The following is a 230,686-nucleotide window of genomic DNA, read 5'->3' as shown; positions in this document are numbered from 1 at the left end:
ACAGCTTAACGATGATATTGGAGCGGGTACATCGAGCTTACAATTGGCCGAATTATATTCTCAGGTAAAAGAACACAGAAAAGCCATTGAATTTTACGAAAAAGTACTTTCTAGTGCTAAAGGTAAAACAGACTCTATTCAAAGTGAAATTTTACCAAAATTAGGTGGGGAATATTTAAAATTTAACGATTATGAAAACGCCACTAAATATTTACTGCAAGGTTTAAATTTAAATCGAAAAAATAAAAACGAAGCTAATTTATTGGTAACTCTTAATAACTTAGGAGGTTTAAATTTAAGCCAGAATTATTTAAGAACCGCAGAACAACAATTACTTGAAGCAGGCAGAATAGCACGGAAACTCAAGAACCAAAATGAACTTTTAAAGAATTATGGTTTAATGAAGTCTCTAGATTCATCAAAAAGAAACTTTGCTAGAGCTTTTGTTTGGCAACGACGTTACTATACCCTTAAGGATAGTTTAGAAAAAAAGGGCTCTAATCCTATCACTAAAAGTATTTCTATTTCCGAAAATGATTTAGGCTTAAACTTTGATAAGGTTGCACCTAAAAAAGAGAGTACATCTGTTAGTTTAGGACAGAATGATACTATTAATGAAAGTGAGGACAAGTTGAAGAAATTTAAGTTGTTCTTCTATATTTTACTCGGAATTTTGGCAATAGTATGTGCTTTTCTTGTTTTAATATATTTAAGACGAAATAGTAACTTAAAATACACTCAAGAACTAGAAGAGAAGAATCTTAAAATACAATTACAAAACGAAGCTTTTGTTGAGCAAACTAAACATTTAGAAAACATAAATAATGTTAAGGATAAGTTGTTCTCAATTATTTCGCATGATTTAAAGGATTCTTTATCCTCTATTAATGGCTTTATCGACTTATTAAAAGATGGTTCTTTATCGCGTGAAGAGTTTGATAATCTAATTCCAGAATTGAGTGAAAATGCGAATAACGCTTCACTTTTGTTATTCAATTTATTGAACTGGTCTAAATCTCAAATGCAATCGCTCAAACCAAGTCCGAGCTTATTTGATGTGCAAGAAGTATTTGAGGAAAAAATAAAATTGATAGATCAGCGTCTTGAAAGTAAAGGTATAGAATTGATAGACCATTCACTTCGTGATTTTGCGTATGCCGATAGAAGTATGATTGAAATCGTTGTTCAAAATTTACTGGCTAATGCTTTAAAATTCTCAAGAAAAGGAGATACTATTACTATTTCTAACCATATCAGCAATGGTAGCTGTATTATCAGTATTGCAGATACTGGAATTGGTATTTCTAAACACAATATCGAGAAACTCTTCAAGAGCAGCACTTACACTACTATGGGTACCAATAACGAAAAAGGGACTGGTCTTGGTCTTTCCATCTGTAAAGAATTGGTAGAACTTAATGGTGGAAAAATTTGGGTTGAAAGTTCTGTTAATGTGGGTAGTACTTTTTATGTGCAATTGCCAAAATCTAAACCCAACGAATAGTTTAAGCTTTAGGCAAAAACACTTCTGCCATCATACAACGCGCACTTCCACCACCACAGGTTTCAATGGTTTCTAATGAACTAGATACTATTTTACAATGGGTTTCTATTTGTGCTATTTGAGATGGAGTTAGTGCATCATGTGCAGCTTTACTCATTATTAAGAAACGTTCATCATTATGTCCTTTTACCTGCAACATATTACCAGCAAAGGTTTTGAGTTGAGCTTCCGTAATGTCAACAATTTGTTTGCCATCTTCTTTTAAATGGTTGATCACATTTTTGCGCTCTTTCTTATCGTCTATACTGCTTAAGCAAACAATCGCAAAGGTTTCAGCGACACTCATCATTACATTGGTGTGGTAAATAGGTTTCCTTTTGCCATCAACCGTTTGGTTCGCAGTAAAAACAATGGGAAAATAGTCGAAGTCCTCACAGAATTCTATGAACAAATCTTCATCAGCTCTGGGAGATAAAGCACAATAGGCTTTTCTATTTGCACGGTCTAAAACAACACTTCCCGTACCTTCAAGAAAAATGTTTTCTTCCTCAGCACTTGTATAATCAACTATATTGTTGATTACAAAACCCTTTTCTTCCAAAATTTCCAAAATATCCTCCCGACGCTCTAAACGTCTGTTTTCTGCAAACATGGGGTATAAACCAACATCGCCATTTTCATGAAACGACACCCAATTGTTTGGAAAAATGGAGTCTGGTGTATCGGTTTCTTTTCTATCATTAACAACTATTACATCAACACCAATAGTTCTAAGTTTATCCACATAAGCATCAAACTCCTTTTGAGCTTTAACATTAATCGTTTCTGGTAACACACCATCAATAGCTTCCTGATAATAATTATTAACAGCAGTTTGCTCGTTCATCCTAAAATTCACAGGACGAACCATTAAAATGGTGTTTGTAGTTTGTTGCATTTTTATTTAAATTGTATTACAAAAGTATTACTATTTATTATAAAAACAACTTTGTGTATTTGGAAACTCAAAACTATGACTTATTGACTTGAGTTCTATTCATATTTAAAACACAATGTCTGAATTTCAATAACAAATAATTCTTTTGATATCCTAGAAGGTCTTTTTTGATTTTAAAAGATATGAATAGCATTAAAAAAAAGCAGACCTACAAGGTTTTTGAAACCTTGCAGGTCGTTAACTACCTGTAATAAAAAGATATAAAAATACTTCTATTTAAAATTTACCGCTCTTAATCTATCTTTTACCACATGTTTTATTTTAGGTAATACCTCTTTCATTATATAAGGAGGGTAAGCACCATCCCCTGCTTTTTGAATTTCTTCTAAAGCATATTTCATATAGGTACTGTGTACAATGGTACCAATATTAATTTTGCTCATCCCCATTAGTATTGATTTTTGAATGTCGGCATCTGGAATTCCCGTACCGCCATGCAAAACTAAAGGCGCAGGAATAGCTAGAGCTATTTCCTCTAAACGATCAAAATGGATTTTAGGTTCAGTTGGTGTAAATCCGTGAGCAGTACCAATACCTACAGCTACAATATCAACACCTGTTGCTTCATAAAGTTTTTTCACTTCTCCAACATCGGCTAAGAAATCATTATCGCTTTTTACCTCAACACCACGCCCCATAATCTTGCCTATTTCGGCCTCTACAACAACACCGGCTGAAGCGGCATAATCTACAACCTGTTTGGTCATTTTTATATTTTCTTCAAGCGATACCTGAGAACCATCAATCATCACGGAATCGTAACCCGAATCTATGGCGCGTTTGCATAAATCTACCGTGGTACTGTGGTCTAGATGTAAAAAGATATTGTTTTGAGATACTTTTTTAAAGCCATCTACTAAAGAACGAAATACCTCTGTAGTATTTAATTCTGCAACTGGTGGATACGTCATTACCATAACGTTCGTACTCATTTCATCTGCAGCTTCAACTACAGCTTTCAGATCGTAATTATCATTTACATTAAACGCAGGCAAACAGCGTTGGGTTGCTCTGTAATCAATGAATAATTCTTTAAGCGTATTGTACTTCTGATTGTATATCATTTTTTCTAATGTTTTAATTACTGTGCCCATATAAATGGTCTTTACTTATTTCTATTTCAATATTGCTAATGTCCAACCAATGGTTTAGTTCTGTCAAATCTTTTTGTAAATAACCTCTACCAATAATCCAATGATGGTCTAAACCATTATTCAATACGGTGCTTAGAATATCTCCAGCTGAGTTTTTTCTAGGTTCAACTTCGGCATAACTTCCTCTAAATGCCATTTCAGACGGTCTAATATTTCCTTCCCAAGTCAACACTTTTGAAGCTTCAGGATATTGGTATTTTGCAATGGTTACTTGTCCTTGTTTATGTAAAAACTCCAACAGCATCCCCATACTACTTTCTACATCAAAATTCTCAAGGATACTGTGATTTCTAACTTCAAACCCAGTTTCAGGATGTATCAATTTTGTTGGTGCACCTCCACAATGCCAGAAACCAACGCGGTTATCATCTTTATTGATAAGCGATAAATCTACCAAGGTTGGAATGGCATTCCCAAAACTTATCTGATGCATTAAAATCATGGTTAATAAGGCTCCCATGTCAGATTCATCAGCAACAGGAATTCCTAAATCCTGAACCAAAGCTCCTGCGCCATCACCCGCAATGCCATAGGTGTCAAATAATTCGGGCCAATTTTTAAGTCCTATTCCTAAATAATCATGTAAGCGAGCATAATCTGCCATTGCTAATGATAATCGTATCGATTTATTTATTTGCTCATCATTCACATTATTGAATTTGCAAAGTGAATGCCCTAACAATTGCTCTTTTATTTGTCCGATAATATCATCGGTAAACTTTTTACCATGCTGCCAAATGGTATCAAAATCTATTCTATCCACTTTAATCCCGAATCTATTTAGAAGCGACAATTCATTGAGTTCGCAATCGTAAAATCCTGGCACACGAAAACCTCCAACCATACCAACAGACTTTTGATTGATTGAAGCCTTTACATACACCGATTTTGCAAATTTTAAAATATTACCATTAAAGGCATCGTCGTCTGGCGATTCAAAAAGCCATGAAAATTTTACACCGCAAGAATTAAAGATGTTCAGCAAAAAATTTTGACCGCACAATCTATTATTGGATAGTCTTCCACCGGTTTCTTCATCATGAGACCAACTTAAAACTGGAATTTTATTTTGATTTAACCAACGCGCTAAAGTGGCCGCTAAATCTCCAGCTATAAAAGACGCCTGATAAATAATTAAACCGTCTATACCCTGAGCTTGCATCTCCTTTAACCACGTATAAATAGCCTCTTTAGATTGAATTGGCGCTTCAGATGCTATCAGTTCAAATCGTTCTTTTGGTAAAGCGTTTTTCAATCCTGTTTTAGCATTGGCATAATTTTTTAAAATGGATTGCCAATCAAAATGTTCTTCAAGTCCTACCCCAACAAGGGCTATTTTCGCAATGTAATTTGGTTTCTTTGGGGCTATAGCACTTTCGAATAAGTCACTTACTATGCCTCCTTCTATAATTGATTTTTCTAGTAAACCCATAATGCTTTCTATTTAGTATCGATGAATAATGGACAGTTTTTTTCCATAAAACCCTTATTGGGAAGGTATGTTCTGCCTCCAAAATGTTGCGCTACTTGCGACGCAAAGTAACTGGCATATAACATGCGCTCTTTTAAACTAAAACCTTGTAATAAAGCAGAAGCATAAGCTGCGTGAAACGCATCGCCACATCCTGTAGTGTCTATAACTTCAACTTTAAATGCCGGTTGATGAATTAATTCCCCCTCAGATAAAGCAAAAGAACCATTGGCACCATCGGTAATGATAACTTGAGCTTCAGTCATTTTTGAAACTGATTTTAAGACTTCAATGGCATCTGTTTTTCCAGATATATTTTGAGCTGCTTCCAAAGGCAAAATAGCGTCAGAACATAATGCTAGCATCTCCTCCATTATAGATTGTTCTGCAGATTCCATGTCCAAAACACTTTTTAATCCCAAGCTTTTTGCTAATTTTAATAAATGAATGTTTATAGCAGTATCATATCCATCCACCAGTATTAAATCGAATCCTTTTAAATCATCTTCATTAATATCCTCTTTGGAAAATGGGATATAATGTTTTGTGGAATAGAATACGGTACGTTCGCCTTCATCATCAATTTGAACAATGGCAATAGCTGGAGTTGCACCTTCTTTTTTAACGAAAAAATCATTTTTCACCCCATGCTTTATCAGCTCATCCTTAGCAACCGTACTTAATGGATTATCACCAAAATAACCTAAAAAATAGGTTTCGTTTCCTAACGCTGCTAATCCACACGCAGCGTTACCCGCAGGAGCACCACCTTGTAGTAAGATATCACATTCGTTTTTTTGTCCCATCTTAATTTCTGATGGTACAGATACCAAAAGATCTACTACATTTAAACCGCTACATAGCACCTTCATAATATAATTGTTTGTAACAAAGTTAGTATCAAAACAAAGTTTATACTAAATGCTAATTATATCAATTTATGTACTATATTGTCCAGTATTAGTTATTTCATATCAAATGAAGCCGAAATTAGAACATATTCCGCATGAATTAGATGGTTCTATTCATGCCTTTATATATGAAAACGATTATTTTAACGCCCCTTGGCATTATCATGAAGATTACGAATTAACATATATTGTAAAAGGAAGCGGCATAAGACATGTGGGTAATAATATAGACCACTTTACACCAAACGATCTCGTTCTCATCGGGAAAGAAGTGCCACATTGTTGGCGTAATGAAATGGGTTATAATGATGGTGTCATTTCGGTTTGTGTGCAATGGAACAACAAGACTATAGATGATTTTTTAAATAACAATTCAGAATTACAAGCCGTTCATTCGCTTTTGGAAGCTTCAAAACAGGGTATAAAATTTACTAACATTGATTTTGTGAAACAGATAAGTGATAGAATGATACAATTAAATCAATTACATTCAGGAAAAAAACTTATAAACTTACTTGATATTTTACTGGATTTGGCAACATCAAACGAAAAAACCTTACTATCCATTACTAAAACCAACTATCATTTTACGGAAAAATCCAATACGAGAATAGCTTCGATTTTAAACTATATCGATCATAATTACCATAGAAAAATAAGTATTGAGGATATGGCCAACCTCATTTACATGACAAATAGTGCGTTTTGTAAATATTTTAAAAAAGAATTTAAAAGGCCTTTCACCAATTATCTTAATGAATTCAGAATTAGAAAAGCTTGTTTGTTATTGCAAGAAACCGACCAGAACCTTCTGGATATTGCCTTAAATTGTGGCTATGAGAACATGTCCTTTTTTCATAGACAATTTAAAAAATACTTACTTATGACACCTTTAGCATATAGAAATTATAATGCCTTGTTTGAATGATTTCTTAATCTCTAAACAAAGGCATTGTTGTGCATCGTAGTAGCCCCTCTTGCTTCCCAATTTCAGCATAAGGCACTTCTTCAACGGTAAAACCTTGATCTCTTAACCAATTATTAAGCCTTGTAAAGTTCTGTTCTGAAATAATGACATCTTCAGAGATTGAAAACACGTTACTATACATTTGGTACATTTCATCTTTGGTTATTTCAAAAACGTTTTCTTTCCCAAAGAAATCAACTAACCATTCATATTCCTTTTCAACTAAAAATCCATTTTTATGGATAATGGCTTTTCCTTTACCTAACGGATTAAAGCAACAATCTAAATGTAATGCGTTCTCTTTAGGGTTGGTATTGGATTTTCGCAACTCAAAAGCTTTTACTTTTTTCTTCGGAAATAAGTCTTGAATCGCTTTTACTGCTTGAATATTGGTGCGTGCGGTAATCAATTCTGGATAATCATTTCCTGAATACGTTCCCATAAAAATATAGTCGTTCCACGACATCACGTCTCCTCCTTCCACATGACATTCTTTTGGCAGAATAATACGCTTATCTTCCGCTACTTGATTCCAGATATAATCTATAGCCCGCACTTCTTTTTCTCTATGTGGTAAAATATTGGCTTCAATCATGATATCGTCAATCACAAAAGCAATGTCTCTCGTAAAGATTTGATTGCAATTTTTTATAACCTCTGGTCTGTAAACTTCAACATCATATTTTTCAAATACTTTTAATACAGCATTCATCTCTTTAATCATATCAGCTTCGGTAGGATATGTTCCTGCTTTGATATGCTCAATACTCTTCGGATCATAACAATCCTCTATTTTTGGAATTGGGCCATTGCTTTCGGCTGTTCCTAAAACAACTGAGCGTAATCTAGAAATTTCGTTTTGAATATTTAATTTTATCATTCGCAATCGCTATATAAATGCTTTTATTTTAATATATCAAAGCTAAGGATTATAAAGTGTACTTTACATTATTCTCATAAAAAAGAGCATATAAAAGAAAAGCTTCATGAAAAATTCATGAAGCTTAACAATAATTTAAAAACCTATATTTTATTATCTCTTTTCTATGGGCTTGAATGCTCTTTCAGTTTCTCCAATATAAAGTTGTCTTGGTCTCCCTATTGGCTCTTTATTTAATCTCATTTCGCGCCATTGTGCAATCCAACCTGGTAAACGCCCCATTGCGAACATAACGGTAAACATTTCTACCGGAATTCCCATGGCTCTATAAATAATACCAGAATAGAAATCAACGTTTGGGTATAATTTTCTTTCTACAAAATACGGGTCTTCTAATGCTTCTTTTGCTAAACCTTTGGCAATATCTAAAATAGGATCGTCTATCCCTAAATCTGCTAAAACTTCATTAGCCGCTTGTTTAATAATAAGTGCTCTTGGGTCAAAGTTCTTATACACTCTGTGCCCAAAGCCCATTAAACGGAAAGGGTCATTTTTATCTTTAGCTTTCGCCATGTATTTTTTAGTATCGCCTCCATCTGCTCGAATAGCTTCAAGCATTTCTAAAACCGCTTGGTTAGCACCACCATGAAGGGGCCCCCAAAGTGCAGAAATACCAGAGGCAAGCGACACGAATAAACCTGCATGGGACGAACCTGCAATTCTTACGGTTGAGGTTGAACAGTTTTGCTCATGATCGGCATGTAAAATTAAAAGTTTGTCCAACGCGTTAACCAAGATTGGATTCTGTTCGTAATCACTACTTGGACTTTTAAACATCATCTTTAATAAATTCTCTACATAGCCTAATTTATTACTCCCATAATCTAATGGTAAACCGTGCTTTTTACGCAAAGTCCAAGCCACCAATACAGGAAATTTTGCCATTATTCTCACAATAGCTTTATACATTTCCTCTTCCGAATTTACATCTACAGTAGAAGGATAAAATGCCGTAAGCGCACTAGTTAATGAAGACAAAACACCCATTGGGTGTGCTGATCTTGGAAATGCATCTAAAATCTTTTTAACGTCATCATCTACAACAGAGTGGGCTTTAATGTCGTTATCAAACTTATCTAATTTCTCTTTTGTTGGTAATTCCCCAAAAATTAAAAGGTACACTACTTCCAAAAAGTGTGCTTTTTCTGCTAATTCTTCAATAGAATAACCTCTGTATCTTAAAATGCCTTTTTCGCCATCTAGAAAGGTAATAGCGCTCTCACAACTTCCTGTATTTTTATAACCGGGATCAATAGTGATTACTCCACCTGTTGCACTTCTTAATGTTTTAATATCTATTGCAACTTCATTCTCCGTTCCTCTTATTAAAGGAAACTCATGTTTTTCGCCGTTAATTTCTAAGGTAGCAGTATCTGACATATATTTATTTAGTTTTACTTTTTGTGTCGCTAATTTACAAAATATCTCATGATTAGGAAGCGCAGGCGTAAAGGTTTTATTAATTTAAATATTGTTAAAATTGATATCCACAAAAAAGCGATTACTTAAAAAAGTAATCGCTTTTGAATATAGAAATTATAGTATCCTTTATTACTTTATTTTAAAAGCATTTTCCCCTGGAAAATAAGCAACTTCTCCCAACTCTTCTTCAATACGAAGTAACTGGTTGTATTTTGCCATACGGTCACTACGAGACGCAGAACCTGTTTTAATTTGGCCTGTGTTTAACGCTACGGCTAAATCTGCAATGGTGTTATCTTCAGTTTCTCCGGAACGGTGTGACATTACAGAAGTATAACCTGCATTATGCGCCATATTTACAGCAGCAATAGTTTCAGTTAATGTACCAATTTGGTTTACTTTAATTAAGATTGAATTTGCAATACCTTCTTTAATACCTCTTGATAAACGCTCAACATTGGTTACAAATAAATCATCGCCCACCAATTGAACTTTGTCGCCAATTAATTCGGTTAAATATTTAAAACCGTCCCAATCGTTTTCATCCATTCCATCTTCAATCGAGATAATTGGGTATTTAGAAGCTAATTCAGCTAAATATTCAGCTTGCTCTTTAGAAGTTCTTATCACTCCAGAATCGCCTTCAAATTTCTTGTAATCGTATTTTCCATCCACAAAAAATTCGGCAGCAGCACAATCTAAAGCGATTTTTACTTCATCTCCAAATTTATAGCCTGCATTGGCTACTGCTTTTGCGATAGTATCTAATGCATCCTCTGTTCCTCCTGGCAAGTTTGGTGCAAATCCACCCTCATCACCAACAGCAGTACTTAAATCTCTGTCGTGCAATACCTTTTTAAGATTATGGAAAATCTCAGTACCCATTTGCATAGCGTGTGTAAAGTTTTTAGCTTTAACGGGCATAATCATAAACTCTTGAAACGCAATTGGCGCATCACTATGGGAACCACCGTTAATGATATTCATCATTGGCAACGGTAACGTGTTTGCAGAAACACCACCTACGTAGCGATATAATGGCATATTTAACTCATTTGCCGCAGCTTTGGCAACAGCAAGAGAAACACCCAAAATAGCATTAGCTCCTAATTTTGATTTATTTGGCGTACCATCCAAATCAATCATCATTTTATCAATCAGGTTTTGTTCAAAAACAGAAACACCTAATAATTCTTCTGCGATAAGTGTGTTTACATTTTCAACTGCTTTTAAAACACCTTTACCCATGTATGTATTTCCGCCATCACGTAACTCTACAGCTTCGTGCTCTCCAGTTGATGCTCCCGACGGTACGGCAGCTCTACCCAATATATTGTTTTCGGTAACTACATCTACTTCAACAGTAGGATTACCTCTTGAATCTAAAATTTGTCTTGCGTGAATATTGATTATTATGCTCATAATTGGTTTGTTTTTAATCTTTTATCAAATTTACGTTTTAATCTCTTCTTATTTACTGACTTTTGACATAAAATCTTAAAAAGAAAGCTATAACGTTTTAGTTAATTTACGGTGTTTAAAAATCTATTTTTCTACTACAGAAAGCTTGCTTCTTTTAATATTCTCAACGAACTGGTCAAATAAATAAGATGAATCATGTGGTCCGGGACTTGCTTCTGGATGGTATTGTACAGAGAAACAATTTTTAGACTTCATAGCTAAACCTGCAACGGTCTCATCATTTAAATGAATATGCGATATTTGCAAATCTTGATTGGCTTCAGCCTCTTCCCTATTTACGGCAAATCCATGATTTTGAGAGGTAATCTCTCCTTTTCCGGTAATTAAGTTTTTTACGGGATGGTTGATGCCTCGGTGTCCGTTATGCATTTTGTAAGTCGACACACCATTGGCAATAGCAATGACTTGGTGTCCTAAACAAATTCCAAATAATGGTAAATCACGTTTTATAATTTCCTTTGCAACAGCTTGCGCTTCTACCAATGGCTCTGGATCTCCAGGACCGTTTGATAAAAAGTACCCATCTGGATTAAAAGCCTCTAAATCTTCAAATTTAGAATTATATGGAAATACTTTGATGTAAGCATCTCTACTTGCAATATTTCTAAGGATGTTTTTCTTGATACCAATATCTAAAGCTGCCACTTTAAAAGTTGCATTTTCGTCCCCAAAATAATACGGTTCCGTACATGATACCTTAGATGCCAACTCCAATCCTTTCATACTAGGTACTTCTGCCAATTGCTTTTTTAAATGGTCAATATTATCTACTTCCGTAGAAATAACGGCATTCATAGCGCCATGATCTCTAATGTAACTTACCAAAGCTCTGGTATCGACATCTGAAATAGCTAAGAGATTATTTTGATCTAAAAAATCCTGTAATGAGCCATCTGCATCATCTCTAGAATATTCATAGCTAAAGTTTTTTACAATTAAACCAGCTATTTTTATAGAATCAGATTCTACTTCGTCGTTATTAACACCATAGTTTCCAATATGTGCATTGGTGGCCACCATTAATTGTCCGTAGTAAGACGGGTCGGTAAAGATCTCTTGATATCCAGTCATGCCCGTATTAAAGCATACCTCTCCAAACGAAGTGCCCTGTTTATTCCCTACTGCCTTACCATAAAAAATGGTGCCATCTGCAAGTAGAATGATGGCATTTTGTCTCTTTTGATATTTCATTTTTTATTTCTTTTGTTATATAGTTTTTCAGTATCTACGCAAACTAAAAGGTTTTACAAAAATTCAAAAAAAAAGGATAAACTAAAAATAGTTTATCCTTTTTATATTAAATCCTTATTAACATTTATTCTTCTTCGTTTGATGTTTGAGTTTCAACTGGAGCAACAGCAGCAGGTTTAGAACCACCTCTTCTACTTCTTCTAGTTGATTTCTTCTTAGCTTTATCAGCATTATAGATTTCGTTGTAATCAACAAGCTCTATCATTGCCATATCTGCATTATCACCTAAACGATTACCCAATTTAATAATTCTTGTGTAACCTCCTGGTCTATCACCTATTTTAGTAGCAACCTCTCTGAATAACTCAGTAACTACTTCTTTTTGTCTCAAACGGCTAAAAACAATACGTCTGTTATGTGTAGTATCATTTTTAGATTTTGTAATGAGCGGCTCCACAAATTGCCTTAAAGCTTTTGCTTTTGCAACTGTAGTGTTAATACGTTTATGCTCTATTAAAGAACAGGCCATATTAGCCAGCATTGCTTTTCTGTGGGCTGTTTGTCTCCCTAAGTGATTGTGTTTTTTTCCGTGTCTCATGACTTTCTAATTATCATCTTGCTACCAAATCCCTTTTTCTTTTAGATGAAGAGAGAGCAAAATATGATGGTTATTATTAATTTACGATTGACGATTTTTGAATTACGGTTTTTGAATTATGATTTGAAAATCGTAATTCGTAAACCTGCCTGCCAGCAGGCAGGTCTAACATCTTAAATCGTTAGTCCTTATCTAATTTATATTTACTTAAATCCATTCCGAAATTCAATCCTTTAACATGTACAAGCTCTTCAAGCTCAGTTAAAGATTTTTTACCAAAGTTACGAAACTTCATTAAATCATTTTTGTTGAATGATACTAAGTCTCCTAGAGTATCAACCTCTGCAGCTTTTAAACAGTTCAATGCACGAACGGATAAATCCATATCGATTAACTTCGTTTTAAGCAACTGTCTCATATGAAGTGATTCTTCATCATAAGTTTCAGTTTGTGCAATTTCATCAGCTTCTAAAGTGATACGCTCATCAGAGAATAACATAAAGTGATGAATTAACGTTTTAGCACCTTCAGTTAAAGCATCTTGAGGCGTGATTGAACCATCTGTAATGATTTCAAAAACCAATTTTTCGTAATCCGTTTTCTGTTCTACACGATAATTTTCAATGCTATACTTAACATTTTTTATAGGTGTGTAAATAGAATCAGTAAAAATAGTTCCCATTGGCGCAGAAGGCTTTTTGTTTTCCTCTGCTGGTACATATCCTCTACCTTTTTCTATAGTGATTTCCATGTTGAAACTCACTTTAGGATCTAAATTACAGATTACTAATTCTGAATTTAAAACTTGAAATCCAGAGATAAACTTCTGAAAATCCCCCGCCAATATTTGTTCTTGCCCCGAAATTGAAATTGAGATAGACTCATTGTCAATATCTTCAATTTGCCTTTTGAAACGCACTTGTTTTAAATTTAAAATGATTTCAGTTACATCTTCTACTACGCCAGCGATTGCTGAAAATTCGTGATCTACACCTTCAATTCTAACCGATGTAATTGCAAATCCTTCTAAAGAAGATAATAATACTCTTCTTAAAGCATTTCCTACTGTTAGTCCGTAACCTGGTTCTAGTGGTCTGAATTCGAATTTACCCTCGAAATCAGTAGAATCAATCATGATTACTTTATCGGGCTTCTGAAAATTAAATACTGCCATGTTTTTCTTCGTTTTAATTGTTATATGGTTGCGCGATTTAAAAGTTTGAAGAAGTCTAATAAATCCTTTGGCCAAATACCAATGTGATTAATTTATTATTTAGAATATAATTCGACGATGAATTGTTCGTTTATGTTTTCTGGAATTTGAATTCTAGCAGGAACAGAAACATAAGTTCCTTGCTTAGTATCGTTATTCCAAGTAATCCATTCGTAAACTTGACTTGAGTTTGCTAATGATCTATCTATAGCTTCAAGAGATTTTGATTTTTCTCTAACAGCAACAACATCTCCAGCTTTTAAAGAATAAGAAGGAATGTTAACGATTTCACCGTTAACCGTAATGTGTCTGTGAGATACTAATTGACGCGCACCACTTCTAGAAGGAGAAATTCCCATTCTATACACCACATTGTCTAATCTAGACTCACAAAGTTGTAATAATACTTCACCAGTAATACCTTGAGCAGCTCTTGCCTTTTTAAATAATCCTCTAAATTGACGCTCTAAAATACCGTAAGTATATTTAGCTTTTTGCTTTTCCATTAATTGGATTGCGTATTCAGATTTTTTTCCACGACGTCTAGCGTTTCCGTGTTGTCCCGGAGGATAGTTTCTTTTTTCAAAAGATTTATCTTCTCCGAAGATAGCTTCGCCAAATTTACGAGCTATTTTAGTTTTAGGACCAGTATATCTTGCCATTTTATTATTGTTTTTTTGGTTGAGACGTAGCATGCAACGTCTTTACTTAAGAGCGATTATGAATTAAGGTCTTAATCTTATCCTTCGATAATCGTAAATCTCTCGTTGATACTTGTTAATATTAATTTTGAATTCAAAATTCTGAATTCTGAATTGTTAAACTCTTCTTCGTTTTGGAGGACGACATCCATTGTGTGGTAATGGAGTAACATCAATAATTTCGGTTACTTCAATCCCTGCATTGTGGATAGATCGGATAGCAGATTCCCTACCGTTACCTGGACCTTTAACATACACTTTCACTTTCTTTAAACCAGCTTCGATTGCAACCGCAGAAGCATCTTCAGCAGCTAATTGAGCAGCATAAGGTGTGTTTTTCTTAGATCCTCTAAATCCCATTTTACCAGCAGATGACCATGAAATCACATCGCCTTTTTTGTTAGTTAATGAAATGATAATGTTATTGAATGAAGCAGTTACGTGCGCTTCTCCAACAGCATCTACTATTACTTTACGTTTCTTTGTACTTGACTTTGCCATATTTTTTAGCTTTTAGTTATTAGTTAATAGTCGCTAGAATCCTAAACCGTATAAATTTCAAACAGATTCTTTCCAACGTCTAAAGACTAAAGACTATATTTTACTTCGTTGCTTTTTTCTTGTTAGCAACAGTTTTTCTTCTACCTTTTCTCGTTCTAGAGTTGTTTTTAGTACGTTGTCCTCTTAACGGAAGACCAGCTCTATGACGAATACCTCTGTAACATCCAATATCCATCAAACGTTTGATGTTTAATTGTGTTTCAGAACGTAACTCACCCTCAATAGTATAAGTTCCAACAGCCTCACGGATCGCTCCGATTTCGTCGTCTGTCCAATCTTGTACTTTAGTGTTTTCGTTTACTTTAGCTGCTGCTAAAATCTCTTTGGCTCTACTTTGACCTATTCCGAAGATATAAGTTAAAGAGATAGCGCCTCTCTTTTGTTTTGGTATGTCAACACCTGCAATTCTTGCCATAATTTACCCTTGTCTTTGTTTAAATCTAGGATTCTTTTTGTTTATCACGTAAAGTCTACCTTTTCTACGTACGATTTTACAATCTGCACTTCTTTTTTTAACTGATGCTCTTACTTTCATCTTTATTCAGTTTTAAATTCAAGATTCAAGATTCAAAATTCAAGTTCGGTTTAACTTTAAACTTTAAACTTTGAATCTTGAATCTTGAATTTTTAATATCTATAAGTTATACGAGCCTTAGTTAAATCATAAGGACTCATTTCTAATTTCACCTTATCACCTGGTAATAATTTTATGTAATGCATACGCATTTTACCAGAAATATGTGCCGTCACAATGTGACCATTTTCTAATTCTACACGAAACATAGCATTTGATAATGCTTCTATAATCGTTCCGTCTTGTTCTATTGCTGCTTGTTTTGCCATATTTTAGTTTTTAGTTCTTGGTCGTTAGCTTTTAGAACTCTATACTTATTTTTATCCTCTATTTTTTCTAATATCTAATGACTGTTTACTATCTATCTAATTTTAAGCTACTGCTTTTCTATTTTTACCTGTTTTCATCAAGCCATCATAATGTCTATTCAACAAATAAGAGTTTATCTGTTGCATAGTATCGATTGCTACCCCAACCATAATTAATAGTGATGTTCCTCCAAAGAACAATGCCCAACCTGCTTGCACGTTCATCAACTTCACAATAAACGCTGGAAAAATAGCGATTAATGCTAAAAAGATAGAACCCGGTAAGGTAATTTGAGACATTATTTTATCTAGATATTCAGAGGTTTCAGAACCTGGACGAATACCAGGGATAAAACCACCACTACGTTTTAAATCGTCTGCCATTTTATTGGTAGGTACTGTAATTGCCGTATAGAAATATGTAAAAACAATAATCAATAAAGCAAATATCAAGTTATACCAAAACCCAAACATATCAGCAAAGTTAGTTTGCATCCATTGTCCAGCAGAAGTATCCTTCAAGAAAGCTGATCCACCTATTAGACCAGGAACAAACATAATTGCTTGTGCAAATATAATTGGCATTACTCCAGACGCATTCAATTTTAATGGGATGTATTGTCTAGATCCGGCTGCTGCGGCTTTTTCATAACCTCCAGATGCCGTTCTTCTTGCATACTGTACAGCTATTTTCCGTACTGCCATTACTAACATAATTGATAAAAGAATGATAACAAACCAAACTACAAGTTCAATTAAAATCATAATTAAACCACCGTTAGATTGTGTTACCCTAGCAGCATACTCCTGTACAAAAGATTGCGGTAAAGTAGCAATGATTCCTACCATAATTAATAATGAAATACCATTACCAATACCTTTATCGGTAATTTTTTCACCTAACCACATTGCAAATATACACCCAGTTACTAAGATGACTATAGAAGAAAAATAAAACAATCCTCCTGTTCCTAATAAAAAAGCCGATTGTGGAATACCCAATGCAGGTAAACTTGCCAAATACCCTGGTGCTTGCACCAAACAAATACCTATTGTTAACCAACGTGTAATTTGAGTAATTTTCTTTTGTCCACTAGCGCCTTCTTTTTGTAACTTCTGTAAATAAGGAATCGCAATACCCATTAACTGTACAACAATAGAAGCCGAAATGTATGGCATGATACCCAGTGCAAAAACCGAAGCGTTTGCAAATGCACCACCAGTAAAAGCATTAAGTAAACCTAATAGACCTCCACTTGTTTTATCAGCAATTCCTCCCAATTGAGAAGCATCAATTCCTGGTAATACAACCTGCGCACCAAATCGATAAACTAACAACAGACCCAATGTTACTATGATTCTGTTTCTTAGTTCCTCAATTTTCCAAACATTCTTTATTGATTCTATAAATTTCATAAGTTAATATAATCTTATAAAGTTATTGCTTCTCCACCAGCAGCTTCAATTGCAGCTTTTGCTGAAACAGAAAATTTGTGAGCAGATACTTTTAATTTCGCTTTTAATTCTCCTCTTCCCAATACTTTAACCAAGTCATCTTTCCCAGCCAATCCATTAGAAAATAAAGTTTCGAAATCTACCGTATCTTTTACTTTTTTATCATCTACTAACGCTTGTAACGCATCCAAGTTTATAGCTTGATATTCTACACGGTTAATATTAGTAAAACCAAATTTAGGTACACGTCTTTGAAGTGGCATTTGCCCACCTTCAAATCCTAATTTCTTAGAATAACCAGAACGCGACTTAGCGCCTTTGTGACCACGAGTCGCAGTACCACCTTTACCAGAACCTTGTCCTCTACCTATTCTCTTTCCTTGGTTTTTATTTGAACCTTCTGCAGGTTTTAAATTACTTAAATCCATTTTCAGTTTATATTTTAAGCTTCTTCAACAGAAACTAAATGTGAAACTTTAGCAACCATACCAAGAATGTTTGGTGTAGCTTCGTGCTCTTTTACTTGTCCAATCTTTTTAAGACCTAAAGATTCTAAAACTCTTTTTTGTCTTTGCGTACGATTGATTGCGCTCTTAACTTTTTTTACTTTGATTTTTGCCATCGTTGATAGTTATTAAGCGTTAAAAACTTTTTCAAGTGAAATACCTCGGTCTCTTGCAATAGCGTTTGCATCTCTTAATTGTAATAAAGCATCAAAAGTTGCTTTTACTACATTGTGAGGGTTAGAAGACCCTTGAGATTTTGACAATACATCATGTACACCAACTGCTTCAAGTACCGTTCTAACGGCACCACCAGCAATAACACCAGTACCAGGAGCTGCAGGAATAATATTTACTCTTGCACCACCGTATTTACCTTTTTGCTCATGTGGCAATGTTCCTTTTCTAATAGGAATACGTACAAGGTTTTTCTTAGCATCTTCAACAGCCTTTGCAATTGCACTAGCTACATCTTTAGATTTTCCTAAACCCTGACCTACAACACCAGCTTCATCTCCAACCACTACGATTGCTGAAAAACCAAATGCTCTACCACCTTTAGTTACTTTTGTAACTCTCTGTACACCAACTAAACGATCTTTAAGATCTAATCCACCTGGTTTTACTAATTCTGCACTTTTATATTTTTTAAACATAATTTCTTAGAATTTAAGTCCTGCTTCTCTAGCACCTTCTGCTAATGATTTTACTCTACCATGGTATAAATACCCTCCTCTATCAAAAGCAATAGTTTCAACACCAGCTTTTAAAGCTTTTTCTGCAACAGCCTTTCCTACCAAATTAGCAAGTTCTGTTTTATTGCCTTTAGACTTAGCTATATCTTTATCTCTTGAAGATGCGGCACTAATGGTTTTTCCATTAACATCATCGACTATTTGAGCATAGATCTCTTTATTACTTCTAAAAACAGTTAATCTTGGTCTAGTTTCTGTTCCAGAAACTATCTTTCTAATTCTGCTTTTTATTCTTAATCTTCTTTGATTCTTTGTTAATATCATAACTCAATTATTAAGCTGATTTACCTGCTTTTCTTCTTAATTCTTCACCTACAAACTTAATTCCTTTTCCTTTGTAAGGTTCTGGCTTACGGAAACCACGTATTTTAGCTGCTACTTGACCAACTAGTTGTTTGTCAAATGAAGTTAATTTAATGATCGGGTTCTTACCTTTCTCTGAAATCGTTTCAATTTTCACTTCTGGAGCTACATTCAAAACAATGTTATGGGAAAATCCTAAGGCTAAATCTAATTTCTGACCTTGATTTGATGCTCTATAACCAACACCAACCAATTCTAATTCTTTTGTCCATCCTTTAGATACACCTTCAATCATATTGTGCATTAAAGATCTGTATAAACCATGTTTAGCTTTTTGATCTTTAGTATCAGAAGAACGTGTAACCATAATGTTACCGTCTTCTAATTTTATTTCAACAGAGTCGTAATTTTGTGTTAACTCCCCTAATTTACCTTTAACAGTAACAACACCATCTTTAACATCTACTGTTACACCTTCTGGAATGGCTACTGGATTATTTCCTATTCTTGACATTTCTTTCTGGCTTTTATATTAGTAAACGTAACATAATACTTCACCACCTACATTGTCTCTTGTAGCTTGCTTACCCGTCATTACTCCATGAGAAGTAGAAACGATGGCAATACCAAGACCATTAAGTACTCTAGGTAGTTCTTTAGCTCCAGCATACCTACGTAAACCTGGTGTACTAATACGTTGAATTTTTTTGATTACAGGCTCTTTTGTTTCTTTGTTGTACTTAAGGGCTATTTTAATAGTTCCTTGTACAGAAGAATCGTCGAACTTGTAGCTTAAAATATATCCTTGCTCGAATAATATTTTAGTAATGTCTTTCTTTAAGTTAGATGCAGGAATCTCAACCACTCTGTGGTTAGCTCTAATTGCATTTCTAACTCTAGTTAGATAATCCGCTATTGGATCTGAATACATATTTATTAATTTGCGGTGGTGGTTTTCAATGCCGTCTCTCGGATTAAACCTTCTACCAATTTATAATTCTTTTTTTGTATTAACGCGATGAATCACGTTTGTTGATATACGATGAATCACGTTTGTTGATATGCGATGAATCGCGTATCTACCAAGATGCTTTTCTAACGCCAGGTATTAACCCTTGGTTAGCCATTTCTCTAAAAGTTACACGAGAAATCCCAAATGTTCTCATATACCCTTTAGGTCTTCCTGTTAATTTACATCTGTTATGCATACGAACTGGCGAAGCATTTTTTGGTAACTTTTGCAATGCATCATAATCGCCAGCTTCTTTTAAAGCTTTACGTTTCTCCGCATACTTAGCTACTGTTTTAGCTCTCTTTACCTCACGGGCTTTCATTGATTCTTTAGCCATATCTTAGTTCTTTTGAAAAGGTAACCCTAATTCAGTTAATAATGATTTTGCTTCTTTATCGGTATCAGCAGAAGTTACAAATGTAATATCCATACCTGAGATTTTGTTCACTTTATCAATGTTAATCTCTGGAAATATAATTTGCTCAGTAACTCCTAAACTGTAATTGCCTCTTCCATCAAATCCTGTAGCTTTTATGCCGTTAAAATCTCTAACACGTGGTAGTGCAGAGGTTACTAAACGGTCTAAAAACTCATACATTTTCTCACCACGTAAAGTAACTTTAACACCGATTGGCATTCCTTTACGTAATTTAAAAGTTGCTACATCTTTTTTAGATAATGTAGCTATTGCTTTTTGTCCAGATATTGCAGTTACTTCCTCCAATGCGTAGTCAATTAACTTCTTGTCTGCAACTGCTGCTCCAACACCTTTAGATATTACTATCTTTTGTAGTTTAGGAACTTGCATTACATTCTTATATCCAAATTCGTCTGTAAGAGCTGCAATTACTTTGCTTTTATACTCTTCTTTAAGTCTCGGTGAATATGCCATTATATTACTTCATTAGATTTTACTGAAAATCTTACTTTCTTATCGCCTTCCATTCTGTATCCAACTCTTGTTGTTTCTCCTTTTGAAGTTAACAATGACAAGTTTGAAATCTGAATAGCTGCTTCTTTTTCTACGATTCCTCCTTGAGGATTTTGTGCACTTGGTTTAGTATGTTTCTTCACCATGTTTACACCCTCAACAATCGCTTTGTTCTTTTCTATCAATACCTTTTGTACTTTACCTTCAGATCCTTTATGGTCTCCAGCAATTACCTTTACAGTATCTCCAGTTTTTATTTTAAGCTTTTTCATCTTATTGCTTTTTTGTTGCAACGTTATAAATACGTAGCATGCTACGTCCCAACGACGTTTTTACAGCACCTCTGGTGCTAATGATACAATCTTCATGAATGACTTATCACGAAGCTCCCTAGCAACCGGTCCAAATACACGTGTACCTCTCATTTCACCCGTAGGGTTCAATAAAACACAAGCATTATCATCAAATCTTATATAAGATCCGTCTGGACGTCTTACTTCTTTCTTAGTACGAACAACTACTGCTGTAGAAACTGCACCTTTTTTAATGTTTCCATTTGGTGTAGCATCTTTTACAGAAACAACAATTTTGTCTCCTACAGAAGCATATCTTCTTTTAGTTCCACCTAATACACGGATAGTTAAAACCTCCTTTGCACCAGTATTATCAGCTACTTTTAATCTTGATTCTTGTTGTACCATAATTATTTAGCTCTTTCAATTATTTCAACTAATCTCCAACATTTAGATTTACTTAAAGGTCGTGTTTCCATGATTCTTACAGTATCTCCTTCGTTGCAGTCATTTTGCTCGTCGTGCGCAACATATTTCTTTGTTTTTAACACGAACTTACCATACATAGGATGCTTTACTTTTTTTACTTCAGCAACTACAATTGATTTTTGCATTTTGTTACTAGTAACAACTCCTATTCGTTCTTTTCTTAAATTTCTTGTTTCCATTTTCAGCAGAATTATTGTAGTTCTCTTTTAGTTAATTCCGTCGCAATCCTTGCCACACCACGTCTTAGCGCACGTAACTGAATTGGATTTTCTAAAGGAGATATTGCATGAGACAATTTAAGGTCTGAATAGCTCTTTTTAGTTTCACCAAGTTTTTCTTGTAACTCAGCTACAGATAATTCTTTAATTTCTGATTGTTTCATCATCTTAAATTATTATGCTTCGTAATCTCTAGCAATTATAAACTTAGTTTTAACTGGCAATTTTTGAGCTGCTAAACGCAATGCTTCTTGAGCAATGTCTAAAGGCACGCCTCCAACTTCAAATAAAACACGTCCTGGTTTAACAACGGCCGCCCAATATTCTACAGCACCTTTACCTTTACCCATACGTACTTCAAGAGGTTTCTTTGTAATAGGCTTGTCTGGAAATATTTTAATCCAAAGTTGTCCTTCTCTTTTCATGTAACGAGTAGCGGCAATACGTGCAGCTTCTATTTGACGCGATGTTAAAAAGTTCGAGTCTAATGATTTTATACCAAAAGTTCCACTTGAAAGTTGATGGCCTCTTCCGGCATTCCCTTTCATACGTCCTTTTTGCTGTTTACGAAATTTTGTTCTTTTAGGCTGTAACATTTTTCTTTACTTTATAAAAAATTACTTTCTACGACGAGGTTGACTTTTATTGTCTCTTCCGCCTCTTCCACCTTTTCCTTGCTTTTTGGATAAACCAACTAGCGGAGAAAGCTCTCTTTTACCATATACTTCACCTTTCATAATCCATACTTTTACACCCAATCTACCATAAGTAGTGTGTGCCTCAACTAAAGCATAATCAATATCGGCTCTAAAGGTTGATAAAGGAATACGTCCTTCTTTGTAGTGTTCAGAACGTGCCATTTCAGCACCATTTAAACGACCACTAATTTGGATTTTAATTCCTTCGGCATTCATTCGCATTGTAGCAGCGATAGCCATCTTGATTGCACGTCTGTATGAAATTCTATTTTCAATTTGACGAGCGATGCTTGATCCTACTAAAAATGCATCAAGTTCAGGTCTCTTAATTTCAAAGATGTTAATCTGAACTTCTTTTCCAGTAATTTTCTTAAGTTCTTCTTTTAACTTGTCTACCTCTTGACCGCCTTTACCAATAATGATACCTGGGCGAGCCGTTGTGATAGTAACGGTTACAAGTTTAAGAGTTCTTTCGATAATTACTCTACTTACACTAGCTTTTGCTAAACGTACATGAACGTACTTTCTAATTTTATCGTCTTCGGCTAGCTTATCACCATAATCGTTTCCTCCGTACCAGTTAGATTCCCATCCTCTGATAATTCCTAAGCGATTCCCGATTGGATTTGTTTTTTGTCCCATACTCTAATTAAGCTTGTGTGTTATTGTTAGCACCAACCACTAATGTTACATGGTTAGAACGTTTTCTAATTCTGTGTGCACGGCCTTGAGGTGCTGGACGTAATCTCTTTAACATAGATCCGCCATCAACTCTAATCTCTTTTACAATCAATTCAGCAGACTCAATATCAGCGTCTTCGTTTTTAGCTTGCCAGTTTGCAATTGCAGACAATAACAATTTCTCTAAACGACCAGATGCCTCTTTCGAATTGAATTTCAAGATATTAAGTGCATGTTCTACTTTTTCACCTCTTACTAAATCGGCTACTAAACGCATTTTTCTCGGTGACGTAGGACAGTTATTAAGTTTTGCAAAAGCAACGTGTTTTTTTGCTTCCTTAATAGCGTCTGCCATTTGTTTTTTACGACTTCCCATAGCTTACTACTTTTTACCCTTATTTTTAGCACCTGCATGCCCACGAAATGAACGTGTTGGTGAAAATTCTCCTAATTTATGTCCTACCATGTTCTCAGTTACATAAACTGGTACAAATTGACGGCCATTGTGTACTGCTATTGTTTGTCCTACAAAATCTGGAGTAATCATGCTAGCTCTAGACCAGGTTTTGATTACTGTTTTTTTGTTGTTTTCAACATTAACAGCTACTTTCTTTTCTAACTTATAATGAACGTATGGTCCCTTTTTTAATGATCTTGCCATGTCTTATTTCTTTCTACGTTCTACAATATATTTGTTACTCGACTTTGTTTTAGAACGGGTTCTAAATCCTTTAGCAGGAATACCGTTTCTAGAACGTGGATGTCCACCTGAAGATTTACCTTCACCACCACCCATTGGATGATCAACTGGATTCATTACTACTGGTCTAGTACGTGGTCTTCTTCCTAACCATCTTGTTCTACCTGCTTTACCACCAACTAATAATTGATGATCTGAGTTAGAAACTACACCTATAGTAGCCATACAGTTTGCAAGAATTAATCTTGTTTCTCCTGAAGGTAACTTAACCGTAGCGAATTTACCCTCTCTTGCCATTAACTGAGCAAAAGCACCAGCACTACGTGCCATAACAGCACCTTGACCTGGACGTAATTCTACACAAGAAATAATGGTTCCTAATGGAATTTCACTTAATGGCATTGCGTTTCCAATTTCTGGAGCAACACCTTCTGAGCCAGACACTACATTTTGCCCAACCTGAAGTCCATTTTGTGCAATAATGTATCTTTTCTCGCCATCTTGGTAATTCAATAATGCGATAAAAGCTGTTCTGTTTGGATCGTATTGAATTGAAGCAACTTCACCAGGAATCCCAGTTTTATCCCTTTTAAAATCGATAATACGATATTTCCTTTTATGACCTCCACCTATATAGCGCATGGTCATTTTTCCTTCACTGTTTCTACCACCAGACCTTTTATTCGGAACGAGTAAACTCTTTTCCGGCTTATCAGTAGTAATGGCATCATAACCATTTACTACTCTAAATCGCTGTCCTGGTGTGATTGGTTTTAATTTTCTTACTGACATCTGTCTTTAATTACATGTTACTGTATAAATCAATCATTTCACCTTCCGCCAGTTGTACAATTGCTTTTTTAACAGCATTTGTTTTACCATGTTGAATACCAGTTTTTGTATGCTTGGTACTTCTATCTGGACGGACATTTATAGTACGAACTTTTTCAACAGAAACGCCATAAGCAGCTTCCACCGCTTTTTTGATTTCTACCTTGTTCGCCTTAGTCTTCACCGAGAAGGTATAGCAGTTTCTCAACTCGCTATCCGCTGTCGCTTTTTCTGTGATTATAGGTTTAATTAAGATACTCATCTGTTTCTTATTTACTTAAGTTTGATTCAATTCCTTCTAATGCTCCTTCTAAAAGCACTACTTGGTTTGCATTTAAAATTTTGTAAGTGCTTATTTCTGAACTAGTTACAACTTCAGAGTCTTTTAAATTGCGCGATGACAAATATACGTTATTATTTGAACTGCCCAACACAAACAAAGACTTTTTGTTTTCTAAATTTAAAGCCTTTAAAACTGCCGTGAAATTTTTAGTCTTTGGAGACTCAAAATTGAAGTCTTCTAATACTACAATAGACTTCTCACTAGCTTTAATACTCAATGCTGATCTACGTGCTAAACGCTTCAAGTTTTTATTCAATTTGAAGCTATAGTTTCTTGGTCTAGGACCAAACATACGACCACCACCTTTAAAAACACCAGACTTGATAGAACCTGCTCTCGCAGTACCAGTTCCTTTTTGCTTTTTAATCTTACGTGTACTTCCAGAAATCTCAGCGCGCTCTTTAGATTTGTGAGTTCCTTGACGTTGGTTTGCTAAATATTGTTTAACATCCAAATACACAGCGTGATTATTAGGTTCAATAGCGAACACATCTTTAGAAAGGTCTGCCTTTCTACCTGTGTCTTTTCCGTTTATATCTAAAACTGCTACTTTCATTATTTTCTAATAATTACATAAGCGTTTTTATGTCCAGGTACACAACCTTTAACAACAAGTAGATTCTTTTCAGCAACTACTTTTAAAACTCTTAAATTTTGAACTTTTACTTTTTCACCACCCATTCTTCCGGCCATCTTCATACCTTTAAATACGCGTGCAGGATAAGATGCAGCTCCAATAGAACCCGGCGCTCTTAAACGATTATGTTGACCGTGGGTAGCTTGACCTACACCACCGAAACCATGACGTTTTACAACACCTTGAAATCCTTTTCCTTTAGACGTTCCTGCTACATCAACAAATTCTCCTTCGTTGAAATGTTCTACAGTGATGGCATCTCCTAATTTGTACTCCTCATCAAAACCTTTGAATTCGACGATTTTGCGTTTTACAGAAGTACCCGCTTTTTTAGCATGACCTAAGTCTGCTCTAGTAGCGCTTTTTTCTGTCGCGTCATCGAAACCAACTTGAATGGCTTTATAACCATCAACTTCTTCGGTTCTGACTTGGGTAACGATACATGGTCCAGCTTCGATTACTGTACAAGGAATATTCTTCCCGTTTTCATCAAAGATGCTGGTCATACCGATTTTTTTTCCAATTAACCCAGACATAATTATTATTTATTTATTGTTACTATTCTTTAATATGAGACGCGATGAATCGCATCTTTACTGTGGAGACGTTGCATGCAACGTCTTTTCAAAAAACAGGGACAAAATACCTTTCGTCCCTGAAATGTATTTATCCGTTTTTCCCGCGACCGCATCGGTGGGACATTTTTTGTATGGTGTGTACATACGCGATGAATCGCATATCTACACTTTTATTTCCACTTCAACACCACTTGGTAACTCAAGTTTCATCAAAGCATCAATTGTTTTTGATGAGGAAGAGTAAATATCCAATAATCTCTTATAAGATGATAATTGAAATTGCTCTCTTGATTTCTTGTTTACGTGTGGAGAACGTAATACAGTAAAAATTTTCTTGTGCGTTGGTAATGGAATTGGTCCAGTTACTACAGCTCCAGTACTTTTTACTGTTTTTACAATCTTATCAGCAGACTTATCAACTAAATTGTGATCGTAAGACTTTAATTTTATTCTAATTTTCTGACTCATTTTCTTTTAGTTTTAAGCTTCAACGCCTTTAGCTGCTTTAATTACTTCTTCTGAAATACTAGAAGGAGTTTCAGCATAGTGTGAAAATTCCATTGTTGATGTCGCACGACCTGATGATAATGTTCTTAATGTAGTTACATAACCAAACATTTCTGATAATGGCACAGTTGCCTTTACAGTTTTTGCACCAGCTCTATCTCCCATATCACTTACTTGACCTCGTCTTCTATTTAAATCACCTACGATATCACCCATATTTTCTTCTGGAGTAATAACTTCTAGCTTCATAATAGGCTCCATGATTACAGCTTTTGCCGCTTTAGCACAGTTTTTAAATCCTAATTTAGCAGCTAATTCGAAAGATAATTGATCTGAATCCACATCGTGATAAGATCCATCTTTTAATGTTACTTTCATAGCATCGATTTCGTAACCTGCTAAAGGTCCGTTCACCATTGCCATTTTAAATCCTTTTTCAATTGAAGGGATAAATTCCTTAGGAACGTTACCACCTTTAATTACAGATTCAAATTGAAGTCCTGTTACGCCTTCATCTGCTGGCTCAACCGTAAACACGATATCAGCAAATTTACCACGACCACCAGATTGTTTCTTATAAACTTCTCTATGGTCTGCAGCTTGAGTAATAGCTTCCTTATATTCAACTTGTGGTTGACCTTGGTTTACTTCTACCTTAAATTCTCGACGTAAACGATCAACAATTACATCTAAATGCAACTCACCCATTCCAGAAATAATAGTCTGTCCCGAAGCTTCGTCTGAACGTACTGTAAACGTAGGATCTTCTTCAGCCAATTTAGCTAAGCCCATACCCAATTTATCAACATCCGCTTTGGTTTTTGGTTCAACCGCGATACCAATTACTGGATCAGGAAAGTCCATTGATTCTAAAACAATAGGATGCTTTTCATCTGTAAGTGTATCTCCTGTCTTAATGGATTTAAATCCAACAGCAGCTCCAATATCTCCAGCCTCAATAAAATCGATTGCATTTTGCTTATTAGCGTGCATTTGATAGATACGTGAAATACGTTCTTTTTTACCTGAACGATTGTTCAACACATAAGAACCTGCATCTAAACGACCAGAATAGGCACGGAAAAATGCTAAACGACCAACAAAAGGGTCTGTAGCAATTTTAAATGCTAAAGCAGCAAATGGCTCCTTTACATCTGGCTTACGTAATTCTTCTTTTTCAGTATCTGGATTCATGCCCTTAATACCTTCCTTATCCATTGGAGATGGCAAGTAGCGACATACAGCATCTAATAAGAACTGCACACCTTTATTTTTAAAAGCAGATCCACAAATCATAGGAATAATGGCCATATCCATCACAGCAGCTCTAAGTGCAGCATGCACTTCATCTTCTGTAATAGAGTCTTCATCTTCCATGAATTTCTCTAAAAGGTTCTCATCGTAACTCGCTACTTCTTCAATAAGAAGCGCTCTATATTTCTTAGCTTCAGCCTTAAGCTCTTCTGGAATATCAATAACATCAAAAGTAGCCCCTTGAGTTTCATCATGCCAAACAATAGCTCTGTTCTTAACTAAATCTATAACACCTTTAAAATCTTCTTCGTCACCAATGTTCAAAACAATTGGCACCGCGTTAGATTTCAGCATATCTTTTACTTGTTGGCAAACACCTAAAAAGTCTGATCCTTGACGGTCCATTTTGTTAACGAAACCAATTCTTGGTACTTTATAGTTATCTGCTAGTCTCCAGTTTGTTTCAGATTGTGGTTCAACACCATCAACTGCACTAAATAAGAATACCAAACCATCAAGTACACGTAATGAACGGTTTACTTCAACCGTAAAATCAACGTGGCCCGGTGTATCAATAATATTAAAATGATACTCTTTAGACCCTTCGGTTGGCTCTCCATTTACTCTTGGAAATACCCACTCACAAGTTGTAGCTGCCGAAGTAATTGTAATACCCCTTTCTTGCTCTTGTTCCATCCAGTCCATTGTTGCAGCACCATCATGTACTTCACCAATTTTATGAGAAACCCCTGTGTAATAAAGGATACGTTCTGTAGTTGTGGTTTTCCCTGCGTCAATATGCGCAGCAATTCCTATATTTCTTGTTAATTTTAAATCTCTTGCCATGTCTTAAAATCTAAAGTGAGAGAATGCCTTATTAGCTTCTGCCATTTTATGAGTATCTGTACGTTTTTTTACCGCTGCCCCTTCTTCTTTAGCTGCTGCTAAAATCTCAGAAGCTAAACGTTGTGCCATAGATTTTTCGTTACGCTTTCTTGCATAACCAATTAACCATTTCATGGCTGTAGAAATTTTACGGTCTGGACGAATTTGCATTGGAATTTGGAATGTTGCACCACCAACACGACGACTACGTACTTCTACGTGAGGCATTACGTTTGATAACGCATCTTTCCATATTTCTAAAGCCGATTTTTCTTCGTCAGTTTTTTTAGCATCTACAATATCAATTGCATCATAGAATACTTTGAATGCCACAGACTTCTTACCGTCCCACATCATGTTATTCACAAAACGTGTCACCAACTGATCGTTAAATCTTGGATCTGGTAAAAGTGGTCTTTTTTTCGCTGCTCTTTTTCTCATGTCTTCTCTTAATTGTAATTAATGATGTAAAAATTACGTTTGTATGATACAACAGTTGCACCCATACTAGACGTAATAAATTACGTCTCTACTTTTTAGGGCGTTTTGCACCGTACTTAGATCTACGTTGCGTTCTTCCAGCAACACCTGCTGTATCTAACGCACCACGAACAACGTGGTATCTAACACCTGGCAAATCCTTTACCCTTCCACCTCTAACCAATACTATCGAGTGCTCTTGTAGATTGTGTCCCTCTCCACCAATGTATGCATTAACCTCGTTACCGTTTGTTAAACGAACCCTTGCTACCTTACGCATTGCTGAGTTAGGTTTTTTAGGTGTTGTTGTATAAACACGAGTACATACACCACGTCTTTGCGGACAAGAATCTAAAGCAGCCGATTTACTCTTCTTGGTTATTTTGGCTCTTCCTTTTCTTACTAATTGTGAAATTGTTGGCATATAAATTATAATATAAATTTAAAATCCTCTTATTAGAGGGCTGCAAAGGTAGAAATTAAAATCAATTATTCAAACCCTAGTTCATTAATTTTAAAGACTTTTTCAAATTAAATTTTTAGAGCATATTAAAAGTGTTCTTTTTCCGTTAGATTTACGTGGAAAATGACTGGAGACAGATGGTGGGTGAACAAGACGGATGACGGATGACAGATACAAAACGCTATTTCACATTAAAAATAGAGAAATTATAAGCAAAACAGCAATTTCTACCTCCCAAAAGAATGTCAATAGAAAACCTAAAACATACGAGAGCTATCGAGGAATTATTAAAATTAAAAACTTCATCTTATAACGTGCAAAAATCTTATTTTTTTGTCCTTATCATATATATCCTTTTTTCTTCGGAAATGTTTTGCCAAAACTTACATTTAAATGTAACTGGAAAAACAATTACTGAAACAGAAGTTATAGACTCGATAGGTTACGCAAAAAGTCATGAAAATTATTTATCTGTAAAAAATGAAATTGATTCTTTAAGAAAACAATTTAATACTATTGGGTATATTGAAAATAGATTGATTGGCATTAAAAAGAAAAACGATTCTGTTTTTACCGCAAATATTCATTTAAACAAGAAATTCAACACCATATATATATACTATAATAAATTTGATATAGATGAAACGCTCTTAAACTCAATATCAGAAGAAATACATGCCGATTATTTTACCATCAATATAAGTAATGCAGCAACTACCTTAAATTATTTAAATACCGAATTGGCAAACAACGGCTATCCTTTTTCAAAATTGAAACTATCGAATATTGAAAAAAAAGACAAAAACAACCTTAAAGCGAATTTGATAATTGTTTCAAACGCGGAAAAAAGAACTATTGATGATATTAAAATTGTTGGTTACGAGAAATTCCCTAAATCTTATTTAAAACATTATCTAAAGTTAAAAAAAAACCAAGTTTTTGATTTAGCCACCATTAAAGACAAAACCGAACAGCTCAACAATTTAAGGTTCGCAAATCAACTAAAACCGCCTGAGGTTTTATTTCAAAAAGACTCTACGTCCTTATATATATATGTAGAAAAATCTATGAGCAATACTTTTGACGGTTTTCTAGGCTTTGGCACCAATGACGAGACCAATAAATTAGAGTTTGATGGATTTTTAAATTTAAGATTGGTCAATAATTTAAATTTTGGAGAAACTTTTGGTCTGCTTTATAAAAGTGACGAAAACGACCAAGACACGTTTGATGCTAGCTTAACACTACCCTATTTATTTAGTTCGCCTATTGGTGTTGATTTAAGCCTAAGGATTTTTAAAAAAGACTCTTCTTTTACAACCATAGACCAAAAGGCGAAAATTAATTACCAAATAAATACATTACATAAAGTTTCTACGGGGATTTCCAGTGTTGAATCTAATAATTTACGTGCTTCAAATACGATGGTTTCACTTCAGGATTACAATTCAAATTATGTTACGGTGTCGTATGAATATCTAAAACCGCAATATGTTGATCTGCTTTTCCCTATAAAATCAAACTTCTATTTAGAAACCAATTTTGGAAATAGAAAAACGGATGAAAAAAAAACAAAACAATCACTCATTTCTTTAAGGGCATTTAACAGTTTCAACCTCAATAGAAAAAATAGTATTTACATCAATGCAGACGCTTCTAATCTAACTTCAAAAAATTATTTTGATAATGAACTATTAAGATTCGGAGGTATCAACTCCATAAGAGGTTTTGAAGAAAATAGTTTATTTGCTTCATTATTTGGCGTTCTTAATACAGAATACAGATATAGACTCAGCAATTCAATTTACTTACACTCCATAACCGATGTTGCTTATTTTGAGAATAAATCTGCTAATATTAAAGAAAAACTCTTCGGCTACGGGTTTGGGTTTGGTATTTTGACGAATTCTGGACTCTTAAAATTCAATTATGCCAATGGTAAAAATGAAAATCAGAAGTTTAAGCTTTCAAATTCTAAGATACACCTTAGTTTGACGGCAAATTTTTAGACATAGCTATCATTTTTGTAATATTTTTCTCTTTTTTTTATCAAAATTTTAACTATTATTTGTTGTTTAATAATCTTTTTTTTTAGAAATTTATATTGACTAATTCAAATAATTATTAAAATGAAAACAAAATTTAGTGTAATTCTAACGCTATTTTTAGCGTTTGTGGTGCAATTAAGTTCTGCACAGGAAAAGACGATTTCGGGTACGGTATCAGATGATTCTGGCTTACCACTTCCTGGAGCAACGGTCTTAGTTAAAGGCACCACTTCGGGTACATCTACAAATTTCGATGGAAATTATTCAATTATAGCCAATTAGCCAAATCGTTTCATCAATTCATATTCTAAATACGCCCAAGACCCCAGCGTTCAAAAGTATTATGCGCGCATAATTAAATGAGAATAAAATAAAAGAATTCATAAAATATTAAAAAAAAACAGAACTTTTATATGTCATTTAGCTTCTTTTTTGAGAAAAATGCAATCAATTTCAAACTAAAAAGTAAAATTTAACGAGAAATTGTTGTTTAATTAACTTTTTATTAGGATTTTTGGCATGACTAATTCAAATAATTATTAAAATGAAAACAAAGTTTAGTGGAATTCTAACGCTATTGTTAGCGTTTGTGGTGCAGCTTTCTTTTGCACAGGAAAAGACAATTTCAGGTACGGTAAGTGACCAAAGTGGTTTACCATTACCAGGAACAACTGTCTTAGTAAAAGGTACAACTAATGGTACCTCTACAGATTTCGATGGAAATTATTCAATCAAAGCAAATCAAGGGGCTACTCTTGTATATAGTTTTGTTGGGTATACTTCTCAGCAAGTAACGGTGGGTAGTTCAAACACTATTAATGTTACCATGAAAGAAGACGCAGCAGCACTTGAGGAAGTTGTAGTTGTTGCTTATGGTACTACAACCAAGGAGGCTTTTACTGGGTCTGCAAGTGTTATCAGTTCTGACGACCTTGCCTTAAGACCTGCTACCTCTCCTATTGCTGCTATAGAGGGTAAAACTACAGGTGTTCAATTTGTTGCGGCTAACGGAGCTCCGGGTTCTTCCCCAGGTATTGTTATTAGAGGGGTTGGAACACTTAACGGTTCTACAGATCCTCTTTTCATTGTTGATGGTGTGCAATTTGAAGGTGCTTTATCATTGTTGAATCAAGATGATATCGAGTCAATGACCGTATTAAAAGATGCTGCCTCAACCTCTCTATATGGTAATAGAGCTGCAAATGGTGTTATCATTATTACTACTAAGTCTGGAAAAAAAGGAGCGCTTAGGGTTAACGCAAGAAGTCAGTATGGCCTTATAGATAACGCGATTCCTAATTACAAAACTGTAAATCCAAAACAGTACTATGAATTAATGTGGGAAGGCTACAAAAACACACTAAGCGGTCCAAATGCAGCAGCTGAGGCATCTGCCACTATTTATAACCGACTTGGATACAATCCATTTAATGTCCCTAACGATCAAATTGTTGATACAAATGGTAATATTAATCCTAATGCACAGTTTATTTATCAAACAACAGATTGGAGAGATTTCATTGAAAGAACAGGTACTAGAACTAATCATTCATTTAACGTAGCTGGTGGTGGTGAAAACCATAATATATTCTTTTCTACATCATATCTTGGTGAGGATGGTTACGTGATTGAAAGTAAGTTTGACCGTGTTACAACAAGATTGAATGCTGAGTTCCAAATTACAGACTGGTTAGAGGTTGGTGGTAACGCTAATTTTGTAACTTCAAAGTCTGATGGACCTGCTAGTACTGGGACAAATAGTATTGTTAATGTTTTTGCTTGGGCTAGAGATTTAGCACCAATTTATCCAGTTAATCAATTGGATGCTAATGGAAATTTTGTGTTAGATCCATCTGGACAAAGACAATGGGATTTTGGTACTGGTAATTTAGATTTCAATCAATTATCTAGACCATATAATCCAGATAGGCACGGTATTGCTGAATTGATACTCAACGAAGATATTGTTAAGCAAAATAATTATGGCTTTAGAAATTTTGCTAATATGCAAATTATTGATGGTTTAAAATTAAAATTAGATTATAGTTTACAAGTTCAGGATTACATAGAGAAAAACTACGAAAACAACATTGTTGGTGATGGGGCTCCTGGTGGAAGATACCAGGAGGAACGTTCTAGAAGAACTGTTGAAAACTTCAATCAAATTATTACTTACAACAAGTCATTTAATGATGTTCATAATTTTGATGTTACGCTAGGTCACGAAAATTTAGCTCGTAATTATTCAGAATTAAATGGTATTGCAGATACGCAAACCGCTACTGGTATTTCTGAGTTTGACAATTTTGCCTCTGGAGATAATGTTGGTGGTTTTAGCACAGATTACAGACTAGAAGGCTATTTTGCCAGATTAAATTACAATTTTGACAATAAATATTATTTGAGTGGTTCTATAAGAAGGGATGGTACATCTGTTTTTAGTACTGATGTACGCTGGGGTAATTTCTATTCTTTTGGTGCATCATGGCGTATTGACCAAGAAAGCTTTATGGAAAATGTTTCATTCATCAATAGATTAAAATTAAGAGGGTCTTATGGTGAAGTTGGTAATGACAATTTATTTGTAGATGCTAGTGCCACAACACCAGTACGGAACTTTTACATATCGCAGGCTCTATATACCATACACCCTAATGCTGGTGCTCCTGGTATAGTTTGGACCAGTACAGGTAATACACTATTAACATGGGAAAATCAAGTAAGTTGGGATCTTGCACTAGAATTCGGTTTATTCAACAACGTTATTGATGGTACTGTAGAATATTTTAACAAATCTACAAATGGGTTGCTCTTCAATGTACCAATCCCTCTATCTGAAGGTTTAAACGAAGCACCAGCAAATATTGGTGATATGGCTAACTCTGGTTTTGAAGTCTCATTGAATGCAAATATCGTTAATAATGCTAATTTTAAATGGAATTTAGGCGTACAAGCAACTGCACTTACCAATGAAATTACTAAATTATCAGAACCATCAGATTTTGGAACTAAGCGTTGGGAAGAAGGCCGTTCTAGGTATGATTTTTACATCTACCATTATGCTGGTGTAGATGCTGGAAATGGTGATGCGTTATATTATATGTGGGAAGATGGCATAGATGAGCTTGAAGGACAAAGAGTTCCTGTTCTAAATGCCAATGGTACACAAGCTACTACTAACGACTTTCAAGAAGCTGGAGAAGCTTTTGCAAACGAGAGTAGTTTACCAGACCTTATAGGTTCTGTATCTAACTCTTTTACCTACAAAAATGTTTCCTTAGACTTCTTATTTGTTTATGGTATTGGAGGTAAAGTTTTAGATAGAGGTTATGCAACATTGATGCACGAAGGTGATTATGGCACAAATTTACATGTTGATGCATTAAATGCATGGCGTGCCCCTGGAGACATAACTAATGTACCTAGACTTGAAAACGGAAACCCGAATCAAACAGTACAAAATTCAACTAGATTCTTAACTGATGCTTCATATTTGGCACTAAGGAACGTAAATATATCTTATAATTTTAATGATAAAATTTCAGATAAAATTGGCGTTTCTAATTTAAGTTTATTTGTGTCTGCTGAAAACTTAGCACTATTCTCTAAGAGAAAAGGAATGAATCCTCAGTACGGATTGTCAGGAGTTCAGGACGGTGACGATTTTAATCCTGGAAGAGTTATTTCCATAGGAGCAAATGTATCTTTTTAAAAAAATTGAAATAAAAAATAAAAATTATGTTACAAAAATTCAACAAATTAATTGTCGTGCTATTACTGGCAGCCTTTACGGTTACCAGTTGTGCAGAAGATTTTCTTGAGACAACACCTACAGACGCGATTTCAGAAACAGATGCTTTTGCAAGTCCAGACAATATGTTTTTGGTGTTAAATGGAATGCATAGGAATATGTATGGCCATGGAGATGTATTACCAGGAGGTTCATTCCAAAGAACGGGAGAAAGCCATTACTTGCCATCACTAGATGCTATTGGAGGCAATATAATTCACTCTTCGCCTGGAAATGGATGGATGAGAGCCGATTTACAATGGCTGATGCATACTAACGCGAATGCTACAACTGTAAGAAACCACTGGTACCAACGCTATAATCATATAGCAGCTGCAAATAACTTGATTAACAAAGTTGACGAAGGTGGGTATGCTAAAGCAGATCCTCAAATAGCAAATATTTTGGGACAAGCTTATGCTTACAGAGCTTGGGCGTATTGGAGATTAGTTACTACCTACGCTAAAGGTTATTTAATAGGCAACCCTAGTACTGACCCAGGTGTTCCACTTTTATTAAATGCTGGTGCTCCATATACGAGTACTGGAAGAGGTACTGTACAAGAAGTTTACGACCAAATACAGAGTGATATCAACGCCTCTTTTGTGCATTACGCAAACGCTTCTAGTCCTGCCAATAAGTCTCATATATCTGCAAATGCTGCCCATGGTATCAATGCCAGGATAGCATTATCTAAAGGAGACTGGTCAACCGCCGCAACAGAAGCTGCATTGGCTAGAGCTGGGTACCCATTAATGGATGAATCAAAATGGTTATCAGGGTTTAATGATGTTGAAGGTAATGATGAAGTAATCTGGGGCGCTACCATGATTCAATCTGAAACCAACTTCTTTGCGTCATACTTTTATTACGTGTCTCCTACATTTAACGGTAGTCAAAATAGAACAAACCCAAAAATTATAAGTAAAACATTATACGATGCGATTCCTGATACAGACTTTCGTACAAAAGCATGGTTACCTGATGCTCCAAATACGTATTCGTCTGCTGCCAATGATCTTGGTGGAGACTGGGAAGCACAAGGTTATGCTAGTGAAGATGAATTTGATGAGGCCAAAGCAGCAGTTATTAGTGAATATGGTATGACAAGTGGTCATAATACACATCCATATATGAACGTAAAATTTCTGCAATCAAATCCTGGGACTATTGAGGTTGATGATTTAATTTTTATGCGTGCTTCAGAAATGTATTTGATTGAGGCAGAAGCTAGGGCTATGATGACTGATATTACAGGAGCGCAAACTGTATTGCAAGAGTTTGGAAGTGCAAGAGATTCTAGTTACGATTCTAGTATATATGGTTCAAAAGAGGCTTTGATGGCTCACATTAAATGGCAAAGAAGAGTTGAATTACATGGAGAAGGTTTTAGTTACCATGACCAAATTAGATGGGATGAAGGTATTGACCAATCAGATTCTGGAGCTTCTTTCAACTTATACAGAGATGGCTTTATGGTAGATAGACCTAGTATAAACGATGCTTGGGTGTGGAAGATTCCTCAGGATGAGATTAACGCAAATCCAAACATAAACGAGGCTGACCAAAATTAATCGGTCAATGTTTAATTAACAATACTATAAAATTATGAAAAAAACAATAAATATCTTTTTGATATTATTCTCAGTTATACTTTTGCAAAATTGTGATGATGAACAATTTGAGCCTACTTTGAATTATATATCATTTGACGAAAGTAATTATCAATCATCAATAGATCCTGGAAGTACAACTACCAAAGAGATTAATGTTTACACTACTACAGTTTTTGGTTCAGATAGGGCAATAAACTTAAGCGTAGATGAAGACAATACTTCTGCTAATGTAAATTCTTATACATTTCCAGCATCCGTAACAGTACCTGCCAATACTAACCGAGGGACTTTTACTATAGAATTAGCTGATATTAATCTAGATTGCTCTAATGATTTAGCTTTCAAGTTAATGCCTCCAGAAGGAATTGCTCAAGGCAACCCTGCAACGTTAACTTACTATCAAAAGCCTAGTAGTAGTTGTGCCTCAGAACTCAATGGTTCTCTCGATTTTGTTTTTGACGCTTATGCGAGTGAAATATCATATGAATTACGTGATGTTGAAGGAAATGTGGTTATTTCTGGTCCAGATTCTGCATTTGCTGATGGAGATGTTTCCACTAACATTCCTATCACTTTATGCGAAGGAAGATGCTATAGCTTAGTAGTAATGGATTCTTTCGGTGATGGTTTAGCAGCGCCTGGGGCTTTTACATTAACTATTAATGGTAAAGATTATGTTGAATATGTCTTCGATGCTGACGATGGAAATTTTGGAGATTCTTCATCAACCATATTTCAAGTATTATAAATTTGGCACAATCTAAATTAGTTATAAAAAAAGAGGTTAATCTAGCTAGATTAACCTCTTTTTTTATAACCTTTACCCCATGCAAGACCAAACCCAAATATTCGGTATTAGAGCCATTATAGAAGCCATAAACTCAGGAGAAACTATGGATAAAGTGTTTCTTCAAAAAGGACTTAAAGGTGAACTTTTCTCAGAACTAGAATCTGTTTTGAGAAAAAATTCGATTAACTCTTCATATGTTCCTGTTGAAAAATTGAATCGCTTAACAAAAGGCAATCATCAAGGAGCCGTAGCTCAAATATCTCCTATTGCCTTTCACGACATGGAAACTTTGATTTTAAATGTTATGGAATCTGGGAAAACACCACTTTTCCTTTTACTAGATCAACTAAGTGATGTCCGTAATTTTGGTGCTATTATTAGAACCGCCGAATGTACGGGTGTTGATGGTATTATTATCCAGAAAAAAGGTGGAGCTCCTGTAAATGGCGATACCATTAAAACAAGTGCTGGCGCTGTATTTAAAATACCTATCTGTAAAGTGGACCATATTAAAGATGCTGTATTTTACATGCAAGCTTCAGGCATAAAAGTAATTGCTGCTACCGAAAAGACAGATAACACATTATACGATGTTTCGTTTGCAGCACCTTGCGCTATTATTATGGGATCTGAAGGCAGGGGCATTAATCCTTCTACATTAAAAGTTGTAGATGAAAAGGCTAAATTACCTTTATTGGGAGACATTGAATCTTTAAATGTATCTGTAGCCTGTGGTGCTTTTTTATATGAAGTCGTGAGGCAAAGACTGGGGATTAACGATTGATGAACAACGATTAACGAATTTGGAATTTAGTTTTCCAAATTTGATTTTTTTTCTTCCCTATAGGTATAGTTTATTGAAGGTTGCTCCTCCTCTATTTCTGGAGTTTTAGTTTCTATGAAGTTTCCGTTTTCATCAAAATGCTTTAAAAAGGGGTCATCGGCTTCATTGTAATTTTCTTGTTCCCAGGCAAACCTTTTGGGTTTTGCTATTTGCTTTCTAAAAATTAATGCAAATAACAACCCTGTTATCAATCCGGATAAATGCCCTTCCCAAGAAATACCTTTTTCAATGGGCATGGTGTACCAAATCATGCTTCCGTACAGAAATATTACGAGTAGAGACAACGCGATTAATCTGTAATGCTTAGCGAATACACCTTTAAAAAAAGTGAAGCTTACCAAAACATATATGAGTCCGCTCGCTCCAATATGATATGATGGTCTGCCAATGCACCAGGTCAAAAAACCAGAAATTAAAATACCGAAAAAAAGTACTTTCCAAGCTATAGGTTTATAGAAATAGAAAAGCGCCATGGATAATACAAATAACGGAATGCTATTATGATAGATATGCTGAATATCGCCATGAATAAACGGACTGAACACAATACCCCTAAGTCCTTTTAAGGTTTGTGGATAGACGCCAAATTTTGAAAAATTAAACCCAAAACGTACCTCGAACCAAAATACTAGCCAAATTATTAGCAGAAATAGTATTGGATACCCAATGACTCCTGTTGAATATTTAAAGTGTTCTTGCGATTTCATCTGAACTAAATATAGCAAATAGTTAACCATTTTTGGTTTCGTGCTAAATTGGCAGGTAGGTGTGTGAGGACTGCCTGCCGCAGGCAGGGATTGCAGAGAAACATTTATGTTCATGAATTCAAAAATTTAAAATAGAAATACATGAATAAAAGCCCGACGCAGACCTTAGGAGGGGCACACCCAAACTATAAAAATTGAGATTTCCATCTTCATGGAAATGAAAAAAGTGAAAATTTTACTTAATTTTACATTTATGAATGCCAATGCCCCCTTAGCAGAACGATTGCGACCGAAATCCTTGAACGACTATGTGAGTCAATCGCATTTGGTTGGGGAAAATGGCGCATTAACGCAACAGTTAAAATTGGGGTTAATAGCTTCGATGATATTTTGGGGACCTCCTGGAACTGGAAAAACAACATTGGCGAACATTATTGCTTCAGAATCTGGCAGACCGTTTTATACTTTAAGCGCCATAAATTCTGGGGTTAAGGACATAAGAGATGTTATAGATAAAGCAAAACAAAGTGGTGGTTTGTTTACTACAAAAAACCCAATTTTGTTTATTGACGAAATACATCGATTTAGCAAATCGCAACAAGATTCGCTGTTACAGGCTGTTGAAAAAGGGTGGATTACATTGATTGGTGCAACTACCGAAAACCCGAGTTTCGAGGTTATTCCCGCGCTTTTATCACGTTGTCAGGTTTATGTTTTGAATGCTTTTTCTAAAAAAGATTTAGAGACCCTTTTAACGCGAGCCATTGAGAAGGACGACATTATATCTAAAAAAAACGTAACGCTTAAAGAGACTGATGCGCTGTTACGACTTTCCGGTGGCGATGCGCGAAAATTGTTGAATATTTTTGAGTTACTCGTTAATTCTACAACGGAAGACAAAATTGCAGTTACCAACGACTTTGTTTTAGATAAAGTACAAAACAACACGGTTCGCTACGATAAAACTGGCGAACAGCACTATGATATTATTTCGGCATTTATAAAATCGATTAGGGGTAGCGACCCAAATGGTGCGGTATATTGGTTGGCCAGAATGATTGAAGGTGGCGAGGATGTGAAGTTTATTGCGAGACGCTTATTAATTTCTGCAAGTGAAGATATTGGTAATGCAAATCCAACGGCTTTGGTAATTGCAAACAATACGTTTCAGGCGGTTTCTACCATTGGTTTTCCAGAATCTAGAATTATATTGAGCCAATGCGCCACGTATTTAGCGTGTTCGCCAAAAAGCAATGCGGCTTATTCGGCTATTAATAGTGCGCAACAATTGGTAAAGGAAACTGGCGATTTGTCGGTGCCATTAGAAATTAGAAACGCGCCGACTAAACTTATGAAGGAGTTGGGTTATGGCGATAATTATAAATATGCCCACAATTACGAGAATAATTTTGCACCACAAGAGTTTCTTCCAGATGACATTAAAGGCACAAAACTGTACGACCCAAGTAACAATGCTCGTGAAAATACACAACGTGATTTTTTAAAACTGCGCTGGAAGGATAAATATGGGTATTGATGGAGTTCGTTAGGAGTTAGGAGTTAGGAGTTAGGAGTTAGGAGTTAGGAGTTAGGAGTTAGGAGTTAGGAGTTAGGAGTTAGGAGTTAGGAGTTAGGAGTTAGGAGTTAGGAGTTAGGAGTTAGGAGTTAGGAAAATTAAAACTTAATATTTAACTCTTCGAGTTTTTTAGTATTGTTATCATAATACTCTAAAAACCAAATATCTCCGTTTTTGTAAATTAATGCACTTTTATCTTCAACTAAAAACACATCTTTTAAACCTGTGTTTTTAATTCTGAATACCACTTTTGGAGCGCTATCAACTAGCTGAAACCCGTTTTCTATGGCTTGAGCGTACAACACACCAGAAGATACAATTGCAACTTCTGCCACAGCCGTTTTAACTTTTCTAACCGGTACTGATTTTACGTCTTTTACAACCACAGGCTCTTTAACTTGAGCTACTTCCTTTTGTTTTTTAAGCGATTGTATCTCTTCTTTTAACTTCTCAATTTCTTGAGATGTTTCATTTTTGGCCTCTCCAACTTTTTGAGTTGTAATTACCATTATTTCGCTAGGTTCGTACTTATAGTTAAGGGTTTCAAAAGATTCAAAGGCTTGTCGTAAGGCAATATTGTACGCTGTTTTGTAATCTTTTTCCCTGCTTTCTCCAACTTGTGAGGTATATACTATTCTATCGTTACAATCTTTTAATTGCACATTAAGTTTGGTTTTAAACATTCCTGATTCCTTAAACACATCAGATCTCAACGCCAAACACCTATTAACCTGTAAATCTTCTGGATAATCACCACCCTCCATTAGTGCAGTAAATCCATATTTATTGAATAAAAACTGAGCTAACTCATTTAAGCGATGCTCGTTTTCGCTCTTTAAAAAATCAAATTTTTTGGGAACTATGACGTATTTGTAATTATTTAGATTTGTTTGGGCAAAAACACTAGAAACGATAAAAAAGGCTATTAGAGCAGTAAAAATATTAGTTTTCATCTGTATATTTTATTGTTTTTAAGTTGTTAGATGCAACCTATATGAGAAAAATAATCATTCACTTATGTTAATGATTATTTTTAATCATGCCGGTTTCATTTTTAAAAATATAATTTAATCCTAATTGTAAAGATACACTTTGTGCATCATAAATGTTTTTATATTGCAAAAAATTATCCGCCATAATGTACATGTTTACACTTCCAATGTGAGCAGATATTCCAAATCCGATATTATTAAAAGAATAAGAATCTATGGTGTAAGTTGCCTTGGCCCGCAACCCTTTAAATAGGCGTCTGTAATAATATGCGGTTAATGCCAATTGCGGTCCTTTGGGTCTGTTTATGGCATATAACTGTCCCCCTACTGCGTTAAGGTATCCTCCTTCGTCAAATAAACAATCGCAGTCTTTGCTTTTTTTCTTACCAAACGCATAGTTTAATGATGCATTAAATTTTGCAGGACGCCATGTGGTATATTTTGCGGTTGTTGTATCTAAAGTAAAAAGTTCTTCAAATTCTTCTTCAATTTCGCTCCAATATTCATCGGCTGTTTGATTGCCATTGGATTCTGGAAAAATAGGATCTACACCTTCAAAAACAAAATTATCTTTCAATTCGTAATTTTCAATATCTTTTGTGTGCCTTATAAAGCCCACATCTATTAAACTCGCATCAAAAGTCCATTGGTCCGTAATTTGATATGTGATTCCTAAATCTATACCTAAACCAAGGTTTCCACCAAATAAAACACGTTTACGAAGTGTTTTTATATCGTCATCAAAATCTGAATTATCATCATTTATTAAACTGGTTATTCCAGAGGTTCGTGCGCTTAAATTCAAATCAAAAATATGTTGATAAATATTATTTCCGCCGCGAACAGTCGTAAAACGACCTTCGTTTTTAGTTGCATTAATATTGGCAATACTCGAGTAAATCTTTCCACGAAAACCGTAGGTAAACTTAGAATTCACCTTTTTATTATAACCCACATGAAAAACAGAGATGAGGTCGGTATTAAAATTTAAATGATCTAATTTGAAAGGTCTGCCAATATTTCCCTGATTACCTTCCAATGCCAAAATAGCATAATCCTTGGGAAAATATCCAATAAAATCCAGCTCCTGATACAAACCAAAACTTAAATACTCATTTTGTTCATATGTTTTTCCAAACCTAAAACCTCCAGAAAAGAGTTCTAGCTGCTGTGTAACGGTCATAAAATCGTTAGGCTTTAAATTAGTTACGGCAAGCCTTACTTTCGCATTAAAATGTACACCATCATCAGCAAACACATCATAGGCAGAGATACCCGATGAACCTGCGTTAACATGAAAATGAGATAGCAATGGTATTCCGAAATAGCCCTTATTATTTACTTTCCCACCAGGGTTCAACATTAATGATTGTGGTATTTCTGAAAACCCATACAGGATTTGCTTGTTTTGAGAAAAGCACATCCCAACCATGAAGACTATAAAAAACGGTAATTGCCTTAAACTCATTCCCCTAAACTTAAATGAAATATCCCTTTAGATTTTAAATCTATTTCTCCTGGGGAATTTTGATTAATTGGCGCTCCTGGAAGCATTTCCAAAGTGAATACCAATATTCTAGATTGCTTTATATTCGCTAGAGTAGCACCTTCAAAAACTTCGGAATGTTCTGAGGCAACAACTTCATTATTTGGAGAAGCAGGCGAATTTATACTAAACGATTCCAACAATGCACCACCAACATCCAAAAAATCCAATTGTAAACTATAAGCCCTATTGATAGAGTTTTTGGTTTCAAATACAAACTCCGCTCTTACCAAATTGTCTTGAACAAAACCATTGTTGAAAACATCGATAAAAACAAAATCTTGAGCAACATTTTCTTCTTGTCCGCCTACAAAAAAATCTCCAGCAGTAGCGTTATAAAAAATGATGCTGGTTTCCATGACCGGCAATAACGTTAAATCGTCCAGTTGGTTAAAATCAACTGGTTTCGCGCACCCAAAGAATAATGTGAGCATTATACCAAAACTTAAGTATTTCAATCTATTTTGAATCATATCTTATAAAACGTACTGATTTAAGTTGTTATTGCTTTATAGCAATTGCTTGAGCTGAATTAAGCTGGATATCTTTTTTACAGAAGCACTTATTTCAGATGGCTTCGGATTGTAAAAAATGGCATCCATCCCAATATTTAAAGCACCTTCAACATCTGCCTCAAGGCTATCTCCAATCATAATACTATTTTTAGCCCGAACATTGGCTTGACGTAAGGCGAATTCAAAAATTTTAGGATTTGGTTTTTTAACACCAGCAATTTCAGAATTAGTTATGGTATTAAAATAATGAATGATATTAGAATTATCCATTTTTTCATATTGAACCTTATCATAGCCATTAGTGATAATGTGCAATTTATATTTTGGTTTCAAATACTCCAGAACATGGATAGCATCTTTTATTACATAGTTAAACGTAGATAAATATTTTATATAATCTTCAGAAATTTGATGTATTACCTCAAGCTCCATTGAAATATTTAAACCTTGAAATGTTTCATTTAGCCTAGCGAACCTTAAGTCTTCTTTTTTTATTTTTTCTTCGCGATATAGTTTCCAATACTTAAAATTAATCGGGATATATTGCTCCAAAAAATCATTCAAGTTAACCTCAACATTATTAAGCTTAAAAATTTTATTAAAAGTTAAGGCTGAGTTTTTTTCAAAATCCCAAAGTGTATGGTCCAAATCGAAAAACACATCAGTTATCCCGTTATTGCCCTTCATCTGTTGAATCTAAAATCATATTAAAAAGCTCTTTGAATCCTTTCCAACGAGAATCGCTACTAAATGTATAGTTATGAAATACCGGAACAAACGTTCCATCAACCTCCTTAATTTCATTTATTATAGTATTTATTACTTTCTTTTTATCTAATAATGATACTGTTTTTAACAATGCAAAATCCATCAAATGAAACGGACAAATTTTTAATGGTGTTTGCACTTCGTAATCTAAATCATAAAACAAAAAAGGTGTGCACGACCCTGCCCTAAAACCTATATGGTCCACATAGCCCATTGTATAATCTTCTTTTATTTCTAATTGCACCATATTCCTATAAGATTCAGGTAAGTTAAATTTTGAAAAAGAATAGCGAGATGCCTTTAATGAGGTATTAATCACCTCCTCCATTTGGCGTTTTTCCTGCTTTAAAAGTTCAACATTGTTTACCGAAAAATAGGATGCTTTGAGTCCTAGATTACAATAATCCCCTACGTGTTTTATCAAAGACACAAACCCTCTTTTATTGATATTAATACCTTTATCGAATGTTGAATAAGAGCCAATAAAAAAGAACACCAAAAATTTAGAGTTAGTGTGTTTCTGTCTGTTTATAATATATTTAAATGTATCATACGGATCGTGTTTCAGCCCAAAAAGCACAATAAACCTGCTGTACAATTGCTTTAGTCTTAACCTGAAAAAATCCATAGCTAAACCACCTAAAGTTCGCATAACGCCCTTTAATTTAAATGCATACGGACTTGGAATATCTATTACTGGCTGGATGCTGTAACTTCTTTTAGGAAATATAAAATCGGGAAATTGTTTCTGTAAAGCATCCCTAAATTTATAGGCCCAAATATCGACTACTGGTTGGTTCAAAAACCCATATTTAAAACCCAAACTTTCGGTTGCCAAAAACCTTCCGTAGTCGTCTTTTACCTGTGGCAAATATTCTTCATATCTAGACAACATGTAAAATGAAGCGGCAAAAACATCAAAAGGCATTGCACTTTTTTCGCCATTAAAAAAAAAACATTTAGTATGTCCCCATTTTAGAACGTTAATTTCAACATCAGATAAACCTTGTTCAAACAGTATCTGATGGCTTTTTATAAAAAATTCGTTACCTAAATGTTGTTTGGTGTACGACATTTTTAAACTATCGTGTGCAATAAACTCTTCAATTTTGGTAGTAAACCCTACTTTAATACCCAATACGCGTGTGCAGATATGCTTGAAAACATATTTTAATCTTGGCGATATTTTATGGGTATATACTAATAACATAGCTTTAGTTGGCAGTATTCAGTCTGCAGTATTTAATCATCGGTTAAAAATATTTTTTAAAGTAGTGATTCATCTGCAAAACTAAAAATTCCAAATCCCAAATTCCAAATTCCAAATTCCAAATTCCAATATAGAAATTCCAAATTCCAATATGCAACGTTTTGGAATTTAGTTTTTGTTTTTTTGGAATTTTCACAGTAGTGACTCATCTGCAAAACTAAAGTATGCTTTTTCTGTTATAATAAGATGATCTAAAACCTTAATATCTAAACTATGGGCTGCTGTTTTTAATTTTTGGGTAATTTGTTTATCGGCTTCACTAGGTTTTAAAGTACCTGACGGATGGTTGTGTACCAAAATTAACCCAACCGCACCAACTTCTAAAGCATTTTTTAAAACCAACCTTACATCTACCAAAGTTCCGGTAATACCACCTTTGCTTAATTGATTTTTTTGAATGACTTTATTGGAATTGTTCAAATAGATAATCCAGAATTCTTCATGCTCCAACTCTCCAATTACAGGTTGCATCAATTCAAAAACGGAGGTGCTTGAGGTAATTTTTTTCTTTTCTAAAGCGGCTTCCCCCCTTCTTCTTCTGCCTAATTCCAATGCTGCAATAATGGTAATGGCTTTAGCTTCTCCAATGCCTTTAAATTCCATCAATTGATTTATGGACAGCTTCCCTAATTCACTTAAATTATTATCAACGCTCGCAAAAATACGTTTGCATAATGCCACAGCACTTTCGTTTCTATTCCCTGAGCCTATTAGAATAGCCACCAATTCTGCATCGCTTAAAGCAGCTTTACCTTTATATAAAAGCTTCTCACGGGGTTGGTCGTCTTGACTCCAATTTTTTATTGAAAACGAAGTAGGTTTTTCTTGCATTGGCTAAAGATAAATATTGTAATTAAAAAAAGTATGGATTTATCGTGTAAAATAGCTATTTCCAGTTTATCATTTCCTTAATTCACAGTTAATCAATTGCTAATTTATAACGACCAGCATAAAAATTTCATTACTTTTAGTTTAAACTTTTAAAATGCACATTCAATCTACAAATATTGCTGAACCTAAAACTATGTTATGGCATGGAAAAAAAGTAAGCACAGGCATTTACAAAGTGCCTACTCCTAAACCAATTTATCTTGGAAAAGAAGGCATAAAAGGAGATTATATAGGCGATACCAAAGTTCATGGTGGACGTTATAAAGCATGCTATCTGTTTTCTGCGGAACACTATCCACATTGGAAAAAACTGTACCCGCAATTAAAATGGAATTGGGGCATGTTTGGTGAAAACCTTAGCGTAAACGGAATGGACGAAACCCAAATAATGGTTGGGGATATTTATAAGATTGGCAACGCTTTAGTGCAAGTTTCGCAACCCAGAGAACCTTGTTTTAAATTTGGGATAAAGTTTGGTACGCAAGCTATTTTAAAACAGTTTATAAATCATGGTTTTCCTGGCACTTACGTTAGTGTTTTAGAGGAAGGATTGGTTTCTAATACTGATGAACTTAAATTGATAGAACGCCCAGAAAAAAGTTTGAGTGTGGCACAATTGTATCATTTATTTTTTGCTAAAACCAAAGACCAAGACCTTTTGAAAATTGCTATTAATTGTGAAGCTTTACCGGAAGGGAAACGAGAAAAGTTGCGTGGTTTTTTAAAATAATGTAGATTAAAATTACCTTTTCGGATATTGTTTCCTAATATTCCTAATTAAATCTTCTAAACCATTCAATTTCAATTCATAAACCTGAGTGAGCATATCGCCCAATTTCCCTTTTGGAAACCCTTTGTTATGGTACCAAACCACATAATATTCGGGCAAATCGATTAAATAGCGGTCTTTGTATTTACCATATGGCATTTTGGTATGCGCTAAATCGATAAGAAATTGTTTGTCCGGTAACATCTATTTAGTCTCTGATTTATATTTATCGAGTTTTTGAAGTTCTTTTTTAATATATAGTTGCCACCTTAGTTGCGCTTCTACTTGTCTTGAATAATCGGTTTCGGCATCGTATCTATCCTGCAATGCTGCCAATTCTTTATTGATTGTCCGGTGCAAGCTATTCAATTCTCTTTTAATGTGATGTGATACTTCAAGTTGACTGATACGCATTCTAAACTTGCGGGCATGCAACTCGGTAATATCAAAATGAAGTTGCTCGTGTCCTAAAATATGATTATCGGCTCGCTCTACTTTATACCATGATTGCTTAGGGTAAAAATGTGCGTGAACTTCAGTAGTAAAACTTACCACGCGCCCACCACTTTGCCGTATTGAAAATCCGAATGTTATACCAGAGGCGGTGGTTGCTACAGCACTTACATTTTGTCTTGGTTTTCCTTTAAAATCATTCCAAGATAATTTATAAGAGGCACTCCATGATATGACAGGTTCATTATCGTTCTGAACACATAAAAACAAACACAATCCTATACAAAATTTGAGCATGTTTTCTAATTAAAGTTTCAATTCAAACGCTCAAAAACTTTGCATATTGCTTATTATTCTACTTCAACTATTTTTAAATCGTCATACTTCACGAGATAAACAGCGTCGTTATAATACCCCCCAAAAAGTTTCTTTTTATAAGCAAATTTATTTTCTACATAAGCAGTGAGCGGTGCATTGTTTACAGACATAAATAAATCTTCTGAAGTTACCAAACGCAACACAACATCCATGGTTAAATCAAATCCTTTTACGGCACGTCTGCTTGGAGTTACATTATAAACGCGGTCGTAATTTTTAACAAAAATATTGTTGTCATCTTCACTATAACTCTTAGAAGACGTTGCAAAATGGAATTGCAATTTAGAAAGGTGGGTATTGTTAATTTCATCGCCTTCAAATGCGCCATTGAATCTTGTAGTGGCTAAAACAATATTAATTTCTTCTTCTTTTTCTTCTTTATTTTCTTTTTGAATTGAAGACGCTAAAATACTTGTCGCGTTTGACGCAAAACCCTCACTTTGGGTTTCTAAAAACACGATGTTTTCTCCTGGTTTTAGAGCAGCTTCAATATCTTCTTTGGTAACGAAATACTCGTCTTTACCTTCTTTATTTTTTCTTGAATACACAATTGTACTCGCATTGAACTCTCGTTTTAATTCATTGGCGATTGCCATATTTTTGGAATCGGCAATAATAACTATGTTTTTAGGCAAGCTATCGCTTTTAACAAAATTGATGATTTTACTTTTCAATAAATCATCTGAAGGTCTCGATTGAAAAACGTTATCATATAACTTTAAATCCGTTCCAATTGGCGACACCACCGGAACGTTATATTTCCTAAGTTCAGAAGCAACTATATCGAAGTTTTTAGAGGTTAAAGGGCCTATTACAGCATCTACATTCTCAAAATCGTTATCGCTTAAAATCCTTGACACGGCGGTGGTTTGATATTTGGTGTCATAAACATCAAGTTTAAGGGACACGCCTAATTTCTTAAGAGAGTCTATCGCCATAAGCACTCCTGAATAAAAATCTAGGGATGCATCTAAATAAGGATCTTTTTCAATACTCCTTTTGATTTCTGAAATAGAATCAAATTCCACTTTATTTAATCGAAACGGCAATAATAACGCAATGTGTTTTGCTTCAGAATCCTTAATTTTAGTTGTAAGATTTGTGAGCTCAATTTCTTCATCAATAACGCCTTCTGCATCAGAGAACGGTATTTTTAAAATCATCCCCACTTTTAAACCGCTCTCTTTTAAATCTGGATTTAAGGTTTCTAACTCGTCTTGCTCTAGTCCCAGTTTTAATTTTAGTCTATAAAACCCTTCCTTTGGTAAAACTTTATAGTAGCTGTATTTTTCATCAACTTGCTTTTCTTCTGTTTTATCAATATTTGGTACGTTAATCTGTTGCCCTTCCTGTAAAACATCGCCCATTTTTGGGTTTAATGCTTCCAATTCTGCAACAGTAATCCCAAACTTATATGCTATACGCCACTTCCCTTCCTTTGGTTGTACAACATAAGTTTTATTTTCGTCAACCGCTTCCACTTTAGTAATCTTGAAAACGGGAATTTGTAGTTTATCGCCTTTTCGAAGATTATTGGCGTATAAAAATGTGTTGTATTTTTTTATGTCCTCTTCAGCAACACCATACTTTTTTGAGATACCGTATAATGTTTCTTTTCGCTTCGTTTTATGTTTCTTAAAACCCTGTAATTCTTTAACCTCTGTAAACTTTGGTTTATTGGCCTTTGAAATAGGAATAATTAGAATGGTATTTGGTTTTAATCCCTTTTTAGCATCAGGATTTAAAGTATAAATATCAAAAGGTGTTACGTAATAGCGTTTAGCAATCTCTTCAATTGTTTCTCCTTTTTTAACCTGATGTGTACTATAGTTTTGTGCATTAACTGAAGTTAAACCAAACATTAATGTTATGACAAGGACTAAAAAAAATCTATTCATTCTTGTTGTTGTTTTATAACTAAACCACTATTAAATAGTTTATATACGTTGTTTTAATGTGATATAGACTTGCGCCTTTTGTTTTATCACTAGCATATAGTATGCCAAATTTATTGAGTGCCAGTAAGGGGGTAATGTTAAACTCTTGTGCTAAAACCCACCCCTAACCCCTCCAGCCTTCCTGCCGGCAGGCAAGGGAGGGGAACTAGATTAGTTAATCATTTTCAAATAAGCAAATAAACGCAACTATCTTCTTCAAACTTCAAACTCCACACTTCTAACTTCTAACTCTCGTCATCGGTCATCGGTCATCGCTCTCCCGTCAAAATTACTCCCACTCAATCGTGGCAGGAGGTTTTGAACTGATATCGTAAACTACTCTATTAACGCCTTTTACTTTGTTTATGATATCGTTTGATGTTTTTTGCAAAAACTCATAGGGTAAATTCACCCAATCGGCTGTCATACCATCTGTACTTTCTACCGCTCTAAGAGCCACACATTTTTCGTATGTACGCTCATCGCCCATAACACCTACACTATTTACAGGGAGTAACATGGCACCTGCCTGCCAAACTTTATCGTATAGTCCCCATTCTTTTAATCCATTAATAAAAATAGCATCTACCTCTTGGAGCATGCGTACTTTTTCGGCCGTAATATCCCCCAAAATACGAATTCCCAAACCCGGCCCTGGAAATGGGTGGCGTCCCAATAATTCTGGATCTATTCCTAATGTTGCGCCTACGCGTCTTACTTCATCTTTAAAAATAGCCCTTAAAGGTTCCACAATCTTCAATTTCATGAAATCAGGCAATCCGCCAACGTTATGGTGACTTTTAATAGTTGCCGATGGCCCGCCATTTGCCGAAACACTTTCAATCACATCTGGATAAATAGTCCCCTGGGCCAACCATTTTACGTCTTCTAATTTATGCGCTTCGTCATCAAAAACTTCTATAAAGGAATTTCCAATGGCCTTACGCTTTAATTCTGGATCTTCAATTCCGGCTAAGGCATCTAAAAACCTATCGGATGCATCAACGCCTTTTACGTTAAGCCCCATGCCTTTATATTGATTCAGCACACTTTCGAATTCGTTTTTTCGCAATAAGCCATTATTTACAAAAATACAATAGAGATTTTTGCCAATGGCTTTGTGTAATAATACTGCTGCTACGGTAGAATCCACTCCTCCCGAAAGCCCTAAAACAACCTTATCATTCCCCACTTTTTCTTGAATGGCCTCTACGGTTTCTTCAACAAAAGATTGTGGTGTCCAGTCTTGCTTTAAACCTGCAATACTTACCAAAAAATTTTCCAATATCTGCTTTCCATCCGTTGAATGATATACTTCTGGATGAAATTGGATAGCATATGTTTCTTCTCCATCAATTCTATACGCAGCATTGGCTACGTCATGTGTACTTGCAATAAGAACACCGTTATTTGGCAATTTCTTAATAGTATCGCTATGACTCATCCAAACCTGGCTTCCTGTATGGATATGGGCAAAAAACGGTTCATTACTTTTAATGAACGATAAATTTGCCCGTCCGTATTCCCTAGTATTCGATGGTGCTACTTCCCCTCCCGAAAAATGAGCTAAATATTGCGCACCGTAACAAACGGCAAGCATTGGTATTTTAGAGCGAATCCCTGATAAATCGGGATGCAATGCATCATCTCCCCTTACAGAAATTGGACTCCCAGAAAGAATTACAGCTTTGTAATCTTCTATGTTTTTTGGAATTTTATTGAATGGAAATATTTCGGAATAGATGTTGAGTTCTCTAACTCTACGTCCAATAAGTTGTGTGTATTGGGACCCGAAGTCTAAAATAAGTACCTTGTCATGTTGCATGCGCAAAAATAGGAATTGATTTTTTATTGGGGCATTGGGAGTCTTTATTTTTTAAATCGTTTTTTAAACAATTTTTGTGAATAACTAACGCTTTTAACCTTAGTTTAAATTTGTAGCAAACAGAATTATCGTATTTAAATCGTGATAATAGAAAACTCTCCTTTTAAAGGTTTTAAATTTTTAATAAGATATGGAATAAGTTGTTCGCCATACTCCAAATAAAACTCTGAGAAATTGGCATTTCGCTCTTGTAAATTGCCGTTAGGGAATAACTCGTTTTGAATATTGGTCATTCTTTTAACCTCATTAGATAATTTCTTCTTTTGAGCTTTCAGCAAACGTTTTTCCAGAGCATCGAGTCCTTTTAACTGCTTGACTTCTTGTGCTTTTACTGCACCTAAAAAAGACTTATCGGTTTGTTCTGCGAGTTGATATAAATCTTCGAATTGTTGCTGTAAATATTTCTTTTGAATTGAAAAATCAATATCAATATTTGAAATCGTCCTCACTTTTTTATTGATAAAAGAATGTCGTTTCAAGAATAAATCTTCGTTTGAAATATTCAATTTTTGAAGTTTTTCAGCTTGTTTTTCTGTTTTAATTAAAACTGAATTTCTTAAAAGCAACACGGGAAACGGAATAGCTACTTCATTAAAATATGCTTTCAACTGAAACCAATACGCCAATTCTCCACCTCCACCTATATAACATAAATTGGGCAAAATAACCTCTTGATACAATGGACGCATAATCACATTTGGCGAAAACCGCTCAGGGTGCTCTAAGAGCACTTTTTGTATCTCACTCAAACTCCAAATGATATCGGTATTTAAGACCTTATAAACATCATCTTCAAAAACGATGCGTTCTCTTATGTCTTCCGTTATATAAAAAAGGTTTATCTCTCTTGGATTGACCTGAATTTTATAATCTTCGGAAATGCTGGATAAAGCTTCATTGGTTTTAGAAACTGAATGATATGATGTTTGGTTGCGCAATTCTGTTTCAACGAAAGGCATAAACAATCGTTTTAAATCTGAATCATTGGCATCCATAATTACCAACCCATAATCTAAAAATAACTCATTTGCTAAAAAGCGGGTTGCATCCGCGAGGTTTTTATGGTTTAAATAGGCTTTTTTAAAGAGTTCTTTTAAAGTATCTGCATTTTTTCCAGTTCCTAAATCTTGAACAAACAGCTCTAAAACTTCATCTAAACCCTCTGTTGACAGTTCTCCTACTGCCCCACTTGCAACTCTATTCCATTGAAATTTCTTGCCTTTGAAATTGAAATAATTAATTTCATCAAAATCATGATCTTCTGTTGCCATCCAGTAAATTGGCACAAAATTGAACTCTGGATATTCTTTTTTTAATTCTGTTGAAAGATTAATGGCAGAGACTATTTTATATAGAAAATAAAGTGGTCCCGTAAAAAGATTAAGCTGATGCCCTGTTGTGATTGTAAAGGTGTTTTCAGAATTTAAACATTCTATATTTTGAAGTGTTAATTCTGAAATGTTACTATTTTTATAGTGTTTTTTTAAAGCTGAAACCAATACTTCTCTAGACGATTTAGGAAACGAAGATTGCTTCTCCTCTATCTGCGCTTTAAAATTTTCTAACTTAGGAAACCGATTATAAAACTGTTCCAAATCTGATTTCTGATCTAAATAATCACAAATTAAAGTTGAAAAGTATCCGGTATTTCTAAACGGTAAATAGTCTTGCTGCATATTTCAAATGAAAAAACACGTAAATATACACTTATACCCATTACTACTCAAAACGGCCCACATAATTTGTTTCTATTTCGCTTATATTTCAATATAAAATGAAACCGTAGTTAAAACTATGCTTTAATTTTCTATCTCATCTAAACAAAATATAATTCAAATTAACTATGTCCCATTTTGAATAATAATTGGTATTATACCGATTTTTAAATTCTAAAATTTAAGTTAATCCCTTTTTCCCTAAAGTACCCTAAATTGAAAAATCCCAGATTCCGAAGTATTTCCAACGGCATCTTTTGTGACTACTTTCCAATAGTAGATTGCTCCAGAAGTTACCGATACGCTCAATTCACTTGCTGTAACATTACTTGTGTGAACATCTGGATTATTGGAAGTTCCCAAATACACATCATAGCCTACAATATCATCATCAACATCACTTCCTGTCCATTGTAACGTAACATTTGGCCCGTTAACTGCCGATGCCATAGCTGGTGCAGTTATTGTTGCTGGAAATGGCGCATAGGTTTCTACACCTGGTCCTGCGTTGTAGAACTTCCAAGTGTCGCTCTTCTCGGTTTTAGAGCCAGCAGTAGATTCTACATACCATGAATATGGTGTAGCTCGGCTTATGACAATGCCTATTTTATCTTCGGCTGTACTTTCCTGGATAGAAGTACCATCTATCAAATTCACAATATAAATAGTATAACTTTCCGCTATGGTACTCGCTTCCCATTCAAAAAACACGGTACTTTGGGTTGGCGTAAAATTTGTTCCCAAATTACATAAACCATCTTCATGCGGAAACTGTAAGTTCACAATTAATGGCGATTCCGGGTTTGGAGTGCCATCTGGATTTTCTTCAGAATTGATATCATCAGAGGAATTTCCACTACATCCAAAACAGCACACAACAAAATAGAGACTATAAATTAATTTTCTCATTTCTTAACAATTTTAAAGGTGGAAATAGATTTTTTCGATGTAACAAATAAAGTATATAAACCAGAGGCAAATCTATCTGTATCAATATTTAAACTTCTATTTTTCCGTTCAGAAATAGTTTTAGAAAACACTAACTGTCCTAAATATGAATACAGATTAACTTCTATATTTTGGTCTTCTATATTTCCTAAATAAATAGTGATTTCACTTTCAAACGGATTTGGATACACAAACATTTCATCTGATAAAAATATGCTTTCTTCATGAGTACCTTGACAAGGTAAATCGGTGGAAATTTTGATGGTATTTGTACCTTTCTCCAGTTGCAGGGTCAATTTTGATTCGGTGGTTGTGAACTGCAAACCATTAAATTCTATGTTATAATTTGAATTTCCAGACATCTCGAAAGACACTTCTTTGCTAGTCCCCCGTTTCCCTGTTATAACCTCCAAATTTTCGGGATGGTTAATCACCACATCAAAACAAGTTTGAAAATTTGGCAACTCATTTGAAGTCATACATAATCTATAAGTGCCTGCAAGTAGGTCGAGAATATTTATTTCGTTGGTAAACGTATAATCTCTATTAAAATCATCGCCCACCAAATTTGCTTTGTACTCGTGGAATTCCTTTGTAGTGATATTTATTTTACCATCGTTGTTATTTAAACATGTTTCTCCTGTAATTAAAATGGTAAAATTATCATCGGGCAAAACGGAATACGGACAACCAAATAAATCTACAGCTGTTCCAAATGCTGTTCCCGGACATAGATCATCAACATTAGCAACCCCATCATTATCGGCATCAGCACATATGGTTTGATAGGTTGCGGAAGGATCTTTAAACCAATTATCGTAAGTGCCATTGGTGTTCGTAATTACTGCAACGGGATTATCCACCAAAATACAGCTTAAATCGGGGTTGTTGGTTGCGCTGAACTTTTCTAAAATAGCATTTGCACCATTTTGAAGATTCAATTTATTCTGAATAAAAAGATTGGATTGACACAAAAGTTCAGTTAATTTAGGATTTGAAGTCACACTTAAAGCCTCCAATACATTTGAAGCACAGTTTAATTTTTCTAAATCGACCAATACACTAACATCCAAAGTTGTTAAGCTGTTACTGGAAACATTCAGTTCCAATAGACTTAAGTTTGAATTTAAATTTATCTGGGACAATTCATTATTTGACACATTCAACTGTTTCAAATTTGAAAGGAATGATACATCAATATCGGTTAACACATTCCCTGAAGCATTTAAGTTTACTAAAAGTATATTGGCACTTAAATCTACCGTTGCAATGGTGTTTTCTTCAAAAAACAACGTCGTTAAACCCACAAAATCTTCAATTCCCGTTAGATCTGAAATACCATTGCTACCAATATCTAAAAATGAAATACCGTTAATGTTTGAAGTCTGCACATAATCATCTAAAGTTCCAGTATCGTAACCAAGGTTAATTAATACGGTTTCAAACCCATCATCTGGCACATAGGTTTCTCCAAAATGACAATTTATGGCGTATTGTGTCGTGGCATCCTTTAACCAAGTAACACCTCCTGGAACTGCGCCCGTATCTGTTTCTATACATATTAAATCTGCATTATTTTGTGCGTTTAGATTAGCAAGATTTGCATTTTGTCCGTTTTTAAGATTTAGAGTCTCCAATAGGTTTGAAGCACAACTTAAACTTGTCAACGCCGTATTCAAACTAAAATCTAAATCCGCCAATTGATTTACATCACAATTAAAAATCTGTAATGTGGGGATGTCACTTGGAGTAAATTCTGAAAAATTATTGTTTGCAATATTTAAGCTGACAAGATTGGTATTTTCAGAAATATCCAAAGTTTTAATTGCATTGTTTGAGCAATCGAGCGTGGTTAATAAAGTATTATCGGTTATGTCCAAATCTGAAATATTAGAATTTGAACAATTCAAAATACTTAAATTTATCAGTTTACTTAAGTCTATGGTGGTCAATGTATTATTTGAGATATTTAAATTCTGTAACGCCTTAAAATCTTCAATTCCGGTTAAATCAGAAATATTTTCAGTACTTACATCCAAATCCGTCAGGACTTCTATAACGGTAGTAGGCACATAATCATTTAAAGGTAAAATATCATATCCTAGAATAATTAATGCTTGCTCAAAATTATCATCCGGCACATAAGTTTCCCCAAAACGACAATCTAAACTATATTCTGAAGTTATATCCTTCTGCCAATTGACACCAATTACATTCACATCATCCACTTGAATACAGGTTAAATCTGGATTTAATGTGGCATTAAAAACCGAAATATTTCCATTACTACCGTTTTGGATATTCAAGAATTCTAAACGATTGTTGGAAACATTAATGCTGATTGTATTCGGACAAAATTCTTGAGGGGTGTTAGCATCTAAAGTTGGACAAGCACCTATACCCATAGTACTTAAATCGATACCGCCATCCAACATATTACCACTACAATTAAATGTCTTTAGTTGATTTAAATTGTTGGACAACATTAAACTTGAAAGTGAATTCAAACTCACATTCAACTCTATGAGGTCTGGGTTATTGCTTACGTCCAAATCTGTCAATTGGTTGCTCGCACAGGACAAAAACTTGATTGAAGGCGCAGTATTCACCAAAAGTTGACTGAGTTGATTAGTATCACAATTTAAGGTTTCGAGTAGCGTATTACTGTTGACATCAAGTTGCGCCAAATTATTTTGAGAACACTTTAACGACACTAAATTAGTGTTATTGGTAAGGGTTAAATTGGAAATTGCATTATCCGTAACATCTAAAATTTCCAGAGCGACATTTGAAGCGGTATTGAGCTGGGTTAAGTCGTTCAAGCTACAATTTAAACTCAATAATGAAGTATAATTGTTTACCGCAAGCGCTGCCAATTTATTGTTGGCACAACTCAGATTGGTCAATGTTGTATTATTCACGTTAACCGTAGCCAAATTATTGATATTGTTGCTATCACAACTTACTTCTTCAAGCGAGGTATTGTTACTTATATCTAAGGTGGTTAAATTATTATTGGAACAGTTTAGCTCCTTTAACACTAAATTGCCAGAAATATTTAACACATCCAGATTGTTATCGGCACAATCCAATGCCTCTAAATTTGTTTGTAATGCCGTGTCTAAATCGGCTAACTTATTTCCAGAACAAAATAGTTTTATTAAGTTAATGGTTCCAGTTGTGTTCAGCACCCCGTTTGGATTAGCGGGATTATTGGTTAAAAAGTAATTTGAGCCACAGTACAATTCTTCCAAATAGACCATACCACTCACATCCAAATCGTTCAAATAATTATTGCTGCACTCTAAATTCTGTAATAACGAAAATCCCTTGATCCCTTCCAGACTTTGAATTTGTTTGTTTCTAACGTTCAACGTTGTTACATGTTCAATATTTGCGGTTAACACTTGATTGTCCAAAGCCCCTGAATCCAATCCTAAATCGATCAATGCCTGTTCAAAAAAGTTATCAGGAATGGCAGTAAAACGGTTATTATCACAATCGTTATTATATGAAGTTGCCAGATCTTTTTGCCAGCCTCCAGGGATAGTTCCAATAATGGCATCATCAACATTTATGCAAAATAAATTAGGGTTGTTTGTTGCATTAAGTGTCGCTAATGTGTTGTTGTTTCCGTTTTTAATATTCAATGTGAAAAGCGCATTATCATTACAAAGTAACGCCGTAAGTGCAGTATTGGAAACAACATCCAAGTTTTCAATTTGATTAAATGAACACTCTAAAATTGCTAAAGCTGCATTATTACTTACATCTAATTCTGATAATGCATTACTGGAACAATTTAAATTCTGAAGTAACAAAAAATCTTCAATTCCTGTGAGATCCAAAATATTCAAACCTGAAATATCCAATGGGCCAACGAAAGCGTTTACTAAAACCGTTGACACAAAATTATTATTTGGAATGCCATCGCCTAAACCATTTGCTTCAAGATAGATTTCAAAATTATTATCGGGCACATAGGTCCCACAATTCAAATTATATAATGCCGGTGCATCTTTCTGCCAACCTACCGCCGCATTGGCATTGGCAACATTATCAACTTCAATACAGAATAAATGGGCATTATTTGTGGCGTTAAAGCTTGATAGGCTGCCATTATTTCCATTCTTAATATTTAGAGCGAACAAATTATTAGCGTTACACAAAAGTGTGGTTAATGTTGTATTAGCGACAGTATTTAAATTTTCAATTTGATTGTTTGAACAATCTATAGCGGTCAATAAAGTATTTCCGCTTAAGTCTAAACTAACTAACGAATTATTTGAGCAATTAAAATCTATGAGTGCAGTATTACCATTGATACTTAAATTAGAAATCGAATTGTTTGAACAATCAAGCGTATTAAGTAATATATTCGTATTCAAATCGATATTTAATAGCATATTGCTAGAACAATCGAGTTGTAGTATGTCCGTATTTGTTGCTAAATCTAAATCTTCAAGAGTATTGATACTGCAATCTAAAATTTCCAATGCATCAAAATCTTCAATTCCTGTAAGATCAGAAATGGCTTTATTTGACACATCAAGCGTTGTAAGCCCATTGATATTTAAGGTTAATACGAAATTATCCAAGACATCGTCATGGTTGGCGTCAATTAGTGCTTGTTCAAAATTATCATCTGGAATATAGGTAAAAATATCTGCACAAGTGGTTTCGCCATAATAGGTCCAATCATCTTTTAGCCAAGTGCTTGGAGGGGTAAAACCAACATCAACCTGAATACAGAATAAATCTGGATTATCCTCAGCACTAAACGTTGAAACCAAATCGTTAAACCCATTTGCAACATTCAAAACCGTTAGTTGGTTTTGGGATACGTTAATCGAACCTGTTCCCTGACACACGGTAATCGGGTCGGTTTGTGGGTCAGGACACGCCACAATATTAATTGTCGTTAAGTCTAAAGCAGTCAATAAATTATCGGAAGCATCCAGATTTTTTAAAACCGTATTGGAAGACAGATTTAAAATTGAAATTTGATTTGAAGCGCAGAATAGGTTCTCTAAAATTGTATTGTTACTCACATCCAATGTACCGGTCAATCTGTTTTTTGAAACGTTAAGCAAGGACAAATCATTATGCTTACTGACATCAATATTAGACAACTGATTACTAGAACATGTTAGGTTTTTCAGAAGTGGATTATATGGGTTTTGCGTTCCAGCATCCACTAAATTCAAATTCTGTATTTGATTATTGGAACAATTGAGGGTTTCTAAATTGGGATTGTTCTCTAATTGAAGCGCCGTTAAAAGATTGGAACCACAGAGTAAAGACCTTAAATTGGTATTGTTAGATACATCAATAGTAGTTAAATTATTCCCACTACAGAGTAGCGTTTCTAAATTTGTAAAATCCTGAATACCTGTCAAATCCAAAATATCCAAATTACTGACATCGAGCGATAATACACCCGAAATATTTGCTGTAGTAACAGTAGCATTCCCAGCAACACCATCCCCCATACTATTTGCATCGCCAAGGTTTACTGTTATTCCGTTTTCATCATGGGTTTCAAGATAGTCTTCAAAATTGGCATCCGGTATTGCCGTTGTTTGCGCAGAAGCACACAATACTCCAAAGCATAAGACGACTAAAGAAAGAATACATTTTTTCTTCAGCTTTAAAGTATAAAAGAAGATGTTTATATAGAAAGACATTTACTGTTTTTTAAAGTTAACTTATTTAGAAATCCACTTACCACTTCTTCCTAATTTTTAGTGACCGCCTTTTTTATCTATTTCCTTATGATAGTGAAACTGCTTGTCTAACTTTGATTTTAATTGTGCCAGAAGTCGTTCTTTATACTGAGGATCACTCTTAAGTTTTTGAAATAAGAAATTGTTTTCTACATCCACACCATCCAAACGCATTTGCTCTTCGGCCATTTCCAAACCTTTTTCAAAATCTTCGCGGGTTACTTCCCAATACACTATTTCGCCTTTATCTGTATCGATAATTTCATATTTTCTATCATCATAATGTTCAGCAGTATTGGTTTCCTTTTCTTTATGTTCTTCATGTGATTTTTTAGAAGCTACAGCATTGACAGTTTCAGGATTAGCAAGCATCTCATAAATGGCGGTAATTTGCGCTTTTAAACCTTGAATCTCAACAGCTTGAGCCTCAACTTTTTGTTCCAGCCTTTCAACGATAGCGTTATTATCATTTCTATTTAATCCAACGGCAACATTTACCAAATTAAAACCTAACGCATTATTACTATTTGTCCATGCTATTCCAACAATATCCTTAATTTGATGCGCTGCTATTTTTGATGGTGCAACGGCTTTACCGATACCATCGTTATTTCCACTAGGGATAATATAATCGCCAATGCTTACTTTTCCAAACACCTTAACTGGCACCTGTCCCATAAAAGCAACCTTTTCGTAATTGGCTTCTTCACTAGGCTGCGGCATATTCCCCAAAACAATTGGTCTAAAAGAAACCACCATAAAGCGTTCGGCACTACTAGTCTTTTTAGATATTTTACCACCATTAACACCCACGATATCTCCATAGGTCATTTGTTCATTTTGATGTTCCCGCAATAAATATTCCGCATAATCTCCCGCTCCAGAGGCATAAGACACCCCTATAAAATCTATTTTGTTGTCATCGTAATCCACTTTATAACCGCGAGCGCGATTAAGCGCATCTTGAGCAAAACCAACCTGAATACCATCTGAAATAACTTCGGCAGCTGCAAAAGCGATATCTGCAGGCCCAGGTGAAGCCAGACAACCTCCCAAACCAAAACAACCCCTGAAATCTGTGGCTGCTTTAATAACCTGTAATGCACCAATAGCCGCATCAGCGATGGCAAAATTACGGTCTATTTGCGCTTCATATATATCATATTCAAGTGAGGTTTGGTCAAATAAATAATCGGCATTGTTTTCAAACTCGCTTTCTATTTCACCTTCAATTCTACCCCAAATATCGGTATCATCCCAAAAGGAAATAAAGTTGTTACCATTTCTTCTGCTCCCATTAACTTTAACAGCAATTCCTTGGTTACTCCCTTGCACCAGCAAAGGATAGTTGCCCATATCAAGTCCTGGATCATTTACAGCTTGTGGAGGTGAGGCATTGTCGTAAGCAATATTACCAGTGGAAACGGTGGATGTTATTTTAATTTGTTCTGTAGATTCAACTTCAAGCGTGCCAAAAAGATTTGTACTTTCATTAATTCTAAGTGTTTGAGCCTCTAAATCTCCAAAGGTTGCCTGTCCTGTGGCTTCAAAATCGGCTACAGTTGTTTTACCTATTACATCCAATGTGCCGTTAAGCAATGTCGAAGCATCTGCATCTATTCCACCAGGTGTTCCAACATTTAAATCCCCAGATAAATTTGTAACACTCTTATTATTTACATCTAATGTCCCATTCAAATTTGTAGTACCGTCAACAATTAAATCTCCTGTTAAATTTGAGGGGTTTCCGCCACTAACCAAAAAAGTACTTTTTAATTCTGTAGGACCTCCTACGGTCAATTCCCTATTTAGAAATGTGTCGTCATTAACATGCAAAGTACCTTCGGCGGTAATGTTTCTATGGGCAACATAAGGCACATAGGTTAGTTTTTCTATGCTCATGTCTAAAAAACCATCGCCATTTTTAAAGTCAATTTCAACTTTTAAAGACTTTGGATCCCCGTTCCAATCAATTTTCTCGAAATCGTCATAATTCCCTGCGCCAATAATTAAGTTAATTCTACCAAACTCATCTGTAGTTGTGTTTTGTATTCCAGAATACTCTACAACACCACTTCCTGGAGCAATAATTGAGAATTTAATAGCTACTTCGGCACTTGGCAAATAATTACCTTCAGAATCTACTCCGGGCAATTCTAATACATCAGGAGCTATAATTACTGCTTGATAAGAGATACCTTCAGTTTGTGCGAATGTTTGTATCGTAAGAAAAAGAAATAAAATTAGGGTAGTTATACGTTTCATAACAGATTGGTTTTATGGGTACTATATTTTTATGAGTTTTGAATTAAAAAGCTTTCCGTTAGAAATAGCCTTTAATAAGTAAGACCCAGACGAGAGGTGTTTCAGGTCTAACTGAATATGTTTTGCTGGCGAAAACGCCCTTGTATAGATTAATTTCCCACTTACATCATAAACTAATACCGTAAGTTCCTTTTCAATAGTTTCATTAAAAGCAATAGCAATTTCATCACCAAAAGGATTTGGATATACTGTAGCGTTTAAACTATTGTTAATTGAATTTTTTACAATTTTAATCCTTTTATGAGGTTGCTGAAAGCCTTGTCTCAAATAATAGCCATTTCTTGAAGAAGTCCCAATGACACTTGATTGGCCTATACTTTGACTTACTCTATACTGTCCTTTTGAAGTCGCTATAATTTTAGACGACCCTCCAACACCTAAATTCGATCTTATTATTCTGTATGCCGTTTTGTTACTTTCATTTTGAGCCTGAATAGAAAGCCCAGAACAAATCCCGAGCATTAGAAATACTAATATTTTAAGTCGTTCTGTTTTCATAAACTTTTTCTTCAAACACTCATTATTCATCTAAGCTATGATAAATATGCGCAATATACTAGTGTGTCCATGGTTTGTCCACCCTTAAAACCCTTTAAAAATCGCAATAACAGTTTGGTAAGTTTATAATGAAACCAATTCCAAATTGGTGTGCGTTTAGCTTTAGCTTTTCGGCGCTTTCTCCACTATTAATCAGAACAGATTTCCCGTAATTATAACCTGCTATAATCGCAGTACTATTAGAAATAGGATATTGCATACTTACTCCAGCCCTTAGAAATAGAATATTATTGTTGAATTCTTCTTCACCTACAAGATTAAAAACATCATTATTTATAGTTTGGTTTCCCCGTATCATAAATTCTGAAGCAACCGCACCATTCGCAAAAAAAATGAGATCCCTTAATCTAAATAGTTTTACATCCAATCCTGCTTTAATCCCCAAATAACTTACATCCCAAGCAAAATAATTATCTACACTAGATTCACTACCAATGGCACCATAATTATTATAAGAGAGTCCTGCGTTTAAAAATAGTGTCTTGGCTTTATTGAGCGTGTGCCTATAACCCATCCCAAAATAGGACTCTGATTTTGACAAAAGATTGTCCAATGGCTGCCCTTGGGAGTTTTCATAATCAAACGAAGAAATGGTAGAGCCATATTCCATATATAGCTGCTGGCTGTAACTATAAATACTTGAAATAAAAAAGAGCATTATGAGTAATTGTTTCTTCATATGATTATAAATAATATGGCCTTAAAAATTGAGATTGCGATAAATTGTGGGAATGGTAAAACTGTTGCTAGAGCAATGTGTTATGATTGGCATTTTTTAAAAAGGTTGGTTACCCCTAAGATATCGATACATATGCTATAAAAAAAATAAAACTGCTGATGTCCACCTTTTGTCCATTAAAAAGTACAGTCATAATTCTCAAGTTTAGCAGCTTTAAAATAAAAAAACATAGTTACACCACAATTTTTAATAGAGGTGAAAGTTAATTTTTTTGTTAAAAACCAACTGACTATTAATATGTTACTCTTTTTTTTCGTAAATTAAAGAGAATTTAAACCCTACAATTATGAAAAAGATAGCTTCCTTTAGATTTAAGTGCTTCTTTTTACTTCTTGCTTGTGCTTCTTTTATTTTAAGCGCTCAAGATTCACAGGCCATTAAAGAAATAAGCGGTAAAATAGTTGACCAAAAATCTAAAAACGCATTGGTATTTACGGATTTGTCTGTAAGCGGATCAAACATTAGTACGGTAACAAACTCTGATGGCGACTTTTTACTTAAAATACCCTATGAGTATCTAGGAGAAAAATTGATAATAACACATTTAGGATACGAAAAAAGGGAACTTGATATTGTTGATCTTGGAAAAGATGAAAAGATACTATTAGCTCCAAGTTTAACAGAACTGAGTGCCGTTAGCATTTCTGTGCCACAATTTGATGCCAAAACTTTAGTGATCAAAACCTTAGCGAATAAAAGTAGTGTTTATCATAATAAGAATGCTTTAATGACAGCGTTTTATAGAGAAACAATTAAAAAAAGAAGGAAAAACGCCTCTTTATCTGAAGCTGTTGTTAAAATACACAAACAACCTTATAACAATATTAGGAAAGATAGGATTGAATTAATTAAGTCGAGAAAAAACACAAACTATTCTAGACTGGATACACTTGCTTTAAAATTGCAAGGTGGGCCTTTTAGTAATCTATACACAGACTTAGTGAAATATCCTGAGTTTATATTTACAGATGAAGATATTGAACTCTATGATTTTGACTATGATGCCTCTACTAATATCAATAAAAACCTAGTTTATGTTGTAAATTTCAAACAAAAAAAGCATATCAAAACGCCCATGCACTATGGCAAGCTTTATATTGACGCAAATACTTTAGCCTTAACAAATGCTGAATATAGTTTGAATGTAAAAAACAGGGAATTATCTAGTAGAATGTTTGTTCGTAAAAAACCTAGAAAAGTAGATGTATATCCTACTGAAGCAACATACAAAGTTAAATACCGAACTCAAAATGGCAAATGGCACTATGCTTACAGTAATATTGGCTTGAGATTTAAAGTAAACTGGAAAGGCAAATTATTCAATAGCGTTTATACGTTAAATAGTGAAATGGCAATTACAGATTGGGAAATACCCGAAACTAAAATTGCTAAAGCAAGACATAGAATGCTGCGACCTTCCACAATATTAACAGAACAAACTTCCGGTTTCTCAGATCCTGAATTCTGGGGTGCCTATAATATCATTGAACCTGAAAAATCTATTGAAAACGCTATCAAAAAAATCCGAAAACAGTTGAAGCGAACATAATTTTTTTAAATGAGTGTTGTTAATAACAATCCTTAGACGTAAAACCCGATACAGTAAAAATACATTGTATCGGGTTTTTTTGATTAATTTTTAACGAAATTCAGGAATGACTTAAAATTTCATATAACCTTTTGGGTTTTATGAAATCTTCAAAAAACAACAATTAAAATTCCCTATATTGCCGACTTTCCAAAAAAAACCACATTAAACTAACCAAAAATCAATTTTTATGCAAGAAGTCGCAACCGCAGCACTAGAACAAACAGAATTAATTTCAGCAATTGATACCGTTTGGGTCTCAATCTGTGCTGCAATTATTTTTTTAATGGAAGGAGGGTTTGCACTTCTGGAAGCTGGATTTGTAAGAGCCAAAAACACCATGAGCATCATTGCTAAAGTGATGATAGATATTGTGTTTGGAGGCATCGCTTTTTATGCTGTAGGCTTCGGGATTGCCTATGGAGCTTCAAACGGATGGTTTGCATTTGATACGGGAATTACCGATGGTGATTTAGGATTGGGACTCACAGTTTCAAACAAATTATTTTGGTTTATCCAGCTAGGGTTTGCCATTGCTGCTATCTCAATAGTTTCGGGCGCAGTAGCTGAGCGTATGAAAGTATGGTCTTATGTCCTTTTTGTAATTCTATTTTGTGCCATAATGTATCCTTTGGCTGCCAATTGGGTTTGGAATCCTAATGGATGGCTTGCTACCCGTGGGTTTAACGACTTTGCTGGATCTGCCGCCGTACATGCCATGGGAGGTTTTGCTGCCTTGGCCGCAGCAATTGTTCTGGGACCGCGACTTGGAAAATACGACCAAGACGGAAAACCTGTTGCAATTCCCGGACATAATTTACCACTCGCGGCCGTTGGAGGTTTTATCCTTTGGTTTGGTTGGTTTGGCTTCAATCCAGGATCTACTTTAGGCGCCGTTGGAAATTGGGAACTTATAGGTACTATTGCCACAAACACCTTTTTAGCATCTGCCGGTGGCGGTATTGCTACAATGGTTTACACGTATTTTAAATACGGACAGATAGATGTTACCATGACCATTAATGGTGTTTTAGCAGGATTGGTAGCTGTAACCGCGGGTTGTAATGTTGTTGATTCTGGTTCTGCAATAATTATTGGTCTTATTGCGGGTGTAATAGTCGATGTAGCTGTAATTTATATTGATAAATTGAATATAGACGATCCCGTTGGAGCAATAGCTGTGCATGGAGTAAATGGCTTATTCGGAACTATAGCTGTAGGCCTGTTTGCTGCCGAAGGCGGTTTGTTTTTTGGAGGAGGTACTAGCTTATTAGCAACTCAAGCTATTGGTGTACTTGTTATTGCTGCTTTTTCTTTTGTGGTTACATTTGTAATTATGAAGCTAATGCAAAAAACTGTTGGAATTAGGGTTTCCGAAACAGAGGAACGCGCTGGTATTGATGCCGTTTCTTTTGGTGTAGAAGCCTATACAACCTTTGAATAATTAGAGCTAACCATAAAAATTAAGATTCTTTATAAAATTAAATAGGTTGTGCTATTAAATAATATATAGAAGAAAAACATAAAACATATTAGACATGAAAAAAGTAGAAGCCATCATAAGACCCTCAAAATTAAAAGCTGTTCAAAAAGGATTAAAAGAAGCCGAAATACCTTGTATTACCGTACTTCCTGTAAAAGGAACAGGTTTACAAAAAAGTTACTCTGAACGCTATAGAGGTACGGAACAATCCATGATTTTACAAACACGCATCATGATTATGTGCATTGTAAGCGATTCTAACTTAGAAAAATGTATCGATGTTATTTTAGACAATGCATCAGAAGGTCAAGTAGGAGATGGAAAAATATTTGTTTATCCCGTAGAAGAAGCCATAAGAATCAGAACTCGAACTCGAGGAAAAGAGGCTATTTTATAGGTTTCCACTAATAAATAGAATATTAAAAAGGCAGGCTTCTCAATGAAACCTGCCTTTTTATTTATGAAATAATTTTTAAAAACTATTGAACAACCTCTCCATAGAGATCAAAATCTTCTGCTTCAACAATTTTTATGGTTGCAAATTCCCCGGTTTTTAAATATGTTTTAGTAGCATCGATTAAAACTTCATTATCAACATCTGGGGAATCATATTCAGTTCTTCCAACAAAATAGTTGCCTTCCTTTCTATCAATAATAACGTTAAACTCTTTTCCTATTTTAGCCTGATTCAATTCCCATGAAATCTGGGATTGAATTTCCATAATTTGGTTAGCCCTGTCAATTTTAATAGCTTCGGGAACATCATCTTCCAAATTATACGCATGGGTATTTTCTTCATGCGAATAGGTAAAACAACCTAAACGCTCAAAGCGCATGTCTGTAACCCATTGTTTTAATTCTTGAAAATTTTCTTCAGTTTCACCAGGATAACCAACTATCAACGTGGTACGAATTGTCATATCCGGAACTTTCGCTCTAAATTCATGAAGCAACTTAGTTGTTTTCTCTTTAGTTGTACCACGGCGCATACTTTTCAAAATTGAATCTGAAATATGCTGTAATGGAATATCCAAATAATTGCAAACTTTAGGTTCACGGTTCATCACATCCAAAACATCCATCGGAAAACCTGTCGGAAATGCATAATGCAAACGAATCCACTCAACCCCTTCAACTTTAACTAAAGCCTCAAGCAATTCTGCCAAATTTCGTTTTTTATATAAATCTAGTCCGTAATAGGTTAAATCCTGAGCAATCAAAATTAATTCCTTAACACCGTTTGCTGCTAACTTTTCAGCTTCGATAACAATGTCTTCAATAGGTGTACTCCTATGTTTCCCACGCATTATAGGAATGGCACAAAATGAACATGGTCTGTCGCAACCTTCAGCTATTTTTAAATAGGCGTAATTTTTAGGCGTGGTCGTTAAACGTTCGCCTATTAATTCATGCTTATAATCTGCTCCCAAAGCCTTTAATAATCCCGGTAATTCTGTGGTTCCAAAATATTGGTCAACATTGGGTATTTCTTTTTGTAAATCTGGTTTATAGCGTTCGCTTAAACAGCCTGTAACAAAAACCTTATCGACATCTCCAGCTTCTTTCTTTTGCATAAATTCCAAAATGGTATTGACACTTTCTTCTTTGGCGTTATTTATAAATCCGCAGGTATTAATCACAACGATATTGCCTTCTTCCTCATGCACTACTTCCTTTCCGCTGGCTTTTAACTGCCCCATAAGAATTTCACTATCATAAACATTCTTGCTACAACCTAATGTAACTACGTTTATTCTATTTTTTTTGAGTGATTTTGTGCGCATAGTATTTGTAAATCAGGGCGCAAAGATACGCAATGATTTATGATTAACGAATGTTGCATAACGATTAACGATTGCGGATTTTGAGTATCATTAAACCTTTTCTATATTAGAGAGTCCAAAATTGAAAAACCCATCTTATGAAAAAGCTGCCTTATTTTATTTTTATTGCTGTTATATCCTTTTATAATTGTTCTTCAAATAATGATACTACCGAGATAATTCCTGATGCTGACGCGCTATATTTTCCGCCCAATAATTCTGATACATGGGAAACGTCAACCGTTGCTGAGTTAGGATGGAATGCATCTGAGATACAGCCACTTTTAAGTTATGTAGAAAGCAAAGGCACAAAAGCTTTTTTGATTTTAAAAAACGGTAAAATGGTTTTGGAATGGTACGGAAATGGCACCGATGCAGACTCAAACTTACCATGGAATTCTGCCGCTAAAACCCTCGTTGCTTTTACTACTGGAATTGCTCAAAAAGAAGGTTATTTAAACATCAATGAACCTTCAAACAAATATTTGGGTAAGGGCTGGACTAATTTAACAACACAGCAAGAAGATAATATTAAAATTTGGAACCATCTAACCATGACAACTGGTTTGGACTATACGGTAACTAATAATAACTGCTCAGACCCTGAATGTCTTATTTACAAAGGTGAACCGGGCAGTTTTTGGTATTACCATAATGCCACTTACACTACAATCCATAATATTGTTGCGGGAGCAGTAGGTAACGATTTTGATAGCTTTTTTAATGCTAAACTGAAAAACAAAATTGGAATGCAAGGTTCTTGGATTCCTTTTGGGTATTTTAAATTGTATTTCAGCAATGCAAGAAGTATGGCGAGATTCGGATTACTTAATCTGAACAAAGGCGTTTGGAATGATACTGCTATTTTAGATGATAGTGATTATTTTAATGCGATGACAAATACGTCTCAAAACCATAATAGAGCTTATGGTTATTTATGGTGGCTTAACGGAAAGGATAGTTATAGAGGCCCAGGATTAACCCAAGAATTTCAAGGCAAATTGATAGAAAACGCTCCCGATGATTTAATTGCAGGATTGGGAAAGAATGATCAAAAAATGTATGTGGTTCCAAGTCAAAAGTTAGTTATCATAAGAATGGGCGATGATGCTGGAGAATCCTTACTTGGCCCTAGTAGTTTTGATAATGAACTTTGGGCAGAGATTAATAAGTTGATTGATTAGTTTCTTTTTTCAAACGGAATAACAACTCCTTTTTCTAAATAGTTTTTCAGTCCATTTAATAGCATTGCCCAACAGAAAGACGAATGTTTAAAATGATGATTTTCTCTTGGCCAGTTGACATGACTAAATTTAACCAAAGTACCATTTTCATTTTCTTCCAAATCAAACCCGAAAGTTGTGGAGTTCCAATCTGCATCAGATTCTGTCATTTTAAAATGAATTGATGAATTGGGTTCTATAGCTGAAACTTTGCAATACCAATCATATTCATCCGTAAAATTCAAATTGTATGCTGCTCCCAATTTAGGTTTTCCTGAACTTTTTAATGTCCACCAATTATCCAAATGCTCAGGTAAAGAAACAGCTTCAAATACTTTTTCGGGCGATACTTTTATAACTAGATTATGATAGATATTGTAACTCATTTTTATATAATTGGTTTATTTTTCCACTTAGCACAGGCAACACTTATTTTTTTCAAATAGCTCATAATAGTGGACTGAGGAAATTTTTCCGAACAATATAAAATCTCTCCTCTTTTTGCTATAAGCAGGATATCAATTCTTAAATCGTTCTCTTCGTTTATAAAATCCACGCTATTATCGAAAATAATTAATTGATTCCAGTCGTAAAACGATTCATCTAAGTTTTCAAGACTCTTTTCAAAATTATATTTAATGCTTACATAATCAACATCATGCCCCCATTTTTTACCCTTGTCCTTACGCGCTCTTTACACCTTTTAACACTTGGCATGTAAAAAAAATTTAAGTTTAAATTATAGTTAGCCGCCTCAAATAATGCTACCGGTTTTATTTGTGACATCCGCAAGTTACTTTCATAAGCAAAATCTTGATTTTCTGCAATTGCCTCTTCGCAACTTTTTATGAAAAATTGATGTTTGATTTTAGAAATTTGCGCATTATAATTGTAGACATTACCACTAAGCTTATTATAAACATTAACGTCTATAAAGTCTAAGTTTACTGGTTTTGTGGTTATAATACCTTGCTCTATTAAGTAATCTGAAAAGTATGTTTTTCCAGATCCATTAGGACCTGCAATTAAGGAAAGTGTTGGAGTGTTAACTGCCAATTATAAAAATAATTCTTTTAATTTAGCTTCGGTATCAGTAGATTCGAGATACTCTTTTTTAATATCCTCATAAGTAGGATATTTTTTTCTAAACTTAAAATAATAATCGCTGGCACCTTCTAGCTCAAAAGTACCGTTCTTTAGAAGTTCTAAAACTTTATCTGACATTATTTAATAGTTAAGTTTAATAAGAATATGACCCAAATATACAAATTAATTATATAAGCATAATTTGAGGCAAATTATTTTAATATACTATAACAATAATTGTTCCTTATTCAACTTTTCGGATTACTTAAAAAAAGAATCCACAAACTCATACTTATTAAACACCTGCAAATCGTCAATGCCTTCCCCTACTCCAATATATTTTACAGGAATTTGAAATTGATCTGAAATACCAATAACAACACCACCTTTTGCTGTACCATCTAATTTAGTTACTGCTAACGATGTTACTTCCGTAGCTGCTGTAAATTGTTTGGCTTGCTCGAATGCGTTTTGTCCTGTGGAGCCATCCAGAACCAATAACACATCATGCGGGGCATCGTCAACCACTTTTTGCATCACGCGTTTTACTTTGGTCAACTCGTTCATAAGATTTACCTTATTGTGTAAACGTCCTGCGGTATCAATAATAATAACATCGGCATCTTGATTAACACCAGATTCTAAAGCATCGAAAGCCACGGATGCTGGATCGCTACCCATTTCTTGACGAATCATTGGCACATCTACTCGATCTGCCCAAACTTGCAATTGGTCTATTGCGGCTGCTCTAAATGTATCTGCAGCTCCTAAAACCACGTTTAAACCTTGCTTTTTAAACTGACTTGCCAATTTACCAATTGTTGTTGTTTTTCCAACGCCGTTTACACCCACCACCATTATTACATAAGGTTTTTTGTTTTCTGGAATTGTAAATTCGGTCTCTTCGCCAGAGTTTGTTTCAGATAACAAGCCAGCTATTTCCTCTCGAAGAATTTGGTTTAACTCGTCTGTTCCTAAATATTTATCTTTTGAAACACGTTCTTCTATACGCTCAATTATTTTAAGTGTGGTGTTTACACCAACATCGCTGGTTACAAGAACCTCCTCTAGATTATCAAGAACCTCGTCATCTACTTTTGATTTTCCTGCTACGGCTTTACTTAACTTGCCAAAGAAACTGGATTTGGATTTTTCCAATCCTTTATCTAATGTTTCCTTTTTTTCTGAGGAGAATATTTTTTTGAAAAAACTCATTTAAAAATGTTTATACGTTTATGAGTTTAAAAGTTTAAAGCTTTACGACTCGTTTTATTAGGTTGATTACTATAATTCACAAATGAACAGCAACTATATTTTAATTACTGCCAATTGCGGATTGGTGCGTTAGGCCTGCCTACCGGCAGGCGCCCAAATACTTGATAACAAATTCCTTGCCCAAAAGCGAAACATGAAATAGTGTCATTAAAATTTGAGTTGCAAAGATACTCAAAGCAGGCAAAAGTTAATGTATGCTAAAAAGAAATCCCGCTGAAAAAGCGGGATTAATTCGATTTCGAAACCTTGAATAAAAATTCAACGTTTCTATCTCATTAAAAAAGCTGCTCTCTTAAAAGAAAGCAGCTTTATATATTGTAAAAAATAAACGTTTTATTTCTTGTTTAAGAAATCGTTTACTAATTCTGGACTCATTACTGATTCTACAAACATGTAAGCACCTGTTTTAGGAGACTTAACCATTTTTATTGCTTTGGTTAATCTTTTAGATCCTGTTTGTAACGATGCAACTGATTTTTTTGCCATGGCTTTTTACTTTATGAGCTTTACGTTGGTAAAACCTTATTACTTAATTTCTTTGTGAACTGTCATACGCTTTAAGATAGGGTTAAATTTCTTTAACTCCATTCTGTCTGGTGTATTCTTTTTATTTTTTGTAGTAATGTATCTTGAAGTTCCTGGTTTTCCAGACTCTTTATGCTCTGTACATTCTAAAATTACCTGTATTCTATTACCTCTCTTTGCCATATTTACTATTTTTTTTCATTTCCGCGAAGGCGGAAATCTAATCCTATCTTTACAGCTATTATTTTAAAAATCCTTTAGACTTAGCTTCTTTAATAGCAGCCGAAATCCCTATTTTGTTGATTGTTTTTAAAGCAGAAGTAGAGACTTTTAAAGTTATCCACTTATCTTCTTCTGGAATGTAAAAACGCTTCTTTAATAAATTTGCATGAAATTTGCGTTTAGTTTTATTCATTGCATGAGACACGTTGTTCCCAACCATTGCCTTCTTTCCTGTAAGTTCACAAACTCTTGACATTCTTCTTTAACTTTAAATTTGTTGTTGCTTAAAAACGAGGTGCAAATATACTAAAACTTTGAATTATGACAATTAAAATAAATCAATTTTTTAAAATTTCTTTTTCGAGCATTTCTAGCGCTTTGTGAACTGCTTTTTTGATGACGCGTTTACGTGCCGTACCTAACATAAATTGTTCTGAAACTACAGCATTTTTTGTAGCAATAGCGATGTAAACCGTCCCAACCTCTGCATCGGAGTCTCCTTTTGTTGGCCCTGCATTTCCAGTTGTTGCAACACCATAATCTGACTTGAATAATTTGCGAACTTGTTGCGCCATGGCCTCCGCAACTTGAGCACTCACTACCGAATGTGCTGCAATAAGTGTCTCGGGAACACCTAAAACATTTATTTTAGACTGGGTTGCATACGTTATAACGCCTCCATTAAAGTATGCAGATGCTCCTGAATTTTGAGTAAATTGTTCTGCAATAGTTCCTCCTGTACAACTTTCAGCTACTGCCAAAGTTTTTCCAGATTCGGTCAATCGTTTTGCTATTATTAATTCAAGTGGCTGCACTTTATCTTCAAAACCAACAAAAACATCTTCAATTATTGGCAGCACTTTTTTAATTTGATTTTCTACACCACTTTTAACTGTTTCTGCATTAAACCCTTTTGAAGATAAGCGCAACCTTACACTTCCAAAATTAGGCAAATATGCCAACTTAATGGTTTCTGGAAGCGCATCTTCCCAATCCTCAATGCGTTTAGCCAAGGTACTTTCGCCTAAACCGTAGGTTAAAAGTGTTTTATGATAAATAAACGGACATTCGTGTTTTTCCTTTATTCTCGGGATGACTTTGTTTACTACGAGCTGTTTCATTTCGAATGGCACTCCGGGAAGTGACACAAACGTTTTCTCTCCTTTTTCCAACCACATGCCTGGAGCAGTTCCAAATTCATTCATTAAGACAGTAGCTTTAGAAGGTATTAAAGCTTGGTCTTTATTGATTTGAAGTAATGTTTTTCGTGCATATTTTTTCCAGATATCCTCAATATTATTTAATACTGAAGCATCTCTAATTAATGTGTCATTAAAATATTCAGCAATGGTCTTTTTGGTAATATCGTCTTTTGTGGGCCCTAATCCGCCAGTTATGATTATGATATCCACACGACTTTCAGCATCTCTAAAAGCCTGTAAAATATGAGATTTATCATCCTGAACAGAAGTGATTTGGTATATAGAAACACCTATTTTGTTAAACTCCTCGGCAATAAAGGCAGAGTTGGTGTCAATAACCTGACCAATAAGCAGCTCGTCGCCAATAGTTATAATTTCTGCGAGCATTACAGACCAAAATCAGACTTAATTTCAGCTATAGTATTCTCAACAGCTGTAATTACAATTTCTAATTCGTTTGTAACATCAAGGTCGGTTTTTGTAAACTTTCCCCAATCCTGAATTACAATTAAATCATCAAGCACGCCCAACTCAAATAAATCTATCGTTGGTTTCATTTTGTGAGCTGCTTGGTAGCCTTCTTGATAATCTTTTTCGGCAACTGCCTTTTTTAAACGTTCTGCATCTTCCGGCACTTCCTCTAAAAAAGTTGCGGCCAACGCCATAACAAAATCCTCATCGTTATCGGCCAATTCCCGTACTCTAAATAATTTATAATGTTGTTCCATTTATTTTATTGTTATGGAAAATAGTTCCTTGTTTCCTATATACCCACTTAATTTATCATTTGCAACTACCCTGCCAACTCCAGCTGGTGTGCCTGTAAATATAATATCTCCAATCTTTAAAGTAAAATATTTTGACACATATTCTATTAATTCATCGATTTTCCACAACATGTGGCTTGTATTTCCTTTTTGTACAATTTCATCGTTCTTTTTTAAAGAAAACTCAATTTGGTTGACATCAGTCACCTCTTTTTTAGAGATCCATTGTCCTATAACAGCAGCACCATCAAATGCTTTTGCTTTTTCCCAAGGTAAGCCTTTTGCTTTTAATTGTGCTTGTAAATCTCGTGCTGTAAAATCAATTCCCAGTCCAATTTCCTCATAATATTTATGTGCAAATTTTTTATCAATATGTTTTCCAACCCGGTTAATTTTAACCAAAACCTCAACTTCATGATGCACATCATCCGAAAAATCCGGAATAAAAAAAGGTTGCCTTTTTAATAGAATTGCAGTATCAGGCTTTAAAAACACAACGGGATCTGTTGGTTTTTCGTTTTCTAATTCTTTGATGTGCTCGGTGTAATTTCTACCTATGCAAATTAATTTCATAATTTATTTTTTTTCTTTCCCTAAAGAACGTAAAGGATTAACGTTATAAAATTTCGCTTTCAATCTTTAAAACAGATATCCAAACTGCGACTATGACTGCGACTGCGACCAAAAACTACACTTTAATCCGCTGTTTCATCGCCTCCACGATATTAAAAGCAGCAGGGCAAACAGCTACATTCTTCAAGGTTAAATTTGAAATTTGTTGAAACTTTTTTCTATCGGTATGTGGAAACTCCCTGCAGGCTTTTGGCCGCACATCATAAATGGAACAGTAATTATCTGCGCCCAAAAATGTACATGGTACGCTTTGCAACACGTAATCGTTATCCTCATCAATACGCAAATATTGGTCGATAAATTGTTGTGTTTTCATTCTGAAATGTTTCGAAATTCTATCTACATCTTTATCTGTAAATAGCGGCCCCGTGGTTTTGCAACAATTGGCACATTCCAAACAATCGGTACGTTTAAACTCCTGTTCATGCAATTCTTGCATCATATAATCCAAACTTTTTGGTGGTTTCCTTTTAAGCTTCGCGAAGAATTTTTTGTTTTCGTTATGCTTATCTTTGGCGAGCTTTGGGAGATTGTTGATTGTGTCTTGCATGGCGTAAAAATAATATTTTTCGTCTTTACAAAGGAAGTATGACTGAAGTAATCTTTTCCTTAATTTGGAGGAGATTGCCGCGTCCTTCGTCCTCGCAATGACGCTCAACATTAAAATCAATGAAAGACCTTTTCGGACAAGCCTTATTAGATTACCACAATGGAAGTTACACGGAAGACATTATCACTTCTACAAGTATTTCGGATGAAGATGTGTTGCCCCTTCCCTATTTGTTTCGATGTTATAAAGACATGCCGAAACTTGAACAAAAAGCCTTAAAATTAGCCAAAGGAAAAATTCTGGATGTTGGTTGTGGCGCTGGAAATCATAGTCTGCATTTACAAGGAAAAGGATTGCAGGTTAAAGCGATTGATATTTCCACAGGCGCTATTGAAGTAGCTAAACAACGGGGTGTTTTAAATGCTGAGGTTTTGAATCTTCTGGATGAATCTGAAACCTTTGACACCATTTTATTGTTAATGAATGGCACAGGCATTTTTCAAGAATTAAATCAGGTTTCTAAATATTTGTTACACTTAAAAAGTCTGCTAAACCAAAACGGACAAATTTTAATTGATTCTTCGGATATTAAATATATGTATGAAGATGAAGATGGCGGTTTATGGATAGACACCAATGCTAATTATTATGGCGAACTCGATTATTTTTTAAGTTATAAAAGCAAAAAGGAATTGCCTATGAAATGGTTGTATTTGGATTTTGAAACTTTGAAATTGGTTTGTGAAACTGTGGGATTGAAATGTGAATTGGTTATGGTGGGAGAATATTTTGATTATTTGGCGCGGTTGATTGTAAAATAAATTTTGACACGGATTTCACAGATTTTCACAGATTTTTAATTGGTATGATCAACCTTTCGGTAAACCAGCGTTAAGGATTGAGGCATTTGTTGAAGCTCCTCGTAGAGAGCGACTGCCGAAAGCCTGACCCTTGTGGTAACGCCAAAAAGATTATTTAAGTAAATTAACAACAACAAATATTCACTTATTACTTGTTGATATTCCCGCCTTTGCGGGAATGACAAAAAACGAGACCCTGAAACAAATTTCGGGTAAGGATGAGATCCCCGCCTTCGCGAGGACTTAGAAATCAAACTTATAAGTAGCCCCAGCTAAAAACTGAATGCTTTGAACAGGCGTATTTTGCCAACGTTCATAGGCATTATTCGCAATATTATTCGCTTTTGCAAATACAGATATTTGGTCGTTAATATGATACCCTACATGTACGTTGGCATCAAAAAAGCTATCTAAGGTTTTGGTAAAAGCGGAGGTAATAGTTACACCGTCATTTAAAAAGAATTGGTCTTTACGCTCGCCTGTGTAAATCAAATTTGCGCCTGCAAACCAATGTTCGTCTATTTGGTAGTCTAAAAATAAGGAACCCTTTACGTCTGGTAAATTCCAGGCTTCAGCTTCATCATCCGAGTTATAACTAAAATATTCTGCTTTAATGCCTAAAGTAAAATTTCTATTTACATCAACATTTAGCTCGCCTGCTACTCCAAATGTTTTTACATCATCATATACGATTCCAAATGAATTTCCATAGGAATACGATTGGTCTGCCATTAATGTAATCTCATTATTTCTAAACAATGCCCTGTTTCTATCTGCTTTATACAATCCGTTTACACTATAACTCATGTTACTGGATAATTTCCCTTTTAAACCAACATAGGCATTGTACTGTTGGTCTGTTGGCGCAACAACTAAGGTTGGGGACACAAACGGGTTTTCGGAAGCAAAATCATAATATGAATTTTGGATTAAACCACCCTCAATCCCTCCGAAAGCGATTAATATATCATCTACTAATCTGTAAGACGCCGTAATATTTGGGTAGATATATATTGTATTATCTCCCGATTCCCTGTCGTTTAAATAATTGATAGATGCACCAAGATTGACCGTTAAATCATCTTGCTTCAATTGATAGGTAGATGTTACGCCGATAACAACATTGCCGTACGCTAATTCATTGGTCATGGTATAACTCCTATCAAAAGTTCCTCCTAAATAATCGAACTTAAAATCTGTTGAAATCTCCTCCCCATTCACAGGAATATCGACTTTTGCCTTGGCTACAAATCGGTTCTCGCCAGACCCTTGATTGTCGCTAAAACGTCTGAAAAAGAAACTTCCAGAATTGATATAGGTGTCTTCAAAAGTAATATCGCCTCCAAAATGCGCACTCGAAAACGCATGATCCGTATCTATACCATCAGTTTGCGCTGCCATGATTTGCGATTGTGGCACACCATACCAATTGTACATTTGATGTTGAAAGCCCCCTTCTACATTCCAAGCCAAATCCCGTAATTGAGATCCGTAATTCACATTAATCTTTGAATTTGAAAAATTATCATCAAACTGAACACCTTCAATTCCTCCTGCCGATGAATGATGACTAAAGTAACCACCCACGCTTTCGGTGCGACTAAGGGCATGATTTAAATACACTTCGCCTAAAATCGTGGTATAAGTCCCAACCCCAAGTGTGGCATAATTATCGAAAAGTTTTACAGGTTTAGCTTTTTCAACCGTAGCTGCTTTTCCTTTTGCAGGTATAAATGTGGATGCTACTGGGAAGGAAAAAATATTGTATTGAATTTCTTTTTTCTGAAGGGTTTCCTCATCTTCCGTAGCAGGCACTTCTTTTACCTTAAAAGCATCTGATATGGATGGTGTATAGGGTTTCACTACGTCTATAACCCCTGTTTTAATAGTGTCCTTTACTTTGTCTTGTGAAAAGGACAACGAAATATTACATGCAATTAGTGCTACTAGAATATATTTAACTTGCTTTCGCATAAGATTTAGATTTACAATTTTTGATTTACGATTGACGATTTATTTTTTACTGAATACTGAGACTGCGACTGAAAGCTTATTTAATCTTCTGGTAAAATTGATGAATTAGTTTTCGCTTCTTGCCGTTTGATTTTATTCAATTCTGCTTTTGCTTCATCAACAACGTCATCAAACTGTTTAAAGTTTTCAATAACACTTTCTAAAATGTAAGTGGCTTGATATGCGTCTTTTAAAGCATAAAAGTTTTTCGCCATCACAACTAAACCTTTGGCACCGTAATACTTATATCCCGAATAATCTTTTGCTAATTTTTGCGCTGATTTGTTTGAAGCCTCAAATTTTTCATCTTTATGTTTAAAATAAGCATCGTAATACAAGGCTTCGGCTGCTGTTTCGCCTGTTGCTACTTTTTCAACCTTTTTATAAGCTAATTTCGCCTTTGCTTCGTCTCCTGTTTTTATGGCAGAACGGGCAATAATAATATGTGCATCGCTTTTAATTTTATTATCAACTTTAGGACCGTTTAAAACCTTTTCAGCATAAGATACCGCACCGGTATAATCTTCTAATTGATAATAAGCCTTCATTAAATTAGATTGTGCAAACACCACATTTTGCGGAAAATTAGCTTCTTCTTCCAATCGTTTTAACAACGGAATCGCTTTATTCCAATTTTTGCTTTCTAAATGATATTGCGATAAACGCGATAAGGCTTCTTCAGTAAATTCACTTCTTGCAGCTTCAACTACAGCTTTATAATGAGGAGCGGCATTGGCGATTAAATCTTTTTTGTAATATAACTGCGCGACGTAGAAATGAGATTGCAAACTGTGCAGTCCGTTAGGGAAATTATTTAAATAGCCATTAAACTGTTTGATTGCCGCATCGGTATTGCCTTCCAGATACTGTTTCTCCGCTGCTTCGTAAGTGGCGTTGTCCAAATCGGCATCCGTTACCTCAACATAATCCAATTGTTTAACCCAAGCGGCATAGTCGTCCACACGCCCTAAATCGATATAAATTAAACGTGCTGTTGACACAGCTTGAACTGCTTCTGGTGTTCCAGGATAATTACCTGCTACTTTTTTAAATTGACCTAAAGCGGCCTCGTTTTTATTCGCATTATAGTTTATCAAACCTTGACGTAATAATGCTTTTGGCACAAAGGAACTCATTCTATATTCTGAACTCAAACGATCATACATCGCCATGGCCTCATTTACTCTATTCGCTTTTACATAGGAATTCCCTAGTTCGTACATGGCATCATCACGCAATTTTGATTTTGGATAGATATCAATAAACGTTTCCAGTTCCCTGATTTTTTTTGAAGCATTCCCTGCATATCCTGTGCTTATCGCTTTTTGAAAAAATGCATAATCAGATTCGACTTCATTTAATTTAATGGCGTTATTATAAGCATCAATGGCGTTGTTGTAATTACTTGACACAAAATAACCATCACCCAAACGCAAATAAGCATCATTCAATCTTACTTTATCATCTTTACGTTTTGAAATAAACTGCTTAAAATAATTAGATGCTTGATCGTAGTTTTTCAACTTAAAATAAGTGTAGGCTAAGTTGTAATCTAAATTTTCTTGTTCTGGCAAAGTCATGCCACTTGATTGTTGCATAAACTGCTTAAAGCCAACTAATGCATCATCATAATTTGTGAGATTATAATCGGCTTCAGCTTTCCAAAATGTGGCCCTTGCAGTAAATTTTTCGTCTCTTTGTTCTTCTAAAGATTTATCAAAAAGCGATTCTGCTTCTATATATTGATTGTCATTATACAATTCCAAACCTCTAAAAAACGCCACTTTTTGGTAGGCAACTTTATTTTCAAAACTGTTTTTCCCTTTTAGAAGATTGAGCGCTTCTTCATAATTTTTTGAAGTGATGTAAGAATCAATCAACAATGTTTCAATTTCTTCCTTATAACTCGTTTTTGGATATTTATCTAAATAACCCGCTAAAACTTGAGGCACCGACTGGTATGGATTCCCTATTTCGTAACTAATCTTCGCATAATTCAACCACGCATCTTCTTGAATTTTTAAATCGAAATCCATTTGGGATGCATTTCTAAACGCGTTTAACGCTTCCTGTTTTTTATCTAGTTTGATATAACTTTCACCTAAATGATAATAAGCATTTTGGGCAATACTATTGCTTCCGCCAATAATTTTATTGAATTCTGAAATGGCATTTTCAAAATCGCCTTGTTTATAATGCGCGTATCCTAATTGGTAAAAATCGGTATTGTTCCATTTTCCTTTTTTGCCTTTATAGGCTTGTAAATATGGAATTGCTTCATCATATTTTTCTAAATTGAAATAACTTTCACCTATAATTTTCGATAATTCTGAAACCTCTACATCATCGCTAGAACCTAATCTTTCTTTTGCCAATGCAATAGCCTTTTCAAATTTTCCGAGTTTGAAATTTAAGTCTGCTTGGTAATAAGACAACTTTTCCTTGTAGCGTTCTTTGTCGTTTACCTGCTCAAAATATTCGTTGGCTTTGTCGTAATCATCACCTTCATAAGCCATAAAACCAATGTAATATTTGGCTTGAGAACCATATTCCGGAGAATTTTCAACTTTGCTCAAATAGGTTTTAGCATCTTTATATTGTTTGGTAACAAAAGCGGTGTAGCCATTATTAAAATAAAATTTCTGACGTTCTTTTCTAGACAATGCCTTTTCATCAACCCTGTTATACCATTTTCTGGCATAAGCAAATTTTCCGTTGGTAAAATAATAATCTGCCACATCAACAAAAGCAGTATTTCGTTTTGTGCTGGTAGGATAATCATCTACAAAATCGTTGATAAGTTGATCTGCGTTTTGCTGGTTTAAGCGTACTGCACAATTGGCAATGTAATAGGTACATTCGCCTTTCAATCCTTCTTTTTTAGCAGTTTTTCTTATTTGGGAAAATAACGATTGTGATGCCTGATATTGTTGGTTATTGTAAAGACTTAACGCCTTTTGATACTCTACCAAATCGTTTGTATAAACAGCCGATTGTTGTGCTATGACTTGAAAACTGAAGCTTATTGCCACGATAAGTGACATACTATTTTTAAAGTTCATTTAGTATTTGATTTTGTTTGATGAAATTCAAAGATAAATAAAGGTTTTAGATTCCCATCTTCATGGGAAAGACAAATTCAATGGAAACCAAAATAAATTTATTTTGGAAACTATTTTCATCTATAACGCAACAATCATGCTAGAATTATAAACAGACTTCCTAAAATTCCAAAAAACAAACACTAAATTCCAAAAAAAAATAAAAATGAGAATTATAGATGAAGAATTTAATGGTGTTTGAGATTTGGATTTTGGAATTTAGTTCTTTGTACTTTGAACTATAAACTTTAAACTTGTAACCTGAAACTTATTTTCCATGTCCGAAACTATTTTACAACTTAAAGATGCGTCCATTTATCAAGGGGAAAGCTTGGTGCTTTCTAACGTGAATGTAGAAATAAACAAAGGTGAATTTGTATATTTAATTGGTAAAACCGGGACAGGTAAAAGTAGTTTTATGAAAACGCTTTATGGCGATTTACCATTAACTGAAGGCGAAGGTTTTATTGTAGATTATAATTTAAAGACTCTAAAAGAAAAAGAAATCCCCTTTTTAAGACGAAAACTGGGTGTGGTTTTTCAGGATTTCAAATTATTGATTGACAGAACGATAAATGATAATTTATTGTTCGTTTTAAAAGCCACAGGTTGGAAGGACAAAGACAAAATGAACGCTCGTGTTGAAGAGGTTTTAACCAAAGTTGGGATGAAAACCAAAGGATTCAAGTTCCCGCATGAATTGTCTGGAGGCGAACAACAACGTGTGGCAATTGCGAGAGCTTTATTGAATAATCCAGAACTTATTTTGGCGGATGAACCTACCGGAAATTTAGACCCGCAAACAAGCGTGGAGGTTATGGAGGTTTTACAGGACATTAATAAAAACGGCAACACCATACTTATGGCAACCCACGATTATGCGTTGCTGTTAAAGTATCCGAGCAAAACGTTGAAATGTGATGACAATCAGGTGTATGAGGTGGTGCAGCGGAAAGGTTAATCGCTATCAAGTAAAGCTTCCCAATGTTTTCCTATAGCTTCAAAAGACAAGTGGGCTACTGACGTTTTAGTATTCTTTTTACAATGTTTATAAAGTGCATCATTTGTTGCAAACTCATTCATAGCCTCTATAAGCTTTTCTTTATTTTGGGGAGGCACCAAAATCCCATTTTCTTTTTGAGTAATAATTTCGCTTGGTCCTGTTGGGCAATCATAAGCAACAACGGGAGTGCCACAAGCCAAAGATTCTAAAACCACCATTGGAAAACCTTCAAACTTACTGGACAAAACAAAAAATTGTGCTTCGTTCATATATTGAAATGGGTTCTTTTGAAACCCTTCAAAATGAATTTTATCTTTATGCAAAAGTGCTTCTTTGTAGGCTTCAAGAGTAGGTTGATAAGGCCCTTGACCAAGAATTACCAAATGAATGTTCTTTCCGGGAAGTACAGAATTTGAATATGCGTACATTAAATGGTCGAACTGCTTGATGTTATCATCCATTCTTCCAACGGCAATAATGAATTTAAAATCGCGTATTTTTTTGTGTTCAATTTTACTGTTTATAAAGTCAAAATCTAATGGGTTTAATATCACTTGTGTGTTGACGAGACCTACTTTATGCGCTTTTTCTTGGATTCCTTCAGAAACACAAACAATTTTTTTAGAACTGTTATATGCTTTTCGGAATCCCCCCCAGGGCTTAGGAAAATAGTTATCCATTAAAGGCAAATGGAACGTATAAATCGCACTATTAAATTTAGGCAATATAAAATAAGTAAATACAAATTCTGTTAGAAATAATCGTCTGGATCTAAAATCTATTACAACATCGAATCTCTGTTTTTTTAAGTAATTTTTAAGCTTAAAAAAACCTCTGATTTGATGAAATTTTTTAAACGGAGAATATTTTGTTATTTCGAGTGTATAATAGGTGCCGCCTACCTTAAAGTCCTTTGTAACATAAGCAGCAATAAAATGAACATTATAGCCTAATTCCTCTAAAATCAAGGACAATAGCGTTGACACTTTTTCAGCCCCTCCATTTCCTGCGGAAGGTGTTATAATTGCTATTTTTTTCGATTTCATAGTTTAAGTTTCACATTAATCAAATCTGATAGGAGTTAGTATTCACACAAAGCGCTCTACACCTTTGTTACCAACTGAAATATCAAATTTTTAGACAGATAAATACGTGAATTTTACATCCAAAAATAACTTTTTTATTTTAAGTGAACCTTTATATATTACCTATATTTATTGAATATTTATTTGTATGCCAGTTCTGTCTGTTCACCTTATTACTTTTAACAACGAAATGCACATTGAAGAAACCCTTCAATCTATTCTTAATCAAAAAGTTGATTTTGAATATGAAATTGTTGTTGGAGACGACTGTTCTTCTGATAGAACCTTAGAAATTATAACTGATTACAGCGAAAAGCATCCCGGTTTATTTAAAATTTTAAAAAATGAATCTCAACTAGGAATTCTTAAAAACTTCAAGGCTACACTCGACAGATGTACGGGAAAATATGTATTTGATATTGCTGGCGACGACCTTTTTAATACCGAACACGCACTGCAAAAAATGGTTGCTATTTTACAAAGTGATGACAGCCTAGGTTTTGTTGATTCTGGATTTGACGAATATATTGAATATGCAAACACGACCAACCGTTATAGTAACAAAACCCTTATTGAAAGCGATAAAGACGCCTATAAAAAGGCCATTTTATCGGGTGCTTTTACACCTATCGGTATTTGTTTTAACAGAGAGAAAATATATCAATATGTAGATTTTGATACGTATATTAAAATGAATGTTGGCATTGAAGATTATCCGATGTTAGTTGATTTGATAATGAATACTTCTGTTGAAACTATCAAAGAATCGCTACACATTTATCGGGTGCATAAAACCTCTTATTCACATACAAAAAAGCTAGAAGATTTAATGTTTCAGAAGCAACAGATGATGGAGTTATTTAATTATTTTACTAATAAATATAATTTCAACACCTCTTTAGTGCACAGGTATTATCAAAATCATTACAAACATTCACTTTATTTGGCAGGCTATTTTGAAGATGGGAAATTGGGAAAAAAAATGTTTTCAAAAATAAACTCAAAAAACATTAGAGATTATATTCATTATTGGGCGAGCCAAAATAAACTTTTCAGAAAACTGGTTTCTTTGTTTTAAATTAAGAATTATATGTTAAATAATCTTGAAAATCCTCAATATAATCATTTGCCTTATAAACATCAGAAGCGACAACCAAACAAACTGCCCCTGAGGAAAAATTTTCTAATTCGCGCCAAATACCGGGCGTAATCAATAAACCTTTTGAAGGATTGTTCAACGTTACTCTTTTCTCACCTACACCATCTTTTAAAATCACATCAAAACTTCCGCTTAGCGGTATTATAAATTGAGTTAACGCTTTATGCGCATGTCCTCCTCGTGTTGAGCCACTGGGAACATCAAACAAATAATACACGCGTTCCATTTTAAACGGAATAACGTCTTTCTCAACTACTGCTAAATTTCCTCTCGGATCTTTAATAATTGGTATTTCAAGAGTTTGAATGTTTTTTACGCTAGATCTCATCTGAATTTTCTTTGCTTTTAAAAGTACTTGGCAACATAAAAATAATAATGGCTAAATATAACACATATCTTATAAAATGGGCAAATACAATACCCTCTACTCCCATATGTTGCACAAAATATACTCCAAAAATATAGAATAAAACATAAGAAATAACTTCTGTTATTATAAAATGTTTCCATAAACTTTTTGCAATAAACTGATACGCCATAATTACTGCAACAATTTTTACCAAATCCCCTAATAATTGCCATTTAAACAATTTTTCCATGGGTAAAAATTCTCTTGTATATAAAAGTTGTATTACAAAATCCCTAAAAAAGTAAATACCCAGAAACATGACTAAAAAAACCGGTATTATTATTTTATAGATACTGGACAGTTCTGTTTTAAACAATTTTAGACTGTTTATTTTGGCATATTTTGGAAGTACATAAAGAGAATATACTCCCGTTAAAAATGAGAGATAATAGTTAGATAAGCTTAACATAGAGGTCCAATATCCAGCTTCTTCTATACTTAATTTTTCAATTAAATGATTTCTCAATTGCAGCTCTACTAAATTAGCTAAAACAACCGCTGCTATAGACATTGTTATAAATGACAGCAGTTTTGTTCTAAAAAATTCATGGAACCTTATTCTTAAATTAAAGAATAGTTTTATTTCCTTTTTAGCAAATAATACCAAAACCAAAATCTGAGATAAAGGCGTTAAAGTTACCGCCAAAAGCACACCGGAAAGACCATATAATACCACTAATGCAATAACAAGAAGCGTCACAATAGCATAAACAAGAAATGAAATTAAAGTTGCTTTTTTATAATTGGATTTTCCATTTATTACTGCGAAAACAAAGTTATAAAATGCAGTAAACGGCAATGCAAAGGACAGTATAAGGAACAGATAATTGTACTCTGGAGTTTGAAATAAATAGTTACTCCAAAAATCTGCGCCAAAACATAATATTATAAAAGCTAAACTAGACCCTAGAACCCCATAAGCCATCGAGGTACTGTATAGCTTTTTTAACAGATTTGGATCTTCATCAAACTCCGATTGGTATTTTAAAACACCTTGATCTACACCTGCCGTAGCTCCTAAACTGAACAAAGTAAACGCATTTCTTAAATTACCTACAAGTGCAATGCCGTTGGGCCCCAAATAAATAGCTATCAATTTTTGAGATATAAACCCTAAAAAGGTGCGAAGTATAACCCCTAGTGAATTTACCGAAAACAGTTTAATCAAAAATGCATCTTTATGTGCTCTAAGAAACTTCACTAAAAGCTATTAATTAGTGAAATTATCTGCATGATATCATTTTTTGTTAATGATGAATTTAGAGGCAAACTTAAAATTGTTTGACTTAATTTTTCCGAGATTGGTAATTTTAAATCTGAAAACTCGCTGTACGCTACTTGCTTATGGATAGGAACTGGATAATGTATCGAGGTTTCAACGCCGTTTTCATATAAATATGATTTTAATTGGTCTCGCGCCTCACATTTAATAACAAACTGATGAAACACATGTTGAGCTAAACCATCAATTTTTGGAAGTATAATTTTTTCAGAATTAATATGTTCTAAATAGATTTTAGCGAGCTCTTTTTGCTTTTGGTTTTCAGAATCCAAATGTTTCAACTTAACATTTAAAAATGCAGCCTGTAATTCATCCAGTCTGCAATTAAAACCTTTAAATTTATTTTCGTAGGAACTGTTACGTCCATAATCTCTCAACTTAGCAATGGTATCGTATAGTTTTTTATCGTTAGTAGTAATCGCACCTGCATCTCCAAAAGCACCCAAATTTTTAGTTGGATAAAAACTAAAAGCAGCAATTTCTGATAGATTACCAGCTTTTCTCCGGTCTTTAAAAACCGCTCCATGGGCTTGAGCAGCATCTTCTATTAAAACTAAATTATGATGTGCTGCAAGTTGTTCTAAACCTTTGACATCATATAATTTTCCGTATAAATGCACACCCAATATCGCTTTTGTCTTTGATGAAATTTTAGCTTCAATTTTTGAAACATCTATATTAAATGTACCGCTATCTGGGGCAACCAAAACAGGTTTTAAACCTGCATTACTTATTGCCAGAACGGATGCTATATATGTGTTTGCCGGCACGATAACCTCATCGCCTTCATGCATCAAACCCAGCGTTTTATAAGCCTCAAAAATTAAAGTTATGGCATCTAAACCATTACTTACACCCAAACAATATCTTGTGCCACAGTAATTGGCGAAAGCTTGTTCGAATTCTAAAACCTGTGATCCTAAAATATACTGACCATTCTCCAAAAAATTGCTGAATGCATTTTTTAGGTCGTTCTCATAACGTTGGTTAACAGATTTTAGGTCTAAAAATTTTATCATATGATTATATCTTCCAGTAATTCATAGTTTTCAACATCTACTTCATAAAAATCGTGGCTTACCGCAGCACCGCCAAAACCTTGTTTCCAATGTACCAAACCTAAATTTAGCTTTGTGCCCTGCATTTCGTTACTTATCCCAAAATCAAAATAAGCTTTATCTTTAAAAGTATCAGTAATTAAATGGTTTATTAAATAATCTAATGCGCCTTTTTTATCATTCTTTTTTGTAGCAATATATTGCAAATGCACAACTTTATTACTGATAAAGACAGTACATCCTGCTAATATTCCAGAGTCGTCAAAAACATTAAATTGCTTGATGTTATTTGGAAACTTTTGTTGCAACATTGTTATTTCTTCAACTGAATGTACAGGTTGCACGTTGTAAGTAGCCTTTAAATTTGGCACTAAAACTTCATTCCAAAATACCGAAAAACCGTTATCTTCTGCTATATTTAAATCAAAGGTTTTAGCCTTATTTATTTTGCGTTTTCTTAATGTTGCGTATTTAAAATCACTTTTTAAATCAATTGCTATGGACATGTCCCTGCGAGATAGTTTTGCCTGCAACAAAAAACATATATAATCTATTTCGTCGGAAGGTTTTTCAAAATATAGTCTTGGAATTTGCTTGAGAACAAGTGTTTTTATACCGTGATCCTTTAAAAATAAAAGTAGCACTTTTACGGTTTCTAAAACTGTTTCAAAATTTATAGTCTTTGAAAAAACAAGTCCGCCATAGCTTAAACCTTGATGCGAATATATTTTATTTTCAACCTTATTTGCCGGTAAAATTGAAATAAGGGTTTCACCTTTAAACATCAATAACGAAAAATCATCAAATCTATCCTGATGATATTCCATGAAATCCCTATGAAATAAAAATGTGGCATTTTTTGAGCTTGCTACAAAATCATTCCATTGATTATAAAACAAAGAAGAATATTTAATTACTTTAAAATCTTTCATTCAAGGTTCTATTATACCATAAAATTAGTTTATTATGTTCCAAATCATAATATATTTTTAATCCAAATACTTATTAAAAACCACATCACCTTCATTATTTATCAATTCATAAACACCAAAAGGCGCATTTTTCTTAATAATACCATAGCTTTTATCTTCTTGTAAATTTTTCAAATAAGATTCATCTTCACTTAAATAAGAAAATAGCACTCTGAACAAATTAACATTAGTTTTGAGCCTAGTATCAAATTCGGGTGCTTTATCTGGCCATTTAATGGCTAATGCGGCGGTAAAAGCAGATTGTACCAAATCCTCATTTTCTTGCTTTTCTAGAGTTTCTAGCATATAATTCATACCAACATAACCTCCATGGTCTGATACGATCACGATCATACAGTTCTCGTCATTTTCAATAATCATAGAAACCATGCCCAACAACCAATCATTACACTTTTTTAGACTTTCTAAGTAAACTTTACGCTCTTCATTTTTTCCCCTGGAAGACTCCTTTGTATATGCAATATGATTGGGGAGCATTTTTTCAATAAAATAAAAATTATTGGTTGTTTTATTTTCTTGAATTACTCTTTTCAATTCGTTATCAATAGTTTTGGTCAAACTAAAGCCTTTATCTGTAAATGGCAATTCCTTATAACTATAGTTACAATAATCATAGAGCATTTTAGGTCTATTAATTAATAGGTATGGTTTCTCCAAAATTAAAAAAGTCTTGTAATCGTTGTTCTTAAAAATCGAAACAACTGGATTCTCTCCTATAATGACATCCCTTGAGTTATATAATTCATCATTACCATATGGTTTTGGTTTGTTATAATAATGATGTTTCATAACAAACAGAGAACTATTTGAGCTCAACGTAGATTTATAGTTACTTCTAAAACCTTCGTAAAGCTTAAAGTTTTTTTGAGATAAGCTTTCTTCAAAATCACTATTATCAAAATTATAATTATCCTTTTTTAATTCTGAAAAATTAGCATACCCATCTGGCTGTATGATATATACGTTTGGCTTTTTTTTAAAATGAACACTTTCTATGGTGTCTGGTTGTTGCATCCACGCCTTAGAATATGAAAAATAACCATACAAATCTGGCATTAACTTAACGAGAGAAAACACAGCTAATAAAAACTGAAACACAAGAATTTTTCTGATGTGCTTATAGAATAAAACACCTAATACTGCCGCAAATAATAAAGCTATAATTAACACCTTTGTCCTAAAACCATACATACTCAGAATGATTAAGACAAGAAAATAAGAATGGTTTAAAATTGGTAAACTATATTTCTGGTATTTTTTTAAAAATTTAATTTTTTTGAATACCATATATAAAATCAAAAAAGAGATACATGGTAAGACCAAAAAGACACCTACAAAAAAAAGAATTTGACTCTTAGAATTTACTTGCGAAAAATTAAAATCGTAGTAATGCAGCATAGGATATAAACCAGAGGCAACTGCTGCTAGAATAGAGAAATTTACTGTTGTACCTACATCTTTCTTTTTTATAAATTCTGTAACAATAAATCTTAGCCTACTTATCATTTTTATTTTTTAACAAATACATTACTCTTTTTGAATTAACAATAGATTTCTTTTCAAGAATTTCGAAATTTTCTGAATAGGAAAGCTCAAAATTTTCAATATTATAAAACTCAAAGTAGTCTTTAAACTCGCCCTTATTATTTAATAATCTTTCTACCCAAGAATCATCTCTTTTAGGGAATTCGATAATTAAGTATTGAGAAAAAGAAGCAAAAAAATTGGCCGACATTTTAAAAGGTATATTGCCTGATAATGAAATATGATGTATTAAGGCTAAAGCTAAGGTTACATCAGGAGCAAATTTTTTAACCCTATCTACAAAGGAGTCCCTCTCTTCGTTATTAAAACCAATACTTGATGACGGATTTAGAACATCTAAAACAAATGGTATTATGTTTGACTCTTTATTTAGTTTAATGGATTTATAATTTGAATCCACGGCATTATTATCAATATCACAGACTAAAGCAATCTCAACATTTCTTTGTATTTGTCTTACAAAAGCACCATCATTACCACCTACATCTATTAGCCGTTTTGCTTCAATTTTGTTGACCCATTTATTAATGCTGTTAGATTTTTGTAAAAAAGCATCATCGGCATAATTGGTTTTACTGTAATAATTACCCCATTCACTATTCTCTTTTAAGGTTAGTTTTTTGATATAATCATATAAACTATCAATAATATTAAATTGTGCTTTTTTTGATAATGATGCTACTTTTGACTTACCCACATAATCCTCGTTATGCTTATCTTCAAATTTAGCCAATAAGTGTATATTTGAATATAAAAACGGGTTGAGCTTAGATTTTAAAGGCAACATTGATGACAGCATTTTTAGAGGTATGCCATCAATAAAGTTACTTACTAATTTCAAAGATTGGGCCCCATGATAATATGCTAAAAGTAAAGGTCCTAAAAAATGGGTAATAAATTGTTTATATCCTCGCCAAGGCTGGTTTTCTTGATAAAAATCAAATGACAGCGTATCGATGAATATAGCCTTACCTTTATAAAAAGTAACATTAAATGCAGAAGCATCTTTAAGTGAAAAATTATGTTCTAAACAGTATTTTTGAAGTTTTAGTGTTAATAATGCTGCTTCTTTATATTGATTAAAACACCACTCATAAGGATATGTTATAAATGGAATTTGTTTTGGTTGTATCACCATTTCAGAATCATTTTCAAACAATTCTTCATGCTCGATCAACAATCCTAAATCAAACAGTTTGTTAAAAACATTTTGACTTTTAAGTGCTTTGTACTGTTCAAAATAAACAGGGAAAATACGGCGTTTTATAATGCCGTTATCATTAAAAATATATCCCGAAGGATCTCTAAACGAAGATGGAAGCTGATTATTTGTTCTCACCATTTTCTTTTGCTTCAGTCTCAGAATCTTCTACATCAATATCATCAAACAACTCATCATTATCATACTTTACCATACCAAAAAACAATTTAACCTTGTATAATAAATTCTTTGAAAAGAGTAAAAAACCTGCAACAGCCGCAACAATTGCCTGAACGATCATTGCTCCTAACCCGGGATCGAAATATAAAAAAATGATTAGCTCCATATAGTAAAATTAAATATAATTTAGATAATGTAGTGATTAAAACAATTGAATCTATTGTAAAGATAATTAATTATTGTTCTTAGCAATATCAACCCCAAAAAGGGAGCTTCCAAATATTAATAATATAACGCCATAATACATAACGTAACTTACAAAATGGCCAATTACGGCACCTTCGACACCATTTGTTTTTATAAAATAAATACTGGTGATATATAACATAACAACAAGAAAAGCTTCAGTAACAATATAATGCCAAAACATTTTTTTTGCCAAAAACTGATATGCAATAATCATGGAGAGCACCTTTACAAAATCTCCTAATAATTGCCATAAAAATAAACCTTCAACAGGTTCAAACTCTTCAGTAAAAACAACATTTATGATGACAGATTTTAGTAAATATATGATTAAAAGTCCAGCACCTAAAACAGGAACAATTATCTTGTAAAGTGAAAATACTTCTTTTTTAAATTCCTTAATATCATTAATTTTCGAAAACCTTGGAATGATGTATAACCCCATCATAGAACTCACAAACATTAAATAGTACTTAGAGATGCGTATCATAGCTTCCCAAAATCCTGCTTCCTTATAACCAATGGTATCAATAATATAAGTACGGATGGTTAAAATAACTAAGGGCAAAATAACAGCCGAAAACAAGACCATACCACTAAATGGAGCCAATTTTTTTAAATAGCTAACACTAACTTGTTCAACGTTTAAAAGAGGCACTAAACTTCGCCTATTTATAATCCCCACTAGTGTAATTAAAAATATTAGAGATTCTGAAATGGCAACAGAAATAAGCGCCCCATCCAAATTACGTTGATAAATTAAAAGCAACGCAATGCTTAAACTTAATATTTGCCCAATGATGTTAATAATAATGAGGATTTTATACTTGGAAAACCCATTCATAATTGAAAAAGTGAACATGTTTAAGGCATAAAACGGCAATACAAAGGCAAATATCTTTATAATGTATGCGTAATTATTATAACTAGGGAAGATTAAAAAATTAATATAATCTGCCTTGAAATAACAAAAAAAGGACACCAAAACCGTAGTTATAAAGCCAACATAATAAACCGTTGAAAGCAATTTGCTCAAACGCACTAAATCATCTTTAAATTGATCTACATACTTAACAATACCTTTGTAAAAACCAAGTGTGGCGATTGTTTGTGCAGAAGTAACGAAGTTTCTTAAATTCCCTATAAGAGCTAAACCTTCAGGGCCAATGAAAACAGCGATAGCTTTTGATGTTAATAGACCTGCCATTATTCTCGTAAATACAGCAGCTGCTCTTAAAGAATTAATCTTAACTAAAATAGTCTCGTTAATATATTTTATTAATTTTTTCAATAGATAAGATATGTTGCAGTTATAAACTAAAAAACTAGGCGTTTAGTATATTTATTTACGCATCAAATATACAAAATCAATCAAAAGAAAACCATGAAGCGGCACTATTAAGTATGATTTTATTTACACTAAGAAATAATCATATTTTGCGCAAACTTATTTCTTTAAAATATGAAATAAATTAATGGACAAAATTGCAAGATTAGTGATAATTATGGGCTTAGAGATTGGTTGTAAAAAAAAGCCATAAGCAACAAAAAGCAAACAACCAAGGGCATTTATCAACCGTAGCTTTACAATCGATTTCATTAAAAAAGAAATTAAAACTGTTGCCATGGCCGTATAACCCAGCCACTCAACAGTTTCAATTCCTAGAAATACCATTATATGGATTTATTGCGCTTGCGCTCAACTTCTGTTAAATGGATTTTACGCAGGCGTAAAAATTTTGGTGTAACCTCAACATATTCATCTTTCTGAATATATTCTAAAGCTTCTTCCAAAGAGAATTTAATTGCTGGAACAATTTTGGCTTTATCATCTGCACCGGAAGAACGCACATTACTCATCTTTTTGGTTTTAGTGATATTAACCGTCATGTCATCACCACGAGAATTTTCTCCAATCACTTGACCTTCATAGATATCTTCTCCCGGATCTACAAAAAACTTACCTCTATCTTGTAATTTATCAATAGAATACGGAATTGCTTGTCCTTTTTCCATAGATACTAAAGACCCATTTTGACGTTCTGGAATTCCACCTCTAAGCGGTTGGTATTCTTTAAACCTATGAGCCATTATAGCTTCACCCTGAGTTGCTGTTAATAATTGGTTACGTAAACCAATAATACCTCTGGAAGGCACCATAAACTCACAAACCATACGGTCGCCTTTAGCTTCCATACTTAACATTTCTCCTTTACGCATCGTGACCATTTCAATGGCTTTACCAGAAACTGTTTCAGGTAAATCAATGGTCATTTCTTCAATAGGTTCACATTTTACACCATCAATTACTTTGATAATTACCTGTGGTTGACCTATTTGAAGTTCATAGCCTTCGCGTCTCATTGTTTCAATCAAAACCGATAAGTGCAATACACCACGACCAAAAACCATAAACTTATCAGCACTATCCGTCTCCTCTACTTTTAGTGCCAAGTTTTTCTCAAGCTCTTTCGCTAATCGGTCTTTAATATGGCGAGATGTTACATATTTTCCGTCCTTACCAAAAAACGGAGAATCGTTAATTGTAAATAACATGCTCATTGTTGGCTCATCTATAGCAATGGTTTTTAAACCTTCAGGGGTTTCCCAATCAGCAACAGTATCACCAATTTCAAAACCATCTAATCCAACAATAGCACAAATATCTCCAGTTTGTACGCTTTCAACCTTTAAACGGCCTAAGCCTTCAAAAATATGAAGTTCTTTTATTTTAGCTTTGACAATGCTTTTATCTCTTTTAACTAAAGAAATATTTTGTCCCACTTTTAATTCGCCTCTTGTTAAGCGCCCAATAGCTATTCTTCCCGTAAACGAAGAAAAATCCAAAGATGTAATTAACATTTGTGTTGATCCCTTTTCTATTTTTGGCGCAGGAACATGGTCAATAACCATATCCAATAATGGCTCAATGTTTTCAGTTTCATTTTGCCAATCATCGCTCATCCAGTTGTTTTTTGCCGAACCATAAACGGTTGGAAAATCTAACTGCCACTCTTCAGCACCTAATTCAAACATTAAATCAAATACTTTTTCGTGTACTATATCTGGCGTACAGTTTTCCTTATCAACTTTATTGATAACCACACATGGTTTCAATCCTAAATCAATGGCCTTTTGCAACACAAAACGTGTTTGTGGCATTGGGCCTTCAAAAGCATCTACTAATAGTAAAACACCATCTGCCATATTTAAAACACGCTCTACTTCTCCACCAAAATCGGCGTGACCAGGCGTATCTATAATATTAATTTTTGTGTCTTTATAAATTACAGAAACGTTTTTAGAAGTAATTGTAATTCCTCTTTCACGTTCTAAATCGTTGTTATCCAAAATTAAATCGCCAGTATTCTGATTTTCTCTAAATAACTGACAATGATACATGATTTTGTCAACCAAAGTCGTTTTGCCGTGGTCAACGTGAGCAATAATTGCAATGTTTTTAATATTAGCCATAATAGTGCCTTATTTTAAGCGTGCAAAGGTACTCCATATTTTAACATAACAAGAACATTAGCCTAATATTTAGTTAACCCGTTGTGCATTTTTGCCCTTTTTAATAAACAAATGTCAGTTCGAGTGAAATTCTGAAAGAATTTTGTATCGAGAACAGCTTTTCTAAAACGAAAATTTTTATTCTCGATACAAATTTTGCTCATTTCAATCGCAAAACTCACTCGAACTGACAAAATTTTCTCAAAATACACAACAGGTTTAGTTAATTAAATGTTATAATCTCATTTTGAAAAAACTTTTTTTCGGTTTCTCTCGTTAGATAGATAAGTAACTAAAATTTAGAACGATCATGAAAATGTCTCAAATCTTACATACATTACATTTAGCAGGTGTTGTTTTACTATCATTTGTGATTTTAGAAATAGCAACTGATGTCTTTCAAGTTTCACCCCAAACTAAGCAGTTAATTATGTTTGTCGGCATTTTAGTTACTGTAAATTTATCCGTAATGATTGAGACTATCAGAAAGTATAGAAAGAAACGTATTTAATATGTAACTTTGTGGCTTAAAATTTAAGCAGATGCATCTTAACGACCTTCCGAAGTTAAAACACACAAATTCCAACAATTTCTTTTTACTATGCGGTCCATGTGCCATTGAAGGCGAAGACATGGCGTTGCGTATTGCCGAAAAAGTTCTAAATATCACAAGCAAGTTAGAAATTCCTTATGTTTTTAAAGGCAGTTTTAAAAAGGCAAACCGAAGTAGAATTGATAGTTTTACGGGAATAGGCGATGAAAAAGCTTTAAAAATTCTTCGGAAAGTTTCTGAAACTTTTGATGTACCTACGGTTACTGATATTCATGAAATTTCTGATGCTGAAAAAGCTGCTGAATATGTTGATGTTTTACAAATCCCTGCATTTTTAGTGAGACAAACCGATTTAGTTGTCGCTGCCGCGGAAACGGGCAAGGTTGTGAATTTGAAAAAGGGACAATTTATGAGTCCAGAAGCCATGAAACACGCCGTGCAAAAAGTGAAGGACGCTGGAAGTGATAAAGCGTGGATTACCGATAGAGGCTCCATGTTTGGCTACCAAGATATGATTGTGGATTTTCGAGGTATTCCTACCATGCGAAAATTTGCGCCTACTGTTTTAGATGTGACACATTCTTTACAACAACCAAATCAATCTGCTGGGGTTACTGGTGGAAGACCTGATATGATTGAAACGATTGCCAGAGCTGGAATAGTAAACAATGTAGATGGTTTATTTATTGAAACACATTTTGATCCTGCCAATGCGAAAAGCGATGGCGCCAATATGTTGCATTTGGATAATTTGGAAGGATTGCTGACCAATTTGGTGGCTATTAGAAAGACGATAAATGGTCTTTAAATAAATTGAAATCTATATTCTGTAAGGTTTTATCCCGATAGTTATTGTAATTTGTAGCTGTGATTCATGAATTCCTTGAAGCCTTTAAGAGTATCTAACGGATGTTCCAGACCTGTCAGGTTTTAAAAACCTGACAGGTCTCAAGATGAAAAAACATTTTTCAACCTAAATAAACCAAGCCCTCTTACTTTTTCTGAGCTGCTCTGAAGCGGCATGCAATAGTTCCACAAAATTTTCATGATCTAAATCTTCTATGGATTTTAATTGAATGGAACGTACTTGCTTACGTTTATTATCATTTTTTAAAACAGGAAAAGCTTCTTCAAGTAAAATACCCTGAACAAAAGCTACATCTACATAATTTGTTCCTTTTAAAATATTTAAATATAACATTGGTTTTTTTCCGATATTATAAAACGGAATTTTATAGCTGTACCTTTCCTCTATTTCTGGAAGTGTACTTAAAATAACACCGCGTACATAAAGCATTATAGATTGAAACGGTTCTTTTTGGTTTATAAAATAGTTGTCAACAGGTTTCACAGTTTTGTTTCTTTTTTTCTCTTCTCTATCTTCTATCTTCTATTTTCTTTAGTCTATCTTCTATTCTCTATTTTCTTTAGTCTATTTTCTATCTTCTATTCTCTATTCTCTATTTTCTATTTTCTTTTTTCTCTAGTCTATCCTCCATTTTCTCTACTCTTTTCTCTATCGTCTTATTTTAATTCCAAACTTAACAAAAATTTATAATGTATAATTCAAAAATAATCATTTACTTTGCATTTCAAAGTACTTTTATATGGAATCAAAAGATTATCTAAAAGACATTAGCGAGATTAAAGATATGATGAACAAATCATCTCGCTTTATTTCGTTGAGCGGTCTGTCAGGAATATTGGCTGGTATTTATGCTTTAATCGGTGCGGCAATTGCATATTATCTGGTTACAACATATAGCCATGGCGTATTAACTTTAGACGGACAAATATTTAGGTTATGTCTATTAACGTTATTCCTAGTGGCATTTTTAAGCGTTGTTACCGGTATTTTTTTAACCACACGAAAAGCAAAAAAGAATGGTGCAAAAATTTGGGATGCCACCTCAAAACGTTTGGTATTTAACTTTTTGATACCGCTTGTTGCAGGTGGCGCTTATATTTTAATCATTTTAAGTCAGGGTAAATATGGGCAATCTGGTGGGTTAATGCTTATTTTTTATGGGTTGGCTCTGGTAAACGCTTCTAAATACAGCATTGGGGATATTCGGTATTTGGGCCATGTTCAAATTATTCTGGGCTTAATTGGTGCTTTGGAACCAGGTTATGGTTTTTGGCTTTGGGTTATTGGTTTCGGATTTATGCACATTATATATGGTACTTGGATGCATTTTAAATATGATGTAAAAAAATAAATGTCGCGCAAAGACGCAAAGGCGCAAAAAACAAGACGCAGCCGTAAACTGTTGACTGCTGACTGCTTACTGCTTACTGCTTACTGCTTACTGCTTACTGCTTACTGAAAACTAAGAAATGAGTATCATAACCAACATAAACAAAGCATTCGATCATCGTATTAGATTAGGCATCATGTCTGTCTTAATGGTGAATGAATATGCTGATTTTAATATGCTGAAGGAACTTCTAGGCGCAACAGATGGCAATTTAGCAAGCCATACAAAAGCACTTGAAAAAGCCGAATATATAAAAGTAGAAAAACAATTTATAGGCCGAAAACCAAACACCCGCTACTCTACTACAAAATTAGGTAGAGCAGAATTTAAGAAACACATTGAAGCTCTTGAAAAATTAATTAACAAACAATAACTTCCTGTCTTTGCAGGAATGACAACAAAAAAAATATATTTTTTTACTAACTCACTTTGAAAATCAAAGTACTTTAAAATAATCAAAATGAAGCACATACCATTAGTAATCGGCGCCCTTTTATTTAGCACTTTGTTCCATAAACAAGGCATAGGTTTAAACCTTTCAATCTTTAGTGTTTTAGCACTAATAATTTTGGTGTTTTATAATAGTGCGGCTTTTAGGCAAAAAAGTACTTTAGCCTATGCCGCTCTATATTTAGTGACTGCTTTAGCCGTTTTTATTTACAATAATAGTTTGTCGATTATTGCAAATACGGTTGCGTTTTTCACTTTAGTGGGACATGTGTCTGAGCAAAATTCATCTATATATGTCAACTGGCTCAATGGTGCATATTCGTTTATTGCAGGTTTTTTTCATAGGAATTTCAATCTAAAAAGCAAAGCACAAAAAGTAGCCGTAAAAAAAGACATTGATTATCTGCATCTCGCAAAAATTATTGGTACTCCAGTTGCAGTCGTTTTCATTTTTATCAGCCTATATAAAAATGGAAACCCGATGTTTAACGACTTAATTAACGGTATAAATTTCAGCTTTATAAATTTTCAATGGATTTTGGTTGCCGTTTGTGGTTACTATTTATTGAGTAATATCTCAAAACCTGTAATTGTAGATCCTGCAACGACAAAAGATGCACAAACAGGAAATGACTTAGAAAAACATGGAGAAATTAAAACTGAGGACTTAAAAAAGGAGCATCAATTTGGCTTTATTTTAATCACAGCTTTAAATGCGCTTATCATCCTGTTTCTTATCACAGATGTCACCTATCTGATTACCTCAGACGATTTAAGAGCATCTTCATTTTCAAACCAAGTGCACGACGGTATCAACGCTTTAATTGCATCAATCATCATCGCCATCATAATTATACTCTATTTTTTTAGAGGGAACTTAAACTTTTATACCAAAAATAAAAGCTTGAAACTAGTGGCTTACATATGGATAGCCCTAAATGCCATACTTGTAATAAACATCATCATAAAAGACTTTCAATACATCTACTATTTTGGTTTGACTTATAAACGCATCGGAGTTTTAATCTATTTAGTATTGACCGTTATTGGTTTGGCTACCACTTTCATTAAAGTGAAAAACATCAAGAATTTCTGGTATTTATTCAGAATTAATACGTTGACTGCATTTAGCATTTTAGTCGTGTCTTGTACTGTAAATTGGGACAGCTACATTACCATTTACAACCTCAACTATGCAAAATCGATGGATTTTAAATACCTCGTGAAGCTCTCCAACAATAACACTTTCATTCTTAAAAATTATATGGATGAACATGTTTTAGATCGTGATAAAGTTTTTGCCATTCAGAAGAAGTATAAAAATTATTTAAATGAATTGAAAGACAATTCATGGCAGGAAATTCAGTTTGATAATTTTAAAATTAAATAGATATGAAACTTTTCCCCTTTCAATTCATAAAAATGAAGTATTCAAAAATTATCATCAGATTGATAATAGCGACTATAACTTTAGTAGTACTGATAGATTTTTCAATGTCTTATAAAGCAAGACACTATGTTTTTGATGATTTAGAAACTATTCAAAACAATAAAGTCGGACTTGTTCTAGGAGCTGGAAAATACACATCTCATGGCAACATTAATTTGTATTACAAATACAGATTGGAAGCTGCTATTAGATTATACAAAGCAGGAAAAATAGAATTCATTTTGGTGAGCGGAGATAATGGCAGAAAGGATTATGACGAACCTTCGGATTTCAAAAACGACTTGATAAAACGAGGTATTCCAGCCCGCAAAATAGTTTTAGACTATGCAGGTTTTAGAACCTTGGATTCCGTAGTGAGAGCCAAAGAAATTTTCGGTTTATCAGAGTTTACAATTATTTCTCAAAAGTTCCATAATGAGCGTGCTTTGTTTCTTGCCAAAAGCCATAACATAAAAGCCATTGCTTTTAATGCAAAAGATATTCGTGGGCGTTTTGGTTTAAAAACGAATCTTAGGGAATATTTGGCACGAACTAAGGCAGCTGTAGATATTCTGTTTCATGTGAAACCTAAATTTTTAGGTAAAAAAATAGAAATATCATGAGGTTTAATATAACATATTCCGGCTTAACAACGCTTTTATTGAGCGTTGAAATTTTGATTGCAGTCTTCTTAAAAACAGGTTTTATCAGGCATACTTTCGGAGATTTTTTATGTGTGATTTTATTGTATTGCTTTTTCAAAATCTTTATTGAAGGCAACCATTTTAAAATTGCTAGTTCAGTTTTGGCAATTGCTTTTGCTATAGAATTTTTACAGCTCACAAATTATCTCGAATTGTTCAATTTACATCATAATTATCTGGTAAAATTGATTTTAGGAAGCACGTTTCACATATCAGATTTAGTGGCTTATACCTTAGGCATTATTACTGTTTTAATTATTGAGAACAGACCCCAGACCTGTCAGTCCCGAAACTTCGGGGTCAAAACCTGACAGGTCTCATTAAACTCAAAAAAAACTATGGATTACATAAAACACCTCTTTTTGTCCCGATTCAAAACATTTTCAACACTTAGTGTTTCAATGCTATTTAGTATTGTTTTATTGATGGTAAGAATGAAATTAACACATTCGTTCTTTTACCTGTTTCTGGTTTGGAATTTGTTTTTAGCAGCCATTCCCTTTGCCATAACCACATATTTAGTAAGTCTCCCCAAGCTTAATAAATTTGTATTAGCGTTATGGTTTAGCGTGTGGCTGCTTTTTTTACCCAATGCACCTTATATCGTCACAGATTTGCTACACCTCAAAATAAGTAATACCTCGTTTTTATGGTTAGATATTTTGGTGGTGTTATCATTTGCTTTTAATGGTCTAATCTTATTTTTTATTTCATTAAAAGATATGAAAGCCATATTGGCATCATTTATAAGCAAAGCAAAGACGGATTATCTAACTACTTTCATTTTCTTCTTAACAGGTTTTGGAGTGTATTTAGGCAGATTTCTGCGCTATAACTCATGGGAAATTCTTAGCAATCCAAAGTATTTATTTGTTGATATTACCACCATTGTGCTTCAGCCATTTTCAAATCAAGAAGCTTGGTTGTTTACAATCCTATTTGGAGCATTTTTAAGTATCGGATTTTGGATGTTTAATAATTTAAAAAACACCAATTAAAATGAAACTGCCAAAACATTCAGCATATTACATAACAGGAATACTACTTTTTATTATTCTAAAATTGATGTATTCCAATGCCAACAACAGTCAGGTTTTTATCCTCTTGAAACCATTAGACACAATTATCAGTTTTATTCTCGATTCCCATTCAGTCTATAATCCAGATTTCGGTTTTTATCATGAAACACAAAATATCACAATAGATAAATCTTGCTCTGGTTTTAATTTTTTGATGCTCTCTTTTGTACTGATATATTTTTCAGTTTTGAAAAATTTAAAGTCTCACTTTTTTAAAATTATTGCAATTCCCTTAACCTTATTTTTTGCTTTTGCTTTCACACAATTTGTTAATGCCTCACGGATTTTAACGGCAATCTTTATTGAAAAGAACACCAACTTCAATTACGATTGGTTGCATGAAGCCGAAGGTGTTTTTATTTATCTATCCTTTCTTATTACGCTATATATTTCAATCAACTACGTTCAAAATAAAATCATACATACTCATGAAAAACTTACTTAATCCTAAATGGTTACTCGCCATAAACACCATTCCAGTAATTATTCTATGCATCATTTATTACAGCGAATTCAATGTTATAAAAACACTTTTAGATGAAGAGAGTATGCAACTCTGGTTCAATTTTGGAGGTATTCTTATAGGTTTATCCGTCCTTCTTTTTGGGTATGTTTTATTTTGTATTCAGCAGAAAAAAGAAATTTCTATTCACTATGCAATTTTAGCTTTAGTAATTTACACCATTTACCTATATACCTATAGTGTTTATAGTTCAGATATTATTCCTTGGCGTATTCCTAGATGGATGCTTTCCAGGGATACCGTTTTGTATCCAGGCACGTTTTTAATGCCAACTTTGGCCCATGCTTTGTTCATTATTGTTATAAAACTGACTTCTAAAGTAAAAACCCATAAAGCTTGGAAAAGCTTTTTATTAGCGCTCGCAATCCCGCTTGTTACCTACATATTCGCTTTAATAATCATGCCTTTGTGGCAACCTGTTGACTATCGTTTTAGAGAACATTTTTTTATTATTGCCTCAGTAATTGGGGTTATCGTTTTTCTGTTCTTTTTAATTAGAGGCATTTATATCTTATCGTTAAAAAGGGGGAAAGACAACAAAGAACTCTACCTCATTGCCAAACTTCTTATTGGGATAGTTTTCCCATTATTAGGCCTAACAATTAACACTAATTTTGATGGCGTTTTCGGAAATTTTAACACCGCTTGGTTTTACGGAATAGCATTGATTAATGGCATTATAATTGGCATCTCTCCATTTAAAAACCCACGCGGCAGATTGATATTATATGCCGCTAGATGTATTACATTCTCGTTTACGTTTTATTTCTTTATTGTCTTTTTGCCCTATTTACCATTATCCGTCATCGCAATTATAGCAATAGGTTTAGGCTTTTTGATGCTAACGCCATTAGTCTTATTTGTAATTCATGTCCAAGAATTATCCCGGGATTTTAAGTTTTTGAAATCTTTTTATAAGAGTCCCGTTTTAATTGCAATTGGCGTTATTGGGGTTTTTGTAATGCCTTCCGCAGTAGCACTATCATATTCAAAAGATAGACATGTGTTGCACGACACTCTGGATTTTGTTTATACACCGGATTATGAGAAAGATTATAAAATCAACAAAGCCTCTCTGGAAAACACGCTTGCTGTTGTAAAGCACAACAAGTCTCGAAATTCTAGTTTTTTAATGAGTTCCCAAACACCTTATTTGTCTAGCTTTTTCAACTGGATTGTTTTGGATAATTTAACCTTATCTGACACTAAAATTAAAACCATTGAAAAAATATTTTTCAATACCGATTCATTTGGTTTAAGAACGGAAAGACTGAGAAATCAAGATGTAAATATCTCAAACATCAATTCGAATAGTACTTATAGTGAAACCGATAATACGTGGACAAGCTGGATAGACATAGAAATTACAAACGCCAATAACAGTAACTTTACTTCGGAATATGCCACAACGATAAATTTACCAGACGGCTGTTGGATAAACGATTATTATCTATATGTAGGCGATAGAAAAGAAATGGGGATTTTAACTGAAAAGAAATCGGCAATGTGGATTTTTTCTCAAATTAGAAACATGAATAGAGATCCTGGGTTGTTGCATTATTTAACTGGAAATAAAGTGTCGTTTAGAGTGTTTCCGTTTGCTAAAAATGAAGTTCGAAAAACAGGCATTCAATTGATACACAAAGATCCTGTGACTATAGAAATTGACAACCACAAACTCACTTTGGGGGAAGTGAAAGAAGTTCCTGTCTATCATAAGGAGAATGACCAAGTCCTTTATATATCTTCAAAAGAAAAAGAAACACTTCAGAAGGTAGAACGAACGCCTTATTATCATTTTATTATTGATACTTCAGAAGAAAAAGATTCCTTGATAAACGACTACACAAAAGCTATAGATGACTTTATAAACACAAATAACCTGGATATTTCTAAATCCAAAATAAGTTTTGCAAATACCTTCAATACGACTGACAAATTTGATACTACATGGAAAGAGAATTTAAAAAGTCAAACTTTTGAAGGCGGGTTTTATCTGGAACGTGCCATTAAAAAAGCACTTTTTGATGCTTACACAAACTTGAGCAACCACTACCCCATTATTGTTGTGGTTACAGACAATATGTTGGATGCCATTATCAATAAAAACTTTGCAGATTTTAAAATAGCTTATCCAGAAAGCAACTTGTTTTACCATTTAAACACTTTAGGTTATCTGGCATCACATGATTTAACATCCAATCCAAAACAGTTTGTAAATACCGATACCAAAATTGATTTTAATACAAAAGTTTTAGTTTATCCAAATGCAGATAAACCATTGGCATATGTATTGGACAATGATTTACCGAGTATTGTATTGAAACAGTCTCTTTTCAAATTAAATGAAGAAACCCTCGAAACTTCAAATTGGGATACCGGATTACAATTGCAAGGAAAATGGCTCTCAGATGTTTTTTACCCGATGAATGCCGAAAAAGATTGGATTGCATCAGTAAAAAATAGTTTTGAATCTAAAATTATGACACCTTTAACATCATACATCGTCGTTGAAACCGAAGCTCAAAAAGCGGCTTTGTTGAGAAAACAAAAACAGGTGCTAGAAGGCAAAAAATCATTGGATTTAAATGAACGCACACAACGCATGTCTGAACCAGGATTAACAACCATACTTTTACTTTTAATCCTGATCGTATTATTAAATGCATATTGCTCTAATCGAAGATTATCATTTTGATACCAATTTGATAAAGACACAGGTTGCTTCTAAAAATTCTGATGATAAACCTTATCGATAAAGCGCACAAAAAATCTTTAAAAAAACTCTTAAAGCACAGCTGGTCTGCTTTTATCGTATTTTATCTAAATCCGTATAGAAGTTAACTTTATAACAAGGAATAAGTGTATATTTAAGTAAGGGAAGACGTAAATCTTACCTTATTATACCACCTTTAATAGGTGAAATACACTTATTATGCTTGTACTCTAGCAGCAAAATAAGCCCTAAAATCTACTTACCCAAAGTTAACTTGGTTATTGTTGTGTTAATACAACAACTAAAAACACACCATATGATAAAATTTTTACTTTAAGACCTTCAAACTAATTGATGGCATTCTAAAAAAAGTAAATGAAATTTATTAACAAACACAAACTAGAGTTAGTATTGCTATTTCTCTATACGGCCGTTTTTAGCGTCTCTTTTTGGCTTATAAACGTGCTTTAGGAAATCGAAGTACCCTATAAACCGAGGCTTCTATTCGCTTGCATAGGCATAGTCCTTTAAGTAAGCGAAGCCCTTTGTTAGCTCTCCGTTTTCGGTTATCTTTGCGCGCTGCAAAACACCATCCTTATCTCCATTAAAAAATGCTGGAATAACATGTTGCAAAAACATATCTCCAAAGCCTTCGCTGGCATCTTTTGGGAGTTCACAAGGTAAATTATCGACCGCCATAACGACTATGGCATTTTCATCCTTATAATCTATTTCAGATGCTGTTTGTGGATCATAGCCATAAATAGGGTTGGCTATTGTTGATGCTCGAAGTGTTGTTGCTACTGGTCCATCTACATCACAGCTAATATCTGCCACTACTTTAATATTGAAATCTGGTGATTTCACATCCTCTCTTGTATATAAATAGGGTGCGCCGTCGCCGTAAAAATGACCAGCGATAAAATAATCGGTTACTTTCGCGAAACGCATAAAGTTGGAGACATAAGCTTCAGGGTGGTTAAAAAAATCAAACACATCATTAATTACTTTTCCATCTTTTCGCTTGTTATAATCCAACACATCTATCTTACAATATACAGGTTCATTAAAGGTTTTATTTAAATAGTCTTGAACAGAAACACTTTTAATGTTCATGCCATCCAACATTTCTTGAGAACCGTTTGCTACTTTTCCACTACCTGTTAATAGTATTTTTATGTTTGGAACTTCAATTTTACGTAACTCATTTATTAATGCCGCTTGATTTGGTAACGGCCCTGCTTTTGGTAGTTCCCAAGAGTTGAATTTTAAGCCCCAAGCTCTAAACCCGTTGTACACACCCACAATTCCTGCGTATCGCCCAAAACCAATTAATCGAAATCCTTCTTTGTTTACAATGGTTTCATGGTCGTACAACTCGATGTTTTTTTCTAAAATGGCTTTTAAAAGTTTGCGGTTATAAGGTTGTTTTTTTATGGTATGCGAGAAGAAAAAATATTTTTTATTTGGAATTAATGCTTCTATTGGCACTTCTTTTACGCCTATCATCACATCACAATCTGAAACATCTTCTGAAACTTCAAACCCTTTTGACTCGTATTCTAAATCTGTAAACACCCGAATATCAGACGATTCTACCTTAAATGCAGCTTCAGGAAATCGGGCTTTTGCTTCTACTAATTTTGATGGTGAAAATACTACACGACGGTCTGGTGGATTTTTACGTTCTTTGATGATGGCGAATTTAATATGCATTTGGAATAATTTTTGTTCTAAATTAGTTGGATTTGGCATGATTTGCAAAGTTTTTGGTAAATTTGCCGTCCGCGTTAGGGATGGAGGCATTGTTGAAGCTCTTTTTGTGTTGTTGCACCTATGCAACACAAAAAAGCGACTGCCGAGAGCCCGACCCTTTGGGGTAACGCCATAATTACTATTATCTTTGAACTCCCGAAACAAGTTCGGGATTAATTCGATTACGGTACGCAAAGCGTACCTATCTCATTGAAGGGGTCGACTGGTTTTGACAGCGAGATTAATTGAACGGTAAGCACGTCGTGTAATGGCATTGAAACACGTAAAAGGCTAGACCAAATTTTAAACGGCGAGAATAACTACGCTTTAGCTGCATAATCTGAATTACAGTAAGATTCGTGCTCGTTCCTACTAGGTAGGAAGGCTAAATGTCTCCGGAAAGCCTTGATTGACGGCGTTCCTTTTTGAGGCATCGTAAATGTCAATATAGATTGGGTAGTGCTTTGATGCCCTTTTGAAACTAAAGAAGCTAAGTTGTAAGTAGGTTGTCTTTAACCATCTTGCAATCGAAAAAACAAGAAAAGAATAAACGTGTAGAAAGCTCTTTGATTACTTGTTTGGACGAGAGTTCGATTCTCTCCGACTCCACCTTCGCCCTCTGTAGCTTTAAGCGAAAGAGGGCTTTTTTTTTATTACTTATTTTATTTTTTAAATGATTGGAATGTTAACCAAAAAGGCTTCGGTGGACATGTCCAAATTATTGCTATATTTAAGAAAAAAGGCAACTTCCTTTTTTATTAGATTTTACCGTTCCTTCAATTATATAATAATCCTCTTTAAATCTTGATTTTTTACTCAAATAAGTGCTTTAATGGCGGATGTTCTGTACCGTTTTCATCTATAAACCCAGTATTCCATCTAGCTCTTGGTGGCACAAAAAATATAGTACCATATATTTCTGGGTCTTCTAATATTTCAGCTAGTGTATCATCATCTAAATGTGAGTGTTCTTTTCTAAGTCTTTCATTTCGATATCAAACAAATCAGACATACGCTTTAAGAATAGCATTCCAAAGATGTATTCTTTATATTCAGATGGATCTATTTTGCCACGTAAAATATCTGCTGCTTTCATTAGAAAGCTTTCGAGTTGGGCTAGTTTTATGGTTGTTCTTTGCATTAATTATTTATAATTAAAATACGATTATTATCGATTTTTTTCTTTTTAAATAGTTACAGTAAATTCTAGCTGCACTATCTTTTTATTTATTAATTCTTTAAATTTTGTTTTTCTTTCATCATCTAAAAAACTACGTTCAATTAATCCAGACCATTCACTCATTCCTCTTTCAATACGCTTCCAAAGATTTTCAATTGCTTTTTCTGGTATATGTGCTTTTAACATGGCTTCATTAAAATCGTTTCGTTTTAGTTTTCGCTTTTTCCCATTAAGATTCAACGCTAAATCGTCTAGATCGTCGGGTAATAATAATTGTGCAGCAATCATATCATAAGCTGGTGTGAGCTCATATTGGTTGAACTCTTTCGCTATAAGCGAAAAATTCTTTAAGTGCATATCATTATTTCCTATTAAAAAAGACACAATTACTTGTTCATAGAAACGAACCACGTCCTTTAAGGTTTTTTTTGAATAAGCGATTATGCCTTTGGCAATTTGCTCGTAAGACCCTCTGTACTTATGCTCTGTTAGTCGCTCGTTAAATTGACAAGCATCTTCCATAGCAAACTTATCGCCTTGCGCATTACGATCTATCCGTCTCGTTATGTAAGCCAACTCTCCACCTCTTAAGGGTAGTAATAAAAAGGGAACGGTTTCAATGCCACAAGCCTGTGTCATTAGCATGCACAAAGCTTCTATTTCCGGCATTTGTGGATAAGCAGAATAAGGTGGTTTTAAGATATATCTTCCGTTTAAAGCACCATCTATGGTTAAGCGCTCTTCTGTAGCTGTTTTTGCAAAGCCCATTGACAATTTAGGCTGTACACCCGTTACTATAATACGCTGTGCAACGTTTTCTTCAGCAAGCTCATTTATTTGTGATATATCATATTCCAATTGAAATACAGGTGTATCCTTTTCCCAAAAACGAACAAGACAAGCAGGGTGATACCGATGATCTCCTGATGCTAATGGTTTATGGCAGGCTAAACAACTACTCATTTTCTATAATACTTATGTTACCTATACAATCACGACAGGTGGTTAGTAATAATCCCATGCGATCTCTTGGGTTGAGTTTCCAATTTTTTTGTGCAATATCTAGCAACCATCCTTCTGGAATTAGTCCGTCAAAAAAAGGGAATAAATTATCTGATGTAAAGGCTGCTTCTTGTAACGGAAACGTTAATGATACAGGTGTTGCATTTTTCAATGCCAAATAGGTTTTATCATATTGAAATAAATAACCTTCGTCATTTTCAGTAAGCATTCCTGCTTTTTGATTACTCACCCAAATTTCTCCTTGTCTCATCGCTTATAGGTGTTGGTGTTAATTGATGACCAAAAAATAGTAATACTTGATTTACTTTATCGGTCATTAAATTTGGTTTTCCTTGCTCTAGGTCGCGCACAAAGCGAAGTCCAACGCCAGTCAGGTCAGACAAATCTAATTGTGTCAATTTACTTTCTTTTCTGCTTATTCTAACGAAGTCAGCAATAGCGTTATGTCGGTTCCAATCTTTCATAATTATACCCATAAAGGTGTAAGATGATGCAATATATGAATTTTATACCTCATTAGGTATAATTTACAATAATAATTATTAAATATACCTTAAAGGGTATAAAAAAATCATGCCGTTAATAAAGCCCTACTTCCAACGCTTAGGAATTGAAAGTAAAAGTATATGTAATTCCATATAGAATCAAGAAAATCTTTACTTTTCTATTTTAAGAAGATTGTCATTATTCAAAAACTAATTTCCAATTCACAAATCGCGAATTGCAAATCAAAAAAATAGAATTTGAAGTGTTTTGTTATATTTTGACATCAGAAATAGAAACCAAACGTTAAAGTTTGCTAAATCGAGACCAATTCGGTTACCTCTAAAAACAGCACCTTTCAGAAGCCTTATGAACACTATCAAGTTCAGATTCTCGTCGTTGTCTCCGACTCCACAATTTATGCAAACTAAAAAATCTGACAATTTATGATTGTCAGATTTTTTTTATTTAATTTTTTATACTTTATTTACATTTCAAATCATGTGAAATGAAACACAAAATAATTACCCTCTTAATTTTCATAACAACATTAGTGGGATGCTCCAAGGATAGTATATCTACTGAAGAACAAAAAGGAAGCATAGAGGTGCTTGTTGTTTTTGAAGACACCAACAAACCCGTATTTGATGCTGTTGTAGCTCTTAATTCTTCTTCTAATGCGCTAACCACAGGAATAACGGGAATTGTGAAATTTGAAAATATAGAAATAGGAAACCACATGATTTCCGTAAAAGTCCCCACAAGTGATGTTGTTTTTGAAGAAAACGTAACGGTTGAATTAAATAAAACAGCTAAAATAACCATTGAAGTAGATCCACCAAATCCCGTACTCCCATCCATTATAGATATAGACGTTTTGTTATTGAGTTCATATAATAGCTTACTCATGGATGATGTATTTAATGCTATTGGATATGCTTCCTATTGGGGAGATATTGGTACAGATATTATAACTACCAATAATAAATTAAACCCACCCACTAGAGATTTAAATACTTATAATTTTAACACTAACGATAAAATTATAGAAGATATATGGACCAATCATTATAAAATAATTAGGAATATGAATGTTGGTATTAAGGCCATTGAAGATTCTGATTTCACAACAGAAATAGGTACTAAACCAAATGTGGCCATGGCCGAATTTAGATTTCTAAGAGCTCTTACATATTTTAATTTGATTAAATTATATGGAAACCCCGTATTGGTAACATCTACTGATGTAAATCTAAATGATAATACTGTCGTTCAAGATCAACTAAAGACGTATGAGCAAATAGAAAAAGATTTAAAATATGTAGAGCTAAACCTTTCTGGAGTTTCGCTACCAAAAAATAGAGCATCTGTTTCGGCAGCACAAGCATTATTAGGCAAGGTCTATTTACAAATGGCTGGTTTTCCTTTGCTCATGACCAATAAATATGAAACCGCTTTAATCCAGCTTAATAAGCTAAAAGGTTCGTATGCATTAACACCCAATTATAAAGACAATTTTAACGCAGAAAAGAATTCTAACAATACCGAAATTATTTTTCAAATTGATTTTAAGCTAACTGGTAATTCAAATGAAAACAGTTGGGATTGGGTTAATTGGGGCCCAATGGGAGCAACTGAAAGAGACCATTTTATATTAACCCCAAGTTTTATAGAAAGTTACTTTGAAAACCCTAATGACTTAAATAGCCCAGTATCTTTTCCTATGAATGTTAAAGATTCAAGGTTTTTTGAAAACATTGCACCATTTACTTATGAAAATGGCGTGTCCAAAAATGAAGACAATAGTATTAATTGGCGACCTTATAAATTTAGTAAAAACTACCAAAAAGAGGTCTCGTTTCACTTCCCCTATCTCAGATATGCCGATGTGCTATTGATGATTGCTGAAGCAGAAAATGCTGTTAATGGTCCAACAAGTATTGCTTATGATGCTATTAATCAAGTAAGAAGACGTGCTTTTGGAAACTCTGAAAACGACATAAACCCAGGGATTAGTTCAGAAGAATTCTTAAATACCGTACTTGACGAAAGACGTTTAGAGCTTTGTTTCGAAGGTCACAGAAAAGACGATTTGATTAGAACTCAAAAATTGCATAGTGTTATTGATGATTTCAATTTAAAAAACCCTCAACATCAAAAAAATTATCAATCTTATAAATATATCTTTCCAATTCCTCAGATAGAATTAGCTTTAAATCCAAATGCCATTCAAAATACAGGTTATAAATAAAATATCCCAAAAATGATATAACAAATATTGCGAGAAACTAGTCGCTCTTATTTTTAATTGAAAGGAGAAGAGTGAAAGCAATTCGTCATAACTCTATATTTCTTGATGCCTTTTTAATGAGTTGGGCCGTATTTTTTACTTTAAATTTCTCTATTAGATTCTTACGATGTGTTATAGCGGTATGATTACTAATAAAAAGCATGTCGGCTATCTGTTTTGAAGAAAACCCATCAGCAACAAGTATTAAAACCTCTTTTTCTCTAGGAGAAATTAAACTCTTTTTTTCTTGAAAATCTTTACTTGTATTATTGACCACTTTAAAATAGTCCTCAATTTTTTCCTTCTCTGTAATATCAAAAAAATAATTGATTCCTAAAATATTTCCCTCTAAATAATAAAGCAATAGTTCATGTCTTAATAGAAGCCTTTGACCATTTTCATCTATGATATGGTACTTTAAAACATATGGTGTTTTAAGATAAGGTATTGAAAAAAAGTTTTTTATCTTTTTTTTCACAGACAACAACTCGTCTTTACAAACAATATCAAACCAAAAATCCCAACTCTTATTTAACATTTTAGTAGAATGATTTCCAATAATTTTTTTTAATGCCAAATTGCTATAAATAAATTTATCTTTTTCAAGTGAATAAATTGAGATCTTCAAATTATCAAGACAATCGCAGGCCTTGGTTAAATCTGAAATCTTGAACTGGTCAAATTCATTACTAAAATCATTAAACTTCCTATGATTATTTTTACAACCCATAAACAAGTAAAATTAAATGTTACATTAAGTAATCGACTTTGCATGAAAGCAAAACAATTTTAAGTTCCAACTATTTAATTAGCCAATCTAATTTGTAGATTTTGAGGGAGTTTTAAAATAAAAATGAGAGAAATTTTAAGTTTTGTAAAATACATCAACAAATTAAGTTGCTAAGCACTAGTACATTAAGGATTATAAATATATTGATTTTCAGTAGCCTATACAAGTTTCTGACAAAAAAAAATCATAAATATAAAGATTTGCCTTCTTTTTGGTACTCTTTCTTTATACCCTCTAGAATATGGACTTCTAGGATACACTTACTTTTTTCTGAAATAGTCCTTAAACAGGCATATTGAATAACGTTTACAATATTGGCTCCGGTGATTTCATATTTTTTTGCCAACTCATCCAAGTCCATTGACTTTTCAACCCTAATGGTTCGAGGTAAATTATTCTTCCAAAGTGCCAATCGTTCTGGAGAGGTTGGCAATTCAAACTCAATCATAGACTGAAACCGCCTTGTGAATGCCGTATCTATATTGCTTTTAAAATTAGAAGCTAAAATAACCAAACCCGGATGGGCTTCTATACGCTGCAATAAATAGGAGACCTCTTGGTTGGCGTATTTGTCATGGGCATCCCGCACATTGGTACGCTTTCCGAAGATGGCATCGGCTTCATCAAAAAACAGAATCCAATCCTTGCTTTTTGCCTTATCAAAAAGTTTGGACAGGTTTTTTTCGGTTTCGCCAATGTATTTTGAAACCACTAATGACAAATCTATTCTATACACATCTCGCTTTGTGTATTTACCGAGTAAATTGGCTGTCAAGGTTTTCCCTGTCCCAGGCGGCCCATGGAACATAACACGATAGCCTGGCTTGATACGGCTTTTCATATTCCAATCATTAAGCAAAATGTCGTTGTATTGAAGCCAAGTCTCTATTTCCTTGATCTGTTCTATTGTTTTTTCATTCAGAATCAAATCGTTCCATTCCATATCTGTTTCAATACGTTGGGCAGGAAAATCCCTGGACATTTTTGGTTTCAGAATTTTGCCTGTAGTAAATAACTGAACAAACTCTTCTTCAAGGATTAGTCGGCCACTCATGGTCGGTTCACCTTTAGGGACATCCCCAAGATAAAGGATACCCTCTTTTGCAAATACATGGTCTTCGTTAAATAGGCCACGCAATGCGTTACGCTGTTCCATATCGTTACCAGCTAAAATGAATTGTACGGTTTCGCCGGTTGGTAAGATACCCCGATGGTTCTTAGCCTTAACACCACCAAACTCTGGGATTTCACCACCATGAGGTAAATATTGTGAAATAATACTATTAAAAAAATTAGGTGCTATGTGAGGCACCAAGGCGATAAGCAAGATAATGGTTTCTGTTTCTGATAAGTCATGGGTTGCAATCAATTTTGAAAGATGAGAGTCGTCAATCTCTAAGGCTTTTGGAGGTATAGGCAAGGCATCACCATATTCGCTGTCAAAACGGAATTCGATGGCACTCTTTAAATAGGAGAGGGTTTTGTTGGTGTTTTGTTGTTTGGTTTGATGCATGGTGTTATTTTAAATTTTTAGCAATTTGAAGCGATTTAACATACAATTTCTAAGCATTTTTACTTTTTACAGCTTATATTTTTTGGTGTACTTTTTGAACCTGATACTAAAGGCTGACCAAGCTCAACACCTATTAAATATGTGGCTTTTACATATAACGATCAGATTTCTTTTATTTTTTTAAAGTATATTCTTTGACATTACATTATAATCATTAATACTCGTTTTATAATATTTAGTTATTGGCATAAACTAAGTGCTTTGTATCTGTTCAATGGTCATTTCTTCTGATGTTGCGGCCTCTCCTGAAGGCATTGGCCCCGAAATATTCCAACCAGCATTTCTCAACCTATTTAAAGATTCATCTGTGGAATCCAATTCTCTACAAACACCTTTTGTTACGAAAACCTTGGACCATGAAATGCTAAAAACCGCTGAAGAATTTAGGTTGGAATCATTAATTATTCTGATTAGATCAGACACACAAAAAGCGCATGGACTAAGAGATTGAAGGCTTAATTCAACCTGATTAATTCCTGCCCTAAAGCTGGTTGATTGCGCACTAAACCATTCCACAAATTGGTGTTCGGCATGGCTATCATTATGACATACATTGGTTTGGATTCCCCCATTGCTCCAGGTTAATAATTCTATCACATGAGAAGGTGTACTCGGGATTAAAATAGCCCCACCTACACCTCCCGAAACTCGTCCTCGTGTTGCTAAACTAGCAAAATCAAAAGTTCCTTCTTGAGGATGTCTTGATGGGAATTCCCTTGTTCCAACGGTACCACTTTCGATACCAGGCTGATCTTCTACCACATATGGCCTAACATATCCCGGTATAATTTCTCGATTCTCTGTTGCGACTTGAAAAGTCTGTTCAGGATTAAGAGTAATTCTTGCGGCTAAGGTAACGGCTGGTCGTGTATTTTTAATCTTTGGTCGCAATTTCAATAAATGGGACAATGGACTTGCTGTAGCATCCAAATAAAATTCACCTTCAAAATCAGGAATTGGATTGACTTGCAAATCATCTAATCCTTGAGGACGTAAGTCAGCAAGGACCCGAGTCACTATCTGTCTTGCTCTTTCAATAGTAAAATCTTGACCAAGACCTTCAATTACACGTCGTTCAGCCAATTGTTTCACATCTTCATCTCCTTCATCTTCTTCACCACTTCTACCAATCCCTAATCTTCTCAACAGTTTCCTAGCCGCCTTCTTCGCCTTCAATATCAATTTATTAATAGCCCTATCTATACGTTTTCGTATTTTCTTAATGATCTTTTGTACTTTCTGTACCAAGCCACCCAAGCCAATAATGCGTGCGAATAATTTAATAACCAATGGGACCAATAAGGCTAATCCCCTTTCGATAGCCGTGGCAACCAAAGCCATACTTCCGGAAGCCATGGCTCTAATAGCTTCGATTAATGCTGGAATGAGCATCAATGCAGATTCCACAAAAAAGACAATAAAATCCTTGATCGCCATGATGGCTTTTATAAATCCTGCTCCCGGAATCAACAGGCTTAATAACCATCTAATACCTGCTTGGATTACTTGGACAATGAGCATCTCTTTTATGGAATCAATAATAGTTTCCTTAAGGTCCGTAAACTGCTCCTTAATGTATTCCCAAATGCCTTCGACGCCTTTCTCTTTTATAATTTGGAACATTTCAAGACCGAATTCCATCGCACGAACCACGGGTTCGCCTAAAAGTTTAACCGCTTTTTGGCGCATGTAATCCCAGGTTAGTCCCAAAACCTGCATAACCAAACTGAAAATACCTTTGAGGCTGAATAGATTTTCAGGAATGGTTATGCCAATTGGCCCCAATGCACCTGTTAACCATTGCACAAAACCAGCCATAAGATGGGTCTCAATGTTGGTCTTGAAATTATCGAACCCTTGCTTAACACCGTCAAACAGATTGGACACAAACGTGATTGGGTCTGCCATGATAATTGCCAAGGACGATTGTATTTCGGATAACAGGTCTGATATAAGCTGTTTGAGTTTTCTGATGGTTTCAATTACGCCATTAATAGCATCTAACGCCATATCAATCAAACCTCTATTGGCGGCCTGCATTTCTTCGATACGTGCATCAAGTTCCGAAAGACTATCATTGTATTGTTGTGCCAACGAATCTATGAGTTCATCTTGTTTGGCATTGACATCATCCGTAAGCTGGTCGAATTTATCCTGTATGTTTTCCGAGGCTTCTTCACCTATAGATTGTAAATTTTCAGGTAATTCTTCTACATAATCTGTAACATCTTGCTTACCTTCTTGGATTCTATTTTTAGCTTCCGTTAGACGTTGCCCGATGTAATTTGAGATATCTGTCAAGGCCACATCCATTTCAGCGATGTATAACAGACGACCTTCTACGAAGAATTGGTTGACCTCATCTGGAAGCCCTTTGAATTTATCGACTACCCATCTTGCCGCCCCTCTTAGCCCGCTATAACGCCTGTCTTTATAGTCATCCATTTTCTGCTGCACATAATTTTCGAACTTATGCTTTGCCCGTTTTGCTGCGGCCTCAAATTTTTCGGTAACTTTCGCGTCAAGATCTTCGAGAATGGCTTCAACATCTGTTTTTGTGGTTTCATAAATGCCATTGATCTCGTTCGAGATGCGTTCTCTTTCTGTGGTGTTTTGGGATCCAGTTTCTGTTTGCTGACCGACCACCTCATTTAAGATAGTACTACGATCGTCGTGCATCCCTTCAAGTGTCCCTTGACTTGTGTTTTCAGCTTGCTGTCGAGACCCATTAAGCGATTGCGTTTCCTGTGTCCTAAATTGCGAAGGTGCTGTTTCCGCATTGGCTCTAGCTTCGCTTCTTGAATCCAAAGCACTTGTAAATTCTGGCTCATTGGATCTTGCCAATTGTTCTTCCGTAACCTCATTGTCTATCATCTGCTGATCGACTTCTTGCATGTTTTCCCGAAGCGGCTGCGACACTTGGCTATCAGGTCGCGGATTGGGCATAGCGGCATTGGCACTTACAGATGACGGCACTTGCCCAATTGGAGCTTCTGGTAAGGCAATGACCTCACGCTCAGGAACAGCTTCCACGTTTGGCTCGACTGCTGTTGCTTCAGAGATTGGACCCGCCGTGTTTTGTTGTGCTTGGGAGGCATCCTCAGAGGCAGCATCGCTTATTTCTTGAATATTGTTATTATCTTCAAATTCGGTAGCTTCTTCCTGATTTTCTGGAAGCTGCATGCTTTCGATGCGCTCCATAAGTCGTGCCTTGAACGCTTCGGCATCAAATTCCTCAGGCTCCTGCTCGTCCATTACTGCCACCTGATTTGCTTGTGCCCCACCCATGCGCTCATTAGGAGGAACAGCGGCAGCAACCTGAGCGGCTCGAACTTCTTGTTCTGCTGGATTTGTAGTTTCCTGATCTTGAGCTGCTCTTTCAACTCTAGCCTCTAATGCATTGAATGCTGGATCCTCTTCAGGAGACATTGGAAATGCTTCGATAGGTTCAGTAGTTTCTCCAGCACCTCCTATGTTTTCAGTATTTTCAAGAAGTTCCTGCCCTTCTTCAGCAATTACATCTTCTTCAGTTTCAATATTCGTATCGGCTTCGAGCAATTCTGGTTCTGCCTCAGTCACATCGTCAATAGAATTATCAGTTGTTTCGCCCTCCTGTTCAACTAAGGGATCTGCCAAAGTAGCCGCAGGATTTACTTCAGGTTCTTGTATTGTAGTGGAAGCACCTTGCTGAATGGTATGTGTGAGCTCATGTGCCAATAAGGTTTGCCCATTTCTAGATTGGGGATCAAATTCACCTGCGTTAAAAAAAATGTCATTTCCGTTGGTAAATGCTCTTGCTCCCAAATCATTATTCATGGAAACCGATGCCGCATCCGTATGAATTCGAACACCACTAAAATCGGCTCCAAAACCACGTTCCATCATCATTTGAGTATCGGTTGCGAGTGGTCTGCCATTGCCTCGACCTTGCCGGATACGATTGGCTATAGTAGCAACTGAGCTTCTAGGACGTTCTATTTTGGTTTGTACATTTTCCTCATCTTCATTTTTTTGTACAGTACCATCAGTCTTTTCCTGAACAGATTCTTCTTCTTCTTCTGCAGTTTCTAATTGAACCAGTGGTGTTATGGTTTCTGCAATAGGTTTTTCCTGTATTTCCTCTGTGTCTTCTTGTCTTTGTAGATTTCTTTTCTGAATGGTTGTAGCTGGTGAAAAGAAAGATGATTCACCATTCAGACTTGTTTTATTTACAACCTTATCTGCAATTAAATCGGCTTCAACTTCATATTTATCATTGGGTTTTCCAATGTTCAGTTTGGGCTGTATAAAAGCATCATGCTCAGTTTCTCTATGAAAAAGAGATGAATCGTTGCTTGATTTAGCACTTGCCCTATCTACTGTTGCCGATTTAAACATGCCCTGTTTTTACAAAACGATGAGCCCTACAAGCTTATTTAAAACAATGCTGATAACCCTGTTTTTATAGTGTCCCGCTTTTATTTTGTTAACTCCGGCTTTTACCAGAGCCCTCATAACCAATAAATCTTTTTGGCTTTTTAACAACCATTCCAACTCATCTTTATCAATAGCACCTGCAATAAAAAGTCCAGCCCATTTTTTTAATTTTTCTTCTGAAGATTTTAGATAGTCTTTCATATCATCAACAATCAGCTTGCCTTCATCTCCAAATTTTTCTTTGGCATCGGCAACAATTTCTTCTTTTAACTCTTTTAATAATTTTTCAAAATCCATGATATTACAGTTTAAAATTGGTTAATGAATTCAGTTAATGCATTGGTGCTTTTTTTATCTTTCTTTTCTTCATACAAAATCATTAAATTAAAAGCTTCTTCAATTTGGGGTTTTGCTTCCTCTTTAAATGCGGTATTTAACGATCCTTTTTCTTCCCAAAGTTTAAGATAACTCCCCATTAAGTGCTTATCGCTGCTTATAAGTTCCCACATTTTTTTAGTCAGTTCATTTTTATCCTTGCCTTTTTCATAGATTACCATTTTCTCCATTTGGTTCTTTAGGTCATCGATCTGCACCTGTGAATCTGCAAAGGGTGTATCACTTCTATCTATGAGCGTGATAGCTTCCAATTTGGTCTCGATGGTTTCGGTATAGGTAAAATGGTCATAAAGGCTGGAGCAACTCACTAAAGTTACCGCCATGATGGTCATAAAAGTTCTTTTAAGTGTTTTCATAATTATTTAGTGTTAAGAGTTGATGATTTTCTTTGAATATATTTTCTATTAAAATAGAGCTGCGTTTTAGGGTTGACGGTTTTGATATTCTGAATTCGTGCCTTAAGCCTTAAACTATCTTGTAAAACAGTAGAATCCTTTTTTATTTCTTTTTGAATATCGGCCAATTCCTTTATGCCCTGAAGGGACTTTACCCGATTTTCAACTACTTTATTTTCTTTGACTATTTCTACTGGAGTAGCTTCATCTGATGATGGTTTTGGTTTAGTCGCAATTGCTTTAGTGTCAGCATTAATCGCCTTATCTGCGAAGGAAACAGCCTTTTCTGGTTTTTCCAGCAGTAAATATGATTCGCTAATTACCGCCATATCGGCAGGAGTTGATGCTCTTTTTTCTAATTTATCCGTTACTTCAGCAAGTTTTTCTTTAGCCTCTTCGTTATCAGGATCATTTTTAACTTTATCCTGGTACTTTATAATGGCCAGTTTATCTTTTTCAATCTGAACCTCTTGAATACTGGGATAGGCTATCATTATAATGGGAATTGTGAAAAAATATAACAGTTTCTTTATATCCTCTTTTTTAATTATGATATAAACCAACGAACCACATAAAATTATAAATAGGAGTACGCCCAAAAAGAGCAGGACGATTTCGTATATAAATAAATTCTCAAATAATTTTTCCATGGCTTTTTATTTTGAAGGTTTGTATTTATAATCTATCTCATAATTAAATATTTTCATGTGTTTAGTTTTAATGATTATTTATAACTATTTTCTTTTATCCTTGAACTCTTGAATGTCTGGAAGTCTACATTTTTTGGTTGCCAAATCGTTGGTGGCTTCATTATCCTGTCCAGCAAGATGCATCATTTCGTGAATAAACATTCCCGCGAGAGACCATCTTCCCCATCGCCATGTTTCTGAAGTGTATGCCAAATCATTTGGAACAATGCTAGAGCCATAAACCGAGTTGTCTTTATCAAACCAGACCTTCATCCTATTATAAATTTCTTTAAGGGTTTTAGACGAACCACCCGGGGTATTGTTTTTAAAGAAATTGTGGCACACAGGAAATTTATCAGGATTATCAACAATTTTTTTCACAATAGCCATGGCTTTATCTATTCTTGCCTTTTCTTTTTTGGGCACAGCACTATAGTCAGCATGTGGCGCACTACCACTTCCATATGAAAATTTTTGTATGCTTTTATGAATCATACCTTTTTGCTGAATGGTATGCGTTAACTCATGAGCCAACAAATGCTTACCATCATTTGATGAAGGATTGTACTTTCCTTTATTAAAATAAATATCATTGCCATGGGTAAATGCTTGTGCATGTAATTGTTTGTTCATTTGAACAGCATTATTGTCCGTATGGATATTTACCTGACTGAAATCGACACCAAAACCAGATTCCATATCGTGCTTAACAGGCTTTGGCAACCTTTGTCCGCTTCCTTTTGAGCTTTTTAATGATGATTCTATATTTATTGGAGCGATGCTAGCCCCCTTAGGTTTCGTTTGCAAAGCTTCTTCCTCTTCTTCCATACGTTGCACCTTTTCTTCTTGTTCGCAATCGGCACATTTGGTTTGTACAGCTTCTTCTTCTACTGCTTCGGATTGCTTTTGCACCAAAGGTGTAACTGATGCTGCTAAAGGTTTCTGCTGCACCTCTTCTTCTGTACCTTCCGTTTTTTGAATGGCTTCTTGAGGTTTGGTGTTATTCATCACTTTGCTGGCCATGGCGTCTGCCTCAACTTCATAGGCATCACCAGGTTTGCCAATCTTCAATTTTGGTTGAATGAATGGCGTATGATTGTCATTTGCCTTTTCTTTATAGCGTCTATACGTTTTCATAAATCATTTGTTTTACCATTCTACAACTATTAAATTGTCAAGCCAAGGCAATTTTATAAGGTGGATATTCCATGGAATTTTATCTAAAAGAATATCCTGTCCTTTGCGTTCCACAATGAGTTTACACGTGTTATTTTCAATGATTAGTTTACCCTCGCGTTGTAAAAATCCTGTTCGTAAACCATCTGGCGACGTACTTTTTAATGCATCCCAATGTGTTATGGCAGCTTGCAATACCTCTTCGCCCATGTGTTTTAATTCTTGCGGCAATTCAATAAACCGTTGCATGGATTTATTTATAGGGTAGCCACAAAGAAATTTCTCCAATACCAGTTCGCTTTCTAGCTGTTGTTCCTGTTTCGTGCTTAAATAATGTAACAGATGAATGGCGGTTTCTACTTCTGACTCGATAATTTTACCAGTTGCATCTGCTAGTTTTGCATTCATAAAAAATTGCTTGAGAAAAGGATGTAGAAGCACCAATCCTGCATTATTTATATATAAAGCTTCTTCTGTTGGATTCTCATTAGTCAATACTTCTTTTTCAGGAGGCAACTCAATATTTTTTTTGTCATTTAAAGGCTTATTGATGATAGAAGTCGCGAAATTTTCAAGTGCTTGACGCTCGTTTGAATCGATGGTCTTAGTCGCAGCAAATTGATGAAGCATGGTTTTTATCCTGCTGCTTGTATTCAATCTACACCCATCAATAACAGCAATCCAAAACGTATCTCTTAATGTACTGTTCTTCTTTAAGACACTAAAAACCTTGCGTTTAGAGACTGTTTTTTTAGAATTAGAAGTCGCTAAAAGACGCCATAAGATATCATCGCCAAACTGATTTAAAAGTCTTTGTTTTGCTTTCTCAAAAGCTAAGACTTTAATAAATTTTGAAGAAAAACCAGGTTCTGAAATAATGGTTTCAATACCCTTTTCATCGAATAGGTCCGATATATTAGATTGCCACCACGGTTTCGCACCAGTTCTCAAAAAATAGATAAAACTATCTAGGGTACTCTTGGTTTTAGATAGTACGACCAATTCATTTTGGTCTTCTGTGTGGTTTGCTGTGTTTTGAATTTCGAAATCAATCTTTTTTTTGAGTTGGTTGACAATATCATTTTTAAGGGCGTTCAAATTAACAATTCCTGCTTGGTTTATGTTAATTTCAATTTTATTGAATCGTATGCTTGAACCTGATAAAATTTTGTTTTGGGTATCAAAATAACTTTCAATTTTCGGAAACAATTGATGTTTTAAAAACACGCTAAGATTGTCCTTTAGGGCAAACGCCTCTTTGCTTGAGTTGGTATTGACCTCAAGGAAAACCTTATTAATGATGTGTTTTTGACTATCCATAATTCATCATTTCAATTGTTCCATCTGTATTTTAATATGCCTTTGAAGCAGCTCCAATCCTGAAACCTTTTTTAATAGTGCTTTTAGGAATTCCTTTAGTTTACCTTCTCTATCCACGTCTATCTTATCTTTCTTAAATTGTTGAAGAGCCTTGTCTATTTCAGTCAAAACACTATTTATACTATTTGAAAATTCTTTTATCCGATTTTCAGATTGACAACATAAAACACTATACAACGCTTGGATTTGCAAACGGAAGGTGTTCGCTAATGCAATAAATTCAGGTTTACCCTGTTCGTCCTTTCTTTCTAAAATTTGACCAGCAGTATTCTGAAGGAGTTTTGTAAAAATGTTAGGTAATTCCGAATTAAATGATCCCTCGACAAATTTTTTCAATTCTCCAGTAATTTTCTGGTGTAACTCTGTGGTGGGCGCAATTGCGTTTTTCCGAACATCATCAGAAATATCGGTATTGCCAATTTCAGCTAACTCTTTTAATCCTCTTTCTAAAATAACTTTCGATTCATCAATACATGCTTTCTCTTCTACCACGACATCAATTTGCAAATCAAGGTTTTCAGTATGACTGCATCTTCCGTTGGTAATGGTTAATGATACGGCAAATGCGTTTTTACCACCATCTCCAAGATTTAGATGATACTTATGTGTCGGATTTTCATTTTCACTAAGTGAGTTATCTCCAAAATCCCATTCGTATGTATATGTATCAACAGGCAGTTCGGTATAGTTAACCGTAAAGTTTACAGTAGCAATGGTGTTCTTATTAAAGAATCTAGGTTCTGAAGCTACAATAGTGAACTTAGGCTTTTTAAATACTGTTATGCTGGCATCTGTAAACTGGTCGTTAACGGTAAACTTGATTTCTTTTCCATACAGTTCTTCACTAACGGCATTGGCATCAAACATATACTTGCCATCTTCTTGGATAACACCGCCATTGAGCCCCTCAGCTACATCGGCAGCTACAACGCCATCTGATGGAGATACCTCGAATGCTATTTTTTCAGTCTTGTCATCTAAACAAACAAAGTCAACTGGCAATCTTAAAGATGTTGGTGTTTTAGGAACGATAAAGGCAATTGGAGAACAATCAGAACAGCAGATATAAGGCAATGTGAAATCTGCAACAACCGTATTTTCCGAAATATTGGAAAACGGCGGTAAGATGAATCTATCCCCCAAGGCATCCAAAATGTTCGGGTTTATAAGATTCTCTAAATTCAGGTTATCACTAATTCTTGGGTCAATCTCTGCAAAATCTATATTTCTAGTTGCAATGGTATCTTTTGCCAAAGTTCTTCCACTAGTTTTAATTGCAGATATGTTAGCTATGGGGTTTCTGCCAATTGTCCCAATATTTGGGTTTATCAGGGCATCACTCAATACATTTCCAAATGACGGGTTTAAAGGAAAAATAGGCTGGGCTTTTCGTATGCCGCCTTTGTAAACCAAAACAAAAGTGCCTCCTGGTTTTACGCCTGCTTTGTGTTCTAGACCAGCATGTTTTTCAACGAATTTTGATAGTAATTTTTGTTCTAAAATTTTCTTTTTACGGATTTCAATTTCGGCTAAAAGCGACTTCATTTTAGCGGCCGAACAGCAATTAACAGACAATTGATTAAGAAGAAGCGCATATTGTTGTTCGTGCCCAATTCTTTTATATGTCGTTTCTGGCTTATATAACAGCGTTGTCATATTCTTCTTAAAACGCTCAACACGACTACAGAGGTCTTTAATGGTTTGATCGTACTTATCAATTCTATCAGGGTCAATTTCGGTGATATCGTTTGGAATAAATCGGGAAGCTACTTTTGTATAAGACAGTATTTCTGCTGCATTGTACATGGCAACCTCTCTGTTATCGGCATCCCAAGTAGAAATCTCTGGATCTTGATCGATGTTGCGTTTCACCAAGTTGACAATGTCTTCTGCCGAACCTTCTGGCTTTTCGCGCATGGCCTTTTCAACAATGCTTCCCAAAACATCCTCGTCTTTTTCCAAATTGTCCAAGACTACCGTATCGATATTATAGAGTTTGAGTCCCGGAATAGCTTTAAAGATTGCTTTGGTGTCTATAGCTGATTTGGTGTCAAAAAATCTAGAATCTGAAGCCAATAAGGATCTTGTAGATCCAGAAAAAACTGGGGTAATTGGTGCCACTGAAATACCGGGACCAGTTCCAGTCGTCGAGGGTCTTGGCGGCGCTGTTTCAGTCGATTCTGAGGGTCTGGAAGTATCAGCAGTAATATTGGCAAGTTTTGATAATTTATAAAATTTATGCTCGCCTTGTTTTTTTAGGCTAAAACCAGAAAAGAATTTAGAAACCCCGGCATTGAGACAATTCTGTTCTGCCCGCCACGCTCTTAACACCGCATTAATATCTTCGAATTCGCACTCATAATCATTGGGATCGATACTTTCTATGGTCTCATCAATACTTAGTACCTTAATATCGAAGGCAAGTCCCTTGTCAGTTTTTATTGTATCTAGATCTTTTATGGCGTCGCGGTAGTCTTTTCCTAAATGGCCTTCAATTCTATAAAAATCGTGGGCATCGAGGTCATAATCCAAAGGGTTTTGAATGGCATCGCTTTCTGACAAATTAGCAGATTGATAGCCTAGATTTTCATCAGACTTAAATTTTTTCGTTTTATCGTAATCCCAATTTTTAATTAAATCCGACGATGTTTTATAATAGTACGGAAGCGCTCTTTTGCCCAATTCCTTAGATGGTACTTTTGATGGCGTTACCTTAATTGGTGCTGACGACTGAGGAATTTTATAGTCGCTCAGCATAAAATGAATTCTTAAAATCAGGGTTCTTATTTCTTCGAATTTTTCTTTTCCATGCGGAATTATTGGTGAGGGATAGAATTTATGACGACATTGAAAAAATGTTTCAACCGGTTCTAATTCCCCTAAAAAAAGATGTTTCGGAAAAGAACTGATATCTGGGCAACAAACAACTCTTAAATCAAAAAGAAGACACTTTATGTCGTTGTAGGTATCTATTAAATCCTTTAGTAAATCATAACGATATTGAATGTCTAGCGGCAAATTTCTGGACGTTAGTTTAAATAGAGCGGTTATTTTAGTATTGATGGTACTGGCTTTAGTTTCTATCGAACCAGTATCCAACAACACCTTAAAATCTGTAAATAATTTACTGATGCCACTTTTAAGGTCTGCAATAACCGAGGTATCTTGTATGGCCTTTCTGTAACTATCCTTAAGCCTAAAATAGCTTGCTGTGTTTGAATTTTGCGATATAACCTGAACGCGGTTTCTTGTAAAGTAGCTATTTTTTAGAATGACCCTTTTAAGATTCACGTCGGGTAAATCAATAAATTTCTTGGTGTTGTTATGTGCATCAAATATGGGATCGTTGTCTTTGTTGCTAATTCGTTTGGCGTTTTCTTTCGGAATTAAAAGCAATCTTATTTTTGCAGACTGCCCTTCGCCCTGCGTATCGCAATCTGTTGACGTACATGGTGTTTCTTCCTTGCAGAAATACTCTAAGTAAAGCACAACCACCATAGTCTCCAAATCCTCAACCGTGCTTAAGGGCTCAACATTGCTTTCTTCTGTAGTATCATCGGTCAATAGCTCTATCAAATTAATACCATTGAAACGGCTATATTTTGCTTCTACATCATTAAAGGTCTTAACCTGTGTATAGGTGGCTCCGGAAAATGGAATCAGGTCACCATCCGTGGTTACTGCACAACCCTTTGTCACTTCTATCGAACTGTTCTTTGCGTATTTTATTTCCAATCCACAAGCAATCCCAACGCCGTTAAGACAAATACGTGTGAAACGGTCTTGACATTCAAAATGATCGATCACATCGTTGAGCTGCGACGCCGTTAACACTTGATCTGGTACAAATCTTCTATATGCTGGGTCTTTCGGTTCTTTATCTAATTTTGTTGTTGCCATGATGTTGTTATTTAAAGGTTGCCAATGTTTGTTCTTCCTAATATTATTTTATTGCCTTTTGTTTCGGTATCGTCGTTGTCGCAATCGTGAAGGTTTCCAGAATCGTAAATAGTATGGATGCTATTAAAACTCGGAATAAAATCACTCAAAACAGTTCTATAACTTGTTATTTCTGCTTCACTTAAAGGATGGTTTACACATTTAATATGCAATTGTTCCAAAAACATTCTATACTTAAGTTGCATTTGTAGCATGTCGTTTTCATCATCTGGTTTCACACCTTTTACATGACCAATCCAGCAGATGCGTGCCAACACGTGCGCTGGTATTTCTTCCCGTATTATCTTTTCCATGTAGTTCCTAAAGTCCTTATTTGAAAATCGGTTGGGCCAACCTGGAAGTATAACAGATACCCTAAACGAGTAAGGGTCTAATGGACCACAACTCTTGCAATCGCCATCTAAACACGACGGCATAAAAGTTTCTGGTGGCGCATCTGGAAGCTGGTTTTTTGGTGTTTTTCGTTTCTTATCGGCACTAGCAGCATTGTAAGTATCTGGTCTGAGCAAGAGATGTTCTATAAGATACATGCCTTCCTCGTATGCACTTAAATCTTTTAAATAGGCGATGATTTCATCACGTTTTTGCTCCGATTTTTCCTGTGTTGCCGTATAGGCTATTCTGCGTGCTACAATGTAATCTTCATCTTTTTTGTCTGTAATCTTTGGATTTATGATATTAAAATATGTTCGCCCCGTTTTGGTTTTTTTCAAATCATAATTGTCTCTGTTTTTTGCGAGCTCAAAAGACAAGAAAAGTTCTTTCAAAGCATCCCTGAGTACATGGTAATGTTTACTGGACGAGAGCAATATTTTAGTACCGTCCTTAATTCGCCATCGGTATTCTGTAAGATTGTCTTCTGTTTTATCTTTTTCATCATAGATTTCAATCGCATCATTTAGAAGATTTCTGCGACTAAAATCTGAAATTCCCGTAAGTCTGGCAATACGTTTTTGAGCTCCCGAAACATTTTCTGTATCCCATACTTTAGAGTCACAGTAATTGAAACCTATACCACGTTCACAACTTATTGTTTTGTAATCTTCAACAAACTTCGTCTTAGCTTTCAATATTTGGTATTTGGCATTAGCATCACCATAAATCATTTTCATAATAAAGGCATAGTCACTAAAACGTTCGGCAAACCTACTTATCAAGTGATCTAAAAGTTGGTTTCTGCGTTCGTAGAATGTGTCGTCTGCTGCATTTGGCGCATCACTTTTTAAGTTATTAACGATTTTAATCAAATCATCTTCATAGTTTCCTGTATCCACTAATTCGTCAATTCCAGTGATATCATTTACTGTTTGTGTGAAATAGGTCTGTTTGTCTTCCTTAGAGAGTTCAGAAATCGCATGGACGCTGTACAGTTTTTTTAAGCTTTCATCAATAGATAATAAATCTTTTACTTTTGAAAGATGCGAGAAATAATTCGCCAATATTTGATCAAAAAACAGAAGATATGCCTTGAGTTGTTTCGCTTTGGCTTTTCGTGCTTTATCTGCATTTGCTTGCAAACCATTTGAAGATATGCCGTAGGTTTCTGGAAAATCTTCCTGAATACTTGTATAGGCTTTTGCGTTTGAAAACTTACCTAGCGGAAAAGTGACATCTTCGGTTTTAATGTCTGTGAGTTGTTCTTGTTCCTCTTGATGTAATGCCTCAAGAATCTTTACAACTCGTTTTTTGTTGACTCCAATTGGCAAAAACCCTTTACTAAAGTTGAAGATACTATTGCTACAATCTTTACAGTTTTCATCGTCTTCATCCCAACATAGAACAGGTTTATGGTTCTCTTTTACACAAATTATCCAAGGGTCTTTGTTTGCTTCGTCATCATCACAGGTTTTCATTGAAATGTCCTTGATTGTTAAAACACCTTCAATATTCATAATGATTTGGATCATATCTGAAAGGCGAATCTCTTGTCGCAAAGACGCATTTCGAAGCTCTTCCGTATCGATAAATCCACCTTGAAAATCCTCTGGTTCGACACAACCTTTTTCAAAAGGTATAGGGCCTTCAAATATTTGATCTGTTGTATAACCTTTGTCATACATTTGCTTTAGGGAATAAAACGAAACAGATGGTGCTAAATAATGACCAATCGCTCTAATAATTAAGGCTTGAATACGCTCTTCATCTGCATCGGGACTAATATCAAGATACGCACATACCGAAATATGCTGCTCTGGTATTTCGCATACATTTACTAAATCTTCGCATAGATTTCTGTTTTTATGATACAGTTGTTTTACTTTTTCGAATACCGCTTCTTTGTCTTCTACCTCATCTTCAAAATCTATATAAATATCGTTTAGGCCTTTTAAAGTGAAATCTTTCTGATCTTTTTTATCGATTTTGAAAGCGGTGTAAGACATCTGATGGTTTTCGCAATTCAAGAATATTTGTTGTTCATGTTTAACAATCCAAGCGTTTTTTACTTCTTTTATATGAACAAATAATTTTCGATAATCTAAAGCGGTAACTGGTTTTGATGGCAGGATATTGACCGCAGACACAAACTGTTGGTGCATCTGCTTGAAATTTTCAGTCTCCGAAGCCAATAGGTTTTCAATGGGCATTTCGATACGTTGGGACAAATCGGTTATGGCATAGCAAAGCATTTCCATAATCGTTATTCCAGGATCATGGGTGTTATAGTCCGTCCAAATTTTGCTTCCCAAACTTTCAAGGTGCTCCAACCCTAGTTCGCGCAGAAAACCAAAATCAAGGTCGTTTTTGGTACTGACTTGTTTCGGTATGGTAACAGATTCTTTCATCAAATTAATTCTTTTAAGCATTTACACATTCATTGATGCTTATAGGTTCTACACTATGTTCTTCATATTTTACTGAGGTTAAGATAACCTTTGAATTTGCGGGTACAACAGCACGCACAGGGTTAAATATGACATCGCCTTTACTATCCGTTTTCTTTGTTGCTTCAAGTAATTCGAAGTCTTTGATATAATCGACATAATCCAGTTGCTCTATGTAATAAATAACCACACTTTCGTGTAGTGTCAAGCCAAAATTTATTTCGGCAGTTTCTTCATACGCCCATGGTGCCAAGAATTTTGAAATGTCTTTTTGCAGTTGCTTTTTATAAAAATTCTCGTCTTTTCCTGCATAGAATTTCACCTTTAACGAAATTTTCACTTCTTGATATTTAGGATTTTCAACTAAGGCTTCCACATGGAGCGTATTTAGGCTGTTGATGAAATTCTGTATTTCATTACGTTTCGCTTTACTTATTCTTGGCTTGAAAACATCAAAAACATTCTGGTCAATAATATTCGGAACTACAATAACAGTTACAGATCCAGGCGACAGTTCCGAATCGCCAAACGTGTGTTTTAAGCAATTCACCTTGTAGATTTTTGGGAATTGCTGAAGGATCAATTGCTCATAATCCCAAATGGTTATGGCTCTTTGCTTATGTCTCAGGCGTTCGCTAATGCGTCTGTAAAATTGGGCATCGGTTTCTTTTGGAACACCATCAAACGAACTATAGGGTTGTGTTACGCCTTTTAAAGTGGCTATGCGCTCAACCAATTTTGAAATGGTTTTTTCGGACAATCCAGTTTCTAAATGGGAAAGTTCATTGTTGTTATTATAGAATTCCGCAATTTCTGCCTGAGTATGGATGTTTACCATTTGGCAAACCGCATCAAAGGCTTTTATATTGGTCACTTTTAACCAAAATAAATCTCCGGGGATTCTATTGTTGTTGCTTGTGGCCTCTTTAGGAATAGAGACTTTTACGATGCCAGATTTCAGAAAATTATCGGTGTTGTTGGAGACGATAAAATTATCATTTAAAGGTTTCCATTCGTCACCACTTAAAATATACCACTCTAATTTTTCGTTGTCTTGGTAAGTTTCTTCGCCTTCATAATCCGGGTTTTCACTACCTTCCAACACTTGAATCAAAAATGATATTTGTTGGAGCTGTTCTGCGTTTTCAAGACCTATGAACAATTCACCGTGGTCACATTTAGGAACTAGTGTGCATTGTGTCTTGTCGGTCAAGAAATCATGCTTGGACTTTAAATAGGTATGCTGTTCAGACTGTCCGAAGGGATGCTCGTGAAAAAGCTCTATAGACTCGTCCAAATAATTAGTTAGATTTTGTTTTAAACTATCGGAAGTATTCTCTAAATCAAAATTTTTAATAACCGAGGCCTTATAATTTATACGTATTGTTTCAGCTAACGGCGTATAAGGTTCGTTGGGAATCAGCGCATCCAAAACATCCTTGGATAAAGCTACCGCATATATTTTCGGAAATAAATCGTGTAAAAATGATTGTTGGAGCGACAACCTAATAAAACCTCTTTTGGAGTTCGACGAAAAATTTTCTTGCTTTAAGGGATTGTTAAACAAACCTTTAACGCCTTCCATAATGCGGTCTTCAAATTCCAATACGGAATTATTATAAACATTTGAATAGTCGCTAAACACATTTGAACTTCGAAATTTCCCAAACCCAAAAGATGTATCACCTGCACTTTTTTTAGTTTTATTATATGAAGGCTTACTTGATGTGGCACTCGAACTCTTACCAGATGGCGTAATACTTAAATTTGAAACATACCCATTGCTACTTGGAACAAATAACACTTCATTAGGCAAATTAGGATCCCAAGTTTTTTCATTTAGTGTTTCAACTGAAACTTCAAAATAATCATCGGAAGGAACAATTAAATCGCCATCCAAATCTTCGGACTTATTTGATGTTGTGAGCGAATAGGTGTTTTTCCCAAGATTAGCAAGATGCCCTTTTCTATAGGCAATATAGTGTTCCTTAAAATGATCTTCCCCTGCTCCGTAAAAGGGGGTGTCTTTCCATTGTAAATTAATGGTTACCGCACTCCAAGGTTTATTTAATGCCTCTTGACAGCCAATATATAATTTGGAATTCCGAACAGGTTGGGGTCCAAATGGTAAAAAAGGTTTGGATGTATCTAAACGTCCCAAATCGTTTTCGAGTACCAAATCCTGCATCTCTTTTACATCAACATCTATTTTGATTTTTGATATGCTGTGGTTGTTTAAAATGTTATAAAGTTTATACCCTGACGTGTTATCGCCAGTTTTAAATAAAAAGCGAACAATGGGATTTGTAGAATTGAAATTTTCCAAAAGCACCTCTTTTTGATAAGGCACAACAGCCTCTTCCGCGGCGGACAACTTCACGACAATCTTAAGATTAGCGTCAGATAAAGTCGAATAATCCGTTTCAGATACTGGCGATTTTGCGGTAATTATCTGTGCGGAAATCCATTCTTTTTCGCCACTCAATAGAATTTCCAAACCGTCTTCAAAATCGTTCGCACTAATGGGTTTGTTTGGTTTAGTGGCTAATGTAATGTGGAATACAATCAGTCTTTCTCCTTCTTTTAACAATAATATTGGCGATGCAATAGCAAAACCTAATTTGGCATTTGGAAGGTTCGGAAAATCATCACTATTCTTAAAGTTAGGATGTCCGAATGGCCACCATTTAATATTGTCATCTGGAAAATCTTCTCCTAAACCATCAAAAGAATTGGCTATTTCGGAATATTTAACACTAGTGCCCTTATCATGAAATACGTTTTTAAGCGCAGTAATTTTTGCACTATTGACAATTAATTCATTTTGTGTTTTATAGACTCTTTTGTTACCATCGCCATCTTTACCGGCATCAGCAGCGGTTTCTTCTTCAACCCTAACATCAGAAGCATTTTTTGCAAGCTCAAACAAAAGGTGCACTTTATCTGGAACCGCTTCTTTATTACTGAGTTTGAGGACTTCTTTATAATAAAAATCAAGATGCCTTTTAGAAAGGTTATTCAGTCGTTTTTGGCTTAACTCGATTAGCTTTAAAAAGCAAACGAATAATGTTAAATGGGGATTTAAGTCCTTATTGATTTCGGCGTCAAGCAAGAAATTTTTAATGGCATCTTTTTCAACAAAAAATCGCTCCCAGCTTCCATCTTTGGTATTCATTTTAGTGTCAAAATAGTTGACATTTTTGGCAAAAGCATGAGCAAACGCCATCCAATCATCAATGCTGAGATCGTGAAGTTTTAAAGCATCTGGACTTAGTGCATCAATATGCCTTTGGTTCTGATTCGTGCCGTTCCTCTTTAAAAGAATATCAGTATGATTACAATCTTTACTCATTTTGCTTACATTTCTTTTTAGGTTTCTGTGCCTTCAGCCTTATAAAAAGGATAGACTAAATTTGCTCTTGAATTTGTTGCCCTAACACGATAATCTACAAGGATTAAAAGCTCTCCTTGCAATTCATTGGTTGGGTCTATATCAATCTTTTCAACATCAATTCGTGGTTCATGATACAGAATTGCTGTTTTGATCAAATCGATAACAAATGTTTTTAAGGTGATGTTTAATGGTTTAAACATCAATTCTTCCAGGTTACAGCCATAGGTTGGTTGCATGATGCGCTCACCAAGTTTTGTTGCTAAAAGAATTTCTAGGCTTTTTTTAATGTCTGCCTCGTTTGAAGTCATCACAACTGTTTTCTTGGCGCTATTGAACTCTGGAGGAAAACTCCAGCCTGTGCCTAAAAATGATTTATTATTCTCCATATTATCCTATTAAAACTGTTGGTAAACCTAAAACTATTATACCTCCATGTGCGGTTGAATCTCCCATGCGTGCAGCAGGCATTCCTCCTATAAGTACCGTAGCAGACCCTGCTATAATGGTATCTGGCGGGCCGACGCAAACCGCCATATCTCCAACTCTTGCTGCGGGCATACCGCCAATAAGTACTGTTGGCGCTCCAGCTGGTAATATAGGGCCGCCCACATGTGGCACGACACCTGTTACCATCGGGCATGTATGCATATCTCCTACTCTTGCTGCTGCTGGCATATGTTTTATTATTTAGTTGTGTCTTTTATCTTTTGTCTTTTATCGGACAATTATTATTAATTAATTTGTACCAATGACCCTTTTAGAACTGCTGTTGCGCTAGACGACATTTCTACGCCTGCAGATCCTTCTGCCTTGAACTGAATGTTCGCCTTTGCATTAACATTGCTGCCTTCTATATTAACATCTCCAGTCGCTTTTATTTGAATATCTCCTGCACTTTCCATGGCAATGCCGCTGGAATCCATGGTTAGTACATTGGAGTTCTCATCTTCAATAATGATGCTTCCCGCATCTTCATCCATGGTAATTTTTTTACCTGCTGGGGTTTCTATGGTTATTGATTTTTTATCATCGTTGAATAGGATTTTCATGTCGCTTCGCGATACAAATCCTTTTTCATGGTTATCATCAGAAGCTACGATAGGCGCTGGTTTTGCACTACTGTGAAGCATTCCCAAAACAATCGCATCGTTGGGATCGTCATTAATAAAACCCACAACAACTTCGTCACTTATCTCTGGTCTAAAAAAGGCGCCGCGTGAATCGCCCGCATCTAAAGAAGACACTCGGCACCAAATACCTTGTTCTTCATTATTGATTATGGGCAATTGTACCAAAATGCGATCTTCGCCATTGGGATCATCCTGCAATTGGGAAACGACACCTATTTGGAGTCCGTTTATTGCTGAAATCAAACCTGAAGCCGGCTGTGGACTGATATCAAAAGTTTCGGAAAACCATTCTGGATTTAAACCAAATTGTGCATCTACGGTCCAATTGCCTTCCGAAATCTGATGCCTAATCGCTGTTATATATACCTTACCATTAAAACGTTCGCCAACACCTTCCAGTTTTAATAGCGTTCCTGGTTTTACACTAGGGATGCCTTGAAATTTCACTTTTCCACGAATTTTTGCCAGTTGCTGAAACAGCAACTTTGCATCTGCCCAATCCTGTAGTTCAACATCGCTAACAACACCTCCATGTCTTAATTCCAAATTGTCTAAATCTATAATAGAAGCTAAATCAGATGACGATAAATTACCATTGAGTTGTACATTTGGATCGTTGGCTTCAATTTCAAGAAGTTCCTGACCGGAAGGATTCCAACCATAACTTGATACTTTACTGACTTGGTTTCTAGCATCAATCTCCGCATCAAAATCCAACAAAGTAGCACCAAAGCTTACGGTTTCAACTTCCTCTTGATCTATTTCAGGTTTTTTTATCGTGATTTTTCCGTCGTCAACAAAGCATAATTTTCCGTTTGCCTGTGCTCTCGACACTATAAAATCCCAATCGGAAGTATGGTATTGTACCAACTCCTTATGTGTCTGGTTCGTGCTTTCTATATCTTTTTCTAAGCCATAAGTATCTATGATGGTTTCAAAAATATCGCTATCTGATGTATCGTAAAAATAGCTGCTTTTTCTACCAATGGTTAGTTTTACGGATTCGTCCTTGCATTCAATACTAAGTAAAGAAGCGTTGGCCCTGATCTTTAAATTGTGCTTAATGACCATGCCTTTAAAAATGGTTTCTTCATCTGAATGATAACCCGCAGTAATCTCTATTTTTTTTCCTGGAATGAGCAAATCTTCATTACTCAATTCGAAATCTTGTTTTGCAGCATCACCATCAATTAACACAATGGTTGCAGACGCAATCCTGTTCACCTCTTTATGGACCAGTATTTGCTTAACCTGATACTTTTTTGAAAGCTCTTCACCCTCTATAATCACTTTGAATGTGGTGAGATCCGAACTTTTAGATATTTGTATGGTTCTGCTGTTATTCATAATTTATGAGGTTTTCTCTAAAGGCGGAAAAACAAGTTGTTGACCGATGGTTAGGTGTCTGAAATTAGTAATCCCGTTAGCTTTTGCAACTTCCAAATAGTATTTAGAATCGCCGTAAATCCGATAGGACATCAATGGTAAAGTATCACCATCTTTTACAGTCCTAAGGTGTGTTAGATCTGGCGATTGATTATTCTCTTTGGCCACTCTTAAATCATCTTCTACAAATCCTGTAAGCTTGATTTTTGCTATGGCTCTTATGGGCACGCCATCGGGTCTGAAAAGCTTGAATTCAATACTCATTTCTGTTAATTTGCCTTTAAAAAGCAAAGTCCCCCATGATACTTTCAAATAATTTGGCTGATGATTTTCGCCATCGTATTCCAATACAACTTTCTTAAAATCTTCAATATCATCAATGATGCCTTCATCTGAAACCTTTGAAGTTTTAATCGCTCCCGTGCGGTCAAAAACAATATCAAGATCAATAACTTCTGGTAACTTTTTATTGAATCTTGTTGAGTTTGCACTTGTGCCAGTAGCTTGGTCTTCGTTTTGTTCGGTGACATAATTAAAGACATATTTTTCTGGGTTTATTAGCGTTTCAAATTCGCCATCGCTAACCTTATCACTTTCGTTGAACTCTGGACCGCTGTACGCAATAATCTTTAATTTAGTAAGTTCGCCTGTTGATAACATCGTTTATCGTTCTTTAAAATTTGATATAATTTGCATAACCTGCTCTACACATTCCGCTACAATTTGTTCTTTATTATTTGAATTGTTTTTGATAGTGGGCTTTTTATCGACATCATTATCAACAGTAATCTTAACATGTAATTCTTTAATTTCAATCGGCATAATTCTTAGAATTAAAATGGTAATACATCATTTGCTGACATAGATTCATAATATTGGTATTTGAGCTCTAAACTTTCAATAGCCAATTCGCTGCTCTCCGCATTAAAATCGGAAACCGACCAACTCACAGGAATAGCGTGAACCACTTTCCAGGTATAAAGAGGCAAATGCTCCTCGTTATGAAGCACCACTAAAAGGTCGATAGGATTAAAGATGAATTTTTCGATAGCATCTTCGCACCAGGCCGTAACACTTGAGCTTATTTGTAAACTTCGCTTTAGCACCAAATTAGGAAATGTGACACCCGTTGGAAGTTGGTGTTTGAACCTGTTCTCGCCACCTTCAGCAATCGTTTCTGTTTCGATGGTGCCAGAAAGTCCGCTAACGGATTGAAACCCAATCTCGATGTTAGGTTGCAAATCGAGGAATATTACCGAAAAATGAAAGCTCGTAATTGGTGGTAACAATCCCATAATTAATCATTTTGAATAACCAATCCTTCATGTACTATTTCCACCGATTCAATCGCTGTTTCATTGCCATCTCCTTTAAGATCTGTTGATTGCACTTTTGTAGGCCATGCATTTTTCACTTTCCATGTCACCACAGGTTCATGTTCTTCATTAAGAAGATTGATGGTAATGTCTCTTCTTTCAATGGTGTTGAGTTTTACGGTGTTCCACCATTCGTAATATTCATTATCACTATTAAAAGTGCCTCTTTTTAAAGTTATGTTGGAAAATTTTTGCATCCCCGGCATTTTTATTTTGCTGTATTCTGGACTTGAGCCTTCTCTGTATTCGATGACTTCAGTTTCTACATCGAGTCCTGAAACTTCGGTAAAACCTATTTTTGTTCCTCCCCAATCTACTGAGAAATGAAACTTTGCTAACGGATAATCTGCCATGATTTTATGTTTTTAAATTGTTTTTTTATTTGTGAGTTTCCGCTCTTCAGCGGGAATAATTCAACCTTCAATATTAAAAATCGCTTTCAGCGAATTTAATTTTGGGTTTCATTATGCTTCTTGCATTTTATGAGAGAACTTAAGAATGATGAATTCTGCTGGGCGCACAACGGCCATTCCGATTTCAACATTCATGCGACCTTCTAGAATATCAAGTGCCGTCATGGTTTCTCCAAGAGCTACTCGAACATAAAAAGCCTGTTCTGGTTTCGCGCCTGCCAAGGCTCCTGCACGCCATTGTAGAATTAAGAAATTCTCGATCATGGCTCTTACCTTAATCCAGGTATTGGCATCGTTAGGCTCGAACACAAATTGCTCGGTGGCCTTTTTTACCGATTCTTCAACCATGTTAAAGAAACGCCGAACAGGAACATATCGCCATTCGTTATCGTTTCCCGCAAGGGTTCTTGCGCCCCAAACTATAACGCCTTTTCCTGTAAATGTGCGAATGGCATTAATGGATTTTCCCGAGGTGTCTATATTTAGACCTTCTTGTTGTTCGTGAGTGATATTTATTGTAGGCTCTAAACAGGAACTTACAGAAACATTTGCCGGTGCTTTCCAAACACCTCGGTTGCTATCTACTTTGGCGTAAATACCAGCCATGGCGCAACTAGGTGGTAAAGTGACTGTCTTTTTATTGATTTCTAACTTAATTTGATTGAAGGCCACTAAATCAAAAGAGGCTGAAGTGTCATCATCTAAATCACTTAATGCGTTTGTGTCAAACTGACCCGTTCCAACCGTATTTGATTCGTCAACAGTATTATGGGCAATGGTAACATCGGCAGCATCAAAAGCATAATTATATACCGTTTTAAGAAATGGATGGTAAGAAGCACCATATTTTAAAAGGTCTGTCCCGCTACCCAAAGTATTGCTACTTCTTAAATTAGCACTATCGTTTCCATGCATGTCTATAATGGTAAAGCGATCGCCTAATTCAACACATTGCGTCATCGCTCTGTTAATTAAAGTGTAATAGTTTGCAGCTGTACCAATATTTATGGCATCTGGAAAAACAAATAGTGTGGGCTCGTCGAACGCTTTTACTGCGTTAAGGCCATCGGTTAAATCTGTTAAGCTAATGCTTGCTGCATAATCGCCCACAGAAGTTATATAACATGGTCCACCGCCATTATCAAAATACATACGCATTGCATAATGCATTAAATAAGGTTGGGTTGCACCTTCGGCTACGCTAATTTTCCGACTAAGTAATGTTGGTCCGGTACTATCAATTTCATCGTCAATAGTTACGGTTATATTAGCTTCGTTTAAGGCTTTACCAAAGTGCGTTTCATACTCTAACAAGGATGTGATTCTTGTGGGTTTTAGCACTAAGCTGTCATTATCTTTATCTGCTTTTTCTGTGTAGCCAATAAATGCAGGTATTGCGGTCTCTACTTGAGCTACTGATGGAGGAAATATTGAAATTTCCTCGACGTAAACTCCCGGTGTTCTGTACGTTGTTGCCATAGTTTTTTATTTAAATGTATATTTCTGAAAAAAAGTTATTATTATCCGGAATGAGATGATTTGCGCTAGGGTTTGGAAACTTGTCACCGGCATGGGTTACCTCAATAAAGCCATTTTTGGTCAATGGATTTACCGAAGCGGTAGTGAAAATTTCTGAATCGTCCGAGATGCGCTTATAACGCCAAAACGTTGCTCTATTTTTAAAGTGAATTTTAAAGGTTGGTAACTGACTTTTTAATTTCCCTTGTGTGGTCAGGATGCTTAAATCAGTAGTATCGCCAATCATTGTGAGTTGAATAATCCCAAAAACACCAATTTTATTTGAACCTTTTAACTTTTCTAATATTGCGATTGTACCCGCAGTAGATAATTTGTAGGCATTGGTTACCTGTGTATTCTGGTTGCTTTTTGCTATGTATTCAAAACTGGCACCTTCGGTACTCGGTTTTATGTTTCCAAAAAAGAAAATGTTTGTCCCCCCTAAAGTAAGTTCGGTATAGTTTTCAAAAAAGGCGTCCTTAATTTTTATGACGATGGTTAATTCTAAATCGCTCGGTAAAGGTATAAATGGTGTGTTCTGCGTCCCATTTTCAAGTTTACAATAGGCTGACAATCCGCTTTTATGTTTTTTAAGAACAATTTTATGTCCTGCCATTTTCTCGATGGATTCTTGGGACGGTATCACATCTATAAATTCTGAAATATCAATTAATTTGAGACGCTTTTTTTTATCCACATCATTTAATGTCGAAAAAACTGAAGTGCCGTCATTTAGAAAATAATCATGAAGCAACTCAATTTCAAACAATTGTTTATATGTTGTGCTGAACGCCATTAATTTTTGTGTTTTAATTCTCCATTTACCTGACTTATCAACTCGCCTTTGCCTAATATCGTTTCTCTTTCTATTTCAACAAGACTCACTTTGTACATGACGGACGGTATTTGCTTTCCGCCGAGAGTTCCCCAAACAAAATTGAGCTCTTCGAAAGTTGGCGTAAACAAATCGACGACAAACCTGAAATTGGTAATCTTGCTCATCGATACATCATCCCTGTTATAAATCGTGTTGGCTTGGGTAAACACTTTTTTTCCTTGAAAAAACTCAAGGATTTTTGATAGGTTTTTAAGAGCTTCGTCGTACTTATCGTTATTGGCACTGAAAAGAATGTAGAGGTTAAGGTTTACAATATTGTTTTTGTACGTAATTCGAGAGCCCTCTACCGCATAATTTGGTTTATTTTTTAGTGCTGCCTCTTCCTGTAAATTGAGTAGGGTCAAGATAACATCTGTTGAAGTAGCACCGCCGTCACCTTGTTCTGAAGCTACCGATGCAATATTATCCAGCGAAACTGGATTGGTTCCAAAGTAGTTATTGACCTCTTCGGTTATAATTTGTAGGACTTCAAAAATCATAGTGCTGGGTTTTAAATAGGTATTCGCCTTAACAGATAATTTTCAACTACTTAAAGGTATTTATTAAAAGGAAGTTAGTCAATCCCCATTTTTGGGGATTTATGAATTTTCTTATTTCGCTTATGGGAACAAAAAATAGGCATGAAATAACTTTTGCGTTTAAAAGGCATTCCACACCTATAATTTCAAGAACACTATAAATTGTATTTTTGAGTACATTTTAAAACTTCTAAAATTACTTGGCTTTAAAATTTTTTTAAGCTTAGACAAAATATTATGTCTTCCAGGAAAAAAGCTCTACTGAATTAATTAGGGTTTTAAAGGAAGATGCTATTATAAATAAGACAAATCTATTTTATTCAGCACTTAAAATCAGCTTCCCTTCTGAAGAATTTAATTCAATTCTGGTTATGTTATGGTCTTCATTACTAACGGGTATCATTTTACCGATAAATTTTATATCTCCTGTTGGTCTTTCTACAGTAAATTCAATATTCAATCCGTTAAAACTACCACTTAAATCTCCTCTTTTATCAGAGTCGCTATCATGTTGTTCATCGCCAAAGATAATCCCAGACTCTTTACCCTCATCATCACTCTGTATATTAACCCTATGCTCTATATCATTGGCATCTGGCCATGTTGCAGTAAAAGCTGGAATAAAAACAATGGCTGCTAAGGTTTCGGCACCACATGCCAAAATAATACTTGCAAAAGTAATTACAAGCGATTTTTTCATTACATTAAACGTTTCCATATCTGTAAATTTTAGTTCATATTATATTATTAATCTTTCATTTCTTCTTTGAGGTTAAAAAAAAGCCGACCCATGTCATCTTCAACTTTATCAATTGCCACATTTAATCCCAAGGTTGAATTTTCAGAAGCTCTCATGATCTCTTTTTTAATCGTTTCCCGTTCTTTTTTACTTAGTTGGCTTTCCCTATATGTCCATATTTTTTTTCTAACATCGTTAAGTTTAAGGATGTGCTTTTTATGAATATCTTCCAAAATCCCTTTGTAAACAGCTTCAAAATCCTTTCCATAGGCTTTTCCAAAAACAGATTGAAAATCTAAAAGGTATTTTTCTCTATTATCATTTAAATCCGTAAAAATTTCATTATACGCATTTATAATGTTTTCAAGTTCTTTAAAGTATTCCTCCTTTTTTAAAGCAATATCAATAATATCATTAAATGCAATTTTCACATCTTTTACACGAACCATATAAGTGTCCATTTTTTTTGAAATGAAACCGAGCTGTTCGTTTTTTGCGTCCAATATTTCTTTTGCATGAAGTTTGGTTATCAAATCCTTCATGTATTGTTTGCGATGCGAATTGCTTTTAATTAAAGCCTTTTCAATAATGATACTTTCCTTTTTAGGAATTTCGCCGTTGCTTAAATTTTGAAAAAACACCGTAACTTCAAAAACACCGCTATCAACATCTTCCATTAATTGACCAAAAACTACAATTTCGGCCCTAATAGTCTTTAATTTATCTACAGTTTCAGCAGGTAAATTTTTAACGTTTGAAATAGCATTTTCCATGTCTCGATGCACTAAAACCAAATTGTGGTTTCTACGTTGTAAAACCGTATAATTATCTAATTTTATCAGTTCCGTTTCAAAATCATCTGTGAACTTTTCAGCAAACTTTTTAATGGTAGGGTCTTTGGTTTTAAAATCCCAGACATATACATTTTGTGCTTGTCCTGTTCCCATTAATTGTATCGAAACGAATAGTACAAAGCTTAGACATTTAATAAAAATTTTAAAATAGTTTTTCATAGGTTTAGCTATTATTAATTATTCAAAAACTTCCTTACAAACTGGTTTAAGAATCGCAAACTATAGGCAATTCCGTAGCATCTTTTGTAATTAACCTATTGGCGATACAACGCTTTGTTCCATCTTTTAACTCAAAACGGTGACTGCTATTCTTTTTAATAACTCTAACGGTTATAAAAATTCCTGATTTTTTTACAATATTTGCTTGTTTTCCATCTACATAAATAGAGGCGTTTATCATGTTTGAAGGCACTATTAATTTAACATTATAGGTGCTGTTTTTTAAAATATTGGTATTAAACAATTTATCCGATTTATATTTCAAATCTTTATTGGCATCAACTATTTTCGTGACTTGTGCATTAAATTGCTTTGAAGTTTCTTTGGCATCAGGACATTCTGCCAAATCTTTTTCCAACTGCGCTTTAAGGGTATCTAAATCGTTTATTTTTTCTTGCTGATTGGTTAATTGGTTTGATAAAGCTGCAATGGTAGTTTCAAAATTCCGTATAGAATCTTGCAGTTCATTTGCTTTTTCTTCGCTCGCTTTTATTTCAACACCAAAAAGGCTAAGTTCTTCGGTGTTGGTTATTAACAGTTTTAGTTCGGGTTTAAATATTAAAAGTGCTAAGGCTGCAAATACTGCCCAGATTAATGTTTTATACGGAAAATTTGGTTTGCCTTCCATGATTTTAATTTTTATAATGATGCTATTAAATCGTCGTCAACATCTATTTCTATATCAGCTAATCCAATATTTTTTAAAAACTTATTCGAAAACAACTCTGCCATATCATCACTCAATAAAGCGCTTCTGCAGGATTTCCATTCTTTAATGGCATTATCATCAAACATATGGTTTACTAAACCTGGAAAAGCCCAATCACTATTTTTCCCCCAATGGATTGTGAACGGAATGTTGTTTTGCTGTAAAACCTGAATGATACGTCTTGAAAATTCAGTAAGGCTCATAATTTTCCTGGTCTTTTTCCAAAGAACACCGTCAATTTCTAACATGCAGGTAACTGGAAACTTTGTAAAGCCCAAAGTGGCTTCGGTTTGTTTAACGAATCGCATAGCGAATATGCCTGGAATCGGCCCCTCGTTTTTTGTTAAGTCGCCAAGTAATTTTAAAGCTTTAGAGGAGTCTTTATGGTCAACACCAACAGAGCATGCAAAGGCGGGTCCTTGATAGGGTGCATCCCAAAAAATTTGAGGTAATGTACCTATCAATTCTTCATCTACTTTTGGTAGAATTGTTTTCTTTAATCGTTTTACCAACCAAGGAATACTTTTTGGAAAATTCTCTGCCATTTTAACAAATAAATGTATCAAATCGCGATACAGGGATTCCTTGATTATCGGAAACGGATCTTTATAATCTGCCTTATAGGGCTTTTTATACATGAGTTCCACCACAAAATCGGAGTCGTTTGCATATTGATTGATAAACACTTTATAATGATACGGTGTCATACCAAAACCTTGCGCATCGGTTTCCTCTGGAATTTTGAACGCTGAGTTTTTAAAATCTAAAGTATCGGCTAATTGAAGGGCGATATTTTTATCTATTCTTTTAACGTAACGTTTTAATAAAAAGCGAGGTTCGGCTTCAATAACAACGCCATGTATAAACCCAAATGACCCTAAACCCACTAAAGCAGCATTAAACAGTTTATCATTCCTGATGGTTCTTTTACTTATTTTTTTTGCAAAATCATCGTTTAATGCTGGTTCTGTATGACGCTCTAAGTAAACCACATCATCTTCGTTTGGTCCAATAATTAAATTGAGCCCAACCACATAATCTTGAACTGCACCAACCTGTAATGCCGAACCGTGAACACCTGTAGAAATACAGCCTGCAATAGTTTGTCCATTACTAGCGCCTGTGGTTTTTAACGATTTACCGTGGGCGGAAAGCACTTCGGACACGCGTTTAATAATTGTTCCACATTCAAATAAAAATAAATTTGAGGCATCAAAACTGGTGTTTGCATGAAGATTCCCTGCAACCATTGGGATATGGATATTCATAAACCCATTGTAGTGCATCCTATCTTTTTGATGCGCAATATGATTCATGGACCAGGCCGATCCATAGGCTCTAAAACCTTGGTCAGCATCGCTAGTTTCTTTTATAAGCCTTTGAATTTCTTTAGCAGCATCGTTATAACGGTCTATTTTTTTAGGCATATTGCCATCGCCTTCCAACTCGGTTACATAAAGTGTTTTTAACGGAAAAGGGCCATTATTATGCAGGGTATCCCATTCTTTTAATGCATGTGTTTTTGTGGTTGCCATAATTTTAATTTGTTGGTTTCATACAAACATATTTTACTTTCATTTTGCGTTTTCGTCCAAAGGTTACCAGACTTAAAAGCGAGCCTCCAAACGTATTTCTAAATTCTACAGTATGTAGTTTTCCAGACTTGCATTTATCGGTTTCTTTTATCAAATACGTGAAATCCTTGGATGTGATGTCAATTTTAACAACGGTATCAAGTTCTACCACTTCCATACCTCGGTAGTAATCATCACCACTCAATAATGGGTCTGGTTGTGGTGCGCCATTAATGCTTCTAAGTCTTACCGAATAACAAGATGTGAGTAGAAAACTTACTGAAATAAGAACTATTATTTTGCTTATTCTTTTCATAATTTTTGAGTTTGATTTGTATGAATTGTTTTAAACTCCCTATACAGATTTTAATCGTTCTAGAGCATTTGATGCATATTGTGTTCCGAAATTATGAGATAAATCCAATGAAGCTTCTCTCCCCAATGTGTAATATAAATGTGTAACGTTTTTTGGTGCATAGCACAATATTAAATCGGTAAACACATTGTATGCCCCTTTGGTTTTTTTGTTTGAATTTGTAAGTCCGCCATAACTTGCTGAAGCAAATTTGGAACAATCTTGTAATTCGTTTTTATGGTTCAAATAACTTTTACCTGCGATAACCTGACAGCCTGCTGAAAAATTAGAGCGTCCAATCCCCGTCCAATGAATATTGATAGACGGATTTACGCGCAGCCCTTTTAAATTCTCTTGACTATCTTTAACCTTTATATCTTTATCTGTATAAGCATTGTCATCATCCCAATCTCTAATAATCATCACGCCTCTGGGATTAAGCGGTTTTAAAGCGCGATATATTTTCTTTTCAACAGATATTTTATGCCAACCAAAACGATAAAGATGTTGCCCTTCAATTAAAAAAGCTTCGTCTTTTCTTCCTGCCATATTTACGCTAGCATCGGTAGAGCCCCAAAATGTAAAGACCATCCCATTTATAAGTAAAAAAAACAGATCGTCGTTTTCACGCCTTATGGCACTCTGGGTTTGTTTTCTTCGTACTCCAATAAGATGAATATCATTCGTATTAAACGTCCATTCTGAAGGTTTTTTAGTGGCATAGGTTTTTGGCAAACTATTCAAATGCTTTAAAATGGGCCCAGGGTTAACGGTGTAATGGAGCTTTGCTTCGTGCAATAACTGCATCCAATTAGTATAGGCTTCAGAAGGATTATTGCTTGAACGATTTCCCCATTCTGAAATCTTGTTTTCTTTTTTCCAACGTGTTATATGACGCATCGTTCCGCTACCTACAATACCATCTGGCACCATATTGGCAACACCTTCCATGGTACGTACATATTCTTGAAACAATCTTACTGCTGCTTGCGTTACATAACCAAAAACACCGTCAAAGGCAGCTCTGGGCATAAACCCTGCTTTAAACAAAAACTGCTGTAATTTTAAAACGGCATCGTCTGTACCCTCTCGAAAGGAACGCCACTTGGTTCTATCATCATCCCTAAAAGACACTTTCCCAATAAGCAAACCATCAATATGATAGGGCTTAAGAAAGTCTTTCCTGCTTTTTGGTTTTTTACCTGCATCGCAGCTTCCTAAATATAAGACTGCCATAATTTTAGTGTTTTAAAAGGTTTTTTAATTCGGTTTTTATAAAATTCAAACATTCTACAACATCTTCATCATCTATATATTCCAACAAGAAATTGATTTGCGATATCTCAATATTAATATAGCGCGGACTGTATATTTGGTGGAATATATCTTTATACCATTTTAATATTTTTTGGTCTTGATGTGCGTCATTGTTACCCGAAACCAATAAAATGGCATAACTTATTTCTGTCATTCCTATAAGAACGGAAATATCGAGGTCTTCTTTATCAAAGTCATCCAATTCTTGACGGAAATCCTTTAAATACTTAGACAAATCGGTAACTTTTTCAAAAACCTTATTTGCTTTTATGCGTTTTAACAGTTTTTCATCACCTAAAGTTTCCAGTATATGCCCAATAAACAACATGTTAGATAAGGCATCTAAATACTGCCCGCTGTGTCTATCTGTAGCCATTTCCATAGCTTCGTTATAATAGGCATAAGCCGTTTTTAATTGCTCAATTTTTTCTATGCCATCTAAATATTTTGCTGTGAGTTTATAGGCATTTCCAACAATATTTAACCTGCTGGCGTTTCGTCCGGCAAGCGTGAGCAATCTTATTTCGTTGAGATATTCTGAAACGGCATGGGTAATCGCATCTTTTTTATTTGATTTTAAAGCTGGTTCAATAATGCCCTCTAATCTATACGATTGCACTTGACAATATTGTTCCAACGCTTTTATGGAGTAATTGCCATTATCAAACTGAAACAAACCTTTATACTTTTGAAATGCCACTTCTATGTTCCCCAATTCGTCATAAATGAGTGCCTCTTTTTCTAATACCATGGCGTCCAATAAATTAGATGCTTCTGCCTTATCAATAAAGGCGTCCAATTTAACAAGAGCCGATTTTTCATCTTCTTTTTTATCACGAATAGAAATCAATAAATTATCTAAATCTGTGTGTACCTGTGACGACACCACATATTCTTGGTTGTGTCTGTTTAACTTTTGCCTGTTATTCAATTTATAAAACTGATTACCATAACATTGATAAGCACCCCAAGTATTAGTATGTTTGTAATCTTGATGGCATTTAAACCTTGCTGATTGTACGGCACTTCCAAAATCGTATCCCTGTAACATGTGCTCGTAAAAAGTTTCTGAAAACACCTTGGCGGCTGCATCATCAACCGCCCAACCCGCTATCACAATTGCCTTTACGCCCATTTCAATAAGCTGTGTGCCTATATTGGCAGCAAGACGGTATCTGTTTTGGCTGAATTTATTATCTTTTGCGTTTACAACTCCTGAAAAGCAACAGTTTATAAACACAAATTCTGGGACGTAGCCTAATTGATTTATCATGGCCGGATCGATGCAAATACCGCTTCCTATAGCAATACCAACATTGTTATTTTCGGGATCATAAATACCATGGCCTGCAAAATGCATCATCTTATAATGCTTACTAAACAATTCCATCATGATATTTTTTGCATTGGAATTCATTAACGTGTTAACTTGATAACCCTCTTTTGTTAATTTATTTGATACCCATTCAGACTCTGCTTTGGCAGCCGGAAGTGGCTGTAAACCGTCTTGATTGTAAACAGGGTCGCCCACTACAAAAGCTTCCATATTATGTAGTGCCACTTGATTAAAACGTGTAGTATCTTTAGTAACCAATTGTCTTATAAAACTAGAAGTTACGGATGCTGGAATGTCTGTAGTTTTGTTATCGTGCAATAATTCCCAAGGAATTTGGGCCGCAAATTTATCCAACTTTAAAACCAGGTTATTTTGATTTCTGAAGGTGTTTTTAAAATCATTAGGAATCAACATTTCAAATAATGATTTAGATAATCTTGCATCCCATTTTGAACTGATTGACATCTCTTCCAACAGATGATTTATTTTATGCAAACCAACACCTACCATTTCTTGTTCGACCCTTGCCAAACCATTGGATGCATAATATTTAAAACCGGTTACTGTATCGGTTTCCTTCGTTTTTTCATGGCTTTCTTTAATACTGTTGATGTGAAGATTAAACCACCAATCGTAACTGTTATTCTGAAATATTTTTTTCTTCTTTGCTCCTGGTCGTCTTGCAATGCCTTTAGTATAATTAAATGCCACACGATTATCGGTATTATACAATCGTGTTAAACTAAAGTATGCTTCACTTGCAACAGACTCATAGTAATTAACAATTTCAATATCCTTTATCAATTTTAAGCCTTCTCCTGTTTTTTTAATCTGTTTATTTGCCTCTGCAACACCTAATAAAATGCCTTTCATTGAATCTTCAATAGGTAATTTTCCGTAACCAATTCCCATTAAAACAAACGAAATTCCTGTGGCGTATTTTTTAGCCTGCGGCAAGGTGTAATTATCGCGCATAAACATGGCATATTTAAGTACTGCCTGCTTTACAGTTTTAGACAACACATAAGAAGTTAAACCACCTGTGTTTCCCAACCCACAAACAATAGCGCCTTTTGGTTGGGTTTTAAGGTTGAAAAACACCTCGCTCTCTCCTATTTCCCCTGGATAATAACCAATGCCTAAACGTTGCGACAAACGGTTATTCAAATAGTTATCTAAAGCTTTTTCTGAACTTAAAATAAGATCCATAAAGAAATGTCCAACCATGACTGGGTAAGCCGACATTTTTAAATCGCCATGAATTATTTTAACATTAAAGAATTCTGCTTCAGGTTCACTCTTTTTGTGTGTACCAAAAACAGCATCGACTACCGCTTTAGAATCGTAAAGTGGTTCTGGGGATTCAAATACCTCTGTGATAATTTCTCCGCTTCGCGATGCGGGTTGCTGATTACTCAGTCTATTAGTGCTACCAGTTTCCAGAATATCTGAAATGCCATGAAATATGTATGCTTCGTTGGCTAAATCGCCATGAGATGTATGCGTATAATATAAATTTGGTGTGTTGAGTAATTGCTTGGGAATACCCGTTTTCCAAGTGACACTGCCATCGCCATGAGATGTAGCTTTATAAACTAGTTTTTCATATTTTGATAGAAAACGATTTTTGAATGCATAGTCGAAAACCGTTTGGTCTGCTTGTCCGCAGATGTAATAAATGTTTCTAAAATGATCGTTGGTTAAATCTTCTTTTAAAAACTTTCTAATACCATCTCTGTAGGTTTTAAAATCTTTTAACGACTGGGCATTATCCTTTGGCTGGGGCATGTGCTTTAAATTTGTTTTAGCATCCAATGATTTCCAAAAGCTTTGTTGCCAAAACGGTCTTTTTACAGCATCTTCCTCAATAGGTAATAACTCAAAAACGCCTGGGAATTTCCAAAAAACATTTAACAGTTCGCTGCGGTTGTGCTTAAAATCTATAAACGCCAGTTGTTTTACGCGTTTGCTATGGCCAGTAAGCACTTCCATAATTAAATAAGACCCTAGCCATGGTGTCCCCAACATAATGAATCTGTTATGTACGTTTTCTTTAAATTTAGACCAGGTATCCACATGATCGATCATGCATTGTCGCACTACCAAACCGCCCATAGAATGTGCTACAATATGAATTTTAGCACTACTATTTTGCAAATAATCTTCTAATTGTGTTTTTAAATCTTTGGCAGCTTCCTGCACCGATTTCCTCCAATCAAACTGAAACGTGATCACATCATATTTTTCAGATAAATGCTCCGCCAATTGGTAATAATACTTTTTTATAACACCACTAGCATCCACTTTTTTGGCATCTATATTTAGCTTTTTTACAATGGCACCCCGGTTTAATTCGCGCATGTCCACCCATTGCTCTTCTTTATTATTTGAAAGTGTAGAACCCATTATTCCCGGAACAATAATGACAATATCTTTTGTGATGCTCTCAGGTTTTAAGCTAATGCCTTCTAAAGACAGGGTGTCTAACAATATACCGCGTTTGCCTTCGGTATATACATGCTTGGTAAATAAGGTTGTTGGGTTGTTTTCGTTTGCTTTTAAAGCCTCAATAATGGCTGTGCTGGAATTATCTGAAGAAAAATAATTGAAATGGTTGGTACTACTACCCTTTGCCAAAAACTTATAAATGCCCTCTTTTCTTTTTATACCGTGCTCCATACGTTTGGTATCGACCACCAAATCGTTATCATCTTGATAAAACAGATTCGCAAGAATAACCTTTAACGAATTAAAATTAATGCCTCCAACATCCGAATCACCCGAAATATTGTATAAATCACTAACCACCGAAGTGTCTGAAACATTCATCATTTTTTGGAACAATGACTCGGGCATCATCGCATTTAAACCTGGTAATACTTCTGGGTTTTCCTTTTGACTCACCAATTCCAATAAAAATGCTTTTACCGTATGATAAATAGGATTGCCAATGCCAAAAGCCAATGAGACCGCATTTAAAAACAGATTGAAAAAATGATCTACGCGACGCGATAAAATGGTTGTCCCGCTTGCAGGTGCTGCTACGCGAACGACCTTATTTACAGTTATTTTCTTTTTTTTGGCCATCTTATTAATAGCCTGCATTAATTGTTGATTGCCTGCTTCATCTGCTTCAGAATTTAAGATTCCTATTTCATTATTACTAAAACCCACAACAGGATTTCTGTGGTCGCATTTGGCTAAAATATCGGCTACCAATCCACCACGAGAATGACTTAATATATCTAAATTACATCCTTGCGGACACTCATTTAAAAAATCCAACGCATTTTGCAGCGGACTTACAGAAAGTGTATAATGCTCTAATGCCAAAATTCGGTTTTCGTAAAGTGAAACCATGTCATCCCATGCATCGTTGTTCTCATTTAGTTTATAAAACGCATCAATAGTTGTTGATAAGGTACCATGTAACAAAATCAAAATAGGTTTGGATGCCTCTAAATCATTTGTATATTCAATTCTAGTAAACTTAGAATCTAACTGATATAATCCTGGGTGCGACTGCACGCGTTTATCATAAGCTTCAGCCAACTTATGAATCCCTAATTTAGCTCCTGCTTCAGGTTTAAAAACACTAAACACTTTCACCATGGCACGCTTTAAGAATCCTCGGCTTGCGTTTTCTGAAATAATTTGAATATCGAAAACATAATCTTCGTTGGAAAGCGAGCGTTTTGTCAATGTTTTTTTATCGTAAATGTCTTGAACATCTTCAGGATGTCCTATCCATTCCGTATTATCTGTAAACTGTAAGGCTACCAAGTCGTGCTCTTCAAAACTAACCGTATTCAATTTGTTTTCGGAACGTGTTGAAGACACCTCGATATAAGATTTTAATTCAAATTTTTGGTCGAGCGTCTTTGGCACAATGTAGTCTATGCTTGCAACTTCTCGTGCTACACCTATTATTTTGGCTTTTTTAGTCATGGCTTGTTTGTATTATGTTATGGGTAACCCTAGAAGGTTAAAAGGCAGGTTGATGTCACCAAGCAGACCTAAAATTGGTAAAACGAAAAAATAGTTTATTGTTTTGTAATCTGCTTCAGAATTATTGGCTTTCGAGATAGCCTCTCGAATGGATGAAGTAAGGCCGATGATAATTATGATTATCATCATGCTTTTTCCAATAAATGGTTTAAAAAGAGACTCTGCCAATACAGCAGTATCTAAAGGAATAATGGTTGGGCATTTGAGGTTCATAGTATTTAAGTTTTATCAAATTAAAATAAAATACTTACTGAATACCTTTTATAAATTACCTGTGAACTAGAAAGAAGCTACGATATTAACAGGTGTTAAACCTCACGTCTTTATCTGGATAATTGCGGTAAACAAATACTAATAAAAAATTCTATAAAGGGAGCTTTATACTTTGTGAGAGACACTAATCTAAGTTATAAAGTTAATAAAATTTATCTAACTATCAAATAGTTACGTATAAATATAAAAAGATGAGACAAATATATTATATGGTTTTTATACTGATTATACCACGTTACATTGCTTTGTTTTATTACTTTATTTAGAAAATTCACACCTTACTTTTTGATTTTAATGTTACAAAACTTAACGCTAAATTTTGTGAGATCGAGACTTATTTGGAGGTCTTAAAAACAGCATCTTTTGAAAGGTTTCTTAAATATCATAAAGTTTGAATTTCAGGGCTTTGTTTCCTACTCCACATAAGAAAGCCTCAACACATTTCTAAGTTGAGGCTTTTAAGTTTTATACGCATTTACACTACTCAATACATTTCAGCTTATCCATGAAAAACGTTGTGTACTCAATATATGTAATAGTTTTAGAAGCTTCAGTCGCTTTTAGAAAAATAGATTTTATAGGTGACTTTTTTAAACTTGCAATATGTGAATTTGTTAAAACACCCTTAAACAAGAATTGCCCACATTCCATATCCCAAGAATGGTAAAACGTAACGGTTTGGTTATTTTCAAGCGTAACTTTTACATAAGAACGATTATTTGAAAGGTAGCTCACACAGCCCAAATTTTCGGCTAAATTAAAAAACACATTTACTTTATTGCCTTGTTTGTATAACTCTACGGTTAGGTCTTTGTTTAGATTATATGGCTCTGTTCTTGTGGTTTGTAAATTATAAAATGAATCATATTCATTTATTGCATAATGGCAGGTGTTACGAAATTCAAGTCGCTTTAATCTTTCTTTTTCTATCGCTTCTTCGTTTTGTGTTTCAGATTTATTTATAGAAACCTGATTTTCTTTGGCTTCTTTTGCCTTTGCGATGGAGTCTAATATTTGCTTTTCAATTTGTTCTGCAACACGTTTTCTTGCCAACTCTTTTTCTAGCTCCAGTTGCTTTCTTTCAGTATATCTTAATTTAGCAATTGAATCTTGCATTCTTTGTTTAGCACGTTCTATCTCACGTTTTCTTGCCAATTCGTTTTCCTGTTTTAAGCGTATTTTTTCTATTTCTCGAACTTTAGCAATAGAATCTTGAATACGTTTCTCTATAAGTTCTAGCGCTTGTTTTCCTGCTAGTTCCTTTTGAATTTCAATTTGTTTTAAGGCTTCGGCTTTTGCGGTGGCAATGGAATCTTTCCTGCGCTTTTCTTTTAATGCTGCGGCTTGTTTTCTTTCATATTCTTTTTGAAGTCTGACCTGTCTCAGCACTTCGGCGTTTAAACTAGCAATGGAATCTTGTTTGCGCTTTTCTTCCATCTCTGCCGCACGCTTTCTAGCCTCTTTTTGCAATTCAAGTTGCCTTAAATCCTCCTGTACTTTCGCAATGGAATCGAGCCGTTTCTTTTCCCGTTGTGCAGCTTCGCGCTTCGCCGCAAGCTCTTTTAGAAGCTCAATTTGTCTCAGCTCTTCTGCCTTTGCTGCTGCGATAGAATCTTGTCTGCGCTTTTCTTTTATCTCGGCTTCTCGTTTTCTGGAAAGTTCTTTTTGAATCTCAATTTGCTTTAAGGCTTCGGCTTTTGCGGTGGCAATGGAATCTTTCCTGCGCTTTTCTTTTAATGCTGCGGCTTGTTTTCTTTCATATTCTTTTTGAAGCCTGACCTGTCTCAGCACTTCGGCGTTTAAACTAGCAATGGAATCTTGTTTGCGCTTTTCTTCCATCTCTGCCGCACGCTTTCTAGCCTCTTTTTGCAATTCAAGTTGCCTTAAATCCTCCCGTACTTTCGCAATGGAATCGAGCCGTTTCTTTTCCCGTTGAGCAGCTTCACGCTTTGCCGCAAGCTCTTTTAGGAGCTCAATTTGTCTCAGCTCTTCTGCCTTTGCTGCTGCAATGGAGTCTTGTCTGCGCTTTTCTTTTATCTCGGCTTCTCGTTTTCTGGAAAGTTCTTTTTGGATCTCAATTTGCTTTAAGGCTTCGGCTTTTGCGGTGGCAATGGAATCTTTCCTGCGCTTTTCTTTTAATGCTGCGGCTTGTTTTCTTTCATATTCTTTTTGAAGCCTGACCTGTCTCAGCACTTCGGCGTTTAAACTAGCAATGGAATCTTGTTTGCGCTTTTCTTCCATCTCTGCCGCACGCTTTCTAGCCTCTTTTTGCAATTCAAGTTGCCTTAAATCCTCCCGTACTTTCGCAATGGAATCTAGCCGTTTCTTTTCCCGTTGTGCAGCTTCACGCTTCGCCGCAAGCTCTTTTAGGAGCTCAATTTGTCTCAGCTCTTCTGCCTTTGCTGCTGCAATGGAGTCTTGTCTGCGCTTTTCTTTTATCTCTGCTTCTCGCTTTCTGGCAAGTTCTTTTTGGATCTCAATTTGCTTTAAGGCTTCGGCCTTTGCGGTGGCAATGGAATCTTTCCTGCGTTTTTCTTTTAATGCTGCGGCTTGTTTTCTTTCATATTCTTTTTGAAGTCTGACCTGTCTCAGCACTTCGGCGTTTAAACTAGCAATGGAATCTTGTTTGCGCTTTTCTTCCATCTCTGCCGCACGCTTTCTAGCCTCTTTTTGCAATTCAAGTTGCCTTAAATCTTCCTGTACTTTTGCAATGGAATCTAGCCGTTTCTTTTCCCGTTGTGCTGCCTCTCGCTTTGCCGCAAGCTCTTTTAGGAGCTCAATTTGTCTCAGCTCTTCTGCCTTTGCTGCTGCAATAGAATCTTGTCTGCGCTTTTCTTTTATCTCTGCTGCCCGTTTTCTGGCTGCTTCCTTTTCTAGTTCAAGTTGTCTTTGGGCCTCCTGCGCTTTTGCAATGTCTTCTAATCGTTTCTTTTCTTTTAGCGCAGCTTCTCGTTTTCTGGCAAGTTCTTTTTGAAGTTCAATTTGTCGTAATTCTTCGGCTCTAACCGTAGCAATAGAATCTTGTCTGCGCTTTTCTTTTAGTTCTGCTGCTCGCTTTCTGGCCAATTCTTTTTGCAATTCTATCTGCCTTAACTCTTCCTGTACTTTTGCAATGGAATCGAGCCGTTTCTTTTCTTTTAGCGCAGCTTCTCGCTTTGCCGAAAGCTCTTTTAGAAGCTCAATTTGTCTCAGCTCTTCTGCCTTTGCTGCTGCAATAGAGTCTTGTCTGCGTTTTTCTTTTAATGCTGCTGCCCGCTTTATGGCCAACTGTCTTTGTAATTCAATTTTGCGTCGTTCTTCTTCTACCTTCGCGATAGAATCTAATCTCCTTTTTTCTTTAAGTTCTTTTAAACGTTTTATTTCTAACGCTCTTTGCTTACGCGCTTCCTCAATTTTAGCAATTGAGTCTCTTTTTCTTTTGGCCTTTTTATCAATTATATCCTGAATTTTTTTCTTTCTATTTTCTTCTTTAGCTATTAATTTCTCCATTTCCCGTTCTTCATAATCATAAAACAAATCCATCATTTCATCATTAATCAACAGAAAATCATCACTTACAAAACCCACTAAATCTTTATACTGAATTTTATAATAGTGCTTTCCTAAATAATCAACCACCACACATTTTTCATTGGCTTTGAATTGTGCCAAAATTTTCGAGGTATCACCAAAGTTTTTATACAGACTTCCGCTTTCAATAAACCTAGTTTTAATGGCGGTTTCCTGAGAAGAAATAGTACTTGTAACTATAAAAAGTATAAGTAGAAGAAAATTTTTCATTCCTTATTTATTTTTGATTTGGGATTTCTATTATTTTAATTCTTTTAACCAATCTGCCAGTCTATCTGTCCACGTTTGCAGATAACCTCTACCAATAGCAAGGCCATAACCATGACCTCCATGGGGATAAATATGCATTTCCGAAAGCACTTCAGCATCTTTTAAGGCTTTGTAAAAATTTAGGCTATTTTCTACAGGAACTACTTCATCATCAGTTGAATGTACTATAAATGTAGGTGGTGTATTTTTAGTGACATGCAATTCGTTTGAAAATTCATCAACCAATTCCTTAGAAGGATTATTTCCTAAAAGATTATCTCTTGAACCTTTATGAGTGTAAGGAAATTGCATGGTAATAACGGGGTAAATTAATGCCATAAAATCTGGTCTAGCGTTTGTTCTATTAATTTCATCTTCAGTATTTATAACATGCTTTGCAAATTGCGTGCCTAAAGTAGATGCTACGTGTCCTCCTGCGGAAAACCCAATAACGCCAATTTTATCTTTTTCCACACCCCATTTTTCAGCGTGATGCCTCACTAATTTTATAGCACGTTGCGCATCCTGCAAAGGTGCATTATGTTGAACAACAATCGATTTTGACTGTGGTAATCTATATTTTAAAACGAATGCAGCAATCCCTTGCGTATTAAACCATTTTGCTACTTCAGTTCCTTCCCAATCGTAGGACAACACTCCGTAACCACCACCGGGGCAGATGATTACAGCTCTTCCTGTTGCACTTCTTTTTGTTGGAATAAAAATTTCTAAAGTAGGGTTTTGAACCTTTCGTAATCTTAAAATATCATCTACCTCGTTTTCCTCAACTTCATCTGATTCCTGACTATTGGGGATTTTGTTTTCCCATAATGGAATAACTTCACTTTGTGCACAACTCATATTTAAAACTAACAAAAAACTTATAAAGAGACAATTTTTGCTTTTCATAATAATATGTTTCAACATATTTACTTAAGTTAACAAACGACTAAGATACGTCTTCAAACTAAAAAAACTTTAAATTTATGGCAAACATTTGTTCTCATTAAAAACCCACATCTGTTGGTTTCAAGTTTTTACTTTTGCTACATTTGATTTTATATTTTAAATAGCATGGTCAAAACTAACATTTCTATTCGTTTCCTCACATCATCTAATCCCACAGTTAATAGAGGTTTGTTATTGATTATTTTATCGGCAATTGTGCTATCATGCAATTCTAATAAAAATGAAGTAAAAAACGAAAAACCTAATATCGTTTTCATATTTGCGGATGACATGACGTACTCTGCAATTAATGCTTTAGGAAACAGCGAAATCAAAACTCCAAACTTAGACCGATTAGTCAATAATGGAACTACGTTTACCCAAGCCTATAACATGGGCGCATGGAACGGGGCTATTTGTGCCGCATCTAGAGCTATGATAATTTCTGGCAGAAGTGTTTGGAATGCAAACAACTTCAGAAATAACTGGCTTAAAAACAAAGAATTTGACAAAACATGGGGGAAACTCATGGAGTCAGGCGGTTATGATACGTATATGACCGGGAAATGGCATGTGGACGCAAAGGCTGATAGTGTTTTTCAAAATGTAACTCATGTAAGACCAGGAATGCCAAATGATGCTTGGGAACACCACAAAATGGTTGAAAAATTTAAGAAAATTGAGGGTACAGATACCGATCCTGCCAGCTTTATGCCTGTTGGCTATAACAGACCTTTAAGCGAAAATGACAACACTTGGTCGCCAACCGACACCAAATTTGGCGGTTTTTGGGAAGGCGGCAAACATTGGAGCGAGGTTTTAAAAGAAGACGCCATTGGTTTTATTGAACAAGCCGAAAAAAGCCACAATCCGTTTTTTATGTATCTGTCATTCAATGCACCTCATGATCCAAGGCAGGCGCCACAAGAATTTTTAGACCTATATCCTTTGGAACATATTAGCTTGCCCAAAAGTTGGTTGCCTCAATACCCTTATAGAAATGCCATGGGCTCAGGACGTAATGTTAGGGACGAAGCTTTAGCACCTTTTCCACGGACCGAATACGCTACCAAAACTCATATTCAAGAATATTATGCATTAATTACACATTTAGATGTTCAAATTGGTAAAATTCTGGACAGACTTGAAGCTACTGGAAAAATGGACAACACTTATATTATGTTTACCGCAGATCATGGTTTGGCTGTTGGAAAGCATGGTTTAATTGGAAAACAATCGCAATTTGACCACAGTATTAGAGCACCTTTTATGATTATGGGACCGAAAATTCCGAAAGGCAAAAAAATTGGGGAAGATATTTATTTACAAGATGCGATGGCAACCGCTCTGGAGTTAGGTAGCATTAAAAAACCAGAATACGTATTTTTCAATAGTATTATGCCATTGGCAACAGGAAGCCAAACGGAGAGTAGTTATGATGCTATTTATAACGGGTATAGAGATAAACAACGGATGATTAGAAAGGATGGTTTTAAATTGATTATTTATCCTGAAATAGAAAAAACATTGCTTTTTGATATGAAAAATGATCCTGAGGAAATGATTGACTTATCTGTAAAAAACGAACATAAAGCCAAAGTAAAAATCTTGTTTGAAGATTTAATCCAACTTCAAAAAGAGATGAATGACACTTTAGATATGTCATACATATATCAAAAACTGTAATGCCAAAACAGATTATACATTCACTTTTTCTTGTCTAAACTCCCTCGGTGTTTTTCCAACATGTTGTTTAAATACACGTGAAAAATAAGTGTAGTCTTCAAACCCAATTGTATTTGAAATTTCTTTTAGCGGATATTTTGTTGTTACCAGTAAAAACAATGCTCTTTCAATGCGCTTGTATTGGATGTATTTACTGGGCCTTACCCCAAAACCTTCTTTAAAACTCCTAGAAAAATGATCGGTGCTTAAATGACAAAAACCTGCCAATTCTTTTACAGTCAAGGTTTTGTTTAAGTTTTCCGAAATATAATGCATTACCCCATTAAGATTAGACGTATTCCTTTTACGTATCGTTTTAATACTGTTTAAAAACTTAGCAAACAATAACTTTAAAATCCCATTGGTCTCTATAAATTGACTTGGAGATAAACTTGAATTTTTCTTTTCGAACTCTAATAAAACAGGGAGATTATCGTATTTGTCTGGATCATCATCAAATAGAGCTCTATTTGGGTTTAACTCTAAAAGTCGCTCAAAATAAGTTGTATCCAGCTTGGTTGCTCGAACTTCATGCTTAAAATCCGCAAAATCAAAAACAGACAAGCCACTTCCCAATTCTTCAAAAAAACTAATATAATATTGTTCGTGGCTCAAGTTACATTTATAACTGCTGTATGTGTAACTAGGTATGAGGTACATATTTCCCGGAACTAAATGAAGCTTTTTACCGCTGTGATACACTAAAGCATCTCCCGAGGTTATTAAATACAGCCTGACAAACGGACTGATAACATGATCGAAATTCCAGTTGTGGTCAAGTTTTGCATAACCCACATTGAGTAATTTTAGTTTTAAGGATTGAAATTGACTGACCATGTTTTACGCTTTAAGTTGATTCTTTCTAAATGCAGCTGGCGTTTCTCCTGCATGCTTTTTAAACAGTCTCGAAAAGTAGGACATGTTTCCAAAACCAACATTCTGCGCCACTTGTTTTAAGGATTTTTTCGTTGTGAGCAATAAAAATTGTGCGCGTTCAATACGTTTTAGCTGAATGTATTTATTGGGTGTAACTTGAAATTTTGAATAAAAACTTCTGGAAAAATGATCGGGACTAAGATTGCAATACTTCGCTAGACTTGACACCGTAATTTCTTCATTTAGGTGTTTTGCGATGTAAATAATCACTTTATTTAAATCGCCCTTAAATCCGTCAGAATTTGAGGAACCATCCACATTAATAACAAATCTAGACAATAATATTGATAAGATGCCTTGGGTTTCAACATCATAACTCGGTACTGCGTTTTCATTTTTACCATAATTTAAAAGCGACCTATTAATATGCGTTTCTGGATTACTATTAAGTACAGATTTACTAGGGTTTATTTCAACTAATCGCTCAAATAACTCATAATCTATGTCTTGGGCTTCAACTTCATATTTAAATCGTTTCAAATTAAAAATAGACATCCCCAATTTAATTTCTTCAAAAAAACCCGTATAATATTGTTCGTGATATACATCGCAACCATAACTATTATAGGTGAAGCTAGGAATGAGATACAGATATCCAGGTTTTAGATTAAAAGCCTGATTTGTATAATATGCGTTAGCTTCTCCTTTCGTGACAAGAAATAACCTTACAAACGGACTTATCACATTCTTATAATTCCATGAATTATCAAGTTTTGCATATCCAACATGTATTATACTTAGCTTAAGGAACTCTAGTAAATCGTTCAAATAAAATCAAATTTAAAAATTACAACGTATAAATTTATCAATATTAACTGAAATAATGAAATTAAAATATCGGAAATGTACATTTTTTAGCCTGATTTAAATAAGCTATTTTCAACCTTAATCTTTAACTTTGTACCAATAGCAACTAAGTTAAGTTAAAATAAGGTATGAGATTTTTTTTCCTTTTTATTGGGATGTTACTTTTGTGTGCTTGCGGACCAGATTTACCTGAAACCGTGGCCATAGAGTACGATAAACTTCCGAAGAAAATAGATTTTAATCAGCATGTAAAACCCATCCTTTCGGATAAGTGCTTTCTATGTCACGGGCCCGATAAAGATAATATTAAAGGTGGACTGCAATTGCACACACCAGAACTTGCCTATGCTGAACTTTCGGAAAGCCCGGGCAAATTTGCCATAAAGCCTAAAAATTTAAGAAAAAGCGAAATGTTTCATCGCATTTTGACCGATGACCAAAAACTGATAATGCCAGAACCTGGTTCACATTTATCATTAACAGATCACGAAAAGGCGATTTTGGTAAAATGGATTGAAGATGGTGCAGAATACAAAGACCATTGGGCTTTTTTAAAACCTATAAAATACGACGTCCCGAAAGTAAAAAACAAAGAATTTGTTGCAAACCCCATAGATAATTTTGTGGTTTCCATTTTAGAACAAATGGATTTGAAGCCTTCTAAAAAAGCGGACAAAGAATTGTTGTTGCGAAGGGCTTCTCTAGACTTAACGGGTTTATCCCCTACGCTTGAGGAAATTGATGCATTTTTAAATGATACATCTGAAAACGCTTTTGAAAAACAAATTGACCGACTTTTAGCCTCCGAAGCCTATGGCGAACAACGCACTTTAGACTGGATGGATTTAGCGCGATATGCCGACACACATGGTTATAGTGTGGATTGGTTTAGAGATGTTTCGCCGTGGCGGGATTGGGTCATTAAGGCCTTTAACGAAAACATGCCTTATGACGAATTTATATTATGGCAACTCGCTGGCGACATGCTGCCAAACGCCACACGGGAACAGCGTTTAGCAACTACTTTTAATAGATTACATCCACAAAATTTAGAGGGCGGTATTATAGATGAGGAGTTTCGTTCAGAATATGTGTCAGATAGAACGGCCACCGTAAGTCAAGCTTTTTTGGGTTTGACCGTGGCTTGTGCAAAATGCCATGACCATAAGTTTGACCCAATTTCTCAAAAGGATCATTTCGAAATTTATAGTTTCTTTAATAATGTAAATGAAACTGGGCTTATTCCTTGGGATTTGGCAACACCTGTCCCTACCATGTTATTGCCTACGGAAGAAGAAGAAAAGCTCATGGCCTATTTAGAAACTTTGGTGGATGATAAAGAAAAAGCAGTAAAAAAAGTCATTGTTTCAGAATCTGAAAAAGCTACAGCTTGGATTTCTAAAGGCGGTTATAAAAGTATCAATACGAATAGTAAACCTGCTGGTTTGGTGGCAGACTTTGATTTTAACCAGAGGAACTTGAGGAATAAAGTTTCCAATACATCCAATAAAAACATTAGAATGCGCCAACATTTTGCCGATAACCAAAAGCAGGTTTTCAAAAAAGGAGCTTCTGGTTATGGATTGGCTATGGACGGAGACACGTGGATGGATTTACATGAAATCGGTATCTATAAAAGAAACGAACCCTTTAGTATCGGTATTAATGTGTTTATCCCCGAAAATTTAAAGAACGGTGTCATCTTTCACAAAATGCAAGGTCCAGAGCTGCATAGTTACCGCGGTTACCACTTAAACATAAAAGACAATAAAATCGAAGCACTTCTAGCTCACGTGTGGCCAGATAATGCTATAGTGACCCAATCTTTAATTGATGTTCCGAAGGAAAAATGGATTCATTTAACGATGACTTACGATGGCTCGAGTAGGGCAAATGGTGTACATATTTATTTAGATGGCAAGAAACTAGAAACGGAAACCGTGGTGGATAATCTTTATAAAGACATTATTTTCAGAAATCAATCCATTGGTATTTATAACGGAAAAACAGAGCCCGGTTTAAGAATTGGTGCCATTTGGAGAGGCAAAGGGTTACGAAATGGCATTGTTGATGATTTATCGGTTTTTAATCGTGAATTGACCGGTCTTGAAGTCCTTCAAATTGGAGATAAAGACAAATTGAAAACTTTGGTTTCAAAATCCAGCAATGCTCTTTCAGATGCTGAACAAAAACTACTTAAAGCATTCTATATTGAAACAAAATCTTCAACATATAAATCCTCTTTAAAAGAGTTACAAAAAAGTAGAGCGACCTATGTTGATAGCATTGAACCTATCACCGAAATTATGGTAATGAAAGAAATGGAACAACCAAGACAAGCTTATGTTTTGGACAGAGGGCAATACGATGCTCCCACAGATTCTGTTTTTCCAGATGTTCCAGAACGTATTTTTCCATTTCCAGACAGCTTACCAAGAAACAGAATTGGGCTTTCGAAATGGATTACACATCCAGAAAATCCATTAACAGCAAGAGTTACTGTAAACAGGTATTGGCAAAATATTTTTAGCAGAGGTATTGTAAAAACTTCCGAAGATTTTGGAAATCAAGGCGAATTACCCAGTCATCCTAAATTATTGGATTGGTTGGCTCTTGAATTTATAGAATCTGGTTGGGATGTTAAAAAACTGCACAAGTTGATTATGATGTCCAACACCTATCAGCAAAGTAGTATTCCAAGTGAAACATTGATGAATATTGATGGTGAAAACAAATATTTAGCCAGAGGGCCTTCTCAACGTTTATCAGGAGAAATGCTTCGTGATAATGCCCTGTTTGCTTCAGGTTTGTTGGGCGATAAAATTGGAGGGAAAAGTGTGAGCCCGTATCAACCGCCGGGATTATGGTTGGTTAATGGCGATACCTATAAACCTAGTTCTGGCGAAGATTTATACAGACGAAGCATGTACACCATTTGGAAACGTACCGTACCGCATCCAACTTTAGCAACATTTGATGCGCCAACTAGAGATTTATGTACCACGAGGAGACAGGAAACCAATACCCCGTTGCAAGCATTGGTCTTATTAAATGATCCAACTTTTATTGAAGCCGCACGGGTTTTAGGTAAAAAAATGACAACATATAATGATTTAGATGAAAGTATTTCTAAAGCCTTTAGAAAATTGACGGGAAGAGCGATACATCCCAACGAACTTGAAATTTTAAAGAATTTGCAAAAATCTGAGTTGGAAAAATTCAGAAAAAACGGCGCAAAAGCTGAGGGTTGGATTACTCTTGGCGAACATAGGCTAGCAGCTAACGACGATAAAGCTCTGGTTGCCGCCAATGCAGTTGTAGCATCTACCATTTTAAACTCCGATGCCTTTATTACAAAACGATAATATTGAATTAAAAAATTGTGAACCATGTGTGACCATCATGATATATTAAAATCCAATAACAAAGATCTTCAACAAATTGAAAAGCAAATAGACCGCAGACATTTTTTAAAGAAAACGTCTTTAGGTATCGGTGCCTTAGCTTTGGGAAGTCTGTTAAGCACAGAAAAAGCTTGGAGTTCTATTGGTGCGCCAAATAATACAGAAGCTATTTTAGATGCTTACAATAAAAACCGTTTAGGATTACCACATCACTTACCAAAAGCAAAGCGCATCATTTATTTATTCCAAAGTGGAGGGCCTTCACAAATGGATTTGTTTGATTATAAACCGAAATTAGTGGATATGTTTGGCCAGGATTTACCAAAATCTGTGATTGGAGAAACTCGGCTTACGGGTATGAGCGGGAGTCAATCCACACTACCTATTGCGCCTTCTATTTTCAAATTCAAGCAGTATGGAGCATCAAGAGCATGGGTTAGTGAATTGATGCCACATCTTTCGGAAGTGGTTGATGATTTATGTTTTATGAAAGGCATGCAAACCGATCAAATTAATCACACACCAGCCATCACATTTTTTCAAACAGGACATCAATTACCCGGAAGACCATGTATTGGCTCTTGGCTAAGCTACGGACTAGGGTCAGATAATGAAAATTTACCAACCTTTATCACTTTGGTTTCGAAAAACGGAAAAGGGCAACCTTTAAAAGCGAGTTTATGGGGCAATGGCTTTTTACCTACTGAGCATCAAGGTGTCCAGTTCCGTTCTGGAAAAGACCCTGTTTTATATTTGAACAACCCTGATAATTATGACGGTAACGATCGTAAAACAATGCTGAATTACTTAGACAAACTGAACACCATTCAACATGATGATTACGGCGATCCAGAAATTCAGGCGAGAATGACACAATATGAAATGGCCTATAAAATGCAAACCTCTGTTCCAGAAGTAACTGATGTTTCCGACGAGCCAGATCATATTTTCGAAATGTATGGAAAGGACAGTAGAGATCCTGGAACCTATGCCGCAAACTGCTTAATGGCTCGGAAACTTTTAGAAAAAGGCGTAAAATTTGTGCAATTATACCATCAAGGATGGGACCAACATATTGCTTGCCCGGGCGGCTTAAAAAATCAATGTAAAAAAACAGATCAAGGTACAGCAGCTTTAATTAAAGATTTGAAACAACGCGGCATGCTAGACGATACCCTAGTAATTTGGGGCGGGGAATTTGGCAGAACCGTATATTCGCAAGGGCAATTAACCGACACAAACTACGGACGGGACCATCATCCAAAAGCATTCACAATGTGGATGGCAGGTGCCGGTGTAAAACCAGGCTTTTCTTATGGCGAAACAGACGATTTTAGTTATAATGTTACAAAAGATCCGCTGCACGTTCACGATTTCCACGCTACAATGTTGCACCTTTTCGGCATAGACCATGAAAGGCTGACTTTTAAACACCAAGGAAGACGCTATCGTTTAACAGATGTTCACGGTCATGTTGTAAAAGACCTTTTAACTTAAAAACAAACTATGTCTTCACGAAGAAATTTTATAAAAAAGACTGGAATTGCTGGAGCAGCATTAGCCTCTGTGCCATCATTCGGATTTAATATTTTAAAAAAATCTGCTCCAGAAGATGTCATTTTAGGTCATGGCGATTATCAATATAAGTTGGTAAAAGATTGGGCTGAATTAAGTGCCATCAGAAATCCTATTCTAAATTGTCACGAAATGGTTATGGATAGCAAAGGACGTCTAATCATGATGGGCGATCATACTAAAAACAACATTCTTATTTTTGATAAATCTGGTAAATTATTAGATTATTGGGGCACCGCTTACCCTGGTGGACATGGTTTAACCATTTCTAAAGAAGATGATGAGGACATGCTGTTTTTAACCGATTCTGGTTGGTACTTGAACAAACAAGGCAAGTGGATTTACCATAACGGGCGTGTCACTAAAACCACAACCGATGGACGTGTTATTTTCGATATTGGTCATCCGCAGACGATAGGCGTTTATAAACCCGGAGATCATTTTTGCCCAACAGAAACCGCAATTGGGCCTAACGGGGATATTTATGTTGCAGATGGTTATGGTATGGATTATATCATTCAATATGATGCTAACGGAAAATATATTAGACATTGGGGCGGTAAAGACAATCCAGATGAAAATTATAAATTATCAAACGCCCACGGTGTTGCCATAGATTACAGGAAAAAAAATAATCCTTTAGTAGTTTGTACTTCCAGAAACGAACAATCTTTTAAATGGTACACACTTGATGGCAAATATGTAAAAACCTTACATTTACCAAATATGCAAGTATGTCGCCCTGTTTTTGACGACACTAACTTATATGCTGGCGTATGTTGGTCCCAACCTAAAGTTGGCAAAACAAACTGGAAAGACCATACAGGTTTTGTAACCATTTTAGATGGCGACAAAGTGGTTTCTAATCCAGGTGGTACTGCCCCTGAATATGAAAATGGCCAACTTCAAAAATCATATCAGTTACAGAACAAACCTATTTTACATGGTCATGATGTTTGTGTAGATGAAGATAAAAATCTTTACATCTGCCAATGGAATGCCAATAAAACAGCACCTTTAAAACTAGAGCGCGTATAAATTTTACAGTTTATTTTATGAATGAAGCACCAGACTTTGTATTATTTTTAGGAAGATTTCATCCTCTTGTTGTTCACTTACCTATCGGTTTTTTAATTTTTGCTTTTTTGCTTGAATTGGCTAGTAGAAAAAAGAAATATGAAGCCGTAACGGCGGCAATTCCATTAGCACTATTTTTAGGATTTGCCTCAGCTGTTGTCGCCTGTGTTTTAGGATATATGCTATCGCTTAGTGGCGATTATGATGGGGATGCACTAGACATTCATTTTTGGTTTGGCATAGCAACAACAGTTGTTACTTTACTCGCTTGGTTAATTCGTATTGAAAAAATAAAATTTCCGAAGAAAAACAGAGTTAAGGCAAATATTTCGGCTTTAGCTTTAATTGTTGTTTTAATAAGTATTACTGGACATTACGGCGGCAACCTAACACATGGAAGCGACTACTTAACCAAATACGCACCTTTTAATAAACAGGAAAAGAAAGAACTTCCAAAAATAGAAAAGGTTGAGGATGCCGTGGTTTTTGATTATTTGGCACATCCTATTTTAGAAAACAAATGCACTAGTTGCCATAATTCCAGTAAGAAAAAAGGAGGCTTATCTTTTCAGGATTCTTTATCTATTGCTAAAGGCGGCAAAAATGGAGATGCGTTAATCCCTGGCAATGCTTTGGAATCTGAAATGATAAAACGGGTTTTATTACATCCAGAACATGAAGATTTTATGCCACCAGATGGAAAAACACCTTTAACCGAAGAAGAAATTACCATTTTACAATATTGGATCAACAATGCCAATGCCGATCATAGTTCTAAAGTTGCTATCATTGAAACCCCTGAAAACGTGATGCACATTGCATCAAATATGTTGGGTATAAAAAGCGCAGGTAAAAAGGGCGATGTAGATTTACCTCGCGTTCCCGAAATAGATGCTGCTACGCTTAAAGATCTAATTTCAGAAGGATTTACGCTTAGGGAATTGGTTTTCGGTTCTAGTATTTTTGAGGTGGTGTTGCCTTCATATAATAAAAGTATAGGTTCGACTGATTTGAATGCGAAACTGGAAAAATTGTCTAAAATTAAAGATAATATTCTGTGGCTTTATATTGAAGATAATTCGCTTTCGGATGAAAATTTAAAAACAATCAGCACGTTTAAAAACTTGCAGAAACTGGTCATAAACCGAAACCCGATTACTGATGTTGGTTTAAATAATCTTGCAAAACACGAGAGCTTAATGAGCTTAAACGTCTATGACACCAAGATAACGGGACAAAGCTTAGATGTAATGTCCAGAATTAAAAATCTTAAAAAAGTCTATGCCTGGAAAACCGCCATCGTTGAAAAAGATGTCATTGCCTACAAACCTGAAGACCTCCCTCAAATTGTGCTTTCGCCATAAAAAATAGTGTCCGTAAAAAACATTTGTTACTCATAATTAAACACCAATAATATCATGTTGGTGTTTATTTGCGTACTTTTCAAATTAAAATAAACTCAACTTTTATACTAAACAACTTATGCCATTATTTCTTAAAACTTTCAAAGCTTTATGCTTAATTTTAGTTGCTTGTACTGTTTCATGCAAGGAAAAACCAGAAGCTCAAACTTCAAAAAAACCTAATATTATCTACATCATGTCTGATGATCATACTACTCAAGGTTTTGGTATTTACGGCAGTAGGTTGGCAAAATTAAACCCCACACCTACTCTGGATAAAATTGCTAATGAAGGTGTGATTTTCGAAAACTGTTTTGTACACAATTCTATATGCACCCCGAGTAGAGCAGCCATAATTACCGGTCAGCAATCTCAAACCAATGGTATTTTAGATTTGGAAGGCCACCTTCCAACGGAAAAACAATATTTACCAAAAGAAATGAAGGCTTTGGGTTATCAAACCGCTTTAGTTGGTAAATGGCACTTACACAATGAACCTACTAATTTTGATTTTTACCAAGTATTACCGGGACAGGGTAAATATTTCAATCCTTCATTTAGGGTAAGAGGCGACAAACCTTGGCCAAATAATACGGTTAAAACTGAAGGACATTCAACTGACAATATTATGGACATTACCTTGGATTGGCTAAAAACAAAACGCGATCCAAATAAGCCATTCTTTTTAATGCACCATTTTAAAGCACCACATGATGACTTTGAAAACGCACCGAGATATGATGATTATTTAGCAAACAATTTTATTCCAGAACCTGAAAGTTTATATACAAGAGGCAACAATGGTTCTGAGGCCACTAGAGGAAAAAACGATTCATTGACTAGAATTATAGGTTCTTCTGTGTCCCATAGAAATTTGATTAGAAATCAGGCCATGAACTTGTACACGGACAGCACGGTGTATAAAAATTACAGAAACCAAAAAGATTTAAAACCGAACGAGTATGTTAAATGGGCGCCTGATGCAAAAGAAAATGAACATACAAGTGAAGTTTATCAAGAGTATCTAAAACGTTACTTAAGATGTGTTAAAGGTGTTGACGACAATGTAAAACGCTTGATAGATTATTTAGAATCTGAAAATCTTTTGGAGAACACCATTATTGTTTATACTGGAGATCAAGGATTTATGCTGGGAGAACATGATTATATCGACAAGCGATGGATGTATGAAGAGTCCTTGCGCATGCCTTTCTTTGTGCGTTATCCTGAAAAACTAAAAGCTGGAATAAGAACAGATGCTATAATTAACAATACAGACTTTGCGCCAACAATGATTGAACTTGCTGGAGGAAAAGCCCCTGATTATATGCAAGGTAAAAGCTTTAAGCACATTCTTGAAACTGGGGAAGAGCCTGAAAATTGGCAACAAGCGACTTATTACCGCTACTGGATGCACATGGCGCATAGACACCAAAATCCAGCGCATTTTGGTATTAGGACCAAAGATTATAAACTGATTTTTTTCTACGGAAAATATTGGGTGGATACTGATGATCCTGATGCAGAATGGAATAAAGACAGTTGGGGTAACGACTTTACGAATCATACACCTGTAGCTTGGGAATTTTACGATTTAAAAAAAGACCCTAAGGAAATGAATAATGCATATGGAACTCCTGAATACAAAGACGTTATCGCAGATTTAAAAACACAGTTGATAAAACTTAGGGAAGATTTAAATGAAACTGATGCCAATTACCCGCATATCCAAAAAGTGATTGATACGCATTGGGAGGATTAGAATTTTATAATAAATTTTAATTTTGTTGAATAAAAAGCGAGGCGATTTTAAAATCGTTCTCGCTTTTTTTGAATGGGACGTTTTTTGTAGCCACCCAAACGAGCGGTAGCCGTTAATTTGACAAACTAGCGGCAAAATAAATAAGACCAAACCCAGCCCTTAATCCCCTCCAAGGAAGGAAACTCATGCGTAACGGTTGCCTTTACCCTTTCTTCTTTCTCTATTACCGTTGAGTCTTGGACTACGAAAATGTTTAAATACAAGTAAAAGCTTAAAAAAAAGACCTGTCAGGTTTTTGAAACCTTACAGGTCTGATACGTGACTTGTAATATTTAACGATAGTTTAGGTTTTATTTTTATCATTTAAACCTACGAGGTTCTTAAAAACCTTGCAGGTTTTCACACCTCTATTTTAAATTTTCATATTCAGCTGAAGATTTAATGTTCACACAGCTAGCACTAGGGTGATTAATAAGCATACTAGAGCATAAAAAAAGAGGGCGATTTAGAAAAACCGCCCTTTTTTTAAATTAAATTTTATCGCAATTACCTCGCTTAAGGCTTTGATTTTATTGATACACTCACATCGTCCATTCCATCTACATGGGCAACTACTTCAATATCCCCAGATTCTCCTGTAGCTTGAATTAACAATAACGTTCTTCCATTGTGCGTTGTGTTTACGTTGGTGTGAAATTTTTGAACACTTTTTTTCCAACCGTTATCCACACCCAATAATTTTGCAGGCCCCTTAATCTCGAAGGTTATTTCTTTATCATCAGTCATTGATGGGTTTCCTTTTTCGTCAGTTAATTGCGCTACAATATGAACTACATCATTATAATTTGCAACAATTTCTGTTACATCAGGTGTTAATTTAAGTGCTTTAGATGCTCTTACGGTAACTACTTTTTGGGTTATTTCTTCTCCATCTTTTACCCCTACCGCTTTTAATTCGCCATCAGCAAATGGCACGCCCCATTTGTAAATATGATCTTCAAAATCGGTTAATTTCTTTTTTCCCAAGGATTTATTATCCAAGAACAATTCGACTTCCTCGCAATTAGAATACAACTCTACTGAAATCATCTCGCCCTCATTATAATTCCAATGTTCATTTACATCTTGCCATTCCCATAAAGCATGTTTCCATTTTTCAGGATTTTTGGCAACAATATTGCCCTTATCGTCAATTTTGTTTAGCGACTTTTCGATATTTTGGGTGGCGATATGGATATGGGGTTGGTCGTTCCAAAGGGTTTTCATCATGTGGTAAGACCCTTTTTTGAATCCGGCAGTAGTTAACAACCCGGAAGGCTGCACACGCACCGGCCACGGATCTCTTATTTCGCCCATATAATCTATTCCTGTCCATAAGAAAGTTCCTGAAATATGCGGACGTTCCATGATAGATTTCCATTCGTGATATTGCGCTAAATTCTCAGTCCCCATGATTACCTTATCTGGATAATTTTCATGTCCGTAATCGTATAAAACGCGTCTATAACTGTAACCAACAATATCTAGGGCATCCGCATATCCCGATAAATGACTTGCAGAAGGCAAAATACAATTGGCAACTATTGGTCTTGTGGTATCCAATTCTCTTGTCCACTTTGCCAGTTTTTGAGCAGTTTCCCCGATATCATATGTACCCCTTGGTAGGGTTTCCAATTTATGCTTGATTTGCTCAACTGTATTTGGTGGTTTAGACCAGAAATAATTGCCATTCCAATTCATATTATTAAAAAAACCTGTGGCTTCAGCATTTCTGGGATATGTCCATTCAATTTCATTTCCAATACTCCATTGAAAAATGGACGGGTGGTTTCTGTGGCTCAATATCACATTGGTAAGATCCCTTTTAGCCCATTCTTGAAAATGTTCGCCATAACCCCTTGTGATATAATCTGTGCTTTTAGATTCGTTTTGGTTGAAACGCTTGTCCTTTGGATTGTCCCATTCATCAAAAAATTCATCCTGCACTAAAAAACCCATTTCATCACATAAATCCAAAAACTCTGATGAGGCAGGATTATGGGATACTCTAATAGCATTACAACCACCATCCTTTAAAATTTGCAAACGCCGTTTCCAAACCCCTTTTGGAACTGCTGCACCTACAATACCAGCATCGTGGTGCAAACACACGCCTTTAATTTTCATGTTTTCTCCATTGAGATAAAAACCTGTATTAACATCAAATTTTATGGTTCTAATACCGAAAGGGGTTTCATAGGTGTTTAAAACATCACCCCCTTTAGAAATTGTTGTCACAGCTTTATACAAATTAGGATTTTCTACGCCCCAAAGTTTTGGATCTGTTACTTCAATTTTTTGTATGATGCCATCGCTTGAGTTTCCAGAAACTGAAATTTCAGAAGATGCATTGGCGATTTCAATTCCATTACCATCTACTAATTTTGTAGCAACGGCAATAGTCTCTTCTGAAGCAAAATCATTTTTAATATCGATATTCAATTGAACCGTAGCCTTTTCCTCTGAAACATTGGGTGTTGTAATAAATGTTCCCCAAACAGGAATGTGCAATTTATTTAAGGTAATTAAATCTACTTTTCTATAAATCCCAGCACCTGTGTACCACCGGCTATCGGCATATCTGCTATGATCGACTTTTACAATTAACTCATTGTTTTTTCCATCCTTATTTAAATATGCTGTGATATCAAAGTAGAAAGGTGAGTATCCGTAAGGATGAAACCCTTGTTTTTTCCCATTTATCCAAACTTCAGAATTATTGTAAACACCATCAAAATGAACATAGGTTATTTCATTTTCATTAGATTTGGTATCGAAGGTTTTTTTATAATACCCATAACCCTCAGCATTTAAATATCCTGTAGCAAAAGCATCTTTAACCAATGTAGAGTCGAACTCGCTTGTAACCGCCCAATCGTGTGGTAAATTTATTGTTGACCAATCTTTTATAGTTGCAACAGCAACACTATCTTTTGAAAAATAAAAATCCCAATCTAGGTTAAAATCATCATGGTTTTGAGCTTTCGCAGAGTTATTATTTCCACAGGATATTAAAATAAAGCTAAAGGTTAAAAGACCAGAAAAGAAACTGATGAAATTTTTATTCAAAATTGAAAAGTGTTTGGTTGACTTCATAATTGGATACTGCTATTGGTTAGTAATCAAGAGCCTCAAATTTAAGACTCTTGATTTAATTAAGGCACAAGTAACACTTGATTTTTTCTTTACTTATGGTAAAAAATTAATTAGTTGAAAAACTATACACTTCTGAGGTAGAGGTATTCCCATGATTATCACGGGTTACCACTTTCCAATAGTAGGTGGTGCTTGCTGACACAGAATGGCTATCTAACTTTTGGACCGTTGTTGTAGAAACCTTGGTTGTTGGCGATGTATTGGTGTCGAGATAAACATCATATTCTTTTATATCATTATCTACATCATTGCCAGTCCATTCAAGGTTTGCCGTTGCAGCAGAAATTGCAGCACCATTTGTGGGACTTTTTAATTCGGCAGGAAAAGGCGCATAATTTTCTACACCAATTCCAGCGAGGTAAAACTTCCAGGTATCGCTGGTTGCTGTGTTGGTTGTTTTGTTTGATTTAGACACAACATACCAGGAATAAGGTGTTCCCCTCTCAATAGTAATCTCTAAATCATCTGAATTAGAATCAAAATCCTGTGTTGCATTTGTTTCTAAATTTTTCAAGAATAAAGTATAGGCAGTGGTGTTATCAGCCTTATTCCAATCAAAAGTTAGTTTTGCTTGTGTATTGGATATTACCACACCAGCAGTACATTCTTCATTATTGTTTGGAAATATTAAAGCCGCTTTAGTTGGGTCTAATATTTCTTCTTCGCCTCCAGAATCGCCGCCGCCACTACAAGACACCATCATACCCAAAATTAATGCTACGGTATATGTTCTTTTTGAATAGTTCATTTTTTAAATATCTTTTTATTTTACAACAAATTTTGAAACCTCTACACTTTCATCATTTATCTTAAACACAATCATATAAACACCTTTTTCTAAGTTAGTTACTGGTATTTTATTTTGAGTTTGCATCATTACCTGCTCCTTAACCAATCTCCCAATAACGTTATAAACATAGGCCGTTGAATTCAACAATTTTTTATTTACTACAACTGAGAGTTCATCGTTTACCGGGTTAGGAAACAGGAAAAAAGACTTATTTATAAAGAAAGTTTCTTCGTAAACACCTTGGCAATCTTTATTCGTTTTTACTTTTAAAGTGTTTTTACCTTCGGTCAATTCCAAAGTAATCTCATTTGAACTTGTTTTTATGTCTTTACCATTTAGCTCGATATTATAGTTATTGCTTCCATTTAAATTTAAGGTCACAGCATTTTTAGAATTGCTCACTTTAGAGGTAACGCTTAAGGGTTCGGGCTGCCCTATTTCTATAGTAAACTCGATCCTATAATCTGGAAATGAAGGCACGGTAACTATCATTGTATAAGTTCCCGGGTTCAGGTTTTCAATATTCAAATCACTTGAAAAATCAAAATCTTGGTTAAAACTTGGTCCGGTAACAGACGCCTTATAATCTTGAGCAACGGTGGTAGTCACATTTATCGCACCATTATTCTGGCTCACACAAGTTGCATCAATGCCTTTTATTTTATAATTATCAGATGGCAGACTAGACGGATTTACTTCTCTAATATTTGCGCTAAAATTAAACACTTGAATTCCCACCGTACTTATGTGTCCCCCTGAGTCTGGGAATTCTAAAGAAACCGTGTTATTTGTATTTAAATCGTCGTAAGAAACCGGGATTTCCAATGTCCCGAAAAAACGCTTTTTATCTCCTTGATTATAACCGCGCCAATCATCTGGAACAACAATATCCTTATTATTGATTTTTACAATTGGCTTCAGAATTTTACCGTGATCTCTACCGATACTAACTCTAAGAACAGCCTCTCCATAAGCACCGTTTTTTGTGATGCCGTTAATATTGAACAAAGCAGGTTGTGAAGCTTGGATTGGTTTTAAATAATCGTTTGCAAAATATTTAACCTCATCCGAGGTTTCATCGATAGTTATTGTGTCTTCAAAAGTGTATTCAAGAATCATGGTAGATTCTGCTCCAAGCACAACCTCAGATATTGGAGATGTTAGTGTTTCTTCTTCTAATATTGGAGCATTTCCAGAAAGTGTTAAATGCCGTTTTAAAATACTGGCAACATTAACATTATAATTATCAAAAATATCAAGGTCTATAGTTTTAGCATTAAATTCTAAATTATTTAAAATAATATAGCCTTTGTTTCCATCAATATAAGCGTCGACCTGTATGTCCAAATCTGTTGATTTTGTATCAACTCGCCTGCCTTTAACATTTTGCCACAGCTGATAAAATTTTACCATGTCTGTATATACCCACTTTCCCGTGTAACTGGTTGGTTCATTCTCTTTTCTAAGCAATCTATGGTTGTAAGTAGCTCCAGTAGTACTGTTATATCCCCATTCTGCCTTAACTATTAAAAAATTCACGGCAATTGCAATCGCATCCGGTCTCTCCAAAAAAGACATCAATTGTGCATTTTGCGCTTTTAAATGTAACCAGTCCCTAAAAGGACTCCAATCTCCAAAATAATCATGCATTTGAGCGCCATATTCAGAAATCACATAGGGTTTGGTTTTCCCCAGTTTAATTTGGCTATAATTGTCCATCATATCAAAAGTGGCTTCAATATTGCTCCCAGAACGCAAATCCTTTTTGCCACCACCTATAGAAGCAAAATCGTATAAGTGCATGGACCAAAAATCCATTTTTTCTCCTGCCACATCAATAAACAGTTTATCCCTATTTATCCATCTTTGAAAATCTCCGGTTTCAAAATCTGGAAATGCCACAGTATAGCCACCAATAAGTAAATTTGGGTTTTGTGCTCTAATCGCATCAGCTACTTCCACATGAAAATCGGCAATTTCCTGTAAAGAATTTGTATAATCACTTTTTCCGCCAAGAGCTTCATAAGCGGGTTCATTTATAACTTCAACAAAAGCAGGGGTTGGCTGGCCATTACCACCGTGAAACTCGTTAATGTAACGCCCCATGTACTCGCCAGTAGCAGTTGGGTTTGCAAGTTTCCAACCTTGATTTGTGTTTCGCTGGCTTTCTCCTGTCCAAAAAGGATGTAGTTGAGCTGCAATTATTAAATTATTTCTGGCTTCGTAGGAATGTAAGTTTGTTTTGTTAGCGTAATTGTTTCTTGAGTTTAGACCACGGTTGGTTATATCTACCGGATTGGCAAAGCCTGGTCTTGAAGGATCTTCTGCCATTTGATTTAAATTCCAAGTGATGCCGCCCGTATCTCTACCTAAATAGACATCATAACCATTTAGAAAGTCATCTCTTAAATCAGGCACAAAATTATTGCCATCCCATTCCTGTTCTGTTTGGTTTGCATGGATAGTAATAAATTTAGAACGATCAAATTCATAAATACCACCAACGGTGTGTTTTACATTTAAATTTACAGCTACACTCGTTTGGGCTCCAAGTTTACAAAACACCCCTATAATACATAAAAATTTTACCCAATTGGTTATTCGTTTCATACCTCAAAAATTATTTGATCAATAACAAATTTAAGTAACAAAGCCCATATTCCTACTTATTTAAACTTATAAATAACTGAACAAAATTATTTTTTATCAATCCTACAATTACATAAAATAAAAGGAAATATTCATTATATGATGAAAAACCCATACACCTAAGAACTTACCTATAAATACTTTAACAATAAAAATAAAATAAATAAACATAAAATTGTCAAGTTGTATTCCATACGTGTTTTTTTTTTATAAATTGCCTAATGAACTTATCAATACTTGACAGAATGGATTTTCGCAAGCCCTTATACGTAATTTTATATACTGTGTTGTTTTCAATACCATTTTGCTACTCACAAAACCCTGAAGCTGAAGCTAAAGATGAATTATTGCGGAAGGCAAACGCTTTTAAATTCAAGAATCAGGATAGCGCCCTGTTTTATCTTAAAAAGGGATATGAATTAAGGCTTGAGGAAAAAGACACGTTAAGAGCCATCAATTTTCTAACATCCCTTTCTCTATTTTATGCCCACAATATCAATTATGAAAAGTCTTATGATGGCTATTGGGAAGCATTGCTATTGGCAGATAAAACAAATGACTCCATTTCAAAAGCAGATATATTTTTAGGACTGGGTTGGCTTTATAGTTTTTACAAAAGAAATGATGAAGCATTAAAATATTTTGATCGCTCTTTAAAAATCAGGAAACAATTAGCTGCAAAGGGCTCTCTCAACGAAGGCTACCTAATTGAAAATTATTTTTCAAAGGCATCTTTCTTTAGAGTAAATAACGATTATAAAACAGCTAAAACCTACCTTGATAGCATCTACAAAATCAAACAAGACCCTACAATAAAAGCGGATAATTTCTCCTTATCTGAAGCAGGATATTTATCCGCAAAGGAAGGGCAAGTTGAAAAAGGATTAGAACAACTGGCAACGGCAACAGCATATTTCAAAGCCAATAAACCTTCATATCTCGTAGTTATTTATGCGCTTTTTGGAAACATCTACAGAGAAATTGGAGATTTATCTAAAAGTGAAACTTACTTTAAAAAATCGCTAGAGATATCAGACCGATATAGTAGCCATTTAGATTACAAACTATTTGTATTTGAGGAGCTACATAAAATCTACAAACAAAAAAAGGAGTACAAAAAAGCAATTACTTTCATAGAAAAAGCCAAAGCTTTAAATGACAAAATATATAGTGTCCAAAATAACCAACACTTGTTCGAGATAAAAGACAAATATAGAATAGAACAAGAACGACTAGAAGACCTGGCAAAACAACATCGCATCCAGCAGTTGGAGCATGAAGATAAAGAATGGATGTTGAAATCAATCATCCTAGGTGTGACAATTTTATTCCTCATACTTTTCGGCTATTTGCTCATTCGAAATATTAGAAACAAGCATAAAAATGAAAAACTCATACTACAGGAAAGACAAAAACAAAATCTTAAAAGGCACAGGGAGGTTTTGGAATTGAAAAACAAAGAGCTAACCGAATCTGCCTTACGGCTTATAGAGAAAGACGAATTTATTTCAAGTATAAAAACCCGATTGGCAAATCAAAAAAACAATATTGATGTAAACGTTATTAAGCGAATTTTAAAATCAATACAAGGAAACCCTAACAGTAATTGGTCTGAGTTTGAAGCGAGGTTTACAGCCATTAACCAAAGTTTCTACCATCAATTGAAAGAAAAATTTCCTCATTTAAAGCAAACTGACCTAAAAATTTGTGCACTTGTAAAACTTAATTTCGCTAGTAAGGACATGGCAAAATTATTGGGCATCTCTGTAGAGAGTGTTCATACTTCAAGACACAGATTGAGAAAAAAACTCGGATTAGAAAGAAATGACAATTTAGAGGAGTTCATTAACCGATTTGAATAATCAATTGATTTTCATGTATTTATGTTCAATATATCTAGTTTTTGTCAAGTTCATTTAAAACTTATTTTTAGCTTGTTCAGTTCTAGTAAAGTTGAAATGTTAATATTTTCATAACCTTTAATTTAAATTTATCAACTTAAACTAAAACTAAATTAATAATGAAATTAAACTTTTGTACGAAGGAAAGGGTAAAGTTCTTTGCAACTTTTTTACTCTTATTCGGATTTGGATTTGCACAAGCACAAACCATAACTGTTAGAGGTACAGTTACAGGCGATGGAATCCCGTTACCCGGAGTAAATGTTATTGTAAAAGGAACAACCAACGGAACAGTTACCGATTTTGACGGTGTTTACGAAATTAAAGCTGATAGAAATGCTGTTTTAGAATTCAGTTTCTTGGGTTTTAAAACTAAAGACGTTGCTGTCAACGGTCAAACAGAAATCAATGTAAGCTTAGAAACCGATTTATCTGAACTGGACGAAGTAATCGTAGTAGGTTATGGTACCCAGAAAAAGAAAGAAGTTACAGGTGCCGTTGCCGCTGTTAAGGCTGATATTATAGCGAAAGCTCCGGTGTCAGATTTAGGTGAATCTATCCAAGGTCAAGTAGCAGGTGTTAACGTACAGGCATCAAGCGGTCGTCCTGGCTCTGTAGCAAACATTCAAATTAGGGGATTAAGTTTAGGGAACTCAACACCTTTATATGTAGTGGATGGTGTTCCTTTTGAAGGAGTTCCTAATATAGCTCCCGAGCAGGTTGAATCCATGGACATCTTAAAAGATGGTGCTTCTGCTGCAATTTATGGTGTTAGAGCATCGAATGGGGTAATATTAATTACAACAAAAAGAGGTAAAAAGGGAAAAATTGATGTAGAATTATCAACTTACATGGCAATACAGAATATAACCTCTGGTGTGCCTTTATTGAGTTCTACAGATCAATATTTTGTGGAAGAAGTTTATACTAAAGCAATTGGCGCTGCACCTTTCCTTTACGGTTTTAATCCACAAGGACTAAATAATAATAGTGATTTCGTTGGTGACGTTCAAAATAATAATGCTTTAATTAGAAACTATGCTCTAAGTATAAACGGAGGTTCCGAAGATTTTTCAGTAAGTTTTAACACTAACTTTTTCGATCAAGAAGGTGTTTTAATAAATTCTGGTTTTAATCGTTTAAGCTCTAGATTAAATGCCAATTATAATAAAGGTAAATTTAAGGCTTTTGCTTCAATTGGTCTAACTTATGAAAATACCGAACAAGAGCCTTGGGCGCTTTATGAGCTTGCTTTAAGACAAAGACCGTGGCAGGTTTCTTTTGCAGATGTTGAACAAATTGGTGAAAACAGTGTATTGATACCTGTTCAAAATGCTATTCAATATAGCTATATTTCTGCTTTGCTGGATAACCAAGATGACAGACAGGTAAATAGTCATAACATTGCATTAAACCTATCTTACGAAATTGTACCTGGATTAACTTATAAAATAAGTTTAGGTAGAAACATGTATAACTACAGAAGAAAATTTTTCCAACCACAGTATTTAGTAACAGATTTAAGTGGAGAAATTAACCCAACAGCTAGTAGGGAAGAATCTATACTTAATGAAGATTTTTACTTTAGTGAGCGAAATATCATTGAGAATATTTTAACCTATAATCAGGATTTTGGAAAACATAACTTTAATTTAACTGCTGTAAGTTCTTTTGAAGAATTTAAGTCTAAAAGTTTAGGGGTTGGAGTAATTGGTTTACCATCAAATGACGTTGTAACTCTTGGCGCTGGACAAGAACCTTTAAACAATAGTTCAACAGACATCAATAGATCTCTAAGTGGTTTACTAGGAAGAATCCAGTATAACTTCGATGATAAATATTTACTTTCGGCAAGTATTAGACGAGATGGTTCTTCTAGGTTCTCTAAAGCAAATAGATATGGTACATTCCCTGGTGTTTCTGTTGGTTGGAATATTAGTGAGGAAAATTTCATGAAAAATTCTGACTCTCCAATAAATAGCCTTAAAGTAAGAGCAAGTTGGGCTGAATTAGGGAATCAAAACACAGCTGATTATGGTATTTACACATTGATAGAAAGCTCTATCAACTATCCATTTGGCGTAGATGAAATACTTAATTTCGGAGCTATTCAAAGAGGTTTAGCTAATGCCGACCAAGTTTGGGAGCGTAAAATTTCTAGAAATATTGGTCTAGATCTAGCAATGTTTTCTAATAGATTAACTTTTAATGCCGATGTTTACAAAAACAATAGAATTGATATGCTTTTACCTCAACCAATACCTAGTTCGTTGGGGACAACTATTTGGGTTAATGGCTCAGACAATATCCCTGTTAATGCTGGCGACATGGAAAATAAGGGTGTTGAATTAGCTCTTGGCCTTAAGGGTAACGGCAATCAAGATTTTTCATGGAGTATTGATGCTACCTGGACTAAAAATATTAACACCATTTTAGACTTAAATGGCATACAACGTGGTTTTGCCGGCGGGTCTCCGGCAAGATTTGATGGAGCAGATGCAACTACTTTTAATGCGGTTGGATATGAAGCAGGAGCATTCTTTTTAGTAGAAAATGAAGGTTTAATCAAAACTCCAGAAGAGTTGGCAGAATATAGGCTAATAGAAAGCAATGCTTTTTTAGGAGATTTACGTTTTAAAGATCAATTAACGGAAGACACAGATAACGATGGCATTCCGGATACTGCAGACGGTAAGATAGACGAAAATGATAGAGTCTATGCAGGATCTGGTCAACCAGAATGGGAATCAGGTTTAAATATAAATGTAAAATATAAGAACTGGGATTTATTTGTTCAAAATTACTTCTCTTATGGCGCAGAAATATTTAACGGATCTAAGTACTTAGCATATAGTGCTGGTAGACATCAAGATCAATATTACCAATGGTCTCCTGAGAACCCTAATACAGATATACCAACATATAGAACAGGCAATAACCACCCAAATAAGCGTGCATTTTCTGATTTTTGGTTAGAGGACGGCACCTATTTTAGAATTCGTAATATTACACTTGGATATAACATTGAACCAGAAGCATTAGCTGGTTATGGTATAAGTAAAATGCGTTTATACTTATCAGCAATGAATCCAATAACCATAACAAACTATTCAGGCTTCGATCCTGAAATTGGAGGTAACGGACTCAGTACAAGAGGTGTAGATCAAGGTAATTATCCTATTGCAAGACGCTTTTTATTAGGTTTACAATTAAAATTTTAAAAAAAAAAATATGAAAACAAGTTTAATCAAAATTATAGGACTTCTTGTTCTACCTTGCTTATTATTCTTAACGGCATGCGACGAAGATAAGTTTTTAACAGAGGTCGATCCAAACAATCCTACTAGTGAGACATTTTGGAAATCACAAGAGCAATTTAATTCGGCTTTAACAACCGTTTACGGTGCGCTTCAATTTCCTGCTGTTAGTGGTCCTAACGGATTGATTTATGAAATGGCAAAAGCAGATATTTCAGGTACTGATTTTTGGCAAACACCCTTTTCTTTTCTAAACCTTACTTACGGTTCTGGAGCAGAACAAATTAAAGACCCATGGGATAAACTTTATATAGGTATTTATAGAGCAAATCAGGTTATTGAAAACATTGCATCAATAGACGCTTCTGTTTTTTCTGAAGGAGATAAGGAGATAATTGAAGGACAAGCTCGATTTTTAAGAGCATGGTTTTACTTTAGATTAGTTAATTCATTCAATGGAGGTGTAAAAAGAATTACTGTACCTACTGGTCTGGCGGATGTAGATTCTCCTTTCGTATCCAAAGAAGAATTAACAAATGATATCATCAAACCAGATTTAGAATTTGCAATGAAAAATTTGCCTAAAACTTGGGGTGATGAAGATAAAGGAAGAGCTACTTGGGGAGCTGCAACAGCTTTATTGGGAAAAGTATATCTTTTTGAAGGAGAACATCCAACGGCTAGAGATTTGTTTAAAGAAGTAATTGATTCGAATGTATATCAATTAACCGCAAACTTTGTTGATAATTTTACAATTGACACAGAGCTAAATTCTGAATCAATTTTTGAAGTTGTTTATAACGGTGAATTTAGTCCAGGTAGCCAAGGTGGCTCCATTGACGATGAAGGTGGAGAAGCTACTAATTTCGGAAGCTCTTTTGGTTTCTTGGACAAAGGAGGGTTTAATCAACTATTAGGATCCTATTATTTACATGAATTATTTGTTAATGACGAGGTTGACCCTAGCAACCCTATAAACGACGGCAACAGACACTCTACGCGCTTAACTGCAACCCTTGCGGTACCAGACGGCGAAGGCACTTATTATAATGAACCTACTGCTGATATAATTGCAGGAAGAGCAGGACAATCTGCTTATATTAGAAAATGGACAAACTCTTATCAAATGGATCAAGAGCCTAATCAATCCCGTTCTGGTGTGAATTTTAGACACATGAGGTTAAGTGATGTTTATTTAATGTATGCAGAAGCCGTATTAGAATCTGGCTCTTCCATTAACGATGCAATAAAATATATTGATTTAGTAAGATCTCGAGCTGGAGTAAAAACTATTCAGCAATATGCTTCTGAAAACGGGAATAAAATACCGCAACTTCACGTGAGCAAACAAGTTCATGGCACACAACCATTGGTAGATATAAATGCTCAGAACCTTATTACTCATATCAGAAGAGTTGAGCGCCCTTTAGAACTAGCTTTTGAAGGTCATCGCTGGAAAGATCTTGTAAGATGGGGCATTGTTAAAGAAGTGTATTTAGACTTGAGAGAAGATGAAGTATGGAGAAACAATAACTTTGATCAAGTGGATGGCTTGGCCCCACTTTATATAGTAGCTCCTCTTGGTAAAGTAGGACAAGTAAGGGAAGATTTTATATCGAGTGAAGAGATATATAATCCGTCAAATCACGATTACTGGCCTGTTCCTCCTGCAGAACAACAAACCAACAATGGATTAAACTAAAAAAAAAAGAAATCATGATAACAAGAAAGAAAATTATTTTTTACTTCGTTGGGCTGCTAGCTTTAATGATATCGATTCAGTCGTGCGACGAAGAAGAACTTAGAAAGGAACAAACAAGTCAAAGATTTGTTTCTTCATCTGAACAAGATTTCAACAATACTGTTGAAATTGATGACGTAATAACCTTCGCCGATGTTTCTCCTGGTGTAGTATCCAGAGAATGGAGTGTAGATGAGGGTGTAGCAATATTAAAACCTGGAAATGAAAATGGAATAACATCTTCCAAAAAAGTTGTTAATGCATTTTTTAAGAAAGTTGGAGATTATGAAGTCAGATTGAACCAAGTTTTTGAAACTGAAGCATTCATAGGCTCTAGACTAGCTGGAAAAGTACTTGATACAACAATTGTTGTACATGTTATTGGCGGAATTAATTCAACCTTATCCGCACGTAAAGTCAATGCTGATGGATCATTGGGTGATTGGTTAAATATGGCAAATGGAGCTCAAAACGAAGTTCAAGCTGGATCTACGGTACGCTATTATGTAGAATCTACTGGAGAACCTAAAACGTACAGATGGTATTTTGATGGAGGCGACCCTACAATGTCCACTCAATTTGTTGATGAAATAGACGTGAAATATAAAAAACTAGGCGTTTACGATTTTAGTTTTCAAGCAGGAAGATCAAGACCTAAAGGTAGTTTTGAGGAAACTTTTGAAGATCTATTAGATATTATACCCTCTACAGAACCTTTATTTTTAGATGGCGTTATAGCTACTCCAGAAGGTACTTTAGAATTAAACTTCAGCCGTGAAATAGAAGCTTCCTCTATAGACATTAATGATTTTACGGTATCAATTACAAATGGGGGAAGTCCTGTAGCAAATAATATTGCTAGCATAACTACTAAACCCGACGCTGCAAATATTTTGGTGCTAACCCTTGATGGTGATAGAGTTTATAATGATGATACAATTACTGTATCTTATACTCAAGGTTCATTGATAACTACTGACGCTAAACTGGCCGACGACTATTTAGATAGACCTGTTGTATTTATAGGTGAAAATATTCTAGAGAGTGCTGCCGCTACTTATGACCCCGGCTTAGAAAATTCCACAAGTGATAATTGGCCTTATGGTGGTTGGGGTGCACCTTGGGATGGATACAATAGAAATGCGACATTTATCTCGACGGAACAATCTTATGAAGGTGATAAGAGCATAAAATTAGTTATGCAACCAAATGGAGGAGCAATTTTCTCTTACGCTGGAGGAGGTTTCCCGCTAGAAGATGGTAAAGCCTATGAAATAGGCCTATGGGTATATCTAGACGTTATAGGCCCAACGAATCCTGGTGGATTACAACCAGACCTTAGATTCTATTGGGCGCCTAATACAGATTGGGGAGTACCGCCAAACCCCTTATTAAATGATACTACATTCCCACAGAAAGAATGGGTATATACTTCTCAAATTGCACAATTTAATGCTTCTGATACGTATAACTTCAATATTCGTGGTTTCAATGAGAATAATAATAGTGAAACTGTACTTTACATAGACAACTTTTCTGTGACTGAGGCCTTTTTACGTCCTTAGATTTTTCAGAGAAATAAATTACAATGTGATATCTTAAAAACTATTACAAAAATCATTTTAAATCTCAGAGACTTTTAACTCTCTGAGATTTTTGATTTTATAGAGATTCTGGTTTTAATGTTTTCAACGGCCCAAAAAGAAGCAGTTTAAACAGTTCTTAATTAAATTACTACGATTATATATAAATTGTAGAAGTAAGGCAAACTCTTAAAAGGTTCTTTACTGACCAAAGAAATTACCAGCACAGGACAGTGCAAAGCGACGCCTTTAAAAACTCATGGCATTTTAACTTACTTAATGGAGATAAGACTACTGTGGCCCCTAACCCTTAGGATATATACCCCTTTAGCTAAAGCGTTGCTAACTTTAAAAAACCCTATTCTTTTGGCTTTATCATATTCCAATCTTGATATATTAATACTTCTTCCATTAATATCGTATAATTCTACCTTATCACCTATCAATAAATTATTGATGTTAAACTCACCTGTTATAACGGGGTTTGGATAAATTAATGGTTCAATACTTTCATCAATATCAGGATTATCACCATCAAAATAAGGTATAGCGTAATTATAAGCCTCAAAACCAATACGTTTACCAACAATTCTACCTAAAATATCATCGGCAGGAGGATGAATTCCTCCCCAAATTCTAGATAAACTCGTTTGGTCGGATGCATCTCTATAAGTAGCCCATTGTAATTTCACATCAACCGAAGGCCCTTTTTCAAACGTTAAAAACTCATCCTTTTTCGCTAAAAATTCCCCTAAACCACCTGGAAAATATTCATCACCGGTAATTAAAGTCAAGACTTCTGCCGCAGCTCTAGAATAGGTACTGTGACCAGACAAATAACCTGCAAAAGGCGGTGTTACAAATGAAGGTCTTTGATAGGGAAACCAATTTTCAGCTAAAACCCACCCTACCCCAGCTACATCGGTCGTTGGATCACTTATTTTATTGGGACCATTCCATGTATACAATTTTATTTTTCCAACATTCTCATTATTCAAGCCGCTTAAAAGGTCGTTCTCTCCAACAACCTCAATATATCCTGGTTCCAATGGAATGCCTACAATGTTATAATTTAGAAGTCCAGGATTAGTAGATTGTCCTATAGAAGACAGGTATCGAATAGCAGATATTGGTCTGATATAATCGTACCAACCTTTAATGCTCCAAGCCGTTATTGCTGCATCGTGCATGGCACCACCTAAAATAAAATAAGATTTAATATCCCATTCCAATCGAGACAACGCCTTCCCTTTTCCTTCAAATTTTCTTTCTAAGGCTTCATGATCTCCAACACCGTTTAATATGGTAAACCAATGCCCCGGCGGTGTTTCAGAATCAGGGCCATCTGCCCAAAACTCCGCAAGCACCCGAGTATAATCTCCTCTTGGAACAATTTGAGGCTCGTAGGGCTTGTTTGTCTCTGGGTTAATGGCTCTTCCTTTACTTATGTCACCACCTTCTATCCGCTTATAGAATGATGCATAATCTCCAAAATCTATCGGAAGACTATTAATATCTACATTGCCTTTCGCCTTTGGTGATATGTCCCACATTACCCCGTCGCTTGGATCTAAATGAGAACCCCAAATTGAAACTAATGTAAAATTCCATTTATAGAGTTCACTATCTTTTGTTTTCTTATTAATATTTAAATATGGTGGAGCCCCAGGGTCGTGATACACTTTATAATCAAAATTATCTCTATTAAAAATTGTGGTATTTCTTTCTTGTAACGAAAACGGTAATACGCCGCCCCATTCTGGACTTAAAAATGAAGGCGTATTATCTGCTATTAAATTCCCACTTTGATCTCTAAAAGCTTCAAAAGTTAAAGGTTGCCATCTATTGGGGTCTTTTAATTCTTCAGACTCTTCTAATACATTTAGAATTAAAGGCGAATTAACTGGTTTGTAAAAGGCGTTATCATAGTGCGTTTCTTCTCTAGAACCATCAGTTTTGCCGTAATTTATAATTTGTTCTGCAATATAGTTGCCCATTGCATAAGCTTTACCCTGCTTATAATTGGTATCCATTAAATTTATATCATATCCCAACTGATCCATAATCAAATCAAATAATGCGAGTGTTTCTTCTGCATTTGGAGAATCTTTAAACCTATATTTTAACAATCTGTATACCGCATAACTCATGGCTTGCTGTTGAGTTAAGCCGATATCCTGAGGTTCAATTCTATAGAAAGGTTCTAATTCACTTTTAAAACCATTAACATTATTCCCTACTAGATATGGTGACGCTAAAAAATCATATACCGCCCATGCATCATATAAGGCCACAGATGTATGGAATAAATTACGTGCATGGACTGTTGGCCTCGCAAAATCATTTCGAATAGCTTCCAATAACACCTCGTTCCAAATTCTCGCGACAGAAATATGAGGTGCTACATCTTTTATATCCAGAACAACATTAATGGTCTCTGAATCTCCCTTACAAATTTCTCCTATTTCTATAGCAGTCACATTTCCAATTGCCCCTAAGCCCCATTTTACTTGTATTGAATTTGTGCCTTGCCCTTCTATAATTTCCCCACCACTTACAGACCATATTACTTTTGTATTTGTTTCTGAGCCATACGTATAATCTTCTATGGTATCAAACCCAGAAGCTGTATTTCCTGTAATTTCTTTTGGCTGTAAAAAAACACAACTATTATCGGCAGAGGTAGCTAGCGGATTATAATTACATGCACTAGGGTCTGCACATCCAACAACTTTGCTGCTTGGAGCTTGTGATAACACTTCTAACCCAACGCCTTCAATTAATTTAATATGATTATTTGCATCAATATTCGTATAGATTTCTTCCAAACCAGAAGGCCAATTTACAACTAGTTCGCTGATAAGAACATCATTATTTAGACCAAAATGAACAGGTTTAATACTTTGAGACAAAAAGCCAACACCATTATAGTACCTTACTGAACTCCCTGAGTTTGTTGTTATTTTAATTTTTGTGCCATAAGCATCACGGTTTGATGTAGTACCTTCTAGCAGAATCTTTAGCCAATTTCTGTTAGTTGCTTCATTAGTATCATTAACCTTGTTTTCATAGAAGAAAGAAGTTGTAGCAGCATTTGTAACGAATAGATCTAAATCGCCATCATTATCATAATCAAAATCTAATGTTTCAACACTAACAATTTCATCATCAACTTTTAAATCAGATGATACATTTTGAAAACCAGTACCTCCTTCATCTAGTAAGTTTTTGTAATAGACATTTCGTTGCGGACCAGAAATATAAAATCCGTTGGCAACAAACAAATCTTCATCTCCATCTAAGTCAAAATCTGCAAATGTGCAGCCCCAAGCCCAATCTGTATGCAATAATCCAAATGCAGAAGAAGACTCAGTAAAATTATTATTTCCATCATTAAGCAGCATGGAATTCTCATTAATGCCAGTAGTAAAAAAATCGAAAGCACCATCATTATTTACATCCCCAATAGCTATCCCCATATCATCGAGCATACTATCCATCCCGAAATTTGATGCTTGTTCGATAAAAGTAGATCCTGCTTGATTTATTAAAAGCGCATTGCTTTTTTCAAAATCATTCGAAATATAAAAATCTAAAAATCCATCGTTATTAAAATCAAATGGAGACATTGTATAGCTAGAAAGACTTTCGCCTTCCCCTATTTTTGATATCGCAGTAACATCTTCAAAAGTACCATTTCCATTGTTTTTGTATAATAAATTCCCATTACAACCATCCCAATCGGCTAAAAAAAGATCTAAAAAACTATCATTATCATAATCAACCCAAGTTGCTCCAGCTATATTACAAGTTCTATCAACTGAAATACCAGATGTGGACGTAACATCTTGAAATGTGCCATCTCCTTCGTTATGAAAAAGTTGTGATTTTCTCAAGTGGGTTAAAAATAAATCTGGATACCCATCATTATCATAATCTCCCCAATACGCACCAAATTTATACCCATCTAAACCAAAAAGCTCGTTAAAGCCAGTTGTTTCTTCCAGTTTATATTGATTAAGCAATCCCGCTTCTTCAGATACATCTGTAAAGCCTCCATTATTATCATTACGGTAAAGCCTACTATAGGTACTTGGTTTGTCATCTTCCTCCGGATTTAAACTTACAATAAAAATATCAAGATCATTATCTCCATCGTAATCTGCTACCGAAACACCATTGTTTTTAGTAGCTCCTGCCAAACCAGATACAGTTTCTATATGCTTAAATTCTTGAGAAAACATGATATTCGATAATACAAAACAGAGTATTGGTAGTACTTTTTGATATTTGAAGTGTTTTATTTTCAAAAAATTCCGAATATTAATGATTAATCGCATGAATATAAAATAGAATAGATTTGAGAAGAGGTGGCTTTTTATGATTAACAAAATTTAATTTTTTTAATTATAAATCTACATAAAATCGATATCAAAACAATAATTTTCAACTTAGTTTTAAATGACATTTATGAAAATATCATTATATTTTAGTTTTCGTTATATTTATGATATTACGCTGATAGAAACCAACTAATCATCATAAAAATGGATTACCAGAAGCTTCTTTTATTCTTGTGCATATATATTTCTTATAACACCTTCTTTTCCACCAATATTATTGCCCAAGTAAAACTATACGAAGGCAAAGAAACCATCCCTACCTACAAACCCAAAAAAGATGAGATAAGTCCCATTTTTTACACAGGTAGAAGCGTGCAAGGTGCTCAAGGAAAAGTGTACCCCTACCCTTCCCAAACAAATTTGGGGAGCACACTTACAGATGAAACTTACAACATGGTTTATCTTGAAAATGAATACGTTAAGATAAAAGTGTTACCAGCTTTTGGAGGTCGTTTATTTTCTGCGATTGATAAAACCAATGGACATGAAATGTTTCATACCAACAGCGTTATAAAACCAGACCTTATCGGAACACTCGGCGCCTGGGTTTCTGGCGGGATAGAATGGTGCTTTCCGCATCATCACAGAACAACAACTATGTTACCAAGCGATTATAGATTGGTAGAAAATAAAGATGGTAGCACCACTATTTGGGTTGGCGAAACAGAAAAAACAATTAGGGCCAGAGGTGTTATTGGGATGACCTTACATCCAAAAAAGTCTTATATCGAGGTAGATTACAGAATCAACAATACGAGTACTAAAACCAAAACATTTTTGTTTTGGGCAAATGTTGCCATTACTGCCAATGAGAACTTTAGAACGTTTTGGCCGCCAAGCCAAAAAATTGCAGTATATCACAACAATAACAGTTTTATAAATTGGCCAATATCCAATGCAACCGATGATTACGGAAGAACGAGTTACCCAAAAGATGTAGATTTATCATGGTGGAAAAATCATCCAAACCCAGTATCCTTCTTCATCTGGGAAGACAAAAAAGGTTTTATTGGCGGTTATGATTATGGCGTAAATGCAGGAACTGTTCATGTGGGAGACCCTTATAAAAATAGTGCCTCAAAACTATGGCAATTCGGCCCTGGGCTTCGAGGTCAGAATGCACGTAGAAAATTAACTGATGACGGGAAAGCTTACGTAGAACTCATGACGGGTACGTTCTCTAACAATCAACCAGATTATAGTTGGATCCTACCTCATTCGGTTAAGGATGCTAAAAATTACTGGTACCCTATTCGGGATTTAGAAATTGTAAAAAATGCGACTATTGATGCTTCGGTTACGCTTCAAATGAAAAATCCAAAAACCATTTTCTATGGTTTCAATACCACTCAAAATTTTAATAATGCTAAGTATGTTCTTAAAAATGGCAATACTGTTTTAACTGAAGCCAATATTGATATTGATCCTTCAAAACCTTTTACTTCCACTTACACATCAAAAAAAGTAATCGATGAATACCAATTGAACATTCAACTTTTTGATACTAACGGAAATGAATTAGTTTCTTATGCTCCAAAAAAAACAGAACGTCCTGAATTACCTGAACCTCAAGAAAGCGTAAAGTCTCCGGAAGACATTAATTCTGTTGAAGATTTATACTTAACAGGCAGGTTTGTTGAACAATTTAACCGCCCCGGAAAAAACCCAGATGATTATTATTTAAAAGCTTTAGAAATTTCGCCAAACGATTATAGAACACATATTGCCCTTGGCATTAGAAGAGTGAATCAAACACGATATCACGAAGCTTTGGATTATTTACAAAAAGCTGCCAATAAACTAAAAATAAAATACTACCAGCCAAAAGAAGGCGAACTTTATTATTATTTAGGACTTGCACATAGAGGTTTGGGAAATATGGAAGAAGCCTATAAAAATTTGGCGAGGGCAACTTGGTATTACCAATGGTTTTCTGCCGGAAATTATCAATTGGCACAACTAGAAAGTTTAAAAGGCAATTATGAAAAAGCACTTGAATATATTTCGGAAGCCTATACCACAAACACTAGAGATGGAAGAATCATTGTACTATATAGTGCTTTACTTCGGAAAACCGGAAACACAAATAAAGCTGAAACTTTAATTGATGCTTTACTGGATTATGATCCTATCAACTTTTCAGCACTTTACGAGAAGGAATTATTAAGCGGCAATCATTCCTTGGAAAAATGGCATAAAAACATGCAGGATGTTGATAATAATTATTTAGAAATCGCCACAAACTATATGAATGCAGGTTTATATGAAGATGGAATTAAATTGTTATCGTCTTTGAAAGATGCTAAAAACCCCTTAATTCACTATTACTTATCTTATTTCCTTACGCAATCTGGAGATGATTCTAAAGCATTGGAAGTTTTAAATACCATTAACAACTTATCATTAGACTATAGTTTTCCATACCGGGAAGAAACAGAATTTGTGTTAAAAAATGCGATACGATTAGATGCTAAAAACGCCACTTCGTATTATTTATTGGGCAATTTGCTTTATGACAATAGAAAAGAAGAAGGCATGGATGCTTGGAAAAAAGCAAGCGATTTAAACACCGATATCCCAATGGTATGGCGAAACCTGGCTTTTGGTGCGTTTCATCATAAAAAAGATACGCAACAAGCCATAGAATATCTTTCTAAAGCAATAGCGTTGAATGCTAAAATCCCGTTATGGTATGCGGAATTATCTAAATATTACGATGAATCTGAAGTTGATTACAAAGCATGTTTGGCAATTTTGGAAAACAACCTGGACATTGTAAAACAGGATGTACAAGCACCAAAAACACTTGTTGAACTTTACAATTTGGATGGGTCTTATGACAAAGCCTTGGACTTTCTGTCCAAACATCATTTTAGAACTTGGGAAGGTGGTCGAGAAACGTACTGGCATTATGTAGATGCGAACACCCTAAAAGCTTTAGAATTGACAAAGGCTGAAAAATATGATGAAGCCATTCAACATTTAGATGCAGCCATGTTGTATCCTGAAAATTTAGAGGTTGGCAAACCTACACATGATGAAAAAAATGCAATGATTCACTATTTTAAAGGCGAAGTATATGCTAAACTGAATGATAGCACAAAAGCAAAGAAAAGTTATCAAAAAAGTGTAAATTCTGAAAACGGGAGAGGCATGTACGATTTACTCTATTTTCAAGCTGAAGCTTATAAAGAGTTAGGTAATACAGAAAAAGCTCATGAGATATTTAATTCACTAATTGAAAAAAGTAGAGCCTTTAGAGAAAAAGGTACCGATAATACACTTGTAGCCGTAGAGGAAGCCTCCGCTACCAAAAAGAAGGATATATCATATTCTTATTATTTGGACGCTCTGGGACATAAAGGCTTAGGAAATTCAAATGAAGCGGCACTACTTTTTGATAAGGCTTTAGAAATTTACAAAAATAATATATGGGCTAAAGTGATGAAGGGCTATAACTAACGCGAGTAAATCGTTGTGATAATTTCTTTTTATAAAAAAAATCAACGAATTCTTTGGGTTTCGACTTTAGTTTATCCTGAGTGCAGTAGAAGTGCTCAACCTGACATTCGATTTTAAATTAACATTCTAACTTAAGTTATTTAGAAGTGTTTTTTAGTATTGTGATTACGCCTCCTTTTCGTTCCCAAAGGGTATCAATTTCTTGTTTTCTATTTCCAGAAAAAATACTCGAATTACTCCCCAATAAGATGTCCATATCGCCATCATCATCAATATCTTTAGCCTTTACAAGCATAAAGCAGTTATTTGATGTATTTGGAAACGCATAGGTTTTAAATTTCCATTTTTCATCTTTAGTACTAACATTTTCAAAATACAGAAACCCCTCTTCGTCTTTGTGTTGTAAAGATGCGTAGTAGCCTATTGACGCAATATCAATATCACCATCGTTATCATAATCTGCGCAAGCCGTTCCGTAGGCGCCTTCTTGTTTATGAAACCAGACTTGGTTAAAATTGTTTTCTCCAAGATTTTCAAATAACCTCACGCCGTGATAAGGTTTTAAAGCACTAGCGAAATCATCGCTATCGCCACTTGAGCAAATAATATCCTCATCGCCGTCATTATCAAAATCAAGGAGTTCAAAATGTGTGGTGCCGTAATAGGATGGTAAAGTTAAAAGTTGTTGTTTTTCAAATTTTAAACCACCTTTATTTACAAATAAATAGATGCTTTCATCTTCTTGGGCAACGAGTGCATAAAAATCCTTTAAACCATCATTGTTAACGTCTCTTAATACAAATTTTACCGCTCCTGGTTTCGGATGAATGTTCGTTTTTTCTATGGTATTTTTTCGGGTGTAAGTATGTATGCCTCCCAGGTATTTTCCAAATTCTGCCACCAGAATATCCATGTTACCATCTTTATCAAAATCTTCGACGAGAAAATCCACAGGTCTTTCTAGATTGCCAATAAATTGCCGAGGCTTGTCTGCAAGTACTAAAACACTTCCTGTAGGTTCGTCAACATTAAACATGCGCCCCATGCTCAGTAAAAGCTCCACTTCCCCATTTTTTATCACATCAACCAATGGATAATTTAATTGATGGTTTTGTAGAACGTTTCCCTTACCGTCTAGTTTTATATAGAAAGATTCTTTTTCTGTATTAAAACCAATATGGTATTCATTCTCGTCAAAATTTAGATAGGTCACACCATCTCCGCCTGATTTCCAAGGCAACACTTCTTTTTTAAAAAGCGCGACATCTGTATTTAAAATTGGGGGTGTTTCCTTCGGAAGGTTTTCTGGCGAATTGTTGTTATAAAATGAATTGATAGCTTCCCATTCTTCATCTGAAATCAATGGCGCCTTCGGGAATAACCCTGAAGCCTCCAATCGGTATTTTGCTGTTTTGTTATTATAATCATTCAGCATTTTACCTTTTGGTTTTTTTCCCAGATAAAAACCCATAATGGGCAATACTTCTTTCCAATAGCGCTTGGGCATTACCTGTGGTTCTGGAAATGCATGACAGCGCGCACAATGTATCTTACTTAATTCTTCCCCGGTCAAAGAAGATAATGTCTCTTGATTTTGTGCTTTTTTATCGTTGTTGTTACAGTTAAAACAGATGAAACAAAGACCAATGATAAAACTGCGAACTCTTACGTTTTTAAATAGTGTTCTATTAACCACTTTATAATATTAAAATTTGAACGATTTAAGTTGCGTAAAATACTATTCTTGTCTGTAAACTAAAAAAGCACTTATCAAGAAAGTTATTTCTAAAATAAGTGCTTGGTTGCTATAATCAAAAATTTTTAATCTATTTCAATTGGAAAATTTTTTCCAGAGGAATCCATTTTTGGCCTTTTTCAGCCCACGGTAATTCCTGTTGGTAATCCCACATCAGGTTTTCCCACTCTTGCACCTTAGGATTGTTGGCGTCCATTTCGCCTTTTTTAACGGGATCGAAAGTGTCATCAACTTCCATTATCATAAACATTCTATTTCCGGTAAGGTAAATTTGCATATCGGTAATACCGGCATCTTTAATGCTTTTGGTTATTTCTGGCCATGCTTTACCTTCGGCGTGGTATGCTTTATATTCGGCGATTAATTTAGAATCGTCCTTTAGGTCGCAGGCGTAACAGTATCTTTTGGTCATTATATAGTTTTTAAATTACGTTTATAACTACTATAGCCGTAGAAGGCAACAACAACTAAACATATTAGTGGTAAAATAAATGAAAAATTAACTTCTGGAATAAATCCTAAAACCTGTACATCTGAAAAACCAGAACCTCCCCAGTCTAATATCCAACCTTGTGCGATAGGTAATAATGCACCACCAACAATTGCCATAACCAAACCGGCAGAACCAATTTTCGCTTCATCTCCCATATCCTTAAGAGCAATTCCGTAAATAGTTGGAAACATTATTGACATAAATACCGAAACCCCAACTAATGAAATTAATCCAGACATACCTGATAAGACAATAGCTCCTGCACACATAATAACACCACCAATCCCAAACAACATTAAAAGCCTAGATGGGTTAATTTTTTTCATTAAAGCAGTACCAATCCAACGTCCAATTAAAAATAGAATCATAGCTGTAACGTTAAAATAGGTTGCTGTAAGTTCCAGGCCCAAAGTTTCATTTATATTATCTACATATTGAAAAATATACGTCCAACACATAATTTGGGCGCCTACATAGAATGCTTGAGTTACTACTCCAAAAATGTAATTTTTATTAGCCTTTAGTTTGCCAAAAGATTCCGAAAGCGACATTTTATCTTCATCGGCTGTTTTTGGCATCTTAGTCCCAATTATAATGCCCATTATAACTAAAACTAAAACTCCAAGTGCAATATAAGGAACGCTTATAACACCTAAATCGTTTTCACGAATAGCTGCTAATTCTTCCGATGTTAATGCGTTATATGCTTCAGTTGTGTAGTCATCAGATCTCAAAGCACCTATAACAAAAACTTGGGCTATGATCATACCCGTTAACGAACCAATAGGGTTAAAAGCTTGAGCTAAGTTTAAACGTTGCGTTGCGGTTTCACTATCACCCATTGCCAATATTAAAGGATTGGATGTGGTTTCTAAGAAAGCAAGACCACAAGTAATTACCCAAAGTGATATTAAAAAATAATTAAATTCTTCGTTAGCGGCCGCAGGATAAAATAAAAATGCCCCAATTGCATATAAGGACAATCCTAATATAATACCAGATTTATAGCTGAATTTTCTAATAAAAAGAGCTGCTGGCAAAGCCATAAAGAAATAACCAAAATAGAAAGCAAACTGCACTAAAGAGGCCTGCACATTTGAAAGCTCTGGCATGACTTTCTTAAAAGCAGATACCATTGGATTCGTTAAATCATTCGCTATACCCCAAAGCGCAAACAAGGATGTTATTATAATAAAAGGAAATAACAATTCCTTTCTTACCACTGGGATATTCTTAAACTTATTCATCTATACTTTAGTTTAGTTAGTTATTAGTACCGCAAAATAAAAAAGACAAAATGAACTCTAAGTTCATTTTGTCTTTTATAAGGCAACATATGTTCTATTCGGTCAATAACGAACGGTCCAGGTTTACATAACCACCATCAACGGCAATAAACTGACCAGTAGTATGTGATGACTTTTCTGAAATTGTAAATAGACATTGGTCTGCAATTTCCTCTGGTGTTGTCATTCTATTTTCCAACGGTATTTTCTTTACAATAGCTTTCAATTTCTCTTCGCCATCGTCTAAAGTCTTAATCCAGTTATCGTAAGCTGGCGTCCAACTTTCGGCAATAACAATCGCGTTTGAACGGATACCGTCTTTAATTAAATCTACCGCCCATTCCCTAGTTAATCCAAATACACCGCCTTTTGATGCTGCATAACCAGAGGTTCCACCTTGACCGGTAAGCGCAACTTTAGAACCTATATTTAAAATGTTTCCTTTCACTTTTTTAAGCATTGGCAAACAATATTTTGTCATTGCAAAAAAACTGACCATGTTAAGTTTCAATGAATACATAAAATCATCTACAGATGCATCTAAGCCGGCTCCGTCATTAACCCCAACGTTATTTATTAAGGCATCTACACGACCATATTTTTTTTTAATCACTTTAGCTGCAGCTTCTATTTGCTTATAATCAGATAAATCCGTTTGTACAAAAATAGCATCAATTCCTTTTTTTTGCAATTCTTCTGCATATCCAAAACCTCTTGCGTTTCTGTCTACTAGTACGGGGATAGCTCCTTCATTGGCCAAATGCTGTACAATAGTTTCGCCTATACTTCCCTTGATGCCAGCTGCCCCTGTTACAACCACAACTTTTCCTTTTAATCCTAAATCCATTTGTTTTATGTTTTTCTATAAATTATAAAATCGACTTGCATTATCTCCCATGACGTCTTTTTGCTCTTCTTCAGATAAGGTTGAGATAAAATTGGTTACCAACCCTTTAACTTTAGCATAGTTACCTGCCACCAAACATACAGGCCAATCTGAACCATACATAATGCGCTGTGTGCCAAAAGCATTTAAAACCAAATCCATATAAGGAGTCAATTGCTGGGGTGTCCACGATTTGTAATCAGCTTCAGTAACTATTCCCGATAGTTTACAAAACACATTGTCACAGTTTGCAATTTCCTGCATTAAAACGGCCCAACCATCAAAATAACCATCTTTAATATACGGTTTTGCAATATGGTCGATGACGAATTTCTGATTTGGAAATTTTTTCACAAACTCCAATGTTGCCCCTAATTGATGTGGGAAAATCAGAATATCATATGTGAAATCAAATTTTTTTAATGCTGAAATACCTCTTATAAAATTAGGCCTCAATAAAAAATTATGGTCTGGTTCTCCCTGAACCACATGACGAAACCCTTTTACTTTATGAAATGTGCTATATTTTTCTAAATCAGCATCGACGTTTTCGCTTCGTAAATCTACCCAACCAACAATGCCTTTGATAAAATCATTGTCATTAGACAGTTGAATTAAAAAATCTGTTTCGGCTAATGTCTGGTCTGCTTGAACCGCAACACAACCATCTATTCCGTTAGCATCATATTCTTTTTTTAAATCTGAAGGTAGAAAATCACAACGGATAACCGCCATGTTGTCATCAATCCAACTGTGTTTTACAGGCTCATAATTCCAAAAATGCTGATGTGAATCTATGACCATCTTGCTATTTTGAAAATTCCTGTAAAGCTGTTTTCATGCCTTTAGTCTGAATAGTTTCCAAATTTTCACGAACCGTATGTTCCAGACCTTCATATTTTGTTAAATCTTCACCCCAAAAACCAGTATTTGACAATGTTGCCTTTACTATACTTGGAATAGCATTGGTTGCCCATTGTGCAGCAAAGAAATCCAATGCTGCTTGGTCGTCTTTAACCTCATAAGTTTCGCCATTTCTTTCGCCTTTATAAAAAGCGATTAAAGATGCTAAAGAAAACAACAAGCCCTTTGGCAACGAATTCTTTCTTTTTATATATTCAATAATTGAAGGTAATACACGTGTTTTGAATTTAGATGTTGAGTTTAATGAAATACTCATCAAGGCATGTTCTAAATACGGATTTCTAAAACGGTCCAACACATCATTTGAAAACTGATTGAGTTCAGCTTCTGGCAAATCTAAAGTCGGACAAATCTCATTAAAAATTGTATTTCTTAAATACGTCCCTACTACTTCATCTTCCAAAGATTCACGTACCTTATCAATACCGTATAAATAACCAACAGGCACTAAACTTGTATGTGCTCCATTAAGAATTCTAACTTTACGAGTTCTGTAAGGTTCCATATTATCGGTAAAGACAATGTTTAAGCCGCAAGCTTCCGCTGGAATTTCTTCTTTAACAGTTTCTGGAGCTTCAATAACCCATAAATGAAATTGCTCACCTTCAACTACCAAATTATCTTTATATCCTAGCTCCTGAGTAATTGCATCCATTTTTTCTCTTGGATATCCTGGGACAATTCTATCAACCAATGTGTTACAGAAGATATTATCTTCATTAATCCAATCTGAAAAATCACTTCCTAAACTCCAATCTTCTGCGTATTGTAAAATGATACGTTTTAAATTATCTCCATTTCTATCAATCAGTTCACAAGGAATAACAATTAAGCCTTTATCTGAAGCACCTCCAAACGTTTGAAATCTTTTATGCAATAAAGCGGTTAATTTCGCTGGATAACTGATAGGTGGTGCATCATTTAATCTATCGTTTTCACTATAAGAAATACCAGCTTCCGTAGTATTCGAGATCACGAAACGCAAATCCGGGTTTTCGGCAAGTACCAAAAAAGCATTATAATTTTCATAGGGATTGATACCTCTTTGGATACAATCTATAATTTCATGCTCGCTAATGGCTTTACCGTTTTTAATACCATTTAGGTATAATGTGTATAACCCATCTTGGTCGTTCAACATTTTAATCAACCCTTGATTTATAGGTTGAATTGCCACAACACCAGCATCAAAATTGGCGTGTTTGTTCATTTCGTGAATCATCCAATTGGCAAAGGCCCTTAAAAAGTTTCCTTCTCCAAATTGTATGATACGCTCGGTGTAAGTGTTGACGTTTACTGTATTTCTGTTTAGTTCTTGCATTAATTTGAATTTTGTTTAGACCTGTCAGGTTTTCAAAACCTGACAGGTCTTTTATATTTTTATAATGAAACGCCTCGTTTCCAAGGAATAAAATCGTTATTTCCGTGTAATACCGCTTTTGATGCAGTTTCTCCACTTGCCACTCTTATAATATGGTCTAAAATCTTTTCGCCCATTGAGGCAATAGTATCTTCGCCGGTTATTACAGTTCCTGCGTTAATATCTATGATATCATTCATACGTTCGTATAAATTGGTATTGCTCGACATTTTTAAAACTGGGGCTACTGGGTTTCCTGTAGGCGTTCCCAAACCTGTTGTAAAAACAACCACATTACATCCAGAACCGACTAAACCTGTTGTAGATTCTACGTCGTTACCCGGTGTACATAATAAATTCAAACCTGGTTTTGTAACTTGTTCTGTATAATCCAATACTTCAACTACTGGGGATGTCCCTCCTTTTTTGGCTGCACCCGCAGATTTCATGGCATCGGTAATTAAACCATCTTTTATGTTCCCCGGCGACGGATTATTTTCAAATCCAGAACCCACAGCAACCGCAGCAGCAGAATAGGCACGCATTAAACCGTAGAACTTTTTGGAATCTTCATCAGTAACGCATCTGTTGATGAGTTCTTGTTCAACACCATTCAATTCTGGAAATTCAGATAAAACTGGTGAACCTCCAAGAGCTACCAATAAATCTGATGCATAACCTAACGCTGGATTTGCAGAAATGCCTGAAAAACCATCAGATCCGCCACATTCCAAACCTAAAGTCAATTTACTTAATGGTGCTGGTTTACGTGTTATTTTATTCGCTTCAACTAAACCTAAAAAGGTATGTTTTACGGCTTCTTCAATTAAGTGTCTTTCACTCTCACTTTTTTGTTGTTCTAAATAGTGAACGGTTTTTGTATTGTTGGGCGCAATTGCATCAATCGCATTTTGCAACATGCTAATTTGTGCATTTTGACAGCCTAAACTGAATACAGTCGCTCCCGCAACATTTGGGTTTGTGATATAACCTGCCAATAATTTACACAAGGTTTCTGAATCCTGACGAATACCGCCACAACCACCATCGTGTTTTAAAAACTTGATACCATCTACATTAGGAAATATTCTATTTTGAGACATTTCCTCTTTGGTGGTAATAATCGGTGTATTTAAAATGGCATCTTTTGAAGCACCAGATTTGTATTGCTCAATTAAAGCATCGGTATTAACCGCAAAATCCTTTTTGGTCTCGTAGCCTAACTTTTCAGAAAGTGCACCTTCCAGAACATCAACATTTCTGTTTTCACAAAAGGTTAATGGAATGACCAGCCAATAATTGGCAGTCCCCACTTTACCATCTTCTCTATGATATCCATTAAACGTTCTACCTTCAAAATTAGAGATATCAGGAGCTGTCCAAGTGTACGCTTCTTTAGTATCCTGAAATTCCGCCGAGGCATGTTTTACATTTTCAGTAGTAATAGCACAACCTTCCGCTATGGGCTGGGTGGCTTTACCGATTAAAACACCATACATATAAATTTGATCACCCACATTAAAGTCTTGTAGCGTGAACTTATGTTTCTGTTTGATGTTCTCTTTTAAGGTCACTTGCTTACCTGCAATGTTAGTTACCAAACCTTCTTTTAAAGGTGTGATAGCCACAATAACGTTATCCTTTGGATCTATTTGAACGTAACTTTCGATCATTATCTTTTTATTTTCGAACTGCTTTAACTATTGCAAGCGCATTTTTTACATCTTGCTCTAATTTAGCATAATCTTTATTAGCAATAATATCTTTTGAGATCAACTGGGACCCCATACCAACGCAGGTTACACCTGCATCAAACCATCCTTTTAAGTTTTCCTCTGTTGGAGACACACCACCTGTTGGCATGATACTCGTCCATGGCTGAGGGCCTTTAATACCTTTTACAAATTGAGGACCGTAGATATCCCCGGGGAACAACTTTACAATTTCACAGCCTAATTCTTCTGCTTTGGTAATTTCTGTTAACGTACCACAACCTGGTGACCATAATACCTTTTTACGGTTACAGGCAATTGCAATATCTTCTCTTAAAACTGGAGTTACAATAAAGTTTGCTCCCAATGCCATGTATAACGATGCTGCAGCCCCATCGGTAACAGAACCTACACCCATAATCATACCTGGTAATTCGTTGATGGCGTATTTTGTTAATTCGCCAAAAACTTCATGGGCAAAATCGCCACGAGCGGTAAACTCCATTAAACGCGCCCCACCATCGTAACATGCTTTTAATACTTTTTTACTTAATTCTATATCGTTGTGAAAAAATAAAGGAATCATTCCTGTATCTTTCATGGCTTGAGCCACTTCTAATCTTGAAAATTGTGCCATTTTTATTGTATTAGTTGGAAGTCCGTAGTTGGAAGTCCGAAAATTTTAAATTGATAAATAAATAGAAGTTTAGAGCATCACATCGAACTCCAAACTTCTATCTTCATACTTTTTTATCTCGCAACACGCCCTGAAGCGTCGCCACCCATTAATTTTTGAACTTCATCAACAGTTACCAAGTTTGCATCACCTTTAATAGTGTGTTTTAAACAAGACGCTGCAACAGCAAAATCCAATGCGTTTTGATCGTTATCCGGATACGTTAATAATCCGTAGATTAAACCTCCCATAAATGAATCTCCACCACCTACACGATCAACGATATCGGTAATTTGATATTGACGTGTCTGTAACATTTGTTTACCATCATATAAAACGCCTGCCCATGTGTTATGAGACGCAGAAATAGAACCTCTTAACGTAGTGATTACCTTTTTAGCTCTTGGGAACTTTTTCATCATTTGTTGACAAACAGATAAGAATGCTTCCGCCTTCACATCATGTCCAGCTGTTTGAACAGCTGCTCCTGCAGGCTTAATACCAAAGTGCATTTCTGCATCTTCCTCATTTCCTAAAATAACATCACAATAAGACGTTAATTCAGTCATGATAGCCTCACGATCTCCACCAAATTTCCAAAGCTTAGCCCTGTAATTCAAGTCTGTTGAAATTGTAATGCCTTTTTTGCTTGCCGCTTTGACAGCTTCCAAACAAACATCCGCAGAACTTTGGGAAATCGCAGGCGTAATACCCGTCCAATGAAACCATTCAACTCCTTCAAACACAGCATCCCAATCTACCATTCCCGATTGAATACTGGCCATTGAAGAATATGCTCTATCATAAACTACTTTACTTCCTCTAGATACCGCTCCAGTTTCCAAAAAGTAGATCCCTAAACGATCACCGCCCCAAACAATTTTATCAACACCTACGCCTCTTTTACGCATTTCCATCATGGCACATTCACCAATATCATTTTTTGGTAAACGTGTTACGAAATCGCATGAAATACCATAGTTTGCCAATGAAACTGCTACATTAGATTCTCCCCCACCATAAATTGCATCAAAATTATTTGCTTGTGAAAATCTTAAAAATCCTTGAGGAGCTAATCTTAACATGATTTCTCCAAATGTTACTACTTTTGCCATTCTTAATTTAATTTAGTTAGTTGTTAATACTTATATTTTAAAATCTACAGTTGCCTTTATTACGCCAGTTTCTGGATTTAACCAACTATCAAAGTTGGCAATCATCTCAGTATAAGGCACATTGTGTGTTATGAAAGAATCCGTAGGGAATTGGTCTAGCACGCTAATAACGTGTTCAAAATCTTCTGTAGTAGCATTTCTACTGCACATTAATGTCATTTCTTTTGAATGCACTTTCGGATGGCTATACGTTAAGTCTCCTTTTGATAAGCCTACCAAGACAAATCTTCCACCATGGGACATATAGCTTGGGCCCGCTTCTAGAGCAAATTTATTTCCTGAAGCATCAAAAACGGCAGTAGCTAATTCTCCGTTTGTAATTTTTTCTATTTGTTCAACAGGGTTTTTACCAGCATTCACCACATAATCAACACCAATTTTTTCTTTGGCGTATGTCAACCTATCTTCGTTCATATCGATTGCAATGACTTTAGCACCTTCTATCTGCGCCAATTTCATGATACCAATACCAATTGGCCCACAACCTACTACAACCACAAATTCACCGGCTTTTACATCAGCTCTTCTCACAGCATGGGCGCCAATAGCCAATGGCTCTACAATTGCCATTTCATCATCACTTAAATTATTCGCCTTTAATAAAATGTTAGTGGGCACAGTTATTTGCTCTTGCATACCTCCGTCGCCATGAACTCCCAAAACCGTAATGTTTGTACAGCAATTGGTTTTACCATTTCTACACGCAATACATTTTCCGCAGCTTACATAAGGCATAACCACTACTTTATCTCCAGCTTTTATACCCTGAGGATTATCATCAATTTCCAGAACTTCAGAAGCTAATTCATGACCCAAGATTCTCGGATATGTAAAAAATGCTTGATTACCGCCGTAAGCATGTAAATCTGTTCCACAGATGCCAACTTTATTGATTTGCAATAATGCTTCTCCTGATTTTCTTGTTGGTGCTGCTTTCTCTTTTAGTAAAAATTCCCCTGGTTTTTCGCAAACTATATACTTCATGTGCTTACTATTTATTATTTTTTAGTTGTAAGATGTAACTTATTATATGCTAAAAATAACCATTTTTTTTAAAGATAAACAATTATTTTAACCCTATTATTTTTACTTATTTAACGACCTTCTTTTTAACTGTTACAACGTTTGAACAATTAAGCAAAATACAGCAAAATATAAACACAGCTACTTTTAAACAGAATCTCTAAAGACTATTAAATCAAATATTTATGGGAATATTGGTGCTGGTTTAGTTGGTTTAAATTTTGAACTCAACAAAAAAATAGTATATTTGTTCAAACGATGGAACAAAAGTATAAAAAAATTGTCACATAAAAAAAAATCTACCATAAAAGATATTGCCAATGTATTGGGTATTACCCCATCAGCAGTTTCCAAGGCTTTGAATGACCACCCAAGGATAAGTAAAAAGACTAAAGATGCTGTTAAACAGGTTGCCGAAAACCTCAACTATCAACCAAATCATCTCGCTAGCGCCTTGAGAAAAGGCAAAAGTAATTTAGTTGGTGTTATTATTCCTCGTGCAAATAGCAATTTTTTCTCTTCTATTATTGAGAAAATTGAAGATATTCTAAACGAAAAAGGATACAATGTAATTATTACCCAATCTAATGAATCTTACAAAAAAGAATGTAGAAGTATTGAAGCTTTACTTTTTACACAAGTTGATGGGATTATAGCTTCTATGGCAAATGAAACCGTTAACTTAGACTACTATAAAAAAATAAAGGATAAAGGTATTCCTCTAATTTTATTTGATAGAGGTGAAAACGATCTTGATGTTGATTATATAGGAATAGACGATTATTTGAGCAGCCATATTGTAATTGAACACCTTGTTGCACAAGGTTGTAAGCGTATAGCACACCTTGGTGGTTTTAGCCATACACGGATTTATAAAAACAGAATTAGAGGCTATGTTGACGCCTTAGAAAAACACAATCTTCCTATTGAAAACGATTTAATTTATGAGTGTAACTTAAGAAAAGTTGATGGCAGGGACATCATGAAAAAATTACTAGAACTTCCCTATAGACCAGATGCGGTTTATGCTTCTGGAGACTATGCAGCGCTTGGTGCTCTTGAAGTTATGAAAGAACAAAACATAAGGGTACCGGAAGATATTGCCCTAGTTGGTTTTAGCAACGAACCTTTTTCTTCTTTAATTACACCATCAATTTCCTCGGTTGAACAACATAGTGAAGAAATAGGTAAACTGGCAGCAGAAACTTTTTTAAAACGTATTGCCAATCCTGACGAAAAAGTATCATTAAATAAAATGATTTTGAAACCTGAATTAATTATTAGGGCTTCTTCAAATAGGAAATAAACTACCTCGGCGCAGGCCCACGAGGTATTAAAATTCCAAAAAATCAATCCCAATAGCTATCGGGACTAAATTCCAAAAAATAAATAAACCACTAATTTTAAAGCACAAAAAAAGCGAGCACTTCTGCCCGCTTCTAAACTAAAAACTAACTCAAAATTAACAAAAATAACTTTCAGGTTATTCTTGTTGTATTTTTAAACTGAATGCAAAGTCACAAGGTTTTTTAGATGGCAATGTAACATGTAAACCGTCTTCTTCCTGAGACCATTTTAAAGTTTCATCACTACCTAACATGCTTATAGATTTTACGGCTTCGTTTTTATCTATCGATTTTATAACCACTTTTCCATTTTCAGGCCATCCTAAAAGTATAGCATATAGGTTTCCGTCTTTTTGTGTAAAACGCATATCTTGACCTGTAAAATCTTTATTTCCCCCTTCCGAATGGTGACCAGTACCAACCTCTGTAGGCCCTTCACCAAAAGTTTTCCAGTATTTAGTGTCATAAATAGCTTCTCCATTAATATCTAACCATGCTCCCATTTCCAGTAAAATTTGTTTTTGATCCTCAGGGATTGTTCCATCTGCTTTTGGACCAACATTTAATAATAAGTTTCCATTTTTAGAAACAATATCAATTAGATCATCAATTAAAGAATTAGCCGTTCTAGATTTCCAATTGGTTACGTGAGACCATGAATTTTTACCAATAGAAGTATCTGTTTGCCATGGTAATTTTCTAATACCTGGTAATTTCCCTCTTTCCAAATCATAAATTACGGTACCTTCGGGGAATGCTTGTTCATAGAAGTTCTTGTCTTGTAAAACGACCTCTTTCCCCCATTCTATGCCTTTATTATAGTAATATGCAGCTAATTTTGGACGGTATTCTCTCCATTCCGGAGTGTCTAACATAAAATCGAACCATAAAATATCTGGTTGATAATTATCAATTAAATCTTTTGTTCTTGCCCACCATAATTCTTTAAATTCTTCTGAAACAGGCTCATTTAAATCTTTTCCTTTTTTTGAATATAAATCTGCATATTCTGGATCTGTAGTGTCAAAATGATCTTTTTTATTAAAGAAAGACCAGTTGAAGGCATAATGGGAAGATGCTCCCATAATGAGTCCTTTAGAGCGCCCTTCTTTCATTAGTTCCCCTAAAATATCTCTTTTAGGCCCCATTTCTACAGCATTCCACCGCGTTGTATTTGATTTATACATTGCAAAACCATCATGATGGTCTGCGACCGGAACTACATATTTAGCACCTGCTTTTTTGAATAAATCAATCCATTCTGCCGCGTTGAAGTTCTCACCTTTAAACATTGGAATAAAATCTTTATACCCAAATTCTTTAAGATCTCCCCAATTTTTTACGTGATGTTTATTTACATCAGAAGGACCTGTTCTTTGAAGTTTTAATTCTGCAGTAAATTGAGCGGAATCCATATACATATTTCTAGGATACCATTCTGAACCATATGCAGGAACTGAATAGGCACCCCAATGGATAAAAATCCCAAACTTTTGCTTATTGAACCATTCTGGGTCTTTATAATGTTTTTTAATCGATTCCCAATTGGGTTCGTAAACTTTTTTAACTTCTTGTGAATCTGCTATATTCGCTTTTTTATCGTTATTAGATTTACATGCAGTAATTAAAATAACAGAAAATAGCAGTAAAATAAGGTTGGATTTTTTGGTCATTCTTTAGGAAATAAGATATTTAAAATTGTAGCTTAAAACTGGGATACTAAATTCTTGTTTTTTTATTGCTTGTTTGAAACAATATGTTCTAATAACTACAACAAATGGTCAGAATGTATGTTTTAAGCTCCTTAAACGCACTCTTTATTTACTTTTTCACCTAACTTCATTAAAACCCATATTATGAAATACAACTTTTACACCAGTTAAGATTGGTTACTATTTAAACATGATACATAAGTAAAGTAAAACCCTTTACTTTTAATTTTGCAACCAAATTAAAAAAACTCGAAATGTCATTACAATGTAAAGCGGCTATATCAATTGGCGATGGAAAATTTACAATAGAAACTATTAGCGTAAATCAACCAAAAAAAGATGAAGTATTAGTAAAACTGAAGGCTTCTGGTTTGTGCCATACAGATCATGATTCTTTAACATGGGGCATGCCTATTGTTTTAGGTCACGAAGGCGCTGGAATTGTAGAGGCAATTGGAGAAGACGTAGAGCATATAGATGTTGGAGATGAAGTGATTTTGAATTGGGCTACACCGTGTTACACCTGTTTTCAATGTCAAGAAGGCAACCAACATATCTGTGAAACCAATTCTCCGGTAATAGCCAATCATGCAGGGAAACTCCCTGGAGGTCATGTGGCTATTGAAGGGACTACATGGAATGGAACTCCCATTGAACGCTCTTTTAATATCGGTACACTTTCAGAATATACCTTGGTACGCGCATCCGCAGTCGTGAAAAAGAAAAGTGAAAAATTATCTTTTGAAGCAGCTTCTATTGTGTGTTGTGGTGTTATGACGGGTTGCGGTTCTGTTTTTAATTCGGCTCAAGTAACTTTGGGAAGTTCAGTCGTGGTTTTGGGAACTGGTGGTGTTGGATTGAACGTTATTCAAGCAGCAAGAATTTCTGGAGCAGCCAAAATTATTGCGATTGATATTAATGAAACGCGTTTAGAAATGGCGAAAGAATTTGGTGCAACCGATGTAATTTTAGCCGATAGAAATGACAAAGGTTTAAACAATGCAGCAGAAGTTGTAAAAACAATGACCGAAGGTCGCGGAGCTGATTTCGCTTTTGAATGTACTGCAGTCCCTGCTTTGGGAGTTGCGCCCTTAGCCATGATAAGAAATGCTGGAACAGCAGTTCAGGTAAGTGGTATTGAAGAAGAAATTACTGTGGATATGCGCTTGTTTGAATGGGACAAAAAATACATCAACCCTTTATACGGCGCAGCGAGACCTGAAATTGATTTTCCGAAATTAGAAGCTTTGTATGATAAAGGCGATTTAATGCTGGACGAAATGATTACCAAAACATACCCGCTCGAAGATTTACAACAAGCTTTTGATGATATGTTAAGTGGTAAAAATGCAAAAGGAGTGATTGTATTCGATTAAATAATATGACCAAATTTAGAACTACCGAAGTATCAGACCCAGAATTTGAAAGTAATAATCTGAGATTTATTACCGTAAAAACGAATAATTTAAAAGGACGAGGAGACATCTGTGTTTTTGTTCCGAAAGTTGACAATGCAAAAGATTTACCTGTTGTAATTCTACTTCATGGTGTTTACGGTAGCGCATGGATTTGGGCCCATAAAGCTGGTGCACATTTTACGGCTAACAAGATGATTGAAAATGGAGACATTAAACCATTCATTTTGGCAATGCCGTCAGATGGATTGTGGGGCGATGGTTCTGCATATCTTCCACATAATGGAAAAAATTTTGAAAACTGGATTGTGGATGATGTGAGACACGCAGTACTTGAAAATATAGATGTAGCTTCTAAAAATTCAACATTTTTTATCTCCGGATTGTCAATGGGTGGTTATGGCGCCTTGCATTTGGGTGTAAAATATCCACACATTTTTAAAGCTATTTCCGGACATTCTTCTATTACTCATATTGACCAAATGCCTTTATTCGTTGAAGAACCGCAGGACAGCTACCCTGATACAGATTTAGACGAAGTTTCTGTATTCAGGACTATTCTGAAAAACAAAAACAACCTACCCAAAATTCGTTTCGACTGCGGAAAAGACGATTTATTAATTGAACACAATCGCAAGCTTCACAGAGAATTAACGGATCAGAACATTACACATGTTTATCAAGAATTTGAAGGCAAACACGAATGGGACTATTGGCGGGAACATTTAAAAGACACGTTGTTGTTTTTTGATGGGCTTATTTAAATCCAAAAAATATCCCCTTTCAGAATAAGTATTGGCTCATTCTTTTTTTCAACTATTTAAAATACGATGGCTATAATATCGGCTACATGAGTCTAATTATTGAAAACATTGTTGTCCGATAAAAGACATAAAAGACAAAAGACCCTGCCTGCCGGCAGTCGCTGCGCTGCAAGAATCAAGAATAAAGACTTGACCCTAACTAATTGAAAATCAGTATAAATTTCTCATACATCGTAATTTATAAATTTATAAAAAAGGTAGGGTGTCTTGGTTTAAAAACTCTCGAAAGGCAATAAAATCGATACTTCAAAGGATGACAAAATATTTTAATCGGACATAAATATATGGAAAAGTAAAAACTAAAGCTTAAATTGAAAAAACATTTTATCTTATACCCTTAAATTCTTTTATTTCACTTAAAAGAACAATAAGTTTGAGCTTTCGCACTTTACAATCAATACAAAACACTTAGTTTAAATGAAAAAATCACGATTTATAGTTCCTGTTTTAATTGTATTTAGCTTCGTATTAATCTTTTTTAACTGCAAAAAAGAACCAAAAGTTTATGCCGACATCATTTACAAAAAACCCGAAATAGTAAAAATACCAGCAGTAAATTTTCTATCGCCTGAAGAAAGCATTAAAACCATGTATTTACCTGAAGGCTATCGTATGGAATTGGTTGCTAGCGAGCCCATGATAAACGAGCCTGTTGTTATGGAATGGGATGCTAACGGAAAACTTTACGTTGCCGAAATGCTAACCTACATGCAAGATATAGACGGTACAAACGAAAACGAACCATGGAGCAGAATATCTGTTTTGGAAGATTTGGATCATGATGGTAAAATGGATAAAAGCACCGTTTTTATCGACAGTCTTTTATTACCAAGAATTATTATGCCCTTAGATGATCGATTAATTGTTGGCGAAACATACAATCGGGATATTTGGAGTTATCGTGATACCGATGGCGACAATGTAGCAGATGAAAAAGTATTGCTCTTAAAAGATGATAAAAGGGATAATGCGAATCTAGAGCACCAATCGGCGAGCATGCTTTGGAGTATCGATAACTGGCTATACCTTTCCAGAAATTCAATTCGTTATCGTTTTACGCGCGGTAAACTTGAAACAGATACCTTGCAAGATGCTCCAAACGGGCAATGGGGATTGACCCAAGATGAAATCGGGCAACTGTATTATTCTAGTGCAGGAGGAGAAACTGCTGCTCTGGGCTACCAACAACATCCTTTTTATGGCAATTTAGAAATGCCCGGAAAATGGGAAGAAGGTTTTGAAGCCGTATGGCCCATTATAGGAACGCCTGATGTTCAAGGAGGTTTGATGCGTTTACGTGAAGACGGCACACTAAATCACTTTACTGCTAGTTGCGGTCAAGCCATATTTTTAGGCGATAAATTGCCGCTTTATGGTGATTTATTTATTCCAGAGCCTGTTGGAAGATTAATTCGTCGTGCAAAAGTAGAACGTATTAATGGGAAAACAGTATTAAGCAATCCTTATGAGCAAACCGAATTTTTGGCTTCAACGGATGCCAACTTTAGACCAGTAGATATGAAAACCGGTCCAGATGGCTGTTTATATGTCGTGGATATGTATCGTGGTATTATTCAAGAAGGCAATTGGGTTAGAAAAGGAAGTTTTTTACGTCCTGTTGTAGAAAAAATGGGCTTTGATAAAAACATTGGCAAAGGTAGAATTTACAGAATTGTTCATGATGACATAGATCCTGCCAAAAAAGAAAAGTTGCTGGATAAATCATCTAAAGAATTGCTTTCATACTTAAATCATCCAAATGGTTGGTACAGAATGAATGCCCAAAAATTAATTGTTTTAAAAGGCGATACTTCTGTTGTTAAAAGTCTGAAAAAAATGGCTAAAAATGATGATGCGCCTTTAGGAAGATTACATGCCCTTTGGACTTTAGACGGATTAGATGCTATAGGTGAAGCCATTTTATTAAACGCTTTAGAAGATGAAGATTCAAGAGTAAAACAAGCTGCAATTAGATTATCTGAACCCTATTTAAAGACAAATAACAAAGAAATATTCAAGGCTTTAACTGCTCTAAAAAATGATGCTGACGTCAATGTCCCTAATCAATTGATACTTTCTTTAGGCACACATAAAACTGATGAAACAAAAGCTGTTATTAAAGACATCATGGATGCTTACCCTGAAAACGAAGTCATTTTGGTTTCAGCTACCGAATACCTAAAAGAAGTGCCACCAGTAATAGAACAACTTAAAAAGAAGTATGTTTTAGAAAACCCTAACGTAAGAAATAGCATTGTTTCAGGTTACACAAACTATAAAAACATTTGTTCTGCCTGTCACGGTCCCGACGGCGAAGGCATCGAAGGTTTAGCCCCTACACTTATTGGTTCGCCAAGGGTTACTGGTCATCCAGATATAATGACAAAAATAATATTGAATGGACTTACGGGGCCTATTGACGGCAAAGAATATTCGGGGATTATGGTTGGCATGAAAAACCAGGACAACCAATGGCTTGCTAGCGTATTAACCTATGTAAGAATGCATTTAAATGATGCACCTGCAATTCCGCAATGGAGAGTAAATCACGTTAGAGAACAAATTAAAGATAGAGAAGGCTATTGGACTCTAGAAGAACTTTATAAAAAATAGAACTATCATGTTTATTGTTATAATCCACGGCACTAAGCAGGAGCTTAGTTGTAGCTGGGGAAGTTGTATTTGCTCCATTATTTTTTGTAATCACTAGTCTTTCCTCTTTTTTTATGATTTAAATAAAGTAAAATTAACTGACCTAGTAAAAACACTATAAACACTCCCAATAAAACTTTCCACACAACACTAATAAATACTGCTGTTATAAATGAAGCTGCCAAAACATTTAATAATAAATAAGACACCCATGGAATAACAATAACTGATAATAAAATTAAAACAAAACTCCAGATTCTTTAGCCCATCAAAATCGACTTTATTATCAACAATAAAAGTAGCACAAACTAGCAGAACCCAAATTAAGATAATTTGCGCATACCATTCTTCCCAATACAAATAGAAGAAATAGGTACATGCGCAAATTTCTAATAAGCCTAATAGCAGATTTAATTTGTGTTTGTTTGTTCGACCGAAAAGAAAAAGCTCCAAAAGCAGCGGAAGCAAAAGGATTTAATTTGTGTTTGTTTGTTCGACCCCGTCAGGGTCGCATTAAACATATCGCTATTTATTTTCTATACATATTTGAATCCTTCGGATTCTTTTTTATGCAAATCATTCAAATAGATAATCTTCTTTACGTTCAATTTGAAATTTTTATACGAAATCCGCTATGGCTAAGCTCATGCTTGGTGGCGTAACAAGTTATTTAATAACATTTAATTTTCCCTCCACTCACTCAGCTCAAAAGCATTCAGCCAAATACCCTTATCGCCTGCGCCGTCAAAATTAACAATCACAGGATTTTTACCATCAGAAGTGAATACAAACTCCCCCATTCCAGGTAATTCCCATTGCATTTCCTTTCCATCTGTTACATTTACAGCATACGCTTTTTCTATGGAAGAGGATGTTACCTTTAAATCCGTTTCATAAGGTAATTTATGAATTGTAACCGATTTTAATTTTTCCTTATTCGGATCCATAGAATCAGAATTACTACTAGGAGCATGATGCCATGTTTTTAATTTATAAGTACCTTTTGGCAAGTTTTCAAACGTTAGATTTAATCCTTCATCATCTATTGCAATAACGCCATCGCCATAAGCAAAACCATATTTCCCGATGACATTCATTTCCCCCAACCATCGGCAAATTCCATCGTTAGAAGCTGTTGTCAATTTAGCTTTTACGCCTTCAAAATTCTTAAAACTATATACATTTTCATTGTCATCCTCACCATTCCAAAAGTTCCAACCGAATTGTACTAATTGGTCTGATGCACCAAGATCTACGAGTTCTCTTTCGAAATCATAAATAGGTTTTGCATTCGTCTGAATATAATTTGTGTTATTAGAAATTAAAGTAACCGTTGCCCTATCATATTTTAAACCTTTAGATTTTGCATAAACTGTAATAGTTTCGGCAGTATTTCCTGCTTTAATTAGTGCTGGAGCAACACCATACTCGGTAAACATTGGATTAGAATTTATATTTGCGCCATCTCCAATAACACTTGCATCGCCTTTTACAGAAAAGGTTACTAAGTTTTTCGAATCACTTACAGTTGTTCCGTTTTTATCTACAATTGTAGCATATGCCATTAAAATATCATTTCCATCTGCAATAAAACTTCTTCCTTTAGTATCTAGTTTCAATTTAATAGCATATGGTTTCCCCGGTGTTTGTTGAGCTGTTTCAATTACTTTTCCATCTTTAAAAACAGCTTTTGCAACCAGCTTTCCTGCTTTATAGTTTATATTCTTAAAATGAAATGGCGGATGCTCTAAACCATCATAAATAGTATCCTGACTTGGTTTGCTTTTAGCAATTTCCTTTCCGTTAAGCGTTAATGACACCTCATCGGCATTACTAAAAACAGTAACTTCATCTGTACCTGAAACCCAATCTTCTTCAATAGAAATAAAAGGCGTTTCTAACAATTCAGATTTATACCATTTCAATTGAGGTCTTGGGTATCTAAAAATAGTCATCATACCGCTTCTAGTTCTATCGATATTACTTTTGGCCTTATCATGGGATGGATGAAATGTGTAATATGCATGGGCTGTCCAAGAAATTAAACCTGTCATCATGGGGTCTTTTTTGTAAGGTGCGACCGCTTTGGGGCCGCTACGACCTTCCATGGCGAAAATAGGTTCCGACCTATCCCATAAAAAAGGACCGTACAACATATTCGCATTAATGTCGGTTAGTCCTGATGCTTGCCACCCCGTCCAACGTGCACCTTGAGACGCCGTTAAACGCATTGGATCTTCTTGTTTAATGGTATTATGAATCCTTGGCACATAACCGCGGTGGTTGACGCCTGCGCCCCACATCACTATAGATGCATGATTGCGATGGTTTCGAACCATTGTTCTGGCAGATTTCTCTAAATTATCCCACCATGCATCATTTTGCGACATTGAAATCCATGTTGGTGCTTCTTCATAAACCAAAATCCCCAGTTCATCACAGGCTTGGATTAAGGCATCATCTTGTGGATAATGTGCAGTTCTCATAATATTAAATCCGAATTCCTTAAACTGCAGCATATCTTTATAATGCAACGCATTCGGTACCGCATCGCCTATATAAGGATATTGTTGATGACGGTTAAAACCTATCAATTCAATAGGCCTATGATTCAGCATAAAACCTTTTTCTGGATCTAATTCAAACTTTCGAAGTCCTATTTTATTTTCAACAAAATCAATTTCTTTTCCATCAATTAAAACCAAACTATTCACTCTATATAAATACGGATTTTCGGTATCCCAAAAATGTACATCGTCCTCTAGACTTCCTATTTGATTGAACTGATATTCTTGTCCGACGCTTATCGTTTTACTATCCGTAAGTCTTAAAACGACAATACCTTCAGTATTAATAATTCGTGTTACAAGTGTTACTGCTTTAGGATTTTCAGCTTCATTCTTAATCGACGTTTTAATATTAATAACCGCGTTTTTATTAACAGGATCTATAGTAGGTGTGGTAATGTTTACGCCTGAATTTAAAGTTTCCCAGTTAAAAGTGACGTGTACAGGATGTGTTTCAACTAAATACACATCGCGATATAATCCGCTAAACTTCACATAATCAAACGGTCCTGGGTCTGGAGGCACAACGTCATTTCTTCTGTTATCGCAAAGTACAGTCACTTGATTGGTTTTTCCGCGTTCTACGTAATCTGAAATATCGAAATGGAAAGGTGTGTAACCACCTACGGCATGTTGATCGATGTGTTCTCCATTCATCCAAACATCAGTCACTTGGTGTGCGCCTTCAAACTCTAAAAACACTTTTTTATTAGAATTGCTGACCTTGATATCTTTTCTATACCAACCTACTTTTCGATGGAATACGAGTTGGGTTTTATCATCGTTCAACCCATCAAGAGTTAAAGATGTTAATTCTAAAGTATGTGGAATAGTAACAGTTTCCCATTTCGAATCATCTAAATCTATTTTAAAATTTTCGGCATCAGGATTTCCTAGTTGAAACTTCCAACCTTGATTAATGATTTCTTTTGTTCTATCGCTATCCGGAAAACCATAAGGTAAATTTTGAGCTAAACATAAATTAAAAGCAATAAAAACCGTGAAGAATGATATTATGATTTTCATACCATAAATTACTTTTTATTAAAATTATCCACATCCAACGTTAAAATATCATGACGTTCATCTGGTCTGGTTATTATGAATTTGTAATTTTCTAAATTGAGATCTTCAACATGTCTAGCCATTAATCCATAAGATGGTAAAATTCCGAAAAGACTAAACTCTGGATATTTTGTTTCATCTTCTATTACATTAATATTTTTATGTTCAGCTAAACCACCTCCAGGCAATGTAATGTAGATATTCTTTAAATTAATTTTACCCACTTTATAATTAGGCGTTCCAGTTATAAAAACACCAGCTGGTGGAGATACTCTAGACCCATCTAAATCTGCCGATGACCCTGTAATATTTAAAATATTCACATTGTTTATGGATCCTACCTCCCGTTTTGGCGCATCTCTATAAGTACGCAGACGCTCTCCCAACCTTATAAAAATGGGCATATCTACGTTTGTCATATTAATACTATCTATTGTAACATCAGTAATATTGGCACCATCTACACTCAATATTTTTATACCTCCGCCTTTAGTATAATTTACTTTACACCGTCGGATATCGATATTGTACATATCGCCCATAGATTCTGTTCCTAACTTAATTGCTCCCCATTCACTTTTTAATGTACAATCACTTACCTTAACATTATAAGTTGGCAACGGGCTTGTGGTTTTTAAACAAATAGCATCGTCGCCAGTATTGATATAACAATTTGTTATTTGCACATCGTGACTTGAATCGATATCAATACCATCATTATTTTTATTGGCATGGCCGTATATTTCTAAACGATTAACATTTATAGCGTTACATTGAAAAAAATGGCATGTCCAAGCTGCCGACTGTCTCAACAACAGACCATCCATTTTTATATTTTCACTTCTTACAAAACGAATTAAAAAAGGTCTGTTTGCTACTAATTTGTTTATGGTGTTTTTTTCATAACCTTTATTCATTAATTTTTCACGAAGTGTTTTACTCTCAAAGATTTTACCTCTACCATCTATCACTCCAGTACCTACCAATCCAATATTTTTAGCATCAATTGCTCCAATTAAGCATTTACCCCTAACCTGCCCTGTGGCATCAACAAATGAGTCTATATTTCTATAATCCTCTGGGTTTTCGCTTCCAATTAAGGACGCGTTTTCTTCAATTTTTAGGGTAACGTTATCTTTCAATAGAATTGTTCCGGTAACATAATCGCCTCCTTCTACAAGAACTTCTCCTCCTCCAGATTTATGGCAAGCATCAATGGCCGATTGAATAGCTAAAGTATTATTGGTTTTATAATCACCTATAGCTCCAAATTCTTTTATGCTACAAAAGGAAGTGCTTTTTTTACATGCAACAAATGATAAGCAAAAAGCTATGATTGCGAAGTTGAGTACTCTCATAGATAGTTGGTTTTGGTTTGATTTATATTGATAGGTAAATATTGCTATTTTTTCAGTCTTTTTTAATGTCATATGTATAGAATACTGAAACATATGTTCTCATTTTACTTTAACCGCTTCACGATGATGACCAAAAATCATTTAATTTAAACTTATTGTACCAATGCCAATATCTTATCTTTTGTAATTTTATTATCTATCTTTAAAGTATTGTTCTATTTATAAATGAGCAGTAGAATGGTTTAACCCGACAAAATAACCCACAAAAAAAGCACTCTGATTAGAGTGCTTCAATATTTATAACTTTTAATGTGCTTATTGTTTTAACTAGCCTTTTGCTGTTCCTCAATTCTTTTTTTCATTTTCTCAACCTTCATTTGGTCTTTGGTTGCATTTTGAGTATTAACTTTCTCTAAACGATTTAACTCAAGACGTATTTCATCACTACGTTTTTTAAGTTTTGCCAACTTTTCATCCCTAGCTTTTTGTCTTTGCAAACGCTCTTCATGCTTAATTGCAGCAATACGCTCTAATTCTTGTTCTTGTTTTTTAAGACGCATTTTTTCTAAGGCTACAGTTCCGTAAGCATAACCATACATGCTTAAAAAGAGTAATCCTATCAATCCTAATATTATTAAGCCATTTTCCATAATTGTATCTTTTGAGGTAAAATCTTTTAAATTTATAAAAATCTTTCCAGACTTTCTAAATTATTTAATAAAAGTAGCACAAAGAGGTACATACATTAAAATAAAAAAGGTAAAGTACTTAAAAAAAAGGTCAAAGTTGATAATATCCCAAAGAATCAATAGTTAACTTCTATTTTCTCAAGACTATTATTCTGATGTTGTTTTCAAATGGCTGTTGTTCCAATTTAAAATCCCACCTTCCAATTCATAAATAGTTTCAAAACCCGCTTCTTTAAATACTGAAACACTTTTAGCACTTCGTTTTCCGGAACGGCAGTAAATAAATACTGGCGCAGTGGTGTCTAATAATTTAACGTTATCGGCAAAACTTTCGGAAAAATAATTGAGGTTTTTTGCATTTTTCAGATGACTCGTAGCAAACTCATCTGGTTTTCTTACATCTACAAGCTGAACATTTGCTTTGCTTATCTCAACTTTAAATGCCTCTGAGTTTAATTTAACTGATTCGTTTTGGGTAAACAATTGGCAACTTCCTGCCATAAAACTCAAAAATATGAAAAGAACTTTTTTCATACTTCTTATTTAAGATTCTAAATCAACAACCTCTCCTGTCCAATCTAGCATACCGCCTTCAAGATTATACGCATTTTCAAAACCGAGTTGTTCCATGATTTGGCATGCTTGTCCGCTCCTGTTACCAGAACGACAATACACATAATAATTTTTACTTTTATCTAGGTCTTCTATTTCATTGATAAACTCCTGCCCTTTATATATATCTAAATGAATGGCGTTGGGGATAATTCCATCTGCAACCTCAGCTTCAGTTCTTACATCCAAAACAACGGCATTATCATCTTTAGCCAGTTGTTCTGTCCACTCTTCTTGTGTTAAATCTTCCATGTTTTTTTTAAAAAAATTATATGCTGCAAAATTAATATAACTAAATGTATAGACGAAAAAAAATCCGAAGTATTACACCTCGGACTTCTTTGCAAATTTCTTGCCCTTTTTTAAACCTTAATTGAACAACCTATAGCTTTAGTTTTTTTCACTTTAACCTCTTTTCCTTCCAATAAAGCGTCAACAGCATCTTCAAGATAAGTTTCTTTTACAGCATCAGGATTTCTAGAACTATCATCTATAGCACCTATGTATTTTACAACTAATCCTTTTTTCGTCTTCTCTAACACAAAATTATGGGGCGTTTTGGTGGCTCCAAACTTTGGATATACTTTTTGCCCTTCATCTACCAAATACGGAAATGTAAAGCCTTTTTCTTGAGCTCTTTCCTGCATTGCCTCAAAACTATCTCCTGGTTTTGAATTAGGGTTATTTGGATTTATTGCAATTACAGGATAGCCTTTAGGGGCATACTTTTTATCTAAAGCAATAAGTCTGTCCTCATTGGCTACCGAAAACGGGCATGTATTACAGGTAAATGTGACTATAAATCCTTTTGCATCCTTATAATCTGCTAACGACACCATTTTTCCATCAATATTCTTTAACGAAAAATCATCGACCACATCCCCAATGTCATAACCACGATCGTGATTAATTTTAGAATTGGTAAATGCACTTGTAACTATTACCAAAGTTACGATAGATACTACTTTAATTATTTTTTTCATCTGTTTATTTTATTTGTTTAACTTCTTTTTCAAGTTCTTCATAGGTAAAAGATTTCTCAAAAAACTTACGTTCATTCTTATTATAAATTATGGTTGCAGGTATAGAGCCTGACCATGATTCATCTATTTCGTTGATCCATTTATTTTCGTTTGAATCATTTAAAACAATAACCTTGCTCTTTAAATTCTTATTAATAATGAATGGTTTTAATTTAGATTCATAAACATGCGGAAAGTCTAAACTCACTAAAATAACCGCTACGTTTTTGTCCTTATATAATTCGTTCAGCTTCTCAAAATAAGGCAATTCTTTTACACAGGGCCCACACCATGTAGCCCAAAAATTAATGACATACGTTTTATTATCTTTTTTATTTAAAAACTGCTTAAAACCTTCAAAGTCATATATTTCTAAATCAACCTCTTGAGCATTAGTTTCTATAGCTTCAATTTTGTGATTATCAACTTCTGTTAGAACCTCTGATTTCTTTTTATCAGCACAAGAAAATACTGTAGCCAACAAAAAAAGTAACATATTTAACTTCATAAATTATTAAATCAGACATAAATTTACACAATACAACGCTATCAAAATACTGTTTAACAAATATTTAATCAAAACACATCTCACTAATAATTCTTTTTTTACATTTGTATATACAACGGTTAGGGATGAGAATAGAGGATATTTTAAAAATAAGTTCGGATATTCCATTATCAAAGAGTGTTGTTGTAAACATTTTACATACCTATACATTAATAAATGGAGCATTAAATAAAACCTTAAAACCTCATGATATTTCAATACAACAGTTTAATGTATTGCGTATTTTAAGAGGTCAAAAAGGCAAACCGGCTTCTCTTAGTGTTGTACAAGATAGAATGATAAATAAAATGAGCAATACAACCAGATTGGTTGATAAGCTTATAAAAAAGGGGCTAGTTGTTAAAAGTATAAACAAAGCCAATAGAAGAAAAATTGATATCAGTATTACTGCTGAAGGGTTAAGCTTCTTAGAAAAGATTGATAAAACAATTGATGGCGAAGAAGTAAATATGGTTGCTTCCCTAACGGATAAAGAGGCCACCGAACTTATTAGATTATTGAGCAAACTCAGGTTAATAGCAAACTAAATCTCTCTTGTTTCTCAATGGTCGATTGAAACTACCATAATCTTATGGTAGTTTTTTTATCTAAAAAATCAGGATAAGAATTGCGTAATTCTATTTTCATCTTTATATTTGGTGCGTAGAAAAAATAAAAATGAATAAAAATTTAAACAATACTTGGTGGTGGTGCTTTCGAAACTAAAATTCGTGAAGTAAAATCCTAGTATATTTAAAACTTAAAATATCCAAAAGGCTTGTCATTCACGACAAGCCTTTTTTATATAAAACAATGTCATTTCCGCGAAGGCGGAAACTAATTAAAATGTTGTCATTTCCGCGAAGGCGGAAACTAATTAAAATGTTGTTATTTCCACGAGGGCAGAAAATATATGAAAACGAAATGTATAATGATGAAACATTTTATGTATATATAATTTCTAACAAGAAAGATGGCATATTATATATTGGAATGACAGGAAACATAAAACAGAGAATAACTCGATATAAAAAGAAATATACTAAGGGATTTGCAAATAAACATGGACTAGACATATTGGTTTACTATGAAAAATTTGAAAGTGCAATTGAAGCAATAAAAAGAGAAAAACAGATTAAGAAATGGAATAGATCATGGAAAATAAATCTAATAAATGATTTAAATCCTGATTGGAATGATTTATCTTATTTCTTTATATGAACTTAATTTGAATTAAAAAATTTCCGCCTTCGCGGAAAAGACAATGACAGATTTTATGAAAAAATATAGTCTTTATACCCATCACAAACGCATCCTAACAGATACTATTACGCCGGTTTCTGTCTATTATAAAATACGCGACAAATACCCCAACAGTATCTTGCTGGAAAGTGGCGATTATCATAGAAGCCATAAGAATTTCTCATATATCTGTTTTAACCCTATTGCGACTATTAAAGTTGAAAACGAGGTGATTTCAGAAACTTTCCCTGACGGCAGTTCAACAGAATTGGAAATAACAAAAGATGTGAATGTAGCTGAGGAAATTCATAAATTCACTAAAAAATTCGATACGAAATCGGAAGAAGATTTCAAATTCATCAACAACGGCATTTTTGGCTATACAGCTTACGATGCTGTGCGGTATTTTGAAGATGTTCAAATTAGCAAAAAGGACAATTCTGTGGTTATTCCAGATATGTATTATGCGGTTTACAAAAACATCATAGCCATTAATCACTTTAAAAATGAAGCTTATATTTTCGCACATTGTTATGAAGACACCGAAAATAATATTGACGCGATAGACAAACTCATAAACATTCAAAACTTTGCATCTTATAATTTCAATTCAAAAGGTGCTATTAAATCTAATTTAACTGACGAGGAATTTAGAGAACATGTTGAAGTAGCCAGAAAGCATTGCCAGCGCGGAGATGTATTCCAACTCGTATTATCAAGACGTTTTTCTCAAGAATTCACGGGCGACGATTTTAATATATACCGCGCTTTAAGAAGTATAAACCCTTCGCCTTACCTATTCTATTTTGACTATGGCGATTTTAAAATCTTCGGAAGTTCACCAGAAGCACAACTTATTGTTGATGATGGACTAGCCGAAATACATCCTATTGCAGGGACTTTCAAGCGCACAGGCGATGAGGCCAAAGATGAAATTCTAGCAGAAGAGCTCAAAAATGACGACAAAGAAAACGCCGAACATGTCATGCTAGTAGATTTAGCCAGAAATGATTTAAGCCGACATGGCAGTGACGTAAAAGTGGTCACGTATCGCGAAGTTCAGTTTTTCTCTCACGTTATTCATTTAGTGAGTAAAGTTACGGGACAAAAGCACGACACAACCTCAACCATGCAAGTGGTGGCAGACACCTTTCCAGCAGGAACTTTAAGTGGTGCGCCAAAACATAGAGCGATGCAACTTATTGAAGATTACGAAAAAACAAGTCGTGGCTATTATGGAGGCGCCATTGGTTTTATGGATTTTGATGGTAATTTTAATCATGCCATTATGATACGGACTTTTTTAAGTAAAGATTACAAACTCAATTGGCAAGCAGGCGCAGGATTGGTTTCAAAATCCGATCAAGAAAGTGAACTGCAAGAAGTTTATAATAAATTAGGCGCATTAACAAAAGCTATTAAATTAGCGGAAGATATCTAAAGTTGGAAGTTGGAAGTTGGAAGTTGGAAGTTAGAAGTTGGAAGTTAGAAGTTAGAAGTTAGAAGTTAGAAGTTAGAAGTTAGAAGTTAGAAGTTAGAAGTTAGAAGTTAGAAGTTAGAAGTTAGAAGTTAGAAGTTAGAAGTTAGAAGTTAGAAGTTAGAAGTTAGAAAGGTTTGAAAACTTCTTGGTAGAAAAAAACATTTTAACAGAAATTAAAGTCGAAAAAAAGTTTAACATAAACAGTTTCCCGATTAAGTTCGGGATTAAGAGGGGCTTATGAAAAAAGTATTAGTTATAGACAATTACGACAGTTTTACATACAATCTTGTCCACTATTTAGAAGATTTAAATTGCGATGTAACCGTTGTAAGAAACGATAAATTAGATTTAGAAGATGTACAACCTTTTGATAAAATTGTATTATCTCCAGGCCCAGGAATTCCTGATGAAGCCGGTTTATTAAAAGCTATTATTGAAAAATACGCACCTACAAAAAGTATCCTTGGGGTTTGTTTAGGTCAACAGGCTATTGGAGAAGTTTTTGGAGGCTCACTAATTAATTTAGAGGATGTTTATCATGGTGTTGCAACCAATGTAACTTTATGTGTCGATGATGAATATATCTTTAAAGATTTAGATAAAAACATGGAAGTTGGGCGTTACCATTCTTGGGTTGTAAATCCAGAATTACCTGAGAGCTTGGAAGCAACCTCTTTTGATGCAAACGGACAAATCATGTCTTTAAGGCATAAAACATATGATGTTAGAGGAGTTCAATACCATCCAGAATCGGTATTAACACCACAAGGAAAAAAGATATTGGAGAATTGGGTGAATTCCCCAAACCCCGAAGGGGCTTAAAAAAAGTTATCCAAATTCCCGAAAGGGGATTTAATAGTGAAAAATAATAGAATCAAATAACAAATCAATCCCCTCTCCTTCGGAGAGGGCTAGGGAGAGGATGAAAGACATACTAAACAGACTTATAAATCACGAAACCATATCAACCGAGGAGGCAAAACAGGTTATAGTTAACATATCAAACGATATGTATAACCCTAGCCAAATAACATGCTTCCTATCTGTTTTCATGATGCGAAGCATTACCATAGAAGAATTAAAAGGCTTTAGAGATGCCCTTTTAGAACTTTGCGTACCCATAAACCTCAGCGGCTTTAATGCAGTTGATATCGTTGGTACTGGAGGCGATGGCAAAAACACGTTCAACATCTCTACCCTATCTTCTTTTATTACCGCAGGTGCAGGCGTTAACGTTTCCAAACATGGTAATTATGGTGTATCATCAACGTCTGGTTCATCAAATGTTATGGAACATTTAGGCGTAAAATTTTCCAATAATGAAGATTTTTTAAAACGATGTGTCGATAAAGCCGGAATTTGCATATTACACGCACCATTATTTCACCCAGCAATGAAGAACGTTGCTCCTATCAGAAGAGAATTGGGCGTTAAGACCTTTTTCAATATGTTGGGCCCTTTAGTTAATCCTTCATTTCCAAAAAACCAAATGCTAGGTGTTTTTAGTTTAGAACTTTTACGCCTCTATAGTTTTATATACCAAAATACAGAAACGAACTATAATATCGTTTATGCCTTAGATGGTTATGATGAAATTTCATTAACAGGAAAAGCAAAAATAGTTTCCAATCATACTGAAAAATTGTTTTCACCAGAGGATTTGGGAGTTTCTAAGATTAAACAAGATGCTATTTTTGGAGGAAATACCGTTAAGGATGCAGCGAACATTTTCGTTGATATCATTAGCGGAAAAGGGACAGAAGCCCAAAACAATGTCGTTTGCGCCAATGCAGGATTAGCTATAGCAACCTCAAAGCAAATTTCGCATCAAGCAGGTTTTGAAATGGCAAAAGAATCCTTGTTTTCAGGTAAAGCGAAAACGAGTTTAGATACATTGATTGAGTTAGGAGTTAGGAGTTAGGAGTTAGGAGTTAGGAGTTAGGAGTTAGGAGTTAGGAGTTAGGAGTTAGGAGTTAGGAGTTAGGAGTTAGGAGTTAGGAAGATTAGAAAATAATTTGAAAAATATAAAAGAAAATAGCAGAAAGTCAAAACCCAAGTTCGGACATAGTCCGAATCATCAATCTGCAGAAATAATGAGCATTATTGAGATTTAAAATATATTTTAAATTGAAGATACAAACGCAGTTTAATGGAGTTGCAAAGCGCAGCTTTAAGCGCGTAATTCCGAAAGCGAATGGTGCTTGAGCAATTTCCTCAGATTGATTTGATTTTTTGGTTCATCGTATTTAATTTAAAACGTCCACTGGACTTTTCAAATTAAATAGTGTATCAAGACAAAATGAACAGAAATAAACATAAAGATGAATATTTTAGATAAAATAACATTAGATAAAAGAAAAGAAGTTGAGTTAAGAAAGCAACTCATTCCAGTTTCTCAATTAGAGCAATCTATTCTATTTGAAAGAGCAACAGTTTCACTTGCAGATAACTTACGTAACAGCAAATCAGGAATTATTGCAGAACACAAACGGCGTTCACCTTCTAAATCTGTAATTAATAATACGTTAAATGTTCAAGATGTAGCAAAAGGTTATGAATCTGCAGGAGTTTGCGGGATGTCCGTTTTAACAGATGGTAAATATTTTGGTGGTTCTTTAGACGATTTACTAACCGCAAGAGCAGCTTGTAATCTGCCTTTATTAAGAAAAGAGTTTATTATAGATGAATACCAAATATTAGAAGCAAAAGCTTATGGCGCCGATGTTATTCTGTTAATAGCAGCAATACTAACAAGACATGAAATCAAACAATTTTCAGAATTTGCAAAAAGTTTGAATCTGTATGTGCTTTTAGAAGTTCATAACGAAGAAGAATTACATAAATCGATTATGCCCAGTTTAGATATGTTAGGTGTAAATAACAGGAATTTAAAAACTTTCGATGTTAGTTTAGAAACCAGTAAAGCCTTAAGCAATCTCATACCAAACGATTTTGTAAAAGTATCCGAAAGCGGCATTAGTAATATTGAAGCCATTAAAGAGTTACAACCTTACGGATATCAAGGTTTTTTAATTGGAGAAAACTTTATGAAAACTGATAACCCGGGAGAAAGTGCAACGGAATTTATAAAAACCTTAGAAGGATGAAATTAAAGGTTTGCGGTATGAAATATCAAGATAATATTGAGCAAGTTGCTGAATTGCAACCTGACTATCTTGGTTTTATTTTTTATGAAAAATCCGCGCGACACTTTGATGCTGAATCGATTCCAGAATTACCAAACTCAATTAAAAAAACAGGCGTTTTTGTAGATGCAGATTTAGATTTTGTAATAGGAAAAATTAACCAACACAATTTACAAGCTGTTCAACTGCATGGAAAGGAATCTCCTGAATACTGCTTAAAATTAAAACGTCATTACGAGGAGAAAAGCGACGAAGTAATCTCTTTAATAGAAGCAGATTGCCACGACTTAGAAAAAAAGTCTCGCAATGACAAAAAGCTAGAAATCATCAAAGTCTTCTCTATAAAAGATGAATTTGATTTCAGTATTCTAAAGCCTTATGAAGATGTTTGTGATTACTTTCTTTTCGATACCAAAGGGAAGTTGCCTGGTGGCAACGGCTACACATTTGACTGGAATGTATTAAACAATTACCCATCAAAAAAACCATTCTTATTAAGTGGTGGTATAGGATTAAACGAAGTTGAAAAGATTAATCAATTTACAAACAGCAAAGCATCAAAATACTGCTATGCTTTTGATGTGAACAGCAAATTTGAAATTGAACCTGGATTAAAAAACATTGAAGATTTAAAAGCATTTAAAAGCAACGTCATTACGAGGAGAGAAAGCGAGGAAGTAATCTCATCAAAAGAAACAGATTGCCATACTTCGACTCCGCTCAGGACAAGCTTATTTCACAAAAAATCTCGCAATGACGAAAAAGAAAAAATTATGAATTATAACGTAAACGCAAAAGGCTACTACGGCGAGTTTGGAGGTGCATTTATACCAGAAATGCTATATCCTAATGTAGAAGAGTTACGCCAAAACTATTTGAAAGTTATGGCAGAACCTGACTTTCAAAAGGAGTTTAATCAACTCCTTAAAGATTATGTTGGGCGTCCTTCACCACTCTATTTTGCGAAACGACTTTCAGAGAAATATAACACGAAAATATATTTAAAGCGTGAAGATTTAAACCATACAGGCGCGCACAAAATAAACAATACTATTGGTCAGATTTTAATGGCGAAACGTTTAGGTAAAACTAGAATTATTGCTGAAACTGGAGCAGGTCAACATGGTGTTGCAACAGCTACTGTTTGCGCTTTAATGGGGTTGGAATGTATCGTCTATATGGGCGAAATTGACATTGCAAGACAAGCACCAAATGTAGCTAGAATGAAAATGTTGGGTGCTAAAGTTGTACCCGCACTATCAGGAAGCAGAACTCTAAAAGATGCTACCAACGAAGCCATTAGAGATTGGATAAATAATCCAGTAAACACACACTATATTATTGGTTCTGCAATTGGCCCGCATCCTTATCCAGATATGGTAACGCGTTTTCAAGCTGTTATTTCAGAAGAAATTAAATGGCAATTAAAAGAACAAACAGGTAAAGAAAACCCTAATTATGTAGTGGCTTGTATTGGCGGAGGTAGTAATGCTGCAGGAACATATTACCATTATTTACACGAAGAAAAAGTCGGTCTAATTGCTGTGGAAGCTGCTGGTTTAGGAGTAGATTCTGGCGAAAGTGCTGCCACTTCAGTTTTAGGAAAAGAAGGTATTATCCACGGTTGCAAAACCTTGTTAATGCAAACTAAAGACGGACAAATAACAGAACCTTACTCTATTTCCGCAGGATTGGACTATCCTGGTGTTGGTCCAATGCATGCACATTTATGCAAAACTGGGCGCGCAGAATTCATGGCCATTACAGATGAAGACGCTATGAATGCTGGTTTAGAACTTTGTAAACTGGAAGGCATTATTCCAGCCATAGAAAGCTCTCATGCTTTAGCTATTTTTGAACAAAAAACGTTTAAGCCAGATGATGTTGTTGTTGTGAGTTTGTCTGGTCGTGGAGATAAGGATTTAGAGAATTATATAGATTATTTTAAGATTTAATATTTGGGCGTTACCCACAAGGGGTCGGGCTTTCACGAGTCGCTCTCTGCGAGGAGCTCCAACAATCGCTCAATCCCTAACGCGAAGAAACATCCGATATTTTAAGAAAAATAGTCTATAAATTAAAATACGAATAAGTTAACAAGACCTGTCAGGTTTTAAAAACCTGACAGGTCTATATAAAAGACACTTACAAGAATACACAAACCTTGTAGGTTAATAATTGACATTGGCGGATTTGCCCGCGTTAGGGATAGAAGCGGCATCCTTTTTTGCCATTAAAAGCAAAAAAGATATAGCGGATAGCCCGACCGTGAGCGACCCTGCAAGGTTTTTTTCTAACCTTGTAGGTATGAGCGAGGGGAAACGCCATAAAAAATAAAAAACGACACATGAATAGAATTGTTGAAAAATTGAAAATGGATAAAAAACTGCTGTCTATTTACTTTACAGCTGGATATCCGAATATTGATGATACCGTTTCTATAATCCAAGATTTAGAAAAAAACGGTGTGGATATGATTGAAATTGGATTGCCATTTAGTGACCCATTGGCCGATGGACCAACTATTCAAGATAGCTCTACAAAAGCATTAAAAAATGGCATGACTACCGAGGTGCTTTTTAATCAATTAAAAGACATCAGGAAAACCGTGAATATTCCATTAATCATTATGGGCTATTTTAATCCTATGTTTCAATATGGTGTTGAAAAATTTTGCAAAAAATGCCAAGAATTAGGTATTGATGGACTGATTATTCCGGATTTACCAGTTGATGTTTATCATAATGAATACCAGGCGATTTTCGAGAAATATGGATTAATAAATGTATTTTTAATTACACCACAAACAAGTGACGACCGGATTAGATATATTGATTCTATTTCAAACGGATTTATTTATATGGTAAGTAGTGCGAGTACAACTGGAGCGCAATCTGGATTTGGGGAAGAACAAACTTCATATTTTGAACGTATTGCAAAAATGGATTTAAAAAACCCCCAGATTATCGGTTTCGGGATTAGTAATAATGAAACGTTTACCCAAGCAACGCAGTATGCAAAAGGCGCTATTATTGGAAGTGCTTTTGTGAAACATGTGACTAACGAGGGTGTCAATTCGATTGAAACGTTTGTAAAAAGTGTTATAAATTAAAAATATTTTAGTCTCAATTAAACCTTTTTCAGTTTTAAATAGTTGTATTGCACTTATTACTTGAACTTACAGTCTAATTTTTTTGAACTATTTCACTATAAATTAAAATTGAGAAAAAGAAATGAAATACTTTAAAGTTAGGCGTATTAACATTAGGGCTATTTGCTTTTACTGCAGCAGCATCTGCTCAAGAAAAAAAAGAACCAAACTTTGAAAAAATGTTAAAGAGATTTGACGCTGATAAAAACGGAACCATTTCTTTAGAGGAGTTTAAATCTGCTAAACGTAAAATGAAGTACCAGTTGAAAAATTAGAAAAAAAATACACAAAATTGGACGGAGATGCTAATGGCGAAGTTACTTTAGAAGAACTGAAAGCTAATTTTGACAAACCAAAAGGTAAAGATAAAAAGAAGAACAAATAAGAATAGCTTATAATTTTAGTACTGTAAAAGGCTCAAGTCTTAACTCGGGTCTTTTGCATTTTATGCTTTTAAATGATTACTATTTAAACTAAATTTACAATAACAAATTCAAATTTATGAAATACCATATCGTCATTAATAGTGTAAAAACGGTAGATGAATTCACAGATGCCTGGAGTAATGAAGCTATTATTGAATTGCTTGATCGCTTTGATTTTCCAGATGCTGTCAATTCTAACCCTGAAGAATTGAAAGATTTACTCTTTATGGCTATTTCAGATTTTGAACCCACAGAAGCTGCTGTCATTGTATTAAGTTATAAATTTTCAGATTCATTAAATGAAAATCAAATTGAACAAATTTCCCATGAAATGTTGTTAGATAAGATTTCGGAAGAATATGCAGATATTTCGTTTCATCATGAGTTGTTCAACATTAATCAGTTGCTGCATAAAGCCTATAATGGTTCTTTTCCTAATGCCAAAGCGACTGTTATTGAATTTGAAATCACACCAAATAAAGAGATTTCTAAAGAAGTTGTTTTAAAAGCGTTGAGCGTTTCACTCGCTAAAAGCAATGTGATAAAACGTTTATTTGAAGACCAACTCGCTGGAAAAGAAGAATTTGATGAAGCTGAACATATTATTTGGGATTTAAAAGCTACTTCTGAAAATACTTATATTTTAACTACCTCTGAATATTGGATCAGTAGAGATGAATTTATTGAAGCTGAATTTGATGCAAAGACACTATCCTAAAATCTGTGTAAGTTTCAAAACTCAGGGTTAAATTATTTATAGTTTAATCCTGTTTTCAAATATAGCTAAAAATTGGTTCAATATAATTCCCCAATTTCTAATTGGCATTG

194 protein-coding genes, 1 other RNA gene and 2 pseudogenes (1 of these 197 cut by a window edge) are annotated in these 230,686 nt (G+C 34.9%); 54 read left to right on the top strand and 143 right to left on the bottom strand.

Going from position 1 to position 230,686, the window contains the following annotated elements:
* Positions 1 to 1,504: the 3' portion of a tetratricopeptide repeat-containing sensor histidine kinase gene (locus ABXQ82_RS04685; RefSeq protein WP_367055597.1), read on the top strand. 572 nt of this gene lie to the left of the window's left edge; 1,504 of the gene's 2,076 nt are visible here — the last part of the coding sequence; its start codon lies beyond the left edge, outside the window; it ends in the stop codon at positions 1,502 to 1,504.
* Between the two features lies 1 nt (position 1,505).
* Here ABXQ82_RS04685 and ctlX read toward each other — a convergent pair whose 3' ends face one another.
* The 4 genes from ctlX to ABXQ82_RS04665 form a co-directional block, all read right to left on the bottom strand.
* Positions 1,506 to 2,441, bottom strand: a complete 936-nt coding sequence (gene ctlX, locus ABXQ82_RS04680; protein WP_367055594.1) for a citrulline utilization hydrolase CtlX — start codon at positions 2,439 to 2,441, stop codon at positions 1,506 to 1,508.
* A gap of 272 nt (positions 2,442 to 2,713) precedes the next feature.
* Positions 2,714 to 3,595, bottom strand: a complete 882-nt coding sequence (locus ABXQ82_RS04675; protein WP_367055591.1) for a class II fructose-bisphosphate aldolase — start codon at positions 3,593 to 3,595, stop codon at positions 2,714 to 2,716.
* Positions 3,579 to 5,087 carry a hypothetical protein gene (locus ABXQ82_RS04670; protein WP_367055588.1) on the bottom strand — a complete coding sequence of 503 codons (1,509 nt, stop codon included), beginning with the start codon at positions 5,085 to 5,087 and terminating at the stop codon, positions 3,579 to 3,581. The genes ABXQ82_RS04675 and ABXQ82_RS04670 overlap by 17 nt, the downstream gene beginning before the upstream one ends.
* A gap of 8 nt (positions 5,088 to 5,095) precedes the next feature.
* Positions 5,096 to 5,998 carry a PfkB family carbohydrate kinase gene (locus tag ABXQ82_RS04665; protein WP_367055585.1) on the bottom strand — a complete coding sequence of 301 codons (903 nt, stop codon included), beginning with the start codon at positions 5,996 to 5,998 and terminating at the stop codon, positions 5,096 to 5,098.
* A gap of 106 nt (positions 5,999 to 6,104) precedes the next feature.
* Between ABXQ82_RS04665 and ABXQ82_RS04660 the strand changes: the two genes are divergently transcribed.
* Positions 6,105 to 6,965 (top strand): AraC family transcriptional regulator, encoded by an 861-nt coding sequence (locus ABXQ82_RS04660; RefSeq protein ID WP_367055582.1) that lies wholly within the window; start codon positions 6,105 to 6,107, stop codon positions 6,963 to 6,965.
* 4 nt (positions 6,966 to 6,969) lie between these two features.
* On the opposite strand, the gene ABXQ82_RS04655 is transcribed toward ABXQ82_RS04660, so the two are convergent.
* The 36 genes from ABXQ82_RS04655 to rpsL form a co-directional block, all read right to left on the bottom strand.
* Positions 6,970 to 7,884, bottom strand: a complete 915-nt coding sequence (locus ABXQ82_RS04655) for an arginine deiminase family protein (protein ID WP_367055580.1) — start codon at positions 7,882 to 7,884, stop codon at positions 6,970 to 6,972.
* Between the two features lie 153 nt (positions 7,885 to 8,037).
* Entirely contained in the window at positions 8,038 to 9,324 is a 1,287-nt protein-coding gene (locus tag ABXQ82_RS04650) for a citrate synthase (RefSeq protein WP_367055577.1), read from the bottom strand.
* 171 nt (positions 9,325 to 9,495) lie between these two features.
* On the bottom strand, positions 9,496 to 10,788 hold the full coding sequence (gene eno, locus ABXQ82_RS04645; RefSeq protein ID WP_367055574.1) for a phosphopyruvate hydratase: 1,293 nt from the start codon (positions 10,786 to 10,788) through the stop codon (positions 9,496 to 9,498).
* 123 nt (positions 10,789 to 10,911) lie between these two features.
* Entirely contained in the window at positions 10,912 to 12,039 is a 1,128-nt protein-coding gene (carA, locus tag ABXQ82_RS04640; RefSeq protein ID WP_367055571.1) for a glutamine-hydrolyzing carbamoyl-phosphate synthase small subunit, read from the bottom strand.
* 124 nt (positions 12,040 to 12,163) lie between these two features.
* Positions 12,164 to 12,637: a 50S ribosomal protein L17 gene (gene rplQ / locus ABXQ82_RS04635; RefSeq protein WP_367055568.1), complete on the bottom strand. Its 474-nt coding sequence runs from the start codon at positions 12,635 to 12,637 to the stop codon at positions 12,164 to 12,166.
* Between the two features lie 181 nt (positions 12,638 to 12,818).
* The gene (locus tag ABXQ82_RS04630) at positions 12,819 to 13,811 is read right to left on the bottom strand and encodes a DNA-directed RNA polymerase subunit alpha (RefSeq protein WP_367055565.1); all 993 of its coding nucleotides are present in this window, start codon (positions 13,809 to 13,811) and stop codon (positions 12,819 to 12,821) included.
* A gap of 95 nt (positions 13,812 to 13,906) precedes the next feature.
* Entirely contained in the window at positions 13,907 to 14,512 is a 606-nt protein-coding gene (gene rpsD / locus ABXQ82_RS04625; RefSeq protein ID WP_367055562.1) for a 30S ribosomal protein S4, read from the bottom strand.
* A 156-nt stretch (positions 14,513 to 14,668) separates the two neighbouring features.
* Positions 14,669 to 15,052, bottom strand: a complete 384-nt coding sequence (rpsK, locus tag ABXQ82_RS04620; RefSeq protein WP_367055559.1) for a 30S ribosomal protein S11 — start codon at positions 15,050 to 15,052, stop codon at positions 14,669 to 14,671.
* Positions 15,053 to 15,152: 100 nt separating this feature from the next.
* On the bottom strand, positions 15,153 to 15,527 hold the full coding sequence (gene rpsM, locus ABXQ82_RS04615; protein WP_367055556.1) for a 30S ribosomal protein S13: 375 nt from the start codon (positions 15,525 to 15,527) through the stop codon (positions 15,153 to 15,155).
* A 3-nt stretch (positions 15,528 to 15,530) separates the two neighbouring features.
* Complete coding sequence (gene ykgO, locus ABXQ82_RS04610; RefSeq protein WP_013305171.1) at positions 15,531 to 15,647, bottom strand: type B 50S ribosomal protein L36; 117 nt, start codon at positions 15,645 to 15,647, stop codon at positions 15,531 to 15,533.
* A gap of 92 nt (positions 15,648 to 15,739) precedes the next feature.
* Positions 15,740 to 15,955 carry a translation initiation factor IF-1 gene (gene infA, locus ABXQ82_RS04605; RefSeq protein ID WP_007094967.1) on the bottom strand — a complete coding sequence of 72 codons (216 nt, stop codon included), beginning with the start codon at positions 15,953 to 15,955 and terminating at the stop codon, positions 15,740 to 15,742.
* 102 nt (positions 15,956 to 16,057) lie between these two features.
* Positions 16,058 to 17,410: a preprotein translocase subunit SecY gene (gene secY, locus ABXQ82_RS04600; protein ID WP_367055551.1), complete on the bottom strand. Its 1,353-nt coding sequence runs from the start codon at positions 17,408 to 17,410 to the stop codon at positions 16,058 to 16,060.
* Positions 17,411 to 17,424: 14 nt separating this feature from the next.
* Positions 17,425 to 17,877, bottom strand: a complete 453-nt coding sequence (gene rplO / locus ABXQ82_RS04595) for a 50S ribosomal protein L15 (RefSeq protein WP_367055548.1) — start codon at positions 17,875 to 17,877, stop codon at positions 17,425 to 17,427.
* A 14-nt stretch (positions 17,878 to 17,891) separates the two neighbouring features.
* Positions 17,892 to 18,071 carry a 50S ribosomal protein L30 gene (gene rpmD, locus ABXQ82_RS04590; RefSeq protein WP_367055545.1) on the bottom strand — a complete coding sequence of 60 codons (180 nt, stop codon included), beginning with the start codon at positions 18,069 to 18,071 and terminating at the stop codon, positions 17,892 to 17,894.
* 12 nt (positions 18,072 to 18,083) lie between these two features.
* Positions 18,084 to 18,608 (bottom strand): 30S ribosomal protein S5, encoded by a 525-nt coding sequence (gene rpsE / locus ABXQ82_RS04585; protein WP_367055543.1) that lies wholly within the window; start codon positions 18,606 to 18,608, stop codon positions 18,084 to 18,086.
* A 6-nt stretch (positions 18,609 to 18,614) separates the two neighbouring features.
* Positions 18,615 to 18,971: a 50S ribosomal protein L18 gene (gene rplR / locus ABXQ82_RS04580; protein WP_367055541.1), complete on the bottom strand. Its 357-nt coding sequence runs from the start codon at positions 18,969 to 18,971 to the stop codon at positions 18,615 to 18,617.
* 10 nt (positions 18,972 to 18,981) lie between these two features.
* Positions 18,982 to 19,524 (bottom strand): 50S ribosomal protein L6, encoded by a 543-nt coding sequence (gene rplF, locus ABXQ82_RS04575; RefSeq protein ID WP_367055538.1) that lies wholly within the window; start codon positions 19,522 to 19,524, stop codon positions 18,982 to 18,984.
* An 18-nt stretch (positions 19,525 to 19,542) separates the two neighbouring features.
* Positions 19,543 to 19,941, bottom strand: a complete 399-nt coding sequence (gene rpsH, locus ABXQ82_RS04570; protein WP_367055535.1) for a 30S ribosomal protein S8 — start codon at positions 19,939 to 19,941, stop codon at positions 19,543 to 19,545.
* Positions 19,942 to 20,089: 148 nt separating this feature from the next.
* On the bottom strand, positions 20,090 to 20,359 hold the full coding sequence (gene rpsN / locus ABXQ82_RS04565) for a 30S ribosomal protein S14 (RefSeq protein WP_069831950.1): 270 nt from the start codon (positions 20,357 to 20,359) through the stop codon (positions 20,090 to 20,092).
* A gap of 3 nt (positions 20,360 to 20,362) precedes the next feature.
* On the bottom strand, positions 20,363 to 20,914 hold the full coding sequence (rplE, locus tag ABXQ82_RS04560; protein WP_367055531.1) for a 50S ribosomal protein L5: 552 nt from the start codon (positions 20,912 to 20,914) through the stop codon (positions 20,363 to 20,365).
* Positions 20,914 to 21,225: a 50S ribosomal protein L24 gene (gene rplX / locus ABXQ82_RS04555; protein ID WP_367055528.1), complete on the bottom strand. Its 312-nt coding sequence runs from the start codon at positions 21,223 to 21,225 to the stop codon at positions 20,914 to 20,916. Before rplX ends, rplE begins: the two co-directional genes overlap by 1 nt.
* A gap of 60 nt (positions 21,226 to 21,285) precedes the next feature.
* Positions 21,286 to 21,654, bottom strand: coding sequence for a 50S ribosomal protein L14 (rplN, locus tag ABXQ82_RS04550; RefSeq protein WP_367055525.1), 369 nt, complete (start codon positions 21,652 to 21,654; stop codon positions 21,286 to 21,288).
* A gap of 2 nt (positions 21,655 to 21,656) precedes the next feature.
* Complete coding sequence (gene rpsQ, locus ABXQ82_RS04545; RefSeq protein WP_367055522.1) at positions 21,657 to 21,914, bottom strand: 30S ribosomal protein S17; 258 nt, start codon at positions 21,912 to 21,914, stop codon at positions 21,657 to 21,659.
* An 11-nt stretch (positions 21,915 to 21,925) separates the two neighbouring features.
* Complete coding sequence (gene rpmC / locus ABXQ82_RS04540) at positions 21,926 to 22,117, bottom strand: 50S ribosomal protein L29 (protein ID WP_367055884.1); 192 nt, start codon at positions 22,115 to 22,117, stop codon at positions 21,926 to 21,928.
* A gap of 12 nt (positions 22,118 to 22,129) precedes the next feature.
* A complete protein-coding gene (rplP, locus tag ABXQ82_RS04535; protein ID WP_367055519.1) occupies positions 22,130 to 22,549 on the bottom strand; it encodes a 50S ribosomal protein L16 in 420 nt (139 codons plus the stop codon).
* A 21-nt stretch (positions 22,550 to 22,570) separates the two neighbouring features.
* Complete coding sequence (rpsC, locus tag ABXQ82_RS04530; RefSeq protein WP_367055516.1) at positions 22,571 to 23,293, bottom strand: 30S ribosomal protein S3; 723 nt, start codon at positions 23,291 to 23,293, stop codon at positions 22,571 to 22,573.
* A 7-nt stretch (positions 23,294 to 23,300) separates the two neighbouring features.
* Positions 23,301 to 23,708: a 50S ribosomal protein L22 gene (rplV, locus tag ABXQ82_RS04525; RefSeq protein ID WP_367055513.1), complete on the bottom strand. Its 408-nt coding sequence runs from the start codon at positions 23,706 to 23,708 to the stop codon at positions 23,301 to 23,303.
* A 6-nt stretch (positions 23,709 to 23,714) separates the two neighbouring features.
* A complete protein-coding gene (gene rpsS / locus ABXQ82_RS04520) occupies positions 23,715 to 23,993 on the bottom strand; it encodes a 30S ribosomal protein S19 (RefSeq protein WP_034043300.1) in 279 nt (92 codons plus the stop codon).
* Positions 23,994 to 23,996: 3 nt separating this feature from the next.
* The gene (gene rplB / locus ABXQ82_RS04515) at positions 23,997 to 24,824 is read right to left on the bottom strand and encodes a 50S ribosomal protein L2 (RefSeq protein ID WP_367055509.1); all 828 of its coding nucleotides are present in this window, start codon (positions 24,822 to 24,824) and stop codon (positions 23,997 to 23,999) included.
* 10 nt (positions 24,825 to 24,834) lie between these two features.
* Positions 24,835 to 25,125 carry a 50S ribosomal protein L23 gene (gene rplW, locus ABXQ82_RS04510; RefSeq protein ID WP_367055506.1) on the bottom strand — a complete coding sequence of 97 codons (291 nt, stop codon included), beginning with the start codon at positions 25,123 to 25,125 and terminating at the stop codon, positions 24,835 to 24,837.
* Between the two features lie 7 nt (positions 25,126 to 25,132).
* Positions 25,133 to 25,762 carry a 50S ribosomal protein L4 gene (gene rplD, locus ABXQ82_RS04505; RefSeq protein ID WP_367055503.1) on the bottom strand — a complete coding sequence of 210 codons (630 nt, stop codon included), beginning with the start codon at positions 25,760 to 25,762 and terminating at the stop codon, positions 25,133 to 25,135.
* Positions 25,762 to 26,379, bottom strand: coding sequence for a 50S ribosomal protein L3 (rplC, locus tag ABXQ82_RS04500; RefSeq protein WP_367055500.1), 618 nt, complete (start codon positions 26,377 to 26,379; stop codon positions 25,762 to 25,764). Before rplC ends, rplD begins: the two co-directional genes overlap by 1 nt.
* A gap of 204 nt (positions 26,380 to 26,583) precedes the next feature.
* Positions 26,584 to 26,889, bottom strand: coding sequence for a 30S ribosomal protein S10 (rpsJ, locus tag ABXQ82_RS04495; protein WP_007650482.1), 306 nt, complete (start codon positions 26,887 to 26,889; stop codon positions 26,584 to 26,586).
* A 12-nt stretch (positions 26,890 to 26,901) separates the two neighbouring features.
* Entirely contained in the window at positions 26,902 to 29,028 is a 2,127-nt protein-coding gene (fusA, locus tag ABXQ82_RS04490) for an elongation factor G (protein ID WP_367055497.1), read from the bottom strand.
* A gap of 3 nt (positions 29,029 to 29,031) precedes the next feature.
* Positions 29,032 to 29,508 carry a 30S ribosomal protein S7 gene (gene rpsG, locus ABXQ82_RS04485; RefSeq protein WP_367055494.1) on the bottom strand — a complete coding sequence of 159 codons (477 nt, stop codon included), beginning with the start codon at positions 29,506 to 29,508 and terminating at the stop codon, positions 29,032 to 29,034.
* A gap of 88 nt (positions 29,509 to 29,596) precedes the next feature.
* On the bottom strand, positions 29,597 to 29,971 hold the full coding sequence (rpsL, locus tag ABXQ82_RS04480) for a 30S ribosomal protein S12 (RefSeq protein WP_042245171.1): 375 nt from the start codon (positions 29,969 to 29,971) through the stop codon (positions 29,597 to 29,599).
* Positions 29,972 to 30,252: 281 nt separating this feature from the next.
* On the opposite strand from rpsL, the gene ABXQ82_RS04475 reads away from it, so the two are divergent.
* From ABXQ82_RS04475 to rlmB, 6 genes are all read left to right on the top strand, one after another.
* A complete protein-coding gene (locus ABXQ82_RS04475; RefSeq protein WP_367055491.1) occupies positions 30,253 to 32,019 on the top strand; it encodes a POTRA domain-containing protein in 1,767 nt (588 codons plus the stop codon).
* A gap of 120 nt (positions 32,020 to 32,139) precedes the next feature.
* Complete coding sequence (locus ABXQ82_RS04470) at positions 32,140 to 32,340, top strand: carboxypeptidase-like regulatory domain-containing protein (protein ID WP_367055488.1); 201 nt, start codon at positions 32,140 to 32,142, stop codon at positions 32,338 to 32,340.
* A 262-nt stretch (positions 32,341 to 32,602) separates the two neighbouring features.
* Positions 32,603 to 35,770, top strand: coding sequence for a TonB-dependent receptor (locus ABXQ82_RS04465; protein ID WP_367055485.1), 3,168 nt, complete (start codon positions 32,603 to 32,605; stop codon positions 35,768 to 35,770).
* 26 nt (positions 35,771 to 35,796) lie between these two features.
* On the top strand, positions 35,797 to 37,422 hold the full coding sequence (locus tag ABXQ82_RS04460) for a RagB/SusD family nutrient uptake outer membrane protein (RefSeq protein WP_367055482.1): 1,626 nt from the start codon (positions 35,797 to 35,799) through the stop codon (positions 37,420 to 37,422).
* Positions 37,423 to 37,456: 34 nt separating this feature from the next.
* Complete coding sequence (locus ABXQ82_RS04455) at positions 37,457 to 38,212, top strand: hypothetical protein (RefSeq protein WP_367055479.1); 756 nt, start codon at positions 37,457 to 37,459, stop codon at positions 38,210 to 38,212.
* Between the two features lie 79 nt (positions 38,213 to 38,291).
* Complete coding sequence (rlmB, locus tag ABXQ82_RS04450; RefSeq protein ID WP_367055472.1) at positions 38,292 to 39,038, top strand: 23S rRNA (guanosine(2251)-2'-O)-methyltransferase RlmB; 747 nt, start codon at positions 38,292 to 38,294, stop codon at positions 39,036 to 39,038.
* 26 nt (positions 39,039 to 39,064) lie between these two features.
* Here rlmB and ABXQ82_RS04445 read toward each other — a convergent pair whose 3' ends face one another.
* Positions 39,065 to 39,805: a rhomboid family intramembrane serine protease gene (locus tag ABXQ82_RS04445; protein WP_367055463.1), complete on the bottom strand. Its 741-nt coding sequence runs from the start codon at positions 39,803 to 39,805 to the stop codon at positions 39,065 to 39,067.
* Between the two features lie 253 nt (positions 39,806 to 40,058).
* Here ABXQ82_RS04445 and ABXQ82_RS04440 point away from each other — a divergent pair, with 253 nt between their 5' ends.
* Positions 40,059 to 41,342 (top strand): replication-associated recombination protein A, encoded by a 1,284-nt coding sequence (locus tag ABXQ82_RS04440; RefSeq protein WP_367055882.1) that lies wholly within the window; start codon positions 40,059 to 40,061, stop codon positions 41,340 to 41,342.
* 137 nt (positions 41,343 to 41,479) lie between these two features.
* Here ABXQ82_RS04440 and ABXQ82_RS04435 read toward each other — a convergent pair whose 3' ends face one another.
* The 6 genes from ABXQ82_RS04435 to radC all read right to left on the bottom strand — a co-directional run bounded on the left by ABXQ82_RS04435 (position 41,480) and on the right by radC (position 47,303).
* Entirely contained in the window at positions 41,480 to 42,334 is an 855-nt protein-coding gene (locus ABXQ82_RS04435; RefSeq protein ID WP_367055460.1) for a hypothetical protein, read from the bottom strand.
* 67 nt (positions 42,335 to 42,401) lie between these two features.
* Complete coding sequence (locus tag ABXQ82_RS04430; RefSeq protein ID WP_367055457.1) at positions 42,402 to 43,841, bottom strand: DUF5723 family protein; 1,440 nt, start codon at positions 43,839 to 43,841, stop codon at positions 42,402 to 42,404.
* On the bottom strand, positions 43,838 to 44,353 hold the full coding sequence (locus ABXQ82_RS04425) for a hypothetical protein (RefSeq protein WP_367055454.1): 516 nt from the start codon (positions 44,351 to 44,353) through the stop codon (positions 43,838 to 43,840). Before ABXQ82_RS04425 ends, ABXQ82_RS04430 begins: the two co-directional genes overlap by 4 nt.
* 75 nt (positions 44,354 to 44,428) lie before the next feature.
* Positions 44,429 to 45,121 (bottom strand): YjjG family noncanonical pyrimidine nucleotidase, encoded by a 693-nt coding sequence (locus ABXQ82_RS04420; RefSeq protein WP_367055451.1) that lies wholly within the window; start codon positions 45,119 to 45,121, stop codon positions 44,429 to 44,431.
* The gene (locus ABXQ82_RS04415; protein ID WP_367055448.1) at positions 45,108 to 46,412 is read right to left on the bottom strand and encodes a polysaccharide deacetylase family protein; all 1,305 of its coding nucleotides are present in this window, start codon (positions 46,410 to 46,412) and stop codon (positions 45,108 to 45,110) included. The genes ABXQ82_RS04420 and ABXQ82_RS04415 overlap by 14 nt, the downstream gene beginning before the upstream one ends.
* Positions 46,413 to 46,604: 192 nt before the next feature.
* On the bottom strand, positions 46,605 to 47,303 hold the full coding sequence (gene radC / locus ABXQ82_RS04410) for a DNA repair protein RadC (protein ID WP_367055445.1): 699 nt from the start codon (positions 47,301 to 47,303) through the stop codon (positions 46,605 to 46,607).
* Positions 47,304 to 47,457: 154 nt separating this feature from the next.
* Here radC and ABXQ82_RS04405 point away from each other — a divergent pair, with 154 nt between their 5' ends.
* Entirely contained in the window at positions 47,458 to 48,093 is a 636-nt protein-coding gene (locus tag ABXQ82_RS04405; RefSeq protein ID WP_367055442.1) for an MOSC domain-containing protein, read from the top strand.
* A gap of 12 nt (positions 48,094 to 48,105) precedes the next feature.
* Here the strand turns inward: ABXQ82_RS04405 and ABXQ82_RS04400 are convergent, their stop codons facing one another.
* From ABXQ82_RS04400 to ABXQ82_RS04355, 10 genes are all read right to left on the bottom strand, one after another.
* Positions 48,106 to 48,336, bottom strand: coding sequence for a DUF3820 family protein (locus ABXQ82_RS04400; RefSeq protein ID WP_367055439.1), 231 nt, complete (start codon positions 48,334 to 48,336; stop codon positions 48,106 to 48,108).
* Positions 48,337 to 48,882, bottom strand: a complete 546-nt coding sequence (locus ABXQ82_RS04395) for a DUF922 domain-containing protein (protein WP_367055437.1) — start codon at positions 48,880 to 48,882, stop codon at positions 48,337 to 48,339.
* Positions 48,883 to 48,935: 53 nt separating this feature from the next.
* A complete protein-coding gene (locus tag ABXQ82_RS04390) occupies positions 48,936 to 50,861 on the bottom strand; it encodes a LysM peptidoglycan-binding domain-containing protein (RefSeq protein WP_367055434.1) in 1,926 nt (641 codons plus the stop codon).
* A 328-nt stretch (positions 50,862 to 51,189) separates the two neighbouring features.
* Positions 51,190 to 52,725, bottom strand: coding sequence for a glutamine-hydrolyzing GMP synthase (guaA, locus tag ABXQ82_RS04385; protein ID WP_367055431.1), 1,536 nt, complete (start codon positions 52,723 to 52,725; stop codon positions 51,190 to 51,192).
* Between the two features lie 134 nt (positions 52,726 to 52,859).
* Positions 52,860 to 54,461: a bacillithiol biosynthesis cysteine-adding enzyme BshC gene (gene bshC / locus ABXQ82_RS04380; protein ID WP_367055428.1), complete on the bottom strand. Its 1,602-nt coding sequence runs from the start codon at positions 54,459 to 54,461 to the stop codon at positions 52,860 to 52,862.
* Between the two features lie 240 nt (positions 54,462 to 54,701).
* The gene (locus ABXQ82_RS04375; protein WP_367055425.1) at positions 54,702 to 55,409 is read right to left on the bottom strand and encodes a hypothetical protein; all 708 of its coding nucleotides are present in this window, start codon (positions 55,407 to 55,409) and stop codon (positions 54,702 to 54,704) included.
* Complete coding sequence (locus ABXQ82_RS04370) at positions 55,406 to 61,135, bottom strand: T9SS type A sorting domain-containing protein (protein ID WP_367055422.1); 5,730 nt, start codon at positions 61,133 to 61,135, stop codon at positions 55,406 to 55,408. Before ABXQ82_RS04370 ends, ABXQ82_RS04375 begins: the two co-directional genes overlap by 4 nt.
* Before the next feature lie 57 nt (positions 61,136 to 61,192).
* The gene (locus ABXQ82_RS04365) at positions 61,193 to 63,439 is read right to left on the bottom strand and encodes a hypothetical protein (RefSeq protein WP_367055419.1); all 2,247 of its coding nucleotides are present in this window, start codon (positions 63,437 to 63,439) and stop codon (positions 61,193 to 61,195) included.
* 21 nt (positions 63,440 to 63,460) lie between these two features.
* A complete protein-coding gene (locus ABXQ82_RS04360) occupies positions 63,461 to 63,997 on the bottom strand; it encodes a T9SS type A sorting domain-containing protein (protein ID WP_367055416.1) in 537 nt (178 codons plus the stop codon).
* A 94-nt stretch (positions 63,998 to 64,091) separates the two neighbouring features.
* Positions 64,092 to 64,736 (bottom strand): hypothetical protein, encoded by a 645-nt coding sequence (locus ABXQ82_RS04355; RefSeq protein ID WP_367055413.1) that lies wholly within the window; start codon positions 64,734 to 64,736, stop codon positions 64,092 to 64,094.
* A 346-nt stretch (positions 64,737 to 65,082) separates the two neighbouring features.
* Between ABXQ82_RS04355 and ABXQ82_RS04350 the strand changes: the two genes are divergently transcribed.
* The 3 genes from ABXQ82_RS04350 to ABXQ82_RS04340 all read left to right on the top strand — a co-directional run bounded on the left by ABXQ82_RS04350 (position 65,083) and on the right by ABXQ82_RS04340 (position 68,264).
* Entirely contained in the window at positions 65,083 to 66,345 is a 1,263-nt protein-coding gene (locus ABXQ82_RS04350; protein WP_367055410.1) for a carboxypeptidase-like regulatory domain-containing protein, read from the top strand.
* 229 nt (positions 66,346 to 66,574) lie between these two features.
* The gene (locus ABXQ82_RS04345; RefSeq protein WP_367055406.1) at positions 66,575 to 67,828 is read left to right on the top strand and encodes an ammonium transporter; all 1,254 of its coding nucleotides are present in this window, start codon (positions 66,575 to 66,577) and stop codon (positions 67,826 to 67,828) included.
* Between the two features lie 94 nt (positions 67,829 to 67,922).
* The gene (locus ABXQ82_RS04340) at positions 67,923 to 68,264 is read left to right on the top strand and encodes a P-II family nitrogen regulator (RefSeq protein ID WP_367055403.1); all 342 of its coding nucleotides are present in this window, start codon (positions 67,923 to 67,925) and stop codon (positions 68,262 to 68,264) included.
* An 82-nt stretch (positions 68,265 to 68,346) separates the two neighbouring features.
* On the opposite strand, the gene rimO is transcribed toward ABXQ82_RS04340, so the two are convergent.
* Complete coding sequence (gene rimO, locus ABXQ82_RS04335) at positions 68,347 to 69,651, bottom strand: 30S ribosomal protein S12 methylthiotransferase RimO (RefSeq protein WP_367055400.1); 1,305 nt, start codon at positions 69,649 to 69,651, stop codon at positions 68,347 to 68,349.
* A 137-nt stretch (positions 69,652 to 69,788) separates the two neighbouring features.
* On the opposite strand from rimO, the gene ABXQ82_RS04330 reads away from it, so the two are divergent.
* The gene (locus tag ABXQ82_RS04330; protein ID WP_367055397.1) at positions 69,789 to 70,874 is read left to right on the top strand and encodes a serine hydrolase; all 1,086 of its coding nucleotides are present in this window, start codon (positions 69,789 to 69,791) and stop codon (positions 70,872 to 70,874) included.
* On the opposite strand, the gene ABXQ82_RS04325 is transcribed toward ABXQ82_RS04330, so the two are convergent.
* From ABXQ82_RS04325 to ABXQ82_RS04275, 11 genes are all read right to left on the bottom strand, one after another.
* Positions 70,871 to 71,299 (bottom strand): SRPBCC domain-containing protein, encoded by a 429-nt coding sequence (locus tag ABXQ82_RS04325; RefSeq protein ID WP_367055394.1) that lies wholly within the window; start codon positions 71,297 to 71,299, stop codon positions 70,871 to 70,873. The genes ABXQ82_RS04330 and ABXQ82_RS04325 overlap by 4 nt on opposite strands.
* Before the next feature lie 256 nt (positions 71,300 to 71,555).
* Entirely contained in the window at positions 71,556 to 71,969 is a 414-nt protein-coding gene (locus tag ABXQ82_RS04320) for a zeta toxin family protein (RefSeq protein WP_367055391.1), read from the bottom strand.
* Positions 71,970 to 72,137: a hypothetical protein gene (locus ABXQ82_RS04315; RefSeq protein WP_367055388.1), complete on the bottom strand. Its 168-nt coding sequence runs from the start codon at positions 72,135 to 72,137 to the stop codon at positions 71,970 to 71,972.
* Positions 72,138 to 72,260: 123 nt separating this feature from the next.
* On the bottom strand, positions 72,261 to 73,214 hold the full coding sequence (ftsY, locus tag ABXQ82_RS04310; RefSeq protein WP_367055385.1) for a signal recognition particle-docking protein FtsY: 954 nt from the start codon (positions 73,212 to 73,214) through the stop codon (positions 72,261 to 72,263).
* A 393-nt stretch (positions 73,215 to 73,607) separates the two neighbouring features.
* Positions 73,608 to 73,760 (bottom strand): DUF4295 domain-containing protein, encoded by a 153-nt coding sequence (locus tag ABXQ82_RS04305; protein WP_367055382.1) that lies wholly within the window; start codon positions 73,758 to 73,760, stop codon positions 73,608 to 73,610.
* A 39-nt stretch (positions 73,761 to 73,799) separates the two neighbouring features.
* Positions 73,800 to 73,982, bottom strand: a complete 183-nt coding sequence (rpmG, locus tag ABXQ82_RS04300; protein ID WP_367055379.1) for a 50S ribosomal protein L33 — start codon at positions 73,980 to 73,982, stop codon at positions 73,800 to 73,802.
* 58 nt (positions 73,983 to 74,040) lie between these two features.
* Positions 74,041 to 74,277, bottom strand: a complete 237-nt coding sequence (gene rpmB, locus ABXQ82_RS04295) for a 50S ribosomal protein L28 (protein ID WP_367055376.1) — start codon at positions 74,275 to 74,277, stop codon at positions 74,041 to 74,043.
* Positions 74,278 to 74,359: 82 nt separating this feature from the next.
* On the bottom strand, positions 74,360 to 75,610 hold the full coding sequence (locus ABXQ82_RS04290; RefSeq protein WP_367055373.1) for a competence/damage-inducible protein A: 1,251 nt from the start codon (positions 75,608 to 75,610) through the stop codon (positions 74,360 to 74,362).
* Positions 75,610 to 75,951: an Hpt domain-containing protein gene (locus ABXQ82_RS04285; RefSeq protein ID WP_367055370.1), complete on the bottom strand. Its 342-nt coding sequence runs from the start codon at positions 75,949 to 75,951 to the stop codon at positions 75,610 to 75,612. Before ABXQ82_RS04285 ends, ABXQ82_RS04290 begins: the two co-directional genes overlap by 1 nt.
* Positions 75,952 to 76,563 (bottom strand): fumarylacetoacetate hydrolase family protein, encoded by a 612-nt coding sequence (locus ABXQ82_RS04280; RefSeq protein ID WP_367055367.1) that lies wholly within the window; start codon positions 76,561 to 76,563, stop codon positions 75,952 to 75,954.
* Between the two features lie 115 nt (positions 76,564 to 76,678).
* The gene (locus ABXQ82_RS04275; RefSeq protein WP_367055364.1) at positions 76,679 to 77,173 is read right to left on the bottom strand and encodes a YkgJ family cysteine cluster protein; all 495 of its coding nucleotides are present in this window, start codon (positions 77,171 to 77,173) and stop codon (positions 76,679 to 76,681) included.
* Between the two features lie 119 nt (positions 77,174 to 77,292).
* Here ABXQ82_RS04275 and ABXQ82_RS04270 point away from each other — a divergent pair, with 119 nt between their 5' ends.
* Entirely contained in the window at positions 77,293 to 77,994 is a 702-nt protein-coding gene (locus ABXQ82_RS04270; RefSeq protein ID WP_367055361.1) for a class I SAM-dependent methyltransferase, read from the top strand.
* 282 nt (positions 77,995 to 78,276) lie between these two features.
* Here the strand turns inward: ABXQ82_RS04270 and ABXQ82_RS04265 are convergent, their stop codons facing one another.
* Positions 78,277 to 80,007: a TonB-dependent receptor gene (locus tag ABXQ82_RS04265; protein WP_367055358.1), complete on the bottom strand. Its 1,731-nt coding sequence runs from the start codon at positions 80,005 to 80,007 to the stop codon at positions 78,277 to 78,279.
* An 80-nt stretch (positions 80,008 to 80,087) separates the two neighbouring features.
* Positions 80,088 to 83,108: a tetratricopeptide repeat protein gene (locus ABXQ82_RS04260; protein ID WP_367055355.1), complete on the bottom strand. Its 3,021-nt coding sequence runs from the start codon at positions 83,106 to 83,108 to the stop codon at positions 80,088 to 80,090.
* A gap of 316 nt (positions 83,109 to 83,424) precedes the next feature.
* On the opposite strand from ABXQ82_RS04260, the gene ABXQ82_RS04255 reads away from it, so the two are divergent.
* Positions 83,425 to 84,108: an ATP-binding cassette domain-containing protein gene (locus tag ABXQ82_RS04255; RefSeq protein WP_367055352.1), complete on the top strand. Its 684-nt coding sequence runs from the start codon at positions 83,425 to 83,427 to the stop codon at positions 84,106 to 84,108.
* Here ABXQ82_RS04255 and ABXQ82_RS04250 read toward each other — a convergent pair.
* Entirely contained in the window at positions 84,105 to 85,196 is a 1,092-nt protein-coding gene (locus tag ABXQ82_RS04250) for a glycosyltransferase (RefSeq protein ID WP_367055349.1), read from the bottom strand. The genes ABXQ82_RS04255 and ABXQ82_RS04250 overlap by 4 nt on opposite strands.
* 187 nt (positions 85,197 to 85,383) lie before the next feature.
* On the opposite strand from ABXQ82_RS04250, the gene ABXQ82_RS04245 reads away from it, so the two are divergent.
* Complete coding sequence (locus ABXQ82_RS04245; protein ID WP_367055346.1) at positions 85,384 to 86,313, top strand: glycosyltransferase family 2 protein; 930 nt, start codon at positions 85,384 to 85,386, stop codon at positions 86,311 to 86,313.
* 1 nt (position 86,314) lies between these two features.
* Here the strand turns inward: ABXQ82_RS04245 and ABXQ82_RS04240 are convergent, their stop codons facing one another.
* The 9 genes from ABXQ82_RS04240 to typA all read right to left on the bottom strand — a co-directional run bounded on the left by ABXQ82_RS04240 (position 86,315) and on the right by typA (position 96,781).
* Entirely contained in the window at positions 86,315 to 86,722 is a 408-nt protein-coding gene (locus ABXQ82_RS04240) for an FdtA/QdtA family cupin domain-containing protein (RefSeq protein ID WP_367055343.1), read from the bottom strand.
* Positions 86,712 to 88,004 carry an O-antigen translocase gene (locus tag ABXQ82_RS04235; protein WP_367055340.1) on the bottom strand — a complete coding sequence of 431 codons (1,293 nt, stop codon included), beginning with the start codon at positions 88,002 to 88,004 and terminating at the stop codon, positions 86,712 to 86,714. Before ABXQ82_RS04235 ends, ABXQ82_RS04240 begins: the two co-directional genes overlap by 11 nt.
* A complete protein-coding gene (locus ABXQ82_RS04230; protein ID WP_367055337.1) occupies positions 88,004 to 89,104 on the bottom strand; it encodes a DegT/DnrJ/EryC1/StrS family aminotransferase in 1,101 nt (366 codons plus the stop codon). Before ABXQ82_RS04230 ends, ABXQ82_RS04235 begins: the two co-directional genes overlap by 1 nt.
* Positions 89,101 to 90,075, bottom strand: a complete 975-nt coding sequence (locus ABXQ82_RS04225) for a GNAT family N-acetyltransferase (protein ID WP_367055334.1) — start codon at positions 90,073 to 90,075, stop codon at positions 89,101 to 89,103. Before ABXQ82_RS04225 ends, ABXQ82_RS04230 begins: the two co-directional genes overlap by 4 nt.
* Before the next feature lie 57 nt (positions 90,076 to 90,132).
* Entirely contained in the window at positions 90,133 to 91,641 is a 1,509-nt protein-coding gene (locus ABXQ82_RS04220; RefSeq protein WP_367055331.1) for a sulfatase-like hydrolase/transferase, read from the bottom strand.
* Positions 91,631 to 93,022, bottom strand: a complete 1,392-nt coding sequence (locus ABXQ82_RS04215) for a class I SAM-dependent methyltransferase (RefSeq protein WP_367055328.1) — start codon at positions 93,020 to 93,022, stop codon at positions 91,631 to 91,633. Before ABXQ82_RS04215 ends, ABXQ82_RS04220 begins: the two co-directional genes overlap by 11 nt.
* Entirely contained in the window at positions 93,006 to 93,227 is a 222-nt protein-coding gene (locus ABXQ82_RS04210) for a hypothetical protein (protein ID WP_367055325.1), read from the bottom strand. Before ABXQ82_RS04210 ends, ABXQ82_RS04215 begins: the two co-directional genes overlap by 17 nt.
* A gap of 66 nt (positions 93,228 to 93,293) precedes the next feature.
* The gene (locus ABXQ82_RS04205) at positions 93,294 to 94,598 is read right to left on the bottom strand and encodes an O-antigen translocase (protein ID WP_367055322.1); all 1,305 of its coding nucleotides are present in this window, start codon (positions 94,596 to 94,598) and stop codon (positions 93,294 to 93,296) included.
* A 383-nt stretch (positions 94,599 to 94,981) separates the two neighbouring features.
* On the bottom strand, positions 94,982 to 96,781 hold the full coding sequence (gene typA, locus ABXQ82_RS04200) for a translational GTPase TypA (RefSeq protein ID WP_367055319.1): 1,800 nt from the start codon (positions 96,779 to 96,781) through the stop codon (positions 94,982 to 94,984).
* Between the two features lie 581 nt (positions 96,782 to 97,362).
* Between typA and kdsA the strand changes: the two genes are divergently transcribed.
* Positions 97,363 to 98,181 carry a 3-deoxy-8-phosphooctulonate synthase gene (kdsA, locus tag ABXQ82_RS04195; protein WP_367055316.1) on the top strand — a complete coding sequence of 273 codons (819 nt, stop codon included), beginning with the start codon at positions 97,363 to 97,365 and terminating at the stop codon, positions 98,179 to 98,181.
* A gap of 165 nt (positions 98,182 to 98,346) precedes the next feature.
* Here the strand turns inward: kdsA and ABXQ82_RS04190 are convergent, their stop codons facing one another.
* The gene (locus ABXQ82_RS04190; RefSeq protein WP_367055313.1) at positions 98,347 to 98,724 is read right to left on the bottom strand and encodes a DUF1801 domain-containing protein; all 378 of its coding nucleotides are present in this window, start codon (positions 98,722 to 98,724) and stop codon (positions 98,347 to 98,349) included.
* 256 nt (positions 98,725 to 98,980) lie between these two features.
* Between ABXQ82_RS04190 and ABXQ82_RS04185 the strand changes: the two genes are divergently transcribed.
* A complete protein-coding gene (locus ABXQ82_RS04185; RefSeq protein ID WP_367055310.1) occupies positions 98,981 to 99,592 on the top strand; it encodes a hypothetical protein in 612 nt (203 codons plus the stop codon).
* A gap of 118 nt (positions 99,593 to 99,710) precedes the next feature.
* Positions 99,711 to 100,004 carry a transcriptional regulator gene (locus tag ABXQ82_RS04180; protein ID WP_367055307.1) on the top strand — a complete coding sequence of 98 codons (294 nt, stop codon included), beginning with the start codon at positions 99,711 to 99,713 and terminating at the stop codon, positions 100,002 to 100,004.
* Here the strand turns inward: ABXQ82_RS04180 and ABXQ82_RS04175 are convergent.
* Positions 99,987 to 100,052, bottom strand: a pseudogene (locus ABXQ82_RS04175) (TRASH domain-containing protein); the annotation flags it as partial. The gene ABXQ82_RS04180 and the pseudogene ABXQ82_RS04175 overlap by 18 nt on opposite strands.
* A gap of 39 nt (positions 100,053 to 100,091) precedes the next feature.
* Here ABXQ82_RS04175 and ABXQ82_RS04170 point away from each other — a divergent pair.
* Genes ABXQ82_RS04170 through ABXQ82_RS04145 form a run of 6 tightly spaced genes read left to right on the top strand, consistent with a single transcriptional unit; the run spans position 100,092 to position 106,514 of the window.
* Positions 100,092 to 101,471 carry a DUF4173 domain-containing protein gene (locus tag ABXQ82_RS04170; protein WP_367055304.1) on the top strand — a complete coding sequence of 460 codons (1,380 nt, stop codon included), beginning with the start codon at positions 100,092 to 100,094 and terminating at the stop codon, positions 101,469 to 101,471.
* Positions 101,472 to 101,503: 32 nt separating this feature from the next.
* Positions 101,504 to 102,133, top strand: a complete 630-nt coding sequence (locus tag ABXQ82_RS04165; RefSeq protein ID WP_367055301.1) for an ElyC/SanA/YdcF family protein — start codon at positions 101,504 to 101,506, stop codon at positions 102,131 to 102,133.
* Positions 102,130 to 102,525, top strand: a complete 396-nt coding sequence (locus ABXQ82_RS04160; RefSeq protein WP_367055298.1) for a DUF2809 domain-containing protein — start codon at positions 102,130 to 102,132, stop codon at positions 102,523 to 102,525. The genes ABXQ82_RS04165 and ABXQ82_RS04160 overlap by 4 nt, the downstream gene beginning before the upstream one ends.
* Positions 102,526 to 102,552: 27 nt before the next feature.
* Complete coding sequence (locus ABXQ82_RS04155; RefSeq protein WP_367055295.1) at positions 102,553 to 103,212, top strand: DUF1361 domain-containing protein; 660 nt, start codon at positions 102,553 to 102,555, stop codon at positions 103,210 to 103,212.
* A 1-nt stretch (position 103,213) separates the two neighbouring features.
* Complete coding sequence (gene xrtK / locus ABXQ82_RS04150; protein WP_367055293.1) at positions 103,214 to 103,738, top strand: exosortase K; 525 nt, start codon at positions 103,214 to 103,216, stop codon at positions 103,736 to 103,738.
* Positions 103,722 to 106,514 carry an MSEP-CTERM sorting domain-containing protein gene (locus ABXQ82_RS04145; protein ID WP_367055290.1) on the top strand — a complete coding sequence of 931 codons (2,793 nt, stop codon included), beginning with the start codon at positions 103,722 to 103,724 and terminating at the stop codon, positions 106,512 to 106,514. Before xrtK ends, ABXQ82_RS04145 begins: the two co-directional genes overlap by 17 nt.
* A gap of 519 nt (positions 106,515 to 107,033) precedes the next feature.
* On the opposite strand, the gene ABXQ82_RS04140 is transcribed toward ABXQ82_RS04145, so the two are convergent.
* Complete coding sequence (locus ABXQ82_RS04140; protein ID WP_367055879.1) at positions 107,034 to 108,242, bottom strand: NAD(P)-dependent oxidoreductase; 1,209 nt, start codon at positions 108,240 to 108,242, stop codon at positions 107,034 to 107,036.
* Positions 108,243 to 108,502: 260 nt separating this feature from the next.
* Between ABXQ82_RS04140 and ssrA the strand changes: the two genes are divergently transcribed.
* Positions 108,503 to 108,899, top strand: a transfer-messenger RNA (tmRNA) gene (gene ssrA, locus ABXQ82_RS04135).
* Positions 108,900 to 109,242: 343 nt separating this feature from the next.
* Here the strand turns inward: ssrA and ABXQ82_RS04130 are convergent.
* Genes ABXQ82_RS04130 through ABXQ82_RS04115 form a run of 4 tightly spaced genes read right to left on the bottom strand, consistent with a single transcriptional unit; the run spans position 109,243 to position 110,954 of the window.
* Entirely contained in the window at positions 109,243 to 109,428 is a 186-nt protein-coding gene (locus tag ABXQ82_RS04130) for a type I restriction-modification system subunit M N-terminal domain-containing protein (RefSeq protein ID WP_367055287.1), read from the bottom strand.
* A gap of 45 nt (positions 109,429 to 109,473) precedes the next feature.
* Entirely contained in the window at positions 109,474 to 110,430 is a 957-nt protein-coding gene (locus ABXQ82_RS04125; RefSeq protein ID WP_367055284.1) for a HipA domain-containing protein, read from the bottom strand.
* A complete protein-coding gene (locus ABXQ82_RS04120; protein ID WP_367055281.1) occupies positions 110,423 to 110,740 on the bottom strand; it encodes a HipA N-terminal domain-containing protein in 318 nt (105 codons plus the stop codon). The genes ABXQ82_RS04125 and ABXQ82_RS04120 overlap by 8 nt, the downstream gene beginning before the upstream one ends.
* Positions 110,712 to 110,954 (bottom strand): helix-turn-helix transcriptional regulator, encoded by a 243-nt coding sequence (locus tag ABXQ82_RS04115; protein WP_367055278.1) that lies wholly within the window; start codon positions 110,952 to 110,954, stop codon positions 110,712 to 110,714. Before ABXQ82_RS04115 ends, ABXQ82_RS04120 begins: the two co-directional genes overlap by 29 nt.
* 527 nt (positions 110,955 to 111,481) lie before the next feature.
* Between ABXQ82_RS04115 and ABXQ82_RS04110 the strand changes: the two genes are divergently transcribed.
* Positions 111,482 to 113,224: a RagB/SusD family nutrient uptake outer membrane protein gene (locus ABXQ82_RS04110; RefSeq protein ID WP_367055275.1), complete on the top strand. Its 1,743-nt coding sequence runs from the start codon at positions 111,482 to 111,484 to the stop codon at positions 113,222 to 113,224.
* Positions 113,225 to 113,309: 85 nt separating this feature from the next.
* Here ABXQ82_RS04110 and ABXQ82_RS04105 read toward each other — a convergent pair whose 3' ends face one another.
* From ABXQ82_RS04105 to ABXQ82_RS03955, 31 genes are all read right to left on the bottom strand, one after another.
* Positions 113,310 to 113,840 (bottom strand): helix-turn-helix transcriptional regulator, encoded by a 531-nt coding sequence (locus ABXQ82_RS04105; RefSeq protein WP_367055272.1) that lies wholly within the window; start codon positions 113,838 to 113,840, stop codon positions 113,310 to 113,312.
* Positions 113,841 to 114,237: 397 nt separating this feature from the next.
* Positions 114,238 to 115,566 carry an ATP-binding protein gene (locus tag ABXQ82_RS04100; RefSeq protein ID WP_367055269.1) on the bottom strand — a complete coding sequence of 443 codons (1,329 nt, stop codon included), beginning with the start codon at positions 115,564 to 115,566 and terminating at the stop codon, positions 114,238 to 114,240.
* Positions 115,567 to 115,818: 252 nt separating this feature from the next.
* Positions 115,819 to 120,003 carry a DUF4157 domain-containing protein gene (locus ABXQ82_RS04095; protein WP_367055267.1) on the bottom strand — a complete coding sequence of 1,395 codons (4,185 nt, stop codon included), beginning with the start codon at positions 120,001 to 120,003 and terminating at the stop codon, positions 115,819 to 115,821.
* A 9-nt stretch (positions 120,004 to 120,012) separates the two neighbouring features.
* The gene (locus ABXQ82_RS04090) at positions 120,013 to 120,339 is read right to left on the bottom strand and encodes a hypothetical protein (protein ID WP_367055264.1); all 327 of its coding nucleotides are present in this window, start codon (positions 120,337 to 120,339) and stop codon (positions 120,013 to 120,015) included.
* Positions 120,340 to 120,350: 11 nt separating this feature from the next.
* On the bottom strand, positions 120,351 to 120,794 hold the full coding sequence (locus ABXQ82_RS04085; RefSeq protein ID WP_367055262.1) for a hypothetical protein: 444 nt from the start codon (positions 120,792 to 120,794) through the stop codon (positions 120,351 to 120,353).
* A 2-nt stretch (positions 120,795 to 120,796) separates the two neighbouring features.
* Positions 120,797 to 121,483 carry a hypothetical protein gene (locus ABXQ82_RS04080; RefSeq protein ID WP_367055259.1) on the bottom strand — a complete coding sequence of 229 codons (687 nt, stop codon included), beginning with the start codon at positions 121,481 to 121,483 and terminating at the stop codon, positions 120,797 to 120,799.
* A gap of 84 nt (positions 121,484 to 121,567) precedes the next feature.
* Entirely contained in the window at positions 121,568 to 122,659 is a 1,092-nt protein-coding gene (locus tag ABXQ82_RS04075) for a DUF4157 domain-containing protein (RefSeq protein WP_367055256.1), read from the bottom strand.
* Positions 122,660 to 122,671: 12 nt separating this feature from the next.
* The gene (locus ABXQ82_RS04070) at positions 122,672 to 124,018 is read right to left on the bottom strand and encodes a contractile injection system tape measure protein (protein ID WP_367055253.1); all 1,347 of its coding nucleotides are present in this window, start codon (positions 124,016 to 124,018) and stop codon (positions 122,672 to 122,674) included.
* Between the two features lie 6 nt (positions 124,019 to 124,024).
* Positions 124,025 to 127,978, bottom strand: a complete 3,954-nt coding sequence (locus ABXQ82_RS04065; RefSeq protein WP_367055251.1) for a PKD domain-containing protein — start codon at positions 127,976 to 127,978, stop codon at positions 124,025 to 124,027.
* Between the two features lie 11 nt (positions 127,979 to 127,989).
* A complete protein-coding gene (locus ABXQ82_RS04060; protein ID WP_367055248.1) occupies positions 127,990 to 130,821 on the bottom strand; it encodes a hypothetical protein in 2,832 nt (943 codons plus the stop codon).
* Between the two features lie 13 nt (positions 130,822 to 130,834).
* Positions 130,835 to 134,212 (bottom strand): baseplate J/gp47 family protein, encoded by a 3,378-nt coding sequence (locus ABXQ82_RS04055; protein ID WP_367055246.1) that lies wholly within the window; start codon positions 134,210 to 134,212, stop codon positions 130,835 to 130,837.
* Between the two features lie 17 nt (positions 134,213 to 134,229).
* A complete protein-coding gene (locus ABXQ82_RS04050) occupies positions 134,230 to 134,640 on the bottom strand; it encodes a GPW/gp25 family protein (RefSeq protein ID WP_367055243.1) in 411 nt (136 codons plus the stop codon).
* A 1-nt stretch (position 134,641) separates the two neighbouring features.
* Positions 134,642 to 134,929, bottom strand: coding sequence for a PAAR domain-containing protein (locus tag ABXQ82_RS04045; RefSeq protein ID WP_367055241.1), 288 nt, complete (start codon positions 134,927 to 134,929; stop codon positions 134,642 to 134,644).
* A gap of 56 nt (positions 134,930 to 134,985) precedes the next feature.
* Positions 134,986 to 136,731, bottom strand: coding sequence for a type VI secretion system tip protein VgrG (gene vgrG / locus ABXQ82_RS04040; RefSeq protein ID WP_367055238.1), 1,746 nt, complete (start codon positions 136,729 to 136,731; stop codon positions 134,986 to 134,988).
* Positions 136,732 to 136,734: 3 nt separating this feature from the next.
* Complete coding sequence (locus ABXQ82_RS04035; protein WP_367055236.1) at positions 136,735 to 137,430, bottom strand: LysM peptidoglycan-binding domain-containing protein; 696 nt, start codon at positions 137,428 to 137,430, stop codon at positions 136,735 to 136,737.
* 3 nt (positions 137,431 to 137,433) lie between these two features.
* Complete coding sequence (locus tag ABXQ82_RS04030) at positions 137,434 to 137,592, bottom strand: DUF5908 family protein (protein ID WP_367055233.1); 159 nt, start codon at positions 137,590 to 137,592, stop codon at positions 137,434 to 137,436.
* A gap of 11 nt (positions 137,593 to 137,603) precedes the next feature.
* Entirely contained in the window at positions 137,604 to 138,065 is a 462-nt protein-coding gene (locus ABXQ82_RS04025) for a phage tail protein (RefSeq protein ID WP_367055231.1), read from the bottom strand.
* Positions 138,066 to 138,067: 2 nt separating this feature from the next.
* A complete protein-coding gene (locus ABXQ82_RS04020; protein ID WP_367055229.1) occupies positions 138,068 to 138,499 on the bottom strand; it encodes a phage tail protein in 432 nt (143 codons plus the stop codon).
* A gap of 111 nt (positions 138,500 to 138,610) precedes the next feature.
* Entirely contained in the window at positions 138,611 to 140,038 is a 1,428-nt protein-coding gene (locus ABXQ82_RS04015) for a phage tail sheath C-terminal domain-containing protein (protein ID WP_367055226.1), read from the bottom strand.
* A 10-nt stretch (positions 140,039 to 140,048) separates the two neighbouring features.
* Positions 140,049 to 140,873, bottom strand: a complete 825-nt coding sequence (locus ABXQ82_RS04010) for a hypothetical protein (protein WP_367055224.1) — start codon at positions 140,871 to 140,873, stop codon at positions 140,049 to 140,051.
* Complete coding sequence (locus ABXQ82_RS04005; RefSeq protein ID WP_367055221.1) at positions 140,873 to 141,454, bottom strand: DUF4255 domain-containing protein; 582 nt, start codon at positions 141,452 to 141,454, stop codon at positions 140,873 to 140,875. Before ABXQ82_RS04005 ends, ABXQ82_RS04010 begins: the two co-directional genes overlap by 1 nt.
* A gap of 355 nt (positions 141,455 to 141,809) precedes the next feature.
* Positions 141,810 to 142,211, bottom strand: coding sequence for a hypothetical protein (locus ABXQ82_RS04000; RefSeq protein WP_367055218.1), 402 nt, complete (start codon positions 142,209 to 142,211; stop codon positions 141,810 to 141,812).
* A 29-nt stretch (positions 142,212 to 142,240) separates the two neighbouring features.
* Positions 142,241 to 143,245, bottom strand: coding sequence for a hypothetical protein (locus ABXQ82_RS03995; protein WP_367055215.1), 1,005 nt, complete (start codon positions 143,243 to 143,245; stop codon positions 142,241 to 142,243).
* A 46-nt stretch (positions 143,246 to 143,291) separates the two neighbouring features.
* A complete protein-coding gene (locus tag ABXQ82_RS03990; protein ID WP_367055213.1) occupies positions 143,292 to 143,933 on the bottom strand; it encodes a hypothetical protein in 642 nt (213 codons plus the stop codon).
* 11 nt (positions 143,934 to 143,944) lie between these two features.
* The gene (locus ABXQ82_RS03985; protein ID WP_367055210.1) at positions 143,945 to 145,549 is read right to left on the bottom strand and encodes an FAD-linked oxidase; all 1,605 of its coding nucleotides are present in this window, start codon (positions 145,547 to 145,549) and stop codon (positions 143,945 to 143,947) included.
* A 4-nt stretch (positions 145,550 to 145,553) separates the two neighbouring features.
* Positions 145,554 to 145,904, bottom strand: a complete 351-nt coding sequence (locus ABXQ82_RS03980) for a hypothetical protein (protein ID WP_367055208.1) — start codon at positions 145,902 to 145,904, stop codon at positions 145,554 to 145,556.
* 39 nt (positions 145,905 to 145,943) lie between these two features.
* Positions 145,944 to 147,179, bottom strand: coding sequence for a peptidoglycan-binding domain-containing protein (locus ABXQ82_RS03975; RefSeq protein ID WP_367055206.1), 1,236 nt, complete (start codon positions 147,177 to 147,179; stop codon positions 145,944 to 145,946).
* A gap of 4 nt (positions 147,180 to 147,183) precedes the next feature.
* Complete coding sequence (locus ABXQ82_RS03970) at positions 147,184 to 152,544, bottom strand: CHAT domain-containing protein (RefSeq protein ID WP_367055204.1); 5,361 nt, start codon at positions 152,542 to 152,544, stop codon at positions 147,184 to 147,186.
* 12 nt (positions 152,545 to 152,556) lie between these two features.
* Positions 152,557 to 152,817 carry a hypothetical protein gene (locus ABXQ82_RS03965; RefSeq protein WP_367055201.1) on the bottom strand — a complete coding sequence of 87 codons (261 nt, stop codon included), beginning with the start codon at positions 152,815 to 152,817 and terminating at the stop codon, positions 152,557 to 152,559.
* A gap of 540 nt (positions 152,818 to 153,357) precedes the next feature.
* Positions 153,358 to 156,657: a hypothetical protein gene (locus tag ABXQ82_RS03960; protein ID WP_367055198.1), complete on the bottom strand. Its 3,300-nt coding sequence runs from the start codon at positions 156,655 to 156,657 to the stop codon at positions 153,358 to 153,360.
* Positions 156,658 to 156,687: 30 nt separating this feature from the next.
* Positions 156,688 to 157,605 carry an alpha/beta hydrolase gene (locus tag ABXQ82_RS03955; protein ID WP_367055195.1) on the bottom strand — a complete coding sequence of 306 codons (918 nt, stop codon included), beginning with the start codon at positions 157,603 to 157,605 and terminating at the stop codon, positions 156,688 to 156,690.
* Between the two features lie 165 nt (positions 157,606 to 157,770).
* Between ABXQ82_RS03955 and ABXQ82_RS03950 the strand changes: the two genes are divergently transcribed.
* Positions 157,771 to 159,330: a sulfatase-like hydrolase/transferase gene (locus tag ABXQ82_RS03950; RefSeq protein WP_367055192.1), complete on the top strand. Its 1,560-nt coding sequence runs from the start codon at positions 157,771 to 157,773 to the stop codon at positions 159,328 to 159,330.
* 12 nt (positions 159,331 to 159,342) lie between these two features.
* Here ABXQ82_RS03950 and ABXQ82_RS03945 read toward each other — a convergent pair whose 3' ends face one another.
* Together ABXQ82_RS03945 and ABXQ82_RS03940 are read right to left on the bottom strand one after the other, a co-directional pair.
* Positions 159,343 to 160,206, bottom strand: coding sequence for an AraC family transcriptional regulator (locus ABXQ82_RS03945; RefSeq protein WP_367055189.1), 864 nt, complete (start codon positions 160,204 to 160,206; stop codon positions 159,343 to 159,345).
* Between the two features lie 3 nt (positions 160,207 to 160,209).
* Positions 160,210 to 161,073 (bottom strand): AraC family transcriptional regulator, encoded by an 864-nt coding sequence (locus ABXQ82_RS03940; protein ID WP_367055186.1) that lies wholly within the window; start codon positions 161,071 to 161,073, stop codon positions 160,210 to 160,212.
* A 167-nt stretch (positions 161,074 to 161,240) separates the two neighbouring features.
* On the opposite strand from ABXQ82_RS03940, the gene ABXQ82_RS03935 reads away from it, so the two are divergent.
* The 5 genes from ABXQ82_RS03935 to ABXQ82_RS03915 all read left to right on the top strand — a co-directional run bounded on the left by ABXQ82_RS03935 (position 161,241) and on the right by ABXQ82_RS03915 (position 170,333).
* Positions 161,241 to 164,477, top strand: a complete 3,237-nt coding sequence (locus tag ABXQ82_RS03935) for a DUF1553 domain-containing protein (RefSeq protein WP_367055183.1) — start codon at positions 161,241 to 161,243, stop codon at positions 164,475 to 164,477.
* Between the two features lie 24 nt (positions 164,478 to 164,501).
* Entirely contained in the window at positions 164,502 to 166,013 is a 1,512-nt protein-coding gene (locus ABXQ82_RS03930; protein WP_367055180.1) for a DUF1501 domain-containing protein, read from the top strand.
* A gap of 9 nt (positions 166,014 to 166,022) precedes the next feature.
* Positions 166,023 to 167,129 (top strand): twin-arginine translocation signal domain-containing protein, encoded by a 1,107-nt coding sequence (locus ABXQ82_RS03925; RefSeq protein WP_367055177.1) that lies wholly within the window; start codon positions 166,023 to 166,025, stop codon positions 167,127 to 167,129.
* A 17-nt stretch (positions 167,130 to 167,146) separates the two neighbouring features.
* Complete coding sequence (locus tag ABXQ82_RS03920) at positions 167,147 to 168,532, top strand: DUF2231 domain-containing protein (RefSeq protein WP_367055174.1); 1,386 nt, start codon at positions 167,147 to 167,149, stop codon at positions 168,530 to 168,532.
* A 118-nt stretch (positions 168,533 to 168,650) separates the two neighbouring features.
* Entirely contained in the window at positions 168,651 to 170,333 is a 1,683-nt protein-coding gene (locus tag ABXQ82_RS03915; RefSeq protein ID WP_367055171.1) for a sulfatase, read from the top strand.
* 555 nt (positions 170,334 to 170,888) lie between these two features.
* Here the strand turns inward: ABXQ82_RS03915 and ABXQ82_RS03910 are convergent.
* The 3 genes from ABXQ82_RS03910 to ABXQ82_RS03900 all read right to left on the bottom strand — a co-directional run bounded on the left by ABXQ82_RS03910 (position 170,889) and on the right by ABXQ82_RS03900 (position 176,928).
* Positions 170,889 to 173,468: a glycoside hydrolase family 2 TIM barrel-domain containing protein gene (locus ABXQ82_RS03910; RefSeq protein WP_367055169.1), complete on the bottom strand. Its 2,580-nt coding sequence runs from the start codon at positions 173,466 to 173,468 to the stop codon at positions 170,889 to 170,891.
* Positions 173,469 to 173,574: 106 nt separating this feature from the next.
* Positions 173,575 to 174,276 carry a hypothetical protein gene (locus tag ABXQ82_RS03905; protein ID WP_367055166.1) on the bottom strand — a complete coding sequence of 234 codons (702 nt, stop codon included), beginning with the start codon at positions 174,274 to 174,276 and terminating at the stop codon, positions 173,575 to 173,577.
* A 15-nt stretch (positions 174,277 to 174,291) separates the two neighbouring features.
* Positions 174,292 to 176,928, bottom strand: a complete 2,637-nt coding sequence (locus ABXQ82_RS03900; protein ID WP_367055163.1) for a T9SS type A sorting domain-containing protein — start codon at positions 176,926 to 176,928, stop codon at positions 174,292 to 174,294.
* 284 nt (positions 176,929 to 177,212) lie between these two features.
* On the opposite strand from ABXQ82_RS03900, the gene ABXQ82_RS03895 reads away from it, so the two are divergent.
* From ABXQ82_RS03895 to ABXQ82_RS03880, 4 genes are all read left to right on the top strand, one after another.
* Complete coding sequence (locus tag ABXQ82_RS03895) at positions 177,213 to 178,829, top strand: tetratricopeptide repeat protein (RefSeq protein ID WP_367055160.1); 1,617 nt, start codon at positions 177,213 to 177,215, stop codon at positions 178,827 to 178,829.
* Between the two features lie 158 nt (positions 178,830 to 178,987).
* Positions 178,988 to 182,089: a TonB-dependent receptor gene (locus tag ABXQ82_RS03890; RefSeq protein WP_367055157.1), complete on the top strand. Its 3,102-nt coding sequence runs from the start codon at positions 178,988 to 178,990 to the stop codon at positions 182,087 to 182,089.
* A gap of 10 nt (positions 182,090 to 182,099) precedes the next feature.
* Complete coding sequence (locus ABXQ82_RS03885; RefSeq protein WP_367055154.1) at positions 182,100 to 183,827, top strand: RagB/SusD family nutrient uptake outer membrane protein; 1,728 nt, start codon at positions 182,100 to 182,102, stop codon at positions 183,825 to 183,827.
* A 14-nt stretch (positions 183,828 to 183,841) separates the two neighbouring features.
* A complete protein-coding gene (locus tag ABXQ82_RS03880) occupies positions 183,842 to 185,431 on the top strand; it encodes a hypothetical protein (RefSeq protein WP_367055151.1) in 1,590 nt (529 codons plus the stop codon).
* Positions 185,432 to 185,721: 290 nt separating this feature from the next.
* Here ABXQ82_RS03880 and ABXQ82_RS03875 read toward each other — a convergent pair whose 3' ends face one another.
* Positions 185,722 to 189,759: an FG-GAP-like repeat-containing protein gene (locus ABXQ82_RS03875; RefSeq protein WP_367055148.1), complete on the bottom strand. Its 4,038-nt coding sequence runs from the start codon at positions 189,757 to 189,759 to the stop codon at positions 185,722 to 185,724.
* 237 nt (positions 189,760 to 189,996) lie between these two features.
* Between ABXQ82_RS03875 and ABXQ82_RS03870 the strand changes: the two genes are divergently transcribed.
* Positions 189,997 to 193,314, top strand: coding sequence for a DUF5107 domain-containing protein (locus tag ABXQ82_RS03870; protein WP_367055145.1), 3,318 nt, complete (start codon positions 189,997 to 189,999; stop codon positions 193,312 to 193,314).
* 136 nt (positions 193,315 to 193,450) lie between these two features.
* Here ABXQ82_RS03870 and ABXQ82_RS03865 read toward each other — a convergent pair whose 3' ends face one another.
* The 10 genes from ABXQ82_RS03865 to ABXQ82_RS03820 form a co-directional block, all read right to left on the bottom strand.
* Positions 193,451 to 194,821, bottom strand: coding sequence for a VCBS repeat-containing protein (locus tag ABXQ82_RS03865; RefSeq protein WP_367055142.1), 1,371 nt, complete (start codon positions 194,819 to 194,821; stop codon positions 193,451 to 193,453).
* A 319-nt stretch (positions 194,822 to 195,140) separates the two neighbouring features.
* Positions 195,141 to 195,485 (bottom strand): L-rhamnose mutarotase, encoded by a 345-nt coding sequence (locus tag ABXQ82_RS03860; RefSeq protein ID WP_367055876.1) that lies wholly within the window; start codon positions 195,483 to 195,485, stop codon positions 195,141 to 195,143.
* Entirely contained in the window at positions 195,482 to 196,810 is a 1,329-nt protein-coding gene (gene fucP / locus ABXQ82_RS03855; RefSeq protein ID WP_367055139.1) for an L-fucose:H+ symporter permease, read from the bottom strand. Before fucP ends, ABXQ82_RS03860 begins: the two co-directional genes overlap by 4 nt.
* 94 nt (positions 196,811 to 196,904) lie before the next feature.
* On the bottom strand, positions 196,905 to 197,696 hold the full coding sequence (locus tag ABXQ82_RS03850; RefSeq protein WP_367055136.1) for an SDR family oxidoreductase: 792 nt from the start codon (positions 197,694 to 197,696) through the stop codon (positions 196,905 to 196,907).
* 15 nt (positions 197,697 to 197,711) lie between these two features.
* Positions 197,712 to 198,539, bottom strand: coding sequence for an amidohydrolase family protein (locus ABXQ82_RS03845; protein WP_367055133.1), 828 nt, complete (start codon positions 198,537 to 198,539; stop codon positions 197,712 to 197,714).
* 4 nt (positions 198,540 to 198,543) lie between these two features.
* A complete protein-coding gene (locus ABXQ82_RS03840; protein WP_367055130.1) occupies positions 198,544 to 199,980 on the bottom strand; it encodes a tagaturonate reductase in 1,437 nt (478 codons plus the stop codon).
* Between the two features lie 59 nt (positions 199,981 to 200,039).
* Positions 200,040 to 201,692, bottom strand: coding sequence for an altronate dehydratase family protein (locus ABXQ82_RS03835; protein ID WP_367055127.1), 1,653 nt, complete (start codon positions 201,690 to 201,692; stop codon positions 200,040 to 200,042).
* Positions 201,693 to 201,699: 7 nt separating this feature from the next.
* A complete protein-coding gene (locus ABXQ82_RS03830) occupies positions 201,700 to 202,368 on the bottom strand; it encodes a bifunctional 4-hydroxy-2-oxoglutarate aldolase/2-dehydro-3-deoxy-phosphogluconate aldolase (protein ID WP_367055124.1) in 669 nt (222 codons plus the stop codon).
* Positions 202,369 to 202,481: 113 nt separating this feature from the next.
* Positions 202,482 to 203,522, bottom strand: a complete 1,041-nt coding sequence (locus ABXQ82_RS03825) for a sugar kinase (RefSeq protein WP_367055121.1) — start codon at positions 203,520 to 203,522, stop codon at positions 202,482 to 202,484.
* A 30-nt stretch (positions 203,523 to 203,552) separates the two neighbouring features.
* Positions 203,553 to 204,566 (bottom strand): zinc-binding alcohol dehydrogenase family protein, encoded by a 1,014-nt coding sequence (locus ABXQ82_RS03820; RefSeq protein WP_367055118.1) that lies wholly within the window; start codon positions 204,564 to 204,566, stop codon positions 203,553 to 203,555.
* Positions 204,567 to 204,885: 319 nt separating this feature from the next.
* On the opposite strand from ABXQ82_RS03820, the gene ABXQ82_RS03815 reads away from it, so the two are divergent.
* A complete protein-coding gene (locus ABXQ82_RS03815) occupies positions 204,886 to 205,911 on the top strand; it encodes a LacI family DNA-binding transcriptional regulator (RefSeq protein WP_367055115.1) in 1,026 nt (341 codons plus the stop codon).
* 177 nt (positions 205,912 to 206,088) lie between these two features.
* Here ABXQ82_RS03815 and ABXQ82_RS03810 read toward each other — a convergent pair whose 3' ends face one another.
* The gene (locus tag ABXQ82_RS03810) at positions 206,089 to 207,624 is read right to left on the bottom strand and encodes an alpha-L-fucosidase (RefSeq protein WP_367055112.1); all 1,536 of its coding nucleotides are present in this window, start codon (positions 207,622 to 207,624) and stop codon (positions 206,089 to 206,091) included.
* A 293-nt stretch (positions 207,625 to 207,917) separates the two neighbouring features.
* On the opposite strand from ABXQ82_RS03810, the gene ABXQ82_RS03805 reads away from it, so the two are divergent.
* The 3 genes from ABXQ82_RS03805 (at position 207,918) to ABXQ82_RS03795 (ending at position 212,515) form a co-directional block, all read left to right on the top strand.
* Entirely contained in the window at positions 207,918 to 209,039 is a 1,122-nt protein-coding gene (locus ABXQ82_RS03805) for an alcohol dehydrogenase catalytic domain-containing protein (protein WP_367055109.1), read from the top strand.
* Positions 209,040 to 209,044: 5 nt separating this feature from the next.
* Positions 209,045 to 209,842, top strand: a complete 798-nt coding sequence (locus ABXQ82_RS03800; RefSeq protein ID WP_367055106.1) for an alpha/beta hydrolase-fold protein — start codon at positions 209,045 to 209,047, stop codon at positions 209,840 to 209,842.
* A 477-nt stretch (positions 209,843 to 210,319) separates the two neighbouring features.
* A complete protein-coding gene (locus tag ABXQ82_RS03795) occupies positions 210,320 to 212,515 on the top strand; it encodes a c-type cytochrome (protein ID WP_367055103.1) in 2,196 nt (731 codons plus the stop codon).
* A gap of 719 nt (positions 212,516 to 213,234) precedes the next feature.
* Here ABXQ82_RS03795 and ABXQ82_RS03790 read toward each other — a convergent pair.
* The 7 genes from ABXQ82_RS03790 to ABXQ82_RS03760 all read right to left on the bottom strand — a co-directional run bounded on the left by ABXQ82_RS03790 (position 213,235) and on the right by ABXQ82_RS03760 (position 220,375).
* Positions 213,235 to 216,147 (bottom strand): glycoside hydrolase family 2 TIM barrel-domain containing protein, encoded by a 2,913-nt coding sequence (locus ABXQ82_RS03790; protein ID WP_367055100.1) that lies wholly within the window; start codon positions 216,145 to 216,147, stop codon positions 213,235 to 213,237.
* Between the two features lie 8 nt (positions 216,148 to 216,155).
* The gene (locus ABXQ82_RS03785) at positions 216,156 to 217,544 is read right to left on the bottom strand and encodes a glycosyl hydrolase family 28 protein (protein WP_367055097.1); all 1,389 of its coding nucleotides are present in this window, start codon (positions 217,542 to 217,544) and stop codon (positions 216,156 to 216,158) included.
* Between the two features lie 323 nt (positions 217,545 to 217,867).
* Positions 217,868 to 218,194: a hypothetical protein gene (locus ABXQ82_RS03780; protein ID WP_367055094.1), complete on the bottom strand. Its 327-nt coding sequence runs from the start codon at positions 218,192 to 218,194 to the stop codon at positions 217,868 to 217,870.
* 186 nt (positions 218,195 to 218,380) lie between these two features.
* Positions 218,381 to 218,767: a rhodanese-like domain-containing protein gene (locus ABXQ82_RS03775; protein WP_367055091.1), complete on the bottom strand. Its 387-nt coding sequence runs from the start codon at positions 218,765 to 218,767 to the stop codon at positions 218,381 to 218,383.
* Positions 218,768 to 218,776: 9 nt separating this feature from the next.
* Entirely contained in the window at positions 218,777 to 219,097 is a 321-nt protein-coding gene (locus ABXQ82_RS03770) for a rhodanese-like domain-containing protein (protein WP_367055088.1), read from the bottom strand.
* Between the two features lie 110 nt (positions 219,098 to 219,207).
* Positions 219,208 to 219,828 (bottom strand): thioredoxin family protein, encoded by a 621-nt coding sequence (locus ABXQ82_RS03765; RefSeq protein ID WP_367055084.1) that lies wholly within the window; start codon positions 219,826 to 219,828, stop codon positions 219,208 to 219,210.
* Positions 219,829 to 219,832: 4 nt separating this feature from the next.
* Positions 219,833 to 220,375 carry a redoxin family protein gene (locus tag ABXQ82_RS03760; RefSeq protein ID WP_367055081.1) on the bottom strand — a complete coding sequence of 181 codons (543 nt, stop codon included), beginning with the start codon at positions 220,373 to 220,375 and terminating at the stop codon, positions 219,833 to 219,835.
* 125 nt (positions 220,376 to 220,500) lie between these two features.
* Here ABXQ82_RS03760 and ABXQ82_RS03755 point away from each other — a divergent pair, with 125 nt between their 5' ends.
* The 11 genes and pseudogenes from ABXQ82_RS03755 to ABXQ82_RS03705 all read left to right on the top strand — a co-directional run bounded on the left by ABXQ82_RS03755 (position 220,501) and on the right by ABXQ82_RS03705 (position 230,576).
* Positions 220,501 to 220,962 carry a MarR family transcriptional regulator gene (locus ABXQ82_RS03755; RefSeq protein ID WP_367055078.1) on the top strand — a complete coding sequence of 154 codons (462 nt, stop codon included), beginning with the start codon at positions 220,501 to 220,503 and terminating at the stop codon, positions 220,960 to 220,962.
* A 334-nt stretch (positions 220,963 to 221,296) separates the two neighbouring features.
* Entirely contained in the window at positions 221,297 to 221,635 is a 339-nt protein-coding gene (locus ABXQ82_RS03750) for a GIY-YIG nuclease family protein (RefSeq protein WP_367055075.1), read from the top strand.
* A 55-nt stretch (positions 221,636 to 221,690) separates the two neighbouring features.
* Complete coding sequence (locus tag ABXQ82_RS03745; RefSeq protein ID WP_367055072.1) at positions 221,691 to 223,097, top strand: anthranilate synthase component I family protein; 1,407 nt, start codon at positions 221,691 to 221,693, stop codon at positions 223,095 to 223,097.
* A 276-nt stretch (positions 223,098 to 223,373) separates the two neighbouring features.
* The gene (locus ABXQ82_RS03740) at positions 223,374 to 223,958 is read left to right on the top strand and encodes an aminodeoxychorismate/anthranilate synthase component II (protein ID WP_367055069.1); all 585 of its coding nucleotides are present in this window, start codon (positions 223,374 to 223,376) and stop codon (positions 223,956 to 223,958) included.
* 100 nt (positions 223,959 to 224,058) lie between these two features.
* Positions 224,059 to 225,057 (top strand): anthranilate phosphoribosyltransferase, encoded by a 999-nt coding sequence (trpD, locus tag ABXQ82_RS03735; RefSeq protein ID WP_367055066.1) that lies wholly within the window; start codon positions 224,059 to 224,061, stop codon positions 225,055 to 225,057.
* A 400-nt stretch (positions 225,058 to 225,457) separates the two neighbouring features.
* Complete coding sequence (gene trpC, locus ABXQ82_RS03730) at positions 225,458 to 226,243, top strand: indole-3-glycerol phosphate synthase TrpC (RefSeq protein ID WP_367055063.1); 786 nt, start codon at positions 225,458 to 225,460, stop codon at positions 226,241 to 226,243.
* Positions 226,240 to 226,911, top strand: a pseudogene (locus ABXQ82_RS03725) (phosphoribosylanthranilate isomerase); the annotation flags it as partial. The gene trpC and the pseudogene ABXQ82_RS03725, both read left to right, overlap by 4 nt.
* A 144-nt stretch (positions 226,912 to 227,055) precedes the next feature.
* A complete protein-coding gene (trpB, locus tag ABXQ82_RS03720; RefSeq protein WP_367055873.1) occupies positions 227,056 to 228,237 on the top strand; it encodes a tryptophan synthase subunit beta in 1,182 nt (393 codons plus the stop codon).
* Between the two features lie 392 nt (positions 228,238 to 228,629).
* A complete protein-coding gene (gene trpA, locus ABXQ82_RS03715; protein WP_367055060.1) occupies positions 228,630 to 229,394 on the top strand; it encodes a tryptophan synthase subunit alpha in 765 nt (254 codons plus the stop codon).
* 218 nt (positions 229,395 to 229,612) lie between these two features.
* On the top strand, positions 229,613 to 229,708 hold the full coding sequence (locus ABXQ82_RS03710) for a hypothetical protein (RefSeq protein ID WP_367055057.1): 96 nt from the start codon (positions 229,613 to 229,615) through the stop codon (positions 229,706 to 229,708).
* 226 nt (positions 229,709 to 229,934) lie between these two features.
* The gene (locus tag ABXQ82_RS03705) at positions 229,935 to 230,576 is read left to right on the top strand and encodes a hypothetical protein (protein ID WP_367055054.1); all 642 of its coding nucleotides are present in this window, start codon (positions 229,935 to 229,937) and stop codon (positions 230,574 to 230,576) included.
* Positions 230,577 to 230,686 lie beyond the last annotated feature (110 nt).

This window comes from Algibacter sp. 2305UL17-15 (assembly GCF_040720935.1).
Taxonomy (GTDB): domain Bacteria; phylum Bacteroidota; class Bacteroidia; order Flavobacteriales; family Flavobacteriaceae; genus Jejuia.
Note: the sequence above shows the minus strand (reverse complement) of the source record. Positions and strands in the feature narration are given on the sequence as shown.

Coding starts and splice junctions, on each gene's coding strand:
- ctlX (WP_367055594.1), bottom strand. CDS start 2,441: ATGCAACAAACTACAAACACCATTTTAATGGTTCGTCCTGTGAATTTT.
- ABXQ82_RS04675 (WP_367055591.1), bottom strand. CDS start 3,595: ATGGGCACAGTAATTAAAACATTAGAAAAAATGATATACAATCAGAAG.
- ABXQ82_RS04670 (WP_367055588.1), bottom strand. CDS start 5,087: ATGGGTTTACTAGAAAAATCAATTATAGAAGGAGGCATAGTAAGTGAC.
- ABXQ82_RS04665 (WP_367055585.1), bottom strand. CDS start 5,998: ATGAAGGTGCTATGTAGCGGTTTAAATGTAGTAGATCTTTTGGTATCT.
- ABXQ82_RS04660 (WP_367055582.1), top strand. CDS start 6,105: ATGAAGCCGAAATTAGAACATATTCCGCATGAATTAGATGGTTCTATT.
- ABXQ82_RS04655 (WP_367055580.1), bottom strand. CDS start 7,884: ATGATAAAATTAAATATTCAAAACGAAATTTCTAGATTACGCTCAGTT.
- ABXQ82_RS04650 (WP_367055577.1), bottom strand. CDS start 9,324: ATGTCAGATACTGCTACCTTAGAAATTAACGGCGAAAAACATGAGTTT.
- eno (WP_367055574.1), bottom strand. CDS start 10,788: ATGAGCATAATAATCAATATTCACGCAAGACAAATTTTAGATTCAAGA.
- carA (WP_367055571.1), bottom strand. CDS start 12,039: ATGAAATATCAAAAGAGACAAAATGCCATCATTCTACTTGCAGATGGC.
- rplQ (WP_367055568.1), bottom strand. CDS start 12,637: ATGAGACACGGAAAAAAACACAATCACTTAGGGAGACAAACAGCCCAC.
- ABXQ82_RS04630 (WP_367055565.1), bottom strand. CDS start 13,811: ATGGCAGTATTTAATTTTCAGAAGCCCGATAAAGTAATCATGATTGAT.
- rpsD (WP_367055562.1), bottom strand. CDS start 14,512: ATGGCAAGATATACTGGTCCTAAAACTAAAATAGCTCGTAAATTTGGC.
- rpsK (WP_367055559.1), bottom strand. CDS start 15,052: ATGGCAAAGTCAAGTACAAAGAAACGTAAAGTAATAGTAGATGCTGTT.
- rpsM (WP_367055556.1), bottom strand. CDS start 15,527: ATGGCAAGAATTGCAGGTGTTGACATACCAAAACAAAAGAGAGGCGCT.
- ykgO (WP_013305171.1), bottom strand. CDS start 15,647: ATGAAAGTAAGAGCATCAGTTAAAAAAAGAAGTGCAGATTGTAAAATC.
- infA (WP_007094967.1), bottom strand. CDS start 15,955: ATGGCAAAACAAGCAGCAATAGAACAAGACGGAACGATTATAGAAGCA.
- secY (WP_367055551.1), bottom strand. CDS start 17,410: ATGAAATTTATAGAATCAATAAAGAATGTTTGGAAAATTGAGGAACTA.
- rplO (WP_367055548.1), bottom strand. CDS start 17,877: ATGGATTTAAGTAATTTAAAACCTGCAGAAGGTTCAAATAAAAACCAA.
- rpmD (WP_367055545.1), bottom strand. CDS start 18,071: ATGGCAAAAATCAAAGTAAAAAAAGTTAAGAGCGCAATCAATCGTACG.
- rpsE (WP_367055543.1), bottom strand. CDS start 18,608: ATGTTTAAAAAATATAAAAGTGCAGAATTAGTAAAACCAGGTGGATTA.
- rplR (WP_367055541.1), bottom strand. CDS start 18,971: ATGATATTAACAAAGAATCAAAGAAGATTAAGAATAAAAAGCAGAATT.
- rplF (WP_367055538.1), bottom strand. CDS start 19,524: ATGTCAAGAATAGGAAATAATCCAGTAGCCATTCCAGAAGGTGTAACA.
- rpsH (WP_367055535.1), bottom strand. CDS start 19,941: ATGTATTCAGATCCAATAGCGGATTATCTAACTAGAGTTAGAAATGCA.
- rpsN (WP_069831950.1), bottom strand. CDS start 20,359: ATGGCTAAAGAATCAATGAAAGCCCGTGAGGTAAAGAGAGCTAAAACA.
- rplE (WP_367055531.1), bottom strand. CDS start 20,914: ATGGCATATTCACCGAGACTTAAAGAAGAGTATAAAAGCAAAGTAATT.
- rplX (WP_367055528.1), bottom strand. CDS start 21,225: ATGAAAAAGCTTAAAATAAAAACTGGAGATACTGTAAAGGTAATTGCT.
- rplN (WP_367055525.1), bottom strand. CDS start 21,654: ATGGTACAACAAGAATCAAGATTAAAAGTAGCTGATAATACTGGTGCA.
- rpsQ (WP_367055522.1), bottom strand. CDS start 21,914: ATGGAAACAAGAAATTTAAGAAAAGAACGAATAGGAGTTGTTACTAGT.
- rpmC (WP_367055884.1), bottom strand. CDS start 22,117: ATGAAACAATCAGAAATTAAAGAATTATCTGTAGCTGAGTTACAAGAA.
- rplP (WP_367055519.1), bottom strand. CDS start 22,549: ATGTTACAGCCTAAAAGAACAAAATTTCGTAAACAGCAAAAAGGACGT.
- rpsC (WP_367055516.1), bottom strand. CDS start 23,293: ATGGGACAAAAAACAAATCCAATCGGGAATCGCTTAGGAATTATCAGA.
- rplV (WP_367055513.1), bottom strand. CDS start 23,708: ATGGGAAGTCGTAAAAAACAAATGGCAGACGCTATTAAGGAAGCAAAA.
- rpsS (WP_034043300.1), bottom strand. CDS start 23,993: ATGGCAAGATCATTAAAAAAGGGACCATACGTTCATTATAAGTTAGAA.
- rplB (WP_367055509.1), bottom strand. CDS start 24,824: ATGTCAGTAAGAAAATTAAAACCAATCACACCAGGACAGCGATTTAGA.
- rplW (WP_367055506.1), bottom strand. CDS start 25,125: ATGAGTATCTTAATTAAACCTATAATCACAGAAAAAGCGACAGCGGAT.
- rplD (WP_367055503.1), bottom strand. CDS start 25,762: ATGAAAGTAGCAGTTTTAGATATAAACGGAAAAGACACAGGTAGAAAG.
- rplC (WP_367055500.1), bottom strand. CDS start 26,379: ATGTCTGGGTTAATTGGAAAAAAAATCGGTATGACCAGCATCTTTGAT.
- rpsJ (WP_007650482.1), bottom strand. CDS start 26,889: ATGAGTCAGAAAATTAGAATAAAATTAAAGTCTTACGATCACAATTTA.
- fusA (WP_367055497.1), bottom strand. CDS start 29,028: ATGGCAAGAGATTTAAAATTAACAAGAAATATAGGAATTGCTGCGCAT.
- rpsG (WP_367055494.1), bottom strand. CDS start 29,508: ATGAGAAAAAGAGCAGCGAAAAAAAGACCACTTTTACCAGATCCAAGA.
- rpsL (WP_042245171.1), bottom strand. CDS start 29,971: ATGCCAACAATTTCACAATTAGTAAGAAAAGGAAGAGCCAAAATAACC.
- ABXQ82_RS04475 (WP_367055491.1), top strand. CDS start 30,253: ATGTCAATAGAAAACCTAAAACATACGAGAGCTATCGAGGAATTATTA.
- ABXQ82_RS04470 (WP_367055488.1), top strand. CDS start 32,140: ATGAAAACAAAATTTAGTGTAATTCTAACGCTATTTTTAGCGTTTGTG.
- ABXQ82_RS04465 (WP_367055485.1), top strand. CDS start 32,603: ATGAAAACAAAGTTTAGTGGAATTCTAACGCTATTGTTAGCGTTTGTG.
- ABXQ82_RS04460 (WP_367055482.1), top strand. CDS start 35,797: ATGTTACAAAAATTCAACAAATTAATTGTCGTGCTATTACTGGCAGCC.
- ABXQ82_RS04455 (WP_367055479.1), top strand. CDS start 37,457: ATGAAAAAAACAATAAATATCTTTTTGATATTATTCTCAGTTATACTT.
- rlmB (WP_367055472.1), top strand. CDS start 38,292: ATGCAAGACCAAACCCAAATATTCGGTATTAGAGCCATTATAGAAGCC.
- ABXQ82_RS04445 (WP_367055463.1), bottom strand. CDS start 39,805: ATGAAATCGCAAGAACACTTTAAATATTCAACAGGAGTCATTGGGTAT.
- ABXQ82_RS04440 (WP_367055882.1), top strand. CDS start 40,059: ATGAATGCCAATGCCCCCTTAGCAGAACGATTGCGACCGAAATCCTTG.
- ABXQ82_RS04435 (WP_367055460.1), bottom strand. CDS start 42,334: ATGAAAACTAATATTTTTACTGCTCTAATAGCCTTTTTTATCGTTTCT.
- ABXQ82_RS04430 (WP_367055457.1), bottom strand. CDS start 43,841: ATGAGTTTAAGGCAATTACCGTTTTTTATAGTCTTCATGGTTGGGATG.
- ABXQ82_RS04425 (WP_367055454.1), bottom strand. CDS start 44,353: ATGCTCACATTATTCTTTGGGTGCGCGAAACCAGTTGATTTTAACCAA.
- ABXQ82_RS04420 (WP_367055451.1), bottom strand. CDS start 45,121: ATGAAGGGCAATAACGGGATAACTGATGTGTTTTTCGATTTGGACCAT.
- ABXQ82_RS04415 (WP_367055448.1), bottom strand. CDS start 46,412: ATGTTATTAGTATATACCCATAAAATATCGCCAAGATTAAAATATGTT.
- radC (WP_367055445.1), bottom strand. CDS start 47,303: ATGCAAGAAAAACCTACTTCGTTTTCAATAAAAAATTGGAGTCAAGAC.
- ABXQ82_RS04405 (WP_367055442.1), top strand. CDS start 47,458: ATGCACATTCAATCTACAAATATTGCTGAACCTAAAACTATGTTATGG.
- ABXQ82_RS04400 (WP_367055439.1), bottom strand. CDS start 48,336: ATGTTACCGGACAAACAATTTCTTATCGATTTAGCGCATACCAAAATG.
- ABXQ82_RS04395 (WP_367055437.1), bottom strand. CDS start 48,882: ATGCTCAAATTTTGTATAGGATTGTGTTTGTTTTTATGTGTTCAGAAC.
- ABXQ82_RS04390 (WP_367055434.1), bottom strand. CDS start 50,861: ATGAATAGATTTTTTTTAGTCCTTGTCATAACATTAATGTTTGGTTTA.
- guaA (WP_367055431.1), bottom strand. CDS start 52,725: ATGCAACATGACAAGGTACTTATTTTAGACTTCGGGTCCCAATACACA.
- bshC (WP_367055428.1), bottom strand. CDS start 54,461: ATGCAGCAAGACTATTTACCGTTTAGAAATACCGGATACTTTTCAACT.
- ABXQ82_RS04375 (WP_367055425.1), bottom strand. CDS start 55,409: ATGAGAAAATTAATTTATAGTCTCTATTTTGTTGTGTGCTGTTTTGGA.
- ABXQ82_RS04370 (WP_367055422.1), bottom strand. CDS start 61,135: ATGTCTTTCTATATAAACATCTTCTTTTATACTTTAAAGCTGAAGAAA.
- ABXQ82_RS04365 (WP_367055419.1), bottom strand. CDS start 63,439: ATGAAACGTATAACTACCCTAATTTTATTTCTTTTTCTTACGATACAA.
- ABXQ82_RS04360 (WP_367055416.1), bottom strand. CDS start 63,997: ATGAAAACAGAACGACTTAAAATATTAGTATTTCTAATGCTCGGGATT.
- ABXQ82_RS04355 (WP_367055413.1), bottom strand. CDS start 64,736: ATGAAGAAACAATTACTCATAATGCTCTTTTTTATTTCAAGTATTTAT.
- ABXQ82_RS04350 (WP_367055410.1), top strand. CDS start 65,083: ATGAAAAAGATAGCTTCCTTTAGATTTAAGTGCTTCTTTTTACTTCTT.
- ABXQ82_RS04345 (WP_367055406.1), top strand. CDS start 66,575: ATGCAAGAAGTCGCAACCGCAGCACTAGAACAAACAGAATTAATTTCA.
- ABXQ82_RS04340 (WP_367055403.1), top strand. CDS start 67,923: ATGAAAAAAGTAGAAGCCATCATAAGACCCTCAAAATTAAAAGCTGTT.
- rimO (WP_367055400.1), bottom strand. CDS start 69,651: ATGCGCACAAAATCACTCAAAAAAAATAGAATAAACGTAGTTACATTA.
- ABXQ82_RS04330 (WP_367055397.1), top strand. CDS start 69,789: ATGAAAAAGCTGCCTTATTTTATTTTTATTGCTGTTATATCCTTTTAT.
- ABXQ82_RS04325 (WP_367055394.1), bottom strand. CDS start 71,299: ATGAGTTACAATATCTATCATAATCTAGTTATAAAAGTATCGCCCGAA.
- ABXQ82_RS04315 (WP_367055388.1), bottom strand. CDS start 72,137: ATGTCAGATAAAGTTTTAGAACTTCTAAAGAACGGTACTTTTGAGCTA.
- ftsY (WP_367055385.1), bottom strand. CDS start 73,214: ATGAGTTTTTTCAAAAAAATATTCTCCTCAGAAAAAAAGGAAACATTA.
- ABXQ82_RS04305 (WP_367055382.1), bottom strand. CDS start 73,760: ATGGCAAAAAAATCAGTTGCATCGTTACAAACAGGATCTAAAAGATTA.
- rpmG (WP_367055379.1), bottom strand. CDS start 73,982: ATGGCAAAGAGAGGTAATAGAATACAGGTAATTTTAGAATGTACAGAG.
- rpmB (WP_367055376.1), bottom strand. CDS start 74,277: ATGTCAAGAGTTTGTGAACTTACAGGAAAGAAGGCAATGGTTGGGAAC.
- ABXQ82_RS04290 (WP_367055373.1), bottom strand. CDS start 75,610: ATGCTCGCAGAAATTATAACTATTGGCGACGAGCTGCTTATTGGTCAG.
- ABXQ82_RS04285 (WP_367055370.1), bottom strand. CDS start 75,951: ATGGAACAACATTATAAATTATTTAGAGTACGGGAATTGGCCGATAAC.
- ABXQ82_RS04280 (WP_367055367.1), bottom strand. CDS start 76,563: ATGAAATTAATTTGCATAGGTAGAAATTACACCGAGCACATCAAAGAA.
- ABXQ82_RS04275 (WP_367055364.1), bottom strand. CDS start 77,173: ATGCAAGACACAATCAACAATCTCCCAAAGCTCGCCAAAGATAAGCAT.
- ABXQ82_RS04270 (WP_367055361.1), top strand. CDS start 77,293: ATGAAAGACCTTTTCGGACAAGCCTTATTAGATTACCACAATGGAAGT.
- ABXQ82_RS04265 (WP_367055358.1), bottom strand. CDS start 80,007: ATGCGAAAGCAAGTTAAATATATTCTAGTAGCACTAATTGCATGTAAT.
- ABXQ82_RS04260 (WP_367055355.1), bottom strand. CDS start 83,108: ATGAACTTTAAAAATAGTATGTCACTTATCGTGGCAATAAGCTTCAGT.
- ABXQ82_RS04255 (WP_367055352.1), top strand. CDS start 83,425: ATGTCCGAAACTATTTTACAACTTAAAGATGCGTCCATTTATCAAGGG.
- ABXQ82_RS04250 (WP_367055349.1), bottom strand. CDS start 85,196: ATGAAATCGAAAAAAATAGCAATTATAACACCTTCCGCAGGAAATGGA.
- ABXQ82_RS04245 (WP_367055346.1), top strand. CDS start 85,384: ATGCCAGTTCTGTCTGTTCACCTTATTACTTTTAACAACGAAATGCAC.
- ABXQ82_RS04240 (WP_367055343.1), bottom strand. CDS start 86,722: ATGAGATCTAGCGTAAAAAACATTCAAACTCTTGAAATACCAATTATT.
- ABXQ82_RS04230 (WP_367055337.1), bottom strand. CDS start 89,104: ATGATAAAATTTTTAGACCTAAAATCTGTTAACCAACGTTATGAGAAC.
- ABXQ82_RS04225 (WP_367055334.1), bottom strand. CDS start 90,075: ATGAAAGATTTTAAAGTAATTAAATATTCTTCTTTGTTTTATAATCAA.
- ABXQ82_RS04220 (WP_367055331.1), bottom strand. CDS start 91,641: ATGATAAGTAGGCTAAGATTTATTGTTACAGAATTTATAAAAAAGAAA.
- ABXQ82_RS04215 (WP_367055328.1), bottom strand. CDS start 93,022: ATGGTGAGAACAAATAATCAGCTTCCATCTTCGTTTAGAGATCCTTCG.
- ABXQ82_RS04210 (WP_367055325.1), bottom strand. CDS start 93,227: ATGGAGCTAATCATTTTTTTATATTTCGATCCCGGGTTAGGAGCAATG.
- typA (WP_367055319.1), bottom strand. CDS start 96,781: ATGGCTAATATTAAAAACATTGCAATTATTGCTCACGTTGACCACGGC.
- kdsA (WP_367055316.1), top strand. CDS start 97,363: ATGCATCTTAACGACCTTCCGAAGTTAAAACACACAAATTCCAACAAT.
- ABXQ82_RS04185 (WP_367055310.1), top strand. CDS start 98,981: ATGGAATCAAAAGATTATCTAAAAGACATTAGCGAGATTAAAGATATG.
- ABXQ82_RS04180 (WP_367055307.1), top strand. CDS start 99,711: ATGAGTATCATAACCAACATAAACAAAGCATTCGATCATCGTATTAGA.
- ABXQ82_RS04170 (WP_367055304.1), top strand. CDS start 100,092: ATGAAGCACATACCATTAGTAATCGGCGCCCTTTTATTTAGCACTTTG.
- ABXQ82_RS04165 (WP_367055301.1), top strand. CDS start 101,504: ATGAAGTATTCAAAAATTATCATCAGATTGATAATAGCGACTATAACT.
- ABXQ82_RS04160 (WP_367055298.1), top strand. CDS start 102,130: ATGAGGTTTAATATAACATATTCCGGCTTAACAACGCTTTTATTGAGC.
- ABXQ82_RS04155 (WP_367055295.1), top strand. CDS start 102,553: ATGGATTACATAAAACACCTCTTTTTGTCCCGATTCAAAACATTTTCA.
- xrtK (WP_367055293.1), top strand. CDS start 103,214: ATGAAACTGCCAAAACATTCAGCATATTACATAACAGGAATACTACTT.
- ABXQ82_RS04145 (WP_367055290.1), top strand. CDS start 103,722: ATGAAAAACTTACTTAATCCTAAATGGTTACTCGCCATAAACACCATT.
- ABXQ82_RS04130 (WP_367055287.1), bottom strand. CDS start 109,428: ATGCAAAGAACAACCATAAAACTAGCCCAACTCGAAAGCTTTCTAATG.
- ABXQ82_RS04125 (WP_367055284.1), bottom strand. CDS start 110,430: ATGAGTAGTTGTTTAGCCTGCCATAAACCATTAGCATCAGGAGATCAT.
- ABXQ82_RS04120 (WP_367055281.1), bottom strand. CDS start 110,740: ATGAGACAAGGAGAAATTTGGGTGAGTAATCAAAAAGCAGGAATGCTT.
- ABXQ82_RS04115 (WP_367055278.1), bottom strand. CDS start 110,954: ATGAAAGATTGGAACCGACATAACGCTATTGCTGACTTCGTTAGAATA.
- ABXQ82_RS04110 (WP_367055275.1), top strand. CDS start 111,482: ATGAAACACAAAATAATTACCCTCTTAATTTTCATAACAACATTAGTG.
- ABXQ82_RS04100 (WP_367055269.1), bottom strand. CDS start 115,566: ATGCATCAAACCAAACAACAAAACACCAACAAAACCCTCTCCTATTTA.
- ABXQ82_RS04095 (WP_367055267.1), bottom strand. CDS start 120,003: ATGTTTAAATCGGCAACAGTAGATAGGGCAAGTGCTAAATCAAGCAAC.
- ABXQ82_RS04090 (WP_367055264.1), bottom strand. CDS start 120,339: ATGGATTTTGAAAAATTATTAAAAGAGTTAAAAGAAGAAATTGTTGCC.
- ABXQ82_RS04085 (WP_367055262.1), bottom strand. CDS start 120,794: ATGAAAACACTTAAAAGAACTTTTATGACCATCATGGCGGTAACTTTA.
- ABXQ82_RS04080 (WP_367055259.1), bottom strand. CDS start 121,483: ATGGAAAAATTATTTGAGAATTTATTTATATACGAAATCGTCCTGCTC.
- ABXQ82_RS04075 (WP_367055256.1), bottom strand. CDS start 122,659: ATGAAAACGTATAGACGCTATAAAGAAAAGGCAAATGACAATCATACG.
- ABXQ82_RS04070 (WP_367055253.1), bottom strand. CDS start 124,018: ATGGATAGTCAAAAACACATCATTAATAAGGTTTTCCTTGAGGTCAAT.
- ABXQ82_RS04065 (WP_367055251.1), bottom strand. CDS start 127,978: ATGGCAACAACAAAATTAGATAAAGAACCGAAAGACCCAGCATATAGA.
- ABXQ82_RS04060 (WP_367055248.1), bottom strand. CDS start 130,821: ATGAAAGAATCTGTTACCATACCGAAACAAGTCAGTACCAAAAACGAC.
- ABXQ82_RS04055 (WP_367055246.1), bottom strand. CDS start 134,212: ATGAGTAAAGATTGTAATCATACTGATATTCTTTTAAAGAGGAACGGC.
- ABXQ82_RS04050 (WP_367055243.1), bottom strand. CDS start 134,640: ATGGAGAATAATAAATCATTTTTAGGCACAGGCTGGAGTTTTCCTCCA.
- ABXQ82_RS04045 (WP_367055241.1), bottom strand. CDS start 134,929: ATGCCAGCAGCAGCAAGAGTAGGAGATATGCATACATGCCCGATGGTA.
- vgrG (WP_367055238.1), bottom strand. CDS start 136,731: ATGAATAACAGCAGAACCATACAAATATCTAAAAGTTCGGATCTCACC.
- ABXQ82_RS04035 (WP_367055236.1), bottom strand. CDS start 137,430: ATGTTATCAACAGGCGAACTTACTAAATTAAAGATTATTGCGTACAGC.
- ABXQ82_RS04030 (WP_367055233.1), bottom strand. CDS start 137,592: ATGCCGATTGAAATTAAAGAATTACATGTTAAGATTACTGTTGATAAT.
- ABXQ82_RS04025 (WP_367055231.1), bottom strand. CDS start 138,065: ATGGGATTGTTACCACCAATTACGAGCTTTCATTTTTCGGTAATATTC.
- ABXQ82_RS04020 (WP_367055229.1), bottom strand. CDS start 138,499: ATGGCAGATTATCCGTTAGCAAAGTTTCATTTCTCAGTAGATTGGGGA.
- ABXQ82_RS04015 (WP_367055226.1), bottom strand. CDS start 140,038: ATGGCAACAACGTACAGAACACCGGGAGTTTACGTCGAGGAAATTTCA.
- ABXQ82_RS04010 (WP_367055224.1), bottom strand. CDS start 140,873: ATGGCGTTCAGCACAACATATAAACAATTGTTTGAAATTGAGTTGCTT.
- ABXQ82_RS04005 (WP_367055221.1), bottom strand. CDS start 141,454: ATGATTTTTGAAGTCCTACAAATTATAACCGAAGAGGTCAATAACTAC.
- ABXQ82_RS04000 (WP_367055218.1), bottom strand. CDS start 142,211: ATGGAAACGTTTAATGTAATGAAAAAATCGCTTGTAATTACTTTTGCA.
- ABXQ82_RS03995 (WP_367055215.1), bottom strand. CDS start 143,245: ATGAAAAACTATTTTAAAATTTTTATTAAATGTCTAAGCTTTGTACTA.
- ABXQ82_RS03990 (WP_367055213.1), bottom strand. CDS start 143,933: ATGGAAGGCAAACCAAATTTTCCGTATAAAACATTAATCTGGGCAGTA.
- ABXQ82_RS03985 (WP_367055210.1), bottom strand. CDS start 145,549: ATGGCAACCACAAAAACACATGCATTAAAAGAATGGGATACCCTGCAT.
- ABXQ82_RS03980 (WP_367055208.1), bottom strand. CDS start 145,904: ATGAAAAGAATAAGCAAAATAATAGTTCTTATTTCAGTAAGTTTTCTA.
- ABXQ82_RS03975 (WP_367055206.1), bottom strand. CDS start 147,179: ATGGCAGTCTTATATTTAGGAAGCTGCGATGCAGGTAAAAAACCAAAA.
- ABXQ82_RS03970 (WP_367055204.1), bottom strand. CDS start 152,544: ATGACTAAAAAAGCCAAAATAATAGGTGTAGCACGAGAAGTTGCAAGC.
- ABXQ82_RS03965 (WP_367055201.1), bottom strand. CDS start 152,817: ATGAACCTCAAATGCCCAACCATTATTCCTTTAGATACTGCTGTATTG.
- ABXQ82_RS03960 (WP_367055198.1), bottom strand. CDS start 156,657: ATGAAAAATTTTCTTCTACTTATACTTTTTATAGTTACAAGTACTATT.
- ABXQ82_RS03955 (WP_367055195.1), bottom strand. CDS start 157,605: ATGAAAAGCAAAAATTGTCTCTTTATAAGTTTTTTGTTAGTTTTAAAT.
- ABXQ82_RS03950 (WP_367055192.1), top strand. CDS start 157,771: ATGGTCAAAACTAACATTTCTATTCGTTTCCTCACATCATCTAATCCC.
- ABXQ82_RS03945 (WP_367055189.1), bottom strand. CDS start 160,206: ATGGTCAGTCAATTTCAATCCTTAAAACTAAAATTACTCAATGTGGGT.
- ABXQ82_RS03935 (WP_367055183.1), top strand. CDS start 161,241: ATGAGATTTTTTTTCCTTTTTATTGGGATGTTACTTTTGTGTGCTTGC.
- ABXQ82_RS03930 (WP_367055180.1), top strand. CDS start 164,502: ATGTGTGACCATCATGATATATTAAAATCCAATAACAAAGATCTTCAA.
- ABXQ82_RS03925 (WP_367055177.1), top strand. CDS start 166,023: ATGTCTTCACGAAGAAATTTTATAAAAAAGACTGGAATTGCTGGAGCA.
- ABXQ82_RS03920 (WP_367055174.1), top strand. CDS start 167,147: ATGAATGAAGCACCAGACTTTGTATTATTTTTAGGAAGATTTCATCCT.
- ABXQ82_RS03915 (WP_367055171.1), top strand. CDS start 168,651: ATGCCATTATTTCTTAAAACTTTCAAAGCTTTATGCTTAATTTTAGTT.
- ABXQ82_RS03910 (WP_367055169.1), bottom strand. CDS start 173,468: ATGAAGTCAACCAAACACTTTTCAATTTTGAATAAAAATTTCATCAGT.
- ABXQ82_RS03905 (WP_367055166.1), bottom strand. CDS start 174,276: ATGAACTATTCAAAAAGAACATATACCGTAGCATTAATTTTGGGTATG.
- ABXQ82_RS03900 (WP_367055163.1), bottom strand. CDS start 176,928: ATGAAACGAATAACCAATTGGGTAAAATTTTTATGTATTATAGGGGTG.
- ABXQ82_RS03895 (WP_367055160.1), top strand. CDS start 177,213: ATGGATTTTCGCAAGCCCTTATACGTAATTTTATATACTGTGTTGTTT.
- ABXQ82_RS03890 (WP_367055157.1), top strand. CDS start 178,988: ATGAAATTAAACTTTTGTACGAAGGAAAGGGTAAAGTTCTTTGCAACT.
- ABXQ82_RS03885 (WP_367055154.1), top strand. CDS start 182,100: ATGAAAACAAGTTTAATCAAAATTATAGGACTTCTTGTTCTACCTTGC.
- ABXQ82_RS03880 (WP_367055151.1), top strand. CDS start 183,842: ATGATAACAAGAAAGAAAATTATTTTTTACTTCGTTGGGCTGCTAGCT.
- ABXQ82_RS03870 (WP_367055145.1), top strand. CDS start 189,997: ATGGATTACCAGAAGCTTCTTTTATTCTTGTGCATATATATTTCTTAT.
- ABXQ82_RS03865 (WP_367055142.1), bottom strand. CDS start 194,821: ATGCCCAAGCGCTATTGGAAAGAAGTATTGCCCATTATGGGTTTTTAT.
- fucP (WP_367055139.1), bottom strand. CDS start 196,810: ATGAATAAGTTTAAGAATATCCCAGTGGTAAGAAAGGAATTGTTATTT.
- ABXQ82_RS03850 (WP_367055136.1), bottom strand. CDS start 197,696: ATGGATTTAGGATTAAAAGGAAAAGTTGTGGTTGTAACAGGGGCAGCT.
- ABXQ82_RS03845 (WP_367055133.1), bottom strand. CDS start 198,539: ATGGTCATAGATTCACATCAGCATTTTTGGAATTATGAGCCTGTAAAA.
- ABXQ82_RS03840 (WP_367055130.1), bottom strand. CDS start 199,980: ATGCAAGAACTAAACAGAAATACAGTAAACGTCAACACTTACACCGAG.
- ABXQ82_RS03835 (WP_367055127.1), bottom strand. CDS start 201,692: ATGATCGAAAGTTACGTTCAAATAGATCCAAAGGATAACGTTATTGTG.
- ABXQ82_RS03830 (WP_367055124.1), bottom strand. CDS start 202,368: ATGGCACAATTTTCAAGATTAGAAGTGGCTCAAGCCATGAAAGATACA.
- ABXQ82_RS03825 (WP_367055121.1), bottom strand. CDS start 203,522: ATGGCAAAAGTAGTAACATTTGGAGAAATCATGTTAAGATTAGCTCCT.
- ABXQ82_RS03820 (WP_367055118.1), bottom strand. CDS start 204,566: ATGAAGTATATAGTTTGCGAAAAACCAGGGGAATTTTTACTAAAAGAG.
- ABXQ82_RS03810 (WP_367055112.1), bottom strand. CDS start 207,624: ATGACCAAAAAATCCAACCTTATTTTACTGCTATTTTCTGTTATTTTA.
- ABXQ82_RS03805 (WP_367055109.1), top strand. CDS start 207,918: ATGTCATTACAATGTAAAGCGGCTATATCAATTGGCGATGGAAAATTT.
- ABXQ82_RS03800 (WP_367055106.1), top strand. CDS start 209,045: ATGACCAAATTTAGAACTACCGAAGTATCAGACCCAGAATTTGAAAGT.
- ABXQ82_RS03795 (WP_367055103.1), top strand. CDS start 210,320: ATGAAAAAATCACGATTTATAGTTCCTGTTTTAATTGTATTTAGCTTC.
- ABXQ82_RS03790 (WP_367055100.1), bottom strand. CDS start 216,147: ATGAAAATCATAATATCATTCTTCACGGTTTTTATTGCTTTTAATTTA.
- ABXQ82_RS03785 (WP_367055097.1), bottom strand. CDS start 217,544: ATGAGAGTACTCAACTTCGCAATCATAGCTTTTTGCTTATCATTTGTT.
- ABXQ82_RS03780 (WP_367055094.1), bottom strand. CDS start 218,194: ATGGAAAATGGCTTAATAATATTAGGATTGATAGGATTACTCTTTTTA.
- ABXQ82_RS03775 (WP_367055091.1), bottom strand. CDS start 218,767: ATGAAAAAAGTTCTTTTCATATTTTTGAGTTTTATGGCAGGAAGTTGC.
- ABXQ82_RS03770 (WP_367055088.1), bottom strand. CDS start 219,097: ATGGAAGATTTAACACAAGAAGAGTGGACAGAACAACTGGCTAAAGAT.
- ABXQ82_RS03765 (WP_367055084.1), bottom strand. CDS start 219,828: ATGAAAAAAATAATTAAAGTAGTATCTATCGTAACTTTGGTAATAGTT.
- ABXQ82_RS03760 (WP_367055081.1), bottom strand. CDS start 220,375: ATGAAGTTAAATATGTTACTTTTTTTGTTGGCTACAGTATTTTCTTGT.
- ABXQ82_RS03755 (WP_367055078.1), top strand. CDS start 220,501: ATGAGAATAGAGGATATTTTAAAAATAAGTTCGGATATTCCATTATCA.
- ABXQ82_RS03750 (WP_367055075.1), top strand. CDS start 221,297: ATGTTGTTATTTCCACGAGGGCAGAAAATATATGAAAACGAAATGTAT.
- ABXQ82_RS03745 (WP_367055072.1), top strand. CDS start 221,691: ATGAAAAAATATAGTCTTTATACCCATCACAAACGCATCCTAACAGAT.
- ABXQ82_RS03740 (WP_367055069.1), top strand. CDS start 223,374: ATGAAAAAAGTATTAGTTATAGACAATTACGACAGTTTTACATACAAT.
- trpD (WP_367055066.1), top strand. CDS start 224,059: ATGAAAGACATACTAAACAGACTTATAAATCACGAAACCATATCAACC.
- trpC (WP_367055063.1), top strand. CDS start 225,458: ATGAATATTTTAGATAAAATAACATTAGATAAAAGAAAAGAAGTTGAG.
- trpB (WP_367055873.1), top strand. CDS start 227,056: ATGAATTATAACGTAAACGCAAAAGGCTACTACGGCGAGTTTGGAGGT.
- trpA (WP_367055060.1), top strand. CDS start 228,630: ATGAATAGAATTGTTGAAAAATTGAAAATGGATAAAAAACTGCTGTCT.
- ABXQ82_RS03710 (WP_367055057.1), top strand. CDS start 229,613: ATGTTAAAGAGATTTGACGCTGATAAAAACGGAACCATTTCTTTAGAG.
- ABXQ82_RS03705 (WP_367055054.1), top strand. CDS start 229,935: ATGAAATACCATATCGTCATTAATAGTGTAAAAACGGTAGATGAATTC.